Genomic DNA, 224,212 nt, shown 5'->3' on the forward strand with positions numbered 1-224,212 from the left:
GTGGAGGAGCTCGGCATCGAGCCCGGAGCCGAGCTGGCCGGCCTGCACCGGCGCATCCTCGCCGCCGATCCCGCCCTCGCCCACACACCCCCTCCCGTACGGCTCTCGCATCCGGACGGCCACGATGACGCCGCGACGGCCGGGACCGTCCCCGCGATCGAGATGCCGAGGCCGGCGCAGCTCCCGGCGGCCGTCTCCGACTTCACCGGACGCACCGGCCTGGTGCACCGGCTGCTCGCGCTGCTCCGCGGAGAAGGGGCGGGAGAGGGCGTGCCGATCGCGGCGATGTCGGGCATCGGCGGGGTGGGCAAGACGACCCTGGCCGTCCATGTGGCCCATCTCGCCGGGGACCTGTTCCCGGACGGCCAGCTCTACGCCGACCTGCGCGGATACGGCGCCGAGCCCACCGCGCCCGAGACGGCGCTGGTCGCGTTCCTGCGCGCCCTCGGCATCCCGATGGACGTGATCCCCGACGGCCTGGCCGAGCGCTCCGCGCTGTTCCGTTCGCTGCTCGCCGAGCGCAGGATGCTGGTGCTGCTCGACAACGCCCGCGACGCCGAGCAGGTCGAGCATCTGCTGCCCGGCTCGCCCGGCTGCGCCGCGATCATCACCAGCCGGGGCAAGCTGGCCGACCTGCCCGCGGCCCGGCTCGTCGACCTCGACGTGATGGAGCCCGAGGAGGCGCTGTCGCTGCTCGCGGCGGTCGCGGGACCCGAGAGGGTGGCGGCGGAACGGGCCGCCGCCATGGACGTGGTCGCCGCCTGCGGTTTCCTGCCGCTGGCCGTGCGCATCGTCGCCGCCAGACTCGCCTCCCGCCCGTCGTGGACGGTGGCCTCGCTCGTCCCCAGGCTCGCCGACGAGCGCCGCCGCCTGGACGAGATGAAGATCGGCAACCTGGCGGTCTCGGCCACGTTCGCCCTCGGATACGGCCAGCTGGACGCCCGGCAGGCGCGGGCCTTCCGGCTGCTGTCACTGCCGGCGGGCTCGGGCATCTCGGCCTTCGCGGCGGCGGCCGTGCTCGGCCTCACCCCGGCCGAGGCCGAGGACCTGATCGAGTCGCTGGTCGACGCCAGCCTGCTGGAGGCGCCCGCGCCGGGCCGCTACCGATTCCACGACCTGCTCAAGCTGTTCGCCCGGCGGCAGGCGGAGGACGCGGAGGAGCCCGCGGCCCGCGCGCTCGCCCTGCGGCGGCTGCTCGGCTTCTACCTGGCGTCGGCGGGCGCGGCCCACCGGCTGGCGTACGAGGGCAGCGCGATCGCCGACAACCTCACCGACCTTGGCGTGCTCGGCCATTCCTTCTCCTCCGCCGACGAGGCCGTGGCCTGGTTGTCGGCCGAGGCGGAGGACATGTTCGGAGCCGTGGCCCAGGCAGCCGTGGCCCAGGCAGCCGTGGCCCAGGCGGCCCGGGCGGACGAGCCGGGCGGGGACCTGCTCGCGGCGGCCGACCTGCTGCTGGCGCTGGAGCCGCTGCTGGAGTCGGGCACCAGCCAGCGCGACTTCGAGCAGCGCACCTCGGCCCTGCTGGCGGCGACCCGCCGGACAGGCGAGCGGCGCGGCGAGATGCGCTGCCGCTACGTCCTCGGCCGGGTGCTGTTCGGCGCGAACCGGCTGGCCGAGGCCGAGGCCCACTTCCTCGCCGCGCGGACGCTCGGCGAGGAGACCGGCGACCACATCGTGCTGGGCGAGACATGCAACGCGCTGGCGGTCGTCGCGGGCCGGCGGCGGCGCCACACCGAGGCGCTCGAATGGTTCGACCGGGCGACGGCGGTCTATCGGGAGGTGGGCAACCCGGCGGGCGAGGCGCTGGCGTCGTGCTACTCGGCCCGCGACCACCTGGGCCTCGGGCGGCCCGGCGACGCCATCGCCGCGGCCGAGCGCGGGCTCGCGGTCTTCACCGAGATCGGCAGCGGCGCGGGGGTGGCGCGGGCCCGCTACCACCTCGGCAACGTGCTGTCGCACGTCGGGCGGCTCAACGAGGCCGTCGTGCACCACGCCGAGTGCCTGGCCTTCTTCCGGGCGAGCAACCAGCGGGTCTGGGAGCAGCGGGTCTGCTACCGGCTGGCCGCCACCTTCATCGCCGCCGGGCGGTTCGCCGAGGCCGCCCGGCACGCCGAGCAGGCCCTGACAGTGAGCCGCGAGATCACCCACCCGTACGGCGAAGCGCAGTCACTGGCCGCCCTCGGCAAGGCCCTCGCGAGTCTCGGGGAGACCGGCCGGGGCAGGCAGGCCCTGGTCAAGGCCCTCGACATCTTCACCCGGCTCGGCTCGCCCGAGGCCGACGACATCCGCGCGCTCCTGCGCGAACAGGTCGAGACGTGAGTCGAGTCGCAGGTCGTCGTCGAGCCGGCTCATCCGGACATGGTTGATCAAATCGATCACCGATTCTCAATCGTGGGCGCGTGAACCGCCCGGCCGGTCGCCCGTCGTCACTGGGACGCGCAGGGGGCCCGGATCCTTACCGGTGCGCCCCGTGACGACTCGCCGCCTCACGTCGGCGACCGGCCGGGCTTTCTGCGCGGGCTCCGAACCCCCCCGAAGCCCGCTCAGGACCACTGTCGGCCCGGCCGTTCAAACTCCGATCAACGTGGGCTTGCAACGCGGAGGAAGCCCTCTGCGATCAGGGAGCGCAGCGCGGCGGGAGCCCGCCCGAGCACGGCGCCGAGGTCCTCGCCGGTCAGCTCGGCGATCGCGGCGAGCAGCGGCCGCGTGGGCAGGTCGCCGTCGCACACCCCGGCCAGGGCCGCCTCCACCGTCCCCACGGTGACCGTACGGCGCGCGCCCCGGGTCTGCCGCAGGACGATCCGGGAGGGGTCGTCGGCGCCGGGCGGGCCGACGCGCTCCTCCACCACTCCCTCGGCCGACTTCAGGCGCGCGTCGAGCAGGTCCTCGTCGGACAGCTCGTGGGCGGTGCGCGCCGCGCGCAGGACCTCCTCGACCAGTGCGCCGGACGGAGGCTCGACCGGCTGCGTCATCTCCTCCACCCGCACGAGCGGGCTCAGCGACCCGGAGTCGTGCAGGGCGATCCAGCCGAAGCCGACGCCGGTCACGTCCAGCGACTCGAACCAGCCGAGCCACTCGTCGTAGCGCTCCCGGTAGGCCGACGTGCCGTGCTCCGCGGAGTCCCGCAGCCACAGCTCCACGTACTCGGCCGGGTCCTGCACGTCGCGCTGTACGGCCCAGCCGTCGCAGCCGGTCTCCGCGAGCCAGCCGCCCACCCTGTCCTGCCAGTCCTCGCCCTTGACGTGCAGCCAGTTGGCGAGGAAGCGCGCCCGGCCGCCCTGGGCGAGGTGCCGGGGCGTGCGCCGTACGAGGTCCCGGCAGAACTCGTCGCCCCGCCGCCCGGCCTCGCGGTAGGTGTACCTGGCCTCGGGCGCGATGACGAACGGAGGGTTGGACACCACGAGGTCGAACCGCTCGCCGTCCACGGGGTCGTACATCGAGCCCTCGCGCGCCTCGACGCCGGTCACGCCGGACAGGCCCCAGCTGAGGCGGGCCAGCCGCAGCGCCCTGCGGTTCACGTCGGTCGCGACGACGTCCTGCGCCCTGGGCGCCAGGTGCAGCACCTGCACGCCGCAGCCGGTGCCGAGGTCGAGCGCCCGCCCGACCGGCGCGGTCCAGCCGAGCTGGGCGAGGTTGGCCGAGGCGCCGCCCGCTCCCACCACGTGGTCGGGCCGCAGCGAGGGGTCGCCGGGCCGCACCTTGCGGTCGGACACCACGTACGCCGGGTCGCCCGTGCCCGTGTCCCAGGGCTGGAGGTGCACGGTGGCCTGCACGGAGTCGCCCAGGCGCACCAGCAGCCCGGCCTCGATGAGGTCCTGCAGCGGAAGGTCGGCGGCGGCCATGCTGACCGGGACGCCCAGCCACCACAGGCGGATCAGCGCGGCGAGGGGGTCGGCGTCCCTGGTGGCCCGCAGTGCGGGCACGACCTCCTCGCGGGCCAGGGCGGAGGCGGCCATGTCGCCCAGCCGCTCACGCACGCCGTCGATCGTGTATCCGGTTTCCACGAACCTGTCGCGAAGCCGCCGGACCAGGTCAGAAGGGGCGTCCACAGATCGAATCTACGGCATCTTCAGGCTGTTCCAGGCGGCCTCGCCCAGCTCACGGATCTCCTCCTGCGTGGGCTGGTGGGCGCCGCTGAACCACAGGCGGCACATTTCCTGCGCGGGGCCGAGCCACAGCACGTAGCACATCGTGGCGGGGACAGGACGGAGCACGCCGTCCTTCATGTGCGGCCGCCACCAGTCGGCGACCTGCCGGAAGAACTCGCGCCGCGACTCCGCGACCTCCGGGCCGCCGGGCTCGTTGCGCCGGGGCGGACGCTCGCTGATCAGCAGGCGGGCGCGCTCGGGGTGCTCGCCGCACCACGCCATGTGCATCGCGACGATCGCCTCGATGCCGGCGCGGGCGTCCTCGTGGCGGACGAGCTCGCCGACGAAGGCGTCCTGGTACATGTCGAGGATCTCGGCGTAGAGCACGCCGAAGACGTGTTCCTTGCTCGTGAAGTGGTGATAGAAGCTGCCGACGCTGACGCCGCTCTCCTGCCGGAGGCTGGCCAGGGTGGTGGCCGACACCCCGCTCTGGCTGAACCTGCGCAGGGCGCCCTCGATGATCCTGGCCCTACCGTCCCGCGCGCTCTTCGCGTTCTTCACATAGTCAATGGTGAACCAACAGAACCTTGTTCTGCAAATGCGAGGCGAGCTTTGATCTCGACGGATGTGCCCTGTGTGTCGATTGTGGCAGAGGGCCAGGTCCTGCGCACCATGGCCAGCACCCGCCGGTTCTCGGTCATGACGTCCATGCCGACGACGACCGCGCCGCGTACGGACGCCCGGCGCAGGAGGGTGCGCACGAGCCGCGAGCCCACGCCGAGGTTCTGCCACCGGTCGTCCACCACGACCCCGATCTCCGCCTCCACCCCGTAGGCGCCGTCGGCGAGGTGGCTCATGGCGTGCCCGATGACGGCGTCGCCGTGCAGCGCGAGCAGCGCGTCCCGCCTGTCGTCGCGCGCGACCATGGCGCGGACCAGCCTCTCGCTCGGCCGGCCCAGGCCGACGAAGAAGCGGTTCGTCAGCGTCGCCCGCGACAGGCTCCCCAGGAAGAGCCGCACCCGCTCCTCGTCGTCGTCCGGACGCGCCGCACGGATGTCCACGGCGGACCCCACCTGAGTTCCCAACATGGACTCAGCCTCCCTCGAAGCGCCTGAGTCTGTCAACTAGACTTAGATGTCGGACGGAGGTTGTGGTTACGATGCGCGACATGCGGCGTTATCGGGTGGACAACTGCTCCATCGAGCGAACCCTCGCCGTGCTGGGCGAGAAGTGGACCCTCCTCGTCCTCCGGGAGGCGTTCAACGGCATCCGGCGGTTCGCCGACCTGCAGACGCGCACCGGTGCGCCCCGGCAGGTGCTGAGCGCGCGGCTGTCGCGGCTCGTCGAAGAGGGCCTGCTGCGCAAGGTGCCCTACCAGGAGCCCGGCCAGCGCCAGCGCGACGAGTACCGGCTCACCCAGAAGGGCCTCGACCTCTACCCGATCATGATCGCGCTCATGCACTGGGGCGACCGCTATCTGGCCGACCCCGAGGGACCACCGGTCGTGGTGACCCACCGCGACTGCGGCGCGCCCGTCGCACTGCACCTGGCGTGCGAGGATGGCCACGAGGTCGGCGGTCCGCGCGAGGTGACCCCCCACCCCGGCCCCGGCGCCCGGCTGAGCGCCCCGGCTTGAGACACGTCCTGACAACAGGACCGGTCGTGGCGCTGCCTAGGCTGGTGGCGTGTACCGGTTCCTCCTCACGCGCCGCTGGGTCGGGCTGCACCTGCTCGTGCTCGCGCTGATCCCCGCCTTCTTCTTCCTGGGGAAGTGGCAGTGGGGACGGTTCGAGGAGCGGTCGGCCGCCAGCGCCAGAATCACCGCCAACCTCGCCGCCGCTCCCGTGCCGCTCGACCGGCTGGACCGGCCCGGCGCGACCGTGCCGGAGAGGGACAGGTACCGCCTCGTCACCGTCACCGGCCGGTACGACCCCGCCCATGAGCTCGTGGTGCGCCGGCGCTCCCTCAACACCCGGGTCGGGTTCTACGTGGTCACCCCGCTCGTCACACCGCAGGGCGCGGTGCTGGTGAACCGAGGCTGGGTCCCGGCCGGGGCGACCGCGGACACCCCGCCGCGGGTGCCCGCGCCGCCCACCGGGGAGGTGACGGTCACCGGACGGCTCCGCCCGGCCGAGACCCGGGAGAACACCGGCATCAGGAACCGGTCCGGGCTGCCCTCCGGCCAGATCCTGCTGATCGACACGTCCGCCCTCGCCAAAGGCCTGCCGTACGGGCTCTTCGGGGGGTTCGTCGAGCTGACCGCGCAGACTCCTGCGACGGCCGAGGCGCCGGAGCTCCTGCCCCCGCCGGACGTCGGCGCGGGAGGCGGGCTCAACCTGGCGTACGCCGTTCAGTGGTGGCTGTTCATCGGCATCGCGGTGGGCGGCTGGGTGCTGCTGGTGCGCCGCGAGGCCCGCGACCTCCGGACGGAGCAGGAGTCACAGGGCGTGACCGTACGCGCCGCAAGGTGAGCGAACGGATACCAACCGGAGACCTCGCAGCTTGTACCGTGTTATCCCTTGGCCCTACCGTTTACTATCGTGACGACGCCGCTGCATACCGACCCAGAGCCGAGGCGGCGGGACTTCGTGATCATCTCGGTCGATGATCACCTGATCGAGCCGGCCGATCTCTTCGAGGACCGCCTTCCGGAGAAGTACAAGGACCTCGCGCCCAAGGTCGTGGAGACCGACTCGGGCCATCAGGTGTGGCGGTACGGTGGCGCCACCTATCCCTGCGCGGGACTGGACGTGGGCGCGGGCCTGCCCAAGGAGCAGTGGACGCTCGATCCCGTCCGTTTCGAGGACATGCGGCCGGGCTGCTACGACATCGAGGCCCGGGTCGGCGACATGGACCGGGCCGGGATCTGGGCGGCCCTGTGCTTCCCGGGCATGCTCGCGAGCCAGGCGGGAGTGGCGTTCGGCCGCACCCGCGACCAGGACCTCGGGCTCGCGCTCGTACAGGCCTGGAACGACTGGCACGTCGACGTGTGGGCGGGCACCTACCCCGAGCGCATGATCGCGCTCCAGCTTCCCTGGCTCCCCGATCCCGAGATCGCGGCGAAGGAGATCAGGGCCAACGCCGCACGCGGGTTCAAGGCCGTCGTGTTCCCCGAGTTCCCCACCCGGCTGCGGCTGCCGTCGATCCACAGCCGTCACTGGGACCCGTTCTTCGCCGCCTGCGAGGAGACGGGGACGGTCGTGTGCCTGCACACCGGCGCGTCCTCCTGGGCGCCGGTGCCGTCGCCCGACACCCCGGTCGAGGCGATCACCACGCTGATCCCGGCCAGCGCGATGTTCGCCTGCGCCGACTGGCTGTGGTCGGGGGTGGCGCTGCGCTTCCCCAAGCTGCGCGTCCTCATCGTGGAGGGCGGCGTCGGGTGGCTGCCGATGCTGGCCGAGCGGGCCGACTACGCGCTCGATCACCCGGTCGCGGGCGACCCGACCTGGGAGGGCGGCCTGAAGCCCAGCGAGGTGCTGCGGCGCAACTTCTTCTTCGGCACGCTCGACGACAGCGCGCTGAGCTCGGTGCGGCTCGCCGTCGGCATGGAGCGGGTGATGCTGGAGACCGGCTACCCGCGCGCGGAGTCCACCTGGCCGGACACCCAGCGCGCGGTGGCCCGCAACCTCGGCAGCCTGCCCCCCGCCGACATCGCCAGGGTCTCGTACGGCAACGCCGCCCGCCTGTTCGGCCATCCCCTGCCCTCGCGGGCCTGGCTGCGGCAGGAGCAGCTCTAACGGCGGCGGTCGTGCTCCCAATCGACGAACTGGCCGCTCTCGCCGAGCAGCGCGGTCGCCAGCCACAGGAACACGCCGAAGTCGTCGACGACGCCGATGCCCAGGAGGAAGTCGGGGACGACGTCGATCGGCGACACGATGTACGCCACGGCCATGCCGAGCATGGCGAGCTTGCCCTTGGTCATGCCGGGGTAGTCGCCCTTGATCGCGGCGCGGAGCATCCGGGGCACGGCCCGGATGCGGGCCCCGAGTCCCGGCGAGCCGGGCTTGGAGACCTCGCGGTAGGCGCGCCAGGTGGCCGCCGCACGTCCTGCCTTCACCATGAGGACACCTCCAGGTGGACTCCTCTGCCCGCTTTGCCTCCCCGTTAACGTCCGGCGGCGCTCCCCCGGTTCCTTCAGGCCCAGCTCCTTCAGGCCCGGTTCCTTCAGGCGCCCGGCGCGAGGTCCCGTACAGCCTGGGCCAGGTCTCCGAAAGGCAGGGGGGCGAGCACGGGCGTGTCGAGCCCGGCGGCGACGTACTCCCGGACGCGGGCACGGCAGGTCGCCGCGTCACCGTGCACGATCAGGTCGTCCACAACCTGGTCGGGGATCGCCTGCAGCGCGGCCTTGCGGTCTCCTGCCGCCCAGGCCTCCTGCATGGGCCGCAGCGCCTCACCTCGGCCGAGCCACTCGTGGAAGGCCGCGTACACCGGGACGGTGAGGTAGGAGGCCAGCAGCCGACGGCCGATCTCCCGCGCCTTGGCGGCGTCCTCCGTCACCACGACGAACAGCCGCGCGGTCAGCTCGGTCTCCGGCCCCAGCTCGGCCCGGACCCTCCGTACGTCCTGAGGCGACAGCCAGTTGGTGATCGCGCCGTCGGCCTCGCGGGCGGCCAGGCGGAGCATGCCGGGGCGCAGCGCGGCCAGCACGATCTTCGGCGGCGTCGCGGGGGCCTTCTCCAGCCGGAAGCCCTTCACGGCGAAGGTCTCGTAGCTCTCGGTGACCTTCTCCCCCGCCAGCGCCGCGCGCAGGAAGCGCAGGGTGTCGCGGACCCGCGCGTACGGCTTGTCGAACTCGCCGGCGTTCCAGTTGCCCACGATGACCGGGGACGACGCGCCGATGCCCAGCACGAACCTGCCCGGGGCGAGGTCGGCCAGTGTGGCCGCCGACATGGCCAGCAGGGCCGGGCCGCGGGTGTAGACGGGGACGATCGCGGTGCCCAGCCGCAGGGACGGCGCCCATTCGGCCGCCAGGGCCAGCGGGACGAACCCGTCCGTGCCGCCCACCTCGGCCGACCACGCGTCGGTGTAGCCCAGTGCGGGCAGCTCGGCGACGAGCTCCTTCGACTCGACCGGCGTCTGCCCGAAGAACGGAATCGTCATGCCCCAGCGATCCACGGCCACCCCTTCCAAGGTCTCAACCCGACCATACCAACCGGACGGTATGGAGTCGCGGTCACGCCCGGAGTTCGTGGACCACCTCGATGACCTCCCTGGCCACGCCCTTGATGCCGGGCAGATGCGACAGCCCGACCAGACGGTCGACGAGCGGGACGACCCGGTCGATCAGCCGGTAGGTGCGCGCGCACCCCGGCGAGTTGTCGTGGACCCAGAACAGCACGACTCCCATCCACAGCAGCCACAGCAGCTCGGGAAGCTCCTCGCGCAGTTCGTCGTCCATGCGCCCGGCCGACCCCTCGACCACCTCCCGATAGAGCGCGACGGCCGACTCGCGTGCGGGAGCGGACTCGGCGCTGAACGGGCTCAGGGGGTTGCTGGGCTCCGCCGCGTGCTTGAAGAACTTCACCGCGAACTCGTGGTACGGCTCGGAGATCCGCACCCACTCCCGCAGCACGCCCCCGAGCCTCCCGGCGAACGACCGCTCGGCGGCGAACACCTCGCGGCACGCCGCCTCGTGCGTCGCCTGCGCCCGGTCGTAGTACGCCTGGATCAGCTGCTCCTTGGACCTGAAGTAGTAGTAGGCGTTGCCCACCGACACGCCCGCCTCCGCGGCGATGGCGCGCATCGTGGTCGCCTCGTACCCCCGATCCCTGAACAACCGGAGGGCCGTCTCGACGATCAGCTCCCGTGTCTTCTCGGCCACGCTCGTCACTGTACGGGTCGGGCCCGCGTCCGGTCATGAACCGACAAGATGATCCACGCGTGGCGGCAAATCGCCTCGTGGCGACGGGCGGACAGGTCGCCGGGTGTGGCATTAGAGACCACAGCCCCCGTCGTCGACCGAGGAAACGAGGCTCTTGGACGTCCGCCCGTCATGGCGGGGGCTGGCCGGCATCGGCACCGCCGTCCTGATCTCCCTGCCCATGCAGAACGACAGGGACCCCGTCCCGCCGCCGTCCCCGGCGCCCGCCGCGACCGCCGAGGTCGCGCGGCAGGAGGTGACCCTCCCGCCGCTGCTGGCCGGCACGTTCGTCGCCACCGTGAGAGCCCGGGACGCTTTGGAGGCGGACGCACGGCTCCCGCACGAGGAGGCGGTGGGCCTGCTGCTGGACGCCGGGGTGCGCCGCGTGTCGAGCGGCGACTGCGCCGACCACCGCCGGCCGTACTGCACGTCACTCCGGGCGATCAGATACGGCACGCTGATGCGCGTCGTCGACCTGCGGCGGGCCAGCGGGTGCCCGGTGACGGTCACCGGCGGCACCGAGACCGGCCACGCCGGTGGCCGCTACAGCCACGGCAACGGCTACAAGGTGGACCTCGCCCACAACCCGTGCCTCGACGCGTACGTCACCCGGATGTGCCGCTACTGGCGCACGCGCGCGGACGGCGCGGCGCTGTACCGCGCCGCGCCGTCCGACGTGTGGGCGGACGAACCCACCCACTGGGATGTGCTGTTCCGCTGAGCGGCCTACGCGAACTCGGTGGCGACCAGCGCGGCGATCTCGGCGGTGTTGAGCGCGGCGCCCTTGCGGAGGTTGTCTCCGCACAGGAACAGGTCGAGCGTGTTCGGGAAGTCGAGCGCCTGGCGAATCCGGCCCACGTAGGTCGGGTCGGTGCCCACGACGTCCGCCGGGGTCGGGAACACGCCGTTCGCGGGGTCGTCGAGCACCACCACGGTCGGCGCGGCGTCCAGGAGCGCCCGGGCGCCCTCGACCGTGACCTCCCGCTCGAACGTCGCGTGGACGGCCAGCGAGTGGGTGGTCACCACCGGGACGCGGACGCAGGTCGCCGAGACCTTCAGGTCCGGGATGCCGAGGATCTTGCGCGACTCGTTGCGGACCTTGAGCTCCTCGGAGGTCCAGCCGCCGTCCTTGAGCGAGCCCGCCAGCGGCACCACGTTGAGCACCAGCGGGGCGGGGAACGGCGAGTCCGCCAGGTCGGGCACGGCCTTGCGCACGTCGCCCGCCACGGTGCCCATCGTCCGGTCGCCGGCGACGGCCTCGATCTCCGTGTAGAGCCGCTCGGGCCCGGCCACCCCGGCGCCGGACACCGCCTGGTAGGAGGCCACGACCAGCTCGCGCAGGCCGTACTCGCGGTGCAGGGCGCCCATGGCGGCCATCATCGACAGCGTGGTGCAGTTGGGGTTCGAGATGATCCCCTTGGGCCGGTTGCGGGCCTGCTCGGGGTTGCACTCGGGCACCACGAGCGGCACGTCCGGGTCCATCCGGAAGGCGCCGGAGTTGTCCACGGCCACCGCGCCGCGCGAGGCGGCGATCGGCGCCCACTCGGCGGAGACCTCGTCCGGCACGTCGAACATCGCGATGTCGACGCCGTCGAACGCCTCAGGCGACAGCGCCCGGACGACGACGTCCTCGCCGCGCACGCTCAGCACCTTGCCCGCCGAGCGCGGCGAGGCGATCAGCCGGATCTCGCCGTACGCGTCGGACAGGTCGCGGCGGTTGGTCAGGATGTCGAGCATGACGGTGCCGACGGCACCGGTCGCGCCGACGATGGCGAGGGTGGGCTTGCGGCTCATCGTCCGGTACCTCCGTAGACAACGGCCTCGACCTGGTCGGCGTCGAGGTCGAACGCGCGGTGGGCGGCGGCGACCGCGGTGTCCACCTCGTTCTGGCCCACGACGACGGAGATGCGGATCTCCGAGGTCGAGATCATCTCGATGTTCACCCCGGCGTCGGCCAGCGCGCCGAAGAACTTGGCGGTGACACCCGGGTGCGAGCGCATGCCCGCGCCGATCAGGGAGACCTTGCCGATCTGGTCGTCGTACAGCAGCGACTCGAACGCGACCTGGTTCTGGATCTTCTTCAGTGCCGTCAGGGCCGTCTGGCTGTCGTTGGCCGGCAGCGTGAAGGAGATGTCCGTGCGCCCGGTCGCCGCGGCCGACACGTTCTGCACGATCATGTCGATGTTGATCTCCGCGTCGGCCAGCGTGCGGAAGATGGCGGCGGCCTCTCCGACCTTGTCGGGCACCCCGACCACAGTGATCTTGGCCTCGCTCCGGTCGTGCGCGACCCCGGAGATGATGGGCTGCTCCACTTCGGTTCCTTCGCTGTAGGGGTCGGAGACGACCCAGGTGCCTTCCCTCGTGCTGAACGAGCTTCTGACGTGAATCGGCAGGGTGAACCTGCGGGCGTACTCCACGCAGCGCAGGTGCAGGATCTTCGCCCCGCACGCCGCCATCTCCATGGCCTCGTCGTAGGAGATCCGCGGAATCTGCCGCGCCGAGCGGACGATGCGGGGATCGGCGGTGTAGATGCCGTCCACGTCGGTGTAGATCTCGCAGACGTCCGCGCCGAGCGCCGCCGCGAGAGCGACGGCCGTGGTGTCGGAACCACCCCGGCCGAGCGTCGTGATGTCCTTGCTGTCCTGGGAGACGCCCTGGAACCCGGCCACGATCGCGATCTGACCGGCGTCGACGGCCTCCCGGATGCGGCTCGGCGTCACGTCGATGATGCGCGCCTTGCCGTGCGTCGAGTCGGTGATGACCCCGGCCTGCGAGCCGGTGAAGCTGCGCGCCTCGCTACCCAGGTTGGCGATCGCCATCGCGAGCAGCGCCATGGAGATCCGCTCACCCGAGGTGAGCAGCATGTCGAGCTCGCGGCCGGGCGGCAGCGGCGACACCTGCTGGGCCAGGTCGAGCAGCTCGTCGGTGGTGTCGCCCATCGCGGACACCACGACGACGACGTCGTTGCCCGCTTTTTTCGTCGCGACGATCCGCTGGGCGACCCGCTTGATGCAGGACGCGTCGGCTACGGAGGAACCACCGTACTTTTGCACAACGAGCGCCACTGGAATCTCCAACGAATCAGGACGTGGAGCTCACAGTGTACTTGGACGTCCCAAACCGAGACCGGCAGCGACCAGCATGTGGACGGTCAGACCGCGGTGCCCTCTTCGACCACGTCGAGCCGCGTGTGCGCGACCAGCGCCTGCAGGGCCCGCAGCGCCGCGCCGGCGTGGTTGCCCCAGGTGTTGAAGTAGGAGTACTGCCACCACCACAGCGCCTCGAGCGGACGGCCCGCCTGGTAGTGCCGCAGCCCGTGGATGAGGTCGGCCGCCACCGCCGTGAGGTCGTCCGACAGCCGGTACGGCGTGACCACGGTGTCCTTGTAGGGGTCGAACACCTCGGCGTAGTCGTCCACCGGGCCGAGCCGGGCGGCGAGAGCCGTACGGAGGGGGTCGATGTCGGGGTCCTCGCTCAGCGCGGGTTCGACGTTGCCCTGCAGGATCACGTCCTGGGCGGCCCCGAGCTGGGTGCCCGCGAGACTGACCTGGGCCACCTCCACCAGGAGCAGCGGCAGCGTCGCGTCGCCGCCCTCACCGCCGGCCAGGCGGGTGAGGCCGTCGATGAAGTTCTGCGCGTGTCCGGCGACGCGTGCGGCCAGGTCGTTCCACTCGTCAGACATCCAGCAGCCTCCGTCCTTCGAAAGCGCGGCCCAAAGTGACCTCGTCGGCGTACTCGAGATCACCGCCCACAGGCAGACCGCTGGCCAGTCGGGTCACTTTCAATCCCAGGGGCTTGACGAGCCTGGCCAGGTAGGTGGCCGTCGCCTCGCCCTCGAGGTTCGGGTCGGTCGCGAGGATCAGCTCGGTCACCTGGCCGTCGGCCAGCCGGGTCATCAGCTCGCGAATCTTCAGGTCGTCCGGGCCGATGCCGTCGATCGGGCTGATCGCCCCGCCGAGCACGTGGTAGCGACCGCGGAACTCGCGGGTCCGCTCGATCGCCACCACGTCCTTCGACTCCTCGACCACGCAGATCACGTGCGGATCGCGCCGCTGGTCCCGGCAGATCCGGCACTCCTGCTCCTCGGCCACGTTTCCGCACACCCGGCAGAAGCGCACCTTCTCCTTCACTTCGAGCAGGGCGTGCGCGAGCCGCTTGACGTCGGCCGGATCGGCCGCGAGGAGGTGGAACGCGATCCGCTGCGCGCTCTTGGGACCGACGCCGGGCAGCAGCCCGAGCTCGTCGATCAGGTTCTGGACGACCCCTTCGTACATGCTCTAGAACCCCGGCAGCTGGCCGCCGAGGCCGCCCCCCAGTCCCTGCGCGAGCGGGCCCAGCTTCTCCTGCTGCAGCTCCCCCGCGGCGCGTACGGCGTCCCGCACGGCGGCCAGCACGAGGTCCGCGATCGTCTGCGCGGTCTCCTCCGGGTCGCTCGCGTCGATGGCCAGCGGGCTGATCTCGAGTTCGAGAAGCTCGCCGCTGCCGTTCACGGTGGCGACGACCAGGCCGCCCCCTGCGCTGCCCTCCACTTCGGCGTCGCTGAGCTCCTGCTGCGCGGTGACGAGCTGCTGCTGCATCAGCTGAGCCTGCTCCAGCAACTGCTGGAGGTTGACATCCCCTGGATTCACGATGGTTGCGCTCCTCAGCGTCCAGCGACATGTTCGTCGCGACCGAGCCTACGGTGTCGCCCCGGTTTCCGCACCGGCGCGGCGTGCGTGTTCCGCGCGGGTCTCCGGCCTGTCGCGGGCGGACGGACACCGGTTACCCAACCAGTGTCCGTCCATGCGGCGGCCGTCCCTCCGGCGGGGAAGGCGCTCAGGAGTGATCGATCTCCTCGATGACGCGGCCGCCCAGCTCACGCTGGATCAGGGCCATGCCGGACAGCTCGCTGACGTCCGCGTCGTCGTCGTTGAGCGGGTCCACGTCGTCGTCCGGGCGGGCGGCCCCGCCCGTACGGCCCGGCACCGTCTCCGGCCAGGCCTGCCGGGGTCCCGTCTGGGCGGCGGCCCTGGCCGCCGAGCGCGCCGCGGCCAGCCCGGGGCCTGGCGCCGACCGCGAGGGCGGGGACGGGGAGGACGGGGACGGCGCGTCGTAGTCGTCGGACGGCGCGTCCGGCCACGACTCGTCGGTCGCCGCGGGCGCGGCGGCCTTCCGCTCCGGAGCGGGGGCGGGCGTGGCGCCTGTGGGCGGCATGGCCGTCGGAGCGGGCGTGGGCTGCGTGGCCTGCGGGGACTTCGCGGGCTGCGCGGCCGGCGCGGAGGGCGGAGCCGGTGGAGGCGGCGTCTGGGGGGCGGGAGGCCCGGCCGGCCCGCGGGTGGCGGGACCGGCCGGGCCGGGACCCGAGCCGCCGACCACCACATCGACGCGCCAGGTGCCGCCGAGCACGTCGCCGAGTGCGGCGGCCACCACCTCGTCGCGCTTGCCCTTGAGGAAGCCCTGCACGTCGCCCGGCTTCTCGAAGCCGACGGTCACGACGTTGCCCTCGACGCCGAGCAACCTGCCCTGGGCGTTGAGGATCATCCAGGCCACCCGCTGGCGGTTCTTGATCGCTTCGAGCACCTGCGGCCAGGCCTGCTGCACCGGCCCTCCGCCCGCCGCGGGCGCCTGGGCCTGCGGCGCCTGCGAAGGCGGTGCCGCAGCCGACCCGGAGCCGGGCCGTACGGGGGTGGGCCAGTCGTCGGCGCTCCGGGCGGCCGCCTGAACCTGCGGTGCGGGAGCCGGGGCGGGGGCCGGGGTCGGAACAGGGGCCGGAGCCGGAGCAGAAGCCGGGGCCGGAGGAGCGGCCACGGCCGGCGCCGGAGATGCCGCCGGTGCGGGCGCGGCGGTGTGGATGCCGGCCGCGACGCCGCGCTCCAGCCGTTCGAGCCGCGTCAGCAGCGCCGCCTCGCCCTGGTCGGCCCCGGGCAGCAGCACGCGGGCGCACATCAGTTCCAGCAGCAGGCGGGGTGAGGTCGCGCCGCGCATCTCGGTCAGCCCGGCGTTGAAGACCTCGGCCGCCCGGGTCAGCTCGGCGGGGCCCATGGACGCCGCCTGCGCCTGGAGGCGCTCCAGTTCGTCGGCCGGCCGGTCGAGCAGGCCGCTGCCGGCCGCCTCGGGGACGTTGGACAGGATCACCAGGTCGCGGAAGCGCTCGAGCAGGTCCGTGGCGAAGCGGCGGGGGTCGTGACCGCCCTCGATCACCCTGTGCACGGCGTGGAAAACGGCCGCGCCGTCCCGCTTGGCGAACGCGTCGACCACCTCGTCCAGCAGGTCGCCGTCGGTGTAGCCGAGCAGGGACACCGCCCGCTGGTAGGTGATGCCGGAGTCGTCGGCGCCCGCGAGCAGCTGGTCGAGGATCGACAGCGTGTCCCGGGCCGATCCCGCTCCCGCCCGTACGACCAGCGGTAACGCGGCCGGCTCGTACGGCACGGACTCGGATTCGAGGATCTCCTCCATCAGCCGCTTCAATGTGGCGGGCGGCATGAGCCGGAAGGGGTAGTGGTGGGTGCGGGACTTGATCGTCCCGATGACCTTCTCGGGCTCGGTGGTGGCGAAGACGAACTTGAGGTGCGGCGGCGGCTCCTCCACCAGCTTCAGCAGCGCGTTGAAGCCCTCACGGGTGACCATGTGGGCCTCGTCGATGATGTAGATCTTGTAGCGCGCCGAGACGGGGGCGAAGAAGGCCCGCTCGCGCAGGTCGCGGGCGTCGTCCACGCCACCGTGGGACGCCGCGTCGATCTCGATCACGTCGAGGTGGCCCGGCCCGGTGGGGGCCAGCGCCACGCAGGACTCGCACTCGCCGCAGGGGTCGGGCGTCGGACCCTTCTCGCAGTTCAGGGAGCGGGCGAGGATGCGGGCGCTGGAGGTCTTGCCGCAACCGCGCGGGCCGCTGAAGAGATAGGCGTGGTGGATCCGGCCGCTGCGCAACGCCTGGCGCAGCGGGTCGGTGACGTGCTCCTGCCCCTTGACCTCGGCGAATGTCCCGGGCCTGTACTTGCGGTACAGCGCAAGACTCATGCCGCCTCCTCGGGGGGTCGACCCGGCCGGCGTACCCGCTAACTGAAGAGACCCCTCGCACACCCGCCAGAGCCCGCTTATCCTTGCTGCCTTCCGGCCCTGGGGAGGTTCACAGGATGACGCCGCGCGAGGGGTCCTAGGACAGTCTAGCCACTCGGCGGGTGTGCGCGGGCCGTGTCGCAACACGTCGAAACCACACGGGAAGTGAGCTAAGCTGTCCGACGGAGGATTCGCCTAGTTGGCCTAGGGCGCACGCTTGGAAAGCGTGTTGGGGGCAACCCCTCAGGAGTTCGAATCTCCTATCCTCCGCGCTTGGTTGAGCAGCAAGAACGCGAAAGGCCCGGTCCATCCAGCCGGGCCTTTCGTGTGTCCGGACCTCGACCTGAGCCGGTCACCAGGGCACCGAATCACCAGGGCACCGGGCCGTCGTCCTCGAAGAACCCGCCCGTCGGGCCGTCGTCGGGCAGGGTCGCGAGCCGGATCGCGATCGCCGCGCCCTGCTCGGGGGTACGGACGCCGCGGAAGCCGTTGAGGTCGGTCGCGCAGAAACCGGGGCAGGCGGCGTTGATCAGGATGTTCGTGTCGCGCAGCTCCTTGGCGTACTGGACCGTGACGGCGTTGAGGAACGTCTTCGACGGCGCGTAGGCGACGGCGATCGGGCCCGTCTCGGCGCCGGCGGTGGTCTGCCGGGTGAGTGAGCCGACGGTGCTGGACATGTTCACGATCCGCGGCGACGGCGAGCGGCGCAGCAACGGCAGCATCGCGTTGGTGACGCGGATGACGCCGATCACGTTGGTCTCCACGGCCTCCCGCACCGCCGCGAGGTCGGCCGTCGTGGGCATCTGTGCCGGGCCGCCGGTTATCCCGGCGTTGTTGACGAGCACGTCCAGGCGCCCCGCGCGCTTGTCGACCAGCGCGGCGGCCGCGGCCACGCTCGCGTCGTCGGTCACGTCGAGCGGCACGCCGAACGCGTCGACGCCCGCCGCGCGCAGCTTCTCCACCGCGGCCTCCCGGCGCTCCTCGTCCCGGGCGCCGACGCCGACACTCCAGCCGAGAGCGCCGAGGCCGGCCGCGATCTCGTACCCGATCCCCTTGTTCGCGCCGGTGACCAGCGCGACGGTGTTTTCGCTCATGCGTCTCATCCTGTCCGCGACCACGGCGGAACCTCCAACACCGATCGGGTGGGCCGCGATACCTCCCGGGTATCGATCCTGGCGGCCGGGAGATAGCGTGACGGTATGGAGACGCGAGAGCTGCGCTACTTCGTCGCCGTCGCCGAGGAGCTGCACTTCGGACGGGCCGCGCAGCGGCTCGGGATGGCGCAGCCGCCGCTGTCGCGGGCGATCAGTCAGCTCGAACGGCGGCTCGGGGTGACGCTGCTGGAGCGCACCAGCCGCTCCGTCACACTGACCGAGGCCGGGTCGGTGCTGCTGACCGAGGGCCGGGCGGCTCTCGACGCGGTCGAGGCCGCCGAGCGACGTGCCCGCCGCGCCGCGCTCGCCGCGACCGGCCGCCCCGGCCTGGTCCTCGTCACGAAGGCCGGAGCGGCCGGCGAGCTGCTGCCGAAGCTGCTCGACGCGTACGCCGCGGAACCCGGCGCGGTCGCCGTCGACGTGCTCCTGTGCGGCATCGGCGAGCAGGAGCGGCTGCTGCGCGACGGGCGGGCCGACGTGGCGCTGCTGCACCGGCCGTTCGACTCGACGGCCGGGTTCGACGCCGAGGAGCTGTGCACGGAGGGGCAGGTCGTGGTCCTGCCGGCCGGGCATCCGCTCACCGCCCGGGCACATCTGCGGATGGCCGACGTCACCGCGCTGCCCGGACTGCCCCTGCCACGCTGGCCCAACCTCGACGGCACGTACCCGGACGGTCCCGGTCCGCAGGTACGGGACCATGCGCAGCTTCTCCAGCTGATCGCGCTCGGCCGGGCTTCGGCGGTGCTCCCGGAGTCGTGCCGGGCCTATCTGCGCCCCGACCTCGCCGCGGTGCCGGTGCTGGACGCTCCGGCGGTGACGACGGTGATCGCATGGCCGCCGCACAGCCGCTCCCGGGCCCTCGCCGGGCTGGTCCGGGTCGCGACCCGCCTCTAGCCGTCCTTGCCTCGTGTCTACGTGAACAGGATCGTGGGTCGAATGGAACAGATCGACTTCCCTCGCTGGATCCACGGCTCCGAGTCGGCCAAACACAACACCGATCCGGACATCCAGGTGCACCGGTACGACGAGCACACCTTCGTCCTGCGCCAGAACAAGGCGATCAACTACGAGGCGCCATTCATGTTCCTGCTGTTCGGGAACGCCCGGGCCCTCCTGCTGGACACCGGCGCGACCGCCTCTCCCCGGTTCTTCCCGCTGCGCCGGACCGTGGACGCCATCGTGCGGGGCTGGCTGGACGAGCACCCCCGTGAGGGATACGGGCTGCTCGTCGCCCACACCCACGGTCACGGCGACCACATCGCCGGGGACGGCCAGTTCTCCGGCCGCCCGGACACGGTGATCGTGCACCCCGCGCCGGAGCGCGTGCGCGAGTTCTTCGGCCTCGGCGACGACCTGGACGTGCCCGTCCCCCTCGATCTCGGCGGCCGCGTCCTGGACGTGCTGGCGAGCCCCGGGCACCACAGGTCGGCGGTGACCTTCTACGACCGGTCCACCGGCCTGCTGCTGACGGGTGACACGGTTTACCGCGGCCGGCTGTACGTCGAGGACTGGCCGGCGTTCGAGCGGACCATCGACCGCCTGGTGAAGTTCGCCGCGGACCGGCCGGTCAGCCACGTGCTCGGCTGCCACATCGAGATGACGAACGTGCCGGGCGTGGACTACCCGATCCGCACGACGTATCAGCCCGACGAGCCGCCGCTGCAGATGACGGTCGAGCACCTGCGCGAGATCCGCGACGCGGTGACGGAGATCGGCGGGCGCCCCGGCATCCACGTCTATCCCGATTTCATCGTCTACGCCGGCTGATCCGCGCTCAGGGACCCGGCGGCGGTCACCGACGTGTGGAGCCGCTAAATCCAGCCGCGCAGCAGCATGCGGCTCAGCCAGACGTCGTACGGCACGGGCACGGCGGTGAGCACGGGCGACAGCCACCAGAAGTTCACCAGCGCGAGCAGCGTGAACGCGCCCACCAGCGCCGCGCCCGTGGAGCGCCGGGCGTTCGGGGCGCCCGGCGGCCCGAGGACGAGCCCACACGCCAGCACGATCGCGAGGATCATGAACGGCACCGCCGGGAGCAGGTAGAACAGGTACATCGTGCGGTTGTCGGCCAGCGCGAAGTAGAACCACGGCAGCCAGCCCGCGGCGTAGGCGAGCAGGACGGCCCCCGCCCGCCAGTCGCGGGTCGCCGCGTACCGGACCACCATCGCGAGCAGCGCGAGCAGCGCGGCATACCAGATCACCGGGGTGCCGGTCCCGAGGATCGCCTGCGAGCAGGACGCCGCGCCGCACGTGCCGCGGGGCGACTGGTAGAAGAACAGGGTCGGCCGCAGCAGCAGCGGCCATCCCCAGGGGTCCGACTGATAGTCGTGGTGCGCGCTCAGCCCCTGGTGGAAGCCGAACACCTGGCTCTGGTAGTCCACCAGCGAGCGCATCGAGTCGAAGACGAAGTAGGCCCAGCCGTTCGAGGTGGCGCGGTCCCAGTTCCGGCCCCACCCACCGGCCGAGGCGAACCATCCGGCGAACGACGCGACGTACACGGCGAGCGGCACGGCCCCGAGCCAGGCGAGGCCCGGCGGCCAGTCGTGGCGGACCGCCTGCCGGTACGGCCGGCGCAGGCCGACGGCGCGCCTGGCCCCGCAGTCCCAGACGAGGGCCATGATCGCGAATGCCACGACGAACAGCAGACCGGTCCACTTGGTCGCCGCCGCCGCGCCCAGGCACAGACCTGCCGCCAGCCGCCAGGGCCGCGGGCCGAGCCGGGGGGCCGGCCCGGTCAGGGCGGAGGTGCGGTACCACTCCGTCAGGCGGGTGCGGGCCGCGTCCCGGTCGGCGACCAGGCAGGCGAAGCCCGCCAGCACCCAGAACGTGAGGAAGACGTCGAGCAGCGCCGAGCGCGACAGCACGAGGTGCAGGCCGTCCAGCGCCAGCAGCAGGCCGGCGAGGCAGCCGAGGAGGGTCGAGCGGGTCATCCGGCGGGCGGTCCGCGCCAGGACCAGCACGCTGAGCGTGCCCGCGAGCGCGGCCGCGCAGCGCCACCCGAAGGGCGTCAGGCCGAACAGCCACTCTCCCGCGCCGATCAGCCACTTGCCGAGCGGGGGGTGGGCGACGTAGGCGGCGCACTCCTCGAACGTCCCGCACGTCTTGAAGACGTCCGTGCCGCCGCGCAGGATCGCCCGGTCGGCGTCGTCGGCGAAGTGCCGCTCGACGCCGAACCTGATCAGCGAGTAGGCGTCCTTGGCGTAGTAGGTCTCGTCGAAGACGAACGCGTGCGGGGTGCCGAGTCGGTCGAACCGGAGGAACCCCCCGAAAGCGGCCACAACCAACGGGCCGAGCCACCCCCGCCCGCCCGGGATCGGCGGCACCAGCCGGGGTAAGGCGCTCCGAGCCACGCGGTGATCCTAACCCGGCAAATTATGATGATCGGGGCAAGACGGATCCGGCATGGCGTGATCGCCTGGCATGATCACCCTTATCCGGGGCAGTAGCCCTCGGCGAGCGAAGCGGGAAACACCGAGCGAGCCGGAGGGGCGCGCCGCCGGTCTGGACTGAGGAACGCGCGGGAGCGAAGCGACCAAGCGTGACGAGGGAGGCGTTGAATTGCGCGCCTCCGGCACGACCAGGCGGGTGCGAGCGCCCCGACGAGCGAAGCGGGAAACAGAGACGGGAACCCTACCGGGAGCGTCGCAGATGGATTTCGATGACCGAGCGCAGCTCGACACCTCACAGGTCGAGGACGTCGGCGGTGGAGGCGGCTTCCGCGGCGGAGGCCTGGCCATCGGCGGCGGAGCCGCCGGCATCATCGCCCTCATCGTGGCACTGATCTTCGGCATCAACCCCGGCGACATCACGGGCGGCGGCGAGCCCGCCGGCCTGCAGCCGACCAGTGATCTGAGTGCGCAGTGCAAGACCGGCGCCGACGCCGACCAGTCGGAGAAGTGCCGGGTCGTGGGCGTCGTCAACAGCATCCAGAAATACTGGAGCGAGCAGATCCAGGGGTACACCGGCGCGAAGACCACCCTGTTCTCCGGCGGGGTGCAGACCGGCTGCGGCGCCGCGGACTCCTCCGTCGGCCCCTTCTACTGCCCTCGTGACCAGCACGTCTACCTGGACCTGTCGTTCTTCGACGAGCTGCAGTCGCGGTTCGGGGCCAAGGGCGGCCCCTTCGCGCAGGCGTACGTGATCGCCCACGAGTACGGCCACCACGCGCAGGACCTGCTCGGCACGATGAACCGGGTCGGCCAGGACCAGGGCGCGGAGAGCGGCTCGGTGCGGCTCGAGCTGCAGGCCGACTGCTACGCGGGCGTGTGGGCCAAGAACGCGGTGGACACCGGCTTCTACGCCGAGCCGTTCTCCGACGCCGACATCAAAGAGGCGCTCAGCGCCGCCGCGGCGGTAGGCGACGACCACATCCAGGAGCAGGCCCAGGGCAGGGTCAACCCGGACGCGTTCACGCACGGCACCTCGGCCCAGCGGACCAAGTGGTTCACGAACGGCTACTCGTCGGGTGACCCGGCGCGCTGCGACACCTTCTCGGGAAGCATCTGAGAAACCCCGGAGGAGCCTCGGACGCGAGTCTTTGCGTCGTCTTCTAAACTACGTACCGTGATCTTTAAGTTGGTCGGCGACGGACGGCCCTATCCCGAGCACGGGCTGTCGTCCCGGGAGTGGGCGCAGATCCCGCCCAGGCAGGTCCGGCTCGACACGCTGATCACCACGAAGGCTGTGCTGGACCTGCACTCATTGCTCGCCAAGGACTCGACCTTCTACGGCGACCTTTTCCCGCACGTGGTGCAGTGGCAGGGCGAGCTGTACCTGGAGGACGGCCTGCACCGGGCCCTGCGCGCCGCGCTGCACCAGCGTTCGGTGCTGCACGCCCGCGTGCTGGAGCTGCAGGGCTGACGGCGCAAGATCGGACTGTCTGACCGCTTCGGTAACCTTACGGTCATTTGACGTGACCTGATCCCGACAGAAGGGAGCCGGGCGGTGCTCGACGACGCCGGACTCCACGCCCTCCGCGAGGCGGCTCGGCTGTCCCCGGACAACCTTCCCCTGCGGCGCCATCTCGCCGAGCAGCTTCTGGCCAAGGGCTACCTCGCCGAGGCGGAGGCCGAGTTCCGCGCCGCCCTCGTGCTGTCGCCCCAGGATCCGGACGTCGTCGCCGGCCTCGCGGAGGCGTTCGTACGGCAGAGCGCCCACGGCCCGGCGCTGTCGGTGCTGGAACCGCTCCTGGCGGAGCCCGACCACGCGCCACGCCTCGGGGTGATCGCCGCCAGGGCGCTGCTGGGCGAGGGCGACGTGGCCGGCGCGGCGCGCCGGTACCACGACGCGGTCTCCCGCGACCCCTCGCTGTCCGACCCCGATCTGGCCGCCCGGCTCGCGCCGCAACCCGTCCCGTCCCCTCCGCCACAGGCCGCCCCGTCCGGCGCGCCGTACTCGGCCGGGGGCGCCGACGCGGAGGTCGAGCGCTCCCGCGTCAGCTTCGCCGACGTCGCCGGAATGGAGGCGGTCAAGGACGCGCTGCGGATGAAGCTCCTGCTCCCCGTCCAGCAACCCGAACTGTTCGCCGCGTTCGGCAAGCGGGCGGGCGGCGGCGTGCTGCTGTACGGCCCGCCGGGCGCGGGCAAGACCCACCTGGCCAGGGCGGCGGCGGGCGAGCTCGGCGCGGCGTTCGTCAACGTCGGGCTGGCCGACATCCTGGACATGTACATCGGCTCCAGCGAGCGCAACCTGCGGGCCACGTTCGAGATGGCCCGCCGCAACCGGCCGTGCGTGCTCTTCTTCGACGAGGTCGACGCGCTCGCCGCGCGCCGGTCGGACATGCGGCAGGCGCACCATCGCCAGCTGGTCAACCAGTTCCTCGCCGAGCTCGACGGCGTGGACGAGAACGCCAACGAGGGCGTCCTGGTGCTGGCGGCCACCAACGCGCCCTGGTACATCGACGTGGCGTTCCGGCGTCCCGGGCGGTTCGACCAGCTGGTGTTCGTGCCTCCGCCCGACCCCGCGGCCCGCGCCGCCATCCTGCGCATCCTGTGCCGCGACAAACCGCTGGCCGAGATGGACTTCGACGCGGTGGCGAAGGTGACGGACGGGTTCGTGGGCGCGGACCTCAAGGGTGTGGTCGACCGGGCGGTGGAGAGCAAGCTCCATCAGTCGATCAGCGCTGGCCGTCCCCTCCCGCTGACGACGCACGACCTGCTCGCGGTGGCCCGGGCGACGAGGCCGACGGCCGTGAAGGAGTGGCTCGGGACGGCGCGCAACTACGTCCTGCACGCCAACGACTCCGGCGCCTGGGACGAGCTGATGCCCTGGATCGACGGCAAGCGCGGCAACGCCAGGTGGTGACCACCGCGGCCTCGCTCGATCGGGCGCGGACGCTCCTGGGGCTGAGCCGCCCGGCGGAGGCCGAGCGGGAACTGCGCGGCCTGCTCGCCCAGGAGCCGGAGAACGTCGACGGGCACGCTTTCCTCTCCGTGGCGTTGACCCGGCAGGGCAGAGCGGCAGAGGCGATCGGCGAGGCCGCCGAGGCCGTACGGCTCGCCCCGGACCACTGGTTCCCGCACTACGTGAGCGGGCACGCGTACCACCGGGCGGGTAATCCGCACGAGGCCGTCGCCGCCGCGCGGACGTGTCTGGCGCTCAACCCCGAGCACGCGCCGACGTGGGAACTGCTGGCCCGGGCGCACGTCTACGTCGCGCAGTGGCCGCAGGCGGCCGGCGCGGCGCGCCGCGGGCTCGCCGTCGAGCCCGAGAACGCCGATCTGGCCGCCCTGCTCGCGCTGGCCCTGACCGGGCACGGCGACGCCGCCAGGGCGAAGGAGGCCGCCGGGCGGGCCCTGGGACTTGACCCCGAGAGCGCCATGGCCCACCTCGCGTACGGGCGCGCGCAGCTCGCCTTCGGCTCGCCCGGCGAGGCCGCCCGCGCGTTCCGCGAGGTGCTCCGCCTGTCTCCGGGCTTCGACCAGGCGAGGGACCTCCTGGTGGCGGCGCTCAAGCGGCGCAACCCGGTCTACCGCCTGCTCGCGCGGCTGCGCGGCACGTTCTCCGGCGGATGGCGGATGCTGTTCCTGCTGCCCGCCGTGCCTCCGGTCATCGCCCTGTTCGTCCTCATCGCGCTCCTGCACTGGGCGGCCTGGGTCGCCGAAGCGGTCACCACCCTGCGCCTGGCCCGCGCCAGGGCGACCCGGTTGCTCTTCGACGGCGCGCAGGCGCGGGTGGCCCTCGTGTGCTGCTGCCTGCCCGCCGCCGGAGCGGCACTGCTCGTGACGGGCGTGGCGACCGCCCAGGAGGCGGTGGGAGTGGCGGGCGCGGCGGTCATGGCGCTGGTCACCCCCGTTCAGGAGGCGGCGCACACGGGCGCGCCCCGCGCCCGCGCCGTCCTGTACGGCTACGCGATCCTCCTGGGACTGGCCGCCGCCCTGGCGGCGCTCCTGTCCTCCGCCACCGCCGCGCTGCTCGCCGCCTATGCCGGGCTGGCCGGGATCTGGGTGGCCGCGGGCGTACGGCGGCTGGCCGGGACCCGGGCGACGAACGCCCTCTGACCGGCCCCTGAACTTTGACCGGCCCTGAGCCTTGATCGGCCCCTGAACATCGATCGGCCCCTGAACGCGGAAGAGCCGCCGGCCCCTGTGATCGGGATCGGCGGCTCTTCCATCGAGCGGTGGAGGTGGGATTTGAACCCACGGTAGGTTGCCCTACACACGCTTTCGAGGCGTGCGCCCTCGGCCACTAGGCGACTCCACCGCGCAGCAGCTTACCGGACGAACACCACTGCGCGCGCATCCGTTTCCGTCCGCCCGCCCGGTCAGGCGCGGCGGCCGGAGAAGAACTCGGTCAGCACGGCCGCGCACTCGCCGGCCAGCACGCCCATGACCACCTCGGGCCGGTGGTTGAGCCTGCGGTCCCGCAGGACATCCCACAGCGATCCCGCGGCCCCGGCCTTCTCGTCCACCGCGCCGTACACCACGCGGTCCACCCGGGCGAGGACCGCGGCGCCGGCGCACATCGTGCAGGGTTCGAGCGTCACGACGAGGGTGCAGCCCGTCAGGCGCCAGTCGCCGATCGCGGCCGCCGCCGCGCGCAGGGCGAGCACCTCGGCGTGAGCCGTGGGGTCGGCGCTCGCCTCGCGGTCGTTGCCCGCCGCGGCCAGCACCTCTGCCGGTACCACCGAGCCGGGCCGCGACGGGCCGAGCACAACGGCGCCGACCGGCACCTCGCCGCGCCCGCCCGCACGTACGGCCTCCGCCAGCGCCAGCCGCATGGCGGCCTCGTACGCCTCCGCCTGCGGCGAGCCGGTCACCGCAGGCGGTCGAGCTCGTCGGCGAAGCCGAGCCGTTCGGCGATGAGGGAGAGGATGTCGGCGGGCAGCACACCCTCCTCCATGCTGAGCTCCACGAGCTCCTCCGCGCTCAGCGAGAAGTCGCCGAGCAGCTCGAGGTCGCCCACCGGGCGGATGCCGAGGTCGGGCGCGTCCTTGTCCACCACGGCGCCGGCGAGCTCGGCGAAGATCTCCCCGAGTGAGTCGTTCTGCACGGCGTGCGCGTCGGAGATGAACACGCGAGGGTCGAGGTCGTCCTCATAACGAACGATCGCGAACCACTCGTCCTCGACCTCGACGCAGAGCAGGGCGAGCTCGTCGCCGCTCAGCCCGAGCGCCTCCTGCAGGGCGTCGCTCAGGTCGTCGGCGATCTCGGCCTCGCCGAGGTCGACCTCGGCGCCGGTCCAGCGGCCGTCGATGCGGGCGAAGCCGGCGGAGAAGAGGTTGGATCTGGAGGGCATTGCCGTCTCCCCAGGTCAGCCGATGGCGGCGTCGACGGCGCGTTCGAACGGCTGGGAGAAGCCCAGCCGTGCGGCGATGCTGGACAGGACCTCGTCGGGCAGCAGGTCGAGGTCGCCGGACAGCGCGCCCAGCTCCATCTCGTCGAGCCCGAGGTCGGCGAAGATGGACAGGTCCCCGGCGGGCAGCACGCTGTCGAGCTCCTCCTCCTCGGGCACAGGCACGTCGAGGTACTCGAGGACCTGCTGCGCCAGCGGCCACTCCCAGGCGGCCGTGAGGTCCGAGAGGAAGACGTCCACCTGCTCGCCGAAGACCCGTAACGCCACGAAGAAGTCATCCCCTACGGCGACCATGCCAATCGTGGTGCCCATGCTGGGGGTCTGGCGGAGGGCGTGAATGAGGCCGTCCAGGTCGGAGGTCAGCGCCACCGGGAGCATCTCCGCCTCCCAGCGGTCCTCCTCGCGATAGACGACGATGGCGAAGTCAAGAGTGTCCACGTCTGTCATCGTCTTCCCCACCGCGCGCTCTTCACGCAGGCAATCGTCGCAGAATCGGAGTCCCACCGTACGGCGCTCACTCCAAATCGTGATCAAAGACTCAGCCGGCGTCGAGGGTTCGCCCAGGAGAGGGTAACTTTTGTCCCCATGGAGACCCTCGTCGTCGACCACCCGCTCGTCGCCCACAAGCTCACCACTCTCCGCGACGTGCGGACCGACTCGCCGACGTTCCGCCGCCTGGCCGACGAGCTGGTCACCCTGCTCGCCTACGAGGCCACCAGGGACGTGCGGGTCACCGACGTCACGGTCGACACGCCGCTCACCCCCGCCAGCGGCGTACGGCTGGCGCGGCCCGCGCCGCTCGTGGTCCCGATCCTGCGCGCCGGGCTGGGGATGCTCGACGGGATGACCCGGCTCCTGCCGACCGCCGAGGTGGGTTTCCTCGGGATGATCCGCGACGAGTCCACGCTGCAGGCTCAGACGTACGCCACCCGGCTGCCGGAGGACCTGTCCGGCCGGCAGTGCTACGTGCTCGACCCGATGCTCGCGACGGGCGGCACCCTCGCCGCGGCGATCCACTTCCTGTTCGACCGCGGGGCCCGGGACGTCACCGCGATCTGCCTGCTGGCCGCCCCCGAGGGCGTCGCGTACCTGGACGAGGCGTTCCGCGGCGGCGACCGGCCGATCCGGGTGGTCACGGCCGCCCTCGACGAGCGGCTGAACGAGAACGGCTACATCGTGCCCGGGCTCGGCGACGCCGGCGACCGCCTGTACGGCGTCGTCTGAATTCCCCGCGCCCTGGATTCCCCCCGCTCTGATCCCCCGCGGTTTGATTTCCCTTTCCTTTCGGCGCGGTCCGTCCACATCTCACACGTGGTTACACAGCGCGCCCGGTAGGGTACTCACTGTGATGACGACGTCACCTCGCGCTCTCGCGAGCGGCGCGCCACCAGGGAGAGCGATGATCCAGCATCCGGCCGGCGAGCACTACGAACAGCTCGAGGCCCTGCTCAGGGACGAGTTCGCGGAGGTTCATCCTCCCGCGACGGTGACCCGGTGCGTTCAGGCCGCCCACCACGGCGCCATCGAGGTCACCGGACACGCGCACCCCGCACTGGTCGAGCGCATCGCCCGCAAGCACCTGCGGGTGCTGGCGACCGCCGCCGCGGAGCGGGGATGACGCCGTCGATCGCTCAACCCGTTCGCGGTTAGCCGCTTTACCAAACGGGGCGTCTGGGTAATGTATTAGTCATGGGAGTGGTGACGGCGGTGCAAGCGAAGAAAGTCATCAAGTGGACGCTCATCGTGTCGGCAGGTTTCTACCTGCTCACAAGACCGACTGACGCGGCCCAAACGGTCCACGGAGCCTTCAACGGAATCGTCAGCGCGGCCGACTCGATGGCGCAGTTCTTCGCCACCCTGACATGAGACTTGTGACCCACGGGGACTCCGCCCCGTCGTCGGTCAACCGTTACCTCCTCCCCCACGAACACCAAGTCATCATGGTGCGGCGCCACCCCGCCGTGCTCCTGCGCCCGGTCGCCGAGATCTTCGGTGGGCTCATCCTCGCCGGAGTCCTCAGCAAGTTCCTCAGCGACAACGGTGCGAGCCAGGCCCTCGCCCTCGTCTGGTGGGCCTGGCTCCTCCTGCTGGTCCGTTTCGTATGGAAGGTCGCGGAGTGGTCGGTCGACTACTTCGTCGTCACCTCCCAGCGCATGCTTCTCACCACCGGCCTCATCACGCGCAAGGTCGCGATGATGCCCCTGAGCAAGGTCACCGACATGAGCTTCCAGCGCTCGCTCCTCGGCCGCATGCTCGGCTACGGCGAGTTCGTGATGGAGTCGGCCGGCCAGGATCAGGCTTTGCGTACCGTCCCCCACATCCCCTATCCCGAGACCTTGTATCTCGAGGTCTGTCAGATGATCTTCCCCAGCAAGGATGGGGACGACGACTGACGGCGGTCCGACCGTCCGGTATCTCGTCACCGTGATCGAACCTTCACCGTCGTGATTCTTGACGGAGGGTTACACGATTCGGTCGCTTCGTGCCATTATGGCGACACTATTGACCCTTCCCCCGCCCTGTGAGATCAGATGCCGAGTCAGGGAACCATCGGTGACCGCGTCCGCGGATTGCGGTTGAGCAGGCGCATGTCGCAGGCCCAGTTGGCCGGACCCGACCTATCCGACAGTTACGTCTCACTCATCGAGTCCGGAAAGCGGACGCCAACGCCGGTAGTCGCCCGGCTGCTTGCCGAGCGGCTCGGTTGCACCACCGAGTTCCTGCTCCACGGGATAGAACCCCGGCAGCGCATCGACACCGAGCTCGGCCTCCGACATGCCGAGCTCGAGTTGTATCACGGTGATCCCGCCGTGGCGGCCGACCGCTTCGGCGAGATCGTCAAGGCGGCGGGCGAGGACAACGCGATGCTCTCCGCCCACGCGCGGCTCGGTGTGGCGCGGGCGCTGGAGGCCCAGGGCCGCGTCGGCCGGGCCGTCGAGGCGTACGAGCGGCTACGCCGCGAGGCCACCGCGCACCCCGAGCGCCTCGCCGACCTGCCCTTGACCATCGCGCTGTGCCGTTGCTACCAGCGGGCCGGCGACCGGCTTCGGGCGCGGGACCTCGGCGCACACGCGCTCGGCCAGGTCGACCGGCTCGGCGTGATCGAGGGCGAGCTGGCCGTGGCGCTGGCGCTGGCGCTGGTCGAGGCCGAGACCGGCCTGCCGTACGTCGAGCGGGTGCTGTCGACGGCGGGCCCGGAGCTCGCCGGCGACCGCAGCACGGAGATCCTCGCGCTGTGGCAGGCCAGCGTGACGGCTGCCGAAGGCGAGGACTCGGCGCTGGCCGTGCAGCTCGCCGAGGACGCCCTCGCCGCCGGCCGCCCGGCCCGGATCGCCGTCCGCCGCGCCCGCATCGCGATGCACTGGGCTCGCCTCACCGCGACGAATCCCGAAGGCGCCGATTTGGACCGAGCCAACGCGCTCGCGAGGTCCGCGGCCGAGGTCTTCGCGGAGTTCCCGGCCGAACGGCAGGAGCACGCGCGGAGCCTTGTGGTGCTGAGTTCCGTACGGTTCCGGATCGGAGACACGGAATCCGCAGCCGAACTCGCCGATCGGGCACTGCATCTGTTGGACGGCGTCACGGGGACCACCGCGGCCACCGCGAACATGGTTCTGGCCGAGATCGCGTTGGCACGGTCCGAAGATCCGGCTCCCTTGCTGAACCGGGCACACGACCTGCTGGACGGCGTGACGCCCGACCGGGAGACCGCCCGGGCCTGGCGCACGCTCGGCGACCTCTGGGGCCAGGCCGGCGCCCTCGACCGGCAGTCAGGGGCATATCGTAGAGCCCTGGAAGCGGTCGGGATCCGGGTGAACATTCCGGGCTCCATGACCACGACGGTGCTCGCTCGATAGCCTCCCGGGGCCTCCGGACTTGTTCTGGAGGCTCTGGAATAATAAGGGTCTACCACTCATTCCATCATCGGATGATTGGCAACCCAAAGGAGGCTGACGTGAGCCTGCGGACGGCGCAGCGGGCGTCTCTCGTGGACCAGGTGATCGACCAGCTCAAGGAGCAGATCACCTCCGGCTCCTGGCAGATGCATGCCAAGATTCCCACCGAGACGGTGCTCGCCGAGCACCTCGGAGTCGGCAGGAACACGGTTCGTGAGGCGGTCCGCGCCCTGACCCACGCCGGGCTGCTCGAATGCCGCCAGGGCGACGGGACCTACGTGCGGGCCACCAGCGAGCTGTCCGGCGCGATGGCCAGACGGCTGCGGGCGGCCGAGCAGTTGGAGATCCTCGAGGTCCGTCGCGCCCTGGAGGTCGAGGCGGCCCGGCTCGCGGCGACGCGGCGGACCGACGGCGACGTCGCGTCGATCGAGGCCGCGCTGGCCGCGCGGGAGAAGGCGTGGTCGGACGGCGACCCCGAGGCGTTCGTCGAATCCGATCTCGCCTTCCACGTGGCGGTCGTGGAGGCCACGCACAACAGGGTGCTGATCGACCTCTACGTCGACTTCTCGGCGGCGCTGCGCGCGAGCATCGCGGCGGCCGGCGGCTCCCTGGAGCAGAACTACATCCCCCACGACGCGATCGTGCGCGCGATCGTCGCCGGCGACGCCACCGCGGCCGAGCGGGCCGGCCACGCGTGCATGGAGCACATCCTCATCGCCCTCACCGACTCCGCCACCCTCACGTCCTGAGCCTCACCTCCTGAACCCTCCGCCCGGCGGGTCCGTTCCCCACGGCGCCCGCGGGGCCCTAATCAGGAGAGCACAGTCAGGTAAGCACGGTCAGGCGAGCGGTAAGCGCGGTCAGGCGAGCACGGTCAGCCGAGCCGCAGCGACATGACGAGGTAGCGGAACCCGGGGTCCTCGCCCTCGTCGGTGATCAGCGCGGGACGGGTCGGGGATTCCATGTGGATCCGTGCCCGCTCGGTCCCGACGCCTTCGAGCCCGTCGAGCAGGAAGTGGGGCTGGAAGGCGATCTCGATGTCCGGCCCCTCGAGCTCGGCGTCCACGATCTCCGAGCCCCTGCCGATGTCGCCGCCCCCGGCCCTGATCTGCACCTGCCCCTGCGAGAACGCCAGCCGGACCGCGGTGTTGCGCTCGGCGACCAGCACGACCCGCTTGACGGCCTCCACGAACGGCGCCACCGCCACGTCGGCGTGGATGCCCCACTCGCCGGTCAGCCGGGAGCGGTAGTCGATGAACTGGTCGTCCAGCAGCCGGACGGTGGTCGTGCGGCCCTGGCTCTCGAAGCCGGCCACGTTGTCGCCGAGCCCGATCGCCACCTCGCCGCCGCGCAGCGACCGGGCCACCTCGACCAGGACCCGCGCCGGCACGACCACGCCGTGCCGCACGTCCTCGCGCTCGGGGTGCCACAGGAACTCGCTCGCGGCGATGCGGTAGCGGTCGGTGGCGGCCATCGCGACCCGCACGCCCTCGATGTCCACCCGGACGCCCGTCAGCATGGGCAGCGTGTCGTCGCGGCTGGCGGCGGCCGCGACCTGCCGGATCGCGTCGGCGAACACGCCGCCGCCCACGGCGCCGACCTTCGGCGGCATCGGCGGCATCGCGGGGAAGTCCTCGTCGGGCATGGTGAGCAGATTGAACTCCACGCTGCCGCAGGCGAGCACCGCCTCGGACCCGCTCGTCGCGATCTCGACGGGCCGGGCGGGCAGGCTCCGGGTGATCTCGGCCAGGACCTTGCCGGGGATCAGCACCCGCCCCGGCTCGGCGACATCGGCCTCGACGTCGGCCCGGGCCGACACGTCGTAGTCGAAGGCGGACACCCGCAGGTCGTCTCCCGCCTCCAGGAGCAGGCCCGCGAGAACGGGCACCGCGGGCCGGGCGGGCAGCACCCGGGCCGCCCACGCCACCGCGTCGGCCAGGACGTCGCGGTTCACCTGGAATTTCATGCCGACCTCCTGCCTGCGCCACGACTCGCTGTCCAAAGTAGCGGGCCGCACTGACAATCCCAGTGGCGCTACTTGCTGTTGAGGAAGGCGAGCACCGCGAGGACCCTGCGGTTGTCGTCGTCGGAGGGCGCCAGTCCGAGCTTGCCGAAGATGCTCGCCGTGTGCTTGCCCACCGCGCTGTCGCTGAGGAACAGCCGCTGCCCGATCGCGGCGTTGGACCTGCCCTCCGCCATCAGTTCCAGCACCTCGCGCTCCCTCGGGGTGAGCCGGCCGAGCGGTTCGTTGCGCGCGTTGCTCGCCAGGAGCCGGGCGATCACCTCGGGGTCCATCGCCGTCCCCCCGCCCGCGACCCGGCGTACGGCGTCGACGAACTGCTCGCCGTTGAACACCCGGTCCTTCAGCAGGTAGCCGACGCCGCCGGACCCGTCGGCCAGCAGCTCCCTGGCGTACAGCTGCTCGACGTGCTGGGACAGCACGAGGACCGGCAGCCCCGGCACCTGCCGCCGCGCGGCCAGGGCGGCCTGCAGCCCCTCGTCGGTGAAGGTCGGCGGGAGCCGTACGTCCACGACGGCCACGTCCGGACGCTCGCCGACCAGCGCCGCGAGCAACTCCGGGCCGGACTCGACCGCCGCCACCACCTCGAAGCCGTGGGCGCGCAGCAGGGCGACCAGGCCCTCCCTCAGCAGGTGCAGGTCCTCCGCAAGAACTACCCGCACCCGCCGCCCTCCGCTTCCCTGCTCCGCACCGTCGTCGCCAGCGCGACGGCCAGCAGGCCGCCACCGAGCGCAATCATGCCGACGATGACCGGCCACTGGAAGGGCTCGGCCACGTACAGGCCGAGGAACCAGGACTTCACCGGCGATCCCACCAACTTGAACACCATCGCGACCAGCCCCTGCGGGAACAGCGCGATCGGCCACAGCGCCCAGCAGATCCGGCCGAAGTAACGCCACGCCGACACCGGCGCCGACCGCACCCGGAACGCCCGCGGCAGCTCTATGACGGCCGTGGTCGGACCGCCCACAGGGCTGTTCACCGCGAGGACGCCGTCGAAGGCCCCGAGCCTGCGCTCGATGCCGTGCAGACCGGTGCCGCGCTCGGGGTCCGCGCCGCCCTGGCCGTCGTCGGTCACCGTCACGCGCAGCGCCGGGCCCTGCGCGCTCACGTCCACCCACGCCTCGGTCGCGTCGCCGTGGCGAGCGGCGTTCGCCAGCAGCTCGCTGACCGCGAAGTACGCCGCGGACTCCAGCGGGGCGGAGGCGCGCTCCGGCAGGTCGACCGTGACGTGGACGCGCAGCGGACTGTCCAGGGCGAGGGCGCGTACGGCGTCACCGAGACCGCGCTCGGCCAGCACCGGGGGATGGATGCCGCGCACCAGCCGCCGGATCTCCTGCAGCGCGGTCGCCGAGGCCTCACTCGCCTTGCCGAGCAGCGCCCGGGCGGCCTTCGGGTCGCTTTCCAGCAGTTGCTCGGCCGCGCCGATCGTCATGCCGATCGCGACGAGGCGGGCCTGGGCGCCGTCGTGCAGGTCGCGCTCGATCCGGCGCAGCTCGGCGGCCTGCGAGTCGACGACCTCGGTGCGCGCCGCGTCCAGGCGGCTGACCTGCTGGGCCAGCCTGGCCTTCTCGGTGGGCCCGAGCAGCGCGGCGGCGATCCCGCTGTGCGCGCGCACGGCCCACGGGGCGTACCAGTACGCGGTGCTCACCGGCAGCAGGATCCAGGCCGCGCCCGCGGGGTCGCCCGCGACCAGGCGGACGGCGCCGTACGCGGTCGCGAGCAGCGGTGCGGCGACGAGCAGGCCGCCCATCCACAGATCCCCCATCAGGAAGGCGAAGTCGCGCCAGGTGGCCGGATCCTTGGTCATCCAGTTCCACCGCTTGTTGAAGGCCGGGATCGTGGGCTTCTTGTAGAGGGTGCGGCCGTCCCGGTACCAGCCGTCACCCTGCGGGACCGGTGGGGGCGGCGCGGGCAGATAGGGCTCGTCGATCGATATGCCCGACCATCGCGCGGCCAGCCCGCGTTGCATACGGGTCACGGCCCGCGCGAGCCGTACGGCCGGCGGGAAGACGACCACCAGGCCGACCAGGAAGGTGAGCAGCACGGCGGCCAGCATCACCAGGCCCGCGACCTGTCCCAGCAGAGCGAGACCGGCGAGGGCGACGCCCCGGCCGAGGGCGACGAGAGTCGGGCGAGCTGAGGTCATGCACCCAGTTTGCGGGCTTCCGCCGGGCCGGCACAGTGGCCCGGGCCACCCGATGGGGGTGGGGGAAAGTGCACCCCCGCCGGGTCCGCAGACGCATTCCGGGCCGCCCGCCCGCTTTCTAGCGTCGTCGGCATGGCAATCATCACCGTGGACCACCTCCGCAAGACGTACGGAACGCGGGTGGCGGTCGAGGACGTGTCGTTCTCCGTGGAGGAGGGCGAGGTCTTCGGCATCGTGGGCCGCAACGGGGCGGGGAAGACGACGACGGTCGAGTGCGTCGCCGGGCTCCGGACCCCCACCTCGGGCACGGTCACCGTGGACGCGGACCTCAAGGAACAGGTCGGCGTGCAGCTCCAGGAGTGCTCGCTGCCCGACAAGATCCGGGTCGGGGAGGCGCTGGCGCTCTACGCCTCGTTCTACTCCCGCCCGGCCGATTGGCGGGCCCTGGCCGAGGAGGCCGGGCTCGACCTCCGCGCGCCCTTCGCGAAGCTGTCGGGCGGGCAGCGCCAGCGGCTGTCGGTCGCGCTCGCGCTGGTCGGCAGCCCGCGCGTCGCGATACTCGACGAGCTCACGACCGGCCTCGACCCGCGGGCCCGCCGCGAGACCTGGGACCTGGTCGCCCGGATCAGGGACCGCGGCGTGACGGTCCTGCTCGTGACCCACTTCATGGAAGAGGTGGAGCGCCTGTGCGACCGGGTCGCGGTCATCTCCCGGGGACGCGTGCGGGCGGTCGACACCCCCGCGGGGCTGGTCGCCCGCGCGGGCGGCGAGCAGCGCCTGGTCTTCCACACCGGCGAGCCCGTCGACGGCCTTCGGGCGCTGCCCGAGGTGACGTCCGTCGTCGTGACCGCCGACGGGGACGACGCGGAGGTCACGGTCACCGGCACCACCGACCTGCTGAGCGCCGTCACCGCCGTGCTGCCCCCCGCCCGGATGCGGGACCTGCGCATGGAGCGCACCACTCTCGACGACGCGTTTCTCGTTCTCACCGGCCAGGAGGAGTCATGACGAAGGCATTCGGAAAGCTCGCGGCGGTGGAGGCCCGGCTGTTCCTCCGCGAGCCCGCGGCCGTGTTCTTCGTGATCGTGCTGCCGGTGGGGCTGCTGCTCGCGCTCGGCGGCACGATTCCCGGCTTCCGGGACGCGGACCCGTCGCTGGGCGGGCAGCGCTTCGTGGACGCGCCGTTCACGGGCATGATGATCCTGCTGTCGATCGTGACGCTCGCGCTCAGCGCGCTGCCGTCGGCCCTGGTGCTCTACCGGGAGCGCGGCGTGCTGCGGCGGATGTCCACCACGCCGGTACGGCCCGGATCCCTGCTGTCCGCCCAGTTGCTCGTCAACGTGGCGGTGTCGGTGGTGGCGACCGCGCTGACGCTGATCGTGGGCCATTTGGCCTTCGGAGTGCCGCTGCCCAAGGCGCCCTGGGCGTTCGCGATGGTCTTCGTCCTCGGCTCGGTCGCCATGCTCGCCCTCGGGCTGCTGCTCGCCGCCGTGGCGCCGAACTCCCGGGTCGTCCAGGGCGCGGGGGCGGCCCTGATGTTCCCCCTGCTCTTCCTCGCGGGGATGTGGCTGCCCCGGCCGCTCATGCCCGAGGTCCTGCTCCGGATCAGCGACTTCACCCCCACCGGCGCCTTCGGCCAGGGCCTCGTGGACGCCCTGGGCGGGCACGCCCCCCAGCCCCTCCACCTCGCCGTACTGGCGGGCTGGGCGCTGGCCGCCGGCCTCGCCGCGGCCCGGCTGTTCCGCTGGCAATGACGCGGTCCCCGGCCTGAAGGCCGGAGCACTGCGGACGATCCCGGTAGCCGCCGTCGGCCCCGCGGCTACCTCAGGGGTAATCGCCGGGCCGATCGGCGAGCGGATAGCGTCGGGGTCGTGACCGTCGCCACGCTTCATCAGCGGCCGTTCGGCGAGCTCCTGCGTCAGTGGCGCGAGCACCGGCGGCTGAGCCAGCTCGAACTGTCCAACCAGGCCGAGATCTCCACGCGGCACATCAGCTTCCTGGAGACCGGCCGGGCCACTCCCAGCCGCGACATGGTGCTCCACCTCGCCGAGCATCTCGATCTTCCGCTCCGCGAGCGCAACCACCTGCTGCTGGCCGCCGGATACGCCCCCGTCTACACCGAGTCGCCGCTCGACTCGCCGGGCATGGCCGCGGTGTACGACGCGGTCCGGCGGCTGCTGTCGGCCCACGACCCCTATCCGGCCGTGGTGGTGGACCGCGCCTGGGACCTCGTCGACGCCAACGAGGGCATCTCCCTGCTCGCGGACGGGATCGACCCCGACCTGCTGAGCAACGTGCTGCGGGCGAGCCTGCACCCGGAAGGGCTCGCCCCGCACATCCTCAACCTCGGGGAGTGGCGGGCGCACCTGCTCGGGCGGCTGCGCCGGCAGATCACGCTCACCGCCGATCCCCGGCTCTCCGAGCTGTACGCCGAGCTGCGCGACTACCCCTGCGACCAGCCCGAGCCCGAAGTGGAGCTGCCCGGCCCCGGGGACATCCTCGTGCCGCTGCGGGTGCGGCGGGGCGGGCGGGAGCTGTCGTTCTTCAGCATCGTGGCGACCTTCGGCACCCCGCTCGACATCACGGTCTCCGAGCTGGCCATCGAGTCGTTCTATCCGGCCGACGCCGCGACGGCCGCCGTCCTCCTTTCGTGATCAACCGGCGTCCGCTCGGCGATGCGGCCCTGCCACAATTCCCCCATCGAGCCAGGCCCGAATCAGGGGAAGGCCGGGGTGGGGGGAGAGCAGGGTGCCCACACGGGTGCTGACCAACACGTTCCACGTGGACGCCGCGCCGGAGGAGGTCTTCGAGCACCTCACGACGCCCGAGAGCTACATAGGCCTGTCACCGCTCGTGGTCGCCGTGCGGGACGTCGACCGGTCCGAGCCGGGGGTCGTGCGGTACACCTCCGTCGAACGGTTCCGCTTCCTCGGCCTGTCGTACGACAACCCGATCGCCGTCACGCTGCTGACCGAGCGCACGGCCGGGGGACTGTCCGTACGCGGGCAGGTGCGCAGCCCCGGCGGCGTACAGCTGGGCTACCGGTTCGACCTGTTCCCGCAGGACGGCGGCACCCGGATGGACGACCGGCTGGACGTGAGCGCGTCCCGGTTCCTGCTGGGCTTCGCGGCGGGCCAGGCGCGTAAGGTCCAGCTCGCCCGGGCCCGGATCCTCGCCGAACGGCTCTCCGGGCGGCCCGCGAACGGCTCCTGAACGATTTCACCGGATCCGGGTGCCCGTCACACCGTTTCACCACCCTGACCGCTGCCCTCTCGCGTGAGAAGCTGGAGTCCCCCACCATCGCCCGGAGGTAGCACATGCTCGTGCTGGCGCACGTCAGCGACATCCACATCGACGGAAGCGAGCGGAACACCTCGCGCGCCGCACGCGCGCTCACCTACGCCCGTTCGCTGCGGCCCGACGCCATCGTGCTCACCGGCGACCTGGCGGACCACGGTGCGATGGAGGAGTACGAGATCGTCCGCGAGCTGATCTCCGGCGACGACGTGCCGCTCGTGCTGTGCCCCGGCAACCACGACGCGCGCGGCCACCTCCGCAAGGTCCTGCTGGAGCAGGACGGCGACCACCCGGTCAACCAGGCGCTCAACCTCGACCACGCGACGATCGCGCTGTGCGACTCCAGCATCCCGGGCCGGCCCGAGGGCGCGCTGGACGACGACACCCTGGCCTGGCTCGACTCCGTGCTCGCCGCCACGCCCGGCGTGCCGGCCTTCGTCGGCATGCACCACCCCGCCGTCCCCCTCGGCATCCCGTACGTGGACGGGATCCGGCTCGTGCGGCCGGACGGACTGGCCGAGGTCCTGGGCCGCCACCCGCACGCCATCGCGGTGCTGGCCGGGCACGCCCACACGGCGGCGGCCACGACGTTCGCCGGGCTGCCGCTGCTGGTCGCGCCGGGAGTGGTCAGCACCGCGCTGCTGCCGTCCGAGACCCCGGCACACCCGCCGGTCGACCACGACCTGCCGCCGGCCATCGCCCTGCACGTGCTCGACGACGGCCGGATCACCACCCACTACCGGCCCGTGCCCTGACCATCCGTCAGGCGTCCGGAATCCACGAGCCGTGGAACCCCGCGGGCACCCGGCGCGGCAGCCGTACCGACGCCACCTGCGCCAGGTCCGCCGCGTCGAGCACCAGCAGCTCCGCACCGTGCCCGGTGCCCGCGATCGACAGCAGCCAGCCCTCGTCCTCGGCCTTCGCCCCCGAGGCGGGGACGAACACGGCCTCCCCGGGCGAGCGCTCGCCGGTCTCGTACGCCCGGCTCGCACCGGTCGCGGTGTCGTACTTCAGGATCGCGCCCTTGCTGACGGCATAGATATAGCGGCTGGTCAGACCGGTGCGCGCCTCGTTGATCGTGGGGAACTCGACGGCCAGGTCGTCGAGCGGCTCGTCCTTGGCGACGCCGGTGGCGGGGTCGAGGATCCAGCGGTGCAGGGCCGCGCCCCCCGTGTGGGCGGCCGGGTTGGCCGTGCCGCCGATGGTCGGCCAGAAGCCGCAGAACGCCCCCGGCGAGTAGCGCACGGCGTCGACGAGGACGCGCCCGTGCTCGTCCTCGCTCGCGTTGCCCACGTGGAAGACGTAGCAGGGGTCGATCTCGAACCACCGCACCTCGCCGGTCCTGCGGCTCATCACGCCCAGCCGCGCGCCGTAGGAGTCGTCCCACCCGTACGGCATGCCCCGGCCCACCAGGTCGAAGTCGAAGACGACCGGTAGGTCGAGCCACACCACGTGGTTCTCGGTGATCGCGAAGTCGTGGGCCATGGTGGGCCCGGGCACGTCCACCGGCCGGCTCTCCACCAGTTCGCCGCCCGCGGACAGGCGGTGGTAGGTGAGGTACGGCTCGGCCCAGCCGTACCCGAAGAAGTGCAGCTCCCCGGTGACCGGGTCCTCCTTCGGATGCGCGGTCATCGCCGTGGCCAGCCGCCCGCCGAAGTCGCACGGGCCGACCGTGTCGAGCTCCGGCGTCATCACGTACGGCAGGCCGTTCTCCACGAGCGCGAGGATCTTGTCGGCGTGCCGGATGACGTGCGTGTTGGCGGGGACGGCCGCGAGGTCCACGCCGTGCTCGTGCACGTAGGGCGCGCCGTCGAAGCGGGTGGTGCGCACCCAGCGGTTGCGGTACCACTCGGCCCGCCCGTCGCGCAGCCGGATGCCGTGGATCATGCCGTGGCCGACGAACCAGTGTCCCGGGTCCTCTCCGGGGCGGGGGTTGGGGCCGTTGCGGAAGTAGCGGCCGGTGAGCTCGGGCGGCAGGGTCCCCTCGACGGGCAGGTCGAGGGCGTCGATCTCGTCGGGGACCGGGGCGAGGTGGCCGGTCAGGTAGGAGGCGGTCAGCTCTGTCATGTCGGGGGACTCCCTTCAGGCGGCGTAGCGGGCGCGGACGATCTGGGGGTAGCGGATGGTGAACAGGGCCGGCAGGGCGAAGCCGCAGACCTTCACCGCGATGATCGCGGCGGTGGCGTGCGGGGCCAGGGCGAACAGCAGGGCGAGACCGGCCGCGTTCAGCGTGAACCCGACGGCCCACACGGCGGTGATGACGGCGTTGACCCGGTAGAACAGCGGGGTCGCGTGCACCTCGGCGGGGGTGGTCCGGCGGGCGATGCCCAGTGTGAACGGCTTGCCGATGGCCAGCGACCCCCAGGCGGTGAGGGCCAGCCAGGCCACCGACACGGCCGGGCCGTACTCGCCGAAGGGCGCCGGCGAGACCGTGAACGCGGTGAGCGTGAGACCGGCGAAGAAGACCCCCGAGCTGAGCTCGATGACCATCTCGTCCCAGCCGCGCCCCGCCCGGCGGTCGGCCGCGAGCAGCACGACCGAGACGAGGAGCGCGGCCGCGGCTCCGACTCTGGCCTCGCCGTTCGTGCTGAGGACGGCGAAGGCGATCCAGGGGAGGAAGGTGAGGACGTAACGGAGCACGGGAGGTTCCTTCAACGACGTTCCATGAGTGACATGTCGAAAGTAGAACCTCCACTCGCGACATGTCAACACAGGAATGTACGATCGGACCCATGAGCCTTCGTCATGCCATGCTCGGCCTGCTGTCGGCCGGGCCCGCCAGCGGGTACGACCTGCTGAAGACCTTCGAGATCTCCCTGGCCAGCGTCTGGCCCGCCACCCAGAGCCAGCTCTACGCCGAGCTCGGCCGGCTGTCCAAGGAGGGCCTGGTGCGGGTCGTCGCGGAGGGCCCGCGCGGGCGCAAGGAGTACGAGATCACCGAGGAGGGCCACACCGAGCTGTGCCACTGGCTGGTCGAGGTGCCGCCCAACCAGACCCGGCGCAGCGACATGCTGCTGCGCGTCTTCTTCCTCGACCAGGTCGGCTCCGACGCCGCCCGCGGCTACCTGGAGCGGCTGGCCGAACGGGCCGTCCACGAGCACGACCAACTCCGCGGCATCCGCGAGTTCGTCATCAGCGAGGGCGACGACGCACTGCGCCTGTACGGCGACATCGCCCTGGAGTGGGGCCTGCGCCTGACCGCCGCGCAGCGCGACTGGGCCGAGTGGGCGGCCGCCCGGGTGGCGGCGCTGGAGCAGCAGAAAGCCGGGCACACCGCGGCCGAGTGACGATTTTCCACGGAGCCCGCGGCCTCCCTCGGCCTCGACCAGACGCTTCGGCTCTGGAGGACACGACGCCTCCGCGAGCTCAGGCAGTCACGGGCGGCGAGGCCGGGGGCCTGGCCTCCGGCCGCACGCTCGCTCACCAGGGCCGAGTGGCGTGCCTACCGGGCCGACGTGGCCTACCGGGCCGTGTGCGCCGCGTCCGGACGCCGGCGGGTCGGCCTGTCGTCAGTGGGTGGCCATGTCCACGAAGCGGCTGTAGTGGCCCTGGAAGGCCACCGTGACCGTGGCCGTCGGACCGTTACGGTGCTTGGCCACGATCAGGTCCGCCTCGCCCGCACGCGGCGACTCCCGCTCGTACGCGTCCTCCCGGTGCAGCAGGATGACCATGTCGGCGTCCTGCTCGATGGAGCCCGATTCACGCAGGTCCGACACCTGTGGACGCTTGTCCGTACGCTGCTCGGGACCACGGTTGAGCTGGGAGATCGCGATGACCGGCACCTCCAGCTCCTTGGCCAGCAGCTTCAGGGCCCGGGACAGCTCGGAGACCTCCTGCTGGCGGCTCTCGGTCTTCTTGGGCGAGCTCATGAGCTGGAGATAGTCGACGATCACGAAGCGCAGGTCGTGACGCTGCTTCAGGCGGCGGCACTTCGCCCGGATCTCCATCATCGACATGTTCGGGGAGTCGTCGATGAACAGCGGCGCCTCGGCGACCTCGCCCATGCGGCGGGCCATCCGCGTCCAGTCGTCGTCGCTCATCATGCCCGAACGCATGGTGTGCAGCGCCACCCGCGCCTCGGCCGACAGCAGACGCATGGTGATCTCGTTGCGCGACATTTCCAGCGAGAAGACAACCGTGGTCATCCCATGCTTGATCGCCGCGGATCGGGCGAAATCCAGACCTAGTGTGCTTTTTCCGATCGCAGGTCGGGCGGCCACGACGATCATCTGGCCGGGGTGGAGGCCGTTGGTCAGGGCGTCGAGGTCCTGGAAGCCGGTCGGGACGCCGACCATCTGGCCGCCGCGGCTGCCGATGGCCTCGATCTCGTCCAGCGCCGCCGGCATGATCTCCGCCAGCGGAAGATAGTCCTCGGAGGTGCGGCGCTCGGTGACCTTGTAGATCTCGGCCTGTGCGCGGTCGACCAGGTCGTCGACCTCCTCGCCCTGGCCGCCGTACCCGTAGGAGACGATGCGGGTGCCGGCCTCGATGAGGCGGCGCAGGACGGCCTGCTCCCGGACGATCTTCGCGTAGTAGCCGGCGTTCGCGGCGGTGGGCACGATCGCGGTCAGCGTGTGCAGGTAGGCGCCGCCGCCGACGCGGGCGACCTCGCCGCGCTTCTGCAACTCGTCGAAGACGGTCACCGAGTCGGCGGGCTCGCCCCGGCCGTACAGGTCGGTGATCACTTCGAAGACGATCTGGTGGGCGGGCCGGTAGAAGTCGTCGGCGCGCAGCACCTCGATCACGTCGGCGATGGCGTCCTTGGACAGCAGCATGCCGCCCAGGACCGACTGCTCGGCCTCGATGTTGTGCGGCGGCGTCCGCTCGAACATCGAATCGGAGCCTCCCGGTCCCCCCGGGAAGTCGAGCACGCTCACCTCACACCCCCTGCCCGGTGGTCACAGCATCACCAGCCCGGTGCGCAAGTCTCCCCAAGCGCAGGGGTGCGCGGCAACTTGACCAGTGGACAACCCTGTGGACAACGTGTGCAGTCCGTGCGTGGGACATGTGAAAACCCTGGGGACGATCCTGTGGACAGAGATGTGGCCGCATCACGAAAGTCCGCTCCCACCAGGGATTTCGGTATCCACGGCCTGTGGAAGGAAGAAACTCACCGAAGTTTTTGATACCGATCGAGCATCGCTCCGTAAGCCGCAAAATAGGCTTATGCCACTTACCTCCGGAACGGGACACGGCCGTGCCCGCGACAGGGAGATCCTCAGGCTCGCGATCCCGGCATTCGGGGCACTGGTAGCCGAGCCGCTCTTCCTGCTCACCGACTCCGCCATCGTCGGCCACCTCCCCGATCCTGCGCTCGGCGCTCTCGGCGTGGCCAGCGCGGCCCTGTCCGCTCTCGTCGGGCTGTGCGTGTTCCTCGCGTACGCCACCACGGCCGCGGTCGCACGGCGGCTGGGGGCGGGGGACGTCAGGCAGGCGATGCGCCAGGGGATGGACGGCCTGTGGCTGGCCGCGATCATCGGTCTGGCCGTCAGCGTGGCGTGCTGGCCTCTTGCTCCGTTTATCGTACACCTGTTCGGAGCGACGGGCGAGCTCGCCGCGCAGGCCGTCACCTATCTGCGCATCAGCCTCCTGGGCACCCCCGGCATGCTGCTGATCCTCGCCGGCACCGGCGTCCTGCGCGGGCTGCAGGACACCCGTACGCCGCTGGCCGTGTCCGTCGCGTCGTTCGCGCTCAACGGCCTGCTCAACATCTGGTTCGTCCTCGGCCTGGGCTGGGGGATCGCCGGGTCGGCCTGGGGCACGGTCGTTGCCCAGTCCCTCGCCGCCGCGACGTACCTCGCGATCGTCGTGCGGACCGCCCGCGCGCACGGCGCCTCGCTGCTGCCCGACCTCGCCGGGGTGCGGGCCGCCGGCACTGCCGGGTTCGCCCTGATCGTCCGTACGGCATGCCTGCAGGCCGTGCTGCTCGTCGCCACCGGGCTCGCGACCCGCATGGGCGACGACCAGATCGGCGCACACACGATCGCCGCCCGGATCTGGACGTTCCTCGCCTTCGCCCTGGACGCCATCGCCATCGCGGGGCAGGCCATCACGGGCCGCGCGCTGGGCGCGGGCGACACCGAGGGCACCCGTGCGGCCACCCGGCGCATGGTCATGTGGGGCGTCGCGTGCGGCGTCGCCTTCTGCGGGGCGGTCCTGCTGGCGCGCCCGCTGGTCCCGGCCCTGTTCGACGCGCAGGGCGAGGCGGCCGCCGAGCTGCTCGCCGTGCTGTGGCCGGTCGCGCTCCTGCAGCCGGTCGCGGGCGTCGTGTTCGTCTTGGACGGGGTCCTCATCGGGGCGGGCGACCAGCGCTACCTGGCCTGGGCGGGGCTGTGGACGACGCTGGCCTACCTGCCGTTCGCCGCCGTCGCCGGCAGCCTGGTCGGCCTGTGGCTCGCGCTGGGCGCCTGGATGGCCGCCCGGCTCGTCACGCTCGCCCGCCGCGCGTACGGCACCGCCTGGATGGTCACCGGCGCCTCGCGGGCGGCCGCCTGACGTCACATGCGGCGGGCCTCCAAGACGCGCTGGAGGAACGCCCGGGTGCGGGGGTGCTCCGGCGCGCTGAAGATCTGCTCGGGCGGACCGCTCTCCAGCAGCACGCCGCCCTCCAGGAAACACACGGTGTCGGCGATGTCGCGGGCGAAGCCCATCTCGTGGGTGGCCAGGATCATCGTCATCCCGGTCTCCTTCAGCTCGCGGATCACCCCGAGCACCTCGGTGACCAGCGTGGGGTCGAGCGCGGAGGTGACCTCGTCGAGCAGGAGCAGGCGGGGGTCGGTCGCGACCGCGCGGATGACGGCCACCCGCTGCTGCTGACCGCCGGACAGGCGGTCGGGATACTCCCCCGCCTTGTCGGCCAGCCCGAACCGGTCGAGCAGCTCCCGTGCCCTGGCCTCGGCCTTCTCGGGGCGCACGCCGTGCACCTTGCGGGGTGCGAGCGTGATGTTGTCGAGCACGGTCATGTGCGGGAACAGGTTGTAGGCCTGGAACACCATCCCGATGCGGCGGCGGACGTCGTCCGCATCGGCCCGGACGTCGGTGATCTCGGTGTCGTCGAGGTAGATGGCGCCGTCGTCGATCGTCTCCAGCAGGTTGACGCAGCGCAGCAGCGTCGACTTGCCCGAGCCGGACGCCCCGATCAGGCAGACGACCTCGTGCGGCGCGACCTCCAGGTCGATCCCGCGCAGCACGCTCAGCCCGTGGTAGTGCTTCCAGACGCCCTCGATCGTGAGCAGGCTCATGCCGTGCCGCCTCCCGTTCTGCGCCGGGCGGCCCGCGCGGCGAGATGGTCGGTGAACCTCGCCATCGGCACCGTCAGCAGGATGAACAGCAGCGCGGCGGCGAGGTAGGGGGTGAAGTTGAAGTCGAGGTCCTTGTGGATCTGCGCCTGCCGCAGCGCCTCCAGCGGGCCGAGCACGGAGACCAGCGCGGTGTCCTTCTGCAGGGACACGAAGTCGTTGAGCAGGGGCGGGACCACCCGGCGCACGGCCTGCGGCAGCACCACATGGCGCATGGTCTGGCCCTGCGTCAACGCCAGCGACCGCGCCGCCGCCCGCTGGCTCGGGTGCACCGACTCGATACCCGCCCGGAACACCTCCGCGACGTACGCGCCGTACGACAGCACGAGCGCGATGATGCCGAGCGTCACGGGGTCACTCGGCGCGCCCTGCAACTGGAGCGCCGGGATGCCGAACCCGACCAGGTAGATGAGCAGGATGGTCGGGACGCCGCGGAACACGTCCGTGTAGAGCACGGCCAGCGCGCGCAGCGGGAAGAACACCGGCGCCCGCAGGCCCCGGACCACCGCCACGAGGAGCCCCAGCACCAGGATGAACACCTCGGCGATGAGGAACATCTTGATGTTGAGCAGGAACCCGCGCAGCACGTCGGGCAGCGCGGCGACGAACGCCTCGGGGCTGAGGAAGGTCTCCTGCACCCGCGGCCACCCCGGCGACGAGGTGATCCCGGCGACCAGGGCGACCACCACGACGATCGTGGACGCGGTGGCGATCGAGACCGACCGCCGTGCCCGGCCGCGCAGGTCCGCCTCCCGGCGACGCTGCCGCTCGCTCTTCACCCACACGGGCGACTCGGCGTGCTCCGGCATCCCCGGCGACGCGGCGGATTGCCCGTCGGTCACTTCAGCTCCGGCGCGCCGGCGGCGGCGGTCAGCCACTGGCTCTCGATCTGCGCCAGCTCACCGGACGACTTGAGCTCGCCGAGCGCCTTGTCGACGCAGCTCACCAGCGGGCTGCCCTTCTGGAACAGCAGGCCGAACTCCTCCGGCTCGCCGCTGTTCGCGGCGAACTGACCGACGATCTTCGAGCCCTCCACCTGGGCGGCGGTGACGTAGAAGGCGGTCGGCAGGTCGACGACGATGGCGTCGATTTGCTTGTTCTTCAGCGCGTTGACCGCGTCGACCTGCTGGTTGAACACGCTCGGGTCCTTGGCGGGCTGGATGACCGACCGCACCGCCTCCAGCGCGGTGGTGCCGGCCTGGACGCCGATCTTGGCGTCCTTGAGCTCGGCGAGGCTCGTGGCGGAGGCGAACTTCGTACCGTCGAGGGCCACCACGCCCTGCTTGACCGTGTAGTAGCCCTGGCTGAAGTCGACGGCCTTGGCCCGGCTGGCGGTGATGGAGATCTGGTTGACGTCGAAGTCGAACTGCTTGGGCCCGGGGGCGAACGACGAGTCGAACGGCACGACCGCCCAGGCGACCTCGTCCTTGGTGAAGCCCATCTTCTCGGCCACCGCGTAGGCGACCGCGCTCTCGAAGCCCTGGCCGTTGGAGGGGTCGTCATCCTTGAACCACGGCTCGTACGCCGGCTTGTCGGTGCCGATCGTGAGCTTGCCGGCAGTGGTGAGCTTCAGGTTCTCCTTCGCGCACGCGTTCGCGGCCGCGGAACCGGCCGGACTCGCGGCGCCGCTCGCGGTGGTGGAGGTGTCGTTCGCCGGTGCGCAGGCGGCGGCCGCCAGCACAAGGGCACCGGACGCCAGCAGGAGAGTAGGACGGCGCATCACAGCCTCCATCGGGGGGACTTACCACGAAATCCGCTGAATCGGACGGCAAGATACTAGCGTTCCGTATAACCCTTGTTTACCTGGGGTGAATCGCCTCGCCGCCCGCGTCCTGCGGGGAAGAACCGCGAAGGGCCCCTCTCCGGCGTACGGAGAAGGGCCCTCGACGGACTGCGACGGGTGTCAGCCCGCGACCACCTCGATGTCGACGGTGGCGGCGACCTCCGGGTGCAGCCGGACGCTCACCTTGTGGGTGCCGACGCTCTTGATCGCGTTGCCGATCTCGATGCGGCGGCGGTCGAGCTGCGGACCGCCGGCGGCCTTGACGGCCTCGGCGATGTCGCCGGTCGTGACCGAGCCGAACAGCCGGCCCGACTCGCCCGCGCGGGTCTTGAGCCGCACCTTGAGGGCGCCGAGCTGGCCGGCGACCTCCTTGGCGGAGCCCAGGTCACGGATCTCGCGGGCCGCACGCGCCTTCTTCAGCGAGGCGATCTGCGACTCGGCGCCGCGGGTCCACCGAATGGCGAAGCCACGGGGAATGAGGTAGTTGCGGCCGTAGCCGTCCTTGACCTCGACGATGTCGCCGGGGGCGCCGAGGCCGGAGACCTCAGTGGTGAGGATGAGCTTCATTTGTCCTGAGTCTCCTTTCTCAGCGCGCGGTGCTCGTGTACGGCAGCAGGGCCATCTCACGGGCGTTCTTGATAGCGGTCGCCACGTCGCGCTGGTGCTGGGTGCAGTTGCCCGTCACCCGGCGGGCACGGATCTTGCCGCGGTCGGAGATGAACTTCCGCAGCAGCCCCGTGTCCTTGTAGTCGACGTAGGAGATCTTGTCGTGGCAGAAAAGGCAAACCTTCTTCTTGGGTTTGCGAATCGCCGGCTTCGCCATCGTGGTGCTCCTCTCAGAGCCCCGCATGAAGCGGGAATGGTCGCTCGGTTGTGTTTACAGTGGGTGGGACCGGAAGGGCCCGACCTAGAAGGGCGGCTCGTCGCTGAAGTCGCCGCCGAAGCCGCCACCGCCCTGCGGGCCGCCGAAGCCACCGCCGCCGCCGAAGCCCCCCTGGGGAGCGGGCGCCGCGGTCGCCCACGGGTCGTTCGCCGGGCCGCCGAAGCCGCCGCCGCCACCACCGCCCTGGCGCGTGGTCTTGTTGACCTTCGCCGTGGCGTTGCGCAGCGAGGGGCCGACCTCGTCGACCTCGACCTCGTAGACCGTGCGCTTCTCGCCTTCCTTGGTCTCGTACGACCGTTGGCGCAGCCGTCCCTGCACGATCACCCGCATGCCGCGCTGGAGGCTCTCGGCGACGTTCTCCGCCGCCTGCCGCCAGACGTTGCAGGTGAGGAACAGGCCCTCGCCGTCCTTCCACTCGTTGGTCTGTTTGTCGAGAAACCGCGGAGTGGACGCGATGCGGAACCGGGCCACGGCCTGCCCCGTCGGGGTGAAGCGCAGCTCCGGGTCGTCGACAAGGTTGCCGACGATGGTGATCTGTGTGTCGCCTGCTGCCATCGGTCGCTTTCGCCTTCCTATCCCGTCAGCTGAGCCGTCAAGGGCTCAGAGTACGGCCCGGGCCCGACAAACCGCCGGGCTTCGGGGTTCTGCCAGTTGAGCTCAGTGAAGCTCGGGGCGGATGACCTTGGTGCGGAGGATGCCCTCGTTCAGGTTGAGCTGGCGGTCCAGCTCCTTCACGGTGGCGGGCTCGGCGGTCAGGTCGACCACGGCGTAGATGCCCTCGGACTTCTTGGCGATGTCGTAGGACAGGCGGCGACGGCCCCAGACGTCGACCTTCTCCACAGTGCCGCCGTCGTTGCGGACGACAGTGAGGAACTGGTCGAGCGACGGCTGCACGGTGCGCTCGTCGAGGGACGGGTCGAGAATGACCATCATCTCGTAGCGACGCATGAGTGATCCAACCTCCTCTGGACTCTTGCGGTCACGACGCCTTGCCGTGACAGGAGGACCCTGCGCTTCGGCCGGACGGCGATGCCCCCGGCCCTTATCAGACGCAGTCGAATAAGGCTACCAGCCACTTGGCCTCGCCCGTTCCGAAGAGCGAAACTGGAGGTCGGAGAGGGGGTAGGCGATGCCAGACGCCGTCGGCCGAAAAAGAGGGCACCCCGTCCACCTCACGTTGAACACGGACGGCAGGCCGCACCCGGCGGAGAACGCGATGACGATCGCGACGCTCGTGTGCGGCCTGGTGGCGTTCGTCACGGGCTTCATCGTGATGGCCCACATGATCGCGTCGTGGGTGGGCGCGATCGGGTTCTGGGGCGGACTGTACGCCCAGTTCGTCTCGTCGACCACGAGACAGCGCGCGCTGATCATCGTGGGGGTCGTGGGGTCGTTCGTCGGCGCCGCGCTGGGGATTGCGCACGGCGGCTTCTTCCCCCGCGGATTCTCACTGCGCGGCTGAGAAGCGGTGGCTCAGCCGCCGATGTGCAGGTCGACGCCGAGCAGCACGAGGAACCACAGGAAGACCGCGATCAGGGCCTGCGCGACCTGCCTGAGGAGAGTGGGGGTGATGTAGTCGTGGACCCAGGCCACGTAGAGCCCGACGAGGATGTAGATGAGAAGGAGGAAGCTGCCTAAGCGATATCTCATGCTCGTCTCCTTGAGGACGAAGTAGTATCGCGCGCGGGTTCTGGGGGCGCGTGAGACGCGACTGCCCTGATTCGCGCCTCTGAAACAGCGCGCCCTCTTGAAACGCTCTTGGAGAGCGCCTAGAGTTCGCCCTTCGCGTCGGCGGCCCCCCTCTCATCCAGGCAAGCAGTTGGAGGAACGGCATGGACAGCCACATCGGCGCCCGCCCGCGGATCGGGGCCCACGTCGACCAGGACGACCCGCTCGCGCACGCGGCCGCCCGCGACGCCGACGTGGTGCAGTTCTTCCTCGGCGACCCCCAGGGGTGGAAGAGCCCCGCGACACCCGCCACCGCCGACGCCCTGCGCGCGTCGGACGTGGACGTCTACGTGCACGCGCCGTACGTCATCAACGTGGCCACGGCGAACAACCGCATCCGCATTCCGAGCCGCAAGCTGCTCGACGCGCACCTGAAGGCGGCGGCGGCCATCGGCGCCAAGGGCCTGATCGTCCACGGCGGGCACGTCAACGCCGGCGACGACCCGCAGACCGGCTTCGACAACTGGCGCAAGGTCTTCGAGCGCACCGAGTGCCCGATCCCGGTGCTGATCGAGAACACGGCCGGCGGCGGCAACGCGATGGCGCGCAGGCTGGAGCGCATCGCCCGGCTGTGGGACGCCGTGACGGCCGGCGCCCCCGATCCTTCGGTCGTCGGCTTCTGCCTGGACACCTGCCACTTCCACGCGGGCGGCGAGGAGCTCGCCGGGCTCGTGGAGCGGGTGAAGGCGATCACCGGCCGCATCGACCTCATCCACTGCAACGACTCGCGGGACGCCTTCGACTCCGGCGCCGACCGGCACGCCAATCTCGGCAGCGGGCAGATCGACCCCGAGTTGATCCTGGAGGTCTGCCGGACGGCCGGGGCGCCGATCGTGGTCGAGACGCCCTTTGAGGGCCAGGCCGACGACATCGCGTACCTGCGCAAGCACCTGTAGACGTTCGTCCACACCCTGTGGACAACTCTGCGGATTGAGAACCTCAGGCAGTGGGTACGGCTGTCCGAAGGTCCCACACGCCCCGCACCCGTCCGGGCTTGCGCGTGGCGCGCCACAACTGCACGTACGACGTGACCGCCGCGGCCAGGACGACGAGATTGCGCACGACCAGCACGAGCGTCCCCGGCAGGGCGCCCGTCCAGCTGTAGTCCAGCTCCATCCAGGGGTACATGATCCCCGTCAGCAGGGCGGCGACCAGGACGAGCAGGGCGGCCGGCCGCTGCGTCGGGCCGGGCCGGTCGCGCCGCACCGACAGGATGACGGCGGCGATGCCGACCACCCACACGAGATACTGCGGCGACAGCACCCGGCTGGTGGCGACCAGGAAGAGCACGGTGGTGAGCGCGGCGTCGTGGTACGACCGCGGGCTCGGGGCCGCGCGCAGCCACCACACGCCGACCAGAGCCAGCGCCACCGGGGTGGCGGCCAGGCTCAGCAGTGCCGCGGCGTTCGCGCCGGGGCCCACGACCTCCATCGCGCCGTGCTTGTAGGTGGCGTAGCCGTCCCACCAGCCGAGGGCCCGGGCGAGCGCGAACGGCGTGGCGGCCAGCGACTCGATCTGCAGGCCCCGCTCCTCCTGCGCGGTCAGGAAATCCAGTGCGTGCGGCACGACCAGGGCGGTCACGCCGCATCCCGCCACGGCGACGACGAGCGTGAGTCCGGACGCGGTCAGCAGTTCGCGCCAGCGCCGCAGGCCGGCGAGCAGCGCGACCGGCCACGCCTTCACCAGGAGCCCGACGCCGATCAGCGTCCCGCGCACCGCCGGGCCGGCCGACGTCGTCAGCGCCAGCACCGCCACGAGCGTGACCATGAGGTCGTACCGGGCGAGGAGCACCGGGCCGAGCAGGGCCGCGCCGACGGTCCACGCCCACGGGCCCGTACGGCCGCCGCCGTGCCGCGGGCCCGAGGACCGCGAGGCTGAGAACCGCCACAGCAGGAGCAGGATCGCGAGGTCGCACAGCAGCGCCAGCAGCGAGAAGGCGACGTGGTAATCCAGCGGCAGCAGGCGGGGGGCGAGCAGCGGCAGCGCCGCGAACGGCGGGTACTGCCACTTCTCGTCACCCGCCGGGAACTCCCCCTCGGCCAGGACGTCGGACCAGTCGCGGTAGAGCGTGACGTCGTTGCTGAAGGCCTCGCCGTGCCCTGTCGGGATGGTCTGTGTCGCGACGAGGAGGAGCGCTCCCCGGGTCGCCGTCCAGACCAGCAGCAGGAGCCATGGCGGCCTCCGGCGCATCGCCGTCTCCCCCGTTCGTCGCACACACTCTCACGCGACGGTACGCGATGCCTCGGCTCGGACGGCTCCCGGCCGCGCCGCGAGGGGTGCCAAATCCGATGTAAGTTTCAGGGCTTCACACCGTCTCCGGCTGCTGCCGCGCGCCCCGCGCGAGGAGCGAACGGCGCAGTACGAGGCGGTCCTCGGCGCCGTCGAAGACCCCGCCCGACGGGTCGTCGGCGTCCGCCTGGCGTACGACGTCGTGCTCGGGCCGCAGGATGTCGCGGACGACGAGCGCCATGAGGATGACGATGGTCAGCGCCCGGGCCCAGACCGACAGGAAGTACGAGTCGTCGCCGATGCCGAGGGCGGGTTCGCCGGTCTGGGTGACCAGGTAGAGCCAGATCGAGAAGAAGTACCAGCACTCGGCGACCTGCCAGGCGGCCAGCGCGCCCCACCTGGGCCTGGCCAGCACCGCGAACGGCACCAGCCACAGGACGTACTGCGGCGACCACACCTTGTTGGTGATCATGAAGGCGGCCAGGGCGAGGAAGCACAGCTGCATCAGGCGCGGCCGGCGCGGCGCGGCGAGCGCCAGCACGGCGACGCCCAGCAGCAGCACCGCCAGCGCGGCCATGGCCATGGTGTTCAGCTTCTCCGGGTCACCGAGAAAGGCCAGGAAGCCGGGCCTTTCCATGCCGAACCACTGGGTCTTCTGGAAGAAGAACCACAGCCCGCCCCAGTCGGCGCCGCGCTCGCTGCTGAACGCGTAGAACCGCTTCCAGCCCTCGAAGTTGACCAGCATGATCGGCACGTTCACCAGCAGCCACGTGAACGCCGCCGCGGCCGCCGTCTTCAGGAACGGCACCCACTTGGCCGTACGTGCCGTGAGCAGGAACAACGCGCCGAAGAACATGAGCGGGTAGAACTTCGTGGCCACGGCGAGGGCCAGCAGCACGCCCGCGAGCCACGGCCGGTCCTTGGCCCAGGCAAGCAGGCCGCCGAGCGCCAGCGCCCCCGCGGCCAGGTCCCAGTTGATGTACGCGGTGAGGATGACGGCCGGGCCGACGGCGTACCAGAGGGCGTCCCAGCGGCGGGCCGGGCCGGCCAGCGCGGCCGTCAGCAGCACGCCCGCGACCAGCGAGATTCCCATGAGGACGACGGTGACGTCGTAGAACACGATCCCGTCGCCGCCCGCGAGCCGACGGGCGAACTCCATGATCCCGCCGATGCCGACCGGGTATTCGACGGGGTAGTCGACGTAGGGGACCTTGCCCTCGTTGAGCTTCTCCGCCCAGAACAGCGGATAGATGTCGGTGTAGCAGAAGTTGGTGAACTGCCCGACACCGCCGTTCCAGGCCCCGCCGAACCGGCAGGGATACTTCCACAGGTACGCGAGAACGGCGCCGAGCCCCGCGAGAAGCCCGAGAGGCAGGTACGGCACCGCCCGCGCGGCGACCCCGGGCAGCGGGGCGGAGTCGTTCGTGGTCCGGGTCGTCATGCTCGGTATTGCACCATCCAACGCCTCGGATTGGCGACTCCGCCAACCGGAAGGGCCCGCGGCGGAGGTCGCCACGGGCCCTTCGGGAGTGCTTGAGCGAGGCTCAGGCGCCGCTGCCGTCCTTGCCGGCGCCGGGCCCGGAGGGCATCGCCGCGGGGATGTTCAGCGGGACGTCGTTGCCGGCTCCTGGGCCGCCGTCCTGGCCGCCCTGGCCCGGGTCGTCGCCGAAGCCCCGGCCGCCACCGTGGCCGTTGTCACATCCCGGGCCGCCGTCGTAGCAGCCGTTGTCGTCGAGGAAGTCGTTCGGGATGTCGTTGGGGAACCCGCCGTCGTCCGGTTCCGGGCTCGGCGTCGGCGTCGGGCTCGGCACGATGTTCTCCGGGGTGCCCAGCCCGGCCTTCTGCGGGAACTGCTCGACCGGCTTGCCGGCGAGCGCCTCCATCATGAACGTCCGCCAGATCGTGGTCGGCGGGCCGGCGCCCTCGAAGCCCAGCGACACCTCCTTGACATGGGTGTACGGGTTGTTGGGGCCGTACTTCTTGCTCGGTTTCCCCCCGGGGGTGGTCGGGCAGTTGGAGTACAGCGGCTGCACGGTCTTGCCGCTCTTCGTCACGCACTGCTCGCGGTACATGCCGACCGCGACCGACAACTGCGGGGTGAAGCCGACGAACCAGGCTTCCTTCTCGTCGTTGTTGGTGCCGGTCTTGCCGGCGGCCGGGCGGCCGATACCCTTGCCCGCCGCCGTGCCCGACTTGAGGACCTCCTCCATCGCCGCCACGGAGTCGGCCGCCGCCTCGGGCGTGATCACCTGCTTGACCTCACGCCGCTCGGCGATCACGACCTCCTTGTCCTTCCGGACCTCCTTGACGACGTGGTAATCGACGTGTTTGCCCTCGTTGGCGAAGATCGAGTAACCGGCGGCCTGCTCGACGGGGGTGACCAGGGCGCTGCCGATGGAGAACTGGTACTTGTGCTCCTTGATGTCGTTCTCCAGCCGGCCCTTGTCGAGGCCGGCCTCCTCCGCGATCTGCTTCACCGCGCTGAGCTGCCCGATCGTGCCGTTCGCCTCGTCGAGCTTGTACGCCATCGAGGCGAACGCCGTGTTGATCGAGTGCGAGGTCGCATAGATGGCGTTGATGGCGGCGGGCACCGAGTGGCCGTTGGTGATACCGCCCTTCGCCTGGCCCGGCAGTTCCTTGGGCACGGTCTGGTTGCCGGGCAGCCAGCTGTTCAGGCTGTAGCCGGCGTCCAGCCAAGCGGCCAGCACGTACGGCTTGAACGCCGAGGCGGCCTGCTTCTTGGAGTCGAACGGCTCGTTCCAGGGGTCCTTGACGTAGTCGTTGCCGCCATAGAACGCGAGCACACGCCCAGTCTGGGGATCCACGGCGGCCAGACCGGCGTGGAACTCCTTCGACATGGTGGAGGTGGTGGCGGTCACCGCCTTTTTGGCGGCCTGCATGAGCCTCTTGTCGAAAGTCGAAATGATCTTGTAGCCGCCGCTCCTGACCTGGTCGGGCGACAGGTTCATCCGGGTCTTCAGCTCCTGCAGCACCTGGATGACCATGTAGCCCTTGAGGCCGCCGAGGTAGTTGGCGTTGCTCTCCTTGACGGGCTTGGGGAACTTGGCCGTGCCCGGCAGCTTGCCGTACTTGGCCGGGTCGAGGGCCGCCATGGCGTTGATGACATCCTTGAACCGGCCCTGCAGCTGCGGGGAGTCGGCGTCCAGCGCCGGCGTCTGGATGCGCGCGGCGAGATAGGCGCCCTGCTCCGGGGTGAGCTGATCGACGTGCTTCTTGAAGTACGCCATCGCGGCGGCCTCGATGCCGTACGCGCGCCCGAAGTTCACCGTGTTGAGGTACTGCAGCAGGATCTGATCCTTGGTCATCTCCTGGTCGAGCTTGACCGCGACGAAGATCTCCTTGAACTTCCGCTTGATCGAGACTTCCTGGCTGAGGCCGTCGTAGTAGTTGCGGGCCATCTGCTGGGTGATCGTCGAGGCGCCCTGGAGCTGCTGGCCGGTCGCGGTCATCCAGACCGACCGGACCATGCCGGGGATGGAGATGCCGGAGTCGTCGCGGAAGGTCTTGTTCTCGATCGCGATGACGGCGTCCTGGACGTGCCGCGGCACCTTCTTGATGTCGTTCACGATGACGCGCGGGGTGCCGACCTTGGCGATCAGCGTCTTGCCGTCGTTGTAGTAGATGGCGCTGCCTTCGGCGATCGCGTCCGCCTGGGTCGCGGTCGGCGTCGGGGTGTTGGCGTACGCCACCGCGATCATGCCGAAGGTGCCGACGGCCAGCACGGTGAAGGCCGCCACGAGGATCTTCCAGCTCGGCAGGAAGCGCTTCCAGCCCGTACGGCGCGGCTTCTCGTCGTCCTCGTCGAAGTCGTCGAAGTCGCGCGGGTCCCGCGGGCCGCGCCCGCCGGGCCCTTCGGGGCCGCCCGGTCCACCCGGGCCGCCGGGGCCGCGACCGCCCCGGGCCGGGGGCCTGCGGCGACGGCCGCCGGTCTGGATCGCCTCGGTGCTCTGCCCGTCGGCATCCCCGCGGCGGCCACCCGCCGGCATGCCCATCGCCTGGGTGCGCTCGTCGGCGCCGGGGACGCCGGGGCGGCCGGGACCACCGAGACCGGCGGGACCGGCGGCGTAACGCGGGTCCCGGCCCATCGGTCCGCGAGGTCCCTGCTGAGGTCCCTGCTGGGGTCCCTGTGCCGGTCTCTGCGGCGGGCCCGGGGGCACCGCGTTCATCGCCGCGGTGTCCTCGAAGGCCGCGGCCTCCCGTCGGCGCTGCTCCGGTCCTGCGGGCCGGGCATCGCGCGGCGACTGCGGAGCCGGGCCCCTGCCGGGCTGTCGCGGCAGAGCGGGCTCGCCGTACTCGTCGGATTCCCGGGCCGAGCGACGACGGCGCCCAGGGCGGGATGATCCACCGGAGCCCGAGGCGTCCTCGGGACGGCCGGTCGGCTCCGGTCCGTAGCTGCTGTTAGTCACGCGTCCTCGTCAGGTGTTTCGGGGAATGAATCGACGTCGGCCGGCAGGCCGGCGGGCGGTCCTCCTGGAGGTGGAGGTCGCCTACGAAGAAGGGCCCGGGGGATCGGCTGTTCCGAGGACGAACGACACCGCCAGGTGGTTCCAGGAACAACCTTGGCAGACCTCCACCACGTAGACCCGGAATTCGCGGTATTCCCGAGCCATCGCGCTGAGCTCGGCCAGCCCTTTCGCCTGGCCGGCCGCCCGTCCTAGTTCGTCCCCATATACGTATGTGACGTTGGTCACGTTCATTCGTTCACATATGGGGCAGATGCGGCTCGTGGGCTCTCCGTGGAACCGAGCCGCGCGCAGCAGATAAGGGTGTGCGTCGCACACCTCCCGTGCCCGCATGCGGCCGGTGCGGACGGACTGCACGGCCGCCCGCTTCGCGAGGCCGTAGTCCACGACCGACCGCTGTGACCACATACGGCCAGATTACGGCCCTTTGCCAAATCTTGCCCAACCGTTGACCCGTTGCCATATATGACGCCCCGACGTATCCTGCGGATGTATCGAGTCGATACATCGGTCGGACACAGGAGGTGGTTCCAGTGACGGGCTCTCGTGGAGGTGTGCTGGAGCTCGCCGTCCTGGGATCGCTGCACGAAACGCCGCTACACGGCTACGAGCTGCGCAAACGGCTCAACACGCTGCTCGGCATGTTCCGTGCGTTCTCCTATGGCTCGCTGTATCCCTGCCTCAGGGGCCTGCTGAACGAGGGCCTCATCGCCGAGGAGGAGCCTCCTGAGGACACGGTTCTCGGCCGCAGGTCGAAGATCGTGTACAAGATCACAGCGGAGGGGAAGGAGCGGTTGCAGGAGCTGCTCAGCCAGTCGGGCCCGTCCTCCTGGGAGGACGAGAGCTTCGGCATCCACTTCGCCTTCTTCCGCCATACGGAGGCGGAGGTGCGCCTGCGCATCCTGGAGGGCCGCCGCAGCCGCCTGGAGGAACGACTCGACCGTGTCCGCGAGGCTCTCGCCCGTACGAGAGAGCGCCTGGACAGCTACACGCTTGAGCTCCAGCGCCACGGGCTGGAGTCGGTCGAGCGCGAGGTCCGCTGGCTCAACGAGCTCATCGACTCGGAACGACGGAGCCGATCGGCTCCCGGCGAGGGGGATCACCCCCCGGATCCCGCGCAAGCCGTACAGGAAGAGACCCAGAGGGCGGACACGCCCGAGGCAGATAGGTAAAGGAGCGAGTGCTATGGGTTCGGTGCGCGTAGCCATCGTCGGTGTGGGCAACTGCGCCTCATCGCTGGTGCAGGGCGTCCACTACTACAAGGACGCGGATCCGGGCAGCCGTGTGCCGGGCCTCATGCACGTGCGGTTCGGCGACTACCACGTCGGCGACGTGGAGTTCGTCGCGGCCTTCGACGTGGACGCCAAGAAGGTCGGCCGTGACCTTTCGGAGGCCATCGTCGCCTCCGAGAACAACACGATCAAGATCTGCGACGTGCCGCCGCTCGGTGTCACCGTGCAGCGTGGCCCGACGTTCGACGGGCTGGGCACGTACTACCGCGAGATCATCGAGGAGTCGGACGAGCAGCCGGTCGACGTCGTCCAGGCGCTCAAGGACGCCCGGGTCGACGTCCTGGTGTCCTATCTCCCGGTGGGCTCGGAGGAGGCCGACCGCTTCTACGCGCAGTGCGCGATCGACGCCAAGGTGGCCTTCGTCAACGCGCTGCCGGTCTTCATCGCCTCCGACCCCGAGTGGGCCGCCAAGTTCACCGAGGCCGGCGTCCCGATCGTGGGCGACGACATCAAGTCGCAGGTCGGCGCCACGATCACGCACCGCGTGCTGGCCAAGCTGTTCGAGGACCGCGGAGTCGAGCTGCTGCGCACCTACCAGCTCAACTTCGGCGGCAACATGGACTTCATGAACATGCTGGAGCGCACCCGCCTCCAGTCCAAGAAGATCTCCAAGACCCAGTCGGTCACGTCGCAGATCCCGCACGAGATGGCCAAGGCCGACGTCCACATCGGCCCGTCCGACCACGTGCCGTGGCTGGACGACCGCAAGTGGGCCTACGTCCGCCTCGAGGGCAGGTCGTTCGGCGACACCCCGCTCAACCTGGAGTACAAGCTCGAGGTCTGGGACTCGCCCAACTCGGCCGGCATCATCATCGACGCGGTCCGCGCGGCCAAGATCGCCCTCGACCGGGGCGTCGGCGGCCCGCTGCTGTCGCCCTCGTCCTACTTCATGAAGTCGCCGCCGGAGCAGTACTCCGACGACGCCGCCCGCGAGGCCGTGGAGGAGTTCATCCGCGGCACGATCGAGCGCTGACGTCCGTCGTCCACCGCGTGTCCCGCCCCGGCTCCGTCGATCGGACCGGGGCGGTCCCACGTCCGGCGGGTCTCAGGGGTTCGCGCTGAGCGGGCGCGCGGCCGGCGGCAGGGCCGCGGGGTCGGCGACCGGCCAGGCCAGCGGGTCCGGCCCGAGCGCGACGAGCTGGGGCACTTGCTTCCGGGCCCAGGGCGAGATGTCCAGCTCTCCGCTCATCACCTCGGCGGCGAAGCGCGTCCAGGGCTCCCACCGGACCGCGCCCACCTCCTCGGCGTTGGGCGCGGCCTCCTCCGAGACCACGGCACGGTAGACCGGGCACAGCTCGTTCTCCACCATGCCGTTGTCCATCACCGCCCGGTAGGAGAAGCCCGGCAGGATCAGATCGACGGACTCGACGGCCAGGCCCAGCTCGAACCGGAGGCGGCGGATCACCGCCGACGACAGGGGCTCGCCCGGCAGCGGGTGCCCGCAGCAGCTGTTGGTCCACGCGTCGGGCCAGGTCAGCTTCGTGCCCGCCCGCCGGGACAACAGCACGCGGCCGCGCCGGTCGAAGACGTAGCTGGAGAACGCCAGGTGCAGTGGAGTGTCGGCAGTGTGGACGGAGGACTTGGGAGCGGTGCCGATCGGGTTGCCCTCGCCGTCGAGCAGCACGACATGTTCCTGTGAGGTCACTCTGCGAGAGTACGTGATCACCTCGATGCTGGTGTGACGGAGGGGCTTTATCAGGGTTCATCCTGATGCCCGGCACTGATCGCCCGCGTAGGCTGTCGCCGTGTCCTACGTCTCCGATCTGCGGGTGGTCCTGCGGGGGTCGAACTTCCGGCGGCTTTTCGCCACGCGGCTCGTCTCGCAGTTCTCAGACGGGATCTTCCAGCTGGCCGTAGGCGGCTACGCGTTCTTCAGCCCGGACCGGCAGGCCAGCGCGACCGCGATCGCGGCGGGCCTCGCCGTGCTGCTCCTGCCGTACAGCGTCCTCGGGCCGTTCGTCGGGGTGTTCATCGACCGCTGGTCGAGGCGGCAGATCCTCGTCATCGCGCCGTTCGTACGCGGGACGCTGCTGGTGCTGGCCGCGGGTCTCGTCGCGGCGGGGGCCTCCGACGGCGTCTTCTACGCGGCGGCGCTCGGCGTCCTCGCGGTCAACCGATTCTTCCTGGCGGCCCTCGGCGCGTCGCTGCCGCACGTCGTGCCGAACGAGCACCTGATGATGGGCAACGCGGTGACGCCCACGTCGGGCACGGTGGCCACGTTCATCGGGATGGGCGCCGGCGTCCTGCTGCGCATGGTCGCCGGATCCGGCGACGGGGGCGTGGCGGTGCTGCTGGTCTGCTCCGGCCTCGTCTACGGGCTGAGCGCGCTGATCGCGCGGACGATGGAGCGCTCCCTGCTCGGCCCCGCGTACGACCCGGACCTCCCGCAGGCCCGCGAGGCCGTACGGAACGTGCTGACCGGCCTGGTGGACGGCGCGCGGCACCTCGCACACCGGCGTTCGGCGGCGGCGGCCCTCGGCGGCATGGCGGTCCACCGCCTCATGTTCGGCATCTCGACGGCGACGGTGGTGATGCTCTACCGCTACAGCTTCACCACGAACCCCGACGACGCGCTGAAGGGCATCACGCTCGTGCTGGGCGCCGTCGGGGTGGGCAGCTTCGCCGCGGTGCTGGTCACGCCGTGGGCCACCGACCGGTTCCGGATCGAGACCTGGGTCCCGATGATGCTCGTGACCTGCGGCGTCCTGGAGTTCGCGCTGTGCGCGACGTTCCACGAGTGGGCGTTCGTGGCCGCCGGGCTCGTGATCGGCGTCGCCGGGCAGAGCGTGAAGATCTGCGCGGACACCGTCGTGCAGCGTGACGTCGAGGACGCCTATCTCGGCCGCGCGTTCTCCGTGTACGACATGCTGTTCAACGGCATGACGGTCCTCGGCGCGGTGCTGGCGGCGGCGCTGCTGCCGCCCGACGGCAGGTCCTATCTCGCGCTCGGCGTGATCGGCGTCGGGTACCTGCTCGGCGCGGTGCTGTACCGGGTGGTGCTGCCCACCACCACACGAAGGCCGCCGGTCCCCGCCGCCGACTGACCGCCTACGACAGGATTCCGGTGTCGCGGGCCCAGGCGAGCAGGGCGTCCCTCGCGGCCTCCTTGCCGATCAGGCCCTGGTCCATGCGGATCTCCAGCATGTGCTTGTAGGCCCCGCCGACGACCGGGCCCGGCGGCACGCCGAGGATCTCCTGGATCTCGTTGCCGTCCAGCTCGGGCCGGATCTTGGCCAGCTCCTCCTCCTCGGCCAGCCGGGAGATGCGCTCCTCCAGCTGGTCGTAGGTCCGCGACAGGGCCTGCGCCTTGCGCTTGTTGCGGGTGGTGCAGTCGGCCCTGGTCAGCTTGTGCAGGCGTTCGAGGAGGTGTCCCGCGTCGCGGACGTAGCGGCGCACGGCGCTGTCGGTCCACTCCCCCGTCCCGTAGCCGTGGAAGCGCAGGTGCAGCTCCACGAGCTTGGACACGTCGGACACCACGTCCTTGGGGAACTTCAGCTCGGTGAGCCGCTTCTTGGCCATCTGCGCGCCGACCACCTCGTGGTGGTGGAACGACACCCGGCCGCCGGGCTCGTTGCGCCGGGTCTTCGGCTTGCCGATGTCGTGCAGCAGGGCGGCCCATCGCAGCACCCGGTCGGGGCCGGCCGTCTCCAGCCCGATCGCCTGCTCCAGCACGATCAGCGTGTGATCGTAGACGTCCTTGTGCCGGTGGTGCTCGTCGATCTCCAGCCGCAGCTTGGGCAGCTCCGGCAGAACGTGGGCGGCGAGCCCGGTATCCACCAGCAGCGCCAGCCCGGCCCTCGGGTACGCGCCGAGGATCAGCTTGTCGAGCTCCTCGCGGATGCGCTCGGCCGAGACGATCTCGATGCGGCCGGACATCGCGGTCATGGCCTCGACGACCTCGGGCGCGACCGTGAACCCGAGCTGACCGGCGAACCTCGCCGCGCGCAGCATCCGCAGCGGGTCGTCGTCGAACGACTGCTCGGGCCTGCCCGGTGTCCGCAGCGTCTTCGCGGCGAGGTCCGGCAGCCCGCCGTACGGGTCGGCGAACTCGTGCTGCGGCAGGCGTACGGCCATCGCGTTGACCGCGAAGTCGCGCCGGGCGAGGTCGCCGTCGAGCGAGTCGCCGTACATCACCTCGGGCTTGCGCGAGGCGGGGTCGTACGACTCGCTGCGGTAGGTCGTGATCTCCAGCAGCCACCCGCCCTTGCGCACGCCGACGGTGCCGAAGTCGATCCCGATCGTCCAGACGGCGTCCGCCCAGTCCTTGACGATCTCCAGCACCCGCTCGGGACGGGCGTCCGTGGTCAGGTCGAGGTCCTTGCTCGCACGGCCGAGGAGGACGTCGCGGACGGAGCCGCCGACCAGGGCCAGCTCGTGCCCCCGGGCCGAGAACAGCTCACCGAGCTCGTCGGCGACCGGGGCGATCCGGCGGAACAGTTCGTTCACGGCGCGCTGCTGGCTGTCGCTCAGATTTGAAACGGACAAGGCTGGGTAGGTCCTTCGGTCACGGAACAGAAACTCTCCCCCGATGGCCAGGTGGTCGGGTGTCGCCCAGGGGGAGACACACCTAGCGATCACCAGGCCACGGACGGTTCGGGGGCGCTGGACGACGCAAGGAGCACCCGAGATGAAAGACGCTCTCGCGATTCACCGCTGGCTCCTCGCCCACCAGATCCACCATGAGATCGTACGTCTTCCGCGCCCGTTGACATGCTCGGACGAGCTTCCCGAGGTGCTGGGGGTCACTCCCGAGACGTGCCTGTGCGTGTCGCTGTTCGAGGTGTCGACGCGCGGACGGACACACGAGGTGGCCGTGGTGAGCGCGGTGAACTCCTGTCCCGGGCCGGCGGAGGTGGGCGCCGTCCTGCGCGCCCACAGGGTAACCCCCGCGTCCGCCTACACCGTGAACTCCGCGACCGATTACGCGCACGGCCTGGTCTGCCCGCTGTTGCTGCCCGACGATCTGACCGTTCTCGTGGACCAGCGGCTGATGGAGCGCATCGATCCCGACGAGGTCGTCCACACCGCGACCGGCGAGCGCCGGACCGCGTTGCGGTTGCGCGCCATCCACCTGTTCGACCTGGTGGCGGCCAAGACCGTCGACCTGAGCACCGCCCAGAGGAGAGGTCTCGCGAGCCTGGTGAGTCCTATGCGGACGGCATAGGCCATAGCATTCTGGGCGTGCGCCGTACCTCACCGCCGGCCGGCACATGATCCGTAAGGCCGCGCTGCTGACATTGCTGACCGCCCTGCTCGCATCCCCCGCGGGCATGGCCGGTACGGCTGTCGCGGCGCCTCCGGGTCGTGTCGCGGCGGCGGCTCCGGCCGATCCGCTCCTCGTGAGCGAGGTCACGCCGGAGGTCGTGCGCACCCCCGCCGCGCCCGTGACGGTCGCGGGAACCGTGTCCGGCACGCCGGGGTCCTCCGTACGGGTCGCCGTCCGCTACTCCCGGGGCCGGCCGTTCGCCTCCCGGACGGAGATGGCGGCCTACCTGGCCGAGCAGGGGTACGGGACCACCAACTGGAGCACCAGGATCCAGGCCACGCCGCTCGACCAGTCGGGGAAGCTCCCCTTCCGGTTCACCGTGACCCCTCAGGAGCTGGGCCTGCCCCGGCCGGGGGTCTACCCCTTCGAGGTCGAGGTGACCGACGCGGCGACCGGCCAGCGGCTCGGGATCGAGAGGACCTTCCTGACGTACGCCCCCAAGGGCGAGCAGATCCCCACGGTCAAGCTGGCCGTCGCCCTGCCGCTCGTGGACCGGCCCCACCGGGCCGACGACGCGACGTTCATGGACGACGACCTGTCCGGCTCGCTCGCGTCCGGCCGCCTGGCGTCGCTGCTCCAGACCGCGCAGGACACCGGCGACGGCGTGACCTGGTTCGTGGACCCCGCCCTGCTCGACGACGTCCGCGTCCTGTCCTCCGGCCCCCGGAGCGTGAAGGGCACGCGCAAAGCCGCCGACCCCGCCGCCGGCCAGTGGCTTAACGGACTGCGCAGCGCGCTGACGGACAAGACCGTCGTCGCCACGCCGTACGGCGACCCGGACGTGGCCGCGCTGGTTCACCACGGCCTCGACAAGCAGGCCGCGGCGTCCGTACAGCGCGGGGCCGCGCTCGCGACCGAACTGCTCGGCCGGGAGATCCGCGGCACGACCGCGTGGCCGGCCGGCGGCAAGATCGACCGCGACGCGGTGGACGAACTGGCGATGTCGGGCGTCACATCCGTGCTGCTGTCGGGGGACGCGCTGCCGCCGCGGGCCGCCACGCAGGACGGGCAGCCCGTCCTCCCCCCGGCGCCGACCACTCCCGACGCCGCGGCCAGGCTCGACACCGTCGCGGAGAACCCGGTCACCGCGCTGCTCGCCGACCCCACGCTCAGCACGCTCCTCGGCGGGGACGTGTCCGCTCCCGGGACCGCGATGCTCGCGCGGCAGCGGTTCCTCGCCGAGACCGCGATGATCGCCTTCGAGCAGCAGAGCCAGCGGACCGGCCAGTTCGGCCAGTTCGGGCAGGTCGGCCAGACCGGCCAGACCGGGCAGGACACGACGGCGAAGACGGCCTCCCGCACAGTGATCGCGGCGCCCGAGTCGCACCTCTGGACCCCCGACCCGGCGTTCGTCTCCGGCCTCCTGCAGGCCGCCTCCGCCGCTCCCTGGCTGCGCATGACCTCGCTCGACTCGGTCAAACCCGGCCGGGCGGGAACGCCGCGCGGCGACCTGACCTACACCGATCGCGACCGCCAGGCCGAGCTGAGCCGCTCCTACCTGGCCACCGTACGGAAGCTGGAGCGCAAGGCCGACGCCGTGGCCACCGTCACGGAGGAGCACACGGACGTCTTCCACACGGCCATACTCCGGCTGGCCTCCGCCTCCTGGCGAGGCGACGGCAAGCGGGCGGTCTCCTTCGCCGGCCAGGTGCAGAAGGCGATCGACGACCGCATCGGCCATGTGTCCGTGCTCGACACCCCGCGCGCCGTCGCGGGCAGCAACGGCCAGGTCCCGGTGAGCGTGGCCAACAACCTGGACAAGGACATCCAGATCAAGGTCCGGGTCACCTCGGCCAGCAAGTCACGGCTCGCGATCGACCGTCCCGGAGGGGTCTACGTGACCCCCACCACCAGGATCCTCGCGGGGCGCAGCCAGCTCGTGAACGTGCCGGTGATCGTCCGCAACGAGGGCGGCGACGCGAGCATCTCCGTGCAGCTGCTGACCGACGCGGACGAGAAGTACGGCAGCGCGGTGCGCGTCGTCGTGCGCGCGACCGGCTACACCGGCATCGCCCTCGTCATCGTGGGTGCGGCCGTGGTCATCATGCTGGCCGCCGTGGTGATGCGCGTCCTGCGCCGCAGGTCGCGCAAGGCGTTCCCGTTCGACGGGCCGAGGGACGAGGAGGGCCCGCCCGGGGACCGGCCGGGAGCCGTCCCGGCCGAGCGCACCCAGTCACCGTAGTTGGGACCATCCGGAGGAAGGCGGCCAGGAACACCATGAGCAGGATGCTGCGGGCCAGCGCGATCATGGCGGCCGGGACGATGGTCTCGCGGCTCACCGGCTTCGTCCGTACGGCGATGCTCGCCGCCGCCATCGGGACGTTCGCCCTGGGCGACGCCTACAACGCGGCCTACATGATCCCGTACATCCTGCTGGACCTGCTGCTCCAGGGCGTGCTGAGCAGCGTGATCGTGCCGGTGATCGTCCGGGCGCAGCGGCGCGACCCGGACGGGGGCCAGGCGTTCGAACAGCGGCTGATGACGCTGGCGGTGATCGTGCTGACGGCCGTCGCGCTCGTCGGCGTGCTGCTGGCCCGGCCGATCATGGACCTCTACACGGCCTCGAACTGGTCCGAGCACAAGGTCGAGGTGGCCGCCACGCTGGCCAGGTACATGCTCCCCCAGATCGCGTTCTTCGGGATCGGCTCGCTGGCCGGGGCGATCCTCAACACGCGGGACAGGTTCGCCGCTCCGATGTGGGCGCCGGTGCTCAACAACCTCGTGGTCATGGGAGTCCTGGCCGCCTACTACGCCGTCGCGTCGTCCGACATCGACAAGGTGAGCGATCGCGACCTCTCGCTGCTCGGTCTCGGCACGACCGGCGGCATCGTGGCGCAGGCGGCAGTTCTGATCATCGCGCTGCACCGGGCGGGCTTCCGGTTCCGTCCCCGTCTCGGGCTGCGCGGCTCGGGGCTGGGAGAGGCGGCCAGGGCCGCCGTGTGGACGTTCGCCTACACCGGCATCACGCAGATCGGTTTCTGGGTCACCACCAAGCTCGCGACCGGTGCGGGCGCACGGGCCCCCGGCGCCGGCAACAGCGCGTGGGCGTACGCGTTCCAGCTCTTCCAGCTCCCGTACGGGATCATCGCGGTCTCGGTGATCACGGCGATGCTGCCGAGGATGAGCAGGCACGTCGCCGACGGCGAGCTGGACTCGGTGCGCACGGAGTTCGCCTCGGCGGTGCGGCTGGTCTCGTCCGTCATCGTCCCCGCGGGACTGCTGCTGATGGTCCTCGGCCCGTCGGTCACCACGCTGATCTTCTCGTGGGGCCGCATGACCACGACCGACGCGATCTACATCGGCCACGTGCTGCAGGTGTTCGGCGTCGCGCTCGTGCCGTTCTCGATCTTCCAGCTCCTGCTGCGGGTCTTCTACAGCTTCGGCGACACCCGCACCCCTGCGATCATGGCGGGGGTGAACGTGGCGATCAACGCGACGCTCAGCCTGGTCGCCTACTTCACGCTTCCCGACCGGTACGTCATCATCGGGCTGGCGTTCGCCTACCTGATCACGTACGTCGTGCTCTGCGTCGTCGCGTGGGTGCTGGCGAGCCGGAAGGTCGGCGGGCTCGACGGCCGTGAGGTCACCGCCGGACTCGGCCGGATGTACGCGGCGGCGATCCCGGCCGCCGCGCTGGCGCTGGCGGTCCTGTGGCTGGCCAGGGAGCTCACCTCGATCACCGCGGTGAGCTCGGCCGTGGTGCTCGCGGTGGGCGGCGGCGCGGGGCTGCTGCTGTACATGGTGGCCGCGCACCGGCTGCGGGTGCCCGAGGTCCGCTCCATCATTGGACTTGTCGCAAGCCGGGTAGGACGGTAAGAGTCCTCAAGAACGACCGGCGACTGGAAGGTAACCCAGAAGTCCGATTCGGACGTTTTCCATCGGGAAGGCGGGCACAAGCGGCACGGCACTAGCATGGTGCGCCAGGGAGTGCGTCCCGCAGATCTTGCCCAACCGGTGGAGGCGGCAGGCAGGAGGGTCTCAGGGACGCGATCTGGAGTATCGGACCGGCGAGCGGAAGCGGGAAGGCGTGGGCGGAACCACCCGGCATCGGCTGATGCATGCCGACGGGCCGCGGAGCGGGGCGGCCGTATGAGCATGTCCACAGTCGAACCGGGGACCCGGCTGGCGGATCGGTTCCGCCTCGAGGACCGGGTGCACGAGTCCGGCGGCGCGACCCTGTGGAAGGCCCTGGACGAGATCCTCGCCCGGCCGGTGGCGGTCCACACGTTCACGCCCGACTTCCCCCGGGTCCAGGAGGTGGTCACCGCCGCCCGCCTGGCGAGCCGCCTGACCGACCCCCGCCTCACCCAGGTCTTCGACGCGGCCGACGAGGACGGCACCGCGTACGTCGTGAGCGAGTGGGTGAGCGGAGACTCGCTCCTCGACCTGCTGGAGAGCGGGCCGATCGAGCCCGAGCGCGGCGCGGCCCTGGTCGCCGAGGCCGCCGAGGCCCTGGCACACGCGCACGCGGCCGGCCTCACCCACCTGCACCTCACCCCCGGCCGCCTGGTCTGGACGAGCGGCAGCACGGTCAAGCTCCTCGGACTCGCCGTCGACGCCGCGATCCTCGACCTGAGCAGCGACGAGCCCGCCCGGGAGGACGCCGAGGGGCTGGGCCGGCTGCTCTACGCGGCGCTGACCGGCCATTGGCCCGGCGACTCCGACTGCGGGCTGCCCGCGGCGCCGCTGGACGACGGCAAGGTCTGCACACCACGGCAGGTCACCGCGGGAGTTCCCGGCTATCTGGACGCCATCACCTGCCGCGCGCTGCTGCAGGAGCCGCGACGAGGTCATCCGCCGCTGGCCACCCCGGCCGACGTGGCCGAGGCCCTCGCCGAGGTGCCCCGCCCCGCGCCGGCCCCCGTCACCACCGCGCCGCCCGCGCTGAACCTGCGCAGCGAGGCGCCGGATGGGCCGGCGATGTCGACCATGCCGCCGCGCATGCCGTCCCACCAGATGACGATGGTCCCTCCGCCGCGCCCGCAGACGGGCACCGCGAGCAAGATCCTGCTGACCGTCATCGTCCTGCTCGTGATGGCCGCCGTCGGCGTGGGCGCCTGGACCGTGGGCAAGAACCTCGGCAACACCCCGAGGGGAGTGGCCCAGTCGGACGCCGCGCGGCCCCCGTCCCCCTCGCTCAAGCCGGTCACGGTCAAGGCGGTGAGCGCGGCGGGGTTCGACCCCCTCGGTTCCGACCGCGCCGAGAAGCCGGAGATCGCCCCGCTCGCCATCGACGGCAAGCCGTCCACCGACTGGCACACCGACAGCTACAGCAGCGCCGACCTGGGACGGCTCAAGGACGGCGTCGGGCTCATCCTCGACATGGGCAAGCCGGTCCCCATCGCCGACGTGGTCGTCTCCCTGGGCAACGGAGGCGGCGCGACGGTGCAGCTCAAGGTGGGCGACGCGGCGGAGCTGTCCTCGTTGAAGACCGTGGCGGAGAAGAAGGGCGCGTCGGGTTCGGTGACGCTCACTCCGGAAAAGGCCACCACAGGCCAGTACGTTTTGATCTGGTTCACCCGACTTCCCCCCTACAACGGGCAGTATCGTGGCACTATCTACGAGGTAACGGTGCACTCCCCCGGATCGGCATAGCAGGGACTTGTGAACTCCCCACCAGACAATCCCCCGACGGCTGAGCATGCGCGCCGCGCGATGTCCGATGCCGATCTGCTGACCCGCCATCTCGGCGGTGACCCTCACGCGTTCAGCGAGATCGTCAGGCGGCACCGCGACCGGATGTGGGCGGTCGCCCTGCGTACGCTCGGCGATCCCGACGAGGCGGCCGACGCGGTCCAGGACGCTTTCGTCTCGGCGTACCGTAAGGCGGACAGCTTCCGCGGCGAGGCGGCGGTCACGACGTGGCTCCACCGCATCGTGGTCAACGCCTGTCTCGACCGCATGCGCCGCAAGTCGGTGCGCCCGATCGCCGACGACGAGCTCATCGAGGCCGCGGAGCGCGAGACCCCGGCCACCGACCACGCGGGCGAGCGCGAGGTCTCCCTGGAGGTCACGGCGGCGCTGAAGCTGCTGCCGCCCGACCAGAGGGCGGCTCTCGTGCTGGTCGACATGATGGGGTACGCGGTGGACGACGCGGCGGCGGTGCTCGGGGTCCCCCCGGGCACGGTGAAGAGCCGCTGTGCGCGGGGCCGCGCGAAACTCGCCCCGATTCTTTCGCATCTACGGAACCGATCTGACCTCACTCGCGTCTCATCCGGGAAGGGAGCAGAACTTCGTGACGGGTGACACGCACTACGACCTGGAGGTTCTCGCCGAGCTGGCGGAGGGTCTCCTCGACGACACGACGGCCCGGCGGGTCCGCGAGCATCTCGCGGTCTGCGACCCCTGCGGGGAGAGTCTTGCCGACCTGGCCGCGGTCCGCGAGGTCCTGGCGGCGATGCCGGTGCCTGCGATGCCTCTGGGCGTCGCCAGGCGCATAGACCGGGCGCTGGCCGCCGAGGCTCCGGACTGGGACCGCATCATGCGGGACGCCCCCTGGGACAGCGCTCCGCTGGAGAGCGTTCCGTGGGAGACGGTCGAGCCTCTGGTCGAAACCACGGTGGCCGATTCCGTGGAGCCGGAGCGCGAGCCCGCGCCGGTCGCTCCACTGGGAGTCGTCGCCGACGACGGCACGATCCGGCCGGCCAGGCGCCGCTCCGGGACGCGTACGACGGGCGGGAAGGCGTCCAGACGGCGCGCTTGGGCCATGCCTGCCGTGGCCGCCGCGGCCGCGGCCGTGGTGATCGGCAGCGGTGGTCTCGCCACCGGCCTGCTCTCGCTCGGCGACTCGCCGTCGCAGCAGGTGGTGAGCCAGGGCGAGCCCGGCCAGAGCCCGGCCAAGGTCCAGGCGCTGACCTACTCGACCTACGCCAGCGGCCACAACTACACCAGCCGGGAGCTGCGCGGGCCGCTGCTGGGGTATTTCGGCGTGGCGCCCGGCTCGGGCACCAACGAAGACGAGGACCTCGACACCTGCGTCAAGCGGTTCTCGAACGAGCTCGACCGCACGCCGATCGGCGTAGACAAGGCCCTCTACAACGGCAACGAGGCCACCATCATGGCGTTCTGGGAGGACAAGAGCATGAACGCCGTCCGGGTGGTCGTCGTGGACTCCGGGTGCCGCAAGCTGCGCCCCGAGGGTCTGGCCAGCTGGAAGTGACCACACGGCGAGAGCCGTACCATCAGCAGTGACGAAGCCCCCCGCGACCTCCGGGGGGCTTCGTCATGGCAGGGGTCGGCCCGGGAATGACCGGGGCCTAGGATCTGTTGACGGCACTGCATATCCACCGGGATCGAAGAAGGCGGGTCCGTTGAGCGACGTTCGGAACGTGATCATCATCGGGTCGGGGCCGGCCGGCTACACGGCGGCCGTCTACACCGCGCGCGCGGACCTCAGGCCGCTCGTCTTCGAGGGCTCGGTCACCGCGGGTGGCGCCCTGATGAACACCACTGACGTGGAGAACTTCCCCGGGTTCCCGGACGGCATCATGGGCCCGGACCTGATGGACAACTTCCGCAAGCAGGCCGAGCGGTTCGGCGCCGAGCTGGTCGCCGACGACGTGGTCGAGGTGGATCTGCAGGCCGACCCGAAGGTCGTCAAGACCTACACCGACACCTACTACGCCAAGGCGGTCATCCTGGCCACCGGTTCGAGCTACCGCGAGCTGGGGCTGGAGAACGAGAAGCGGCTGTCCGGCCGGGGCGTCTCCTGGTGTGCCACGTGTGACGGGTTCTTCTTCCGTGACCAGGACATCGTGGTGGTCGGCGGCGGTGACACGGCGATGGAGGAGGCGATCTTCCTGACCCGGTTCGCGAAGTCGGTGACGGTGATCCACCGCCGCGACTCGCTGCGCGCCAGCAAGATCATGCAGGATCGGGCGTTCGCGAACGAGAAGATCCGCTTCGTCTGGGACAGCGAGGTCGCCGACGTGCTCGGCGAGGAGCGGGTGTCCGGGGTGCGGGTACGCAACGTCAAGACCGGCGAGGAGACCGACCTCCCGGTGGGGGGCGTGTTCATCGCGATCGGGCACGAGCCCCGCACCGACATCGTCAAGGGTCAGGTCGATCTCGACGAGGAGGGGTACATCGTGGTCGATTCCCCGTCGACGCGCACGAACATCGACGGAGTGTTCGCGGCCGGGGACGTCGTCGACCACACCTACCGTCAGGCGATCACGGCGGCCGGGACCGGGTGTGCGGCGGCACTCGACGCCGAGCGCTGGCTGACGCTGAACGCCTGAGCCCCGGCATCGGGAATGCGGGGACGGTCCCCGCGGTTGTCTGCACCGCCACACCACTCACGCAAGGGGAGAGATACCGTGGGCGCGATCAAGAGCGTGACGGACGCGAGCTTCGAGGCCGAGGTCCTCAAGAGCGACAAGCCGGTTCTGGTCGACTTCTGGGCCGAGTGGTGCGGTCCGTGCCGTCAGGTCGGGCCGATCCTCGAGGAGATCGCCACCGAGCACGCCGACAAGCTGACGATCGTCAAGCTGAACATCGACGAGAACCCGGTCACGCCGCGGGACTACGGCGTGCTCCAGATCCCGACGATGAACGTCTACAAGGGTGGCGAGGTCGTCAAGCAGATCATCGGCGCCAAGCCGAAGGCCATGCTGCTGCGCGAGCTCGACGGCGTCATCTGACGCCGCTGCCGGCGGCACCACCGGAAGCAGAGCCCTCCGCGCCCGCGCGGGGGGCTCTTGTGTCGTCGGCGGGGGCTCTTGTGTCGTCGGCGGTCACACGGGCCCCTGAGATCCCCTCAGACGGGCCGCAGAGCCCTCTCCGGGGACATCGATCCCAGCAGACGCTCCAGCGCCACCTCGACGTCCTCGCGCCACGACACGGCCGTCTTGAGCTCCAGCCGGAGCCGGGGGAAGCGCAGATGCGGACGGACGGTCTTGAACCCGACCGACAGCAGGTAGTCCGCGGGCAGCACGCAGCCGCCCGGCTGCTCCCACTTCAGGTCGCCGAACGCCTCGATCGCCCGTACGCCGCGGCGGGTCAGGTCCTTGGCGACGCCCTGTACGAGCATCCGGCCCAGGCCTCCGCCGGTGAACTCCGGCACGATGTGCGCGGTCATGAGCAGCACCGCGTCGGAGCTGACCGGAGACGTGGGGAACGCCACCGAGCGTGGCACGTACAGCGGCGGAGCGTAGAGCACGAACCCGGCCGCCACCCCGTCGACATAGGCGATCTTGCCGCAGCTCCCCCATTCGAGCAGGGTCGCCGAGATCCACGCCTCTTTCTCCAGCCCCGGGTCGCCCGCCTCCACCGCCCGCTCGCCGCTGACGGGGTCGAGCTCCCAGAACACGCACCGCCGGCACCGGCGCGGCAGGTCATCGAGATTGTCGAGGGTGACGTTGACCAGCCGACGCGACACGTGATGCCCCAATCCCCGTCAGGAGTCCTGCCAGAAAAGCGCGCGAAAACGGCGTCTCCAGGTCGCATCGTAACTCAGCGGAAGGGCAGGAGCGGGTGCGCCACGAACAGCCGCCCACGACCATTAAAGGGGTTGGCCGGGCCGAAACCAGTGGGGCAGGAATGCAAGAAAAGGGGCCATTGATGGTCAATACCCAGTTGTGATGGGCGTGGCGAGTTACCGTACTCTGGATTTCCTGGCTACGTGATCGGAGGTGGACCGTGGCACAAGAGCTTGATCACGGTCGGACTAACGCGGCCCACGGGTCGCGCATTGACGCCTACGTCGACCGGTACGCCGCCCGCGCCGCCGGGATGGTCGCCTCCGAGATCCGAGCTCTCTTCGCCGTCGCGTCGAGGCCCGAGGTGGTCTCGCTCGCCGGCGGCATGCCGTACGTCAACGCGCTCCCCCTCGACCTGGTCAGCGAGCTCGTCGCCGACCTGGTCAGCACGCGCGGCTCCGTGGCCCTGCAGTACGGCTCCGGGCAGGGCGACCCCGCCCTGCGCGAGCAGATCTGCGAGGTCATGCGCATGGAGGGCATCGAGGCGAACGCCGACGACGTGGTCGTCACGGTGGGCTCGCAGCAGGCGCTCGACCTGATCACCCGGATCTTCATCGACCCCGGCGACGTCGTGCTCGCCGAAGGGCCCTCGTACGTCGGAGCGCTCGGGACGTTCAGCGCCTACCAGGCCAAGGTCGTGCACATCGCGATGGACGACCAGGGCCTCATCCCCGAGTCCCTCGCCCAGACCATCTACGCGCTCCAGGCGGCCGGCAACCGGATCAAGTTCCTCTACACGATCCCGAACTTCCAGAACCCCGCCGGTGTGACGCTGAACGAGGTGCGCCGCCGCCAGGTGCTGGAGATCTGCCACAGGGCCGGTGTCCTCGTGGTGGAGGACAACCCGTACGGCCTGCTCGGGTTCGACGGGGAACCGATGCGGGCGCTGCGCGCCGACGACCCCGAGGGCGTGGTGTACCTCGGCTCGTTCTCCAAGACCCTCGCCCCCGGCTTCCGCGTCGGCTGGGCCCTCGCTCCGCACGCCGTACGCGACAAGCTGGTCCTGGCCATGGAGTCGGCGGTGCTGTCGCACTCGTCCTTCACCCAGCTCGCCGTCGGCCAGTACCTCGCCACCCAGCCGTGGCGTGAGCAGATCAAGTCGTTCCGTGAGCTGTACCGCGAGCGGCGTGACGCGCTCCTGGGCGCGCTCGACGTGCTCATGCCGCCCGGTTGCACGTGGACCCGCCCCGCCGGCGGGTTTTTCGTCTGGATGACGCTGCCGGAGGGACTCAACTCCAAGGCGATCCTCCCCCGTGCGGTCGCCGAGCGGGTCGCGTTCGTGCCCGGCACCGGCTTCTACTCCGACGGCGGCGGCGCGCGGAACATGCGCCTGTCGTTCTGCTACCCGGAGCCGGACCGCATCAAGGAGGGCGTGCGCCGCCTGGCGGGCGTTATCGAGCAGGAGCTCAGGCTGCGGGACACGTTCGGCACCGGCTCCGCGCCGGGACACGCCGGCGTCGACACTCCCAGCCCGGATCTCGCCTAGCGCGTACGGCCGCTGCCCCCCGCGATGTAGGAGCCGCCCATGGGACCTCATGGGCGGCTCCTACGCTATGGATGGAAGTGCGCGACCGCCTGCCTGGGACGACTTGGCGTACCGGGGGACGCACCGGCGCGGGCGGGGCACTAGCCTGTTCAGGCTGGCCGTACTGACTTCTCGAGGCGAGAAAGGCCCTCTTCGTGAGCGAGCGAACGATGACCCAAGGATCGCCCCCCGTGCGTCCGTGGAGGGGGGCGCGGACCGGAACCGGCGCCGCCATCCGCATGGGCGGTGAGGCGCCATGAGCGATCTGGGCCACGTGCTCGTCCTCGCGGGAGGGCTTTCCTACGAGCGTGAGGTCTCCATCCGTTCCGGACGCCGCGTCGCGGAGGTGCTGCGGGCGGTCGGCGTGGACGTGGAGACGCGCGACGCCGACGCCACCTTCGTGCCCGCGGTGCTGGCGGACCCGCCGGACGCGGTGTTCGTCACCCTGCACGGCGGCGCCGGGGAGGACGGCGCCATCCGGTCGGTGCTGGAACTACTCGACGTGCCGTACGTGGGCGCGACGCCGGACGCCTGCCGGGTCTCCTTCGACAAGCCCACGGCGAAGGCCGTCGTCCGTTCCTGGGGGCTGAACACGCCCGACTCCGTGGCGCTGCCCAAGGAGACGTTCCACGATCTCGGCGCCACGGCCGTGCTCGCCCGCATCATCGATCGGCTCGGCCTGCCGCTCTTCGTCAAGCCCTCCCGTGGCGGTTCCGCGCTGGGCGCGTCCATCGTACGCACGGCGGAGGAACTGCCCGCCGCGATGGTCGGCTGCTTCGCCTATGGCGACACCGCGCTCATCGAGCGGTACGTCCAGGGCGTGGAGGTCGCGGTCTCCGTGGTGGATCTCGGCGACGGGCCGGTCGCTTTGACGCCGGTGGAAATCGTGCCCGACCGGGGTGTGTACGATTACGCGGCCCGTTACACAGCCGGCCAGACGGAGTTCTTCGCGCCAGCCCGGCTCTCCCCCGAGGTCGCCGAGGCATGCGCCGGAATGGCGGTCGCCGCACACACCGCCCTCGGCCTGCGTGACCTCTCTCGCACCGACCTCATCGTCGACGGCTCCGGCAAGCCGTACTTCCTCGAGGTCAACGTGGCACCCGGTATGACGGAGACGTCCCTGCTGCCGATGGCCGTGGAGGCCGCAGGCCGAGACCTCGGCACCCTGTGCAAGGGACTTCTTGAGCTCGCCGCCACCCGAGCCTGATCCCACCGCCGTTTCACGTGAAACACCCCTCCAGGCTTCAAGGAGATCCCTCTCCGCCTGGAGGGGTGTAAAGGCAGACGGTGCCGTCGCCCGGGTCGCCCATCACTCTGACGGCATCGCTTCGGACGTCCACGACCTTGAGCGGGATCGATCATTGCACCCGGCTTGGCCGAGGCGAGGTCGAGAAGCGGGTCCAGCTCGCGACTTGGCCGCCCTCAGCGCGTGTTTCACGTGAAACCGTAAGGCTGGCGGGGTGTCGACAAGCCCTGGGCGGGGTTGGTCACTGCGCCGGAAGGAACCTCCGGTCCTCGCGAAGTCCGCTTCGCTGGACCTTCGCTGCGGTCCTCGCTTCCTTCCGCTCCGCTCCCCCAACCGGCATGAGTGTGGACAGCGCCCTAGTCGGTCGTGATGCCCCTGCCGCGCATCGCGTTGGCGGCCTCCGGTGCCATCGTGTCGATGATCCGCTCCAGGTCGTCGATCGTGGAGAACTCGACGACGATGCGGCCCTTCCGGCTGCCGAGGTCGACCTTCACCTTGGTCTCGAAGTGGTCAGAGAGCCGGTCCGCCAGGTCGCGGAGCGCCGGAGCGGTCGGCTTCTTCGCCCGAGGCTTACGCGGAGCCGGTCCCGCCGTCGCCTCGCCCAGGGCCACGATCTCCTCGACGGTCCGTACGGACAGCCCTTCCGCCACGATCCGGCTCGCCAGCCGCTCCTGGGCGGCGGGATCGTTGAGCGCGAGCAGCGCCCGCGCGTGCCCGGCGCTGATGACTCCGGCCGCCAGCCGGCGCTGCACCTCGGGCGGGAGGTTCAGCAGGCGCAGGGTATTGCTGATGTGCGAGCGGGACCGTCCCACCTTTTTGGCGAGCACCTCGTGGGTGGCACCGAAGTCGTCCAGGAGCTGCTGGTAGGCCGCAGCCTCCTCCAGCGCGTTCAGCTGCTCCCGCTGGAGGTTCTCGATGAGCGCCTCACGGAGCATCTCATCGTCCTGCGTGCTCCGGACGATCGCGGGAATGCGGTCCAGCCCCGCGAGCTGCGAGGCGCGCCACCTCCGCTCCCCCATAATCAGCTCGAAGCGACCGTCGTCCACCGCACGGACGACGACCGGCTGCAGCAGGCCGACCTCCTTGATGGATGCCGCGAGTTCGTCGAGACGGTCCTCGTCGAACACCTCACGCGGCTGCCGCGGGTTCGGGGAGATGGAGTCGACCTCGATCTCCTGGAAGTAGGCGCCCTCCACGGGACGCAGTCCCGCCACGTCCATCCCCGGCACAGCCGTCGGCGGGCCGGCAGGCGAAACGCTCGCCATGGACGCCGGATCGACGATCGGTCCTGTGGGGATCAGAGCCCCAAGACCCTTGCCCAGTCCCCGACGCTGCTGGCTCACCGCTGCTCCCTCATACCCGCACAGAAGGCGGTGCCCAGCGACTCGGGGTCACTGGGCACCGGCACGCACACACCAGGAGAGAGTACCGCTGTGACGGCGTTCCCATGAGTCTCCGTGCATCGAGCTGTGTACGAACCCGCCCAACGCCCCGCATCGCCGGGGAGGAGCGGAGCGGGCGGGAGGACCGCAGCGAAGGCCCAGCGGAGCGGGCTTCGCGAGGACCGGACCTTCCGGCCGGCGCGGTGACGTCTCAGCACAGCGCATCCCATAGCCCTAAGCACTGCATGCTCCGGGACACCTGGATCGTGCCGCCTCGTCCGCGCGCCGTCGTCTTCCAGGCCTGCGCGCCGTTCGCGGCTCTGTGCGGCTCTGGGCGGCGTTGTCAGGCGCCGGCGAGGGCCGCCGCACGGTAGGCGATCTCGCGCGCGGCGCCCATGTACGCGAGCGCTCCGCTCGAGCCCGGGTCGTATGTCATGACCGACTGACCGTAGCTGGGTGCCTCGGAGACACGGACGCTCCTGGGGATGACGGCGTCGAGCACGGTGTCGCCGAAGTGGGACCGCACCTCCTCGGCCACCTGAGAAGCGAGGCGGGTCCGGCCGTCGTACATCGTGAGCAGGATGGTCGTGACCGACAACGTCTGGTTGAGGTGCGCGCGCACCAGCTCGACGTTCTGCAGAAGCTGGGTGAGCCCCTCCAGGGCGTAATACTCGCACTGAATGGGGATCAGCACTTCCTGTGCCGCCGCCATGGCGTTCACGGTCAGCAGCCCCAGCGACGGCGGACAGTCGATGAGGATGTAGTCGAACTCCATCGCGTCGAACGAGGCCAGCGCCCGACGCAGACGGGTCTCCCGGCCGACCATCGGAACCAGCTCGATCTCCGCGCCCGCGAGGTCGAGGGTGGCGGGAGCGCAGTACAGGTTCGGCATGTCGGGGACCGGCTTCACGATCTGCGACAGCGGCATGTCGTCCACGAGGACCTGATACACCGACGGCATCCCCGACCGGTGTTCCGTCGCCAGCGCGGTGGACGCGTTGCCCTGCGGATCGAGATCGAACACGAGGACGCGCTGATCGTGCATGGACAGCGCGGCCGCCAGGTTGACGGCTGTGGTGGTCTTACCCACGCCGCCCTTCTGGTTGGCCACCGTCATCACGCGGCACCGGGAAGGCCGGGGCCAGGCCCCCTCGTCGCGCGTCGAGTAACCGACGGAAGGCGCAGCCGCCTGCGGGGGTGCGGCTGTTTCACGTGAAACCACAGAACTCAGTGCCTCTCGTACCAGCGGCGAATCGCCAGGGCTAAGGGGGGTCTGGGACACGGTCGTCGTCCTTTCGACCGGCGCAGCAGAGGGACGAGGCCAGCCCACCCCGGAGGACCGGCCTGCTGTCGCGATCTCCCAGCGTAGGGGGAGCCGGGTCTCCGGCCAACCCAGGCCCGCTGTCACACCGACTGATCCGGCGTCCGCCACCGGCTCACCTCTTTCGTCGCCTCCGCGTGTCCGTTCGCGGTGACCGTCCGGCGACGACGCGAACGAGGGTCGCGGGCGGCTCGACCTTACCGTGCCCCACGGTGACCAACTCGACGTGCCTCACCCCGAACGCCTCCAACTGGGGACGGGCGGCGTCCAGTTCCTCCTGCGCCCGTTCGCCCTTCATCGCGAGCAGCTCCCCGCCCTCGTGCAGCAGCGGCATCGACCACGCCAGCAGTCGGTCGAGCGGCGCGACCGCGCGGGCCGTCGCCACGTCGAAGACGCGCTTACGCGCGAGTTCCTCCGCCCGCCCGCGCAGCACCTCCACGTTGTCGAGTTTGAGCGCATCCACGCACTCGGACAGGAACACGGTCCGGCGCAGCAGCGGCTCCAACAGGGTCACCGTCACATCGGGGCGGACGATCGCGAGCACGAGCCCGGGCAGCCCCGCGCCCGAGCCGATGTCGACGAGGGTCGAGTCCGGCGGGACCGCCTCCTCCACGACCGCGCAGTTCAGCAGGTGCCGGTCCCAGATGCGGGACACCTCACGCGGCCCGAGGAGTCCCCGTACCACGCCCGGCCCGGCGAGCAACTCGGCGAACAGCCGGGCCCGCTCCAACGCCTCGCCGGTGAAGATCTCTCGCGCCACCGGGGGCGCCTCGGGCAGCTCGTTGCTCTCCGTCATCACTCACTCATTCATGAACGCTCTGGGCCAAGGGTAACCGTCCTTACCCCCTCGGCGACGGCCAGCCGTACATCCGGCGTCCGCCGGCCGGGAGGGGCAGGGACAAAGGCACGTACAGGACGGAAAAGCCGCCGGTCCCGGATGTGGGACCGGCGGCTTCCCCGCGTCGGAACTGTGAAGGGCGTCAGGCGGGCAGGACCACCACGAAGCGGCGGGGCTCTTCGCCCTCGGACTCGCTGCGCAGGCCCGCCGCCGCTACGGCGTCGTGCACGATTTTGCGCTCGAAGGGCGTCATCGGCTTGAGCGCCTTCGGCTCGCCGGTGCGCTTGACGTCGTCGGCCGCCGCGGCGCCTACCTTGGTGAGTTCGGCCCGGCGCCGCTCCCGATAGCCGCCCACGTCGAGCATGAGCCGCGAACGCTCCCCCGTCTGGCGGTGCACGGCCAGGCGCGTCAGCTCCTGCAGCGCCTCCAGCACCTCTCCGCCGGGACCCACGAGCTCATCGCCCTTGATGCCCACGATCGAGACGACGGCACGGTCTCCCTCGACATCCATGTCGATATCGCCGTCCAGGTCGGCGATGTCGAGCAGGCCCTCAAGGTAGTCCGCCGCGATCTCGCCCTCCTGTTCGAGGGCTTCGAGGTCGGGAGCAGGCTTGAGGGTCTCCTCAGCTTCGGTCACGTCCGGACTCTCCTTCTCCTACGACTTCTTGCTGCCGGTGCGCTTGCTGCGAGGCTGGCGCGTCGGCTGCTGACGGACGATCTTGGGGGCGGGTGCCGGCTCAGGCTGCTCCGCCGCCTTGGGCTTCCCCACCAGCCTGGTGAAGATCCCGTTCGTCGGCTCGGGAGTGGTGACGTTGCCCTTCTCGTCCACCACCGGCATGGGGTGGCGGCTGTAGAACCAGTGCTGCTGGCCGAGGGTCCACAGGTTGGTGGTCACCCAGTAGAGGATCAGACCGAGCTGGAAGTTCAGGCTGAAGACGGCGAACAGCGGCGAGATGTACATGAGGATCTTCTGCTGCTGCGCCATGGGGTTGTCCGGCATCTGCGCCATCGAGCGCTTCACGCTCTGCCGGACGGTGAGGAACGTGGTGAGCGAGCTGACGGCCACGAAGAGCGCCAGCACGATCTTCGTGATCAGCGGGTCGGCCCCGAACTGCTCGATGTCCGCCGCGCTCGTGAAGAAGGTCGCCGGCAGCGGAGCTCCGAAGACGTGCGCCTGCCGGGCGCTCTCCACGAGCTCCTTGGACATCCCGAAAACGGCCCGATCCTCGGCGATGGCCCGCAGCACGGTGAACATCGAGATGAAGATCGGGAACTGCGCGACGATCGGAAGGCAGCCCCCCAGCGGGTTGGCGCCGCCCTCCTGGTACAGCCGCATGACCTCCTGGTTCATGCGCTGCTTGTCGTTCTTGTACTTCTTGCGCAGCTCTTGGACCTTGGGCGCGAGCTCCTGCATCTTGCGCGACGAGCGCATCTGCTTCATGAAGAGCGGGAAAATCAACAGACGCATCAGCACGGTCAGCGTGATGATGGTCAGCGCCCAGTTGAGACCGCTGCTGGAGGGGATGAATGTGCTGTAGCCGGCGTGGATGTGGGTGATCACCCAGGCCACGGCCGTATACAGCCAGTTCAGGAATGGCAGCTCCACCGAGCTAGCTCCCTTGCGTTTCGTCGTGAGACCGGACTCGGCGTGGGGGCACCGGGTCGAAACCTCCAGGATGGAACGGGTGACACCGTCCGATGCGCCTGACGGTCAGCCATACCCCGCGCGCCGCTCCATGAACGGCGACGGCTTCCAACCCGTAGGCGCTGCAGGACGGTTCGAACCGGCACCTCGGCCCCAGCATCGGGCTGATGAAGGCGCGGTAGAACTTGATGAGCGCGAGCAGCACACGAGCGACCGGCCCGGTCGCGGGCCGGTCGGCCTCCCCGGGCACCACTGCCGGGGTCGGTTGCTGCGCTGTCATGACCGTCCATCCGTCGGGGCCCGGGAATCGGACCCGCGCCGCCGGAGTAAACGACTCAGCGCGACGTCGAGTTCGGCGGCCAGGTGCTCGCTGCGCGCGGACGCAGCCGGTGGATTGGCGCGTACCACCAGAAGGCTACCTCTCGGCAGCATCGGCAGGCGGTTCCGCACGAGGTGTCTCAACCTGCGCCTGACCTGGTTCCGCACCACGGCGCCACCGACCGCCTTGCTCACGACGAAGCCGACCAGCGGTGGCTCGTCGGCGTCGCGCAGGTTCAGGTGTGCGACCAGGGTGGGACACCCGGCGCGCCGCCCACGGCGAATCGCGTCGGCGAACTCGTCACCCCGCCGCATGCGGGACGCGGACGGCAGCACCGGGCCTTCCTCGATCGACGTACGGCCGCCCGCTCCGCTCGGCACGGGCGGGCGGCGTCTGATTGTCAGACCGTCAGCTCGGCGCGGCCCTTGCGGCGGCGCGCGGCCAGGATGGCGCGGCCGGCCCGGGTGCGCATGCGCAGCCGGAAGCCGTGGGTCTTCGCGCGGCGACGGTTGTTCGGCTGGTAAGTACGCTTGCTCACGGGTGGGCTCCAGGCGTCAAGTACGTCCGCGGCGTTCCGCGGGCGCGGTGCATTCCATGGTCACGGCTCGTCAGATGCGCGGGCATGCGAAATAGCCGTCGCGTGATTAGCCGACCGGGACACGTTACGGGTCCACCGTACGTCAGGTCAAACCGGCACCCGTGCCGCCAAGCGAGTACGGCGAGCGACCATGGCCCATTAGGCTGTGGACAACGCCTTGAACGCAGGTTGCGCACACCGCTACTGTCGGCCGTCCGGCCCTTCCCCCCATCAGCGTGAATGTGCCCGGGGAGGACGCGCGGGCTGTGCACATCATGTGGATCATATGTGGATGGCATCCGGACGAGGGCCGGTGCCGCGAGGCGTACGGGACTGACACGACACGGATCGCGGCGGGCGAGCGGGGCCGCGCAACGGGAGGAGGGGCCGAGCCATGGAAGGCGTCGATCTCAACGCTGTATGGGCTCGGGCGCTCAGGACCCTGCTCGACGAGGGCGTCTCGGGGCAGCAGCGGGCGTTCCTGCAGATGACGCAGCCCTCCGGCCTCATCAACGACACGATTCTCCTGGCGGCTCCCAACGACTTCGCCAAGGAGGTCATCGAGGTACGCCTGCGCCCGCTGATCGTGCACGCGTTGTCGCAGGAGCTCGGCCGGCCCGTGCGGATCGCCGTGATGGTGGATCCCGGCGCCGGCATGTCCGCGCCGTCCGACCCCACCCCCGCGCCGGCGGCCGACCATCGTCCACAGTTGCCATCCACAGGTTATCCACAGGCCGGTTCCCAGGCCCCCCGCTTCCCCTTAGGCGAGGACGGCCCGATCCGGCGCGACGCCGAGCCGCACGGGCAGCACTATCCACAGGGCCAGCAGTATCCACATCCACAGCCTCCGCAGCACATGTCCCCGCCGGACCGCCCGCAGCGGCCCGGCGGCTACTCCCCCGAGCCGCCCGCGGCGCCCAAACCCGAGCCGGTTCCCGGGCCGGGCCCCGTCTCCGGGCCGGTGCCCGGCGCCGGGCAGAACCGCTGGGACGCCCGGGGCGGCCGCACCTCCGGCGAGCCGGCCCGGCTGAACGCCAAGTACACCTTCGAGACCTTCGTCATCGGCGCCAGCAACCGCTTCGCGCACGCCGCCGCCGTCGCGGTCGCCGAGGCCCCCGCCAAGGCGTACAACCCGCTGTTCATCTACGGCGACTCCGGGCTGGGCAAGACCCACCTGCTGCACGCGATCGGCCACTACGCGCAGAGCCTGTACGACGGCGCCCGGGTGCGGTACGTGAGCTCCGAGGAGTTCACCAACGACTTCATCAACTCCATCCGCGACCACAAGGCCGACGGGTTCCGCTCCCGGTTCCGCGCTGTGGACATCCTCCTCGTCGACGACATCCAGTTCCTCGAGGGCAAGGAGCAGACGCAGGAGGAGTTCTTCCACACCTTCAACACCCTCCACAACGCCAGCAAGCAGATCGTCATCTCCAGCGACCGGGCGCCCAAGCAGCTCGTGACGCTGGAGGACCGGCTGCGCAACCGGTTCGAGTGGGGTCTGATCACCGACGTCCAGCCGCCCGAGCTGGAGACCCGCATCGCGATCCTGCGCAAGAAGGCGATCCAGGAGGGCCTGGCCGCGCCGCCCGACGTGCTGGAGTACATCGCCAGCCGCATCGCGACGAACATCCGCGAGCTGGAGGGCGCGCTGATCCGGGTCACCGCGTTCGCCAGCCTCAACCGGCAGTCTGTGGACATCCAGCTCGCCGAGATCGTCCTCAAGGACCTCATCAGCGAGGACGCGAGCCCGGAGATCACCATCTCCCTCATCATGTCCACAACCGCCGAATACTTCGGCGTCTCGCTCGACGACCTGTGTGGAAGCTCACGCTCGCGGGCCCTCGTCACCGCCCGGCAGATCGCCATGTACCTGGCCCGTGAGCTGACCGACCTGTCCCTGCCGAAGATCGGCCAGCAGTTCGGCGGGCGCGACCACACCACCGTGATGCACGCGGAGCGTAAGATCCGGTCGCTCATGGCCGAGCGGCGCTCGATGTACAACCAGGTCAACGAGTTGACGACACGGATCAAGCAGCGCGCACGCAACGCTTAGTGCACAGCTGTGGATAACTCTGTGGATCAAAAATTCCGGCCCTCGGCGGCCGCGCTGTCGTTACCCACACCATCTCCGGCTCTCCAACACGCCGTCCCCACTTGGGGACAACTTTGGGGAAAAGCTGGGGACTACTTGGGGAACACCCGTGGACGAGCTGGGGACGCCCTGTGCGTACTCGTCACAGCCGACTCGGCTGTCCCTTTTACCCCGTGGACAACCGGTGGAAACATGGTGGATTACTCGTGGACAGAGGGCCCTCCGCCTGGGGAACGGGTGTGGGGACAGCGGGACCACCCACAATCCACAGGGGGTCCGTCCACGTCTCCCCCACACCCGCAGTGGATGAATCAGCTCGCGTGAGCTGCGAAAATGCTCGACATCCACATATCCACACTGCCTAATGAGACGACTTGTATCTCTCCCTCTAAAGAACTCAAGAACCATAGAAGGGGTTCTGGAGGCACACAGGTGCGGGAGAGTGAAGACTTGACGAAGCAGCGACACCCAGGAGGCTGATCCACGTGATGTTCCGGATCGATCGCGACGTGCTCGCCGAGGCCGTGGCGTGGACGGCACGGAGCCTTCCGGCCCGTCCCTCGGTGCCGGTGCTCGCCGGCATGCGGCTTGAGGTGACCGACGACCAGCGGCTGAAGCTGTCGGGCTTCGACTACGAGGTCTCCGCCGAGGTGACCCTCGAGGTGCAGACCGGGGAGCCGGGCGTGGTCCTCGTCTCCGGCAAGCTCCTCGCCGAGATCACCCGCGCGCTTCCCGCACAGCCGGTCGAACTGGTTGTGGACGGAGCCAAGGCCGTCGTCACCTGTGGCAGCGCACGGTTCACACTTCTCACCATGCCTGTGGAGGACTACCCCTCCCTGCCGGCCATGCCCCCGGCCGCCGGACGGGTCGGCAGCGACGTGTTCGCCTCTGCGGTCGGACAGGTCGCCGTCGCCGCGGGCAAGGACGACACGCTCCCGATGCTCACCGGCGTACGGATGGAGATCGAGGGTGACACCGTGACCCTCGCCGCCACCGACCGCTACCGCCTCGCCGTACGCGAGCTGAAGTGGCAGCCCGAGCAGCCCGGCTTCCAGGCCGTGGCGATGATTCCCGGCCGTACGCTGGCGGACACCGCCAAGGCGCTGGGCGGCAGCGGCGCCGAGGTCGAGATCGCGCTCAGCTCGGCCGGCGGCACCGGCGAGGGCATGATCGGGTTCTCCAGCTCCGGACGGCGGACGACGACCCGTCTGCTCGACCCCGAATTCCCCAAGTACCGCTCGCTGCTGCCCACCGAGTTCTCCGCGCGCGCGGATCTGTCCACAGCCTCGTTCGTCGAGGCCGTCAAGCGCGTCGCTCTGGTCGCCGAGCGCAACACCCCCGTACGGCTGGCCTTCCGCGGCGGAGAGGTCGTCCTGGAGGCCGGGAGCGGCGACGAGGCGCAGGCCGTGGAGGCGCTGCCGGTCGAGTTCGACGGCGACGAGATCAACATCGCCTTCAACCACCAGTTCCTGCTGGAGGGCCTGGGGGCGATCGACTCCGACGTCGCGCGGCTCCAGTTCACCACGCCGACCAAGCCCGCCATCCTCACCGGGGGCAAGCCTGTGGACGACGGCGGGAGCGAGGACTACCGCTACCTCATCATGCCCATCCGGTTGTCCAGCTGACCCTGCCCTGACACCCCGGGCGTACGATCTCCTGCGGGCATGGACCCCCGATGCATGGGTACGCGTGCCTCCGTGGACGACGCAGAGGTGGAGGGGTGGCTCAGATGCAGATCGGCATGATCGGGCTCGGAAAAATGGGCGGGAACATGGCCGAGCGGCTGCGGCGCGGCGGCCACGAGGTCGTGGGCTACGACCGCGATCCCTCGGTCAGCGACGTCGGCAGCCTCAAGGACCTCGTGGAGAGGCTGCAGGCGCCGCGCGCGGTCTGGGTCATGGTCCCCGCCGGGGCACCGACGCGGAGCACGATCGAGCAGCTGCGCGACCTGCTGTCGGAGGGTGACGTCGTCATCGACGGCGGCAACTCGCACTATCTGGACGACCAGCGGCACGCGGCCGACCTCGGCACCCACGGAATCGGCTTCGTCGACGTGGGCGTCAGCGGCGGCGTCTGGGGCCTGGACTACGGCTACGCGCTGATGACCGGCGGCGACGAGGAGCACGTCCGCCGGCTCACGCCGATCTTCGACACGCTCAAGCCCGAGGGCGAGGACGGCTACGTCCACGCCGGCGGCGTGGGCGCCGGTCACTTCGCGAAGATGGTCCACAACGGCATCGAGTACGGCATGATGCAGGCCTTCGCCGAGGGCTGGGAGCTGCTCGAGGCGAGCGACGCCGTGACCAACGTCCCCGAGACGTTCAAGAGCTGGCGGCACGGCACCGTCATCCGGTCGTGGCTGCTCGACCTGCTGGTGCGGGCGCTGGAGGAGGACCCCGACCTCACCGAGCTCAAGGGCTACGCGGAGGACTCCGGGGAGGGGCGCTGGACGGTCCAGGCCGCCGTGGACCATGCCGTGCCCCTGCCGGCCATCACGGCCGCGCTGTACGCCCGCTTCGCCTCGCGTCAGGCCGACTCCCCCGCGATGAAGATGGTCGCGGCACTGCGCAACCAGTTCGGCGGGCACGCGGTCGCCTCCATGGAGGGCCAGAGCGGCAAGGGCGCCGACGCCCCCGGCGCCGACGTCACCCCGCCGGTGGAGGCCGAGCGCTGACACGCGGCGCCGGTGATCCACAGGCTGTGGATCACCGGCCCGCACTCGCCCGCTTCTCCACAGCGCGCCATGGTCGGGACACGAAGGCCGGGCACCGGCACTAGCCTGGCGGGGTGCACGTGGCGAGCCTGTCCCTCACCGACTTCCGGTCGTACCCGGAGGTCGAACTCGTGCTGGAACCTGGGGCGACGGCGTTCGTCGGGCCGAACGGGCAGGGCAAGACCAACCTGGTCGAGGCACTGGGCTACCTCGCGACCCATTCGAGCCACCGCGTGGCCACCGACGCGCCGCTCGTACGGCACGGCGCGCAGCGGGCGATCGTGCGCGGGGCGGTGGTCAGGGACGACCGGCGCGCGCTGATCGAGGTGGAGATCAACCCCGGCCGGGCCAACCGGGCCAGGGTGAACCGCTCGCCCGTCTCCAGGCCTCGCGACGCCCTCGGACTGCTGCGGACCGTGCTGTTCGCCCCGGAGGACCTCGCGCTGGTGAAGGGCGACCCGTCGGAGCGCCGCCGTTTCATGGACGACCTGCTCGTGGCCCGCGTCCCCAGGTTCGCCGGCGTGCGGGCCGACTACGAGCGCGTGCTCAAGCAGCGCAACGCCCTCCTCCGTACCGCCGCGGCGACGAGGGCGGGACGGCGGCGCGGCGGCCGCCGGCAGGAGGACGACGTGGCCTTCGCCGAGGCAGGCGCGGGAGACGTCATGAGCACGCTCGAGGTCTGGGACTCCCACCTTGTGCGTCACGGCGCGGAACTGCTCGCGGCGCGGCTGCGCCTGGTGGACGCGCTGCGCCCACTCGCGGCGAAGGCGTACGCCACTCTCGCCCCGTCGTCGGGACTCGCCGATCTCGAATACCGACCATCGGGGTTATCCACAGATATCCCCACCTTGGGGACAAACCGGGAATTGCTGGCCGAGCACCTGCGGGCGGGCCTCGCGGAGGCTCGCCAGGCCGAGCTCGAACGCGGGGTGACCCTCGTCGGCCCGCATCGCGACGACCTGCTGCTGCGGCTGGGCGAGCTGCCGGCCCGTGGCTACGCGAGCCACGGCGAGTCGTGGTCGTTCGCGCTCGCGCTGCGGCTGGCCGCCTACGACCTGCTGAGAGCGGATGGCGGCGACCCCGTGCTGATCCTGGACGACGTCTTCGCCGAGCTGGACGGCCAGCGGCGCAGGCGGCTCACCGAGATCGTCGCCCCGGCCGAGCAGGTGCTCATCACGGCGGCGGTGCCGGACGACGTGCCCCCCGAGCTGACCGGCGCCCGGTTCGACGTGATGGAAGGGAGCGTGTCCCGTGTCCGATGAGATATCCACAGCCGGTGGACAGTCGCCGCAGGGCTCGGTCGCGCGGGGCGCCGCGCTCGCGCGGGAGAAGCTGGCCCAGGCGAAGGCCGACGCGCTGAAGCGGGGACAGCTCCCGCGGAGCGAGCCGCGCCGCCGCTCCGGGTCGGGCGCCGCGCGGCGGGACTCCGGCGACCCTCTGCTGTTCGGGCGGGCGATCCGCGACCTGCTCGCCGCCCGGGGATGGGAACAGCCGGTCGCCGTGGGCGGCGTGTTCGGCCGCTGGGCGGAGATCGTCGGACCGGAACTGGCCGTCCACACGAGGCCGGAGAGCTTCGAGGACGGCGAGGTGCTGGTCGCCGCCGACTCCACCGCCTGGGCGACGCAGGTGCGGTTGCTCGCGTCCACCCTGGTCAGGCGGCTGAACGAGGAGCTCGGCGACGGCACCGTGACCCGGGTCAAGGTGCACGGCCCCGGTGCCGGGCACCGCCCGGAGGGCGGCCTGCGCGTACGCGGAAGCCGCGGGCCCGGCGACACGTACGGCTGATCGCGGGGCGGCGAGCGTCTCCCGAGGCCCGTGACGAGCGTCGAACCGACCCGTTGAGAGCCCGAACCGGCCCAAAATCGCGTGTGAGGCCCCGACCCCCATTCCGTGTGGGGGGTGCTCGGAAACATGATCATCAAGCGACAGGGCATCACAGCCCCCGTGAATGCCACCTGTTGTCGGTCGGACCGGTAGAATGTAAACGGACTCAAGGACACGTCCGGTTTGCGTCACCCCGGCCTCACGGGCCGATTTTCCCTGGGTGCCGCATCGGGGCACTCACGACGGTGACGGGCAACGGCAGGGGCAGCCAATCCACGGTGTCGCCCGCCGCGTGTCCGCGGCAGGAGGATTTCGCACTTGTCCTACGACGCTAGCTCTATCACCGTTCTCGAAGGGCTGGAAGCGGTCCGCAAGCGCCCTGGCATGTACATCGGCTCCACCGGTGAGCGCGGGCTGCACCACCTGGTCCAGGAGATCGTGGACAACGCGGTCGACGAGGCGCTGGCCGGCTACAACGACCTGATCGAGGTCACCCTGCTCGCCGACGGCGGCGTGCGTGTGATGGACCACGGACGCGGCATCCCCGTGGGCATCGTCGCCGCCGAGGGCAGGCCCGCCGTCGAGGTCGTCTTCACCGTGCTGCACGCCGGCGGCAAGTTCGACAGCAAGTCGTACGCCGTCTCGGGCGGCCTGCACGGCGTCGGCGCGTCGGTCGTCAACGCGCTGTCGACGCGCCTGGAGGTCGAGGTCCGCACCGACGGCCACGTGTGGCGGCAGAAGTACCTGACGGCCAAGCCGACGGGGCCGCTGCAGAAGGGCGAGCCCACTGAGGACCACGGCACGACGATCAGCTTCTGGCCCGACCCGGCCATCTTCGAGACCGTGACCTGGAACTTCGAGACGCTCGCGCGCCGATTCCAGGAGATGGCCTTCCTCAACAAGGGCCTCACGATCAAGCTCATCGACGAGCGGCCCGACCACATCATCGACGGCGAGCCCAAGGTCGTCACGTACCACTACGAGGGCGGCCTGTCCGACTTCGTCAGCCATCTGAACTCCAAGAAGGACGCGATCCACAACTCGGTCATCGACTTCGAGGAGCACGGCGACGGCATCTCGGTCGAGATCGCGATGCAGTGGAACGCGTCCTACAGCGAGTCGGTCTACACGTTCGCCAACACGATCAACACGGCCGAGGGCGGCACCCACGAGGAGGGCTTCCGCGCGGCGCTGACGACCATCGTCAACCGGTACGCGCGCGAGCAGAAGTTCCTCAAGGAAGGCAAGGACGACAACCTCAGCGGCGACGACGTCCGCGAGGGCCTGGCCGCGATCATCTCGGTGAAGCTGGCCGACCCGCAGTTCGAGGGCCAGACCAAGACCAAGCTGGGCAACACCGAGGCGAAGTCGTTCGTCCAGAAGGCCTGCAACGACCACCTGCGCGACTGGTTCGAGCGCAACCCGGGCGAGGCCAAGGAGATCATCAACAAGTCGCTCCAGGCGTCCCGCGCCCGCATCGCGGCACGGCAGGCCCGCGACCTCACCCGGCGCAAGTCCCTGCTGGAGAGCGGCAGCGGCCTTCCGGGCAAGCTGGCCGACTGCCAGTGGTCGGAGCCGGAGAAGTGCGAGCTGTTCATCGTCGAGGGCGACTCGGCCGGCGGCTCGGCCAAGGGCGGGCGCGACCCGAAGTTCCAGGCGATCCTCCCGCTCCGCGGCAAGATCCTGAACGTCGAGAAGGCCCGGATCGACAAGGTCCTCAAGAACAACGAGGTCCAGGCGCTCATCACGGCCCTCGGCACCGGCGTGCACGACGAGTTCGACATCTCGAAGCTGCGTTACCACAAGCTGATCCTGATGGCGGACGCCGACGTGGACGGCCAGCACATCACCACGCTGCTGCTGACGCTGCTGTTCCGGTTCATGCGCCCGCTGATCGAGGCCGGGCACGTCTACCTGTCCCAGCCGCCGCTGTACAAGATCAAGTGGGACCGCAAGGGCGAGGACGCCTCGTACGCGTACTCTGACCGGGAGCGGGACGCGATCATCGAGGACGGCGTCGCCCGCGGCCGGCGCGACCCCCGCCTCCACGACGGTGTGCAGCGGTTCAAGGGTCTGGGCGAGATGAACGCCTCCCAGCTGTGGGACACCACGATGAACCCCGACACCCGGGTGCTGCGCCAGGTCACCCTCGACGACGCCGCCCAGGCCGACGACCTGTTCAGTGTGCTGATGGGCGAGGACGTCGAGGCCCGCAGGAACTTCATCATCACCAACGCACGCGACGTCCGCTTCCTCGACGTCTGAGCAGCGTGGCCGACCAGAAGGACTTTTCGTGACGGAAGTGAACACGCCGCCTGGGCCTCCCGCCGATCGCATCGAGCCGGTCGACATCCAGGCCGAGATGCAGCGCAGCTACATGGACTACGCGATGTCCGTCATCGTGTCCCGCGCGCTGCCCGACGTCCGCGACGGCCTCAAGCCCGTGCACCGCCGCGTGCTGTACGCGATGTTCGACGGCGGCTACCGGCCCGACCGCGGCTACTTCAAGTGCTCCCGCGTCGTCGGTGACGTCATGGGCTCCTACCACCCCCACGGCGACACGTCGATCTACGACACCGTCGTACGGCTCGCGCAGCCGTGGTCGCTGCGCTACCCGCTGGTCGACGGCCAGGGCAACTTCGGCTCGCCGGGCAACGACCCGGCCGCCGCGATGCGGTACACCGAGTGCCGCCTCGCGCCGATCGCCATGGAGATGCTCCGGGACATCGACAAGGAGACCGTCGACTTCCAGCCCAACTACGACGGGCGGTCGCAGGAGCCGGTCGTCCTCCCGTCGCGGTTCCCGAACCTGCTGGTCAACGGATCCGCCGGCATCGCGGTCGGCATGGCGACGAACATCCCGCCGCACAACCTCCGCGAGGTCGGCGAGGCCGTCAAGTGGGCGCTCGACAACCCCGAGGCCAGTGACGAGGAACTGCTCAACGGGCTGCTCGCGCGGGTCAAGGGCCCCGACTTCCCGACCGGCGCGCTGATCGTCGGCCGCCGCGGCATCGAGGACGCCTACCGCACCGGCCGCGGCTCGATCATCATGCGGGCCGTCGTCGAGGTCGAGGAGGACCCCAAGGGGCGGCAGTGCCTGGTCGTCACGGCCCTGCCGTACCAGGTGAACCCGGACAACCTCGCGCTCACGATCGCCGAGCTGGTCAGGGACGGAAAGGTCACCGGGATCGCGGACGTCCGCGACGAGACGTCGTCGCGCACCGGCCAGCGGCTGGTGATCGTGCTCAAGCGCGACGCGGTCGCCAAGGTCGTGCTGAACAACCTCTACAAGCACACGCAGCTTCAGACCACGTTCGGCGCGAACATGATCGCGCTGGTGGACGGCGTGCCGCGGACGCTGCGGCTCGACCAGTTCGTCCGCCACTACATCACGCACCAGATCGAGGTCGTGGTCCGGCGGACCCGGTTCCTGCTGCGCAAGGCGGAGGAGCGGGCGCACATCCTGCGCGGTCTGCTCAAGGCGCTCGACCGGCTCGACGACGTGATCGCCCTGATCAGGCGGTCGCCCTCGGCGGCCGAGGCGCAGGGCGGCCTGATGACGCTGCTGGACATCGACCAGGTCCAGGCGCAGGCCATCCTCGACATGCAGCTGCGCAAGCTGGCCGCGCTGGAGCGGCAGCAGATCCAGGACGAGTACGACGGCCTGATGACGCAGATCGCGGACTACCAGGACATCCTGGCCTCCGAGCCCCGGCAGCGCCGGCTCGTGTCGGAGGAGCTCGGGGAGATCGTCGCCAGGTACGGCGACGAACGGAAGACCGAGATCATCGCGTACGAGGGCGACATGTCCATCGAGGACCTGATCGCCGAGGAGGACGTGGTCGTCACGATCACGCGCGGTGGCTACGCCAAGCGGACGAGCACCGACCTCTACCGCGCCCAGCGGCGCGGCGGCAAGGGGGTCAGGGGAGCGCAGCTCCGCCAGGACGACATCGTGGAGCACTTCTTCGTCACCACGACGCACCATTGGCTGCTGGCCTTCACCAACAAGGGCCGGGTCTACCGCTTCAAGGCGTACGAGCTGCCGGACTCGGGCCGGGACGCCCGCGGCCAGCACCTGGCCAACCTGCTCGCCATGCAGCCCGACGAGCACGTGATGGAGATCCTCGACCTGCGGGACTACAACGTGGCGCCCTACCTGGTGCTGGCGACCCGCAGCGGCCTGGTGAAGAAGACGCGGCTGTCCGAATACGATTCGCCGCGATCCGGTGGCCTGATCGCGATCAACCTGCGCGAGGATGACGAGGTGATCGCCGCCCGTCTCGTCTCCGAGGGTGATGACCTGCTGCTCGTGTCGAAGAACGCGCAGTCGATCAGGTTCACCGCCTCGGACGACGCGCTGCGCCCGATGGGCCGGGCCACCAGCGGTGTGATCGGCATGCGCTTCGTCGACGGTGACGAACTTCTCGCGATGAACGTCATGAGCGACGGCGACGACGTGTTGATCGCGACCGAGGGTGGGTATGCGAAGCGGACACCCGCCGACCAGTACCCGGTCCAGGGCCGGGGCGGCAAGGGCGTACTGACGGCGAAAATCGTCAGCGCTCGTGGCAAGCTGGTCGGAGCCGTCATGGTGCGTCCCGAGGACGAGGTCTTCGCGATCACCTCTGCCGGCGGGGTGATCCGTACCAGCGCCGGCGAGATCAAGCAGTCGGGCCGCCAGACCATGGGCGTCCGCCTGATGAACCTGGCCGAGGGTGACAGCGTTGTGGCCCTCGCTCGCAACGCCGAGTCGTTGGAGACCGAGGACAACGGGGCAGGAGACGAGGCATGAGCGAGCGTAACGAGCGACTCGACAAGCACAGTGCGGCGTCCGGCGAGGGTGTGGCATGAGTGACACGGGCGGGCCGCGGACACCCGGCGGCAAGCAGAGACCGACGGGCGCCCGCCCGGCGTCGTCCCCGAACGGGGTTACCGCGCGGGCGCACGATGGCGGTAGCGTCGCCAAGGTGGCTTCCGAAGGAGATGACGTGACCGCCGCCGACAAGGCGAAGGCCGACGACACCATGCGCATCAGGACCTCGGCCGCCGACCAGCCATGGAAGCGGCAGGCGGCCACGGACGGCGCGTCCGAGAACGGCAGGTCCGACACCGGCGGGGCGACCGCGCAGTATCCCCGCCCCACGGGCCTCGGTACGTCCACACCCCCTGTGGACAACGGACGCCCGCCTGTGGACAACGCCCGGCCCTCGGTGGACGGCGGTTCCGTACGCGGGCTGAGCTTCGGCCCCGCCGGGGATCGCGCCGAGCCCTCGAAGGAGAAGGACAAGAACAAGAAGTCCGGCTTGCGCCCGCCGCGCAAGGCCCACCTCGTCCTGCGCAGGATCGAGCCGTGGTCGGCGATGAAGTTCAGCTTCGTCGTGTCGCTGGTGTGCTTCGTCGTGCTGTTCGTGGCCGTCGCCGTGCTGTACGGCGTGCTGTCGGCACTCGGCGTCTTCTCCTCGATCACCGAGACCGTCACGCAGCTCACCACGAGCGGCGGCGCCGCCGGCAACGGGGTCGGCACCATCGACATCGGCAGCTGGTTCGAGCCGGTCCGCATCCTTGGGTACGCGGCGCTGCTGGGCGCGCTGAACGTCGTGCTCATCACCGCGCTCTCCACCCTCGGCGCGGTGATCTACAACATCTCCGCGGACCTCGTGGGCGGTGTCGAGGTCACCTTCAGCGAAGCCGAGTGACCCCGGGCCGCACGGTACGGCTGGCCGCCCCCACCCGAGCGGCCCGCCGTACGGAGGCGCGCTCGATGGCACGACCAGAGGCCCGGACACGGTAAGCTTTTCCTCGTTCGGAACGACGGATTCGCCACCGGAAACGGGATGCGGTAACGTTCGTTGCGCGGTGCGGGGCTATAGCTCAGTCGGTTAGAGCGCTTCCCTGATAAGGAAGAGGTCCCAGGTTCAAGTCCTGGTAGCCCCACCCAGCTCAAAGGTCGCTTTCCAATAACAGGAGAGCGGCCTTTTTGATCTTTGTGTGTCTATCTGCGTGACTAAGCTCCGTGGATCACGTGTTGAAGATCTGATCCATGACCACCGCGCCGCCCTGGAGAACGGGCCGGATCTGCTTCCGGTACACGAGTTCCGTCACGGCTGTGCTGCTGTGCCCGACGAGTCGAGAGATCTCTTCCAGAGGAACCCCGGAGTCAGACAGGAGAGATACGAAGCTGCGGCGCAGCTCGTGCTCGTCCCGGTGCTGCCGGAGCACGTCCACGCAGCGTTGAGGCAGCGCGAGTGTACGGCGAGACTTCCTGGTCTTGGTGTCTCCACCGGCCCGCACCGAACGCCAGACCGCTACATACGGCGGAACAGGAGGAGTCGCGTCCGGCAAGCCCTCCAAGTCCACGTGATCCCACGTCAACGCCCGAAGCTCCTCGGTTCGAGCACCGGTCAGCAGCGACACCACGACGTAGGCGTACAAGCTCCTGCCCTCAGCAGCCTCTAGAACCTCCCCGGCTTGCGCCACGGTCAGAGCCTTGGACGGACGGCCCTGCTGGCCCTGAGGCACACCCAACGGGCAGGGGCTGACCCCCGTAGCGGCACACCGCACCGTGGGCGTACCGGCTGCCGAAGGCCATCTAGTCGGCCTCGCTCACTTGCCTGGGGGAAGCCTGTGCCACTGGAGCCCGTGTCGGACTATCTGGCGGAGCCTTTGAGCGCGTCCGCCAAAGGGCGACAAGCACGATCGCGATTCCGACGGCGGACTCGCCGATGTAGGGGGTCCAATCATCGACGGCCCAGAGGAAGAAGAGCGGAGGCGGGAGGAGTTGGCGACCTTGTACAAGCGCGACAACCAAGATCTCACCAGCTACGAGTGCCCCCACGACAGGCCACAACGACCGGGGCCGACTGCGACCGATCCAGGCACCGGCCGCACCGAGAAGCGGTCCCGTAACGAAGCCACCAAGGAAGTAGAGGCGGTTGGCCTGTGCCTCCACGAGAAACTCGGTGAAATACCCTCCCCCGCCGAGATGACCGGCCAATACGGCCGTGAGAGCAGCATAGAAGCCGGTGAGTGCCACGAGGGTGCTGGTGAAACCCATGAGTGCCCCGCGCGGCACCGTCCGACAGTTCACTGCAGGGAGCAAAGCGACCAGAAGCCAGGGAGCACTCAGGTTGCCGATCCCGGCTCTCAGCCCAGTTTCGTCCCCCTTGAACAGCCCGGCCGCCACGCCGAAAGCCGCCGCAAGGAGGAGGCCGAACAACACCCGTCTCCCATTCATGACGCGAGCCTAGTCACCCTACGTCCACGGTTCACACGGCTGAGGTCTCGTTTCGGCTGGGCTGGAAGGTGCAAGGCTCCCCCGCCCCCGCTGCCCAGTCTTCGCGGCGACCGGAACCCGTCAAGTCCGGCAGGTGTCGGCAGGACGACCAGCGCGCACGGAAGGTCACCGGGAACATGGACACACGAAGCCGGACTTGACAGAACCCGGCCGACAGTCGCGATTCCTGGCAGCTATCGGGGGCGGGGGGCTGTGGTGCGTGACGAGCGTACGGCGGGACAGGGCAAACCCGCAGGTCAGCGGCTCAATCCTGCGTGACTAACTGCGTGACAACGTCAACGGACGACGCTGGACACTCGCGGACGACGACGGACGATCGCAGCAGGTAGCAGCCTCACGCGACCAGCCCGAACGAGCCCCCGGATTCCCTGATAAGGAAGAGGTCCCAGGTTTCGTCGGCCGGAGCTTGTGCGTCTCCACGATCCGGGCGAAGGACCGGGCGAGGTTGCGCGGTTCGATCGGACTGCCCGATCTGGTGCCGGGCGTCTTTCCGTCTTGCCTAGCAGCAGGACTTGCTCGCGCTCGCCGTCTCCTTTTCGGCGTCGTCGGTGGCGCAGCGGACGGAGTCGGTCTGCTTGGTGAGGGTGTCGGCGTCCGCCTTGACCACGTACACCTCCCAGGGCTCGCCGCCGGGGCCGTGGACCCACACCTTGTCCTGAAGGGCGTAGCAGCAGGTGGTGTCGTTCTCCTCGAAGGTCGCCAGGCCGGCCTCCTTCAGGCGGTCGGTCGCGGCGGTGACCTGGGCGGTGTCGTCGACCTCGACGCCGAGGTGGTCCATCCGGGTCGCCTCGCCCTCCTCGCCCTCAAGGAGGACGAGCTTGAGCGGGGGCTCGGCGATGGCGAAGTTGGCGTAGCCGGGCCGCCGCTTGGCGGGCTCGACGCCGAACAGCTTGGAGTAGAACGCGATCGAGCCTTCGAGGTCGGCGACGCGCAGAGCGAGTTGAACACGGGACATGGGTGTCCTCCCTTGGCCGTGAAGCGGCGGGCCAAAGCCGCCCGTCTGCTTCGATGAGCTTCTAATCAACGGATATCCGGAGTTTGTGCCCTTGCCTAGACCTGTGTCAAATTAGAGATATGTCGAAGCAAGTGCTGCCGATTGTGGACGCGGACGCGGCGTGCTGCGCACCGCTGGCGTGCGAGCCCCTGTCGGAGAGCGAGGCCGCCGAGGTGGCGCCGCTGTTCAAGGCGATCGCCGACCCCGTACGGCTGCGCCTGCTGTCGCTGATCGCCTGCCACGAGGGCGGCAAGACCTGCGTGTGCGACCTGACGGCGGCTTTCGACCTGACCCCGCCGACCATCAGCCACCATCTCAAGGTGCTCAAGCAGGCCGGGCTGATCGACTCCGAACGCCGGGGCACGTGGGTGTACTACTGGATCAAGCCCGAAGTTCTGGCCCGCATGTCGGCCCTGATCGGCCCGGCGTCGCCCGTCCTCGCCGGTACGGCGTGACCACGGGCATCGGACGGCGGGCGTTCGCCGAGTTCTTCGGTACCGGCCTGCTCGTCGCCGTGGTGATCGGATCAGGCGTCATGGCCGTGCGCCTGTCACAGGACGTCGGGGTACAACTGCTGGCCAACAGCGCGGCCACCGCGGCGGCTCTGCCGGTCATCATCATCCTGGTCGGGCCGATCTCCGGCGCGCACCTCAACCCGGTCGTCTCCCTGGTCGACTGGCTGCTCGGGCGCCGGGAACGGAGCGGGCTGAGCGCTCGCGAGGTGGTCGCCTACCTGCCCGCCCAGGTCGCCGGAGGCATTGCCGGGGCGGTGCTGGCCAACCTCATGTTCGCCCTGCCGCCCGTGACCGCCTCCACCCACATACGGTCGGCCCCGTCGCTGTGGCTCGGCGAGGTCGTCGCGACCGCCGGCCTGGTCGCGCTCATCGTCGCCCTGGCCCGGCAGGGCCGTGCGCATCTGGCCCCGCCGCTGGTCGGCGCGTACATCGGGGCCGCGTACTGGTTCACCAGCTCGACCAGCTTCGCCAATCCCGCCGTGACGATCGCCCGGGGCTTCTCCGACACCTTCGCCGGGATCGCCCCGTCCTCCATCCCCGCGTTCGTCGCCGTCCAACTGCTCGGCGCCCTCGTCGGAGCGGTCATCGCCGTCGCCCTGTATCCCGCGTCCGGCCCGGCCGGAGCCGACGCCCGCCAGGACGACGGGGGCCATGACGTCGTCGTACCGCACTCGTCCTGATCACCGCCGCTGACCCCGCCAAGGAGTCCCACGTGTCCGACATCCCCGAGGTGCTGTTCGTCTGCGTGCACAACGCCGGACGCTCCCAGATGGCCGCCGCCCTGCTAGACCGCCACGCCGCCGGTCGGGTACGGGTCCGGTCCGCCGGATCGGCTCCCGCCGACACGATCAACCCTGCCGTCATCGCGGTGATGGACGAACTCGGTCTCGACCTGTCCAAGGAGTTCCCCAAGCCGCTGACGACCGAGGCTGTCCAGGCCGCCGACGTCGTCATCACCATGGGCTGCGGGGATGCCTGCCCGATCTTCCCCGGCAAGCGCTACCTCGACTGGCAGCTCGACGACCCCGCAGGCAAACCCGTCGACCAGGTCCGCCCGATCCGCGACGAGATCGACCGCCGCGTACGCGACCTGCTCGCCGAACTCGTCCCCGCCCACTAGAACGACGTCATCTCGGACCGGCTCGGCGTCCGCTGGGCCGGTTTGTTGTTCTTCCGCTTCAGCACTTCATCGTTTATCGTCGATTAACGATGAATGAGGGAACGACGCCGCTCGACCGGGCCACCGCCGCCGAGTACGCCAGTTGGTTCAAAGCCTTGGCCGACGCCACACGCATTCAGATCGTGACCCTGCTCGCCCGCGCCCAGAGGCCGATGGCGGTCAAAGAGATCGTCGAGGCCGTCGAGGTCGGGCAATCGACCGTCTCCGCGCACTTGAAGGTGCTGGCCGAGGTGCGGTTCGTCCTGGTCGAGCATCGCGGTACGGCCAGCCTGTACCGGATCAACGGCGCCTGCGTGGAGTGCTTCCCCACCGCCGCCGACGTCGTCATGGGCCGCCCCGTTCCCGACCCTGTGCCGCCCTGCTGAACGGAGATGACGTGTCCGAGAACGTGGAAGCAGTCAGAGCCGGTGTCGTCACCCGCTACGGCGAACTGGCCAAAGCCGCCCAGGCAGGCAAACAGGTCATCGACTGCGAGCCGCAGGAGTTCACCGACGGCTGCTTCGGTGCGGCCGGCTACGACGACACCACCGGCCTGCCCGACGGAGCCCTCCGGGCCAGCCTGGGATGCGGAAACCCGGTCGCCGTCGCCGACCTCCAGCCCGGCGAAACCGTCCTCGACCTGGGATCGGGCGGAGGCATCGACGTCCTGCTCTCGGCCCGCAGAGTCGGCCCGACCGGCAAGGCGTACGGCCTGGACGCCACACCCGAAATGATCGAACTCGCCCGAGCCAACGCCACCGAGGCCGGAGCGACCAACGTCGAGTTCCTGCACGGCCACATCGAGGACATCCCGCTCCCCGACGGCAGCGTGGACGTGGTCATCTCCAACTGCGTGATCAACCTGTCCGCCGACAAACCCCGCGTGCTCGCCGAAGCCTTCCGCGTGCTCAAGCCCGGCGGCAGGCTCGGCGTCTCCGACGTCATCGCCGACGACGGACTCGACCCCGCCCAGCGCGCCGAGGCCGAACACCTCGTCGGCTGCTCGGTCGGCACCCTCACCGAAGCCGAGTACCGCGCCCTGCTCGCAGAGGCCGGGTTCACCACGTACACGATCACGCGCACCCACGCCGCGAACGGTGGCCTGCACTCGGCGATCGTTCATGCGTCCAAGCCCTCCGCGCCGCCCGGCGTCCATCCGCCCCATGCAGGAGGCTGACGCCGCCCAGGTCCTCGCCATCGACCAGGCCGGTCTTGACGGCGGAAACGCCGGCTTCGAGACCACGGCACCGACCTGCAAGCCGTGCGGCAGCTATCTGCGTGGGGATTCCCAGCTCGCGGCGGCGTTCCCGGACGGCTGGGGATGTCAGCCCGTTCCAGCTGTTCCCTCTGGAGTGTGGCCGGGCACGCCGTTGCCCCGGCGGCGCTGGAGCTGCACCGGGGCAACGGATCCGGTTGAGGAGCGAAAAGGGGGGGCGAGCTCAGCGGGTGGAGCCGTAGCCGTCGCCGGAACCGTAGGCGCGGCCGGTTCCGTCGACGTCGCCCTCGACGTCGATGCGCTCCTTGCGGACCTCGCCGCCGATCCGCTTCCGGTCGGTCACCTGCTCCTTGGCCATGTGGGCCCGCTCGACCGGCACGGTCCGCTTGTCGACCACCGGGCGCTCCTCGTGCAGCGTCACCTCGTGCTCGGAGCCGGTGATGTCCGGGCCGCTCAGCGCCTCGTCCTGGTTGGCGTCGGTTATCGGCTCACGCTCGATCCGCACCTTCTCCCGGGTCACGGGTACGTCGACCTGCTCGTGCTCGGTGACCACGTACTTGCGCAGCCGGGCCTGGCCGGTGCGGTGTCGTTCGGTGCCGATCTCCAGTTGCTCCTCCGAGCGGGTCATCGCGTCGTCGCGGCCGATGCCCATGCGGTCGCGCTCCCGGCGTCCGCCCGCGTCGGCCCAGCCGGTCTCACCCGGCTGGTTGGCGCGCTCCCAGGAGGAGTCCCAGTCCAGGTCGTAGTAGCGGTACAGCTGCCGCTCCTGCTCGGGCGGCAGGTGCCCGTCGGCGTCCAGGTCGACGTCGGGTGCGTCCTTGACGCGGTCCTTGTCGTAGGGAACCTCGACATGGTCGGCCACCAGGTCGGCGTCGCGCAGCGGGACGAAGGTCTCCTTCATGTTGAACAGCCCGCTCTTGACGCACAGCCATTCGGGCTGCCCGGTGGCATCGTCGAGGAAGACGTGCTTGACCTCGCCGATCTTGTCGCCGTTGAGGTCGTAGACCGGGTGGTCGAGCACCATGGGGATCTGCTCGTGAGTGATCACGTGCTTCTCCTTGCGTTGTCGCTTGATCGGTCCTTTGCCGACGTACCGCTCACATGAGGATGAAAACCACTTCTCTCGACATTTTTGTGACCTTCCGGGTCCGGGCCGGACCCCCGGCCGGCGCCGCAGCGTCGCGTGACCACCCCTGTAGCTCCCGGAACATCTCGGCCTGCACTCCCCGCATCCTGGTCCGCGCCGCGCGCGACCCCCGGGTAGCGACCCTTTCCGAGCGGGGCGAGAGCGGCAAAGAAGCGACCACCCACAGCCCAGATATCACACGTTCGAAGAAGAGCCGTGGGGTGAGGGGTATGAGTAGGTTTGTGGCACTTGTGCCCAAGGCGTACATGTCCAGACGCGACGACCAAGGCGGGTGTGGATCAGATGGGTGCCAAGGGTGCGCAGAGCTTTTTCGGCGTAGAGGTGTCCGCCCGAGGTGTGGCTGTCGCCGCGCTCGTCATCGGCATGTCGGCTCTCGCGGATGTGCCGCAGGCGTCGGCAGCGCCGATACCGCAGGGCGTCCACGCAGTGAATCGTGATTGTCACGGCCTTTACGGCCATGGATCCGGCAAGGGCAAGGGCAAGCGGCACGGCAGAGGTGGCGTCAGGCAGAGCACGAGCGGCGTCAACACGGCCAACGCGCCCACGATCAGCAGCCCAGCCCGTCAGCGGATCAAAGGCAGGCGCAACGTGAACGCCCCGGCAGCCAACAGCGCCGTCGACTTCTCCGGCATTCAGCAGGTGTCAAGCGTCAGCGTGTTCACCAACTCCCTCAGCGGCAACTGCAGGAGGGGAAACGGGGACTGCGTGATCAATCAGAACCTGCGCAGTATCGAGAGCAGAGGAGGCATCGGGCACTAAGAACCATGCCCGCAGATCCATAGGCATGGCGCTCCTTATCACCGACACTCCTGAGCTCCTGATCACCGCAGGGCTTTCGCCGTGTGCGACCCCGCCCAGCGGCCGAGGCCGAACGCCTCGTCGGCTGTTCGGTCGGCACCCGCCACCACATCGGCCGCCATCACCACTGCTGGCGCGACGTCGTCTTCCTCGAACGCCGCAGCACCGTCACGGGCGCATGACCAGTTCGGGTATGGCTTGGGCCGCCAGCATGATCCTTGTGATGCTGCCGGTCATCGCCACGAGCAGCAGCAGGGAGGGCGGTGGCAGAAGTGTGAGGACCGTGCCCAGCATGACCGTGTCCAGGACGGCCACGGTTCCCGTGCCGACGAGTGCGGCCAGCCGTACCGTGCGGTAATGCCGTCCCTTCCGGATGGCGATCAGCAGCATGAGTACGGCCGACCCCAGGAGGAGGCCGAGGGCCAGGCGCGATGACAGCGGGATCGTCGAGGCCCAGACGTTGCCGGTGACGAGAACGGCTCCCCAGCTCAGCCCGACGATCGGCCCGGCCGCGAGCAGCCTGAACGCGGCTTTCCTGCCTGGAGAGGCGCGGACGAAGGCGGCGGTGACGGTGTCGGCGTCGCCGAAGTCCGCCAGTGCGGCCCGGGCCGCCGCGTCAGGATCGCCGAGCCGCTCCATCTGGTCGTCGTACGCGGCGAGGAGGCCGTCGGCGAGTTCCTCCACCACGGGATCGGGCAGCCGCTCGGCGAGCGTCTGAAGGTGACGTTCGATCAGTTCGTGGCCGGCCACGGTCCACCACCCAGTGCCGCGGATATGACGGCGGCGAACTCCTGCCAGTGGTCGCGTGCCCCCGCCAGCGAGCGTCGCCCCTGCTCGGTCAGCTCGTAGGTGCGTCGTCTGCGACCGCCCACCACCGACCAGCTTCCCTTGATCAGGCCTGCGCGCTCCAGACGGTGCAGCGCCGGGTAGACGGTGCCGGTGGGCAGGTCGAGTCTGCCGCCTGTGGCGTCACGCAAGGCTTCCTTCACCGCGTAGCCGTGCTGCGGCCCGCCCTCCAGCGTGGCGAGCAGGAGGCCATCCAGGTGTCCTTTGAGTGCTTCCGCCCTCATAGGTAGTAACGCTACATCTGCTCTTTCCATCGGCCAAGACCCGGAGTAGCGTCACTATAGGTAGCAACCCTACGCATTGGAGATGCGATGGACACCATCGACATCTTGGGCACTCCGATCCCCAACGCCGGACCGGTCTTTCTCTCCGCGCTCGCGGTCCACGTAACCGCCGGGATCACGTGTGTGATCTGCGGCGCGATCGCCGCATTGATGAGAAAGGGAAGCCCACGACACATGCGATTCGGACGCGTCTACCTGTGGGGACTGGCCGTCGTCTACGTCAGCCTTACCGTCATGTCGGTGATTCGCTGGCGAGAGAACATTCACCTGTTCGGCATCGGTACTTTGGCGATCATCACTGCGCTGACGGGGTACGCCAACCGCCGGCAGCGGCCCGACGTCCACATCCTCGGAATGGGAACGTCCTACGTCCTGCTCCTGACCGGCTTCTACGTCGACAACGGCCCACATCTGCCGCTGTGGGACAGGCTTCCGGCCATCGCCTACTGGCTGCTCCCGGCCCTGATCGGCTCCCTCTTGATAACACGCGCCATCGCCCGCAGACGCCATCCGAACGCACCAGCCCGAACGTGACACCCGACCACAGCCACATGCCCTGCCGAATTGTGCTCAGCCGATCCCGGCCGGCGGCGACTCGGGCCGCCTGACGCACACCAGCCCGCCGTAACCGGCCCCGCGTGCCGCTGCAAGTGATCGCCAGTCAGTGCGAGCACGAGCTGGTGACCTCCTCCGTGAGGACCCGCCGGCCTGTAGGTCACGCGTCACTTCTGGCGATGTCTTCGCTCCCCGACAGGGCCGTGTCAGCGATCCGTTCCTGCTGCGCGATCTCGGCGTGTAGCTGCCCAAGGTCGTCGGCATCGACGGTACGGAAGGCACCTGCCATCTCGGCTGCGCGGCCGAAGGGGCGCTCGCGGGTCGCCCACAACCGCCCGGCATCGCTCCGCAGGATCCGCCAACCATCGTGCGACCGGGGTTCGGGGAGCGTGTTCACGTGCGCAAACACTATCTGGTCATGATCACTGTGAGATGCACGGGGTGTGTTTTTATCCTCTTGGACGGCCGGGAGGGAGGCGGCGGGAGATAAAACCACACCGAGTAGAAGATCTTTGTACCGGGGTTCACGCAGGGAATGGCACATGCGTAGCCGTCAGCAACCGGTTCATGTCGCTTTCGACCGTCACAAGCCCGGTGGCCGGATCGACCTCGACGCCGGTGACACCGGGAACCTCACCGACCTCCTCCTTGACGGAGCTGGCGCGGTGGCCGCGGGTCATGCCGGCGGCGGTGGTCATGACGCTTCTCCTTCGCTCGGTCGGTCAGGAACGGACGAGACGGGCGACGGCGTCGGAGGCTTCCTTGATCTTGACGTCGGCCTCGGTGCCCCCCTTGGCGATGGCCTCGGCGACGCAGTGCGCCATGTGCTCTTCGAGCAGTTCCAGGGCGAACGCCTGGAGTGCTTTGTTAGCGGCCGAGACCTGGGTGAGGATGTCGATGCAGTATTTGTCCTCGTCGACCATTCGCTGCAGTCCGCGGACCTGCCCCTCGATCCGGCGCAGCCGCCTGAGGTGGTCTTCCTTGGTCCCCGTGTATCCGGCCATCTCCCCGCCTTGCTCTGCTGACGTCTGTTGTCTCGATTGACACCCTACCCCCCTAGGGTATCGCGTGGGCCCGCCACTTCCAAGGACGGGCCCACTCGGCGTCACTCACACCTGTGCGGATGCCGCTTCGGCGTCCGCTGCGGGGGACACGGCGGATGCGGGCGTGCGCATCAGCAGCAGGGTCAGCACGGCCCCCGCCGCGGCCACGACCGCCGCACCGGTGAAGGCGGCCTGGAAACCGTCGGTGAGCGCGGCCGGGGCGGTCGCTCCGGCGGCTGTCGCGCCGGTGGCGAGTGCGGTCATCACGGCCAGGCCGAGCGCCGAGCCGATCTGGTAGGTGGTGTTGACGATGCCCGAGGCCAGCCCGCTGTCCTCGGGTCGAGCGCCGGACATCGCCGACATCATCGCGGGGATGTAGGCCAGGGACATTCCCACCGCCGCGACCAGCGAGGCGGGCAGCACGTCGGCGACGAAGGTCCCGTCCGGCCGGACCAGGGACAGCCCGGCAACTCCCGCGGCCAGTACGCCGAGCCCGATGACGATCAGCGGCTTGGCGCCGAACCTGCCGAGCAGCCGGGCGGTGATCCCGATCATGAAAATCATGATGGCGATCGTCATGGGAAGCAGGGCCGCTCCGCTGGGGAAGGCGCTGTAGCCGAGGACCTGCTGCAGGTAGAGGTTGAGGAAGTACCACATCGGGATCCAGGCCGCGCCGAGCAGCGCCATCGCGAGGTTGGCGACGGCCAGCCCGGGGGTGCGCCAGATCCCCAGCGGCATGAGCGGCTCCCGGATCACGCGCTGCACGAGCAGGAACAGCGCGAGCAGCACGACCGCCCCCGCCAGCTCCAGCAGCGTGGCGGCAGAACCCCAGCCCTGCTCGGGTGCCCGGACGATCGCGAACACGGCCAGGGCGATCCCGGCGGTGACGGCGACGCCGCCGAGCACGTCCACCGACCCACGTCTGCCGGCCACCGCTGGCAGCAGTGCGGGCACGGCCAGCAGGGTGGCGACGCCGATGGGGACGTAGACGATGAAGACCCACGGCCAGCTCAGGTACTCGGTGATGACCCCGCCGAGGAACACTCCGGCGGTGCCGCCGGCCGGCGCCGCCGCGCCGTACAGGGCCATGGCCTTGCCGAGCTCCCGCGAATCGTGTCCGAAGAGCATCATGAGCAGGGTCATCGAGGCCGGGGCGATGAGCGCGCCGCCGACACCCTGCACACCACGGCCGAGGATCTCCACCCAAGGACTGCTCGCCGCGGCGGCGACGGCCGACCCGGCGATCAGGACGATCCAACCGGTGGTGAAGACCCTGCGGGCACCGAACAGGTCGGACAGGCGGCCTCCGAGCAGCAGCAGGCCGCCGAAGGCGATGACGTAGGCGTTGAAGACCCACTGCAGCGCGTCCGGGGAGAAGGCCAGATCGCGCTGCATGTCGGGTAAGGCGACACCGATGATCGAGGTGTCCATGATGACCATGAACTGCGCGGCGGCGAGCACGACCAGTGCCCGCCACCTGCGCGGATTGACGGCGTTCATGCCGCACTCCTGTTCTTCGCATCCGCCGTGCTGGGAGGATGCGCTAGAGGGTTGGGTGTGATGCCGAATCGGACCGGCCCCGCAGGTGGGCGTGCATGCCAGTGCACGCCCACCGCCTTCTTCAGGGCGCGACCCGCTAGGACCGGCTCCCCAGCTGGTAGCCGGCCTGCTCCACCGCGGCGCGGATCTCCTCGTCGGTGAATCCCGCGCCGCTGACGGTGACCGCGCCAGCCGGCAGGTCGACCGCCACGCCGGTGACGCCGCCGATCTTGCCGATCTCCCCGGACACCGACGAGACGCAGTGGCCGCAGGTCATCCCGCTCACCGAATAGACCCTGCCGTCCGCCGCATTCGCCTCAGCGGCCACCTCGGCCTGAGCCGACTCCGTACCGCACGCGCATGCCGTGCACATGTCCGTCCTCCTTTGTTTACTACCCCCTGGGGGTATGCTGGGAGAGACCGTAACATACCCCTAAGGGGTTTGTCCTCCGGGGCTGTCGGCCGACTTCCACCCCCCCGCCCCGCCATCGCCGCGACTTCTGAACCGAAGAGATGTGGCAGACGAATCTCCTATTGGAGATAGGCGAACCGAGACCGCGGGGTTGCCCGGCACCGCCGTAGCACTGTGGACCGCCGCCCTCGCCGGCACCATGCTGGCCTTGACCGGGCTGACCGCTATCGCACTCGTCTGGCCCTCCACTCCCGGTCACCGGCTCGTCGACTGGCTCGCCGACTGCCTGCCGAAGGACGGCCATGCCATATCCCCGGTGGCGGCGCTCGCGACAGTTCTGCTCCTCGCGGCGGGGATCACCTCGCTCGGCCTGGCCGTGCCCAGGGTGGTCCGGACCGTACGGGAGCGCCGCGAGCACCGGCAGATGCTCGACGTGGTCGCGAGGGACCTCGCCGGGACACCGGACGTCCGCGTGCTCGAGCACCCCATGCCGTTGATCTACTGCCTCCCGGCGCGAGAACGACCCATCGTCGTGACCACAGGCGCGCTCGACCAGCTGGAACCGGCCGAGGTCGAGGCGGTGCTGGCCCACGAGCGCGCGCACCTGCGGCAGCGGCACCACCTGGTCCTGATGCTGGCCGACGCACTGCGCGCCGCGGTCCCCTGGCTCGGCACGCTACGGCTCGCGCACACCACCCTGCCCGGCCTGCTGGAACTGGCCGCTGACGACCACGCGGCACACCATCACGGAAGGGCTCCCCTGATCGGTGCGCTGCAGAAGCTCGCAGTCACGTCCTGCTCAGCGGGTGCCCTGGCCGTCAACCCCGTCACCACGCACATAGCCAGGCTGAGAATCGCCCGGCTGACCTCTCCGCAGACGCCCCCACGGCTGCCTCACGTCAAACCCCTGTCGTGGCTCGCCGTCGCCTCTGCGGTCGGCGTCCCCGCCGTACTGGTGACCCTGGGCGTGATGATGCTGCCGCTTCCTTGCTGAGCGTTCACCAGACATGCCATGACGCTTTCCCAATCGCGTCGAGGGACAGCTCTGTGCGCCCTGCTGGTTGACCCGGGACGGCTCTACAAACGGGCAGGAACGGGCGCCGATTTCACTGTGCAGGGGATTGCGGCCGAAGCATGGCCAGCAGTGTCGAAGTCAGCAGCGAGGGAGCGGCATCCTCCGTGACCTTTCCCGCCTCTACTTCGTCGGCCGCGGTGTGGATCAGGCTGAACAGGCTGGTAACCATCCAGTCGATCGGCAGGTCCGTACGGAAGACACCCTCCTCCTGCCCCCGGGCGACGAGGTGTTCAGCCCGGTGGCGTACGGGGTCGTGGTGCCGGCTGAGCCGCTCGGCTCCCAGCGTGGCCGTCGCGTGGGCGCGCAGCCGCCGGTAGTGATTGAGCACCTGCCAGGTCGAATCGATCAGGTCCGCCAAGGCTCGGTCTGCTGAGCCGTGGGAGCGGGCCAGGCAGTCGTCCATCGCCTGCTCCGCCTTGCTGATCGCGTGCACGACCAGCGCGTCGATCAGGTCCGCCCGGGAGGGGAAGTGCGCGTAGACGGTGACCCGGCCCAGCCCGGCGGCGCGGGCGACGTCGGCCATGCTGACGTTGTCGTTCCTGCCGAACAGGTCCAGGGCGGTGGCGAGGATGGTGGCGATGTTGCGCTCGGCGTCGGCCCGGCGGGGCGAGTCGTCCTCGTCCCGCCGCCCGTCCGCCGTACGGGTGTCGCGTGCCGTGACCATGGATGCAGCCTAGGTCCTCAGTGCGCGTGCGGCCCTGCGACGTGATGTGGTCTGCCGCGTGGGACCAGGACCAGGGTGACGAGGACGCCGAGAGCGGCACTGACGGCGCTCACGGTGAAGGCGGTGCCGAAGCCGGTGATCGTGCCGGTCTCGATGCCCGCGGCTGCGACGGTGGAGACGACGGCGACGCCGACCGACCCGCCGACCTCGTGGAAGGTGTTGACCACGCCCGATGCGAGGCCGGCCTCCTGATGGGAGATGTAGCCGAGTGCGGAGGTGGTGGCTGCGACGAACACCGCGCCGAGGCCGGCCGCGGCCACGGCGAAGCCCGGGACCAGGACCGCCCAGACGTCGGCCTCGGCGGACAGGCCGGTGAGCAGCCAGGCGCCGACGGCGGCGAGCGCCAACCCCGCGGCGGCGATCGGGCGGCTGCCGGCGCGCCCGATGAGACGACTGCCGACGTGTGCACCGATGCCGGTGGCGACCGCGACGGGCAGGAACATGAGGCCGGTGCCGAGGGCGCTGTACCCGCGTGCGTGCTGCAGGTAGACGGAACCGAGGAAGAAGAAACCGATCAGCAACGCGCTGGCGACCAGCATGAGGAAGGCACCTGCGAGGACGGGACGCCGGGAGAGCATGCGAACGTCCATGAGCGGCGCGCGAACCCGCCTTTCCACGATCGCGAACCCGGCGTACAACGCCAGGGCGGCGATCAGTGCCACGAGCGTCGCCGTCCCGCCCCAGCCGGCGTCGCCCGCTTTGACCAGTCCGTAGATGAGGGAGGCGGTCGCCCCGGTGACCAGCAGCGCCCCGAGCAGATCGATCCGACGCCGCTGAGCGTGGCGTGCCGGGGCCGGGACGGTGAACGGCAGGGCGACTAGCACCACGACGCCGACAGGGACGTTGATGAAGAACACCCATTCCCAGCCGGGGCCGGCCGTTATCGCGCCGCCCAGGATGACTCCCGCCGCCGATCCGATGCCACCCAGGGCGGCCCAGACGCCCAGCGCTTTGTTGCGCTCAGCGCCGTGGAAGGCGGTCGTGACGATGGACAACGCCGCCGGGGAGAGCAGGGCCGCTCCGACTCCCTGCGCGACGCGACCGGCGATCAGCACCGGTCCGCTCGCGGCCAGGCCCGTCCCAAGCGACGCGAGGGTGAAGACGGCGAGACCGGCCAGCAGGGTCCGCCGCGCGCCGAGCACGTCCGCGAGCCGGCCGCCCAGCAGCATCAGCCCTCCGAAGCAGAGGGTGTAGGCGGTGACCACCCACGTGAGCGTTTCGCGGTCCAAGTGAAGGTCGGCGCTCATGCTGGGCAGCGCGACGTTCACGACGGTGACGTCGAGGATCAGCATGAACTGGGCCAGGCACACCAACGCGAGGGCCACCCAGCGGCGCCGGTCAGGTGGGGTCTCGGGATGGCCCTGCACGTCATGCGGATGGCGAGCAGAGACGGGATGGCTCACGAGCGACCTCCGGAAGGGGGACATGAAGGCTGCACGACGAACCCAAGCGCATCGGATAAGTCGAACAACTGTGTACGGGTTAGCGTAGCCCAATAACCCGAACAACGGTGTACGAGTTTGAGTGTGGGTGAGTCGCCGTGTGGCCGTTTACGGTTTCGCTTCGCCCCGGTCCCGCTCATCGTGTTGCTTATACCCCCATGGGGTATTAGCCTCGGAGGGGCAACGAGGCCTACCTGCACGCGTTGGAGTTGCCATGACCAAGCCGCACCACCACGACCAGATGGAGCATGGGCACGGCGAGCACCCGCCGGCTATGGATCACGAGGCCCATCCGCATCACCGCGTGGTCGAAACGAAAGCGTCCTGGCGGACGGCCGCGTCCGCGACGCTGCACTGCCTGACCGGATGCGCCATCGGCGAAGTGCTGGGCTTGGTGATCTCCACCGCGCTCGGCTGGACCACCGGCCTGTCCGTCGCCCTGGCCGTCGTGCTCGCCTTCTTCTTCGGCTACCTGCTGACCCTGCTCCCTCTCCGTAAGGCTGGAGTGGGCTGGGGCAGCGCGATCAAGCTGGCGCTGGCAGCCGATACCGTTTCCATCATCGTCATGGAGATCGTGGACAACGGCGTCATGCTCGCCGTCCCGGGCGCCATGGCCGCTACCCTGACGTCCGCGGTGTTCTGGGGCACCCTGGCGCTTGCCCTGCTCGTCGCCTTCTTGGTTACCACGCCGATCAACAAGTGGATCATCGGCAAGGGCAAGGGACACGCCGTTGTCCACGCCTATCACCACTGAGCAGCGGTGCGGGCGGTGTGTGCGGAGCGGTAACGGGGCCCCGCCGTGACCTTCGCGTGCTCACTGAGGTCGCGAAGATCGCCGCCGAGAAAAATCAGGGCCGACGCTCGGTGAGGCCGCCGGTGGCGCGTCGCCAGGCGGCGCCGCGCAGGAGGCGCAGGCCGTTGAGGCCGACGATGACGGTGGAGCCTTCGTGCCCGGCGACGCCGAGCGGCAGCGGCAGGTCACCGAGCAGGTCCCAGGCCACCAGTACGGCGATGAACGCGGCGGCGATGGCGAGGTTGGCGATGACCAGGCGGCGGGCGCGGCGGGCGAGGGCTATCACGGTGGGGACGGTGTCGAGCTCGTCGCGGGTGATGACGGCGTCGGCGGCCTCCAGGGTCAGGTCGGCGCCGGTGTGGCCCATCGCGATGCCGGTGTGCGCGGTGGCCAGAGCGGGGGCGTCGTTGACGCCGTCGCCGATCAGCGCCACCTGTGCTCCCTGCTGTTGCAGGTCGCGTACGGCGTCGACCTTGTGCTCGGGCAGCAGGCCGGCGCGGATGTCGGTGATGCCGGTCTGGGCGGCCAGGTGGGCGGCGGCGCGGGGGTTGTCGCCGGTCAGCAGCACCGGTGCGGCGTGGGTGAGGGCGGTCAGGCGGTCCACGGCGCCGGCGGCGCCGGGCCGGATGCGGTCGGCCAGGGCCAGCACCGCGGCAGGGTGGCCGCCCAGCAGCATCACCACGGCGGTGTGCCCGCCGTCTTCGAGTTCGGCCACGAGGGCGCGGGCCGGGCCACCGGTCCCTTCGGGTAGCAGGTGGGCGGGGCTGCCGATCTGGACCAGGTGACCGGCGACGTGGGCGCGCACGCCCTGTCCGGGCACCGCCCCGAAGTCCGTGGGCGTGGGCAGGCGGATGCCCCTGGTGCGGGCCGCGGCGGTGACGGCCCGGCCGAGTGGATGTTCCGAGCCGTCCTCGGCCGCGGCGGCGAGCGTGAGCAGCTCACGCTCGCTGAGGGTGGTGCCGGGCAGGGCGCGGATGTGGGTCAGGTGGGGGCGGCCCTCGGTGAGGGTGCCGGTCTTGTCGAAGGCCACCTGGGTGACGTCGGCGAGCTGTTCCATCACCACGGCGGACTTGACCAGCACGCCGTGGCGGCCTGCGGTGGCGATGGCGGCCAGCAGCGGCGGCATGGTGGCCAGCACCACCGCGCACGGCGAGGCGACGATCATGAACGTCATCGCCCGCAGCAGGCTGCCCTGCAGGTCCTGCCCCAGCGCGAGCGGGATCGCGAACAGCGCGAGGGTCGCGGCGACCATGACCACCGAATAGCGCTGCTCGACCTTCTCGATGAACAGCTGGGTGCGTGCTTTGGTGGCGCTGGCCTGCTCGACCATGGACGCGATCCGGGCGATCACCGTCTCGCCGGCCGGGCGGCCCACCCGCACGCGCAGCACGCCGGCACCGTTGACGGTGCCGGCGAACACCTCGTCACCGGCCTGCTTGTCCGCTGGGAGGCTCTCCCCGGTGATGGACGCCTGGTCCACGTCGCCGGTCCCGGCGATCACCTGGCCGTCGGCGCCGATGCGCTCCCCGGGCCTGACCACGATGACGTCGCCGACGGCCAGATCGGCGGTCTCGACGACCTCTTCCCGGCCCGCCGGATCCAGCCGGTTGGCTTTGTCGGGGGCAAGGTTCAGCAGGGTGCGCACCGAGTCGGCGGTGCGCTTGGTCGCCACCGCCTCCAGCGCCCCGGAGGTGGCGAAGATGACGATCAGCAGGGCGCCGTCGAAGACCTGCCCGATCGCGGCGGCGCCGATCGCCGCGGCGACCATGAGCAGGTCGACATCCAGCGTCCGCTCACGCAGTGCCCGCAGCCCGGCCAGCCCCGGCTCCCACCCGCCGGCGGCGTAGCAGGTCAGATACAGGGCCCACCACAGCCGGGAGGGCGCTCCGGCCAGCTGGCAGATGCCGCCGGCGGCGAACAGAAGAGTCGCCGCGATCGCCCAGCGCACCTCGGGCAGCGAGCCCGCTCCGGAGTGCCACCACCCCCATGGGCGGCCGGGTGCGGCGTCGGCCCCGGGAGCCGGGAGCGTTGTCAGGTCTGCCGTCACCCTGTCAGCCTATATGCGCACTCATGCAGGTACGCAAGTAGCAAGGTTCGGGGCTATGCTGACGGCATGCACACCTCGCTGCCCGACTTCGAGATGCCGAACGAGGAACAGGTGCACCTGGCCGCCGAGTCGTTCCGGCTGCTGGCCGACCCCACCCGCATCAAGATCTTGTGGGCGCTACTGCAGGGAGAGTCGTCGGTGGCCTGCCTGGCCGAGCTCGCCGGCGCCGCTCCGACCGCGGTCAGCCAGCACCTGGCCAAGCTGCGCCTGGCCGGGCTGGTCAAAGGCCGGCGCGAGGGGACCTTCGTCTACTACAGCGCCGCCGACGAGCACGTGCGCCGCCTGCTGGCCGAGGGCCTGTTCCACGCCGACCACATCGACCGCGGCGAAGGCCACGACCAGGACTCCGCCGCTACGTCGACCGTGAGCGTCGCGTCCTGACGCTCGTGAGTGCGGCGACCGGCGGTCCGCCTCGGCTCCTCACCGTCTTCCCGCCCTCGCCCGTCGATGCGGGTCCATCGCCCGTGCTTCGGCTCACCGCCTGAAGGCGGTTTCCACACCCGGTGTCACCACAGCGCGAAACGCCGCGTCCATCTCGGCCGGCGTGGCGGTCAACTCGCCGTCGGCCCACTTGCGCAGCAGCGCCATGAACGCCCCGACGACGCAGGTGACCATCAGGTCGAGCGAGTCCGGTGGTGTGCTTCGCGGAGGGAGCGCTGCCAGCAACTCGTCACGCACGACCGTGGCCAGGATTTGCTCTCCGCGCGCCATCACGGCGCTGCCCCCGCGCCGCCCGAGCAGCGCTCGCGCCAGCCGGCGCTGCTCATGAAGGTGTTCGAACATCGGCAGGCTGAAGGCGAACAGCGTGCCTGGCCTGGACGCGGGAGCGAGACGAAGAAGGCCGGAGAGCTCGTCGAGGTTGCTGAACAGCACATCCTGTTTGTCGGTGAAGTGCGCGTAGAAGGTCGAGCGGCCGACGTTGGCGCGGTTGATGAGATCAGTGACGGTCACCGCCTCATAGCCCTTCTCCAGAATCAGCTCCACCAATGCCTGCTGAACGGCCTTCCGAGTGCGCCGCACCCGGCGATCGGAGCTCTCCCGCCGTGAGTTCCCGAACACGTCCCCCACCTCTGTCCAGTACGGCACAGCCCAACGAATTTGCTTGTTGACCGTGCCGTGCCGACGAATCGATCATTTATAACCGAACACATTGTTCCGAAACAAGAAGGAGAAGCCCTATGGGCAGGGGAAAGTTGCTACATAGTCACTCGAAACACGGTGACGGTGGTGGGCCCATCAATTATCCGCGGGGTTATGAGATTTTGGCCGAGCTCGGTTTCGCCGGGCGGCGTCGCAGCGTTTTCACCCGCCTGGCCGCGTTGTCCGGCGCGGGACCGGGCCATCAGATCTTGGACGTCGGCTGCGGCACCGGCTACCTGACCCGGCTGCTGGCTCCTCTCGTGGGCCCCGAGGGGCGCGTTACCGGCGTTGACCCGTCACTTCCGATGATCGAGCACGCCCGTCGTCGCTCACCTGACAACTGCTCCTATCAGGTGGGCGAGGGGCAGGCGCTGCCCTTCCCCGACGCCTCGTTCGACATCGTGGTCTCCAGCTTCGCCGTTCACCACATGCCCGTCTCCGCCCGCAGCACCGCCGTGAGGGAGATCTCCCGCGTCCTGCGACCGGGCGGACGGCTGCTGATCGCCGAGTTCCGCCCGCCGGTCAACCCCCTCGCCGCCCGCCTCGTCGGGATACTGGCCGGTCCCGCGATGCGGCCGACCATGCCGGACCTGCTCGCCGATCTGGTCCCCGGTGCCGGTCTCAGCGTCGAGAGCACAGGCACCGTGGGGCCGGTGCTGTACTACGTCAACGCCGTTCGCCCACCCGAAATCCGTTCCTGAAACAGCCCGCTATTCAGACAAAAGAATGATCTCCATTGTGGGGAAGAAAAGTCAGGGGCGTGACGACCGGATTGCTTCCTGCCGAGCAGTGACGATTTGGGGCCGTTCGGCTCTATCGGCCGGTAGGGCAGGGCGGTCGTATGGAAGGCAGCACTCTGTCGTCTCGTCATTGTGGAGGCACGACATGCTGCGCGTTCTTAGTGCCCTGGATGATCGGTGGCGTGAGCCGGTGTTCCTGGCGGCGACCGGTGGCGCGCTGGTCGGCGGTGGTGTGGCCTGGTTGGCCGGGGCCGTGGGCGTCGCGGATGGGTTCTGGATGGCGGGGACCGCGGTGGCCGTCGTGCCCGCGGTGGTGTGGGTGGTCGCCGCGTTGCGGAAGGGGCGGGCGGGTGTCGATCTGATCGCGGCGCTGGCGCTGGCCGGGACCCTGGCGGTCGGTGAGTACCTGGCCGGGGCTTTGATCGCGGTGATGCTGGCCACCGGGCGGGCGCTGGACGCGGCGGCGGAGCGCCGGGCGTCGCGTGACCTGCGCGCGTTGCTGGAGCGTGCGCCGCGCTCCGCTCGCCGCCGAAGCGGCGATGAGGTGGTCGTCGTCGCTCTGGCGGACGTACGGGTGGGGGACGTGGTGGTGGTCGGCCCGGGCGAGGTGGTGCCGGTGGACGGCCGGGTGCTGGCCGGGCCGGCGATGCTGGACGAGGCCGCGCTGACCGGGGAGTCCACCATCATCGAGCGCGGTACCGGCGAGGCGGTCCGCAGCGGGGTGGTCAACGCCGGCGGTGCGGTCGACATCGAGGCGACGGCTACCGCCGAGGACAGCACCTACGCGCAGATCGTCCGGCTGGCCGAGCAGGCGGGTGCGCAGCGGGCGCCGGTGGTGCGGCTGGCCGAGCGATACGCCGCGTGGTTCCTGCCGCTGTCCCTGGGGGTCGCCGGGGCGGCGTGGTTGATCAGCGGATCCGCGGTGCGGGCGGTGGCGGTCTTGGTGGTGGCGACCCCGTGCCCGCTGCTGCTGGCCGCTCCGGTCGCGATCGTGTCGGGGTTGTCGCGGGCGGCGCGCCAGGGCGTCATCGTCCGGGACGGTGGCGCGCTGGAACGGCTGGGGCGAGCCCGCACTCTGCTGCTCGACAAGACAGGCACGTTGACCAGGGGCCGTCCGCGGGTTCTGCAGGTAGCCGCCGCTCCCGGCCGGGCGCCTTCGGAGGTGCTGCGGCTGGCGGCGTCACTCGACCAGATGTCCGCTCACGTGCTGGCTGAGGCGATCGTCGCGGAAGCACGGGCCCGAGGCTTGGCGCTGTCGGCGCCGCGGGAGGTGACCGAGGAACCCGGCCGCGGAGTGACCGGCATGGTGGACGGACAGCGCGTGAGCGTGGGCAAGACGGGGATACCGCTTGAAGCCCGTCCCGGCTGGGCTCGCGCGGCCGACAACCGTGCCGCCTTGGACGGCGCCGCCGTCGCCTGGCTCACCGTCGACGGCGTGTTGTGCGGTGCGATCTTGCTGCTGGACCCGTTGCGTCACGACGCTCCCCGTACGCTGCGGCGGCTGCGCTCGGCGGGCATCGACCGCCTGCTGATGCTGACCGGCGATCGCGCCGAGCCCGCCCGTGAGGTGGCCGCGGTGGTCGGGCTTGACGAGGTACGGGCCGAGCAGTTGCCCGCCGACAAGGTCGCCGCGGTCAGAGCGGAAACCTCAAGGGCCGTGACCGTCATGGTCGGCGACGGCATCAACGACGCCCCCGCGCTGTCGGCGGCCGACGTCGGGGTGGCGATGGGAGCGCGCGGGTCCACCGCCTCCTCCGAGGCCGCGGACGTGGTGCTGGTCACCGACCGGGTGGACCGGCTCGCCGACGCCATGGAGATCGCGGTGCGCACCCGGCGTATCGCCGTGCAGTCGGCCGCGGGGGGCATGGCCATGTCGCTGGTGGCCATGGTGGCCGCGCTGCTGGGCTGGCTGCCGCCCGCGGCCGGGGCGCTGCTGCAGGAGGGGATCGATGTGGTGGTGATCCTCAACGCGTTGCGTGCCGTGCTGCCCCGGCGCGGCGCCCGGCTGGCGCTGGAGCCGGCCACCGAGGACCTGATCCGCCGCTTCGCCGCCGAGCATGACGATCTCGCCGACGTGCTGGATGCCGTGCGTGACGCCGCGGGCCTGCTGGCCGTCGAGCACGGGCCGCGGGTGCTGGGCGCCGTGCGGGAGGTCGACCGGTTGCTGACCGAGCGGCTGCTGCCGCACGAGTACGCCGAAGAGCACGAGCTCTACCCGGCGCTGGCCGGTCCCCTCGGGGGAGGAGAGGCGACCGCGACCATGAGCCGGGCCCACAGCGAGATCGATCGCCTGGCCCGCCGGATCGCCACGCACGTGAAAGTCGCCGAAACCGCCGGTCAGTTGCGACCCGAGCAACTGGAGGATCTACGGGCCTGCCTGTACGGGTTGCACTCGGTGTTGCGGCTGCATTTCGTCCAGGAAGAGGAGAACTACTTCTCCCTCGCCCCCTGATCCCTCGGCGTTCGCGGAACCGTATACGCACCGGAGGAAGGCATGGCGGGGCTGACCACAGCCGAGGTCACCGAGCGGATCGTCCGCGGCCAGATCAACGACGTCCCCGCCCGGTCCTCCCGGTCCACTGCGGAGATCGTGCGGGCCAACGTCTTCACCCGGTTCAATGCGATCATCGGCGCCTTGTTCGCCGTCATCGTGGTCGTCGGTCCGCTGCGTGACGGGCTGTTCGGCCTGGTGGTCATCGCCAACACCGGGATCGGCATCCTCCAGGAGCTGCGCGCCAAGCGCACCCTCGACGCCCTGGCCCTCATCGGGCAGGCCAGGCCCGTGGTCCGCCGCGACGGCGTGCGTGTCACCGTTCCCATCTCGCAGATCGTCCTGGACGATCTGATCGAGATCGGCACCGGGGACAAGTGCGTCGTCGACGGCACCGTCACTCAGGCGGACGGGTTGGAGATCGACGAGTCGCTGCTGACCGGCGAACCGGACCCGGTGCCCAAGCAGCCCGGCGATGCCGTGCTGTCCGGCAGCTTCGTGGTGGCCGGCAGCGGCGCCTTCGTCGCCACCAAGGTCGGCCGCCACGCCTACGCCGCCCAGCTCGCCGAGGAAGCCAGCCGCTTCACTCTGGTCCACTCCGAACTGCGCTCCGGCATCAGCCGCATCCTCAAATACGTGACCTGGATGATGGTCCCCGTCGCGGTCGCGCTGATCGTCAGCCAGCTGTACCTGCAGCACCACGACTGGCCCGAGGGGGTACGGCGGATGGTCGGTGGCATCGTGCCCATGGTCCCCGAGGGGCTGATCCTGCTGACCTCCGTGGCCTTCGCCATCGGAGTGATCAGGCTCGGCCGCAGAAGGTGCCTGGTCCAGGAACTGCCGGCCATCGAGGGACTGGCCCGGGTGGACATCGTGTGCCTGGACAAGACCGGCACCCTCACCCAAGGCGGCATGCGCGTCAGCGACCTCGTCACCTTCGACCGCGCGAGTTCGACGCACCCGGCCCAGGCCCTGGCCTGCCTCGCTGCCGCGGACCCGCGACCGAATGCCAGCCTGCAGGCCATTCTCGACGCCTACGGGACCAGTGAGCACAATGGCTGGCGCTGCACCGCCGTGCTGCCGTTCTCCTCCGCCCGGAAGTACAGCGCGGCCGTACTCGACAGCCCGGACGGCGCGCGTGGCACCTGGCTGCTCGGCGCTCCGGACGTCCTGCTGCCGGCCGGCGATCCGCACCTGGCCACGGCCGACACCCTCGCCGCACAGGGACTACGTGTCCTCCTCCTGGCCACCAGCGGCAACGACCTGAACCATCCCACACTCACCCAGCACGCCAACCCCGTCGCCCTGGTCGTGCTCGACCAGCGTCTGCGCTCCGACGCGGCCGCCACGCTGCGCTACTTCGCCGACCAGGGCGTCGCCGCGAAAGTCATCTCCGGTGACAGCGCGGTCTCGGTCGCCGCCATCGCCGCCCGGCTCCACCTGCCCCACGCCGAGCATCCCATCGACGCCCGGCGGCTCCCCACCGAACCGGACCGGCTGGCCAGGACAGTGGAGGAGACGACGGTCTTCGGACGCGTCACCCCCCGGCAGAAACGCGACATGGTCGCCGCCCTGCAGGCGCGCGGTCACACGGTCGCCATGACCGGCGACGGGGTGAACGACGTGCTCGCGCTCAAAGACGCCGACATCGGTGTCGCCATGGGCACCGGCAGCGACGCCACCCGCGCCGTCGCGCAGATCGTGCTACTCGACAACGACTTCGCCGTCTTGCCGGCGGTGGTCGCCGAAGGCCGGCGCGTCATCGGCAACATCACCCGTGTCGCCAACCTCTTCCTCACCAAAACCGTGTACTCGGTGCTGCTCGGCCTGCTGGTCGTCATCTGGCGGGTTCCCTACCCGTTCCTGCCCCGCCACTCCACTCTGCTGTCCGCCCTCACCATCGGGCTGCCGGCGTTCTTTTTGGCCCTGGCTCCGAACACAGAACGCGCCCGGCCCCACTTCGTCCGCACTGTCATGCGGTTCGCCCTGCCCAGCGGGCTGATCGCAGGCACCGCCACCTTCGCCACCTACCTGATCGCCCGCCACCACTACGGCGCTGCGGGGCTCGGCGCCGCGACCAGCGCCGCCACTCTGACGCTCTTCTTGATCTCCTTGTGGGTTCTGGCCATCATCGCCCGCCCCTATACCCGATGGCGTGCAACCCTCGTGGTCGCGATGGCCGTGTCCTTCATGGCCGTGCTGGCCGCCCCATGGCTCCAACACTTCTTCGCCCTGAAACTGGTCGGCTTCCCCATCCCCTGGACTGCGGCCGGCGTCGCCGTCGTCGCCGCAGCCGCGCTCGAACTGGTCTGGAAACACAGCCGCAGAACCCCGACGAGTCGTCCTTCCCCGCCTGCCTGACCCGGGGATGCCGTCCGGCCTCGTCCTTCGCATTGTGCGAAAAGCGCGTCGCCGCCTGGCCGGGCACGCCGTTGCCCCGGCGGCGCTGGAGCTGCACCGGGGCTGGCGTCCAGGTCGACGTCGGGTGCGTCCTTGACGCGGTCCTTGTCGTAGGGAACCTCGACATGGTCGGCCACCAGGTCGGCGTCGCGCAGCGGGACGAAGGTCTAGACATTATTGTGGCTTTCGCCCTCTTGGGTCCGCCTGGATGTGGCCTCAGGTAACCACCCTGTAGCTCCCGGAACATCTCGGCCTACACTCCGCATCCTGGTCCCTTGACCCGCATTGAGTGAGGTGAGGGTGGATGACGGCCGATTCTCCCGACACGACTCGTCAGGCAGGGCGTTCCCGCGCGAGGGGGGCGTTGGCCGTCCTGGCGCGCCTGGTGGCGGCCCTCGCCGTGCTGGTCCTCGCGCCGGTCCTCGGCTTGGCGTCGCTGGCCGGCATGGCGAGCGTGACCACGAACCCGACCCTGGCGGTGTTCCTCGGCCTGGCCGTCTTCGCGTCGGTGTTCTTTCTCGGCCTGCTGCTGTTCGTGCCGCGGCCGAGGACGGCCCCCTGGCGCCGGGTGCGAGCCGCGATCCTTGTCCTCGTCGAGACCTTCGTCGTCGTACGTGTCGTGCCGGCGACCATCCGGCCGTTCCCCGACACCCTGCCGGCCCGGCCCGGGGTGGCGGGGCAGCGATACTGGGACCTGCCGACCGGGTCCCGCATCGCCTATGTCCGCCTGGCGCCCAAGCAGCCTCAGGCCTCGACGCCGGTGGTTTTCCTGCACGGCGGACCGGGGGTCGCGGACATGGAGCGGGACGCCGCCTTCTTCGGCGCTCTCACCTCCGACGGGTACGTCGTCTACGTGTACGACCAGGTGGGCGCCGGCAGTTCCGGGCGGCTCGCCGATCCCCGCGGCTACGGGCTCGCCCGCGACGTCGCGGACCTGGAGGCCATCCGCCAGGCCGTCGGCGCCGAGCAACTGATTCTGATCGGCCACTCCTACGGCGCCCAGGTCGCCGCCGCCTACCTCGCCCACCATGCCGATCACGTCGCCAAGGTCGTCTTCTCCTCGCCCGGCTCCCTGACACCGAGCCCGACCGGCGCCGCCCTGCTGAGCCGGCTCGACCCCGGCCAGGGCCGTGCGCTCTCCCTGGACCTGCTCCACCCGCGCGCTCTGGCCGCCTACACCCTGGTGCAGGTGAATCCCCAAGCCGCCCACGCCCTGGTCGGAGACGACGAGATGGACGCCCGCTTCGCGCGCTACTACGAACTCCTCCAGCCCGCGCTCCACTGCCGGGGCGCGACCGTCGGGCGGAGCGTGGCCGGCGTGGGGGCCTACGCGAATCTGTCCCCCCAGGCGTCGGGGGCCCCGCCGCACCCCGACCTGCGACCCGCGCTCGGCGCCACCACCACCCCTGCCCTCGTCCTCAAGGGCTCGTGCGACTACCTGAGCTGGTCCTCGGCCATCGAGTATCGGCGGGTGCTGCGCGGAACCGAGGTGGTCTACCTCCGTCACGCGGGTCACGACGCGTACCAGGATCAACCGGGCGCCTATCTGGCGAGCCTGCGAGCGTTTCTGGCCGGCCGTCCCGTGCCGGCGTACGACAGTGACCAGCCGCCCGCTGACTACGAAGGACCTCGGTGATCGGCCGGCCATGGCGGCAGGGTTGCGCCGCCGCGTACCGATCGTCACTGGCCAATACGCCGTATTCGCTGTCCTGGTCGCCCTGTGGTGCCTGATCGGATCCTTGCTCGGCTCCCACAAAAAGATCATCGAGTTTGTCGAGCGCTACACCTTCTCTGAACTCAGGACGCGAACGGCTCAGTCGTCGGCATCGGCCGCGAAACCGTGCTCCCGCGCTGCTCGGGTGAGGACAACCCGGGGTCATGTCCGCATGAGGCATGCGAGGAGCGCCAGCTTGTCGGCACTGTCGGTGCCGGGGTCCGGGTGGAGGACGACGAGCGTCTGACCTGGCGCGCCGCTGACGCCCAATCGCTCCCGGTTCAGCCAGAGGCCACCGACCTGAGGGTGCTCGATGTGCTTGGGTGTGCCTTCGCACGTGTTCACGTCGTGGCGGGCCCACAGCCTGCTGAAGCGGGAACTGGCGAGGGAGAGTTCGCCGACGAGTTCGATGAACCGGGGGTCGTCCGTGTCGGTGCCGACGGACTCGCGAAAGCCGGCGACCATGCCCTGCGCGGCGTCCTCCCAGTCCGGGTAGAGGGTCTGCTCCGCGAGGTCCAGGAACACGTCGCGCAGGCGGTTGCGCCCCGCCACGAGTCGCGGCGACAGAGCGGTGGCCGGCGCGTTGGCGGCGAGGACGTCGAAGTAGCGGCCCTCCACGTACGCGGGGAGCGGGAGCGTGGCGACGAGCTTGGCGACGCCGGAAGGGACGGTTTCCTTCCGGGGCCGCCGTCGCCCCCGGGGTTTTCCCGCCCCGAGGCGGAGCAGGTAGGCCGTCGCGTCGTCATCGAGCAGCAGCACGCGGGCGAGGGACTCGAGGACCTGCGTGGAGGGGTTGCGGTCGCGGCCCTGTTCCAGGCGCAGGTAGTAGTCGGCGCTGATGCCGGCGAGCATCGCGACCTCCTCCCGGCGCAGGCCCGGCACGCGCCGTACGCCCACGGCAGGGATGCCGGCCTGTTCAGGAGTGACGAGCTCGCGGCGGGCGCGTACGTAATCGCCCAGGAGGTTGGACTCGTCCCTCATGGCCCCACTGTAGGTCGCGCGCTTTCGTGTGTACCTGGTCCTGTCACCCCCAGGATCGCGGGGGCTCTGGCTCTGTCAGCGGGTGAGCGGAAACCTCGCCTCAGACGAACGCCGGCTGAATCGGCTGGTGGTCCCTTCCGCGAACAAGGAGCTACACCATGTCGACCTTTCTGCTCGTACACGGGGCCTGGCACAGCGGGCGATGCTGGGAGCGGGTGGTCCCGTTGCTGGCATCGGCCGGGCATCGGGTGATCGCGCCGTCGCTGACCGGCTTCGGCGACAAGGCACATCTGTTCGGCCCCGAGGTAGGGCTGGACACGCACGTCGACGACGTCGTCAGACTGATCACCGAAGAGGACCTCACCGACGTGATCCTGGTGGGCCACAGCTACGCCGGGCTGGTCATCTCGTCCGCCGCCAACCGGATCCCGGATCGGATCGCCCATCTCGTCTATCTCGACGCGATGGTCCCGGAGGACGGCGAGAGCGCGGTCGATGTGCAACCGGTGACCCAGACCCTCATCGATCGCGCCGCGGAGTCCGGGGCCGGCTGGCGGATCCCGCCGATGCCCGAGTCGCCGCCGCCTCTGGGCCTGTTCGGGGTCACCGACCCGGCGGACGTGGCGTGGCTGCGGACGATGTTGTCGGATCAGCCGGCGCTCTGCCTGCGGCAACCGGTCCGGCTGGACAACCCGGCCGTGCACGCGATTGCGCGGACGCACATTCATTGCGTCGCGGACATGCCGGAGGGCATCGAGCGGCGGCCCGTACCGGCGACACAGCCCAACGGCAGTCCGGCACAGGTGTGGGAACTGCAGACGGGCCACGACTGCATGATCACCATGCCGGCCGAGCTCACCGACCTGCTGCTCAAGCTCGGCTGACCCGCCCGCGGTGGCCTCGGCCCTCATCGACCTGGCCTGGTATCTGGGGATCGTCCGGCTGGTCGGTGCGGCCGAGCGGTTCTTCAAGCGGCCCGCCGTACGCCGTTACCTGGAGTACGTGTCAGGAACCCTGCTGATCGGTCTGGCCGTCCGCCTCGCTCTGGCGACCAGGCCCTAGAGCGTTTTCGTCGGTGGGACCTTCCTGCCGCTACTAAGGTTGTGGACGTGAGTCCGAGGCCGGTGCGCGCGGTGGACGCCGAGGAGAAGGTCGACCGGCAGGCGCGGATCCTCGAGGCGGCGCTCCGGCTGCTGTCCCTGCAGGGCATATCCGGAGTCAGCATGCGTGCCGTCGCCCGTGAGGCCGGGGTCTCGCTGGGGCTGGTGAACTACCACTACGAGGACAAGACGAGCCTGATCCGTGCGGCCCTGCACCGCATCGAGGAGCAGGACATCGCGCTGGTCGAGCCGGACCTCACCCTGGAACCGGAGGAGCGGCTGCGGGCCGCGCTGAAGCGGGTGGCCGACCCGGAGTTCCTGACGACGGAGTACCTGTCTCTGCGACTTCAGCTCTGGGCGCTCGCCCAGGCCCACGAGGACTTCGAGCGCATCAACACCGCGGCCCAGAGACGCTACCGCGCCGGGCTCGCCGCCCTCATCCACGCGGCCCGCCCCGAGCTGTCACCCGACGAGTGTGGCGAGCGGGCCGCCGACATCGACGTCATCCAGAACGGCCTGTGGCTCACGGCCCTGCTGGGGCTCGACCGCGACTCGATCGGCAGGAGCGTCCGTCGCTGTGAGGAGATCGCGCTCGCCGACTGACCGCCTGTGCGACGGCGACGAATCTGAACGAGCGTTCAGGAACATATTGAACGATCGTTCAGGTGCTCGTATGCTCCCACCATGGCACCTGTCACGATGGCCGACGTACGCCGCGTCGGCACCGGTTTCCACCAGGACCCCGAACGATCGATGTCGCTGCGGTCGGAGGCGTACACGGACCCGCGGTGGCTCGATGTCGACGTCCGGGCCGTTTTCGCCCGCACGTGGCAGTGGGTCTGCCACGTGGAGAAGCTCCGGTCGCCGGGCAGCTACGTGTCGGCCACCGTGGCCGGCATGCCGATCGCGATCGTGCGCGATCGTGACGGAGCGCTGCGCGCGTTCTACAACGTCTGCAAGCACCGCGCCCACGAACTGCTCACGGGCTCCGGCACCACGCGCAACATCGTCTGTCCGTACCACGCGTGGACCTACGGCCTGGACGGGCAGCTGAAGGCGGCTCGTCGCGCCGACAAGATGGCGACCTTCGACAAGAGCGAGATCTGTCTCGACCAGGTGCTGGTGGAGGAGTTCGGCGGCTTCGTCTACGTGAACCTGGACTCGGGCGCCGCTCCCCTGGCCGAGCAGGCCGGGGACCTGGCGGCCGAGATCGCCAGGTGGGCCCCCGACGTGGCCGGACTGACCCTCGCGAAGCGCTTGACCTACGACATCGCGTCCAACTGGAAGAACGTCATCGACAACTTCCTGGAGTGCTACCACTGCCATATCGCCCACAAGGAGTTCGTCGACCTCGTCGACATGGACACCTACGAGGTGAAGACGTACGGCATCTGGTCGAGCCACTTCGCCGAGGCCGGCAAGCAGGAGAACGCCGCGTACGACGTCGCGGGCGCGTCGGTCACCGAGCACGCGGTCTGGTGGCTGTGGCCCAACACCTGTCTGCTGCGCTACCCCGGCCGCGGCAACTTCATGGTCCTGCAGGTGATTCCGGCCGGTCCCGACCGGACCCTGGAGACCTGGGACTTCTACTTCGAGACGGCCGAGCTCATGGATGCCGAGGTGGAGGCGGTGCGGTACATCGACGAGGTGCTGCAGCAGCAGGACATCACCATCGTGGAGAGCGTCCAGCGCGGCATGAACACCCCGGCCTTCGACCAGGGCCGCATCGTCTACGACCCGGATGGCTCGGGGCTGTCCGAGCACGGCGTGCATCACTTCCACGGTCTCGTCCTCGACGCCTACCGGTCGTGGGTGGAAGGGACCGCCGCCGGGCGCGACCACGCGGATGGGAGCCGGCCTTCCTGGAGATGACGCGCGACTTCATCTTCAAGAACACCTTCGCCGACCTGGAGTACGTCGTGAAGGAACTCGGCCACGGCCACGGGACCAGGTTCGAGTTCGAGTGCTACGACCTCGGCCACCTCTACAACCTGGCCTGGCTTATCGACCAGGGCTGGATCGAGCCGCCCTTCTCCGTGCAGATGGTCTTCGGTGTGCTCGGCGGTGTGGGGGCCGACCTCGACAACCTCCAGCACATGCACACGGTGGCGGACCGGCTGTTCGGCGACAGCTACGAGTGGTCGGTGCTCGCGGCCGGACGCCACCAGATGCCGTTCGCGACGCAGGCGGCCATGCTCGGCGGCAACCTGCGGGTGGGCATGGAGGACAGCCTGTTCATCGGACCCGGCGAGCTCACCACGTCGAACGCCGACCAGGTACGCAAGATTCGCGGCGTCATCGAGTCGCTCGGGCACGAGGTCGCCACTGCGGCGCAGGCCCGGGAGCGGCTCGGTCTCAAGGGAGCCGGCCATGTCACCTTCTGAGGTCACCCGTGTCGCCTCGCTCGGCGGGGGAGTGATCGGCCAGAGCTGGACCGCCCTGTTCCTGGCCGCGGGGAAGTCCGTCACGCTGTTCGACCCCGATCCGGCCGCGGAAGGGCGGGTCCGCCGCGCGGTGGAGACCGCGTGGCCGGCGCTGGCCGAGCTCGGTCTGACGACCCGGGCCGAGCCGGAGGGCGAGCTGCTCGTGTGCGCCGACGCGCGGACGGCGGTGGCGGACGCCCAGTTCGTCCAGGAGAGCGTGCCCGAGCGGATCGAGCTCAAGCACCGGCTGTACGCCGAGATCGAACCCGCCCTCGCCGAGGACGCGATCGTGGCGTCGTCGGCATCCGGCCTGACCCTCACCGAACTGCAGGCCGGCTGGGACCGTCCGGACCGGCTCGTCCTCGGTCACCCCTTCAACCCGCCGCATCTGATCCCCCTCGTCGAGGTCATGGGCAACGACCGGACAGGCGCCGGTGTGGTCGACCGGGCCCGTGACTTCTACGAGTCCGTCGGCAAGGTGACGATCGAGGTCAAACGGGAGGTCCCCGGCCACGTCGCCAACCGGCTGCAAGCCGCCCTGTGGCGAGAGGCCATCCACCTCGTCAACGAGGGCGTGGCATCCGTGGACGACGTCGACACCGCCATCTCGTACGGACCGGGCCTGCGCTGGGCGGCCTGGGGACCGACGACGCTGTTCCACCTCGGCGCCGGAGAGGGAGGCATCGCCGCCTTCTGCGAGCGGTACGCCGACAGCTTCAACCGCTGGTGGGACGACCTGGGTCACCCCCATCTGGACGAGGCCACCGCGGCCCGGCTGGCCGGCGGGCTGACGGCCGCCGGGTCCGGTGACCTCGATGCCCTGGCCGCGCAGCGCGACGCCATGATCGTGGCGGCGATCCTGGCGGCGGGGCGCGTCAAGGGAGGTGCGGAATCGCCGGCGTAACCCTCGACCACACGTCGTTCGCCGTCCACGACGCGATGGGCTGGGCACGGCGGCTGCGGCGCGAGCTGGGCGCGACCCCGATCTTCGGTGAGCGGCTCGCGGAGTTCGGGTACCTGCTGCTCCACGTCGGCACCGCCGACGAGGGCGCGAGACTGCAACTGCTCGAGCCGAGGGACGAGGGGTTCCTCACCCGATTCCTGGACGCCCGCGGCGAGGGCCCGCACCACATCACCTTCGTCGTACCGGACCTGCGTACGACGGTGGTGCGGGCCCGCGCGCTCGGCCTGACCGTCGTCGGCGAGGACTACGACCACCCGCCGTGGCGCGAGGCGTTCATCGCGCCCGACCGCAGGCACGGCGTCGTCATCCAGCTCGCGCAGTCCGACCGGAGCTACCCGCCTGCCGGCCGGCTGCTGTCGAGCCGAACCCGTGTCGTCGAGGACTTCCCCAGCTCCCGGGGTGCCACCGAGCCGCTGTGGTGGACCGGGCTGTGGGAGACCGCACCGGGACCGGTCGCACGGCTGGGGACGACACATCTCGCGTCGACGGACCTCGAGTTCTCCCGGCTCGTCTTCGGGGAGCTGCTGGAGGCCCGGGTGGCCGGAGACGACTCGGAGCTGGACCTGTCGTGGCCCGGCGGATCGGTCCGGGTGCACGCCTCGGACCGCGCGGGCGTGACCGGGATGAGCCTGCGCGGCGGCCCCGCCGGCGGCATCGCGATCGGCCCCGCCCGGCTCGACGACAGGACCCCCGGCGCGTCACCAACCTGCTGACCGAGTACACCTAGCCGCGCGGCGCGTACATGATGACCAGGACACCCAGCAGGCAGACGGCCGCCCCGATCAGATCCCACCGGTCGGGGCGGAAGCCGTCCACCACCATGCCCCAGATCAGCGAGCCCGCGACGAACACGCCTCCGTAGGCGGCGAGGATCCGGCCGAAGTTGGCGTCCGGCTGGAAGGTCGCCACCAACCCGTAAAGGCCCAGGGCGACGAACCCCGCCCCGACCCACAGCAGCCCGCGCTGTTCTCTCACTCCCTGCCAGACGAGCCAGGCACCGCCGATCTCGGCGAGCGCGGCGACGACGAACAACAAGAGGGAACGCGCGACGGTCACGGCTGCGACTGTAGAGGAACGGTCACCGTCTCCTGCTTCCGGCAGCCGCAGGCGGCCCGGTACAGGATGCAGCCCCGCGATAAGCCTTCTGTGGTGGTTCATCCCTGTTCTCCTGGCAGGGGTATCCTGCTGCGCACATGTCACCGACTTCCCCCCGACATCAGCGGGGCCCGCGGTGCGGCAAACGGCACGGTACGGAGTCCGGTGCGAGCGAGCTGGGCTCGGCGTGAACGGAGGGGTGTCGAGTGACGCGCTGCGAGGACGCTGAGCAGCAGCCGCGGACAGCGGCCGGGGCCGGAGTGTTCGCCGTAGACGACGAGGTCGGCCGGGATCTGGCGTTGGTGGACTGGGCGGCGACGCCCCTGGGACCGCCGGACGAGTGGCCGCAGAGCCTGCAGACGGCGGTGAGCATCCTGCTGTCGTCCCGGTTCTCCATGTGGATGGCGTGGGGGCCGGACCTGACGTTCTTCTGCAACGCCGCCTACCGCCGCGACACCCTGGGCCGGAAATACCCGTGGGCGCTGGGCCGGCCCGCGAGCGAGGTCTGGGCGGAGATCTGGGGCGACATCGGCCCGCGGATCGAGGCCGTGCTGGCCACGGGGAAGGCGACCTGGGACGAGGCGCTCCTGCTGTTCCTGGAACGAGCAGGCTACCCGGAGGAGACCTACCACACGTTCTCCTACAGTCCCCTGCGCGACGATTCCGGCGCCGTTGTCGGCATGCTGTGCGTCGTCAGCGAGGAGACCGAGCGGGTCATCGGCGAGCGGCGCATGGCGACCCTGCGGGACCTCGGCTCGGACCCCAGCGTGGTCCGCACCGAGCAGGAGATGCTGGCCTTCGCCTGCAGGCAGCTCGGCCGCAACCTCCAGGACCTCCCGTTCACCCTGACCTACCTGTACCAGGAGGGCGGCGGCGTGCGGCTGGCGGGGGTGACCGGGATTTCCGCCGGGCATCCGGCCGCCCCCCTCACACTGCCGGCCGACGATCCGGACGCGGTATGGCCTTCGACGGTGCTGGCCCGGGGAGAGCCGGTGCTCGTCCCGCTCGACGGCGCCGCGTACGCCGGTCTCCCGTCCGGAGACTGGCCGGAGCCGCCCGTACAGGCGCTGGTGGTGCCGCTGCTCCAGCAGGGCAGTGCGCCGTACGGGTTCCTCGTGACCGCGCTCAACCGCTACCGCCGCCTGGACGACGCCTACCGCGGGTTCATCGAGCTGGCCGCGGGGCACGTCGCGGCGGGCGTCGCGAGCGCGCGCAGCTACCAGGCGCAGCAGCGGCGGGCGGAGGAGCTGGCCGAGCTCGACCGTGCGAAGACGGTCTTCTTCTCCAACATCAGCCACGAGTTCCGCACTCCCCTGACCCTGATCATGGGGCCGGTGGAGGAGCTGCGCGGCCGTCTCCAGGAAGCCGACGCGCAGGTGCGCGAGGAGCTGGAGGTCATCCGCCGCAACGGGTTGCGGCTGGGCAAGCTGGTCAACACCCTGCTGGACTTCTCCCGCATCGAAGCCGGCCGGATGCAGGCCAGCTACGAACCGGTCGACCTCGCCACGGTCACCGCCGAGCTGGCCAGCCTCTTCCGCTCCGCGATCGACAAGGCGGGGCTGGGGTTCCGGGTCGAGTGCCCTCCCCTGGACGAGCCGGTGTACATCGACCGCGGCATGTGGGAGAAGGTGGTGCTCAACCTGCTCAGCAATGCGTTGAAGTTCACCTTCGAGGGCTCGATCGGCGTCGAGGTGCGCGGGGAGGACGCCCAGGCGGTGGTGACCATCACCGACACGGGCATCGGCATCCCCGCGGCGGAGTTGCCGCGACTGTTCGAGCGGTTCCACCGCATCGAGAACGCCCGCTCGCGGTCCAACGAGGGCAGCGGCATCGGGCTGGCCCTCGTGCAGGAGCTGGTCGGCCTGCACGGCGGCACGATCACCGCGGACAGCATCGAGGGCGAGGGCACCCGATTCACCATCCGCGTGCCGTACGGCGCCGCGCACCTGCCCGAGGACGCGATCACGACGGCCGGCGCCGGCACCACCGGCACCCTCGCCGACCCCTACGTCGAAGAGGCGCTGCGCTGGCTGCCCGCGGACGGCAGGGGCGAACCCGCCGGGACCGCCATGGAGAAGGTGTCCCACGAGGGACTCGCGGCCCGCGCCGAAGACTCCGCCGCCCCGGCGCGTGTGCTGGTCGCCGACGACAACGCCGACATGCGCGGGTACCTCGTCCGTCTCCTCCAGGGCGCCGGCTACCTCGTCAGCACCGCGGGCGACGGGATGGAGGCCCTGGACGCCATCCACGCGGACGCCCCCGATCTGGTGATCAGCGACGTGATGATGCCCCGCCTGGACGGCCTGTCCCTGGTCGCGGCACTGCGGGCCGATCCACGCACCGCGACCGTGCCCGTGGTGCTGCTGTCCGCGCGGGCGGGCCAGGAGGCGTCAATCGAGGGACTGCAGGCCGGGGCCGACGACTACCTGGTCAAGCCCTTCGCCGCCGCGGAGCTGCTCGCGCGGGTGCGGGCCACCATGGACATGGCGCGGCTGCGCCAGCACCAGGCGCGCTGGCGTACGGCACTGGTGAACTCGCTGCAGGAGGCGTTCTTCGTCTGCGACGAGGACGGCGCCGTCGTCGAGATCAACAAAGCGTTCACCGACATCCTCGGCTACGGCCCCGAGAGCCTGCCCTACACGCCGATCCACCCGTGGTGGCCGGACGCCGCCGGCGATCCCGAGGCCCATCAGCAGGTCGCCGACGCGTTCAGCGGCCTCGTCGGCCCCGGGCAGGGCAGCTACACCATCCCCGTCACCCACAGCGACGGGCACCGGCTGTGGGTCAGCGTCAGCTTCAACCAGGCACAGGATCCCGACACCGGACGCCGGGTCGTCGTCGGCACCCTTCGCGACGTCACGGCCGAGCACTACGCCATCCAGCGCGAGAGCGCCCTCGCCTCCCTGAGCACCTGCCTTTCCCAGGCGGGGAGTCTCTCCGACGCGCTGACCGGCGCACTGGAGGAACTACGGAACCTGTGGCGCGCGAAGTCCGTGCTGGCCGCCGTCTTCGGCCAGGGCGACGAAGAGCCGGCCCTGACCGCGACGGACACCTCGGTGAGCTGGCACGGGATGCCCGCCGAACGCCGCCGGACGCTCGCCGGCATGCCGCAGCGGCCTCTGCTCACCCCGGTCGCCGGGCGCGACGGGGTCGGCATCCTCCTGGAGCACCCCGACGGCCCGATGGCGCTGTGGATCGAACTGGGCGACCGGTCTTTCACCGCCGAGGACCAGCTGCTGCTGTCGCTGCTGGCCGGGCGGCTGGCCCAGGGACTGGTCCGCGCCCACCAGATCGACCAGCAACGCGAGACCGCGATCGCGCTGCAGCGCGCCATCCTCGGCCCCGCCCAGCTTCCCGACGGGTTCGCCGTACGCTACGAGCCCGCCACCCGGCCCCTGGAGGTCGGCGGCGACTGGTACGACACCATCGCCCTGCCCGGCGGACGCATCGGCATCGTCGTCGGCGACTGCGTCGGACGCGGGGTGGAGGCCGCCGCCGTCATGGGACAACTGCGCAGCGCCTGCCGCGCGCTGCTCCTGCAGGACGACAGCCCGGCCCGCGTGCTCATGGCCCTCGACCAGTTCGCCGCCGGTGTCCCCGGCGCCCGGTGCACCACGGTCTTCTGCGGCGTCCTCGACCCGGAGACCGGGCACCTGTCGTACTCCAGCGCGGGACACCCCCCGGGCATACTCGCCCACCCCGACGGCAGCACCGGCCTGCTCGACGGCGGACGTTTCGTTCCCCTGGCCGTCCGCCCGGGTGCGACGCGCCCGGAGGGCGAGGCGGTAATCCCCGCGCGTGCCACGCTCATGCTCTACACGGACGGCCTGGTCGAACGTCGTCGCCGCTCGCTGTATTCGGGCATCGACCAGGCCAGCCAAGCCGTACAGGACGGCAGGAACGTCGCGGTCGACGACCTCGCCACGCAGGTGATGATCCGCCTGGCGCCCGCCGACGGCTACGACGACGACGTCGCTCTGCTGCTCTACCGGCACCCGGCCCCACTGGAGATGACGTTCCCCGCCGAGTCGTCGCAGCTCGCGCCCGTTCGTAAGGCGCTGCGGAGCTGGCTCGGCCAGTGCGACCTACCGGCCCAGATCGTGCAGAACGTCCTGGTCGCCGCCGGTGAGGCGTGCGCCAACGCGATCGAGCACGGCCACCGCCACACTCCCGGCGACATCGTCCGGCTCCGGGCCGAGGCGTCCGTCGACAACCTGCGCCTCACCGTCGCCGACACCGGCCGCTGGAAGGCCCCGCAACCCGAGGTGAACAGCCACCGCGGCCGCGGCGTCGCCCTCATGCGCGCCATGATGCAGCAGGTCACCATCACCCCGGGCCCGTCCGGCACCACCGTCGACATGCAGATGAGGATCGCCTGATGACCACGCCGCTCACCCTCACCCCCGGCCATGGCCCTGACGGCGCCGCCCTGCTGACCGTCGCCGGTGAGATCGACATGAGCAACACCGACAGCCTCGCCGCCGCTCTCGACCGCACGCCGGGCCCCGTCGTCCTCGACCTGACCCTCGTCGAATACCTCGACAGCGCGGGCCTGAGCGTCCTGTTCGCCCACGCCGACCGCATCACCCTCATCGCCAACCCCCTGCTGACCCCCCTCCTGACCATCTCCGGGCTCGCCGACCTCGCCACCGTCCAGGACGGCGGTCCCGACGTCCGTTAGGGCGGGCGTTTCTCGGCCTCGTCCTGTGGCCGGACCGCTGGGCACCTCCTGTGAAGGGTTGACGCGAACAGGAGGAAGGGATACGTTCCGGTGGATTTCACGATCGTCCAAGGGAAATCCGGTGAGATGCCGGTGCGGACGCGCCACTGTATCCGGGACGCACATCCCGGGAGCCAGGTCGCTTGGGCCTTCGTGACCTCGCATGGTGGGACGCGTCATCCCTGAGGAGGCCTGTATGAGTGGAATGTCCACTCCTTCCGTCATCCCGATCCCGCGGCTGAGGCTGTGGCTGCTGACCGTGCCGGTGTTGCTGCTGATCGCCTACCTGGTTCTGATGGACAACGGGGCGATCTCGCAGACCGGCGCCTATCTGCACGAGCTCATGCACGACGGGCGCCACCTGCTCGGCGTGCCCTGCCACTGAGCGCGGGCGTGGTACGCACCCTGGTGGTCAGGGGCCTGCTTCTGGGCCTGCTGGCCGGATTGATCGCGGGCGGCTTCGCTTTCGCTTTCGGCGAGCCGCGGGTCGACAGCGCGATCGCGCTGGAGGAGGCCCACGTCGCGCACGACGCGCATGGTCACGACCGCGGCGAGGAGGAACTGGTCGGCAGACCGGGGCAGAAGGCCGGGTTGTTCCTCGCCACCGGCCTGTACGGGCTCGCTGTGGGAGGGATCTTCGCCCTCGCGTACGCGGGACTGCGCGGGCGGGTCGGCCCCCGGTCGGAGGGCGGGCTGGCACTCGCCGCGGCAGGGACGGCGTTCGTGGCGGTGATTCTTGTGCCATTCGTGAAATATCCGGCCAACCCGCCGGCCGTCGGAGACCCGGAGACGATCAACAGCCGTACCGTGCTCTACGTGGTGATGGTCCTCGTCGGGCTCGCGGCGGCGGTGATCGCGGTGGCGACCGCCCGCAGGGTCACCGCGGGGCCCTGGGCGCGGTGGACCGCGGCGGCGCTGGCGTTCCTGGTCCCGGTGACAGCCGCCTGGACTCTGCTGCCCACCGTCGACGAGGTGCCCGAGGGCTTCCCCGCCACCTTGTTGTGGCAGTTCAGGCTCGCTTCGCTGGGGACCCAGCTGGTCTTCTGGACGGCCTTCGGCGTGTTGTTCGGGTGGGTGAGCGACCGGGCGGCGGGACGTGCGCGGGCCGTCCCGGCCACCGCCGCCACGCCGATCTGAGCCGGGCACGGTGCTGCTCGTTCGGCATGCCGGTACGCCGGAGATGCGGGCCGCCCGATTTCCCCTGGCCGATCGGGACGCCGACGCGGCGAGCCTGGCCAGGGCCGCCGCTCTGGCTCCGATGACGGCGGGCTCGGCCGGGTGGGCCGGTCCCGCCGTTGCCGCGCGCCAGACCGCCGCCGCCATCGGTCTGGAGGCGCGGGTGGCGCCGGCGCTCGCCGAGGTGGACGTCGGCCGGTGGCGCGGCCTGCCGTACGAGCAGGTCGCGCGGGAGGAGCCGGACGCCTTGGTGAGCTGGCTTACCGACCCGCACGTGGTTCCGCACGGCGGTGAGAGCCTGGCCGCGCACGCCGAGCGGGTCGCCGCCTGGCTCGACCTGGTGCGCGCGGAGCCCGGCGTCGTCGCCGTGTGCGACGCGGGCACGATCCGGGCGGCGATCGGCCATGCGCTGGGGCTCGATCCGCTGGGCGCCGCTCTCTTCGATCTCGCGCCGCTGTCGGTCACCGAGTTGCTAGCCACGCGGAGCGGCTGGCGGGTCGCCTACGTCAACCGGAAGGTCCCGTCGTGAGCCGGTCCGCGCCGAACGGCCGGACATCTGGCGGAAATGGCGATCCCTCTGAGTCGGCCGAGGGCTGACTTCGGCCGGGCGCCTGCCGAAAGGCGCCCGGTGCCCACCGTGGGCCCGACGAGTTCCGCGGACATGCACGAATGCGAGTTTCCTCGCCGGACGGCGCACGGATCGGGCCGGACTTCTTCCCAATCCTTCTCGGATGAGATGAGTGCGGCGGATTTCCGGCCGGACCGGGAGTTTCGCGCGGATGACGAATGAGGCGTCACCCGATGAGAAACTTGGCATGTGGAGACTTCGGTGCCAGGGCGAGCCGAAACACGGCTCCAGGCCAAAATCCTGACGCGATTGCGAGACGCCGGTCCGCAATCTCGCATTCAGCTGTCGGAACACTTCGAAGTGTCACGAACGACGATCGGGACCGAACTCGGCCGGCTCACGGCGCTTCATCTCGTCGAGGAAATCGGACCGGCCGCGTCCCGCGGAGGCCGCCGCTCGACCGTCATCGATCTCGCCGGTCACGTTCGGTTCGTCGGCATAGCCATCGGTGCGACCTCTGTCTCCACCGCGGTCACCGATGGCCGGCTGCGAGTTCTCGCGTTCGAACGCACCGAATGCGACGTACGCCGGGGGCCTGAGCCGGTGCTCGAACTCGCCGCGGAACAGACCCGGCGGCTGCTCGTGAAATTGGGAGTGGACAGGCCGCTGGGAGTCGGCGTGGGCGTGCCCGGCCCGGTGGACTTCTCCCGCGGTATCCCGGTGTCGCCGCCGATCATGCCGGGATGGGACGGTTATCCGGCCCGCGATCTGCTCGGGCGGCGGTTCGATTGTCCGGTCTTACTGGACAACGATGTCAATGTAATGGCACTCGGCGAACAACACGCCGGTGCGGCGGGTACCGTGGAGAACTTCCTGTTCGTCAAGGTCGGCACGGGCATCGGCTGCGGAATCGTGGCCAAGGGTGAGCTCTATCGCGGCATGGACGGATGTGCGGGGGATATCGGACACATCCCGGTCGCCGATTCGGTCGCCGTCTGCGCGTGCGGCAACACGGGATGCCTGGAGGCGTCCTTCGGCGGCGACGCGCTCGCTCGCGACGCCCTCGCCACGGCCCAGTCAGGGCGCTCGCCCCTGCTCCGGGAACTCCTCGAACGCACCGGGACGCTCACCGCCGCCGATGTGGGGGAGGCGGTCGGCGCCGGGGACGCGACGTCCGTCCAGATGGTGCGCGACGGGGGACGGCGGGTGGGCGAGGTTCTGGCGGGCCTGGTGTCGTTCTTCAACCCGAGCCTCATCGTCCTGGGTGGCGGGCTCACGCTGCTGGGCCACGTCCTGCTCGCCGAGATCCGCGGGGCGATCTACCGGCGCTCGCTGCCGCTCGCCACCAGGAACCTGCCGATCATGATGAGCGATCTCGGCCCGCAGGCCGGCGTTATCGGGGCGGCCAGACTCGTGAGTCAGGAGGTCTACGGGGTCGCCCGGTGATCGGCGCTCGCACCCGCACCCGCACTCCGCACCCGCACCCCGGCACCCGCACCTGAGGACCCGCCGGCACTCGGCCGCCGGAGACATCACGCGCCGGATTGCATGATCATGCATTCCCGTGTATATATTCTAGTCGTGTCCAAGGTGCTCACTTCTCTGCCTGTCGGCGAGCGTGTCGGGATCGCCTTTTCCGGTGGCCTCGACACTTCTGTAGCGGTCGCGTGGATGCGGGAGAAGGGTGCAGTGCCGTGCACCTACACCGCAGACGTCGGCCAGTACGACGAACCTGACATCGTCTCGGTGCCGGGGCGTGCAACCGCGTACGGCGCGGAGATCGCCCGGCTGGTCGACTGCCGGGCCGCCCTGGTCGAGGAGGGGCTCGCGGCCCTGGCCTGCGGGGCGTTCCACATCAGGTCCGGCGGCCGCACATACTTCAACACCACCCCGCTCGGGCGGGCCGTCACCGGCACGCTGCTGGTGCGCGCGATGCTCGAGGACGGCGTGCAGATCTGGGGAGACGGCTCCACCTTCAAGGGCAACGACATCGAGCGGTTCTACCGTTACGGTCTGCTCGCCAACCCCTCGCTGCGGATCTACAAGCCGTGGCTGGACGCCGACTTCGTCAACGAGCTCGGCGGACGCAAGGAGATGTCCGAGTGGCTGCTCGCCCACGGGCTGCCCTACCGGGACAGCGTGGAGAAGGCCTACTCGACCGACGCGAACATCTGGGGCGCGACGCACGAGGCCAAGTCCCTCGAGCACCTCGACACGGGCATCGAGATCGTCGATCCCATCATGGGCGTGCGCTTCTGGGACCCCTCCGTCGAGATCGCCGCCGAGGACGTCACGATCGGCTTCGAGCAGGGACGTCCAGTCACGATCAACGGCAAGGAGTTCCCCTCCGCCGTCGATCTGGTGCTGGAGGCCAACGCCATCGGCGGCCGGCACGGCCTGGGCATGTCCGACCAGATCGAGAACCGGATCATCGAGGCCAAGAGCCGCGGCATCTACGAGGCGCCGGGCATGGCGTTGCTGCACGCGGCCTACGAGCGGCTGGTCAACGCGATCCACAACGAGGACACCCTCGCGGCCTACCACAACGAGGGCCGGCGGCTGGGCAGGCTGCTCTACGAGGGCCGCTGGCTGGACCCGCAGGCGCTGATGCTGCGCGAGTCGCTGCAGCGCTGGGTCGGCATGGCGGTGACCGGCGAGGTGACCCTGCGGTTGCGGCGCGGTGAGGACCACTCCGTGCTGAACACGTCCGGACCGGCGTTCAGCTACCACCCGGACAAGCTCTCCATGGAGCGCACCGAGGACTCGGCTTTCGGCCCGGTCGACCGCATCGGGCAGCTGACGATGCGCAACCTCGACATCGCCGACTCCCGCGCCAAGCTTGAGCAGTACGCCAGGCTCGGCATGGTCGGCACCCAGCAGCCGGCCTTGATCGGCGCGGCGCAGGCGGCCTCGACCGGCCTGATCGGCGCGATGGCCGAAGGCGGGGCCGAGGCCATCGCCTCCCGCGGCGAGGCTCCCACGGAGGAGGAGCTGCTCGACCAGGCCGCGATGGAGCTCGGCACCGACTGAGGCCACGACGTTCGCTGAGGGCGCCCGGCACGCCGGGCGCCCTCAGCACGTCCTCGCCGGTTATGGCGACCACGGGGCGCGGTCGGATCGGCCACCACGCGGGGAAGGCGCCGGCGTCCTCGCTCCTGCCGTCCGGCCTCCCAGGAGCCCGGTGATCGCCGGGGGCGGCGCGCTAGACGAGGACCCGGGGGTTGAGGATCTCGGTGATCCGGATGAACCCGTCGGCGCCGTGGCCCTTTCCGATCACTCGGCGTGCCCAGCCCTCGGCCGCGCGCATCACGCTCGCGTCGATGCCGTGCGCCTCGGACACGTGGACGATGTGGGCCATGGACGAGGCCGCCGAGGTGATCGGGTTGCCCTCGCCGGGGAACGCGCCGCTGTCCACGTCCCGCGCCGCCTGCTCGAAGAGGGGCGGCAGGATCGCGCCGATGCCCTTGGCGAACGGCGCCAGCTCGCGAGCGGTCACCCCCTCGGCCCGTGCCACCGCCAGCGCGTGCGCGTAGCCCGCCATCGCGGTCCAGAAGACGTCGAGCAGCGCGATGTCGTAGGCCGCCGCCCGGCCGATCTCCTCACCGAGATGGGTGTGCGTGCCGCCGAGCGCGTCCAGCAGCGGGCGGTGCCGCCGGTAGAGCTCCTCCGGGCCGCTGTGGAGGAACACCGCGGCCGGGGTGCCGATGGTCGTGGTCGGCGTCATGATCGCGCCGTCGAGGTAGCCGATGCCGTGCTCGGCCGCCCAGGCCCCGGCACTCCTTGCGCGGTCGGGCGTGTCGGCGGTCAGGTTCACGAGCGTGCGTCCCCGCAGTGCGTCGGTGACCGCGTCGCGCCGGAGGACGGCGTCCGCGGCGTCGTAGTTCACCACGCAGATCACGGTCAGCTCGCTCGCCGCGACCGCCGCCTCCGGCGTGGGGGCGCCCACCGCGCCCCGCTCGGCCAACTCGCGATCCCTGCCCGGTGTCCGGTTCCAGACCGTGGTCCGTACGCCGGCGTCCAGGAAGGCCCCGGCCAGGGCCCGGCCCATCGGGCCCAGGCCGAGCACGGTGACGGCAGACTGGTCGGTGTGCTGGATCATGTCTCAACTCCTGCGTGCATGACAGTGGGAGCGCTGAACGGGATGGACGATGACGCGTAGCCGTGCCCAGGACCTGAACGTCTGCGGGGTGACCGCCGCGATCGCGGTGATCGACGGCAAGTGGAAGACGATCCTGCTCTGGCTCCTGGAATCCGCGCCGCGTCGTCCCGGCGAGCTGGTCCGGCGACTGCCGGGCCTCACCGAGAAGGTGCTGACTCAGACGCTCCGGGAGATGGAGGCCGACGGGCTCGTGCACCGTGAGGTGCATGGCGGCCGCCCGCTGAAGACCGTGTACTCACTGACCGAGTTCGGCCGTGAGCTGTCCGAGGCGCTGGCGCCGCTGTCCGACTGGGGACACCGCCGCCTGGAGAAGCTGGCTCTGGAGAGGTCGGCCCCGGAGAGGCCGGTCCCGGAGAGGCCGACGGAGTCTGAATCGGTCTCCTGACACACCACCGGCACCTCCGTTCCGCCTGAAGTCGGGCCGGCCCTCCGGCCGCCCGGAACCAAGCTTCACGCCGCCCCGGCAGTGCGGACAAGTACCCACAAAAAGGTGGGTAGGCCGCACCCGTTCGGCTGTCGACACTTCTTTGCACAGTGCATACGTTGCCTTTGCTCGGGTAGCGCGGCCTTGTTCGCGAGATCGACCCCCGAAGGGGGAGCGTGGTGGCAGTGCGGATCGAGGACTACGGGCTGCTCGGTGACCTGCACACGGCCGCGCTGGTGGGGCGAGACGGGTCGATCGACTGGCTGTGCCTGCCCCGGTTCGACGCGCCCGCGTGTTTCGCCGCCCTGCTCGGCGACGACCGGGCCGGATTCTGGCGCCTGGCCCCCGTGAGCGGCGGTCTCTGCACGCGCCGCCGCTACCGCGGCGACTCTCTCGTCCTGGAGACGGAGTGGGACACCCCCGAGGGGTCCGTACGCGTGATCGACGCGATGCCGCCACGCGGCGAGGCGGCCGACGTGGTGCGGGTCGTGGAAGGCGTCAGCGGGCGGGTGCCGATGCGGATGGCGCTGCGGCTGCGGTTCGACTACGGGCACATCGTGCCGTGGGTGCGGCGCCAGGACGGGCGGCTCGCGGCGGTCGCCGGCCCGGACGCCGCCTGGCTGGAGACACCGGTGCCGCTCCGGGGCGAGGACATGACCACCTACGCCGAGTTCGAGGTGGCCGCCGGGCAGCGGGTGCCGTTCGTGCTGACCTATCGGCCGTCGCACGAGCGCGTGCCGCGCCCGGTCGACGCGGAGAAGGCCCTGGCCGACACGGAGGCGTACTGGACGTCGTGGATGCGCGGCTTCCGATACCAGGGCCGATGGGAGGAGGCCGTACGCCGGTCGCTGGTCGTGCTGAAGGCGCTGACCTACGCGCCGACCGGCGGCATCGTCGCCGCGGTCACCACCTCGCTGCCGGAACGGCCGGGCGGCCCGCGCAACTGGGACTACCGGTTCTGCTGGCTGCGCGACGCGACGTTCACGCTGCAGGCGCTGCTGGGCACCGGCTTCGTCGCCGAGGCCAAGGCCTGGCGGGAGTGGCTGTTGCGGGCCGCCGCCGGAGATCCGTCCGACCTGCAGATCATGTACGGGATCGACGGCACCCGCCGTCTGCCGGAATACGCCCTCGACTGGCTGGCCGGTTACGAGGGCTCGGCTCCGGTCCGGGTGGGCAACGCGGCGTCCGGGCAGTTCCAGCTCGACGTGTGGGGCGAGGTCCTCGACGGGCTGCATCTGGCCAGGACCGCCGGCATTCACGCCGAGGAGCCGGCCTGGGACCTGCAACGGGCGCTGCTGGACTTCCTGGAGAGCCACTGGGACGACCCGGACAACGGGCTGTGGGAGGTGCGCGGCGACCGCCGCCACTTCGTGCACTCCAAGGTCATGGCGTGGGCGGGCCTGGACCGGGCCGTGCGGGCCGTCGAACGCTTCGGCCTGGACGGGCCCGTGGATCGGTGGCGCGCGACCCGCGACAAGATCCACGCCGAGGTCTGCGACCGCGGCTACGACCCCGAGCGGGGCACGTTCACCCAGTTCTACGGCTCCAGAGGGCTGGACGCCGCCCTGCTGCTGATCCCCCGGGTGGGGTTCCTGCCCTGGGACGACCCGCGGGTGGCGGGCACCGTCGAGGCGGTGCGGCGCGAGCTGTGCTCCGACGGGTTCCTGCTGCGCTACCGGCCGCAGGCCGACGGCAACGTGGACGGCCTTCCCGGCACCGAGGGAGCGTTCATCACCTGCACGTTCTGGCTCGCCGACGCCCTGTACGGCATCGGCCGCCACCGGGAGGCGTACGAGTTGTTCGAACGGCTGCTGAGCCTCCGCAACGACCTCGGCCTGCTGAGCGAGGAGTGCGACCCGGCCACCGGCCGGCACCTCGGCAACACCCCGCAGGCGTTCAGCCACGTCGGGCTGGTGAACTCCGCCCGTCACCTGTCCGGCACCCGGCCCGCCGAGCACGTCGCGCACGGCCACGGCCACGGCCACGACCACGGCCACGACCACGACGGAAGCGGGCACTTGTGACGGCTCTCCGGTTCACTGCCACAGGAGCAGCACGGCGGTGAGGCCGAGGCTCGCTGCCACGAAACCGGCCGTCCTGGGCTGCAGGGCGGCCTCCCGGCGCGAGGAGACCACCAGTACGGCGCCTATGGCGAGCGCCACCACGAGGTGCAGGCCGTACCACACGGGGATCGGCACCCTGGCCAGGAAGGTTCCGGACAGGAGGTCGTCGGCGGAACCGTAGCCGGCGAGTGCGCCGAGCGCTGCCAGGCCCAGCACCGGGAGCGCGTACCGGTACCGGCCGAGCAGGGCCCAGACGACGGTCCCCAGGGCGAGCAGTATCTGGAAGCGGTGGTGCAGTTGCCGTGCGATCAGCCCGCCGTGGTCGTCGAAGCTGATGTCGAGGATCGAGTGGTAGGCGGCGGACATCGGGACGCCGCGCAGCGGCTCGTAGACGCCGGTGTAGGAGAGCGTCTCACCGCTCGGCACATAGGAGAACGCGAGGTAGCCGCCGGTGAGCAGGACGAGCACATACCAATAGACCAGTATTTCGCCCATCAACTGCCTCGCCCGATTCACCGGCACATTTCAGCACATGCGTGCGCTTCAGGAGGGCGGAAACAGATGGGCCGCCTTGGCGGGTGTCTCCCGGGTCGTGAACGGAACCGGGCTGAGCGCGTCGAGGCGCTCGGCGAACTCGGCCGAGAGGCCGGTCAGGACCAGCATCCCCGCCGTCTCCGACACGCGCTGGTGCGCCATGATCAGGGCGGTGATGCCGGTGCTGTCCCAGTAGGTCACCGCGGAAAGGTCGATCACCAGCCCCGGCGCCGGTGTGCCGGCGACGATCTCACCGATCGCCGCCGTGATCTTCGGGGCCGCCTGCTCGTCGAGGGCGCCGTCCAGCTCCAGAACGGTGTGCGACTCGAGACGGCGCAGCCGCGGAGTGGCGGACCACGACCCGGGCCCGGGGAGGGCGAAGTCGGCCGTGGCGAGGGTGCCGTCCGGGCCGGAAACCATCGTGAACCGGTCCGACAGGTAGCGGGCGAGCCACAGCCCGTGCCCGTGCCTGACCGGCCAGGCGGCGGTGTCGTGCCCCGAGGAGCCGGGGTCGCCGACCTCGCACCGCAGCACGCCGCCGAACTGCCAGATCCTCGCCCGTCCGGTCCCCGAGCCGTGGAAGACCGCGTTGGTGGCGAGCTCGTGGACGGTGAGTACCAGGTCAACGGACCGCCCGTGCGGAAGCCCGGCGTGGACGACGTGTGCCTGCAGCGTCTCCCGCAGGGGGTAGAGCGACCCGCGGTCGAACGCGTGGTCGAGGATCAGTACCGACGTCCCGGCGTTCCGATTCCCGCTGCCGGGGTCCGAGGCGACGTGGGAGGCATGGTTGGTCGCGTCATCGCTCATGCGCGGTCACCAGGCTGATCCCGGGAATGCCCTGAGCGCCGAGCAGCACGAACCGCGGCACGATGGCGGGGTTGCACCGCAGGACGACCGTACGGGCCGGCGCGAGACTCCGTGCCACGTCGATGATCGTCCGGGTGCAGGAGAGGTCGATGAAGGACAGCTCGGCCATGTTGATCACGACGGGACCATCCGTCCTGATCGCCTCGCTCAGCGCCAGGGCCAGGGCGTCCTCGGCCGCCCGGTCGATCTGTCCCGCCATCCGGATGCCGGGTGGCGCGTACTGGCGGCAGATCCGCAGCAACGGGTCGTCGTAGTAGGTGGCCGCGGCGACCGCCCGGGTGTGGAACGGGGAGACCGAGGCGAGGGTGACCGGGTCGAAGCGTTCCCGGTCGTACTGGCACAAGACCGACACGCTGCTGTCCGAAAGGACCGTCGCGATCTTCTCCTCGAAGGCGGGCAGCTGCTCCACACCGTGGACCGGCCGCAGCGCCCAGCCCATGTCGAGGGCCACCCGAAGACCCGAGTAGCCCCCGCGTGAGGTCAGCTCCATCTGGGAGCTCAGCCATCCCATCGCGTGATCCACGCTGAAGGCCTGTTCGGACAGCAGGCCCTCCTGAGAGGCGACGACGTCCATCCGTCCGTCGGCGGTGGCGGACCGCACGGCGATCCCGCGGCGGCTCAGCTCGGCCAGCGCTCCCTGGGGCTCCTCGCACAGCCAGACGACCCGCAGCCCTCCCGACAGCCCGTCACGTACGTACGCCGCGGTGAGGTCGAGCAGCTCTTCGGGCTCGCCGAAGGTCAGACACGCGTGATCGTTGATCGCCAAATCAGTGATCTGCACCTCAGCACTGACCGTCACCGCGCCACCATCCTCAGGCGGTCCCGCCGCCCACCGCCCACCGCCCCATCGAGGTACCCATCGTAGTGACGGGCATACGTCAAGAATCGGTATCGGCGGCGCTGCTACAGGTACGTCGGCGTACGTCCGGCCCGGTGGCGGAACAACCACCAGTTCCACGCCTGGGCGAGGAGCATCAGCGGCACCATCACCGCGGCGAAGCCCACCAGGATCCGCAGCGTGGCCGCATCCGCCATCGCCTCCGTCAGGCGCAGGCCGGTGCCGGGAGCGCCGGAGGAGACCAGCACGAAGGGGTGCAGGCCCGCGCCGAGGGCGACGACGGGCAGGGCGGCCGCGCACGAGGTGGCGGCGAAGGCCCGGCCGCCGCGTCCCGCGCCCAGGAGGGCCGCCCCCGCGAGGAGCGCGATCACCAGGGCCGCGCCGGTCGCGAGTGCGGGCCAGGAGTTGACGACGGTGTGCCGCGCCGGGGAGAGGTACCCGGCGACGAGGACGGCCGCCGCCGCCACGGCCGCCACGAGCAGGGCGCGCCGGGCGGCTCTCGCCGCCCGGGCGCTCGGCTCGCCGCCGGTTCGCCAGGCCAGGAAGGACGCGCCGTGCGCGAGGAACACCGCGGTGGTCGTGGCGCCGCACAGCAGCACGAACGGGTCGAGCAGGTCGGCCGGGCCGAGGGAGAAGGCGTTGCGCGCGTCGAGCGGCACCCCGGCGAGCAGACGGCCCGTCACGAGCCCCCACCCCGCGGCGGGCACCAGCCCGCCCACGAAGATCAGCCCGTCCCAGATCCGGCGCGCCGAGGCGCTCCGGTGGCGGCTACGCACCTGCACGGCGGCGTTGCCGACGACGATCCCGGCCAGGATCGCCGCGAACAGGAAGTACATCCCGGACAGCAGCCGCCCTTCCAGGAAGGGGAAGGCGCCGAACAGCACCCCCGCCGCGGCGACCAGCCAGACCTCGTTGCCGAGGAAGAACGGGCCGAAGGCGTTGAGCAGTGATCGGCGCTCACCGTCGTCGCGGCCCAGCGTGGGGGCGAGCATCTGCACGCCGTAGTCCAGGCCGGCCAGGACGAAGTAACCGGCGAGCAGCAGCCCGAGCAGGGCCGGCCACACGAGTTCGAGAGTCACGGGTTCCTCTTGGGCAGGTCGGGCTACAGGGCGAGCGACGCGGCGGGCCGCTCCGCGTGCCCGTCGGGAGGCGAGCCGCCCAGGTCGGTGTCGGCCGGGCCGCGGCGGGCGTACCGGATGATCAGCGCCCAGTCGGCGATCGCCAGCGCGAGGAACACCGAGCCGAACAGCACCAGGGATGCCAGCATCGAGCCGACGTGCGACCGTGCGGCGGCGGTCGTGAGCTCGCCGTACACCGCCCAGGGCTGGCGCCCCACCTCGCGCAGCAGCCATCCGCCGAGCGCGGCGACGAAGGGCAGGGGAACCGCGACGAGCATCAGGTACGCCGCCGGACGGAACCGGAGGTACCAGTCCCGATAAAGCAGGATCAGAGCCACGATGATCAGCAGGAGGATCAGGTATCCGACGTCCTGCATGACGTCGAAGGCGGTGGCGATCCAGGCGGGCGGCCGGTAGTCGCCCGCGCCGAACCGCTGCACCAGTTGGGCCTGTACGTCCTCGACCCGCAGGGAGCCGATGTCGTCGACGTGGCCCCGCAGGGTCGCCGCCTTCATCGGCTGGGTCTCCACGAGCGTCGGGATCTGCACGAACCCGTAGTAGAGCGCCACGAACGCCGCGGGCGTCGCCACGAACAGGCCGAGGCGCAGCGAGGCGCGGAAGAACGCACGCTCGGCCGTGCGCTTGAGGAAGTGGTAGGAGCTCACCCCCGCCATGAAGACCCCGCCGGTCATCAGGGCGGCGGACGCGGCGTGCACCAGCGCGTTGATGGCGTTGGGGTTGGTGAGCATGGCCCCGAAATCGGTGAGCCGGGCCACGCCGTCGCGCACCTCGTGTCCCACCGGGTGCTGCAGGAAGCCGTTGGCCACCATGATCCAGTACGCCGAGGCGTACGCGGTGAGCGTGACCAGCCAGATCAGCGTGACGTGCACCGCCTTCGGCAACCTGCCCCAGCCGAAGATCCACATGCCGAGGAAGGTCGACTCGGCGAAGAAGGCGACGATCGTCTCGAGCGCGAGCGGAGCGCCGAAGACGTTGCCCGCGTACTCCGACAGCCCGCTCCAGGCGAGCCCGAACTGGAACTCCATGACCAGGCCGGTGACGATGCCCAGCACGTAGTTCACGACGTAGATCTGGCCCCAGAACCGGGTCATGCGCTCCGTGAGCGGTGAACCGCGGAGGGCGTGCCGGGTGTGCGTCACCGCGATCAGCGGGGCGAGCCCGAGGGTGAGCATCACGAACAGCCAGTGGAAACCGGCCGTGGTCGCGAACTGCAGGCGCGCCAGTGTCTCGTCCGTCATCGGCGTCCGTCGTCCGTAACTCGAAGGAGACAGGCCCAGGACGCATGGTGAAGCGACAAATCAGCCCTTTTCTCGCAAAGTCCGCAAGAGTGGACGGATCATATCCCTCATCCACGTCTCGCCGGAGCGCGAGGCCCTCGCCCACAGCCCGGCGTGATGGCTATTCGGGGTCGATGAGGAAGGTCTGTCCGGGCGCGGAGGCGCAGGGCCGTTCGACGGCCTCCGCCCCGGGCGCGCCGTCGACGGCGAGGCACAGGTCGCTCGACGCCGGTCGGATGCGGTAGCCGTCCTCGCCGACGGGTTCGAGCCGGAAGCGCTGGTTGGGCCTGGCGCCGGTGCAGTCGCTCCAGGGCTGCAGCATGCCCGCCGTGGGGCCCGCCACGATCACCGTCAGGCAGCCGACCCCCTTCGCCGGGTCGGGGTGATCCCATTGCAGGTGGACCAGCCCGCCACCCGCCGGGGTGAGGAAGGTCCGCGGCGGAACCGCCGTGGCACAGGGACGCAGGACCGCGACCTCGGGATCGTACGGGACGTCCCTGGCCCGCCCGGCGGTCAGGCACAGGGACGGATCGGCGGCCGGCCGCACGCGAACCCACCTGCGGCCCGGCGCCGGTCCGCCCGCGCCGTCGGCCAGGTCGGACGGTGCCGGGTCAGACGGTGTCGGCTCAGACGGTGTCGGCTCAGACGGTGCCGGCTCAGACGGTGCCGGGGTGGCCGAGATTGACGAGGAGGGGCGGGAGGCCGCCTCCCCGGTGGACATGCGGTCGAACTGCCAGGCTCCGACCAGGCAGAGCAGGGCCGCGGCCGCGGCGCCCGCCACCAGTCGCCGGGCCGGGGCCTTCCGCCGGGAGGCCCCGCCCACGGGAGGCGAGGCCGGGACCCCGCCGCTGTTCCTTCCGCTCGCGTCGATGTCCAGGAGTTCGTCCGGCCGGGAGACGTCTCGTCCGGGAGCCGTCGGGGCGGACGCGGGTGGCGGCGCCGCCGGCGTCCCAGCGGAGGCCACGACGCGCGTCCCACCCCCGGGTGCGGCGGGCGTGTCGCCGGGCGGCGGGGTGGTCGTCTCGCGGGCGACGGCCAGGCGCCGGCGGGCGTCCACCCACTCGGCCACGGCGTCGTCGTCCGCCCCGCATGCCCGTACGAACGCGGCGAGCAGGTCTTCGCGCGGCAGATCCCGGCGATTGAGCGCGCCGGCCAGAGTGGCACGCGGCAGGACGTCGCCCACGGCGTCGGCGCGGCGTTCGAGCTGCCGGTAACTGCACCCGCTCCACGCCCGGAGCCGCCTCATCAGGGCGACGAACTCCGCGGGCGTGGCGGCGGTCCGCGGCTGCGGCCGGCTGTCGGTCACGCTTACTCCATCCCGTAGATCCCCTGCGCTCCCACGGCAGCCTATGCACGCTCCGGCGTGTCCGAGATCGTCCGGGAGTGTCCGGGACGCCGCCGATGTGTGGACGTGAGCCCGCGTGCCGGGCCACGGTGGCCTTGCACGACGGCCCGTCGGCGCCGGAGCACCCAGGTGCTCGGGGGCGGCGTCGCGGGGGCGGGCCGTGGCGGCGGACGTGACCGCCCATCCCGGCACCGAGTGGCGGCGCACGCATTCTCCGCGGCAGGCTGGGCGCACGTCCGCCGCCGCATCTCACCCGACATGAGGGATACGAACCATGGGACGCATAGTTCTGTCTGTTTTCACCACCCTTGACGGCGTCATCGAGAACCCGCACGAGTGGGCTTTCGGATTCGTCAGCGAGGACTCGATGCAGGCCGGCCTCGACCAGATCCGCGCGGCGCGGGCACTGCTCCTCGGACGGGTCACCTACGAGGGCTTCGCGGCCTCCTGGCCGTCGATGACTGACGAGGCGGGCTACGCCGACGCGATGAACACCCTGCCGAAGTACGTCGTGTCGACCACGCTGACCGAGGCCACCTGGAACAACAGCACGATCATCGGTGTGGACGCCGCGGCCAGGATCGAGGCCCTGAAGAAGGAGGTGGACGGCGACATCCTCGTCTTCGGCAGCGCGGCACTGGTGCGGTGGCTGCTGAGCGAGAACCTCCTCGACGAGATGCGCCTGGCCGTCTACCCGGTACTCGCCGGTCGCGGCGCCCGCCTGTTCGACGACGACTCCGCGGACCCCGCCACGCTGCGGCTCGCCGGCACGCAGGCGTTCTCCTCCGGCGTGGTCCTGCTCACCTACGAGCCGACCGGTGAGGGCCTCGCCGACCCGGCCGCCGCTCGCCGGGCGGCCGAGGCGAACGCCGGGGGGTGATCGAGCGCCCGCGACCCGGCTCAGCGGCGCAGCCGGGTCGCGGCGGCGTACAGGGTGAGGGAGACGGCGGCCCAGGCCAGGGTGGCGACCGTGAGGGACAGCCACAGCGGCCAGACGACCACCGTGGTCGTCACCACGACGGCGAAGCCGATCAGGCCGAGGGCGCCGAAGGTCGCGCCCCACACGTCCTGCCCGGCCTGGCGTACGCCTTCCTCCTTGGCGATGAGGGTGACGCTCGCGAGGAGGATCGCCGGGAACGCGAGGAAGAGCCCGCCTGCGCGCGGACCGGCCAGCACCGACACCGCGCCGGCCAGCGCCGACACCCCGGCGCCGAACGCGAACCGGACCACCCAGTCGCGCGGGGGCGGCCGCCTGAGCTCGCCGATGCGCAGCCGCACCTTCTCGCCGCCGCCACGAGAGCGGCCGTCGCCATGAGATCGGCTGCCGTCCTGAGAGCGGCCGCTGTCGTGAGACCGGTTGCCGTCGTGAGACCGGCCGCCGTCACGATCGGCGCTCACGGTTCCGGCGCCGGCGGCGGGGGGAGCTCCGGCGTCCCCGGCCGGGAGAGCGAGGCGGGGACGGCCGCGGCCGGAAGGGCGAGCAGGCCCGCCGGCGCCAGCGCGTATCCGGCGGCCACCGTGGCGCCCCAGACCGCGAGCGCGGCCAGCGCCCCCCACCAGGCGCCCCACCTGCCCAGAAGGGGAGCGGCGACCAGACAGTAGAGCACGAAACCGGCCGCGCCGATCCACATGCCGCGGGCCGAGGCGAGGACGTCCGGGATGCCGGCGATGCCCGCGGTGACGATGAGGCTGGCCAGGGCCACGGAAGGCGCGGCGCAGAACACCCCGGCGAGCCGTTTCGGCGTCAGCATCTCGGCCAGCGCCGCGAAGGCCAGCACGAAGACGCCCCCGGCCAGCGCCTTCAGGACGACCTCCACGATCTGGTCGGTCACCTCGCCCACGCCGCGTCTCCTCCCCCGAACCGACACAGTTGTTCGGGGGGCGCCGCTCGCCGGTTGAACCGCGTTGATTTCCGGCACGCGAACGCCCGAAACCCCTGGCGTGGCCCGCGTACAGGGGGCGTCAATACTCGGTCCGAACCCGTATGGAAGCCGTCAAGAGCGGTCATATGCCCCCGATCTCGGACTTTGCTTGTGCTGAGAGTGCCGCAGCAATCACAACCGAGGAGTGGGGATGGCGGACGTCGTCTTCGTCGCCCTGACGATCGCGGTCTTCACGATCGTCGGGCTCGTCGTACGGGCGGTGGAGCGCCTGTGAGCGTGGTCAACGCCGTGGGCCTCGGAGTGGCCGCGGCCCTGCTGGTCTTCATGGTCGCGGCCCTGTTGTTCCCGGAGCGCTTCTGATGGGCGCGGCAGCGGCAGGGGCCGTGCTCGTGCTGTCGGTCGTCGCGGTGCTCGCCGTCGTCTACCTGCTGCTGGGCGACTACCTCTACCGGGTCTACACGGGCACCCGGCACAGCGCGGCCGAGCGCCTCGTCTACCGCATGATCGGCGTGCGGCCGGACGCCGAGCAGCCCTGGGCGGTCTACGCACGCGCCCTGCTGGCCTTCGCCGCGGTCTCGGTGCTGGTCGTGTACGGCATGCAGCGCCTGCAGGACAGGCTGGTCCTCGGCCTCGGGCGGCCCCCGGTCCCCGCCCACGTCGCCTGGAACACGGCCGTCAGCTTCGTGACGAACACGAACTGGCAGGCGTACCCGGGCGAGACGGTCATGGGCCACCTGGTGCAGATGGCCGCCCTGGCGGTGCAGAACTTCGTTTCGGCGGCGGCCGGCATGGCCGTGGCCGTCGCGCTCGTGCGGGGCTTCGCCCGCAGGCAGGCCGACACCATCGGCAACTTCTGGGTCGACCTCGTGCGCGGCACGTTCCGGGTGCTGCTCCCTATCGCGTTCGTCGCAGCGCTGGTGCTGGTCGCCGGTGGCGTGGTGCAGAACTTCGCGTCGCCGCACGCGGTGACGACCCTGACCGGCGGCGCTGAGGCGATCCCCGGGGGCCCGGTGGCGAGCCAGGAGGCGATCAAGGAGCTCGGCACCAACGGCGGCGGCTTCTACAACGCCAACTCCGCCCATCCCTTCGAGAACCCGGCCGGGTGGACGAACTGGCTGCAGATCGTCCTGCTCCTGGCGATCCCGATCGCGCTGCCGCGCACCTTCGGCCGCATGGTCGGCCAGGTGCGGCAGGGACACGCGATCCTCGCCGTCATGGCGGTGATCGCCCTGGTGAGCGTGGCGCTGACGAATGTCTTCGAGCTCTCCGGCGGGGCCGCGGTCCCCCGGGCGGCCGGCGCGGCGATGGAGGGCAAGGAGATTCGTTTCGGCGTGCCCGGCTCCGCGACGTTCGCCGCCGCGAGCACGCTGACCTCGACCGGCGCCACCGACGCCGCCCACGACTCCTTCACGCCCCTGGGCGGCATGATGACGATGCTGAACATGATGCTCGGCGAGGTCGCGCCCGGCGGCGCCGGTTCCGGCCTGTACGGCATCCTGGTGCTGGCGGTGATCACCGTATTCGTGGCCGGTCTGATGGTGGGCCGTACACCGGAGTACCTGGGCAAGAAGATCGGCGCGCGTGAGATCAAGCTGGCCTCGCTCTATTTCCTGGTCACCCCGGCCCTGGTGCTCGCCGGCACGGCCGCGGCGATGGGCAACCGGGCCGGCCTCGCGGCCATGCTGAACGGCGGGCCGCACGGCCTGTCGGAGATCCTCTACGCGTTCACCAGCGCGGCCAACAACAACGGCTCGGCGTTCGCCGGGATCTCCGCGGGTACGCCCTGGTGGTGCGTGGCGCTCGGTCTGTGCATGGCCTTCGGCCGGTTCCTGCCGATCGTCTTCATCCTCGCCCTGGCCGGATCGCTGGCCCGGCAGGCGCCGGTGCCGGTCTCCGCCGGGACGCTGCCCACCCACCGCCCCCAGTTCGTCGGGATGGTGGCCGGCGTCACGGTCGTCCTCGTCGCCCTCACGTTCCTGCCGGCCCTCGCGCTCGCGCCGCTCGCGGAAGGACTGTCCTAGCCATGTCGTCGACGGCATCACCCCGCACAGGCGGCAGGATCGGCGCCGGTTCGCACGATCCCCGGCAGCTCGTGAGGTCGCTGCCCGACGCCGTACGCAAGCTGAACCCGGCGACGCTGTGGCGCAACCCGGTCATGTTCGTCGTCGAGATCGGCGCGTTCCTCACCACGGGCCTGGCGATCGCGAACCCCTCGGTGTTCGCCTGGGCGATCGCGGTCTGGCTGTGGCTGACCGTGCTGTTCGCCACCCTGGCCGAGGCGGTGGCCGAGGGCCGGGGCAAGGCCCAGGCCGCCACGTTGCGGGCGGCCAAGCGCGACACCATGGCCCGGCGCCTGGCGGACCCGCGCGACCCCGCCCGGTGGGACGTCGTCGGCGCCCAGGAGTTGCGACAGGGCGACCACGTCGTCATCGAGGCCGGGGAGGTCATCCCGGGCGACGGCGACGTGGTCGAGGGCATCGCCAGCGTGGACGAGTCGGCGATCACCGGGGAGTCCGCGCCGGTGATCCGCGAGTCCGGCGGCGACCGATCGGCCGTCACGGGCGGCACGAAGGTGCTGTCGGACCGGATCATCGTACGGATCACCCAGAAGCCCGGGGAGAGCTTCATCGACCGGATGATCGCCCTGGTCGAGGGCGCCGACCGGCAGAAGACCCCCAACGAGATCGCGCTGAACATCCTGCTGGCCGCGTTGACGATGATCTTCCTGATCGCCACGGTGACCATGCAGCCACTGGCGATCTACTCCAAGGCCCAGAACCCCGGCGTACCGGACACGACCGCGCTCGGCGCCGACGGGGTGAGCGGGCTGGTGCTGGTGTCGCTGCTGGTCTGCCTGATCCCGACCACGATCGGGGCGTTGCTGTCGGCCATCGGGATCGCGGGCATGGACCGCCTGGTGCAGCGCAACGTGCTGGCCATGAGCGGGCGGGCGGTCGAGGCCGCCGGTGACGTCACCACCCTGCTCCTCGACAAGACCGGCACGATCACGCTCGGCAACCGGCAGGCGTCGCAGTTCGTCCCCGCCGAGGGCGTCTCCGAGCTCGACCTGGCCGAGTCGGCGCAGCTTGCGAGCCTCGCCGACGAGACCCCAGAGGGCCGTTCGATCGTCGTCCACGCCAAGCAGGCCTACGACCTACGTGAACGCCAGCCGGGCGAGCTGGCTCACGCGGAGTGGATCGCCTTCACCGCCCAGACCCGGATGTCCGGGGTGAACGTGGACGGCCGGCAGGTCCGCAAGGGCGCCGCGACCTCGGTCATGAAGTGGGTGCGCGACAACGGCGGCCATCCCACCGGGCATGTCGGTCACCTGGTGGACGGGATCTCCGCCTCCGGCGGCACGCCTCTCGTCGTCGGCGAGGTGTCCGGCGGAAAGGCCCGGGTGCTCGGGGTGATCCACCTGAAGGACGTGGTCAAACAGGGCATGCGGGAGCGGTTCGACGAGATGCGCCGGATGGGCATCCGCACCGTGATGATCACCGGGGACAACCCGATGACCGCCAAGGCCATCGCCAGGGAGGCCGGGGTGGACGACTTCCTGGCCGAGGCGACCCCCGAGGACAAGCTCGCGCTGATCCGCAAGGAGCAGGAGGGCGGGCGGCTGGTCGCCATGACCGGCGACGGCACCAACGACGCCCCGGCGCTGGCGCAGGCCGACGTGGGGGTGGCGATGAACACCGGCACCTCGGCCGCCAAGGAGGCCGGGAACATGGTCGACCTCGACTCCAACCCCACCAAGCTCATCGAGATCGTCGAGATCGGCAAGCAACTGCTGATCACCAGGGGAGCGCTGACCACGTTCTCCATCGCCAACGACATCGCGAAGTATTTCGCGATCATCCCGGCCATGTTCGCGGCGGTCTACCCCGGGTTGGACACGCTGAACCTCATGCGGCTGCACAGCCCCCAGTCGGCCATCCTGTCCGCGGTGATCTTCAACGCCCTGGTCATCGTCGCGCTGATCCCCCTCGCCCTGCGCGGCGTCCGGTATCGCCCCTCCAGCGCGTCCACGCTGCTCGGCCGCAACCTCTACATCTACGGGCTGGGCGGCGTCGTCGCGCCGTTCATCGGCATCAAGCTCATCGACCTGTTCGTCCAATTCCTTCCGGGGATGTCCTGATGGCTGGGAACGTGATGGAACGCCTGCCGAACACACTCCGCCGGCACCTCGCGGCGGTCCGGGCCGTCGCCGTGCTCACGGTGATCCTGGGCGTCCTGTATCCCCTGCTGGTGACCGGCATCGCCCAGGTCCTCCTCCCCCACAGGGCCGGCGGCTCGATCCTGCGCGAGGACGGCAGGGACGTGGGCAGCGCCCTCGTCGGGCAGCTCTTCACCGACCGGAACGGCCGCCCGGTGCGCGGATACTTCCAGAGCCGCCCTTCCGCGGGCGGCTATGACCCGCTGGCCTCGGGCGCGAGCAACCTCGGCCCGCAGGACGTCGTCGACCGGCTGCCCGACCCTCGCGGGACGGACCAGGCCGCGAGGAAGGGGAGGGTCTCCCTGCTGACCCAGGTGTGCGCGCGCTCCAAGGCGGTCGGTGAGCTTGAGGGCGTCAGCGGCGCCAGGCCGTACTGCACGGCGGACGGGGCAGGCGCGGTGCTCAAGGTCTTCCCCGCAGTCGGCAGGCCCGCGAGGGTGGTCAGCGTCAACCAGGCGTGCCCGGCCGCGCCGTTCGCCGCCACGTACCAGGGCGTGCGGGTCGAGTGCGGCAGGCCCGGTGAGGACTATTCGTCAGGGCGTACGGTGCCGGTGCGCGGAAGGGCCGGAGCGGTCGTCCCCCCGGACGCGGTGACGGCGAGCGGCAGCGGCCTCGACCCGCACATCTCCGTCGCGTACGCCGAGCTGCAGGCCCCCCGGGTGGCGAGGGAACGCGGGCTGGACGTGCGCAGGGTGCGCACACTGATCGGAGAGCACACGACCGGCCGCGCCCTCGGCTTCCTGGGGGAGCCCGGCGTGAACGTGCTGGAGCTCAATCTGGCCCTCGACAGGGAGAGGTGAGCGGCCATGCCACGCGGGCGGCTGCGGATCTACCTCGGCGCGGCACCCGGGGTCGGCAAGACGTACGCGATGCTCTGCGAGGGCCACCGCCGCAAGGAACGCGGCACGGACGTCGTGGTCGGCCTCGTGGAGACCCACGGCCGCGTACGCACCGCGCGGTTGCTGGACGGGCTGGAGATCGTCCCCCGCAGGAGCGTGACGTACCGGGGGGCGGCCTTCCCCGAGCTGGACGTGGACGCGGTCGTCGCCCGGCGCCCGCGGGTCGCCCTGGTCGACGAACTGGCGCACACCAACGCGCCGGGCTCGCGCAACGCCAAGCGCTGGCAGGACGTCGACGAGCTCCTCGACGCCGGGATCGACGTGATCTCCACGGTGAACATCCAGCACCTGGAGTCGGTCAACGACGTCGTCCAGCACATCACCGGCATCCCGCAGCGCGAGACCGTGCCCGACGAGGTCGTACGGCGGGCCGACCAGGTCGAGCTGGTCGACATGACCCCGGAGGCGCTGCGGCGGCGGCTCGCGCACGGCAACGTGTACACGCCGGAGAAGGTGGACGCCGCCCTCGCCAACTACTTCCGCGTCGGCAACCTCACCGCGCTGCGCGAGCTGGCCCTGCTGTGGCTCGCCGACGAGGTGGACGAGCAGCTCGACCGCTACCGGGCCGAGCACGGCATCGCCGACACGTGGGAGGCGCGCGAGCGGGTCGTCGTCGCGCTCACCGGGGGGCCCGAGGGCGACACCCTCGTGCGGCGGGCGGCCCGCGTCGCCGCCCGGACGAAGGGGGCCGACCTGCTCGCCGTCCACGTCACCCGCGCGGACGGGTTGGGCGGCGGCGACCCGGGGCTGCTGGCGCGCCAGCGCGCCCTCGTGGAGAGCATGGGCGGCACCTACCACCAGGTGGTGGGCGACGACGTGCCGCGGGCGCTGCTGGAGTTCGCCCGCGGCGTCAACGCCACCCAGCTCGTGCTCGGCGCCTCCCGGCGCGGCCGGTTCGCCCAGGTCCTCAGCAGGGGCGTGGGCGTCGAGACGACCGCGCGGTCCGGCTCGATCGACGTCCACATGATCACCCACGAGCACGTCAAGAAGGGACGGGAACGCCCGCACCGGTCGCGGGCGGCGCTCACCCGGCGGCGCAGGCTGGCGGGGTGGGCCGTGGCCGCCATCGGCCTGCCGCTGCTCACCGCCGCGCTGCTTCCCTTCCGGGGCACGCTGGCGCTGCCGAGCTTCATCCTGCTGTTCCTGACCACCGTCGTGGGCGTGGCGCTGATCGGCGGCATGTGGCCGGCGATCACGGCGGCGGTCGCCGGCTCCCTGCTGCTGAACTTCTTCTTCACCCCGCCGCGGCACACCCTGACGATCGCCGACCCGGAGAACCTCTTCGCCCTGGTCGTGTTCGTGTTCGTCGCGGCGGCGGTCAGCATGATCGTGGACGTGGCGGCCCGCCGTACGCGGGAGGCGGCCCGCGCCGGGGCGGACGCAGAGATCCTGTCCGCGCTCGCCGGTCACGTGCTGCGCGGCGAGGCCGCCGTGCCCTCCCTGCTCGCGCGTACGCGGGAGACGTTCGGCCTGGTCGCGGTCACGCTGCTGGAACGGCGCCCCGAGGCGGGGCAGGGACCGGACGACCGGTCCGACCCGGGCTCCTGGCGGATCGTGGCCACCGCGGGAGCAGAGCCCTGCGTCTGCCCCGGCGCCGCCGACGCCGACGTGGACATCGACGACGACCTCGTGCTCGCCGCGCGCGGCCGGCTGCTGGACGCCTCCGAACGCCGCGTGATCGAGGCGTTCGCCGCGCAGGTCGCCGTGGCTCTGCGGCAGGAACGGCTGGAGGAGGAGGCCGAGCAGGCCAGGCCGCTCGCGGAGGCCGACAGGATGCGCACCGCGCTGCTCGCGGCGGTGAGCCACGACCTGCGCACCCCGCTCGCCGCCGCGAAGGCCGCCGTGGAGAGCCTGCGCGCCACGGACGTCGAGTGGTCCGCGGAGGACCGCGCCGAACTGCTGGAGACCGCGGACGAGTCGCTGGCCAAACTCGACCGGCTGGTGGCGAACCTGCTCGACATGAGCCGCCTGCAGGCCGGGGTGCTCGGCGTGGCCGCCCTGCCGGTCGCCGTCGAGGAGATCGTGCCCCGGGCGGTCGACGACCTCGGGCCGCTCGCCGCCGAGGTGAGGATCGACATCCCGCCCGACCTGCCCGAGGTCGTCGCCGACCCGGCGCTGCTGGAGCGCGTGCTCGCCAACGTCGTCGCCAACGCCGTCCGCTACACCCCCGCCGGGGAGAGCGTGCTCGTCACCGCCAGCAGGTACGGCGACCGGGCCGAGATCCGGATAATCGACCGTGGGCCCGGCGTGCCGCGCGACGCCTACGACCGGATCTTCCTGCCCTTCCAGCGGCTGGGGGACCGGGACAACCACACCGGGGTCGGGCTGGGCCTGGCCCTGGCGCGCGGGCTGGCCGAGGCGATGGGAGGAGAGTTGACACCCGACGAGACTCCCGGAGGAGGGCTCACCATGGTCCTCACCCTGCCCGTCGCCGTACACACCGACGACGTGCCCGGGCTTCCGCTGGAGCTCGGCGGCGGAGCGCCGTGAGCCGCATCCTCGTCGTCGACGACGAGCCGCAGATCCTGCGCGCGCTGCGGATCAACCTGGCCGCGCGCGGATACGAGGTCGCCGTCGCGGCGGACGGCGGCTCGGCGCTGCGCGAGGCCGCCGACCGGCGTCCCGACCTGATCGTGCTGGACCTCGGGCTGCCCGACATGGACGGAGTCGAGGTCATCCACGGCGTACGCGGCTGGAGCAGCGTGCCGATCATCGTGCTGTCCGGGCGCACCGGCAACCAGGACAAGATCGACGCGCTGGACGCCGGAGCGGACGACTACGTCACCAAGCCCTTCGGGGTGGACGAGCTGCTGGCCCGCGTGCGTGCGGTCACCCGGCGCGCCGGTCCCCGGGAGAGCGAGCCCGCCCGCGTACGGATCGGGGACCATGTGGTCGACCTGGCCGGCAAGACCGTCTCCGGCGACGTACGGCTGACCCCGACCGAGTGGCGCATCCTCGAACTCCTGATCCGCAACCCCGGCAAGCTGATCGGCCAGCGGCAGCTGCTGAGCGAGGTGTGGGGCGTGCGGTACGTGAAGGAGACGCACTACCTGCGCCAGTACATGGCCCAGCTCAGGCGCAAGCTCGAGGGGGATCCCGCCCATCCCGTCCACCTGATCACCGAGCCGGGCATGGGCTACCGCTACGTCCCCTGACGTCCCGCCCGGGGCTCAGTCGTCGGGGTTCGTCGTGCCCGCGAGGAACGTCGTCCGCAGCAGGGCGGGGGACAGGTCCACACCGGTGATGACGCCCGCCAGAGCGAACGCGGCGGCGATGGAACCCTCGGGCATGGCGTCGTCGAAGCCGTCACGGCCGAGCCCCACGTCGCGCATCTCGCCGATCCACCGGTCGGGGTCGTCGCCGGACCGCAGGTGCGGCGCCAGGGGTTCGAACCGCGTGATCACCCGGCCGTCGATCGCGTGGGCGAAGTCGTCGGAGGCGTAGTCGTGCCTGCTGACCGCCACGACCTCGGTGCCCCGCGAGACGCGCTCGAGCACGCCCGTCTCGGCGGCGACCCGCCAGCCGCCGGGCTCGACGAGCACGGTCCAGTCACCCGTCCGCACGGCGCCGGCCCAAGCGGCGTCCATGCCGTCCGAGATCTCCAGGCACTCCTCCGCGTTCTCGTCCAGCTCCTCGAACGTCATCTCGTCGATGGTGCTCTCGTCCACACCCAGGCGGACGAGCACCTCCCGGGGCGCGAGTCCGCGGACGAAGGACACCCCGAATATCGAGCCCAGCGGCCCGTCACCGGATAACCAGCCGAATTTCACGTCGATGTCCGACATGGCGACCTCTTTCATCTGCTGCCGGACATCATGGCAGCGATCAACGCCAGGCGCCCGGCCTCTCGGCCGTCGCCGGGGGCGGGAATGTCGGTCGCGTGCGGAAGAATCACTCTCATCATGACCACCACCACCGCGCCGATCGAGGTGCCCACCCGTTCCCTGCCGGTCGAGCTGGTCGACGGTCCCGGGGGCAGGCTCTACCTGCTCCCCTTCGCGCCGCTCACCCCGGACGACTGCGAGGCCCTGTCCGTGCTCCTCGCCGCCCGGGCCGCCGCCGTACGGCGCGACGCGTCCGCCGTGCCGGAGCAGAGCCGGCCCGGGCTCGACCTGTGATCATCTGGCTGAACGGGACGTTCGGCGCGGGCAAGACCACCACGGCGGCGGAACTCGTGCGATCGATCCCGCGGGCTCACTTCTTCGACCCCGAACAGGTCGGCGTCATGCTCACGCATGCCACGGGCCTGCCGAAGGTCGGAGACTTCCAGGACTGGACGCTGTGGCGCACGCTCGTCGTGGAGACCGTCACACGGCTGGCCGACCAGGTCGGCGGCGTCCTCGTCCTGCCCCAGACCGTCCTGGTCGAGGAATACTGGCAGGAGATCCGCGCGGGCCTGGAGGCGGCCGGCATCCCGCTGCACCACTTCGTGCTCCACGCCGACCGGGCCACGCTCCTGCGGAGGATCGAGGGGGACACGCCGTCGAACTCGCGGTGGAGGCTGGACCATCTGACGGCCTACCAGGACGCCCTCCCCTGGCTCAGCCGCGAGGGCCGGCTCGTCGACACGACGGGCATCCCGCCTGCCGGCGTCGCGGCACACATCGCCGCCGCCGTCGCACCCGATCAGCCCTGAACCGCCTCCCACCTCCGATCACGGCTCGGATCCGCGCTCAGGCGAGCGTGTATTCCGTGTCCCCGAAGTCGGCCACCACACGCAACCTGCCGCCCAGCGCCTCCACGGAGGACCGGAGGGTCGATGGGGTGTGGCGAGCGTCACATCGGGCGCGTGTCACGTACGGGCGGGCCGCTTCCATCTGGTGGTCGTCAACATCGGAGCGAGGAGGCGGAACGATGAGCGCACGGCACGAAGACGGCGTGGCGACCACACACCGGGTGGTGATCCTGGGAGCGGGGTACGCGGGCCTGTCCGCGGCGATCCAGCTCGCCTCGCGGGTCAGGCGCAGCGGCGACGTGCGGGTGACCCTGGTGAACGCGCAGGAGCGGTTCACCGAGCGGCTGCGGCTGCACATGTCGGCGACCGGGCAGCGGCTCGCCGAGCTGAGCATCCCCGAACTGCTGGAGGGCAAGGGCGCCCGCTTCGAGCGCGGGTGGGTGACGGCGGTGGACGCGGACGCGAAGACCGTGCGGATCGACGACGAGCGCGTCCTGTCCTACGACACCCTGGTGTACGCGCTGGGCGGCGTGGCCGACACCGCGGCGGTGCCGGGCGCCGAGGACCACGCCTACACCCTGGACGGCCCCCAGGACGCCGGGATGCTGGCCGACCGGCTGTCGCGGCTCGGCGGCGGCACGGTGGCGGTCGTCGGCAGCGGGCTGACCGGCGTCGAGTCGGCCGCGGAGATCGCCGAGCGGCACCCGGAGCTGAACGTCGTGCTGCTGGGCCGCAGTGAACCCGGCGCGACGATGAACCCCAAGGCCAAGGCGTATCTGCACGCCGCGCTCGAGCGCCTGGGCGTGACGGTCCGCAGCGGGGCCGAGGTGGTGAAGGTGCTGCCCGGCACGGTCGAGCTGGCCGGCGGGGAGAGCGTGGCGGCCGACGCCGTCCTGTGGACGAGCGGCACGCGGGTCTCGCCGCTGCCGGCCGCCGCCGGGCTGACCGTCGACGCACACGGCCGCATCGTGACCGACGCCGCCCTGCGCTCGGTGTCCCACCCCGACGTGTACGCCGTGGGCGACGCGGCGGCGATCCGCCAGGGCTACGGCGTCATGCACGGCACCTGCCAGGGCGGGATGCCGACCGGTGTGCACGCCGCGGTGTCGATCGTCCGGACGCTGAGAGGCAGGCGGCCCAAGCCGTTCCGCTTCGGCTACTACCACACGCCGGTCAGCCTGGGCCGGCACGACGCGGTCGTGCAGTTCACCCACCCCGACGACAGCCCCCGGCGGCTGTACCTGACCGGCCGCGCGGCCGTCCGTTATAAGGAGACGGTGACCGCTTCACCCTGGCCCACGTGGGGCCGCATGAAGAAGATGCCGGCATCGGGCGCGTTCTGGCCCCGCGGTGGCCGCTTCACCCGGGTCGGGCAGGCGCGATGACCGAGACCTCCGACCCCGGCGAGCAGGTGTTCGTCCGGCATCGGAACCTGCTGTTCTCGGTGGCCTACCGCATCCTCGGCACCGCGGCCGACGCCGAGGACGCGGTCCAGGACGCCTGGATCAACTGGTCGGCGGCCGACCGTTCGCAGGTGGCCGACCCGAAGGCGTACCTGACGCGGATCGTGTCGAATGTGGCGCTGGAACGGCTGCGCTCCACCCAGCGCAAGCGTGAGGCCTACGTGGGGCCGTGGCTTCCGGAGCCCGTCCTCACGAGCGGCGACACCGCCGAGGCCGTCACGGAGGCCGAGTCGGTGTCGATGGCGATGCTCGTGGTGCTGGAGACGCTGAGCCCGATCGAGCGCGCGGTGTTCGTGCTGAAGGAGGTCTTCGACTTCAGCCACGCCGAGATCGCGGAGGCGGTCGAGCGCTCCGAAGCCGCGGTACGGCAGGCCGCGCACCGCGCTCGCGAGCATGTGCGGGCCCGGCGGCCGCGCTTCGCCGCCGACCGGTCGCGGCAGCGTGCGGTCACCGAGCGGTTCTTCGCCGCCGCGACCGGCGGTGACGTGAACGCCCTGATGGAGCTGCTGTCCCCGGACGTCACCCTGTGGACCGACGGCGGCGGCAAGGTCCGCCAGGCCCTGCGCCCGGTCGTGGGCGCGGCGACGGTGGCCGCCTGGTTCGCGGCCATCGGCACCGTCACCTACCAGGGCATCGAGCCCGCCGACATGACCGCCGAGCTCGCCGAGATCAACGGCGGGCCGGGCGTCGTCTTCCGCGGCCAGGGTCGCGTGATCGCCAGCGTCACCTTCGATTTCGACACCGAGGGCCGGATCACCACCATCCACAACGTCGCCAACCCGGACAAACTCCAGGCGATCGCCGACGGCACCGCCCGCAGCCTCGGCACCCGGTGAGCGCCGGGTCAGCGTACGCAGCAGGTGGAGCAGGGGTCGGCGTCCGGCAGCGTCACCCACAGGCAGCACGTGCGGCGGCGGTATCCGTCGCCGTCGGGCACGAGCAGTCCGGCCACGGGCGGCCCGATCTCGTCGAGCAGCCGGGCCGCCTCGTCGTACGACCCGAGCGTGAGCAGGGGATGGGCGACCGCCTCGGCGGTGGACCCCCACAGGGTGCGCTCGCCCACCTTGGTCGCGGCACTGAGGGCTCTGACGAACGGATACTGGCTCTCCAGGAGGGCCTCCCTGATGGCCGCCGCGAGGTCGGGGACGATGACGGTGCCGTCGGCCCCGGCCAGCGGGTCGCCGGGGAGCACGGCCACGGTCACCCGGGACGCCGCCACCGTCACACCGGCCGCGGACGGCCTGAGCAGCGTGTCCTCCAGGCGCATCAGCGGCACCCGGCGGCCGAGACTCCAGCCCAGGGCCATCGGCATCGTGTGCCAGTAGCCGTAGGTCTTCCACAGCAGCGCCGCCGCCACGTGACGCGGCGCGCTCCAGCGGGCCGCCGTCTCGTCCACCAGCGCGAGCAGGCCCTCGTACGGCTCCCGCACGAGGGAGGCGGCGGGGATCCAGCCGGGGGAGTCGTCGGCGATCAGCCTGGGCAGGACCCCCAGCACGCCGTCCCGCTCCGCCGCGAGGCCTTCCAGATGGTCGGAAAGGGCGTCGAGCAGCACTCGCACTCCTTGTGTCAGCGGTCGTGTCTGGTCAGGAAGCACAGCCGGGCCCGCTTGTCCGGCAGGTCGATCTCGGGGCCGAGGGTGAAGCCGGTACGCAGCATCCGGGCGATCATCTTGTCGTTGCGGGCGTCCGGCTCGGCCACGATCCGGGTGTGGCGCGGGTCGGAGAACGCGTACGCGACGAGCACGGACAGCAGGGCGCCGGTGAAGCCGCGCTCGCCCTCCCCCGCCGCCGGCCCGAGGAGCAGGTGGACCCCGACGTCGCCCGGCTGGACGTCGTAGCACTCCCCGACCGGGTCGGCTCCGGGCTCGTACGCCTGGAAGAGCGCCACCGGCAGGTCGTCGCGGTGGACGAGATAGGCGTGGTGGGTGGTGAGACCGTCCAGGTAGTCGTAGATCTCCAGCACCCGGTCGCGGCTCGCGTCCAGCATGCCCCAGAACCGGGCCCGTTCCTCGGTGACCCAGGAGTGGATCAGATCGGCGTCGGCCGGCGGGTCCACCGGGACGACGCGGATGGTGCCGAATCCCTCGACCACCTGCTCCCACACGGCTTCGCGCCGCGGGGAGGCCGTGGTGTGCGCCCCAGTGGTCGGCGGCTCAGTGGTCAGCGGCTCAGTGGTCAGCGGCTCAGTGGTCATGCTGCTCCTCGACGAGTCGGTCCCAGTCCGTGATCACCGGCACGAGTTCACCGCGCGACCACAGCGGGTGCTGGTCACGCCGATGGGGGTCGCCCGGCACGCCGCTCGCGCCGAACGGGACGATCCACAGGCTCCCGTCGCGCCGGGAGAGGTCCCACACGTAGCGCGCGGCGGGCCCCCGGGCGAAGTGGTGGGTGACGCCGGGCACGCTCGACGTGGACAGCACGCAGTCGTGGTCGCCGGAAAGGCCCGCCTCCGTCGACGTCGCGCCCGGGATCGCGGGGTACGGCACCGCCCGCCAGGGGGCGAGCCGGTGCAGGTCGCCCCACCGGACGCCGGTCGCCTCGCAGCGTGCGGTCACGTCCTCCAGCGCCGCCCGGGCCAGGTCCGCGCGGGCTGCCCGGTCCAGCCCGGGCAGCCGGTCGGTCGTCAGCAGCTTCTCCAGGGCGTACGCCACGCGGGGAGTGAGCGCCAGCCACGGCCGGAAGACCTCGGGAGCCTCCGCGTCCACGCCGGCGAGGGCGGCCAGGGCGGGGTGGGCCGCCAGGCGCCGCACCACCTCCGCACGGACGGCGGCGTACTCCGCCGCGCCGGTGCTGCCGGCGTCCATGCGCCGGTCCCAGCCGAGCAGCCGGTCCCGCAGGCGTACGGCCTCGGGACCGAGCCCGTCAACCCCGGCGAGCAGGTCCAGGAGAGGGCCCGCGCCCGGCAGCAGCGTGTCGGTGTGGACGGCCGCCATCTCCCCCGCCGACCAGCGCGGCGAGCCGCCGAGCAGGCGGCTGATCCGGGCGGCGCGGTACGGCGCGGCGAACTCGACGCCGAGCGGCGCGGCGAGCCCCCGCTCGTTGGCCATGACCGTGATGCCGGACACCGCGCGGCGCGGCATCGGCGCGTACAGGCCGCTCCACTCGTGCCCCGGCTCCCAGGCGGGCACGATCCGCAGCGCGTTGTCCGGGTGGCGCACGGGCACCACACCGGCGACCCGGTGCAGCAGCCCGCCACCGGTGTCCGCGGCGAGCACGACGTTGACGGGCTCGGCCCAGCGGACGAGCGCCCGGTCCACGTCGGCCACGGTCTTGGCCCGCAGCAGCGCCGGCAGCGCCGCGAACCCCAGGTCGCGGCGCACCCGGGGCGGATACCGCAGGCTCACCGCCTCCCACGCGGTCTCCCGCTCGCGGTTCCGCGCGTCGTCCGGGAAGCCGTTCTCGTGGGACCGGTCCCCAACGGCCGGTCCTTCGTGGTCCGCGCCCGTCGGCCCGAGCCTGTCCGGGCCGGTCCCGCCGAGCATGACGACCGGGCCGCGCTCGGTCTCGACGACCTCGACCTCGGCCGGGCTCTCCCCCGCGACCTCGACGACCTCGACGTGGGCGGCGCACGGACGCCAGCCGTCCGGCCCGAGCGCCTCGACGCGGCCTTCGCGGCGCCGGAGCCGTTCCCGGTAGAGGTCCTGGTAGTCGGCCATGGCGTTGGTGATCGCCCAGGCGACCGAGCCCGCGTGCCCGAAGTGGGCGATGCCCGGGACGCCCGGCACGGCCAGCCCTGCCACGTCGAACTCGGGACAGGCCAGGCGGATCTGCTGGTAGAAGCCGGGGTCCTCGATGAACCGGTGGGGATCGCCCGCGATCAGGGCTGCGCCGGTGACGGTGCGATCGCCGGGCACCAGCCAGCCGTTGCTGCCCGAGGTGCCCGGTCCGTCGGCCGCGAACAGCGCGACCGCCTCGGGACCCAGCCGTTCGGCCACCGCCTCGCGCCACAGCTTCGCCGGGAAGTGCGCGAAGAGGATGTGGTGGGACAGCCAGATCGCCATCGGTGTCCACGGCTCCCACCGGCCCGGCGCGAGCCCTGCCGCATCCGGACCTGCCGCATCCGGACCTGTCGCGTCGGGCCCGGCCACGCCGGGCCCTGTCGTCTCTCGCGGTGCCGTTTCCCCCGCGGCGGCGAACTCCGGTGCGCGGCGCGCCCCCTCGGGGAGCCCGGCGTTGACGCCGTCCACGTAGGCGCGCACCCACGCCGCCGTGTCGCCGTCCAGCGCGTGCAGGCAGCGTTCGGCGGTGTCCGCCAGCCGGGCCTGCCGGGCGAAGCGGTCCCAGGGCACGGCGTCCGGCCCGAGGACCGCCGCCGACGTGCCGGTCGCCCGGCGCCGCTCCACCTCGATCTGCCAGGCCCGGTCCAGGGCCGTGACGCGTCCCTGGGCGAAGGCCAGTTCGTACGGATCGTCCGCGCGCAGGTGAGGGATGCCGAATGCGTCCCGGTACGCGCTGCTCATGACGTCGTCTCCGACACCGGGATGCTCATGACGTCGTCTCCGGCACCGGGATGTTCACGACGCGGTCTCCGACATCGGGGTGCTCACGACGCGGCCCTCGCCGCCGATTCGGCGCGGCGGCGGGCGGCGGGGACGACCAGCGGAGTGCCGGTCTCCGGGTCGTCGATCACCCGGCAGGGCAGCCGGAAGACCTCCTCCACCAGACCGGCGGTCATGACCTCACCGGGCGCGCCTGCGGCCACGACCCGGCCGTCGCGCATCGCGATGAGATGGCCGGCATAGCGGGCGGCGTGGTTGAGGTCGTGGAGCACCGCGACGAGCGTGCGGCCGCGCTCCTCGTGCAGCCGCGCGCACAGGTCGAGGACCTCGATCTGGTGGGCGATGTCCAGGTAGGTCGTCGGCTCGTCCAGGAGCAGCAGCGGCGTCTCCTGGGCCAGCGCCATCGCGATCCACACGCGCTGGCGCTGCCCGCCGGACAGCTCGTCGACCAGGCGCCCGGCCAGGTCGGCGACCCCGGTGGCCTCCATCGACTCGCGCACCACCCGCTCGTCGTCGGCCGACCACTGGCGCAGCAGCCGCTGGTGGGGATAGCGCCCGCGGCCGACCAGCTCGGCGACCGTGATGCCGTCGGGCGCGACGGACGTCTGGGGCAGCAGGCCGAGGGTCCTGGCGACCTTCCTCGCGGGCAGGGAGGTGATGTCACGCCCGTCGAGCAGCACCGTCCCGGCGGCGGGCCGGAGCGTGCGCGCCAGCGCCCGCAGCAGCGTGGACTTGCCGCAGGCGTTCGGCCCGATGATCACCGTGAAGGACCGGTCGGGGATGGCGACGTCGAGGTCCTCGGCGACGACCCTTCTGTCGTAGGAGAGGGTCAGCGCGCTGCCGCTCAGACGCGGCCCGTCGTCGTGCATGCCTGCCATTGCGTTCCTGTCCACGGTGGTCTCGGTCATATCCGTCCCGCCTTCCGCTGGGCGGCGAGCAGCCAGACGAGGTAGCCGCCGCCGAGCACCCCCGTCACCACCCCGACCGGCAGCTGGTGGCCGGCGAACAGCCGCTGCGCGGCCAGGTCGGCGCCCGTCAGCAGCGCGGCGCCCGTGCACGTCGCGGCGAGCAGGTTCGGCCCGGGCGTCCCGGTCATCCGCCTGGCCAGGTGCGGGGCGGTGAGCGCGACGAACGACACGGGCCCGGCGGCCGCCGCCGCCAGGGACGTGAGCAGCACGGCCGCCCCCAGCAGGACCAGGCGCATGCCCTGCACCCGTACGCCGAGGCCGCGCGCCAGGTCGTCGCCCATCTCGGTGATCGCCAGGGGGCGTGCGCAACCGAGCAGCACCACCGGCGCCAGCACCGCCATCGCGGCGAGCAGCGGGAGGACGTCCTCCCAGCCGCGCCCGTCCAGGCTGCCGGTGAGCCACAACATGGCCCGCGCCGCCTCCATCAGCCGCCCCTGGGTGAGCAGGTAACCGTTGACGCCGGTGAGGATCGCGGTGGCGCCGATGCCCACCAGCACGAGGCGGTGCCCGTGCAGACCGCCGCGCCAGGCCAGGGCGTAGATGGCCACTCCGGTGAGAACGCCGCCGAGCACCGCGCCGCCCGCGAGCGCCGCGCTGCCGCCCCCCGTGACGACCACGAGGAGCGCCCCGGCCGCCGAGCCCTGGGTGAACCCGAGCAGGTCGGGGCTGCCCAGTGGGTTGCGTACGAGCGACTGGAAGACCGCGCCGGCCAGCGCGAGGGCCGCGCCCACGAGCAGCGCGGTGACCACGCGGGGCAGCCGGAGCCCGTGCACGATGAAGTCCTCGGCCGGGCTGCCGCCGCCCAGCACGGTGCGTACGACGTCGGAGGGGCTCATCGGGTAGTCGCCGCCGCCGACCGCGAGCACGCCGAACACGAGCGCGAGCAGCAGACAGCCGGCTCCCACGGCGACGGCCCTGGGCCGGACGATCACATGGCCGGCGGTCACACCCGGACCTTCCTTCGCACGAAGTACAGGAACAGCGGGCCGCCCAGCACCGCCGTGACGATGCCCGCCTGCAGCTCGCCGGGCCGGGCCACCAGCCGGCCGAGCACGTCGGCGCCGAGCAGCAGCACGGGCGCGAGCAGCGCGCAGCAGGGGAGCATCCAGCGCTGGTCGGGGCCGGTCAGCGCCCGGACGAGGTGCGGCACCATGAGCCCGACGAAGACGATCGGCCCGCAGGCCGCCGTCGCCGTCCCGCACAGCAGCGTCACCGCCACGATGGCGCCCGCGCGGACCCGGGCGGGGTGCGCGCCGAGCGAGCGGGCCGAGTCGTCGCCGAGCGCGAGCGCGTTGAGCGGCCGGGCCAGGGCCATGGCCGCCAACAGTCCCGCCGCGATGAACGGCGCCATCATGGCCGCGGTCCCGCCCTGCGCGCTCGCGAGGGAACCGACGGTCCAAAAGCGCATGGTCTCCAGCGAGGCGGTGTCGAGCAGCATCGTCCCGTTCACGTACGAGTAGAGCGCGGCGTTGATGGCGGCTCCCGCGAGCGCCAGCCGCGCCGGGGTGGCCGCGCGACCGCCGCCCACCGCGTACACCAGCACCGACACGGCCGCCGCGCCGGCCAGGGCGAACCAGACGCGGCCCTGGAACGACGCCACGCCGAGCAGTCCCGCGGCGGTGGCCACCGCGGCCGAGGCGCCCGCGTTGATCCCCAGCAGGCCGGGGTCGGCCAGCGGGTTGCGGGTCAGCGCCTGCATGACGCCGCCCGCGACCCCCAGCGCGGCGCCGGCCAGCAGCCCGAGGAGGGTGCGCGGCAGCCGCATCTGGTGGACGACCGTGTAGGCGGCCGAGTCGGCGTCCACGAGTCCGTGCCAGACCTCCACCGGCGAGAGCTGCCGGGCGCCGAGCCCGAGGCTGAGCACGAGGACGGCGGCCAGCGCGATCGCCGAGCCCAGCAACGCCGCCGCGCGCCGGCCGTTTTCCGCGCGTTTTCCCGGCGCCCGCGCAGGCCTGCTGATCTGCGAGGACTCTGTGACGACCACGACCTGCTCCGGTGGGGGGCCGGGGACGAATTTCATCGCCCCTCTGGACAAGAACTTAGGTAAGGGTAACCTAACTAGCGATCAACCCCAAGGCCCAGTGTCGGCTGTGCCATGTGAGAGAAAGACGAACCGTGCGAAACCTGAACTCCCCCATGTCCCGTCGCGGCCTTTTCGCGGCGGGCGGAGCCGCCGTACTCACGCTGGCGCTCGCCGCCTGCGGATCGAGCGACCCGGCGCCCTCCGCCGCGGGTCAGAGCGCGACGTCGGGCCAGAGCGCGACGTCAGGTCAGGGCGCGACATCGTGGTCCTTCACCGACGACAGGAAGGAGGCGGTCACGGCCGCGGCCGTCCCGTCGCGGGTCGTGGCGTTCACCGGCGCGGCGGCGGCGCTCGCCGACTACGGGGTGCGGGACGGGATCGTCGGCGTCTTCGGCGAGACGAAGCGCGCCGACGGCTCGCCCGACCCGCAGGCCGGCGACCTCGACGTGAACAAGGTGACGATCCTCGGCAACGTCTGGGGCGAGTTCAACATCGAGAAGTACGCGGCGCTGCGCCCCGAGCTTCTCGTCACGCACATGTACGACCCCGGGGCCCTGTGGTACGTCCCGGACGAGAGCAAGGACAAGATCGTCCAGCTCGCCCCGACCGTCGCCGTCAGCGCGGCCCGCGTCCCGATGACCCAGCCGATCGAGCGCTACGCCGCCCTCGCCGAGTCGCTCGGGGCGGACCTGAAGGCCCCGAAGGTCGCCGAGGCGAAGGCCAGGTTCGAGGCCGCCGCCGAGAGCGTCCGCAAGGCGGTCGCCGACAACCCCGGGATCAGGGTCCTGGCCGCTTCCGGCAGCCCCGACGTGCTGTACGTGTCCAACCCGGAGGTCAACACCGACCTCATGTACTTCGCCCAGCTGGGGGTCGAGATCGTCAAGCCGGACAAGCCCGGCGAGGGCGGTTACTACGAGAACCTGAGCTGGGAGAACGCCGACAAGTACGACGCCGACCTGATCCTGCTCGACAACCGCAGCACCGCGCTGCAGGCCAAGGACCTGACGTCCAAGCCGGCATGGGCCAAGCTGCCCGCCGTGGAGGCCGACCAGGTCGTCGCCTGGGACCCCGTGCCGCGCTTCTCGTACGCCGGAGCCGCCCCGATCCTGGAGAGCCTGGCGACGGCGATCCGGAACGCCAAGAAGCTCGGCTGACCACACGTCCGAGAAATCACCGGGGGACACGTGTCGACTCCCAAAAGTTAGGTTCGCCTAACCTAACCTCAAACGGTAAGGATGACAATGACCTATCCCCATGCCGGGGCCGCGCGGGCGTACCTGTTCAACGACCGCACGGTGGAGGGATACCGGCGGGCGATGGCGGCCGGGACCGAGCGGGTGGCGGAGCGGATCCGGCGCGCCGACCGGCCGTTCAGCGGCGTGTCCCCAGAACGGCTCGCGCCGCGGATCGCCGCGATCGACCTCGAACGGCCGCTGCACGACCAGGCCGCCGTCCTCGACGAGCTCGAACGGGTCTACCTGCGCGACGCCGTCTACTTCCACCACCCCCGCTACCTGGCGCACCTCAACTGCCCGGTGGTGATCCCCGCGCTGCTGGGCGAGGCGGTCCTGTCGGCGGTCAACTCCTCGCTCGACACGTGGGACCAGAGCGCGGGCGGCACGCTCATCGAGCGCCGCCTCGTCGAGTGGACGGCCGGCCGGGTCGGCTTCGGCCCCGCCTCCGACGGTGTCTTCACCAGCGGCGGCACCCAGTCGAACCTCCACGCCCTGCTGCTCGCCCGCGAGGAGGCCCGTACGGACGCCTCGCCGGCGCGGCTGCGGGTGATCACCTCCGAGGCCGGGCACTTCAGCGTGCGCAAGGCGGCGAACCTGCTCGGCCTCGGCCCGGACGCGGTCGTGACGGTGGAGACCGACGCGCAGCGGCGCATGCGGCCGGCCGCGCTCGCCCGCGAACTCGGCCGCTGCCGCCGCGCCGGGCTGGTGGTCATGGCCGTGGTGGCCACCGCCGGCACCACCGACTTCGGCTCGATCGACCCCCTGCCGGAGATCGCCGATCTGTGCGCACGGGCCGGGGCGTGGCTGCACGTGGACGCGGCCTACGGCTGCGGGCTGCTGGTCTCCCGCAGACGGCGGCACCTGCTCGACGGGATCGAGCGGGCCGACTCGGTCACCGTCGACTTCCACAAGTCCTTCTTCCAGCCGGTCAGCTCCAGCGCCGTGCTGGTGCGCGACGGCGCGGTCCTGCGGCACGCGGCCCACCACGCCGACTACCTCAACCCCCTGCGGATGGCCGAGCAGGGCATCCCCAACCAGGTGGACAAGAGCCTGCAGACCACCCGCCGCTTCGACGCGCTCAAGCTCTGGCTGACGCTGCGGACGATGGGCCCGGACGCGGTCGGCGAGCTGTTCGACGAGGTCGTCGACCGCGCGGCCGAGGCGCACGCGCTGATCACGGCGGACCCGCGTTTCGAGGTCGTCACGCGGTCGCCGCTGAGCACGCTGGTCTTCCGCTACCTGCCGCAGGAAGGTCCCGGCCGCGAACTCGCCGACGACGCCAACCTGTACGCCCGCGAGGCGCTGGCCGCCTCCGGCGCGGCCGTCGTCGCCGGCACCAAGGTCGACGGCCGCCACCACCTGAAGTTCACCCTGCTGAACCCCGAGACCACGCTGGACGACATCGCGCACGTCCTCGACCTCCTCGCGGGGCACGCCCGGCGCTACGTGGACGAGCTCGCCCCGCCCGCCGACCATCCGGGAGTCACGCATGTCCACGCATGACTTCGTCGCGATCGGGCTGGGGCCGTTCAACCTGGGCCTGGCCTGCCTGACCGAGCCCATCGCCGAGCTCGACGGCGTGTTCCTGGAGGCGAGGCCCGGCTTCGCCTGGCACCCCGGGATGATGCTCGACTCCGTGACGCTGCAGACGCCGTTCATCGCCGACCTCGTCACGCTGGCCGACCCGACCTCGCCGTACTCCTTCCTGAACTACCTGAAGGAGACCGGCAGGCTCTACCCCTTCTACATCCGCGAGAGCTTCTACCAGCTGCGCGCCGAGTACGACGCGTACTGCCGCTGGGCCGCCGGGCGGCTGGGCAGCGTCCGCTTCGGCCACCGCGTGACCTCCGTGACGTACGACGAGACCGACGGCCGCTACGTGGTGCGCGCGGTCACCGACGGCGGGGAGGAGACCGAGCACCGTGAGATTGAACACCGGGCCCGGCACCTCGTGCTCGGCACCGGCACCCCGCCGTACGTGCCGGAGGCCTGCCGGGGCCTCGGCGGCGACCTCGTCCACACCACCGGCTACCTCGACGCCAAGGCCGCGCTGCAGGCGAAGGAGAGCATCACGGTCGTCGGCAGCGGGCAGAGCGCCGCCGAGATCTACCGGGACCTGCTGGCCGACGTCGACACGCGCGGTTACCGGCTGAACTGGGTGACCAGATCCCCGCGGTTCTTCCCGCTGGAATACACCAAGCTGACCCTGGAGATGACCTCTCCCGAGTACGTGGACTACTTCCACGCGCTGCCCGAGGACACCCGCTACCGCCTCGAAGCCGAGCAGAAGTGCCTCTACAAGGGCATCGACGCGGCACTGATCAACGACATCTTCGACCTGCTCTACGCCAAGACCGTGGGCGGCCCGATCCCCACCCGGCTGCTGACCTGCACCGAGCTGCGCGAGGCGGCCTACGACGCCGGCCGGGGCGAGTACACGCTCGGGCTGCGCCACGTGGAGCAGGAGCGCGACCACACGCTCGTCACCCAGGGCCTCGTGCTGGCCACCGGCCACCGCTACGAGCCCCCCGCCTTCCTGGAGCCCGTACGTGACCGGATCCGGTGGGATCGGCACGGCCGGTTCGACGTGGCGAGGAACTACAGCATCGACGTCACCGGCAGGGGGATCTTCCTGCAGAACGGCGCCGCCCACGCCCACAGCGTCACCTCGCCCGACCTCGGCATGGGCCCGTACCGCAACTCGTGGATCATCAGCCAGATCCTGGGCCGCGAGCACTACCCCATCGAGAAGGCCATCGCCTTCCAGGAGTTCGGCGCGCCCGAGGGCGTGGTCGCATGAGTGACATCTTGTTCCGCCGCGGCGACGACCGGGTCGGCGAGCTCGCCGTACGCCGCCTGGACCCGGAGGCCGACGCGCCGGCGGTGCACGCCTGGGTGACCCATCCCAAGGCGGTGTTCTGGATGATGCGGGACGCCGACGTCGCCGACGTGGCGAAGGAGTATCGCGAGATCGTCGATCACCCGCACCGCGACGCGTTCCTCGGGCTGGTCAACGGGCGCCCGGCGTTCCTGGCCGAGAGCTACGACCCCGCCCGGGTCGAGCTGGCGGGGCTCTACGAGGCCCGGGACGGCGACGTCGGCATGCACTTCCTGTGCGCGCCGACCGGCACCCCGGTGCACGGCTTCACCCGGGCCGTGATCACCACGGTCATGGAGTTCCTGTTCGCCGATCCCGCGATCCGGCGGGTCGTGGTCGAGCCCGACGTGCGCAACACGGCGGTCCACGTGCTCAACGCGGCCGTCGGTTTCGAGGTCGCCGGCACGGTCGCCAAGCCGGAGAAGGACGCCCTGCTGAGCGTCTGCACCCGGGAGCGGTTCCTCGCGGCGACCCGGGAGGCGACGGCGTGAACCCCATCCAGGCGGTCTCCCACCTCACGCCGGAGCTGTGGGAGAAGGCCAACCGGCGGCTGGTGCGCAAGGCGCTCGCCGAGTTCGCCCACGAGCGGCTGCTCACTCCGCGCCCCACAGGCGACGGCCGATGGGCGGTGCGCGCCGACTCCGGCGCGGTGGAGTACCGCTTCACCGCGACGGTGATGTCCCTCGACCACTGGCACATCGGCGAGGTCACCCGCCACCGGGTCTCGGGCGAGGCCCTGCCGCTCGACGCGCTGGAGTTCGTCACCGAGATGCGCGGCCCGCTCGGGCTGAGCGACGAGATCCTGCCGGTCTACCTGGAGGAGATCACCTCCACGCTGGCGGGCCTCGCGTACAAGCTGAGCCGGCCGCCGGTCGGCGCGGCCGAGCTGGCCAGGGCCGGTTTCCAGGAGATCGAGGCCGCCATGACCGAGGGCCATCCGTGTTTCGTGGCCAACAGCGGCCGGATCGGCTACGGGATCGACGACCATCACCGGTACGCCCCCGAGGCCGCCGCGCCCGTACGGCTGATCTGGCTGGCCGCCCACCGCGACCACACGACGTTCACCTGCTCGCGCGACATCGACTACGAACGGCTGACGCGCGGGGAACTCGGCGAGGAGGTCCTGGCCCGCTTCGCGGGCACGCTCGCCGGTCTCGGGCTCGACATGGCCGACTACCTGCTCGTGCCGGTGCACCCCTGGCAGTGGTGGAACAGGATCTCGGTGACGTTCGCGGCGGAGGTCGCCGAGCGGCGGCTGGTCTGCCTGGGCCCCGGCGACGACGACCACCTCGCCCAGCAGTCGGTCCGCACGTTCTTCAACGCCGGCGCGCCGTCCAGGCACTACGTCAAGACGGCCCTGTCGGTGCTGAACATGGGCTTCATGCGGGGCCTGTCCGCCGCGTACATGGAGGGCACCCCGGCGATCAACGACTGGCTCGCCGGCCTGATCGGGGACGACGAGGTCCTCCGCGCGGCCCGGCTGACGATCACCCGTGAGCGGGCCGCCGTCGGGTACCGCAACCCGCGGTACGAGGCGGCCACCGACCGCCACTCGCCGTACCGGAAGATGCTGGCGGCGCTGTGGCGGGAGAGCCCGGTCGCGGGGCTGGAGCCGGGCCTGCGCCTGGCCACGATGGCCTCCCTGCTGCATACCGATGAAGAAGGACGGTCGTTCGCGGCGGCCCTGATCGAGCAGTCGGGCCTCGCCCCCGAGGTGTGGCTGCGGCGCTACCTCGACGCCTACCTCGTCCCGCTGCTGCACGCCTTCTACGCCTACGACCTGGCGTTCATGCCGCACGGCGAGAACGTCATCATGGTCCTGGACGGCGGCGCGGTGGAGCGGGTGATCTTCAAGGACATCGCCGAGGAGATCGTGGTGATGGACCCGGACGCGGACCTGCCGCCCGAGGTCCGGCGGATCCGCGCCGAGGTGCCCGAGGAACAACGTCTCCTGTCGATCTTCACCGACGTCTTCGACTGCTTCCTGCGTTTTCTCAACGCGGTGCTCGCCACGGGCGGGGTGCTGGACGAGGACGCCTTCTGGCGGACCGTCGCCGAGTGCGCGACGGCCTACCAGCGGTCGGTCCCGCACCTCGAGGAGCGGTTCCGGCGCTACGACCTGTTCGCCGGCACGTTCGCCCTGTCGTGCCTCAACCGCCTGCAACTGCGGAACAACCGGCAGATGGTGGACCTGGCCGACCCCTCGGCCGCGCTGCAGATGGCCGGCGACCTGGTCAACCCCATCGCCCGCTTCGCTCCGGTTCGCCGTGAGGGCGGAGGCGCTACGCGGGCGCGTACGTGAGGCAGTCGGCCTCGTCCAGGGAGTAGCCGATGTCGATGCCGGGCGCCTGGCATTCCAGTTGCACGTTGTGCTGACAGTCGGACATCTTGCAGGCGCCCACCCGGCCCGTAGTGGACGGGTCGCCTCCCGGCGCGGGCGCGGTGAAGAACGTGTCGCAGTGCGCGTGGGACGCGTCCCCGACCGTGATGGCGGTGGCGTGGCACATGCGGTCGCGGTTGTACGCGCACGAGGTGGCCTCGCATCGGTTGACGACGGGCATTTCCATGAGCGGCTGTTCCCTCCTGACGAATCATGGCTTTCGCCCTGGCTCATACCGTCGGCGACCGGGCCGCTAAGCCCCAGGGTGGATCTAGGCTCGGCAAGGAGGCGCCCGGGCGGAACCTAAACTGGGTGCTCCGACGGCAGGGGCGGGAAGGGGGAGCCCATGAGCGGCCGTCCTTCCCACGACCGGACCGCGGGGACGGGTCCCGTCGATCCGGACGCCGACCTGCGCGACGAGCGCGCCCACGCCGGTGGCGTGTTCCGTTCGCCGGCGGCCCCCGCCCGCCACCGGACCTGGGACGTCCTCGCGGTGATCGCCCTCGGCGGCGGGGGCGGCAGCGTGGCCAGGTATCTGGTCGGCCGGGCGTTCCCCGCGCCGCCCACCGGGTTCCCCTGGGGGACGTTCGTCGCCAACGTCACCGGCTGCCTCGCGATCGGGGCCCTCATGGTCTTCGTTCTGGACGTCTGGCCGCCGCGCCGCTACGTCCGTCCGTTCCTCGGGGTCGGTTTCCTCGGCGGATTCACGACGTTCTCCACCTTCGCCGCGGAGATCGTGGACAGGTCGTCGCGCGGCGCGTGGCCCACGGCCGGTGTGTACGCCGCGAGCAGTCTGCTCGCCGGGCTGGTCGCCGTCTGGGGCGGCATCGTGCTCGCCCGCGCCCTGGCGGGACTCCCCGTACGGCGGCGTGGCAAGGGGGACGCATGAGATCGTACGGCCCGGCGCAACGATTGACGATCTTGATAGGGGAGGGCGACCAGTATCGGCACCGGCCTCTGTACACCGAGATCGTGCACCGGGCGCACGCGATGGGCCTGGCCGGGGCGAGCGTCTTCCGGGGCGTCGAGGGCTTCGGCGCCTCCTCGCGCATCCACACGAGCCGCCTGCTGTCGCTCGGTGAGGACCTGCCCGTCGCCGTCGTCATCGTGGACGTCCCGGAGAGGATCAGCGCGTTCCTGGCTGAGCTGGACGAACTGGTGACCGAGGGCCTGGTGATCGTCGATCCCGTGGAGGTCTACCGCTACGGGGGGCGCGAGGAGCGGTGATCCTCCTGCTGGTGTTCCTCGGCGGCGTGGCCGGCGCGCCCGCCCGATACCTGGCCGACCGGCTGGTCCAGCGGCTGCACGACAGCGTGTTCCCCTGGGGCACGCTGTCGGTCAACCTGTCCGGGTCGCTCGTGCTCGGGCTGCTGCTCGGCGCGCGGGACGGCGTCGGGCTGCCCGCCGACGTGGTCACCCTGCTCGGGACCGGCTTCTGCGGCGCGCTCACGACGTTCAGCACGTTCGGTTTCGAGACCGTACGGCTGCTGGAGGAGGGCTCGGTCCTGGAGGCGGTGCTCAACGCGCTCGGCAGCCTGGTCCTCGGCGTCCTCGCCGCCGCCGCCGGATTCGCCCTGGCTGCCCTCCTCATATGAGAGACCCGGCGAGCCGGAGGGCTCGCCGGGCGTTCCGCCGGATCAGTGGTGACCGTGGCCGTGCCCGTGGCCGTGGTCGTCGTGCTTCTGGGTCCAGGGGCCGGTGATCGCGAAGACGTAGCCGGGGCTCTGGATGTTGGCGAACAGGATGCGGCCGTCGTCGCTGAACGTCGGGCCGGTGAACTCGCTGTCGTTGATCTCGTTGCGGGCCATCGGGTAGGGGGTGCCCTTGTCGGTGACGCCGACCAGGTGCGACAGGCCCTCGCCGTCCTCGGCCAGGATGACGCCGCCGTACGGCGAGACGGTGATGTTGTCCGGCCCGTCGTAGTTCGTGTCCTGCTCCGGGTCGGGGTTGACGCCGAAGATCGTCTTGAGCGTGACGGTCTCCGACTCGGGGTCGTAGAACCAGACCTGGCCGTCGTGCTCGTTCTTGCTGCCGTCGTCGTGCCGGGCGTAGCTGGCGACGAAGTACGCGCCGCCGTCGCCCCACCAGGCGCCCTCCAGCTTGCGGCTGCGGGTGACCTGGTCGTCGGTGAACTGCTTGCGCACCGAGGTCGTCTTGGCGTCCCGGTCCGGCACGTCGACCCACTCGACCTTGTAGCGGGTGCCCGGCTGGGTCGCCTCGGACAGGTCGGCGATGTGCCTGTTGCCCTTGCGGCACCGCATGGCCTGCAGCTTCCCGGCGGTGTCGCCGCCGGGGCCGAGCGCGAGCGCGCGCAGCGCGCCCTTGCGGGCGTGGAAGTGCTTCGGCGGGACCCACCGGAAGTAGAGCCCGTTCGGGCCGCTCGCGTCCTCGGTCAGGTAGATCTCCGAGTTGCGCGGGTTGACCGCGACGGCCTCGTGCGAGTAGCGCCCGAGGAACTTCAGCGGCACCGGATCCCTGTTGGCCTCGCGGTCGAACGGGTCCACCTCGAAGACGTAGCCGTGGTCCTTCTGGTACGCGCCCCCGGCCCGCTGCTCGGTCTCCTCACAGGTCAGCCAGGTGTTCCACGGCGTGATGCCGCCCGCGCAGTTGTTGTGCGTGCCCGCGACGCTGACGTACTCGCGAATCCGGTTGCCGTTCCTGTCGACCTCGATGTTCGTCGTGCCGCCCTTGGCGCCGGGGTCGTAGGTCAGGCCGGGCAGGGCCGGTACGCCGTAGGGCTCGCTGCCGTTGATCTCGTGGTTGTTCACCAGGACCCAGCCGTCGCGGCCGGCGAAGCAGCCGGTGCCGTCGGCGTCGCTGGGGGTCGGCTCACCCGACTCCAGCACCGTCTTGCCGGCCTGGGCGACGATCTTGTAGGAGAAGCCCTTCGGCAGGGCGAGCAGACCGGCGGGGTCGGCGACGACCGGGCCGTAACCGGTCGTCTTGCCGATCCCCGCCTGGGCGGCCTGGGCGGCGGCGGGACCGGCGATCGCCTCGATGCTGCCGGCGATGGCGATGCCGAGACCACCGGCGGCGGCCGAGCGGATGAGATCGCGGCGGGAGAGGGAGGAACTCACAGACGTACCTTTCGGTGCATTCGGCAGGCGCTGTGATCCCATTCCTCCGTTCTGAACCCCTCCTTCCGCGAAACGGACGTGGGGGTTAACACGTCGCGACGATCTCAGGAAAGCAGATCACACCCGGGCGTCACTTGGCCAGGAAGGCGATGAGCGCGTCGGTGACCTCCTGGGCGTGGGTCCACAGCAGGCCGTGCGGGGCGCCCTCGATCTCGACGTACTCGGCCTGGGGAAGCGCCCGGTGGAAGGGGCGGCCGGTGGAGTCGATGGGCAGGATGCGGTCGGCGGTGCCGTGCACGATGAGCGCGGGCACGTCGATCTTGGGGATGTCGGCCCGGAAGTCGGTCGTCCACGTGGGCACGCACGCCGCCGAGGCGTACCACGATGCGCCCGCCGCGGTGTTCCAGTTGGCCCGGACGACCTCCTCGCTGAGGCGGGTGCCGAGGTTCTCGTCGGTGTTGTAGAAGGCGTTGTAGAAGTCGGTGAAATAGGCGTAGCGGTCCTTGGTGACGGCGGCGGAGATGCCCTCGAACACGCTGCCGTCGACGCCCTCCGGGTTGTCCTCCGTCTTGAGCAGGAACGGTTCGAGGGAGGCCAGGAACGCGGCCTTGGCCACCCGGTCCGAGCCGTACGTGCCGAGGTAGCGGCCGACCTCGCCGGTGCCCATCGAGAAGCCGACGAGGATCACGTCACGCAGGTCGAGGGTCTCCAGCAGGGTGTTCAGGTCGGCGGCGAAGGTGTCGTAGTCGTAGCCGACGGTGGGCTGGCTCGACCGGCCGAAGCCGCGGCGGTCGTAGGCGATGACGCGGTAGCCGGCGTCGAGCAGGGCGGGGATCTGCTTCTCCCACGAGTGACCGTCGAGGGGGTAGCCGTGGATGAGCACGACCGGCTGCCCGGTGCCGTGGTCCTCGTAGTACAGGTCGATGGCGGTGCTGTTCTCCTGGCCGACCGTGATGTACGCCATGGCGCGCTCCTTCTGAATCTCCGCTGCGGTTCCGCAACCCGTTTCTTGGTACGCGCTAGAGACTAGACCACGATTAAATTGTGCGCAAGGTAATTGGGCACGCTCCATCTGGGGGTGATGGGCGGAGGGTGTCAGCCCTGCCGGTTCGCGTACGCCGTGACGTTGTCCGTCAGCCGGCGCAGCGTCGCCAGGGTGCGGGTGAACTCCTCGGGTTCGAGCGCCATGGCGTCGCCGACCGCGGCGAAGACGCCGTCGCTGCGCTCCCGGAGGTTCGCGCCCTTCTCGGTCAGGGTGATCTGCACCGTGCGCTCGTCGTCGGCGCGGCGCTCCCGGAGCAGCAGGCCGTTCGCCTCCAGGCGCTTGAGCAGGGGTGTCATCGTGCCGTAGTCGAGGTGCAGCGCGGCGCCGAGCTCCTTGACCGTGACACCCTCCGCGGGGCCGTCCCACAGGACCAGCAGGACCAGGAACTGCGGGTAGGTGAGGCCCATCTCGTCGAGCAGGGGCCGGTAGAGGCCGGTGACCGCGCGGGAGGCCGCGTAGAGCGCGAAGCACATCTTGTCGTCGAGGACGCGGGGAAGCCGCTGCTCACTCTGGGTGCTCGTCATCCTTCCACTGTAGGAGCCTGGCCCGCCATCTGCACGTGGGCGGTCCAATCGGGCACGAGGTGTTGACGACGGCGTGACCCGGCGCGGGCCGGGTCACGCCCGGCCTCGTCAGCGGCACGCGCGCACCACTCGGGGGGTGCCGCAGCTCGTGGTGCCCGCGCCGACGCCCGCCTGCGCGTTCAGGTCGAGCCCGACGTTCAGGTCCACGGCGAGACCGAGGCCGAGGCCCAGGTTGAGGCCGGCGTCGACGCCGAGGGCGGCCGTGGGCTTGGTGGCGGCCTTCGGCGCGTCACAGCCGCACGCGGCGTACGCGGGGGCGGTGGCGAGCAGGCCCGCGCAGGTCAGGGCGGCCAGAGACAGAAGGCGGATAGGGCGGCGCATGAAGATTCCTCATCTCAGATGTCACTAATCGTGTTCGATCGTCACTCTTCGTATCCGAACATCGGTTGTGGCAAACCCAGGGCGCTCCCGGTGGAGCACCAAAAGCCGGAGTGAAGACGCCATTGCCCCCGGGAGAGCCCGGAAGTACCGTCGATGTCGTGGCCGTCATCCACAGGGAACGCGTCGCGTGGGAGAGCGCGAGAGTGTTCGTCGCGGCCGCGACGGACGACGCCTACTGGTGGCTCGGTGAGACGCTCGGCCGCCATCTCGGGCAGACGTACGAGCTCGATCTGACCCGCACCCGTTTGCGCCTGCGACGGGACGAGGTCTCGCGAGCCGGCCGCGCGCACGAGGACGCGCTGTCCGCCGAGGTCGCCGCCTGGCGTGCCCGGATCGAGGACGTCCTGACGGAGCGTCCGGAGATCGCGCCGGTCCTGCGGCAGGTGACCGAGGAGACCGGCCGGCGTCTGCGTCACAGCCCGCGCCGCTGACGACCGTGTTACGACGACTGCGGCCGAGTCGTCCACAGGCTGTGGACAACTCGGCCGTGAAACCTCTCAGCGGAAGCGTCGCAGGCGGAGGCTGTTGCTGACGACGAAGACGCTGGAGAAGGCCATCGCCGCTCCGGCGATCATCGGGTTCAGCAGCCCGGCGGCGGCCAGCGGCAGGGCCGCGACGTTGTAGGCGAAGGCCCAAAACAGGTTGCCCTTGATCGTGCGCAGCGTGCGCCGCGACAGCCGGATCGCGTCGGCCGCCACCCGCAGGTCGCCCCTGACCAGGGTCAGGTCGGCGGCCTCGATGGCCACGTCGGTGCCCGTGCCCATGGCCAGACCGAGGTCGGCCTGGGCGAGCGCGGCGGCGTCGTTGACCCCGTCGCCGACCATGGCGACGGTCCTGCCCTCGGCCTGCAGCCGCTTCACCACGTCGACCTTGTCGGCGGGCAGCACCTCGGCGATCACCTCCTCGATGCCCACCTCCGCCGCGACCGTACGCGCGACCCGCTCGTTGTCGCCGGTCAGCAGCACCGGGGTCAGCCCGAGCGCGCGCAGATCGGCGATGGCCTCGGCGCTGGTGGCCTTGACGGCGTCGGCCACCACCAGGACGGCGCGGGCCTGGCCGTCCCAGCCGACCGCCACCGCCGTACGGCCGGCGGCCTGCGCCTCGTCCAGCGCCCGCGCGAGGCCGGGGGGCAGGTGCTGGGACCACTCGGCCAGCAGCGCGGGCCGCCCCACCAGGACGGCGTGGCCGTCCACGATGCCCTGGACGCCGAGGCCCTCGACGTTGGCGAAGTCCTCGGGCGCCGGCAGGGGTCCCACCCGTTCGGCGGCCCTCCGCGCGATCGCCTGCGCGATCGGGTGCTCGGAGGCGTGCTCCAGGGCCCCGGCCAGCCGCAGCACCTCCTCGGGGTCCTGCCCCTCGGTGGCCACGACGTCGACCAGCGTCATCTTCCCTTCGGTGACGGTGCCGGTCTTGTCGAGCACGACCGTGTCGATCGTGCGGGTGGACTCCAGCACCTCGGGGCCCTTGATCAGGATGCCGAGCTGGGCGCCGCGGCCGGTGCCGACCAGCAGCGCGGTCGGCGTGGCCAGCCCCAGCGCGCAGGGGCAGGCGATGATCAGCACCGCGACCGCGGCGGTGAAGGCCGCCTGGGTGCCCTCGCCCGTACCGAGCCAGTAGCCGAGCGTGGCGACCGACAGCGCGATGACGATCGGCACGAAGACCCCGGAGATGCGGTCGGCCAGGCGCTGCACCTCGGCCTTTCCGGTCTGCGCCTCCTCCACCAGCCGCGCCATCTGCGCGAGCTGGGTGTCGGAGCCGACCCGGGTGGCCCGCACGACCAGCCGGCCGCCCGCGTTCACCGTCGCGCCGGTCACCGCGTCATCGGGCCGCACCTCCACCGGCACCGACTCGCCGGTGAGCATCGAGGCGTCGACCGCCGAGGTCCCCTCCTCGATCACGCCGTCGGTCGCGATCTTCTCGCCGGGCCGTACGACGAAGCGGTCGCCCACGGCCAGCTCGCCGACCGGGACGCGCACCTCCCTGCCGTCGCGCAGGACGGCGACGTCCTTGGCGCCCAGTTCGAGCAGCGCCCGCAGGGCCGCGCCCGCGCGCCGCTTGGAGCGGGCCTCGAAATAGCGCCCGGCCAGGATGAACGCCGTGACCCCGGCCGCGGCCTCCAGGTAGATGTCACCGGAGCCGTCGCTGCGTGCGATCGTGAACGCGAACGGGTGGGTCATGCCGGGGATGCCCGCGTCGCCCAGGAACAGCGCCCACAGCGACCAGCCCAGCGCCGCGATCGTGCCCAGCGACACGAGCGTGTCCATCGTGGCCGTGCCGTGGCGCAGGTTGGTCCAGGCCGCCCGGTGGAACGGCAGGCCGCCGTACACGACGACCGGGGCCGCGAGCGTGAGCGACAGCCACTGCCAGTACGTGAACTGCAGGGCGGGGATCATCGCCAGCGCGATCACCGGGACGGCGAGCACGACGGAGACGAGCAGCCGGGTCCGCAGGGAGGCGAGCTCGTCCTGCGGTTCCCCGGGCGCCTGCTCCGGTTTCGGCGGCTCGGGCAGCCTGGCCGTGTATCCGGCCTTCTCCACCTCCGCCACCAGGGACTGCGGGTCCAGGTCCACGGGGAAGGTCACCTTGGCCTTCTCCGTCGCGTAGTTGACCGTCGCGGTCACGCCGTCCAGCTTGTTGAGCTTGCGCTCGATCCTGTTGGCGCACGACGCGCAGGTCATGCCGCCTATCGAAAGCTCGACCGCGCCTGTCGGCCGGTCACCGGTTGTCGCCGGCATCACCACTCCTTTCTCGCGTCATGCCGTCAACGGCTGTGCCCGGCCGCTTCCGCGTGAACCGTGAAGGCGGCCGTGCGGACGGTTCCCTCGTGTTTGAAGTCGAGGAACAGGCGGTAGTCGCCGCCGCTCGGCGCCGACGCGGCGAAGGTGACTCCCGCCGCCGTCGTGCCCTCCTCGGGGTGCACGTGCAGGTAGGCCAGGTCGCCCGCGCGGATCGCGACGAGGTGGCCGTAGGCGCCCAGGTAGGGTTCGAGGTCGCCGACCGGCTCGCCGTCCTTGCTCACCGTGAACACGAGCTTACTCACCCGGCCGGGCGCGAGGTCGCCCGCCAGCGTCACCGTGTATCCGTCCACCCGCGCCGTACGCTCCGCGGGCGGCAGCGGCCGGGGCTCGAAGGCGCCCGGGACGTTCAGGTCGGCGCCGAGCGTCAGGTCCGGCCCGCCCTCCGGGGCGAAGTCGGCGTACGCGCGGTAGGTCCCGGCGGCCGGCAGGGTGAGCCGGACCGTCCAGACCCCGTCGCCGGCCTCCTCCGGGTGCAGGTGCCAGAAGCCGCCGAGGTCCCGGGAGACCACGATGAAGTGCAGCTTCTTGTCGTGCTTCACCTGGTAACGCGTCACCGGCGCGCCATCGGGCCCGTTGACGGTGAAGCGGAACTCGGCGGCCTTCCGCGGCGTGAGCGTCGTGGTCAGCGGGACCAGCGTGTAGCCGTCCTGGGAGATCTGCAGACCCGGTGGCACCGTGGTGGCGGCGTCCTCGGCGTCCTCGGCGCCCGTGTGGGCGTGACCGGCCGCGGGGTCCGGGTGTCCGTGGACGGGTCGCGGTTCCGCGCGCGGGGGCTCGCCGGCGCCGAGCGCGGTCCCCGCGCCCAAGGCCGCCAGGAAGATCACGCCGAGGCCCGCGGCGTACGCGCCGAGCCGGGCCGGGGTGTTCACGAGACACCCGCCACGTCGTACCCGGCCTCCCGGACGGCCGCCACGACGGCCGCGTCGTCCACGCCGCCGTCGGCCTCGACCGTCAGCAGGCCGGAGGCGAGGTCCACGCTGACGTCGGTCACCCCGGGAACCGCGCCGACCTCCTCGCTGACCGAGCTCACGCAGTGGCCGCAGGTCATGCCGGTGACGGTGTAGGTGCTGGTCATGACGATCACTCCTGTAACTCGTGCTTCATCGATGTCAACACCATACCCCCCTATGGTATTTCCGCGTCAAGTCGGGGCCCCGCTCGGGGGCCCGCAGGTCTACAGGAGGTAACGCAGCCAGAGGTAGGGCACGCACAGGGCCACCGTGACGACGGTGACCACCAGGCCGTACTTGGTGAACTGCCAGAAGCTGATCCGGGCGCCGTTGCGCTCGGCGATGCCGAGGATGACGACGTTCGCGGAGGCGCCCACGGCGGTGGCGTTGCCGCCGAGGTCCGCGCCGAGCGCGAGCGCCCACCACAGGACGTTGGGGTCGCCGGGCACGTGCTGCGCGAGATCGGCCACGATGGGGCTCATCGTGGCGACGTAGGGAATATTGTCCACGATGGCCGACAGCCCGGCCGACGCCCAGAGCAGGACCATGGCGGTCACGCCGGGCCGTCCGGCCGTCGCCTCCGCGGCCGCCTGCGACACCTGCGTGATGACGCCGGTCTCCACGAGCGCGCCGACCATCACGAACAGCCCGGCGAAGAACACCAGCGTCGGCCACTCCACCTCGCGCAGCGCGTCGTCAGTGGTGATCTTGGTGACCAGCACGAGCAGCCCCGCGCCGAGCAGCGCCACGACCGACGGCTCGTAGTGCAGCACCGGATGCAGCACGAACGCCGCGATGACCACCCCGAGCACGGACAGGCTCTGCACCAGCATGACCTTGTCCTGGATGGCCGCCCGCTCGTCCAGCTGCATGATCTCGGCCGCCCGCTCGGGGTCGTACCGGAACGCTTTCCGGAACAGCAGCCGGCACAGTCCGATGAAGACCGCCGTCAGCACGATGACCAGCGGAGCGAGGTGGACGAGGAAGTCGTTGAAGGTCAGCCCGGCGCGGGAGGCGATGATGATGTTCGGCGGGTCGCCGACCAGGGTCGCCGTGCCGCCGATGTTGGACGCCATCGCCTCGGCGATCAGGAACGGCGCGACCGGCAGCGCGAGGCGCTCGCAGACGAGGAACGTGACCGGCGCGATCAGCAGCACGGTCGTGACGTTGTCCAGCAGCGCCGACGCCAGGGCCGTGATCACCAGGAGCAGCACCATGAGCCGGAACGGCCGGCCCCTGGCGCGCTTGGCGGCCCAGATGGCGAGGTATTCGAACACGCCGGTCTGCCGCAGCACCCCGACGATGATCATCATGCCCAGCAGCAGGAAGACGACGTTCCAGTCCACGCCGGACTCCTGCGAGAAGAACGCGGAGCCGGCCGCGGTCGCGTGGACCAGCAGCATGATCGCGGCGCCGCCCAGGGCGGCCTTGACCCGGTGGACCTTCTCGCTGGCGATGAGGACGTACGTGGCGACGAAGACGACCGTCGCCACCCATGCGGTCAGCGTCATGTGAGCCGCTTGAGCAGCGCGGAGAGCGTGACCGCGCCCAGCAGGCGGCCGCCGTCCAGCACGGCGACCAGAGGGCTGCGGGTGCGCGCCATCAGCGCGCCGACCTCCAGGAGCGTGGCGTCCGGGTCGGTCACCGGAAGCTCGCGCGGCTGTTGCGGCAGCGCCTGGCGGACCGTGCGGCCGCCCAGCGCGCGGACGAACGCGTCGGCGTGCGCCTCGTCGATCACCCGGGCCAGCGCGGGGTCGTCCTGGCAGTACCGGGGCACGGCCAGGCGCAGCACCTGTGTGCCCGGCAGTATCGACACCGGCACGCCGCGCTCGTCCAGCACGATCAGCCCGGGCAGCTCGCGTTCGGCCATGAGGCGCGCGGCCTCGGCCACGGGGGAGTCGAGCCCCACGGTGGGGAACGGCACTACGAGATCCCGGGCACGCATGACCTCACCTGCCCGCCGTGTGTGGGTGTGCTCACGTCAGCCTTCCGGTCGCCGGTACGCCCCCCGGGTACGGGGGACCCCTTCGCCGACCAGACTTCCCGGCACGCCCCGGACCAGGCTATCGGCCCGGCAAGCCGTACAAAAGCCCCGGCGACGGGCGGTTGACGTATACCCCCTCGGCGTACGGCAGGCGGCCGAGCGACCCGGCCGGCAGCGGGACCATGCCCTCGGGCGCCTCCGTCAGCCGGGCGGAGAAGGCGAGACGGCGGCCGGCGCGTCCCCGGGCCGAGACGTAGTCGTCCGCGCCGGCGAAGGTCACCTCGCCCACCGAGCCGAGCCGCGCCAGCGCCGCCTCCACCGGCTCGCCCGGCCGGACGAGGGTGGCGGGCAGGCGGTCGGTCTCGTCGTCGGAGCGGACGAGCACCATGCCGTCGAGCCGGGCGACCAGGCAGACCGTGACCTCCTCGAACCCGGCGCGCACGGCCTCGGCCGCCAGATCGGCGCAGCCGGGCACGTCCCACCCGTGCAGGGAGAAGACCGGCGACCCGGCATAGAGGGGCACGGGCAGGCCCGCCGGGGACGAGGCGAGTGCCCGCCGCACGGCCTCGACGCCCGCCCGCGCGTACGGCACGGTCCGCTCGGGCAGCCGGTCCAGCGGAAACCAGCCCAGTTCGGCGCACTTGTGCGGCTCGGCGTTGACCGGCGTGCCGGTGATCGAGCGCGCCACGAGGAACATCCCGATGCGGGCCGTCCCGCCCGCGTTGCGGTGGTGCATGACGTGCACCACCTCGCAGCCGTCCACCTCGACGCCGAGCTCCTCGCGGGCCTCCCGGACGGCGGTGTCCACCACCGACTCCCCCTCCTCGAGATGCCCGGACGGCATGATCTGCCACTCCCCGTCGGCGTAACCGGTGCCCTCGCGGCGGCCGAGCAGCACCTTCCCGCCGTCCGTCAGCACCAGATGCACGTCGACGACCGGGCGGTAGCGGCCCGGGGCGTACGTCGCGGCGTCGAGCAGCGCGGGCAGGGTCGCGGCGTTCGCGGAGATGAACTCCCCCAGCTCGGGCGGCACCATGTTCAGGTCGCGCGCCTCCTCCGGACGTACGCGCCGCACCTCGTGCAGGCCGATGTCCGGTTCGAGGAACTCCGGGCCGCTGCGGCGCGACAGGTCGAGCGACACCAGCCGGCAGGCGAAGACCGTGCTGAGACGGCCGGGCTCGGCGAGGGTGAACACGTGCAGCGCCGGCCCCGCCGTCGCCCCGAGCTCCTCGTCGAGCTCGCGGCGCAGCGCCGCCTCCGGCGAGGCGTCGGCCGGCTCCACCCCGCCGCCCGGCGTGACCCAGTACGGCTCCCGCTCCGGTCGTACCCGGCGGAACAGGACGATCTCGTCGCCGTCGAACAGGATGGCCCGGACGCCGTGTCGTACGGAGGTCATGCCCGGAATCCTCTCGCGGACGGTCCGGCGTCCGCTGCCGGAAGGGGCCGAAATACGGTGAGGAGAGCTCTCCCGGCGGAGGGCCTCGTGAAGAAGGGATGTTGCGCGATGACGGAAATGACCTATCGGCGGCTGGGGGACTCGGGACTCGTCGTCTCGGCTCTGGGCCTCGGTGGCAACAACTTCGGCCGCAGGCTCGACCTCGACGCCACCCGCGCCGTGGTCGACGCGGCGCTCGACGCCGGCGTCACGCTGATCGACACGGCCGACATCTACGGCGAGTCGGAGACGCTGCTCGGCGAGGTGCTGAAGGGACGGCGCGACCAGGTCGTCCTCGCCACCAAGTTCGGCGGGGACGTGCACGGCGCCAACGGGCCCGACTGGGGCGCGCGGGCCTCGCGGCGGTACGTCCGCCTGGCGGTCGAGCGGTCGCTGCGCCGCCTCAAGACCGACTGGATCGACCTCTACCAGCTGCACTTCCCCGACCCCTCCACGCCGGTCGAGGAGACCCTGTCGGTCCTGACCGACCTGGTGCGGGAGGGCAAGGTCCGCTACGTGGGCTCCTCCAACTTCGCGTCCTGGCAGGTCACCGACGCGGACTGGATCGCCCGCACCGGGGGCTTCGAGCGGTTCGTGAGCGCGCAGAACGAGTACAGCCTGCTCGACCGGGGCGTGGAGCGGGAGCTGGTCCCGGCGCTGCTGCACCACGGCATCGGCCTGCTGCCGTACTTCCCGCTGGCCAACGGCCTGCTCACCGGCAAGTACCGGCGCGGGGAGGAGCCGCCGGCGGGCACCCGCCTCGCGGACCGGCCGCAGTACCTGACGGACGCGCGGTTCGCGGTGGTGGAGCGGCTGCGGGAGTTCGCCGAGCGGCAGGGGGTGACCCTGCTCGACGTCGCGATCGGCGGCCTGCTCGCGCAGCCGTCGGTCTCCTCGGTGATCGCGGGGGCGACCCGGCCCGAGCAGATCAAGGCGAACGTCGCGGCGGCGGCGTGGCGGCCGGACGAGGCGGCGCTGAAGGAGCTCAACGAGATCGCGCGCTGACCGGGGCGTGGCCGGCGGGAGACGCCGGCGCGGTGGCTGCTCGCCCGAGCCCCGGGACGGGGCCCGGGCGGGGCCGTCAACCGTCGAGCATCTCCATGAGGCGGCGCAGGTAGGGCGGCACGTTGCGCAGCCGTACGGCGCTGCCTGCCACGGGGGACGCGGGAGCCAGCAGGGCCCGCAGCCCGGCCAGGTCGACGAACCGCAGGGCGCCCGCGTCGATGGTGATCTCGCCGCGCTCGCTCCTCGCCTCGGCGAGCGCGGTCGCCAGGGCCGCGCTGTTCGAGACGTCCACCTCGCCCTCCACGATCACGGACGAGTCCGCGGGGGACCACCTGACGCTGAGGTAGGTGTCCGTGTAGAGAACGCCGGGGTGACCGCCGGGTGGATTCACGAGATGCACCGGCACGATGCACCGGTGCGTAACGCGATGCGCGCCCGTTCCGGACGCGGTGTTGCGGAGCAGGACACGGTGAATGTCATCACGGTCCCACCTCCCTGCTGAAGGCGGAAATACTCACTGAGCGTTGCCGTCCGACAGCGCATCTGTCAATGGTTAGCCCAGTTGATATTCAACGGAAGTCGACGATCATCGCTTGCGGCCCACGCCGCCGACCGCCCAGACCGTGTCCTTCGGCGGCCGCAGCTCGTCCGGTTCCGGCCGCCATTCGGGCACCTGGACCAGGCCGGGCTCCACCATCTCCAGATCGCCGAACAACGGCAGGATCTCGTCCTGCGTGGGCAGCCGCAGGCGGCCGTCGTCCTTGACCGCCCACTCGCTGGCGAACAGCAGGGCCAGCTTGTCGGTCACCTCCGGGCGGATGTCGGAGATCGCGTGGCTGATGACCATGTAGCTGCCGGGTGCGATCGCCTCACGCAGGCGGGCGGTGATGGCCATGGTCAGGTCGTCGTCGTTGATCGCCGCCAGGACCGCTACGAGCAGCACGCCCACGGGCTCGTCGAAATTCACCAGCGCCCGCAGTCGCGGATGCGTGAGGATCGAGTCGGGGTCGCGTACGTCGCCGCGGATCACCACGACGCGCTCGTCCTCCTCCACCAGCGCCTGACCGTGGTTGACCACGACCGGATCTTTGTCGACGTAGACCACGCGGGCGTCGGGGGCGCACCCGCGTGCGATCTCGTGCACGTTGCCCTGGGTCGGCAGGCCGCAACCGATGTCGATGAACTGGCGGATTCCGGCGCCGGCCAGGAACCGTACGGCCCGGCGGAGGAACTTGCGGCCCTCGCGGCACATCAGGGGCAGCTCGGGCGCGATCAGCAGCGCCGCCTCGGCGGCCTCGCGGTCCGCGGCGAAATTGTCCTTCCCACCGAGCCAGTAGTCGTAGACCCGGGCCTCGTTGGGGACGGACGGGTCGAAACCCACAGGCTCGACCGGGGAGATACCCGGCATGATCCTCCGTTCAGCCCTGATGACCGATAGTACCGGTGCGAGATGGGCCTAAGTGAGGATTAGTACGTGTTTCCGGATGGGGGCCTGCGGCGGGATCAGCGGTAGCCGGCGCCTTCCGCGGTGAAACCGGCCCACACGGCCTTGCCCACGGGGCGTAGCCGCGCCCAGCCCCACATGCGGCTGACCCCGGCGACGACCTGCAGGCCGCGCCCGGTCTCGGCCACGTAGTCGGGCTCGCGCAGCACCGGCGCGTCGTTGCTGGGGTCGGTGACCACGCACAGCAGCGCACGCGACGATCGGAACATCAGCAGGCGCACCGGCAGGGGATGGATGGCCTGGTGCCGCAGGCCGTGCCGTAGCGCGTTGGTGACCAGCTCGCAGACCGCGAGCCCGGCGTCGTCGGCGACGTCCTCCATGGCCCAGGTCTGCAACACCCCGGTTGTGAAGTGCCGCGCGGTGCGCGCGGCGAGGCTCTCACGGTGGAACTCGTGCACCGCCACCTGAGGGACGCCGCACGGCTCCTCACCGCCGGTCCAGGGCCAGCGCTTGCCATCGGGAAAGACCTGCTCAAGCGTGCCAAGCCAGGGATCCCGGGCAACGCTATCGGCTTCTGCAAGGGAAGCGCGGTCTGTCCGATAACCAGTCATTGAGAGCCTTATGAGGTTGATGTCGACCATGTGGCGGGATGACTCAGTAAGTCATACTGCTCCCATTGATGCTCCTGTGCAAGTACAGATGCACGTGCAAACGCACGAAAGCTGTGGTTCGGTCGGATTGCGAAACGAGGCGCCCCATGTCCGTGATCTACAACGGAATGCCCTCATCTCACCTGGGGCAGCAGGCCTGGCGCAAGAGCCGGCACAGCAATCCGAGCGGCAACTGCGTCGAGATCGCCGCGCTGCCCGACGGCCGGGTGGCCCTGCGCAACTCCCGGCACCCGTCCGGTCCGGCGCTTATCGTGCCGCTTCAGGACATGGCGGCATTCATCCGCTCCGTCAAGGAGGGCGAATTCGACGACCTCCTCGGTTAGTGGAGAAATGATCTCGCCACTTGCGCGGGCCGATGTGACGAGTATCGTGAACGTGGCGTAAACATCGGTGCACCTCAAAGGACCCCATATGACTGCGGCCCCTGCGGAGGGTGTGCCTCACCCGCTCGACCTGGGCGCACGATCGCGCCGCAGCCCGACCGTCCTGCGCATCCTGCTCGGCACCCAGCTGCGACGGCTCCGTGAGAGCAGGCACATTCGCCTGGAAGAGGCCGGCAACGCCATTCGCGCCTCCCACTCGAAGATCAGCCGGATGGAACTCGGGCGGGTCGGGTTCCGCCGTCGCGACGTCGCCGATCTCCTCACCCTGTACGGCGTCACCGACGAGAGCGAGCGGGAGGCGCTGCTCTCGCTGGTCGCCCAGGCCAACGCCCCCGGCTGGTGGCACAAGTACGACGACGTCCTGCCCTCCTGGTTCGAGGCGTACGTCGGCCTGGAGCAGGCCGCGAGCACGATCCGCTGCTACGAGGTGCAGTTCGTGCCGGGGTTGCTGCAGGCCCCGGGATACGCGGAGGCGGTGGTGCGGCTCGGCCACCCGGACGCCTCGGACCAGGAGGTCGAGCGCCGCGTCCGGTTGCGGATGGACCGGCAGGAGGTGCTGGTCCGGCCGGATCCGCCCCTGCTGTGGGCGGTGATCGACGAGGCCGTCCTGCGCCGTCCCGTGGGAGGCGCGGAGGTCATGCGGGCCCAGATCGAGCACCTGCTCGAGATGATCTCGCTGCCTCGTGTCACGCTCCAAGTCATCCCGTTCAGCGCGGGCGGGCACGCCGCCGCGGGAGGGCCGTTCAGCATCCTGCGCTTCGCGGGGGTCGGCCTGCCCGACGTCGTCTACCTCGAACAGCTCACCAGCGCCATCTACCTGGAAAAACGAGAGGACATCGACCGCTACCTCGCAGTCATGGAGCGCCTGTGCATCCAGGCCAGGCCGGCCTCGGAGACCGCGCGGATGCTGCGGCAGCTCATGACGGAGCTGTGACGATGCGCTAGCGTCGCGTGGGTGACCTCCGCTGTCGCACGCCCGCAGGAGACGGTGGCGCAAGCCGTACCCGAAAATGCGTGTCAGGTGCGCGTGGGCGGTAAGTGGAGTAGTACCACACTGTGGGGCAAGCAGGAGGGCGGTGAGAACCTTGGCGGGCAGCCTGCTCAGCCTGGAGTTCGACCGAAGTTCGGTCACCAGGGTGCGGCATCTCGTCATGGTTTCGGCCCAGGAGGCCGGGCTCGAAGGCGTGGTCCTGGAGGACTACGTGCTCGCCGTGCACGAGGCGGTCACCAACGCCGTCCGGTACGGCTCGCCGCCGCGGGGGATCGCCATGTGGCATGAGACGGGGACGCTGGTGTGCGAGATCACCGACAAGGGCCCCGGCATTCCCGACGAGGTGCTGGAGCGGGAGGAGCCGGCGACGCGGTTCGACTTCGGGGGGCGCGGACTGTGGCTCATGAACCGCCTGGCCGATCGCGTCGTGCGTACGGGGGCGGATGGTACGACGATCCGTCTCAGCGTGCCGCTTTCCTGATCGACCTTTGACTTCCGCTGAGAGCGGAGCACGGACCGCCTGACCGAAACCAGGCCTCCCCACTTCCCCCCGCGTCCTCTGGCGTCAGGGTTAACGCCACTGCGAGCTGGGCACTTCTGATCTCGTCACTCTGTCGTCAGGGGCGAACGCCAGGTCGGACGGGTGAGCCGTAATCGCGAGTTTGGCTCACCGAAATTTCGGGCAATCCGGGTCGGACGCCGAGACCTTGCTAGGCTGCAGGGAACCGTAGAACCGGGCGTTGTCTCACCCGGCAGGTGAGACCGTCGAGAAGTGGGGTCACACCGTGAAGAAGCTGCTTGTTCTCGCTCTGGTCGCCGTCGGCGGGCTCCTGGTCTGGCGCAAGGTACAGGCCGACCGTGCGGAGCTCGATCTGTGGACTGAGGCCACCGGCAGCGAGAACTGACCACCAGGGATGGTGCTTGATCGTGGCAGAGGTGCGGGAATGACCCCCGTGAAGCTGGCCTGCCTTGACTTGGCCGGGACCACGATCGGTGACATCGACATGGTGGAACGGGCGTTCGCCGAGGCGATCGCCACGCAGGGCATCGTCCCCGGGACCAGCGCATATGCCCGTGCCATGGTGCATGTGCACAGGTCCCGGGGATGTCCCAAGATCGAGGTCTTCCGGGGCATCTTCCCCGGCAACGAGGCCCAGGCGCAGGCCGCGAACCTCACCTTCGAGCGTTCCTACGAGGGAGCCATCGAGAGGACCGGTCTCGTGCCGCTGCCGGGGGCGGTCGAGGCCGTCGCGAAGCTGCGCGACGCCGGCCTGAAGGTCGCCCTGATCACCGGCTTCAGCCGCGCGACCCTGGGGCGGGTGCTGAGCACCCTCGCCTGGGTCGACATGCTGGACCTCGCGCTGTGCCCCGAGGACGCCGGACGGGGCCGTCCGTACCCTGACATGGTGCTCACCGCCGTCCTGCGCTCCGGCGTCGATGACGTACGGCAGGTGGCCGTGGCGGGCGACTCCGAGAGCGACATGCTGTGCGGCCGGCGTGCGGGCGCCTCGATCGTCGCCGGAGTGCTCACCGGCGTGCACAGCAAGGAGCGTCTGCTCGGCGGCGGCGCCACCCACATCATCGACTCCCTCGTCGACTTCCCCGGGCTCGTCCTCGGCAGCGAGGTCGGCGCGTCTCCGGTGGCCACCTCGGCCCCCTGATCGCCGACTCGCTCCCCTGGGGATTTTCTCCGGTGCCGAGGCGGCACGGGGTGGTATCAAGTGGCGCTCGGGTGCGGGCTGTTGCTACGGTGTACGCACCGGCGGCCTGTGGATCTGCGTGTTTGCGCAGTTCGCACCGTCACGGGGCCTTAGCTCAGCTGGCAGAGCGCCTGCTTTGCAAGCAGGAAGTCAGGGGTTCGAATCCCCTAGGCTCCACCGTTTGGTCGAAGTCGCTGCCCTGCCTCGTGATCGGTGGGCGGAAGTGGGCTGATCGACTCGTGGAGCGTACGTGTCCGAGTGGCGATGGGCGAGTACGCGGTAGGAGCGCGTGTCTGCGCTCTCCGATCGGCGTGATGGTCACGGGCACCCGGGCCAGAGAGCAAGACCGGTGTCGCCAGTAGGGCGACGTCGGCGAGGACGATGGCGGCTTAAGCGCCGACTAACCCAGCGAGGACACCCAGGTGGCGGTCAGCGCCGCAATGGTCGTGTTGCCGCTGATTCGCCGAGCTGTGGGGGCTCGCGCGACTCTTTGGGGTTGGAGCCTCTGTAGCCGGTAGGGCGAACACCGGCGATGCTGGGGATGCGCTCGAACTCCCCCACTTGGCCGCCCGTCGGAAGCCGCTGATGATCGGTGCCGGGTTCGCAACCGCTCAGGGAAGTGAGGTGGTGGCGGCGCCGGGCAGCCGTTGGCGCACCCGGCGCCGCCCCCGTCACATGGTGGGGTCCACGATCATTTTGCCCACCGCGCCGTTCTGCGAGGCGAGCTGCGCTGCGGCGGTCTCGGCCAGCGGGAAGCGGACCACGGGCAGTCCGTGCTCCTCGCCCACTCCCATCGCGCCGTCCCGCACCGCCGCCGTGACGTCGTCGGCCGCGACTGCCATCCGCTCGCGGTCGAGGAAGATTAGAAGGAACTGGAACCGAGCGTTCAGCTGGAGGGTCTGGAGGATGTCCAGCTCCACCTTGGGGCGGTCGTCGGCGTAGACCGCGATCGTGCCGCCGTTCTTGAGCGTCGCCAGGTCGAGGTCGATGTTCTTCGCCACGGCGACATCGACGATGATGTCCACGCCGTCCTTCGCCACCGCGCGGATCTCGGCCGCCGGGTCGCCCTCTCGGTAGTTGACCACGTGGTGCGCGCCGGCCGCGCTGGCCAGCGCCGCCTTCTCCGGCCCGCTGACCGTGGTGATCAAGGTGGCGCCGGCCCAGCGGGCGAGTTGGATCGCGGCGTGACCGACCGCGCCCGCGCCGCCGGTCACCAGCACGGTGCGGCCGTCCAGCGCGTTGGGGGCCAGGCGCCGTGGGCCGTCCTCGGCGACGGTGAGCGCCCGGTGCGCGGTGAGCGCGGGGATCCCGAGCGATGCGCCCACGTCGAATGACGCGTTCTCCGCCAGTGGTCGCACCCAGGACGCGGGCACGACGGTGAACTCCTGGGCGGTGCCGGTGTTGTAGCCCAATCCTGCCATCATCACCCACACCCGGTCGCCGGACGCGAACGTCTCGACCCCCGGGCCGACCGCGTCGATCACGCCGCCGCCGTCGTGGTGCGGGGTCACCTCGGGATATGGCATCGGCCACGCGGTGCTGGAGCGTCCCCTCCAGTCGGTCGGGTTGATGCCGGAGGCGTGGATGCGGATGCGGACCTCGCCGGGGCCGGGCACGGGCACGTCACGCTCGATGAGTTCCAGGACGGAAGGATCACCGATTTTGCGGTACACGATGGCTTTCATCTGCTCTCCATGGTGGTGTGGCAGCGGCCGGGCGGTCTCGTCAGGAGTCGTCCGCCGCGAGGTTGATGGTGAAGTCGTCACTCGCCGAGCATCCGAGCGAAAGTTCCGTTGGCCGCATCCCGTGCCCGGCGCCGGGTCGGCGGGGTCACGCCTGGAAGCAGGGTCGGTCAGGCTGGGCATATGGGCCACGGGAGTTGCTGAGGACGACGCCCAGACCGGCGTCGGCAGCGAGCGGGGCGAGGGCGCCGCCGATGTTCCCGCTGCCGACGAGTCCCAGGGTGGGCTGGTGTGACATGCGAGGACCTCCTAGAATCGGGATGGGCATCCCGGTTGTTTGAAACATACGGGATGGCCGTCCCGTTTGTCGATGGGGAGGTGCGGGACCATGACCGACGAACGCGCGTTGCGGGCCGACGCGCGGCGTAACCGGGCACGCGTGCTGGAGGTGGCGGCCGAGGTGTTCGCCACCGAGGGCCTTTCCGTGCCAGTTCACGAGATCGCCCGCCGTGCCGGGGTCGGTACCGGCACGGTGAGTCGGCACTTCCCGACGAAGGAGGATCTCCTCATCGCGATCATGTCCACCCGGCTGGTGAAGCTCACCGCCCAAGCCGACGAGCTCGCCCGCCGAGAAGATCCCGGCACCGCCTTCTTCGCTCTCTTCGTCGCTCTGGTGCGAGCGGGGGCGGCCGACTGCGGGCTGGCCGAGCTGGCCGTAGCCGATCGCCGGTTGGACGACATCGGCGAACGCGCGGGCGCCGACCTGTGTGGTCGGCTACAGGAGCTGCTTGCCGCGGCCCAAAAGTCGGGCGACGTGCGAGCCGATGTCAGCTACCCGGACATCAGGGCGCTGATGTCCGCTTGCATGGCCAGGAGAGAAGATTCGCTGGAACCGATCCTCGCCGTCGTCACCGACGGACTGCGGAGAGGTCCTACATGAGGTGTGGGCGGCCCTCCGTGGCACCGGAGGGCCCGTCATCTTTGAACGGACCCGGGCCGACCACGGGTAGGAAGCTATCTGGAGTTGCTCCTAGCGTCTGGTTTCGATCACGCCTTCTGACCTGCGATTACGCGAAGGGCCCACACAGGCCAGGACGCTCGCATCAACATATATTGATGGCAGAGACAGCCGAGGACTTCGATGCCTTCCTCGCGATGGTGACCCGCCGGCTCGTGTCTCCCCTGACGGGTGGGACGACGGCGACGGGATGTCAGGCAGGGGGAAGCGTGCGCGTCCGCGCGGGATCGAGGCTCCACCGCGTGCCCGTCGCGTGCCCGATGGGGCGGTGATCAAGGGGGAGTCATGGGGAACCCGATCAGGGCGCTGAGCAGCGTCTGTGCAGATCGGGCAAGATCGACAGGTGTCTTTGCAAGCAGGAAGTCAGGGGTTCGAATCCCCCAGGCTTCACCCACTCGAAAGCCCAGGCCAGGGACCGTTTCCCCGCCTGGGCTTTGATCGTTATTCGGCCTTGTCGCTCTTGCGTGCCTGTTGCGTGCCCGATCCACTCTTGAGTTGTCCTCGCGCGAGGCTGTCAAGGCGGCGGCGCGTCGCGCCGCCGGTCAGACCGCAGGTCAGTCTTGGCTGGATTCGAGATAGCCGGTGAGATAGGTCAACGATGCGGCGATGTCCTCACCGGTGCCGTGCGGCCGGCGCAGCTCGTCGACGAAGATGGCGATGTCGGCGAGCCGCCACCAAAGCGGATAGAGAGCGAGGCCGGCCGGTGAGACAGCCCGGCCGGTGGCTCGGGTGTAACGGACGAGTGCGCTATCGTCGCCAACCGGGTCCTCGCCGAGCATGCGGGCGAGGGCGGAAGTGAGCATCCACAGGTCCCGCTCCGGCGGAGCGATCTGCACGGTGCCCCAGTCGATGAGCCGCAGTCCAGCCGAGGTACGCATGACGTTCCCGGGGTGCGGTTCGCCGTGCGTGACCACCCATACCGCCGCGCTGTCTCGTACCTGGTCGACCCGCCGATCGAAGTCGGCGAGCAATCGTTGGACGTGCCCGGCATGGGCGGACAGCATCTTACGGGCTGGCTCGGCATAAGGCCCGCCGGTCCACTCCCGATCGAGGTTCTGCAGCGCCTCCTCCAGCTTGTCCCGACCGGGCAACACCAGGTCGGCCCGTGATGCGGTGTCCGCCACAATCGGGGTCGCCTTGTGCAGCTCGGCCAGCAGGCCGATTACCTCGACGTGATCCTCGGGCCGGTGCGTGCCGAAGTGCCCGGCGGCACCCGCCACCTTTGGAAACACCGACAGGGCGTACCGCGAGGTCAGCCGCCAGACCGCGGTGTCGGTGGCGGTCGGGATCGGCGCGAGGACGAAATCGAGCCCCGCGTCCCGGCGCAGTGCCAGGGCGGCACCAAACGATCGACCGAGTCGGTCGAACGCATCATCACGTCCTGCCTCCTCGACGCCGAGGTCATCCACCTTGACGAACCACGCCGTCCCACGTTGATCCACCATCGACCAGTGGTAGCTGCCTGCGCCGACCGGGAGGTACTCGACCGAGTGGGGCTCGATGCCCCAGCCCTCGGTCAGTGCCACCATCAGTTCGGCCTCCGCCAGACCTGCCGGTCTATCCCTCATGCGCCCGTATTCTGTCTCACCCGTCGCAGGGCCGCAGATCGTTTTAGAAAGGGCTCTTGAGGCCTGTGAGGCAATACGGGTTGCTCTCTCTGCCTCGCTTCTGCCTCCGGCAGGGGCCTCGAGTCCAATTTGGTAGCCCGTCCTCCCCGCTGCCCAAGTGCCTCGGCCGTTCCTGCCGAGTCAAAACCAGGGGCGGGACGCGCATAGCCGGCCGCTGCGGGTCGGCGAGCGTGATCGAGTGCCATTAAGGGCGGTAAACAGGGAGCACTCGCGGTCACTCACGGATTGCCTCTCGCCCAGGTCGGGGCCGTTGTCCCTGATGATCAGGCCGATTTGCGAGCACGAAGTCAGGGGTTCGAATCCCCCAGGCTTCACCCACTAAAAAGCCCAGGCCAGGGACCGATTTCCCCGCCTGGGCTTTGATCGTTAGTCTGCCTTCGTGCTCTTCCGTGCAGCGAAGGAGGCTCGCCGTCAGGCGACTCCTTGCCGAATTGTTCTTCGCTGAGCGCCGCACGGCCCGTCGCCCGCCCGCCGTCCGGGCATGGGCCTGGGGGCCGGTCCCAGCCAGCAGCGGCTCGGGCCGCCCGCCGTACACCGCTCGCCGTACCCCAAGCCGCACCCCCCCGACTACAGGCGCGCCGCCGCCGTACTGATGCGGCACGACGATCGCCCTGCTGTGGCCGGCCGTTACACGGGTGGGGGCGATCGATGGTCCGGCACTTCGTTCCTAGCCCCGGCCCAGCGGAGAAGGCGGGTTGCTGTCCTGTCTGCCGCTGATGCCCTGCGGTGCGTCGGGAAGGTGCCGGGGGTGACCAGAAATCAGGAGAGGGTGTCCTTGACCACGATCTGGCCGTCGTCGATCACGAATTTCTGGTTGTTGTTGGGCACGCACTGCCACAGGTAAACCGGCGAGAGGTTGGCGCGGCTGTTGGTGACGTCCAGACAGATGCGGTTGCCTGTGTTGAGGGTGGACTTGAGGATGATCTGGCCCCTCTGGAGGACCCAAAGCTGGTTAGCGTTTCCGACACACTGCCACTGGTACACGCGAGTACCGTTGGCGCGGCTGTTGGAGGCGTCCAGACACATCTCCCGGGCCTTGCCGATGGTGTCTTCCACCTTGATGAGGCCGTCCTGGAAGACGAACTTCTGGTTGGCGTTGTTGTTCTGGCACTCCCACAGGTACATCTGGGTACCGTTGCCGCGATTGTTGCTGACGTCGACGCAGGCCGGGGGGCCGACCAGGGCCGGGCTGCCGGCGTACTGGTGAGCCGAGGCCATGGCGGGCACGGTGGTGACCGCACCCACTGCGGCGGAGATGACGGCGACGGCGAGTAGACGGTGAGCAAGCATGGTTTGCCTCCGAGAGAGGTGATCGAGACGTAAGCACCATGGCATCACTCAATGTCACTGATCAATTACCGAGTACATGCGTCCTATCGTGTGGCGGAACCTTGGGCTGTGGGCGACGGCGGCGCCGACAGGGAAGGTTCACAGCTTCGGCAAGATCTGGAACGCGCTTGGAATGATCTCATCGTCAAGCGATCAAGAACAGCGAGATGAGCAGGTTGGAGCCATGCCTGAGCAAGGAAAAATCTTCCACTTCCGATCCGATGGCCTTCGTCCTCCTCGCTGGCCGAATGTCCCGGACGTGCCCGCCCAGTCAAGGGCGCCTGCGGCGTCGCTCGCCGTGCCCGTTGCGTGCCCGATGGGGGGTGATCAAGGGGGAACTGCGGGGACCCGGGGGGAACGCGATCAGTAGCCCCAGCAGCAGAGACGCAGATCAACCATGATCGGCTTACGTGTTTGCAAGCAGGAAGTCAGGGGTTCGAATCCCCTAGGGTCCACCAGCCAAAACGCCGCTTCCACGATCATGGGAAGCGGCGTTCGTGTCATCAACGTGCCATCAGCTCTTGTCGGCATCGCGCTCCGCCTCGACTCGCGCGCTCAGCGCATCGGCGATCTTCCGGTCGGCGTCACGCGTGGCGTGCTGGTAAATGAGCGTGGCCCGGCCGCTGCTGTGGCCCATCCGGCCCTTGAGGTCGGCGAGGCTCGCGCCGACTGCGCGGCGAGGGTGTTGCCCGTGTGTCGAAGGTCGTGGAAGTGCAATCCCTTGACGCCCATCTCCTTGAGGGCTTCCGCCCACTTGGCCTCACGCCGGAAGTTGCCACCGCAGAGGTAGGCGCCGCGCTTGCCGAGAAAGACGAACGCGTCCTCGCCCGTGCCGGTGAACCGGCCGAGGTGGTCGACGAGGGCCGGCACGATGGCCGAGGGATGCTGACAGTGCGCTTGCCGGCCCGCCACTTGGGCGGCGTGAGCACCATGTCTCCCCCCGCCCAGCTCTATGAGCTGTTCGCGTACGCGGACCGTACGCGCGTTGAGGTGGATGTCCGAGCGCCGCAGCGCGATCACCTCGCCCCAACGCAAGCGGCCGATTGGCACCTCGCCGAGGCCGGGAACGATGTGTCGCTCAAGGAGCCAGGTGTAGAGCTCTACCGTTTTGGGCCGCAGGCCCGGCCGCTCCTTGATCCACGTACGGGCGTAGTCGCCGAGCAGGACCTTTCCACGGTCGGGGTCCGTCCACTCTGCTTCGCGTTGCGGGGCATCGTCAGACGCCTCGCCCGAGCGGGGAGGCAATTGCGTGGTTCAGCGCATGAAGGGTTTGAAGATGGAAACCACCTTCGTGGCAGCACGGTCGGCGTCCCCGTCCGCGATCGCCTCGACCAGCTCGTGGTGGTAGCGGTGTGCCGCGTCCTCGTCCTCGTTCTTCTCGTCGCGCATGTGGGCAGCGAAGACGTCGAGCATGCTGGAGTACAGCTTGACGTAGAGAGGGTTGTGCGTCGCTGCCACGATCGCGTGGTGCAGGGCGAGGTCCGCGCTCGCTCTCAGGTCGAGATCATCGGTCGACCAGCTCGCTTCTCGACGGTCGCGCAGCTCGCGCAGCAGCTCGACGTCGTTATCTGAGCGGTTCAATGCGGCCAGTGACGCTGCAGCGCTGTCAAGGGCAAGGCGTAGTTCCAGGTAGTGGCGGCGGGTGCCACCGGCGAACTGACGTTCAAGAGTGCCTGTCAGCTCGGAGCTGGAGATGACGAAGGTGCCGCGGCCCTGCTCACGGCGCAGCAAACCTGCGTGCACCAGCGACTGCAGCGCCTCGCGCACCGTGTTCCGGCCGATCCCGAACTCCGACACCAATGCGGCCTCGGTCGGTATTCGCTCACCGACCGGCCAGCGTCCAGAGACCACCTCCTCGCGGAAGCGCTCGGCGGCCTGGTCGATGAGTCCCACTCGACGTACCGGCTGTCGCGTGCCAGAATTTTCCGAACTCATCCCATAATCCCATCATCTGCTGACGTTACACCGGAGTATAACGTGACATCGCTCTCCTCAACGGTCGTTCCGCTGCACCGTGGGCGTCTGACCTTGTGGGCCGGGCTCGCCATCGCCCTGACAGCGGTCAACCTGCGAACGGCCGTGACCGGGTTCACTCCGCTCCTGGAGATCATCGGATCCGATCTCGGCTTCGGGGTGACGCTGTCCGGCCTGCTCGGCACTGTGCCAGCGGCGTCCTTCGGCATCTTCGGGTTTCTCGCCCCAGCGGTGACGAAAAAGTTCGGACTCGAGCGCACGGCCACTGTGGCGCTGGGCCTGACGGCTCTGTCGCTCCTGATGCGCGCCTTCTCTCCAACGCCCTCGTTGCTGGTGCTTTCGACCGTGCTGGCACTGGCCGGAATCGGAGCCGCGAACGTCGTGGTCGTTCCGTTGGTGAAGGCCTGGTTCCCCGATCGACTGGCCCTGTGGACTTCGCTTTACCTGATCCTCCTGCAGACGGGCCAGTTCAGCGCCCCGCTCCTCGCGGTCCCGGTGGCAGAAGCGGCGACGTGGCGGCTCTCGGTAGGTATCTGGGCGGGACCAGCTGCTGTGGCTGGTGTGGTCTGGCTCATCCTGGCAGTCAGGCTGCCCGCCGATCACCACGCGCCCGCGGCCGTGACGGCGACCGACGCGGGACCGAGGATCAGCCGATCATCAACCGTCTGGGGCCTGGTGATCCTCTTCGCGATGATGTCGCTGTCCAACTACGGGATTATCACCTGGGTCCCGTCAGTGCTCACCGACGCAGGAGGCAGCGCGGCCCTGGGCGGCTCCATGGTCGCGCTCTACTCGGCGTGGGGCATGCTCGCGGCCTTGGTGGTTCCACACCTGGCCACGCGCATGACGAACCCGTTCATCGTGGTCGTCGTGTGTGCGATCTTCCTGGTAGCGGGATACCTGGGCCTGCTTCTGTTCCCGCTCGACGGCACGCTGATGTGGGTGTGCGCGTTGGGAATCGGGGTGAGCACCTTCCCGCTCTGCATGACCCTCATCAACCGTCGAACCAAGAGCCCGCAGACAGCCTCTGCCGTGTCGGGCTTCGTTCAGGGCATCGGCTATGGGCTGGCGTGCTTCGGCCCGATCGGTTTGGGCCTTCTGCGCGAGGCGACCGGATCATGGTCGATCCCGCTCCTGGTGCTCGCTGCGACCGCCATCCCAGGGGTGATCGCCGGCTGGTTCGCTTGCCGTCCTCGCTTCGTGGAGGACTCTGCGCCACAGCCGACGAAGCGCGACGCTGACCAGCAGTCGCGACGATAAGGGTCATGCGTCGAACAGATCCGAATTCGTGTCGACCGAGTATCGCGAAGCAGGAGTCAGCTACTTGACTCCGCCTCGGTTCGATGCAGCAGAACGCCGCTTCTCCGATCACGGGAAGCGGCGTTCGTGCCATTAATGGGCCATGAGACTAAGCAGGTACTTCGCTTGTCCATGGGAAGATCAGGTGATCTGGTGGCCTATTCATACGAAGAGCGAGAAGAACTTCCGCCCGGGGTCTTGCGGTGACCTGAATCTGGAGCGGGAGTTCTACGTCCACAATTCAGATCTGGTAGTCGACTGGCTGGACGCCTTACCTCCCTCCGCTCAAGCAGACGTGTGGGCCTTGGAGATACGGAGCCTTTTTCAACCTGAAGTGGCAGGTCACGGGCGCGGCGTGGTGGGCTGTACCTGATCGACAAATGAAGAAGCCCCTGGTAGAAGGGTTGTCGACCAAGATCAACATATGCGCCAGAGGCTTCGAGTTGTTGTTCTGTCGTGCCGCGCTGCCGTTGTCACATCGGACGCTGTCCTACCTTGCCGGTCTCATTCGCCGTCACCGCAAGTCGATCGGCTCGACGTGGCGTCGCCTTAACCCCGGCCGGCAGGCCCTGCTCGTGCTGGTCCACCTGCGCAAAGGCGAAACACTCGCCGAGGCCGCGGCCGGGTTCGGCGTGGGCACGGCCACCGCCTGGCGCCACATCCGCGAGGCGATCACGCTGCTTGCCCGCCGCTCTCCAAGCCTGGAGCAGGCGTTACGGGCGGCCGGACGCGCTATTACTTGCATCCATATTACTTGCATCCATAACTAATAGTCTATTGATTCCGCCGTCTTACTTATAGCCGATGCCCTGGCATCTTTCGCTATAGTGTGAGATTGTGCGACAGGGCATCCGGCGGCGAAACTTGCTCAGTAGACAATTTCGTCATCGCGACTCCCGCCACGGTTCAGACTAGGAGCTGCGGAGGAACCGCTCGAACGATTCCCGCACAACCTCTTGCCCTCGGCTTCGGCGCGGGCCTCCGCAGGCGCTCGGGATGGCGGTCACAAGCGAACAAAACCAATGGGAACGGGGATCGGCACCAGGCCGTATGCCCGACGTCGACAGGAGAAGGAGATTGATGCGTACCAGGAAGTCCTCCGCGATTGCGGCTGCTAGCCTCGTCGCGTTAGCGAGCGTGTTCGTCGCCCCTGCCCCCGCACAGGCCGCGATCACCACGTACATCAGCGTGCTGAAGAAGCCCGGCGAGACACAGACGATGGTGCTTAGCCTCGACTACTACACCTCTTCCGCACTGGACGGGACCCTGGCTGTGATATGGCCCAAGGTTTCGCTACCTGACGTTGCCTACTGGACCATAACTCGCACATCAACCACGTCGGACGGGGCTGGCGTCTACGAGTTGAAGAACGCACACAGCCTTATGTGCCTCGACATGGCGACCGATGGCCCCGTGGGGAACGGTACCCGTGTACAGCAATGGACCTGCAGAGGAACCGCCAACCAACGCTGGATAGCGAGGCCGGTCGTATCGGGGAACAACTGGGTAAAGCTCGTCAACCAGCAGAGCGGGCTCTGCCTCGACGTAACGGACCTCAACTACGCTCAAAACACGCGGCTCCAGGTCTGGTCGTGCGCCGGAAACTGGAACCAGCGCTGGAACATCTACTAGAGAGGCTAATGGCTAAGGTCATGGGGGTTAGAGACCTTCAATGGCGAGGGTTATATGGTCTGACCTCGGCGTGAGCTGGCAGCCGGTCGTCGCGGTGCTACCTGAGGTGCATGAAGTATCCCGATGGCGGTGGCTTGACCGCCGAGCAGCGATTACGCCGCGAGCAGGTGAGGATGCAAGCAGCCGACCGGTTTGCCGACGGCGCGAGTGATGCCCAGGTCGCGCGGGAGTTTCGGGTGTCGCGGATGTCGGCCAACCGGTGGCGGCGGACGCTGGAGGACGGCGGCCGCCGAGGCCCTGGTCTCCAAAGGGGCCGGCGGGGCGGCGTGCAAGCTGGATGACGCCCAACTCGCCCGGCTGGAGCAGGCCCTGGAGGAAGGGCCGATGGCGCATGGCTGGGATGACCAGTGCTGGACTCTGGCCCGGATCGCCGAGGTGATCGGGCGCGTGTTCCGGGTGAGTTACACCGTGGGCGGGGTCTGCTATCTGCTGCACCGGCTGGGCTGGAGCTGGCAGGCACCCTCCCGTCGCGCCGCCGAACGCGACGAGAAGGCCATTGCCGCGGGGAAGAACGTGCAGTGGCCGATGCTAAAAGGCTGGCGGCGCAGCAGGGCGCGTGGCTGTGCTTCGAAGACGAGGCCGGCCAGACCCTGAGATCCCGCAAAGGCCGCACCTGGGGCCGCAAGGGACACACCCCGATCGTGTCGCTGCCGGTCAAGGGCACCGGACGAGTGTCGATCGCCGGCCTGATCGCCACCCGCCCCGACACGCGGCCGCGGCTGATCTACCGGCTCCGGACTCACCGGGGACGCAAGGGCGAACGCCGCGGGTTCTCCGAGGCCGACTACGCCGTGCTGTTCGACGCCGCCCACCAGCAGCTCGGCGGGCCGCTGGTGGTGGTCTGGGACAACCTCAACACCCACACCTCCGCCGAGATGCGACGCCTTATCGCCGCCCGTCCCTGGCTGACGGTGTTCCACCTGCCCGCCTACGCCCCCGAACTGAACCCGGCCGAGGCCGTATGGGCCCACCTGAAGAAGAGCCTGACCAACCTCGCCATGCGCACCGTCGATCAGCTGATCGCCCTGGTGAAGAACCGGCTCAAACGGATGCAGTACCGCCCCGCCCTCGTCACCGGCTTCCTCGCCAAGACCGGCCTGGACTTCCGACCCCCGTAACCCCCGCCATCAAGCGTCTCTATCGGCATCGCGCTCCGCCTCGAGTGAGGGCTTGGTCGGTGGCGAGGGGGTCGCTGGAGGCGATCCAGAAGCCGCCGTCGGGGTACGGGGCGTCCTTCCTCCGGGCCTCTTCTGTACCTGCGACTCTCCTGTGATCTTTTGTGCGCAGACTGGGCTCGTCGGACGGGGAGGGCCTGTGAAGCGTCTTGTCGCCAGCATGGCGATTGTTGTGTTGTCTGTTCTAGGGGTTGTGGCCCCCGCCCATGCGGTCACGGACCCGGTGGCCATACTCAAAAAACACCTCGTCCCCGATCATGGCGTACGGATCTCCATTGCCTGGAAGATGGATCAGGGCGGAGCGGCGATAAAATTCCGGCATGCCGGTGACCTGGGCTTCGATGCGTCTGGAGTGGTCACCTTCGATCTGGCCGGTCAGGCCAAAGTCGAAAACAAAGCGAAAGACATATTCGTCGGCACGAACGAGGGCCCCACCCGTTCCATCGCCATTGGCAATGAGACCTACAGCACCGGTGCCTACGACCACCTTCTGCCTGACGGTAAGGTCTGGGCGCGAATCGTCTCGCCCAAGGGCACTGTCGCTGCCCGACGCTACTCCCTCCTCAACATTCTCGACCCGGCCACGCTGAAGGCCGTGCTGGCTACGGCGAAGACCAAGGCGCCCGGCATGGAGCTTGATGGCGTGAAGACCACGCTCTATACCGGCGTGATCACGGTCAGGCAGGCGTCTCCCGGCACCAAGATGTCTGCCAGGGAGGGCGCGCAGCGGATCGGCTGGCGCTTGTGGATCGGCTCCGATGGTTTGATCAGGCGACAGATGACCACTACGACCAAGAGGATCCAGATTGGCAGGAGGGCCGCCAAGGAGCTTCTGAGCGAAGACATCCATTACAGCGCCTGGGGATCTGACGTGATCATCACCGCGCCACCGGCCGAGGAAGTTTGGGACGTCAAGTCCCCGTTCTGACGCCTTGGCCGAGACCCCGCAGTGAAACGCCGTTGAACAGCGAGGGCACGCTTTGCGCATCGCAGCGTGCCCGGCTACAACGGGGGGCCGGCGGCTCGGCTGTGGACGCGAAGAGCGGCGATCAGCCAGTGCTCAATGGGCACGAGCCCTCTCCACCGGCAGTGCCCGCCTTCACCTCTGTTCCGTCACTCACGAGAACGAGCCTGCACCTTCGAGCCGCTGGAGACTCAAGCCGGAGGTCGTCTTGAGCGAGGGCCATCACCGGTCCTCGCCGGACTCGCCTCTGCCGTACGACGAATCGGCACAAGGTCGCCGATGTGATGGCCAATACGAGTCACGGCGTACCGTTCCCCTGCTACTGAGTAGCACCACCTGTTCGAAGGCTTCCCGTGCCTGCGCGACACGCTCCTGCCCGGTACGGGTACGTGATCGCGCGGTGGCCGGTCACCCACGGGGCTGAGGGCGATCGCCGAGCCGGTGCCTCATGCCTGATGAGGGTGGGCGCGATCCCCGATCCATGTGGGTGCCGGATCTCTCCTTCGGCTCCGGTGATCTGCCAGGCAGGCCGGTTCCGTCCTCTCGGTGGAGGGGCGCCGGGGCTTCCCGAAACTTAAAACCGGCGGGCCGATTGTTTCAGACAGATGGCCCTCAGAATATTGACGCTCAGGTCGACGGAGGCCTAATGTCCTGGAGCAATGATCGAGATGACATCCCGAAAGTTTCATCAGCAAGAGTGATGTCAGAAGGCTCTGCAGGTGAAACACCAGGTCGGCATGGCGGTGCTGGACCTGTCCGGCGCTCATGGTCCGGAGCCTGAAGTAGCACGGCACCGTCGCCGTCCTGCACACGTAGGAGGTGCCCGGCGAGCGCAGCGCGTTCTCTCGGTGCCGGGCCGCACATCACACCCCTGACCACAGCAAGCGAAAAGAGGTCGCCGTGAAGTTCCGCAAGGTCTCAGCGGTCGTGTTCGCCGCTACCGCGGCCCTCAGCATGGCAGCGTGCTCAGGCTCGTCGTCCGGGACTTCCTCCGGCGGGTCGGACGGCAAGTCGTTCGAGTTCTGGTCGTTCACCGGGATCAACGCGAAGGGGTCCGCGGAGGAGTACAAGAAGATAAAGCCGGACGTGCAGATCAAGCTGACCGAGGTGGGGAACGCACAGGAGACGGCGCAGGCGCTCACCACCGCGCTCGCCGGCGGCAAAGTGCCCGACCTGGTGCTGATCCAGGGCGACGACCTGCCCAAGTTCGTCCAGCAGCCGCAGAACTTCGTCGACCTGCGCACGATGGGCGCCGACAAGATCAAGGGCGACTACCTCGACTGGGTGATCAGCCAGTCCACGACCAAGGACGGCGCGATCATCGGTATCCCGACCGACGTCGGCGGCATGGCCATCGCCTACCGGACCGACCTGTTCAAGGAGGCCGGGCTGCCGACGGACCGCGAGGAGGTGAGCAAGCTCTGGCCCACCTGGGACGCCTTCATCGAGACCGGCAAGAAGTACACGGCGGCCACCGGCAAGGCGTTCATCGACAACGCCGGCGGGAGCATCTACTCGCAGGTTGTCAACCAGGGGCAGGAGAAGTACTACGACCCCGCGGGCAATCTGGTGTACGAACAGAGCCCCCAGGTCAAGACCGCCTTCGACCTGGCGCTCAAGGCCGTGGCCGCCGGGATCACCGCCAAGCAGAGCACGTTCACCGAAGGCTGGAGCGCCGCGATGAAGAGGGGGGACTTCGCCGCCATCGCCGCACCGGTCTGGTTGCTCGGCTCCATCCGCGACAACGCCCCCGACACCAAGGGCAATTGGGATATCGCCACGATCCCCGGCGGCTCGGGCAACTGGGGCGGCAGCTTCCTCGCCATCCCCAAGGGCGCCAAGAACCCGAAGGCCGCCTGGGACTACATCGCCGCCACGCAGTCGCCGCAGGGCCAGCTTGATCACTTCTCTCAGGCCAGGTCACTGCCCTCGACCCCGTCGGTCTACCAGGACCCGAAGCTCACCTCGGTCAAGGACCCGTTCTTCTCCGGCGCGCCCATCGGCACGATTTACACCAACTCGCTGCTCGGCCTCAAGCCGTTCCTCATCGGGCCGGACAGCACCACGATCGGCATTGAGTTCACGAACGCCATCGCCAACGTCGAGCAGGGCAAGGGTGACCCCGCGAAGGCGTGGGACGCGGCGGTGACCAACATCAAGACCGCGATCGGCGGCTAGGACCTTTCACGTGCGCCGCCGGCGCGTGCCGTCCCCACCGGCACGCGCCGGCGGCGGGGAAGTGAGCAGACCGTGACGACGAGCATCAGCCCCACCAAGGCGAGCCTGCCTCCGGCCCCGCCGGTGCAGGCGGCGCGGCGTCGTTTCACCGAGATCGTCGCCCCCTACGCCTACATCGCCCCGTTCTTCGTGCTCTTCGCGGTGTTCGGCCTCATCCCGCTGCTGTTCACCTTCTACGTGGCGCTGTTCGACTGGAACCCGATCGGCGAGCACGTGTTCGTCGGCCTGGACAACTTCAGCCGGCTGGTCGAGGACGTGCGGTTCTGGAACGCGGCGCGCAACACTGTGAGCATCTGGCTGCTGTCCACCGTGCCGCAGTTGCTGGTCGCGCTGGTGCTCGCGCACCTGCTCAACCACGTACGGCTGCGCCTCGCTCTGTTCTTCCGCATGACGATGCTCGTGCCGTACATCACCTCGGTGGCCGCCACGGCCATCGTGTTCGTCCAGATGTTCGACCGCGACTACGGGTTGCTGAACTGGCTGCTCGGCCTGGTGGGTTTCGAGCACATCGACTTCACCCAGTCGGTGATGGGCAGCCATGTGCTGATCGCCGTCATGGTGACCTGGCGGTGGTTCGGCTACACGACGCTGCTCTACCTGGCCTCACTGCAGGCGGTTCCCCGGGCGATCTACGAGGCGGCCGCCGTCGACGGGGCCGGAAATGCGCGGCAGTTCCTGCACATCTCCCTCCCCGCGTTGCGGCCGGTCATCGTGTTCACGATCGTGACCTCGACGATCGGCGGGCTGCAGATCTTCACCGAGGCCCTGCTCGTGAACCGCGGCGCGGCCAACACCTGTGGGCCGATCCGTCAGTGCCAGACGCTCACTCTCTTCCTGTTCGAGCAGGGGTTCATCCAGTTCAAGTTCGGTTACGCCGCGGCGGTCGGCGTGGCGCTGTTCGTGATGGTCGTCGCGCTCGCCGGCCTCAACTACTTCCTGTCCACCCGGATCCGCCCGGTCAAGGGCTGAGGGGGCGATCATGCGTACGACGAGGCCACGCTCCGGTGATCGTGTCCGATGGTGGGTCTACGCGCTGCTGGCGCTCGCCGCCTTCGCCTGCCTGTTCCCCCTGTACTGGATGTTCATCGTCGCCACCACCGACACCGCGACGGCGATCAAGTTGCCGCCCGAGATCGTGCCGGGCGGCAACTTCTTCCACCTCGCCGGCCTGGTGTTCTCGACCGTGCCGTTCGTCCGGTCGATCGTCAACAGCCTGGTCGTGGCCGGGTCGATCGGCGTGGGCCAGGCGGTGCTGTGCGCGCTGGCGGGCTTCGCGTTCGCCAAGATGCGCTTCCGCGGCCGCAACGCGCTGTTCCTGTTCGTCGTCCTGACGATGACCGTGCCGACCCAGCTCGCCATCGTCCCCCAGTACATGATCATCTCGTCGCTGGGCTGGGTGGACACGCTCCAGGCGCTGATCGTCCCCGGGTTGGCCAACGCCTTCGGCATCTTCTGGATGCGTCAGCACATATCGTCCGCGATCAGTGACGAGATCCTTCAGGCGGCCCGCATCGACGGAGCGTCGACCTGGCAGATCTTCTGGCGCGTCGCGTTCCCGCTGGTGCGTCCCGCCGCCTTCGTGCTCGGTCTGCTGGGCTTCGTCACCGCGTGGAACGACTTCCTGTGGCCGTTCGTGGTGCTGAAGTCGCCGGAGATGTACACCGTCCAGATCGCGATCAAGGCGTTGCAGAACAGCTTCAACATCGACCTCGGGCTCGCCATGTCCGGCTCCTTCCTCGCCACCCTCCCGCTGCTCGTCCTGTTCGTCTTCGTCGGGCGGCGCATGGTGGCCGGGATCATGAATGGCGCCTTCAAGGGCTGAGGCCGCCGTCGAGTGGGCCTTCGCGCTTTTCGGTGTCCGGCCGGCCACCTCGCCGAGCGAGGCGGCCGGCCTGTTCCGGGTCAGGCCGTGGTCTGCTTCTCGTTCCAGGTGTAGTAGAGGTAGGTGCTGCCGGGCCCGGTCAGCGTGCCGTAGACCTGCCAGAAGCTGTTGGGGCCGAGCGAGTAGCGGAAGACCTTGTCTCCGGGCCGGTCGTCCACGAACACGGACTGTGTCCCGTTGTTCCAGATCCGTACCTCGATGGTGAATGTCTCGGTGTCCGGGATGTCGAGGCAGACCTCGTACGTGTACTCCAACGGGCCGCCGATGTTGTAGCTGTGACCGTCCACCGCCGGCCGCTGGACGTTGGTGGGGACGTAGCTGTTCACGACCCGGGTGTACTCGCCCGTGGAGCAGTCGACCGCAGGGGCGGCTGCGGACGCGGGACTGACGCCGGTGAGCGTGGCGCCGAGGACGCCGGCGGCGACTGCGAGAACGGAGATGGTGCGGTTCATGCCTCTCCTCATCCGTGCAGTGACCCCCCAACCAAGTAGTTGAAGGCTGAACTGATTCTGGCGCGATCAACGCATTTGGACAAGTGTGGGCAAAAATCGAAACACGTACGAGTAAAGTCCCCGGGCTGCCTCGTGCGCAGTCGGCGGTCCAGCGCTGTCAGACGCCCAGGTCCCGGCGCTGGTGCATCCGTCCGTTTCCGTCGAGCTCGATGATGGTGTCGACGCCGATCCGCTCAAGGAACGCGAAGTCATGACTGACGATGAGGAGCGCGCCGCGGTACGCGTCGAGGGCTTCGGCGAGTTGCTCGACGCTGGCGATGTCGAGGTTGTTCGTCGGCTCGTCCAGGATCAGCAGTTGGGCAGGCGGCTCGGCCAGGAGGAGCCGGGCGAGCGAGGCCCGGAAGCGCTCCCCGCCGGAGAGCGTGCGGACGGGGCGGTCCACGCTGTCACCACGGAGCAACAGCCGGGCGAGCTGGTTGCGGATCGTGCCCGCCGGCGTGCCCGGGGCGACGGCCCGCACGTTCTCCATCGCGCTGGCGTCTTCATCGAGCCCGTCCAGGCGTTGCGGAAGGAAACCGACGAGTTCGGTCACAAGGCGGCCGTGCGGTCGCCCGGGCGTCGGCTCGGCATGTCGCACGAGCTGCTCGATCAGAGTGGACTTCCCGGCACCGTTCGCGCCGACGAGCGCTACCCGTTCCGGGCCCTGGATCACGATGGTCCGGCCCTCGTCCTCCAGCTCCGCCAGTCGCCGCCCGCGCGGGACGTCCGGATCGGGCAGCACCAGATGGATGTGCTCCTCATCGCGGACGCGTGCGTCCGCGGCGTCGACTGCGGCCTGCGCGGCCTGGACCTTGTCGTCGAGTGTCGAACGGAGTGATCCCGCGGACGCCTGGGCCTTACTGGCGCGGTTGCCGGCGAGGATCTTCGGGATGCCGCCGTCCTTCTGGGTCTTCTTCCCTGTCCGCTCGCGGCGCGCCAGCTTCGTCTCTGCCTCGATGCGTTGCCGCTTCTCGACCTTGAGCGCCTGCTGAGCCGAACGAGCGGCCTGCACGGCGGCTGCCTGCTCCTGCTCCTGGTGCTCCTTCCATGCGCTGTACGGGCCGCCGAATGTGGCCAGGGTGCCGCTGTACAGCTCCGTGGTGTTGTCCATGTGCTCCAGTAGATCGAGGTCGTGGCTCACGACGACGAGCGTCCCGGGCCACTGGTCGACGAACTCGGCCAGCTTGGCGCGCGTGGCGCGGTCGAGGTTGTTCGTGGGTTCGTCGAGCAGGGTGATCGGGGTGCGGCGGACGCGCAGCCCGGTGATCGCGATGAGCATGCCTTCGCCGCCGGAGACCTCGGCGACGCGGCGGTCGAGGTCCGCGGCGGAGAATCCGATGTGGCGCAGGGCTTCGTCGGCACGGGACTCGATGTCCCAGTCGTCACCGATCACATCGAAGTGGCGTTGGTCGGCGTCGCCGGACTCGATCGCCTTGATCGCGGCGAGGGTCCCGTGGATGCCGAGTAGCTCGGCGACGGTGGTGTCCTGACGCAGTGTGAGCGTCTGCGGCAGGTAACCGACCTCGCCCACGACGTCGATCTGCCCGGCAGTCGGCTGCAGGTCACCGGCGATGAGCCGGAGCAGGGTGGACTTGCCTGCGCCATTGCGGCCGATCAGTCCGGTCCGGCCGGTGCCGAAAGTGCCGTTGACCCCGGCGAGCGCGATGATGCCGTCGGGCCACTCGAAGGTCAGATCACGGAGGGTGATGGCGGATTTCGTCGACATTGCGGTGTTTCTCTTTCCCTATCCCCGTCGACCGCGCGGTGTGGCATGGCGATGCCAACGTGAACGGGTCGCGGGAGCCGGCGGAACTGGCAGGACAACCGGCCACGGGGCCGTGGGCCGACGCGGGCGAGAGGGTTCGACCGGAACGGGCACGAATCACGCTCCTGCGGCAAGGGAGCCGCTACCCGGACGCCGGGCAGGAGGAGGTCGCGTACCTGGCAGGTCGTAGTCGCGCGTTCGCGGTCAGGCACCTGGGACCGAGGCCGGTGCGATGCGAACGTGCCGGCGAGATCACGCGTCGGTGTCAATGCCCGGAAGGGCGGACTCACGCGCGTGCGTTGCGAAACGATTGTTCACTGGTACGGACGATGCCCGCACAAGTGAAGCCACCGGCAGTTCGGTGGCTAGGCTCTGTCCACCTCGATCAGTCCCATGCCGGGCACCTTACCAGCCCTTGTATCTCGCCCGAGCGCGACTGGCAGGGCGGGCCGTCGTGCCCGCCCCGCGACGAGGGAGACCCCATTCAAAGCCCAGGCTAGGAGTGCCCTGCCCCACTCACGATGCCGCCTGGATGGCGGCCCGGACCTGCTGGGCGAGTCCGCGCACGGTGTAGTCCGCGGGAAGGCTGTCGATCAGCACGACATCGGAGATGGCGTTATTGGCACGCAGGGGCAGGATCTCCTGGTATTCCGCCGAGTTGTACCACCGGTCGGCGGCGGCTCGGTCGGGGAACTCCATGAGGACGACCAGGCCCGGCCATGCTCCTTCCACGACGCTGACCTCGCCGTTCGCGAGCCACTTGCCGCCGTAGGGCTTCACGGTGGCCTCGACCTGTTCGAGGTAGGACAGACCCGCTTCGTCCGTGGGCGGCGTTGCTCGAAAGGCTCCACGCCTCGTACGTGATCGGGGGGACCCGCGGATTCCGTGGTGTACGGCCCCCCGCATAGATGGTGCTCATAATTTACTTCTCGCGCGGCACGTCGGCCTCGGACGCCCGGAATCCAGCCTCCGGCACGTTCCCGGTGATGAATCGAAGCGACGAGGGATCGAAGATGAGTCGAGTATCGCAGGCTGAGGCACGGGCCAACCGGAAACGTGTGGTGGAATCCGCATCGCGACTCTTCCGCGAACAGCGACTCGGCTGACCGAATGAACGACCACGGAGCCGTCGGTTAGATCAGGTCCAGCACTCCGACTCTCTGGCCACCGCTTTCCTCGCCGGTGAGCTGGAACCCGAGCTTCCGGTAGAAGCCTTCGGGCCCGTCTTCCGCCGGCTCCCACGTGACGTACATCCGCGTGGCGCCGCGACGCCCGACTTCGGCGGCCACGGCCCTGACGGCGAATCGGCCGACGCCCTGTCCCTGGGCCTCGGGTGTCACGTTGAGGCGCCACAGGCCTGACCGGAAGTCGATCCCCTTGCCGTCCCAATCGATGTCGATGAAGGCCATGAGGAATCCGACCGGACGGTCACCGTCGAGGATGAGGCGGGGCCAGGCCACCTGCGGCTGCACGTAGGCCTCGGCCAGGGACTTCACCACCGGCGAGACGAAGCGCTCCTGGTCGGGGCGGACTTTGACAGCCATGGCCGTCTCGACGTTGGCAGGAGTGATCGGCACCAGCCGTAGCGACTCGTTCATGAAAGAGACCATAAGCGCCGTGATCGCCATGGCGGGGATGCTTGCGGGCAGGCCCTCGGAGAAGGGCCTGCCCGTCCTCGGATCACGTGTCAGCCCATGCTCTTGGCGCCGTCCAGGGACTCGCGGATGATGTCGGCGTGGCCGGCGTGCTGGGCGGTCTCGGAGACGATCTGCATCAGCACCCGGCGGGCCGACCATCGCGCGCCGGCCTCGAACCAGGGGGCCTTCGGCAGCGGCTGGGCCGCGTCCAGGTCGGGCAGGGTGGCCACCAGCTCGTCCGTACGGCGGGCCACCTCGGCGTAGGCGGCCAGCAGACCGGCGAGTGTCTCACCGCGCTGCATCCGGAACTGGTCGGCCCACGTGGCCCAGTCGGCCTCGGTCATGGTCGTGGCGTCGCCCATCGCCGCAGGGCCGTGCAGGATGAAGTCCGCCCACCTCCGCTCGACCAGGGTGACGTGCTTGATCAGACCGCCCAGGCAGAGCTCGCTTGCCGTGGTCCGCTGCCCGGCCTGCTCATCGGTGAGGTCGCGGGTGGTGAGGCGCAAGAAGTGCCGGCTCTTGGCCAGTGCCGCCAGCAGGTCCGCGCGCTCACCGCTGATGGCCGGCGCGTCGGTGAGATCGGGAGTGCTCAGCTCGTTGACGGTCACAGTCGTCTGCCTTCCGTTGTTCCGCTCGGTCGAGGACCACGCTAGGAGGCATAACGGTCACTTTCTGACCTGAATCGGCGAGAGAATCGCGACCATGGCGAACACCAGCACGCGGACGCTGCGGCTGCTCTCCCTGCTCCAGACCCACCGCTACTGGCAGGGCAGTGAACTGGCCGAACGGCTGGGAGTCTCCGTACGCACCCTGCGCCGGGACATCGACCGGCTGCGTGAGCTGGGCTATCCGGTCGAGGCGCAGCGCGGTGTCGACGGCGGTTACCAGCTCGCCGCGGGCGCCGCGCTGCCGCCGCTGGTGATCGACGACGAGGAGGCGGTCGCGCTGGCCGTGGGACTGCAGACCGCCGTCCAGGGGGCGGTGGAGGGCATCGCCGAGTCCTCGGTGCGGGTGCTGGCCAAGGTGGTGCAGGTGATGCCCACCCGGCTGCGGCACCGGGTCGAGGCGCTGCGCACGATGACCGTACCCGCCGGGTGGGACGGCCAGGCCCTGACGAGCGTCGATCCGGACGTGCTCACCACGGTCGCGCTGGCGTGCCGGGACCATGAACGGCTTCGCTTCACCTACACCCCCGCGGACGGCCGGCGGACGGACCGGCACGTCGAGCCGCACCGGCTGGTCCGGCTCGGCCGCCGCTGGTACCTGGTCGCGTACGACCTGACCCGGCACGACTGGCGCAGTTTCCGGGTCGACCGGCTGGCCGAGCCCGAGGGCAGCGGCTCCCGGTTCCATCCCCGGGACCTGCCCGCCGCCGACGCCGCCGAGTTCGTCCGCGCCGCCATGGACAACCTGCCCCGTCCGTACCGGGTGGAGGCCCTCGTCGACGCTCCGGCGGTCGCCGTCGGCCACTGGTGCACGGTCGAGGAGGTCGACGCCGAACGCTGCCGGATCCGGATGATCACCCACTCTCTGCACTGGCCGGCCATGGCACTGGGGATGGCCGGCGCGGACTTCCGCGTCCTCACGCCGCCCGAACTGGTCGACGAGATCCGCGAGTGGGGGGCCCGGTTCCAGCGGGCCTGACACCCCGCCGGGAGGCGCTCTACCAGTCGCGTACGGCGTCCACGCCGGCCGCGAGCATGTCCGCCGCCGATTCGAGCCGTACGCCGAGAGCCTCTTCGGCGTCGCTCACCATGACGTCGAGGGCGGCGAAGAGCTCCTCGCGTTCCTCGGTCTCGATGAACCCCGTCCGGCGATCGAGCAGGTTGAAGGCCTCACCGTATTCGCGGCCGATCTCGTGCAGCCGGGCCGGCCGGTCCTCCTGAGAGCCGTCGGAAAGCGCTGCGATCAGTGCCGCCCGCGTCTTCCTGTACTGCGCCACGGCCCTTCTGAAGCAGGTTCTGCTGATCTGCTCGCGACCGTCCCAGTCGCGCAACGGGTTGCCGCGGTTCTCCGCGACCCATTCGGGTTTGCGGGCAGCGGTGATGTCGACGTAGGTGCCGTACGCGACCTGGGGGCGCCATCTCGACCGCATCGCCACGGCGTACTCGTGCGGGATGCTGCGCAGGTACAAGAACTCCAGCGTGGGAACGCGTTCGGGCAGCAGAGCATCGGCCGCGCTCATGCCGAAGAGATCGCTGATCCACAGCTGTCGAAGCGACGCCAGCCGGTTGAGACCCGACGCGTGGACGAGCAGGCCGAGGTCGCCGGACAGGCAGAGCGTCCTCAGCTCGGGAAAGCGCTCGGCGAGCCGCTCACAGTCGAGCGACTCGACCTCGGTGACACGCAGATGACGAATGTCCCGGCGCGGTTCGCCGGGGTCGCTCGTCATCCGGTCGAGACCGGCGCCTGTGGTGCTCATCTCGCGCGGATCCGACCAGGGGGCACGCTCACCTCTGTCCCAGCGCCTCTGCCGAGCGAGCTGGTCGCCGAGCCGCCAACCTATGGAGTAGCTCTGTGAGGGTGTGGTGCACAACAGCGGCAGCGTGCCGATGACCTTGTAGCTGCGCGGAAGGACCCACTCGTAGTTGCAGTGAGATGGGCCTTTGATCGCGTTCGCGTGCCTCAGCACCAGGGGTGACACCTCGCCGAGGTCCGACACCGAGGCGGGCTCCGGGCCCGACCAGTCCAGCTCGAGCACTCCCGCCGTCTGCCAGTCCGGATTGAGGTCGGTGATCTGCGCGGCCGTCCACGCGCCGAGAGCCTCGGAGAACGTCACGACGACGTCCCCCGGTGCGATCGGCCGCGGGGGCGAGGTCGGTTTCCGGCCAGCCATGTCCGAAGGGTAGTCGGCAAATGGATCACTCGCACGATGCTCAGTCGTCGGCCGGTTGGATGGGGAAGTTGGCGCGGAACGCGTTGTCCGGGTCGTAGGCGCGTTTGACCTGCCGCAGCCGGGCGAGGTTGGCCTCGCCGAACGCGTCGACCAGCCGCTCGGGCCGGGTGTCGGTGTCGAAGGACAGGTAGAGGCCGTCGGTGTGCGGCGCGACCTCGGCGTCCCACGCGGCGTCCAGGGCCGGCTGCGCGGCGCCCATAGCGGTGAGCAGGAAGTTCTGGTGCCGGTGCGGATAGGCGGTCGCGTCGGGAGCCAGGTCGTGCGCGGCGCCACCGGTGGCGCGTATCTGCAGGAAGTAGGACACCCCGGAGCGTGCGATCCTCTCGAAGGCGCGGCTCACGTCACCGTCCAGGTGAGTGACCAGGCCGGAGCGTACGGCGGGGTCGCCGCCGCCGGTGTGGTGCCTGTCGGCCGGCTGCACCACGCCCGAATAGGGCAGCACGTATCCCTGGTGCCCCAGCAGCGGGCCGGCCTCGGCGAGCCGTTCGAGCTCGTGCACCGCGGTGGTGGTGTCCGCGCCGGCGTAGACGGTCATGAGCTGGGCGACCGCGTCCTGGCCGCGGCGCGGCGGGGACAGGATCAGGAAGCTCGTCAGCTCACGCGGCGCCTTCTCCACGGCCGCACCCCAGCGCTCCAGCAGCCCGGCCGTGTCGTGGGCGTCCAGGGTCATCTGGGAGAAGACGACGTCGCCGAGCTCCATCGCCTCGATCTCGGCCCAGGTCACCACTCCGAGGTTGCCCCCGGCGCCGCGCAGGCCCCAGAACAGGTCGGGGTTCTCCTCCCGCGAAGCGTGCAGCACCCGCCCGTCGGCGGTCACGACCTGCGCGGCGACGACGTGGTCGATCGTCAGGCCGAAGCTGCGCCCGAGCAGGCCGATCCCGCCCGTGGTCGCGAGGCCGCCCACGCCCACGCCGCCGTAGTCGCCCGAGCTGATCGCCCATCCGTGCGGGACCAGGGCCTCGGCGACCGCGCCCCAGGTCGCGCCCGCGCCCAGCCGCACCCGGCGGGTGGCCGGGTCGACGACCTCGACGGTGTCGAGCGCGCCGACGTCGAGCACGATGCCGCCGTCGTTCGTGGAGCGGCCGCTGATCCCGTGCCCGCCGGAGCGTACGCCGAGCGGCACGTCCTGGGACCGGGCGTACGCGAGCCCCTCGACGACCTGGTCGACGGTCCGGGGGCGCAGCACCAGGCCGGGGGACCCGGCGCGCAGGTAGTTGTGCCGCACGGACTCGTACGCGCGGTCGCCGGGCTCCACGGCGTCGGCCGCGAGGCTCGCCGGGACCTTGTCGTAGTCGATCCCGTCGCGGCGCATTGCGATCGCGGCCGTTCCGCGGCGGGCGGCCGCGGGGACGGTGCCCGTGGCGGCCCGCGCACGCGCCACCGCGTCGCGTACGGCGGGGGCGATCTCCTCGCCGTACACCTGGATGAGCCGCGGGTCGTCCGTGCTCAGGATGAACGTGCCGATTCCGTCCTCCAGCGCCAGGCCGGTCAGCTCCTCCACCCACTGCTCGACCGATCCCTGCAGGAAGCCCTGGCGGGTCTCGGCGACCGCGCCGCCGATGTTCAGCAGGCGCCGCACCTGCGCCGGGTCGCGCCCGGCCTCCGCCGCGGCCTCGTCGATGATCTCGTTGCCGCGCCGCAGGTCGCCGTCCTTGAGGTAGGCGAGCGAGGGGAGCCAGCCGTCGGCGTCCCGCGCCACCAGGCGCAGCATCCGCGGCTTGTAGGCGCCGACCCAGATGGGGATGTCGTGGGCGGGGGCCGGGCCGCGTTTGGCCCCGGCGACGCGGTGGTGCTCGCCGTCGACGCGCAGGATGCGGCGCTCGCGCACGTCCCAGACGCCGCGGATGATCTCGATCGCCTCCTCCAGCGCGGTCACCGATTCGGCGGGTGTCAGGCGGGTGCCGCCCATCGACTCGATCGCGTCCCAGAAGGCGCCCGCGCCGATGCCGAGCGCGAACCGGCCGCCGGAGAGCAGGTCGAGCGATGCCGCGGCCCGGGCCAGCACCGCCGGCGGGCGCAGCGGCAGGTTCAGCACGTTGCCCGAGACGGTGATCCGCTCGGTCTGCGCGGCAACCCAGGACAGCAAGGTCCAGGTGTCCAGGAACCCCGGCTGGTACGGATGGTCCTGGAACGTCACGAGATCCAGCCCGGCGGCCTCGGAGACCTGGGCGAGCCGGACCGGTCCCTGCGGGTCCTGGTTCTGGGGTGTGAGAAACGTGCCGAAGGCCAGATCGTGGCCGTAATCCTTCATTGCCGGGCCCTCTCCAAAGTAGTCTATTTTACAGACTATATGCGGCACAACTCATCGGAGAGTCAGCGTATTCCGGGTTAGGGTGGACGGTGTGAGCGCGCGCGAACAGACCGGCACCCCGACGCCGTCCACCCAGGGATCCGTGCTCGGGTGGTCCCTCACCGTGCTGCTGAGGGAGTGGAGCACACGCGTCGAGGACATCTCACGCGACCTGCCGCACGGGGTGCGCGGCTACCAGGTGCTTTCCGCGGTCGTCCACGAGGCGCCGCCGACGCAGGCCGCGCTCGCCGCCCGCCTCGGCATCGACCGCACCGTCATGACGTACCTGCTCGACAAGTTCGAGGGGTGCGGTCTCGTGGAGCGCCGCCAGGACCCGGCCGACCGCCGCGCGCGGCGCATCGTGCCGACCGAGCACGGCCGGGGTGTCCTCGCCGAACTCGACGCGCGCGTCGCGCGGGCCGAGGGCGAGTTGCTCGCCGGGCTCCCGCCCCAGGACCGGCGTGTCCTCCTGGCGCTGCTGGAGCACGCCGCCACCGGGGCGGCTCCCGGCGAGGACCGCTGCGCCGCCGTCGCGAGATCGGCCGCACTGACCCGGGAGTCCTGACCCGGGAGCCGTGACGCGTCCAGACCTACACCCTGGTCCGCCTGGCGACCGGCGAATGGAAGGTCGCCGCCTTCCAGAACACCAAGCACAAGGCCCTCATGGAGGCCATCTCCTTCAGGGCGCAGCCCGCCACCAGACCCGCCGCGTGACACGACGGGCGTCACGGGGCATGGGGCCCGCGGTACGGGAGGGTCTCGCTGTAGACGATGTTGGTCGTGGTGCTGCCGAACTGCGCCAGATCGTCCACCACCTTCTCCAGGTGGGCCATGGAGGTCGCGGCGACCTTGAGCGTGTAGCAGTCGTCGCCGGTGGTGCGCAGGCACTCCAGGATCTCCATGCGCTCGCCGAGCAACCGGTGCAGCGGCTCGTGCCGGCTGCCCGGATACTTGAGCCGCACCACGGCGAGCACGGCGTATCCGGCCTTCCCCAGGTCGACGACCGCGCGGTATCCGCTGATGACGCCGGCCGCCTCCATCCGCCGTACCCGCTCGGTCGTCGCGGAGGCGCTGAGCCTCACCCGCCGGGCCAGTTCGGTGAGCGGTACGCGGCCGTCGCGCTGCAACTCGGTCAGGATGGACCAGTCCGTCACGTCAAGACTCTCGGCCATCGGCCGAATATACCGTGAAATCCACGGCCAGATGCCCTCCATCCAGGGAGTTCTTTCTTCCACAGGCCCTGATCGCCTGAATAGGCTGGACCGGTGAAACTAGGCGTCAACGTCCCGAACTTCGGCCCGGGCACCCGGCCGGACGTGCTGCGCGGCTGGGCCGAGACGGCGGAGGGGCTCGGGTTCGACCTGCTCATGGTCTCCGACCACATCGTGGTGACTCCCGACGTGGCCGAGCAGTATCCCGCGCCGTTCTACGAGCCCTTCACCACGCTGTCCTGGCTCGCCGGAATCACCACCAGGATCAGGCTCGGCACCACCGTGCTGATCCTGCCCTACCGGCACCCGCTGCTGACCGCCCGGATGGCGGCCAACCTCCAGCAGCTCAGCGGGGGGCGGCTGGTCCTCGGCGTGGGGGTGGGCTGGGCGCGGCAGGAGTTCGAGGCGCTCGGCGTGCCGTACGAACGGCGGGGGGCGCTGACCGACGAGCACCTGCGGGCGATCCGCCTGGCCTGGCGGGACGAGGAGGACTACCGGGCCGGGCACATCCCGATCTGGATCGGCGGCGGCAGCGACGCCGCTCTACGCAGGGCGGTGCTCCTCGGCGACGCGTGGCACCCGCTGCGGTTCACCTTCCCGTGGCTGGACGAGCGGATGCACCGGCTGGCCGCCGTCGCGGAGAGCCTGGGGCGCCCCGCCCCCGTGTTCGCCCCGCGCATCCTGCTGCGGCTCACCGGCGCCCCGGTGACCGGTGAGGGGCGCCACGCCGGCGAGGGCACCCTCGACCAGGTCGTGGACGACCTGGAACGGCTGCGCCTCCTGGGCGCCGAGACCGTCCTGCTCGACCCCTTCCATGGGGACCCCGAGGAGACGAACCATCCCGAGACGGCGTGGCACATGCTCGAGGCGGTGGCCGCCGCGTACACAGGAGCGGAGCAGTCATGACACCCGACGACGAGAAGTTCCTCCGCAGGGCGATCGAGCTGGCCGCGCAGGCCCGGGCGGGCGGCAACCCGCCGTTCGGCTCGCTGCTGGTGGGCCCGGACGGCGACGTGCTCGCCGAGGAGCGCAACACGACGCTGACGGAGTCGGACATCACCGCCCACCCCGAGCTGAAGCTCGCACGCTGGGCCGCCCGCGAGCTCGATCCGGCCGCCGCGGCCGCGACCACCATGTACACGAGCTGCCAGCCGTGCGGCATGTGCGCGGGCGCCATCGAGCGCTCCGGGCTCGGCCGGGTCGTCTTCGCCCTCTCGGGCGAGCAACTCGCCACGCTGAAGCCGCCCGCCGGCCCTCCGTCCGTGCGGCAGGAGGGGCCGGCGCTCTTCGGCGAGGCGCGCCTACCCGTCGAGGGCTACTACGTCTGAGGCGAGGTCAGCCGGCGTCCGGGACGAAGCTGAGGTTGAGCACGCCGGTCTTGAACGTCTCGGACTTGACCAGCTTCAGCTTGTGCGTCGGGGTGTCCTCGAACAGACGCTGCCCGCGGCCGACGACGATCGGGTGGACGAGCAGGTTCAGCTCGTCGAGCAGCCCGTTGGCGAGGAGCCACCGCACGGTCGTCGCGCTGCCCGACATCTGGAGGTCGCCGCCCTCGATCCGCTCCTTGAGCTCGCGCACCCTGGCCGCGACGTCGCCGTTGACGACGGTGGTGTTGTTCCAGTCCGCCTTCTCCAGGGTGCTCGACAGCACGTACTTGGGGGCGCTGTTGAAGGCCGCGGCGATCTCCGGGTCCTGGTCCGTCGTCGTCCAGTACGCCGACCACTCCTCGTACAGCTTGCGGCCCATCAGCATCCCGGCCGAGTTCTGCATGCCCGCCTGGACCACGGCGCCCATCTCGTCGTTCCAGTACGGGAAGTGCCACTGGTCGGGCGATTCGACGACGCCGTCCAGGGAGATGAAGAAGTTCGCGACGATCCTGGCCATGTGCTCCGCTCCTTTTCCATACGACGGTGGCTGCGAACAGGAGATTAGGCGGGGTCGCTCGCCCGGGTCTTGTACAGAAACGACACGGCCGTGCCGTACGGCCTCACGAGCGGCGCAGCCGCCAGAGCATGTAGGCGGCGACGGACGACGAGTCGCTGACGACGCCGTCGAGGATCATCTGCTCGAACTCGGAGCGGTGCACCCATCGCTGGCGCATGTCCTGCTCGGTGTGCTCGCGGCGGGGCTCGCCCTTGGTGAGGCCGGTCGCCAAGTAGACGTGCAGCCCCTGGTCGGTCATCCCGTGGGCGTTGTCCATGCGCCCCAGATAGCGCAGCCGGTCGGCCAGGAGCCCGGTCTCCTCCACCAGTTCGCGCCGGGCCTCGTCCTCACGGGTGTCCGCCTCGGCCATGCCCTGGGGGAAGCTCCACGAGCGGCGGCCGATCGGGTACCGGTACTCCTCCACGATGTGGAAGCCGTCGTCCTCTTCCGGCACGATCAGGACGAAGTCGGGCCTGACCACGTACCCGTACAGGCCGGGGGAGCCGTCCGGGCGCTCGATCGCGTCCTCTCGTACGGTCATCCACGCGTTGCGGTAGACGACGCGAGAGGAAACCTGCCGGATCACGGGCTGCGCTTCGGTCACGTGGCCGGATACTACCGACGCCCGGACGGCCGCGGCGGTCACTTCTCCGTGGGCTGGTAGGCGAGGGACAGCACGCCCGTCGGGAAGGTCTCCGAGGAGGTGAGCTTCATCGGGATCTCCAGGCCCTCCTCGAACAGCCGCTGGCCCTTGCCGACCACGAGCGGGTGGACCAGCAGCCGGAGCTCGTCGAGCAGACCGTGCCGCATCAGCGAGCGGACGAGGTTCGTGCTGCCGCTGATGCCGATGGTCCCGCCCGGCTGCTGCTTGAGCTTGGTGATCTCCTCTGCCAGGTCGCCGTTGACGAGGGTGGAGTTCTGCCATTCGACCGTGTCCAGGGTCGTCGAGACGACGTACTTCCGGATGTTGTTGATGAAGCCGGCGAAGGGGTCGTCCGCGTCGGTCTTGCCCGGCCAGTAGGCCGCCCAGGCCTCGTACGTGACCCGGCCCATCATCATCGCGTCGGACTCCGTCATCAGTGCGCCCACGGCCGCGCCCATCTCCTCGCTGAAGTAGGGGAAGTGCCACTGGTCGGGCGACTCGACGACACCGTCGAGGGACATGAAGAAGCTGGCGACGATCTTGCGCATCTGGATCTCCTCTGTCTCGCGCTTGCGTGACTCCAGACTGGCAGCCGACTAGTTCAACTGTCAAGACAAATTTAATTTTCGGTGCCCTGTGATGCGGCGCCACATGATGCGGCGCCGGAAGAAGAGCGCCAGGAGGGATATGCCCCTGCCGATACCCCGCCTGGCGATGCGCCCGCGTCCCCCGGGGCGGGGGTGCGGGCCGACGAGCCGGATCCGGGCGAGGCCCGAGCGGCTCGAGCCGAGCATCGGACGGGCCGGTATACGGGCCGTATAGGTCCTGATGGGGAACGCGTGCGACGGTGTGGTCCGGGCGGGGTCACCGCCTTTACCGGCTCGTTGACAGAGCAGGCGGTGATCCTGGATTCTTCACTCCGGTGTCCGGACAGAGGCGGAATCTGAGTGGAATTTCATGTTCTGGGGCCGCTCAGCGTTACCCGCGATGGCCGTCCGGTCCCTGTAGACGGAGCGCCGAAACTCCGGCTCACCCTGGCCGCGCTGCTGTCCAGAGCGGGCCAGCCGGTGTCCGTCGACTGGTTGATCGCCGCCGTCTGGGGCGACCGGCCGCCGGCGTCCGCGCGGCGCAACGTCCACCTCTACATCCACCAGCTGCGGCGGGCGTACGGCGCGCACGTCCTGCCCGGACGGCCCGGCGGATACGCGATCGTCACCGACGTGCTCGACGCGACGCGGTTCCGTGGCCTCGCCGCCCAGGCGAGCGCGGCCCTGGAGCAGGGCGACCTCGAATCCGCCCGAGATCGGCTGCGCGCGGCGCTGAACCTGTGGCGGGGGGCGGCGTTCGCGGAGTTCGCCGACTGCCCGCTCGTCGCCGACGAGGCCCGGCGGCTGGAGGAGTCGCGACTCACGGCGTACGAGCGGCTGGCGGAGACCGAGCTCGCACTGGGGCGGCATGCCGAGGTGGCCGCCGAACTCGCCGACCTCATCGAGGAGCATCCCTACCGGGAGAGCCTGCACGGGCACCTCATGCTCGCGCTGTACCGGTCCGGGCGTCAGGCCGAGGCGCTGGAGGTCTTCCGCCGGGCCCGCGACCTCCTGAACGCCCAGCTCGGCATCGAGCCCGGCCCCGTGCTCCGGCGTCTGCACGAGGCGATGCTCCGCGGGGACGAGGACCTCCTCCCGGCACTCGCCCCGGCCGCGGAGCGGCCGAAGACGGGCGACTGCCCGTACCGGGGCCTGATGGCGTTCCAGCCGGAGGACGCGGAGTGGTTCTTCGGCCGTTCCCATCTGGTCGACCGGCTCCGCGAGCTGGTCGACCGGCTGCCCGTGGTCGGCGTGTTCGGCGCGTCGGGAAGCGGCAAGTCGTCGCTGCTGCGCGCCGGCCTGCTGGGGTCCGTGCCGAGCGGGGACGGGCAGGGGGCGCCCTCGCGGGGGTTGCTCATGACGCCGGGCGAACACCCGCTGGACGCGCTGGCCGACCTGGTGGCGAAGGCGACCGGCGGCGACCCGATGGCGCTGCGCGACGACCTGACCCGGGATCCGGCCGCCCTGGCCGTCGCACTGCGCGGGGTGCCGGAGACCCGCCTGCTGCTGGTGGTCGACCAGTTCGAGGAGACCTTCACGCTCTGCGCCGACGACGACGAGCGCCGCCGGTTCGTCGAGGCTCTCCTCGGCGTCGCACTCGACGCGGGCCGCGTCGTCCTCGTGCTCGGCGTGCGCGCCGACTTCCTCGCCCACCTGACCCAGCACCCCGCCCTGGTCGAGGCGCTCGGCGGCGAGGCCCAGATGCTCGTCGGGCCGGTGTCGTCGCCGGACCTCCGGGAGATCGTCGTACGGCCCGCCGCCCGGGCGGGGCTCACCGTGGCACCCGACCTGCTGGCCACGGTGCTGGCCGACGCCGCCGAGGAGCCGGGCAGCCTGCCGCTGGTCTCGCACGCGCTGCTGGAGACCTGGCGGAACGCCACAGGACCGAGGCTCACGCTGCCGGCCTACCTGGCCGCCGGCGGCGTACGCGGCGCCATCGCGCAGAGCGCGGAACGGGTCTACGGCGAGTTCGCCCCGGCGGAGCGGCAGGCGGCGCGCAGGA

At 70.5% G+C, this 224,212-nt stretch carries 229 protein-coding genes, 4 tRNA genes, 1 other RNA gene, 1 pseudogene and 1 riboswitch (2 of these 236 only partly in view); of the genes and pseudogenes, 123 read left to right on the plus strand and 112 right to left on the minus strand.

Translation table 11 applies throughout. The annotated features are described in order from the left end of the window. Positions 1–2,319 carry the 3' portion of an AfsR/SARP family transcriptional regulator gene (locus HHX41_RS04280; protein WP_182904901.1) on the plus strand. Its footprint begins 720 nt before the window's first position, so only the last 2,319 of its 3,039 coding nucleotides appear in the window; the start codon falls outside the window, past its left edge; the stop codon is at positions 2,317–2,319. A 260-nt stretch (positions 2,320–2,579) separates the two neighbouring features. On the opposite strand, the gene HHX41_RS04285 is transcribed toward HHX41_RS04280, so the two are convergent. Genes HHX41_RS04285 through HHX41_RS04295 form a run of 3 tightly spaced genes read right to left on the minus strand, consistent with a single transcriptional unit; the run spans position 2,580 to position 5,176 of the window. Then, a complete protein-coding gene (locus tag HHX41_RS04285) occupies positions 2,580–4,058 on the minus strand; it encodes a methyltransferase (protein ID WP_396794166.1) in 1,479 nt (492 codons plus the stop codon). After that, the gene (locus tag HHX41_RS04290; protein ID WP_169983664.1) at positions 4,059–4,649 is read right to left on the minus strand and encodes a TetR/AcrR family transcriptional regulator; all 591 of its coding nucleotides are present in this window, start codon (positions 4,647–4,649) and stop codon (positions 4,059–4,061) included. It lies immediately after the preceding gene. Then, positions 4,646–5,176, minus strand: coding sequence for a GNAT family N-acetyltransferase (locus HHX41_RS04295; protein ID WP_182904902.1), 531 nt, complete (start codon positions 5,174–5,176; stop codon positions 4,646–4,648). The genes HHX41_RS04290 and HHX41_RS04295 overlap by 4 nt, the downstream gene beginning before the upstream one ends. Before the next feature lie 80 nt (positions 5,177–5,256). On the opposite strand from HHX41_RS04295, the gene HHX41_RS04300 reads away from it, so the two are divergent. The 3 genes from HHX41_RS04300 (at position 5,257) to HHX41_RS04310 (ending at position 7,825) form a co-directional block, all read left to right on the plus strand. Continuing rightward, positions 5,257–5,724, plus strand: a complete 468-nt coding sequence (locus HHX41_RS04300) for a helix-turn-helix domain-containing protein (RefSeq protein WP_220503732.1) — start codon at positions 5,257–5,259, stop codon at positions 5,722–5,724. 49 nt (positions 5,725–5,773) lie between these two features. Further along, positions 5,774–6,559 carry an SURF1 family protein gene (locus HHX41_RS04305; RefSeq protein WP_182904904.1) on the plus strand — a complete coding sequence of 262 codons (786 nt, stop codon included), beginning with the start codon at positions 5,774–5,776 and terminating at the stop codon, positions 6,557–6,559. 69 nt (positions 6,560–6,628) lie between these two features. Next, a complete protein-coding gene (locus HHX41_RS04310) occupies positions 6,629–7,825 on the plus strand; it encodes an amidohydrolase family protein (RefSeq protein WP_182904905.1) in 1,197 nt (398 codons plus the stop codon). Here the strand turns inward: HHX41_RS04310 and HHX41_RS04315 are convergent. The 3 genes from HHX41_RS04315 to HHX41_RS04325 form a co-directional block, all read right to left on the minus strand. Next, entirely contained in the window at positions 7,822–8,148 is a 327-nt protein-coding gene (locus tag HHX41_RS04315) for a YkvA family protein (protein WP_169983659.1), read from the minus strand. The genes HHX41_RS04310 and HHX41_RS04315 overlap by 4 nt on opposite strands. A 104-nt stretch (positions 8,149–8,252) precedes the next feature. Next, on the minus strand, positions 8,253–9,188 hold the full coding sequence (locus HHX41_RS04320; protein WP_220503734.1) for an LLM class F420-dependent oxidoreductase: 936 nt from the start codon (positions 9,186–9,188) through the stop codon (positions 8,253–8,255). A 73-nt stretch (positions 9,189–9,261) separates the two neighbouring features. Beyond that, positions 9,262–9,909 (minus strand): TetR family transcriptional regulator, encoded by a 648-nt coding sequence (locus HHX41_RS04325; RefSeq protein ID WP_310741770.1) that lies wholly within the window; start codon positions 9,907–9,909, stop codon positions 9,262–9,264. A gap of 154 nt (positions 9,910–10,063) precedes the next feature. On the opposite strand from HHX41_RS04325, the gene HHX41_RS04330 reads away from it, so the two are divergent. Continuing rightward, entirely contained in the window at positions 10,064–10,669 is a 606-nt protein-coding gene (locus tag HHX41_RS04330) for a hypothetical protein (protein ID WP_182904908.1), read from the plus strand. Between the two features lie 5 nt (positions 10,670–10,674). On the opposite strand, the gene HHX41_RS04335 is transcribed toward HHX41_RS04330, so the two are convergent. The 7 genes from HHX41_RS04335 to ffs all read right to left on the minus strand — a co-directional run bounded on the left by HHX41_RS04335 (position 10,675) and on the right by ffs (position 17,083). Then, positions 10,675–11,742 carry an aspartate-semialdehyde dehydrogenase gene (locus HHX41_RS04335; RefSeq protein ID WP_169983655.1) on the minus strand — a complete coding sequence of 356 codons (1,068 nt, stop codon included), beginning with the start codon at positions 11,740–11,742 and terminating at the stop codon, positions 10,675–10,677. Beyond that, positions 11,739–13,013 carry an aspartate kinase gene (locus HHX41_RS04340; RefSeq protein ID WP_169983654.1) on the minus strand — a complete coding sequence of 425 codons (1,275 nt, stop codon included), beginning with the start codon at positions 13,011–13,013 and terminating at the stop codon, positions 11,739–11,741. Before HHX41_RS04340 ends, HHX41_RS04335 begins: the two co-directional genes overlap by 4 nt. Positions 13,014–13,099: 86 nt before the next feature. Next, positions 13,100–13,630, minus strand: a complete 531-nt coding sequence (locus HHX41_RS04345; RefSeq protein WP_142573480.1) for a DUF5063 domain-containing protein — start codon at positions 13,628–13,630, stop codon at positions 13,100–13,102. Next, positions 13,623–14,222 (minus strand): recombination mediator RecR, encoded by a 600-nt coding sequence (gene recR, locus HHX41_RS04350; RefSeq protein WP_169983653.1) that lies wholly within the window; start codon positions 14,220–14,222, stop codon positions 13,623–13,625. Before recR ends, HHX41_RS04345 begins: the two co-directional genes overlap by 8 nt. A gap of 3 nt (positions 14,223–14,225) precedes the next feature. After that, on the minus strand, positions 14,226–14,576 hold the full coding sequence (locus tag HHX41_RS04355; protein ID WP_079320096.1) for a YbaB/EbfC family nucleoid-associated protein: 351 nt from the start codon (positions 14,574–14,576) through the stop codon (positions 14,226–14,228). A 187-nt stretch (positions 14,577–14,763) separates the two neighbouring features. Continuing rightward, on the minus strand, positions 14,764–16,944 hold the full coding sequence (locus HHX41_RS04360) for a DNA polymerase III subunit gamma and tau (protein WP_182904909.1): 2,181 nt from the start codon (positions 16,942–16,944) through the stop codon (positions 14,764–14,766). A 43-nt stretch (positions 16,945–16,987) separates the two neighbouring features. Next, an RNA gene (gene ffs, locus HHX41_RS04365) (signal recognition particle sRNA small type) lies at positions 16,988–17,083 on the minus strand. A gap of 84 nt (positions 17,084–17,167) precedes the next feature. Here ffs and HHX41_RS04370 point away from each other — a divergent pair. Continuing rightward, positions 17,168–17,253: transfer RNA gene (locus tag HHX41_RS04370), tRNA-Ser, on the plus strand. A gap of 98 nt (positions 17,254–17,351) precedes the next feature. Here HHX41_RS04370 and HHX41_RS04375 read toward each other — a convergent pair. Next, a complete protein-coding gene (locus tag HHX41_RS04375; RefSeq protein WP_182904910.1) occupies positions 17,352–18,077 on the minus strand; it encodes an SDR family oxidoreductase in 726 nt (241 codons plus the stop codon). Between the two features lie 105 nt (positions 18,078–18,182). Here HHX41_RS04375 and HHX41_RS04380 point away from each other — a divergent pair, with 105 nt between their 5' ends. Beyond that, positions 18,183–19,031 (plus strand): LysR family transcriptional regulator, encoded by an 849-nt coding sequence (locus HHX41_RS04380; RefSeq protein ID WP_169983650.1) that lies wholly within the window; start codon positions 18,183–18,185, stop codon positions 19,029–19,031. Positions 19,032–19,073: 42 nt separating this feature from the next. Next, positions 19,074–19,904 carry an MBL fold metallo-hydrolase gene (locus HHX41_RS04385; protein WP_182904911.1) on the plus strand — a complete coding sequence of 277 codons (831 nt, stop codon included), beginning with the start codon at positions 19,074–19,076 and terminating at the stop codon, positions 19,902–19,904. Between the two features lie 44 nt (positions 19,905–19,948). Here the strand turns inward: HHX41_RS04385 and HHX41_RS04390 are convergent, their stop codons facing one another. Then, positions 19,949–21,487 carry a phospholipid carrier-dependent glycosyltransferase gene (locus HHX41_RS04390; protein WP_182904912.1) on the minus strand — a complete coding sequence of 513 codons (1,539 nt, stop codon included), beginning with the start codon at positions 21,485–21,487 and terminating at the stop codon, positions 19,949–19,951. Positions 21,488–21,785: 298 nt separating this feature from the next. Here HHX41_RS04390 and HHX41_RS04395 point away from each other — a divergent pair, with 298 nt between their 5' ends. The 4 genes from HHX41_RS04395 (at position 21,786) to HHX41_RS04410 (ending at position 25,636) form a co-directional block, all read left to right on the plus strand. Then, positions 21,786–22,643: a neutral zinc metallopeptidase gene (locus HHX41_RS04395; RefSeq protein WP_182904913.1), complete on the plus strand. Its 858-nt coding sequence runs from the start codon at positions 21,786–21,788 to the stop codon at positions 22,641–22,643. 57 nt (positions 22,644–22,700) lie between these two features. Next, positions 22,701–22,997 (plus strand): type II toxin-antitoxin system VapB family antitoxin, encoded by a 297-nt coding sequence (locus tag HHX41_RS04400; RefSeq protein WP_169983646.1) that lies wholly within the window; start codon positions 22,701–22,703, stop codon positions 22,995–22,997. Positions 22,998–23,081: 84 nt separating this feature from the next. Then, complete coding sequence (locus HHX41_RS04405) at positions 23,082–24,440, plus strand: AAA family ATPase (protein ID WP_182904914.1); 1,359 nt, start codon at positions 23,082–23,084, stop codon at positions 24,438–24,440. After that, complete coding sequence (locus tag HHX41_RS04410) at positions 24,437–25,636, plus strand: tetratricopeptide repeat protein (RefSeq protein WP_182904915.1); 1,200 nt, start codon at positions 24,437–24,439, stop codon at positions 25,634–25,636. The genes HHX41_RS04405 and HHX41_RS04410 overlap by 4 nt, the downstream gene beginning before the upstream one ends. 117 nt (positions 25,637–25,753) lie before the next feature. On the opposite strand, the gene HHX41_RS04415 is transcribed toward HHX41_RS04410, so the two are convergent. From HHX41_RS04415 to HHX41_RS04430, 4 genes are all read right to left on the minus strand, one after another. Next, positions 25,754–25,838: transfer RNA gene (locus HHX41_RS04415), tRNA-Ser, on the minus strand. Between the two features lie 61 nt (positions 25,839–25,899). Then, positions 25,900–26,394 carry a tRNA adenosine(34) deaminase TadA gene (tadA, locus tag HHX41_RS04420; protein ID WP_310741771.1) on the minus strand — a complete coding sequence of 165 codons (495 nt, stop codon included), beginning with the start codon at positions 26,392–26,394 and terminating at the stop codon, positions 25,900–25,902. Continuing rightward, on the minus strand, positions 26,391–26,873 hold the full coding sequence (locus HHX41_RS04425) for a tRNA adenosine deaminase-associated protein (protein WP_169983643.1): 483 nt from the start codon (positions 26,871–26,873) through the stop codon (positions 26,391–26,393). The genes tadA and HHX41_RS04425 overlap by 4 nt, the downstream gene beginning before the upstream one ends. Positions 26,874–26,888: 15 nt before the next feature. Then, complete coding sequence (locus tag HHX41_RS04430) at positions 26,889–27,377, minus strand: tRNA adenosine deaminase-associated protein (protein WP_169983642.1); 489 nt, start codon at positions 27,375–27,377, stop codon at positions 26,889–26,891. 138 nt (positions 27,378–27,515) lie between these two features. On the opposite strand from HHX41_RS04430, the gene upp reads away from it, so the two are divergent. From upp to HHX41_RS04460, 6 genes are all read left to right on the plus strand, one after another. Next, a complete protein-coding gene (gene upp, locus HHX41_RS04435; protein ID WP_169983641.1) occupies positions 27,516–28,154 on the plus strand; it encodes a uracil phosphoribosyltransferase in 639 nt (212 codons plus the stop codon). 175 nt (positions 28,155–28,329) lie between these two features. Further along, positions 28,330–28,548, plus strand: a complete 219-nt coding sequence (locus HHX41_RS04440; protein WP_169983640.1) for a hypothetical protein — start codon at positions 28,330–28,332, stop codon at positions 28,546–28,548. 71 nt (positions 28,549–28,619) lie between these two features. Next, the gene (locus HHX41_RS04445; RefSeq protein ID WP_169983590.1) at positions 28,620–28,796 is read left to right on the plus strand and encodes a hypothetical protein; all 177 of its coding nucleotides are present in this window, start codon (positions 28,620–28,622) and stop codon (positions 28,794–28,796) included. Next, the gene (locus tag HHX41_RS04450) at positions 28,793–29,323 is read left to right on the plus strand and encodes a PH domain-containing protein (protein WP_079314254.1); all 531 of its coding nucleotides are present in this window, start codon (positions 28,793–28,795) and stop codon (positions 29,321–29,323) included. The genes HHX41_RS04445 and HHX41_RS04450 overlap by 4 nt, the downstream gene beginning before the upstream one ends. Before the next feature lie 195 nt (positions 29,324–29,518). Continuing rightward, positions 29,519–30,784, plus strand: coding sequence for a helix-turn-helix domain-containing protein (locus HHX41_RS04455; protein WP_259400691.1), 1,266 nt, complete (start codon positions 29,519–29,521; stop codon positions 30,782–30,784). Between the two features lie 98 nt (positions 30,785–30,882). Continuing rightward, entirely contained in the window at positions 30,883–31,572 is a 690-nt protein-coding gene (locus HHX41_RS04460; protein ID WP_169983638.1) for a FadR/GntR family transcriptional regulator, read from the plus strand. Between the two features lie 125 nt (positions 31,573–31,697). Here HHX41_RS04460 and dnaN (HHX41_RS04465) read toward each other — a convergent pair whose 3' ends face one another. The 3 genes from dnaN (HHX41_RS04465) to HHX41_RS04475 all read right to left on the minus strand — a co-directional run bounded on the left by dnaN (HHX41_RS04465) (position 31,698) and on the right by HHX41_RS04475 (position 34,992). Continuing rightward, positions 31,698–32,789 carry a DNA polymerase III subunit beta gene (gene dnaN / locus HHX41_RS04465; RefSeq protein ID WP_169983637.1) on the minus strand — a complete coding sequence of 364 codons (1,092 nt, stop codon included), beginning with the start codon at positions 32,787–32,789 and terminating at the stop codon, positions 31,698–31,700. Positions 32,790–32,857: 68 nt separating this feature from the next. Next, on the minus strand, positions 32,858–33,505 hold the full coding sequence (locus HHX41_RS04470; protein WP_169983636.1) for a response regulator transcription factor: 648 nt from the start codon (positions 33,503–33,505) through the stop codon (positions 32,858–32,860). Further along, on the minus strand, positions 33,496–34,992 hold the full coding sequence (locus tag HHX41_RS04475) for a sensor histidine kinase (protein ID WP_182904917.1): 1,497 nt from the start codon (positions 34,990–34,992) through the stop codon (positions 33,496–33,498). Before HHX41_RS04475 ends, HHX41_RS04470 begins: the two co-directional genes overlap by 10 nt. Positions 34,993–35,124: 132 nt before the next feature. Here HHX41_RS04475 and HHX41_RS04480 point away from each other — a divergent pair, with 132 nt between their 5' ends. The 5 genes from HHX41_RS04480 (at position 35,125) to HHX41_RS04500 (ending at position 39,044) form a co-directional block, all read left to right on the plus strand. After that, positions 35,125–36,000, plus strand: a complete 876-nt coding sequence (locus tag HHX41_RS04480) for an ABC transporter ATP-binding protein (protein WP_182904918.1) — start codon at positions 35,125–35,127, stop codon at positions 35,998–36,000. Next, positions 35,997–36,746, plus strand: coding sequence for an ABC transporter permease (locus tag HHX41_RS04485; protein WP_182904919.1), 750 nt, complete (start codon positions 35,997–35,999; stop codon positions 36,744–36,746). The genes HHX41_RS04480 and HHX41_RS04485 overlap by 4 nt, the downstream gene beginning before the upstream one ends. Before the next feature lie 117 nt (positions 36,747–36,863). Then, positions 36,864–37,646: a helix-turn-helix domain-containing protein gene (locus tag HHX41_RS04490; RefSeq protein WP_182904920.1), complete on the plus strand. Its 783-nt coding sequence runs from the start codon at positions 36,864–36,866 to the stop codon at positions 37,644–37,646. A 94-nt stretch (positions 37,647–37,740) separates the two neighbouring features. Further along, complete coding sequence (locus tag HHX41_RS04495) at positions 37,741–38,205, plus strand: SRPBCC family protein (RefSeq protein WP_182904921.1); 465 nt, start codon at positions 37,741–37,743, stop codon at positions 38,203–38,205. 104 nt (positions 38,206–38,309) lie between these two features. Next, positions 38,310–39,044, plus strand: a complete 735-nt coding sequence (locus HHX41_RS04500; RefSeq protein ID WP_182904922.1) for a metallophosphoesterase — start codon at positions 38,310–38,312, stop codon at positions 39,042–39,044. A gap of 7 nt (positions 39,045–39,051) precedes the next feature. Here the strand turns inward: HHX41_RS04500 and HHX41_RS04505 are convergent, their stop codons facing one another. Together HHX41_RS04505 and HHX41_RS04510 are read right to left on the minus strand one after the other, a co-directional pair. After that, entirely contained in the window at positions 39,052–40,356 is a 1,305-nt protein-coding gene (locus HHX41_RS04505; RefSeq protein WP_182904923.1) for a carotenoid oxygenase family protein, read from the minus strand. 15 nt (positions 40,357–40,371) lie between these two features. Next, positions 40,372–40,929, minus strand: coding sequence for a hypothetical protein (locus tag HHX41_RS04510; RefSeq protein ID WP_182904924.1), 558 nt, complete (start codon positions 40,927–40,929; stop codon positions 40,372–40,374). Positions 40,930–41,021: 92 nt separating this feature from the next. On the opposite strand from HHX41_RS04510, the gene HHX41_RS04515 reads away from it, so the two are divergent. Next, positions 41,022–41,576, plus strand: coding sequence for a PadR family transcriptional regulator (locus HHX41_RS04515; protein ID WP_182904925.1), 555 nt, complete (start codon positions 41,022–41,024; stop codon positions 41,574–41,576). Positions 41,577–41,798: 222 nt separating this feature from the next. Here the strand turns inward: HHX41_RS04515 and dnaB are convergent, their stop codons facing one another. Next, entirely contained in the window at positions 41,799–43,121 is a 1,323-nt protein-coding gene (gene dnaB, locus HHX41_RS04520; protein WP_182905334.1) for a replicative DNA helicase, read from the minus strand. Between the two features lie 334 nt (positions 43,122–43,455). On the opposite strand from dnaB, the gene HHX41_RS04525 reads away from it, so the two are divergent. Beyond that, positions 43,456–44,784 carry an MATE family efflux transporter gene (locus HHX41_RS04525; RefSeq protein WP_182904926.1) on the plus strand — a complete coding sequence of 443 codons (1,329 nt, stop codon included), beginning with the start codon at positions 43,456–43,458 and terminating at the stop codon, positions 44,782–44,784. A 2-nt stretch (positions 44,785–44,786) separates the two neighbouring features. Here HHX41_RS04525 and HHX41_RS04530 read toward each other — a convergent pair whose 3' ends face one another. The 7 genes from HHX41_RS04530 to rpsF all read right to left on the minus strand — a co-directional run bounded on the left by HHX41_RS04530 (position 44,787) and on the right by rpsF (position 49,201). Beyond that, on the minus strand, positions 44,787–45,530 hold the full coding sequence (locus HHX41_RS04530; protein ID WP_182904927.1) for an amino acid ABC transporter ATP-binding protein: 744 nt from the start codon (positions 45,528–45,530) through the stop codon (positions 44,787–44,789). Then, the gene (locus tag HHX41_RS04535) at positions 45,527–46,429 is read right to left on the minus strand and encodes an amino acid ABC transporter permease (RefSeq protein WP_310741772.1); all 903 of its coding nucleotides are present in this window, start codon (positions 46,427–46,429) and stop codon (positions 45,527–45,529) included. Before HHX41_RS04535 ends, HHX41_RS04530 begins: the two co-directional genes overlap by 4 nt. Next, the gene (locus tag HHX41_RS04540) at positions 46,426–47,307 is read right to left on the minus strand and encodes an ABC transporter substrate-binding protein (RefSeq protein ID WP_182904928.1); all 882 of its coding nucleotides are present in this window, start codon (positions 47,305–47,307) and stop codon (positions 46,426–46,428) included. Before HHX41_RS04540 ends, HHX41_RS04535 begins: the two co-directional genes overlap by 4 nt. Positions 47,308–47,490: 183 nt before the next feature. Beyond that, positions 47,491–47,937, minus strand: a complete 447-nt coding sequence (gene rplI / locus HHX41_RS04545; RefSeq protein ID WP_169983624.1) for a 50S ribosomal protein L9 — start codon at positions 47,935–47,937, stop codon at positions 47,491–47,493. A gap of 19 nt (positions 47,938–47,956) precedes the next feature. Continuing rightward, positions 47,957–48,193 carry a 30S ribosomal protein S18 gene (gene rpsR / locus HHX41_RS04550; protein WP_030508621.1) on the minus strand — a complete coding sequence of 79 codons (237 nt, stop codon included), beginning with the start codon at positions 48,191–48,193 and terminating at the stop codon, positions 47,957–47,959. A gap of 84 nt (positions 48,194–48,277) precedes the next feature. After that, positions 48,278–48,808, minus strand: coding sequence for a single-stranded DNA-binding protein (locus tag HHX41_RS04555; RefSeq protein WP_182904929.1), 531 nt, complete (start codon positions 48,806–48,808; stop codon positions 48,278–48,280). A 102-nt stretch (positions 48,809–48,910) separates the two neighbouring features. Beyond that, positions 48,911–49,201, minus strand: coding sequence for a 30S ribosomal protein S6 (rpsF, locus tag HHX41_RS04560; protein WP_030508619.1), 291 nt, complete (start codon positions 49,199–49,201; stop codon positions 48,911–48,913). A 268-nt stretch (positions 49,202–49,469) separates the two neighbouring features. Here rpsF and HHX41_RS04565 point away from each other — a divergent pair, with 268 nt between their 5' ends. Continuing rightward, the gene (locus tag HHX41_RS04565) at positions 49,470–49,715 is read left to right on the plus strand and encodes a hypothetical protein (RefSeq protein WP_249350265.1); all 246 of its coding nucleotides are present in this window, start codon (positions 49,470–49,472) and stop codon (positions 49,713–49,715) included. A gap of 11 nt (positions 49,716–49,726) precedes the next feature. On the opposite strand, the gene HHX41_RS04570 is transcribed toward HHX41_RS04565, so the two are convergent. Then, the gene (locus HHX41_RS04570; protein WP_169949047.1) at positions 49,727–49,903 is read right to left on the minus strand and encodes a hypothetical protein; all 177 of its coding nucleotides are present in this window, start codon (positions 49,901–49,903) and stop codon (positions 49,727–49,729) included. Positions 49,904–50,085: 182 nt separating this feature from the next. Between HHX41_RS04570 and HHX41_RS04575 the strand changes: the two genes are divergently transcribed. Beyond that, positions 50,086–50,877, plus strand: a complete 792-nt coding sequence (locus HHX41_RS04575; RefSeq protein WP_182904930.1) for a deoxyribonuclease IV — start codon at positions 50,086–50,088, stop codon at positions 50,875–50,877. Between the two features lie 43 nt (positions 50,878–50,920). On the opposite strand, the gene HHX41_RS04580 is transcribed toward HHX41_RS04575, so the two are convergent. From HHX41_RS04580 to HHX41_RS04595, 4 genes are all read right to left on the minus strand, one after another. Beyond that, positions 50,921–52,171 (minus strand): glycosyltransferase 87 family protein, encoded by a 1,251-nt coding sequence (locus HHX41_RS04580; RefSeq protein ID WP_182904931.1) that lies wholly within the window; start codon positions 52,169–52,171, stop codon positions 50,921–50,923. 115 nt (positions 52,172–52,286) lie between these two features. Next, a complete protein-coding gene (locus HHX41_RS04585) occupies positions 52,287–53,651 on the minus strand; it encodes a glycosyltransferase family 87 protein (protein WP_182904932.1) in 1,365 nt (454 codons plus the stop codon). Positions 53,652–53,754: 103 nt separating this feature from the next. Next, positions 53,755–56,316 (minus strand): transglycosylase domain-containing protein, encoded by a 2,562-nt coding sequence (locus tag HHX41_RS04590; protein ID WP_182904933.1) that lies wholly within the window; start codon positions 56,314–56,316, stop codon positions 53,755–53,757. 402 nt (positions 56,317–56,718) lie between these two features. Next, entirely contained in the window at positions 56,719–57,102 is a 384-nt protein-coding gene (locus HHX41_RS04595; protein ID WP_169983617.1) for a DUF5318 family protein, read from the minus strand. Positions 57,103–57,227: 125 nt separating this feature from the next. Between HHX41_RS04595 and HHX41_RS04600 the strand changes: the two genes are divergently transcribed. Together HHX41_RS04600 and HHX41_RS04605 are read left to right on the plus strand one after the other, a co-directional pair. Further along, entirely contained in the window at positions 57,228–57,866 is a 639-nt protein-coding gene (locus HHX41_RS04600; protein ID WP_030508612.1) for a PadR family transcriptional regulator, read from the plus strand. A gap of 13 nt (positions 57,867–57,879) precedes the next feature. Next, positions 57,880–58,959, plus strand: a complete 1,080-nt coding sequence (locus HHX41_RS04605) for an inositol-3-phosphate synthase (protein ID WP_169983616.1) — start codon at positions 57,880–57,882, stop codon at positions 58,957–58,959. 72 nt (positions 58,960–59,031) lie between these two features. Here the strand turns inward: HHX41_RS04605 and idi are convergent, their stop codons facing one another. After that, positions 59,032–59,631 carry an isopentenyl-diphosphate Delta-isomerase gene (gene idi, locus HHX41_RS04610; protein WP_169983615.1) on the minus strand — a complete coding sequence of 200 codons (600 nt, stop codon included), beginning with the start codon at positions 59,629–59,631 and terminating at the stop codon, positions 59,032–59,034. A gap of 100 nt (positions 59,632–59,731) precedes the next feature. On the opposite strand from idi, the gene HHX41_RS04615 reads away from it, so the two are divergent. Beyond that, positions 59,732–61,030 (plus strand): MFS transporter, encoded by a 1,299-nt coding sequence (locus HHX41_RS04615; protein ID WP_169983614.1) that lies wholly within the window; start codon positions 59,732–59,734, stop codon positions 61,028–61,030. Positions 61,031–61,034: 4 nt separating this feature from the next. On the opposite strand, the gene HHX41_RS04620 is transcribed toward HHX41_RS04615, so the two are convergent. After that, entirely contained in the window at positions 61,035–62,471 is a 1,437-nt protein-coding gene (locus tag HHX41_RS04620; protein ID WP_182904934.1) for a CCA tRNA nucleotidyltransferase, read from the minus strand. A 142-nt stretch (positions 62,472–62,613) separates the two neighbouring features. On the opposite strand from HHX41_RS04620, the gene HHX41_RS04625 reads away from it, so the two are divergent. From HHX41_RS04625 to trxA, 8 genes are all read left to right on the plus strand, one after another. Continuing rightward, on the plus strand, positions 62,614–63,150 hold the full coding sequence (locus tag HHX41_RS04625) for an aminoacyl-tRNA deacylase (RefSeq protein WP_182904935.1): 537 nt from the start codon (positions 62,614–62,616) through the stop codon (positions 63,148–63,150). Between the two features lie 46 nt (positions 63,151–63,196). Continuing rightward, positions 63,197–65,434, plus strand: coding sequence for a hypothetical protein (locus HHX41_RS04630; RefSeq protein ID WP_182904936.1), 2,238 nt, complete (start codon positions 63,197–63,199; stop codon positions 65,432–65,434). A gap of 35 nt (positions 65,435–65,469) precedes the next feature. After that, on the plus strand, positions 65,470–67,068 hold the full coding sequence (gene murJ / locus HHX41_RS04635) for a murein biosynthesis integral membrane protein MurJ (protein WP_169983610.1): 1,599 nt from the start codon (positions 65,470–65,472) through the stop codon (positions 67,066–67,068). A 279-nt stretch (positions 67,069–67,347) separates the two neighbouring features. Continuing rightward, positions 67,348–68,847, plus strand: coding sequence for a serine/threonine protein kinase (locus HHX41_RS04640; RefSeq protein WP_310741773.1), 1,500 nt, complete (start codon positions 67,348–67,350; stop codon positions 68,845–68,847). A 60-nt stretch (positions 68,848–68,907) separates the two neighbouring features. Further along, positions 68,908–69,498, plus strand: a complete 591-nt coding sequence (gene sigM, locus HHX41_RS04645; RefSeq protein ID WP_169983608.1) for an RNA polymerase sigma factor SigM — start codon at positions 68,908–68,910, stop codon at positions 69,496–69,498. Continuing rightward, positions 69,488–70,411 carry an anti-sigma factor gene (locus HHX41_RS04650; RefSeq protein WP_182904938.1) on the plus strand — a complete coding sequence of 308 codons (924 nt, stop codon included), beginning with the start codon at positions 69,488–69,490 and terminating at the stop codon, positions 70,409–70,411. The genes sigM and HHX41_RS04650 overlap by 11 nt, the downstream gene beginning before the upstream one ends. Before the next feature lie 151 nt (positions 70,412–70,562). Then, a complete protein-coding gene (trxB, locus tag HHX41_RS04655; RefSeq protein ID WP_182904939.1) occupies positions 70,563–71,492 on the plus strand; it encodes a thioredoxin-disulfide reductase in 930 nt (309 codons plus the stop codon). A gap of 78 nt (positions 71,493–71,570) precedes the next feature. Further along, complete coding sequence (trxA, locus tag HHX41_RS04660; RefSeq protein WP_310741774.1) at positions 71,571–71,894, plus strand: thioredoxin; 324 nt, start codon at positions 71,571–71,573, stop codon at positions 71,892–71,894. Between the two features lie 116 nt (positions 71,895–72,010). On the opposite strand, the gene HHX41_RS04665 is transcribed toward trxA, so the two are convergent. Beyond that, on the minus strand, positions 72,011–72,631 hold the full coding sequence (locus HHX41_RS04665) for a GNAT family N-acetyltransferase (protein WP_142573380.1): 621 nt from the start codon (positions 72,629–72,631) through the stop codon (positions 72,011–72,013). A gap of 353 nt (positions 72,632–72,984) precedes the next feature. Here HHX41_RS04665 and HHX41_RS04670 point away from each other — a divergent pair, with 353 nt between their 5' ends. Further along, entirely contained in the window at positions 72,985–74,217 is a 1,233-nt protein-coding gene (locus HHX41_RS04670) for a PLP-dependent aminotransferase family protein (RefSeq protein WP_169983810.1), read from the plus strand. A 295-nt stretch (positions 74,218–74,512) separates the two neighbouring features. After that, positions 74,513–75,463 carry a D-alanine--D-alanine ligase gene (locus HHX41_RS04675; RefSeq protein WP_182904940.1) on the plus strand — a complete coding sequence of 317 codons (951 nt, stop codon included), beginning with the start codon at positions 74,513–74,515 and terminating at the stop codon, positions 75,461–75,463. A gap of 395 nt (positions 75,464–75,858) precedes the next feature. Here HHX41_RS04675 and HHX41_RS04680 read toward each other — a convergent pair whose 3' ends face one another. From HHX41_RS04680 to rpmH, 8 genes are all read right to left on the minus strand, one after another. After that, the gene (locus HHX41_RS04680) at positions 75,859–76,845 is read right to left on the minus strand and encodes a ParB/RepB/Spo0J family partition protein (protein ID WP_182904941.1); all 987 of its coding nucleotides are present in this window, start codon (positions 76,843–76,845) and stop codon (positions 75,859–75,861) included. Between the two features lie 382 nt (positions 76,846–77,227). Continuing rightward, on the minus strand, positions 77,228–78,001 hold the full coding sequence (locus HHX41_RS04685) for a ParA family protein (protein ID WP_169983603.1): 774 nt from the start codon (positions 77,999–78,001) through the stop codon (positions 77,228–77,230). A 319-nt stretch (positions 78,002–78,320) separates the two neighbouring features. Further along, on the minus strand, positions 78,321–79,001 hold the full coding sequence (rsmG, locus tag HHX41_RS04690) for a 16S rRNA (guanine(527)-N(7))-methyltransferase RsmG (RefSeq protein WP_182904943.1): 681 nt from the start codon (positions 78,999–79,001) through the stop codon (positions 78,321–78,323). Between the two features lie 184 nt (positions 79,002–79,185). After that, the gene (locus HHX41_RS04695) at positions 79,186–79,680 is read right to left on the minus strand and encodes a R3H domain-containing nucleic acid-binding protein (RefSeq protein ID WP_182904944.1); all 495 of its coding nucleotides are present in this window, start codon (positions 79,678–79,680) and stop codon (positions 79,186–79,188) included. Between the two features lie 18 nt (positions 79,681–79,698). Continuing rightward, positions 79,699–80,649 (minus strand): membrane protein insertase YidC, encoded by a 951-nt coding sequence (yidC, locus tag HHX41_RS04700; RefSeq protein ID WP_169983600.1) that lies wholly within the window; start codon positions 80,647–80,649, stop codon positions 79,699–79,701. Positions 80,650–80,653: 4 nt separating this feature from the next. Beyond that, entirely contained in the window at positions 80,654–80,968 is a 315-nt protein-coding gene (gene yidD, locus HHX41_RS04705; protein ID WP_169983599.1) for a membrane protein insertion efficiency factor YidD, read from the minus strand. Then, positions 80,965–81,342 carry a ribonuclease P protein component gene (gene rnpA, locus HHX41_RS04710; RefSeq protein ID WP_169983598.1) on the minus strand — a complete coding sequence of 126 codons (378 nt, stop codon included), beginning with the start codon at positions 81,340–81,342 and terminating at the stop codon, positions 80,965–80,967. Before rnpA ends, yidD begins: the two co-directional genes overlap by 4 nt. A gap of 65 nt (positions 81,343–81,407) precedes the next feature. Further along, on the minus strand, positions 81,408–81,545 hold the full coding sequence (gene rpmH / locus HHX41_RS04715) for a 50S ribosomal protein L34 (RefSeq protein ID WP_015772801.1): 138 nt from the start codon (positions 81,543–81,545) through the stop codon (positions 81,408–81,410). A gap of 433 nt (positions 81,546–81,978) precedes the next feature. On the opposite strand from rpmH, the gene dnaA reads away from it, so the two are divergent. The 9 genes from dnaA (at position 81,979) to HHX41_RS04760 (ending at position 94,153) form a co-directional block, all read left to right on the plus strand. After that, the gene (dnaA, locus tag HHX41_RS04720) at positions 81,979–83,640 is read left to right on the plus strand and encodes a chromosomal replication initiator protein DnaA (RefSeq protein WP_182904945.1); all 1,662 of its coding nucleotides are present in this window, start codon (positions 81,979–81,981) and stop codon (positions 83,638–83,640) included. Between the two features lie 524 nt (positions 83,641–84,164). Beyond that, positions 84,165–85,304, plus strand: coding sequence for a DNA polymerase III subunit beta (dnaN, locus tag HHX41_RS04725; protein WP_169983596.1), 1,140 nt, complete (start codon positions 84,165–84,167; stop codon positions 85,302–85,304). A 50-nt stretch (positions 85,305–85,354) separates the two neighbouring features. After that, positions 85,355–86,353: a phosphogluconate dehydrogenase (NAD(+)-dependent, decarboxylating) gene (gnd, locus tag HHX41_RS04730; RefSeq protein WP_169983595.1), complete on the plus strand. Its 999-nt coding sequence runs from the start codon at positions 85,355–85,357 to the stop codon at positions 86,351–86,353. Between the two features lie 113 nt (positions 86,354–86,466). Continuing rightward, entirely contained in the window at positions 86,467–87,654 is a 1,188-nt protein-coding gene (gene recF, locus HHX41_RS04735; RefSeq protein WP_182904946.1) for a DNA replication/repair protein RecF, read from the plus strand. Then, entirely contained in the window at positions 87,644–88,177 is a 534-nt protein-coding gene (locus HHX41_RS04740) for a DciA family protein (protein ID WP_310741775.1), read from the plus strand. The genes recF and HHX41_RS04740 overlap by 11 nt, the downstream gene beginning before the upstream one ends. Positions 88,178–88,534: 357 nt before the next feature. After that, positions 88,535–90,481, plus strand: a complete 1,947-nt coding sequence (gene gyrB, locus HHX41_RS04745; protein WP_169983593.1) for a DNA topoisomerase (ATP-hydrolyzing) subunit B — start codon at positions 88,535–88,537, stop codon at positions 90,479–90,481. A gap of 28 nt (positions 90,482–90,509) precedes the next feature. Then, positions 90,510–93,011, plus strand: a complete 2,502-nt coding sequence (gene gyrA, locus HHX41_RS04750; RefSeq protein ID WP_169983592.1) for a DNA gyrase subunit A — start codon at positions 90,510–90,512, stop codon at positions 93,009–93,011. 196 nt (positions 93,012–93,207) lie between these two features. Beyond that, positions 93,208–93,915: a DUF3566 domain-containing protein gene (locus HHX41_RS40185; RefSeq protein WP_310741776.1), complete on the plus strand. Its 708-nt coding sequence runs from the start codon at positions 93,208–93,210 to the stop codon at positions 93,913–93,915. Positions 93,916–94,079: 164 nt separating this feature from the next. Beyond that, positions 94,080–94,153, plus strand: a tRNA-Ile gene (locus tag HHX41_RS04760). 84 nt (positions 94,154–94,237) lie between these two features. On the opposite strand, the gene HHX41_RS04765 is transcribed toward HHX41_RS04760, so the two are convergent. From HHX41_RS04765 to HHX41_RS04775, 3 genes are all read right to left on the minus strand, one after another. Beyond that, positions 94,238–94,696 (minus strand): site-specific integrase, encoded by a 459-nt coding sequence (locus HHX41_RS04765; protein ID WP_220503860.1) that lies wholly within the window; start codon positions 94,694–94,696, stop codon positions 94,238–94,240. A 112-nt stretch (positions 94,697–94,808) separates the two neighbouring features. After that, complete coding sequence (locus HHX41_RS04770; RefSeq protein WP_169983591.1) at positions 94,809–95,453, minus strand: hypothetical protein; 645 nt, start codon at positions 95,451–95,453, stop codon at positions 94,809–94,811. Positions 95,454–96,012: 559 nt separating this feature from the next. After that, positions 96,013–96,468 carry an ArsI/CadI family heavy metal resistance metalloenzyme gene (locus HHX41_RS04775; RefSeq protein WP_182904947.1) on the minus strand — a complete coding sequence of 152 codons (456 nt, stop codon included), beginning with the start codon at positions 96,466–96,468 and terminating at the stop codon, positions 96,013–96,015. Positions 96,469–96,587: 119 nt separating this feature from the next. On the opposite strand from HHX41_RS04775, the gene HHX41_RS04780 reads away from it, so the two are divergent. The 5 genes from HHX41_RS04780 (at position 96,588) to arsM (ending at position 99,358) form a co-directional block, all read left to right on the plus strand. Next, positions 96,588–96,962, plus strand: coding sequence for a metalloregulator ArsR/SmtB family transcription factor (locus HHX41_RS04780; RefSeq protein ID WP_182904948.1), 375 nt, complete (start codon positions 96,588–96,590; stop codon positions 96,960–96,962). After that, complete coding sequence (locus HHX41_RS04785; protein ID WP_182904949.1) at positions 96,959–97,702, plus strand: MIP/aquaporin family protein; 744 nt, start codon at positions 96,959–96,961, stop codon at positions 97,700–97,702. Before HHX41_RS04780 ends, HHX41_RS04785 begins: the two co-directional genes overlap by 4 nt. 32 nt (positions 97,703–97,734) lie before the next feature. Continuing rightward, positions 97,735–98,142: an arsenate reductase ArsC gene (locus HHX41_RS04790; RefSeq protein WP_310741777.1), complete on the plus strand. Its 408-nt coding sequence runs from the start codon at positions 97,735–97,737 to the stop codon at positions 98,140–98,142. A gap of 89 nt (positions 98,143–98,231) precedes the next feature. Beyond that, positions 98,232–98,567: a helix-turn-helix transcriptional regulator gene (locus HHX41_RS04795; RefSeq protein WP_182904950.1), complete on the plus strand. Its 336-nt coding sequence runs from the start codon at positions 98,232–98,234 to the stop codon at positions 98,565–98,567. Positions 98,568–98,578: 11 nt separating this feature from the next. Further along, positions 98,579–99,358: an arsenite methyltransferase gene (gene arsM, locus HHX41_RS04800; RefSeq protein WP_182904951.1), complete on the plus strand. Its 780-nt coding sequence runs from the start codon at positions 98,579–98,581 to the stop codon at positions 99,356–99,358. Positions 99,359–99,620: 262 nt separating this feature from the next. Here arsM and HHX41_RS04805 read toward each other — a convergent pair whose 3' ends face one another. Continuing rightward, a complete protein-coding gene (locus HHX41_RS04805) occupies positions 99,621–100,445 on the minus strand; it encodes a PRC and DUF2382 domain-containing protein (protein WP_182904952.1) in 825 nt (274 codons plus the stop codon). Positions 100,446–100,817: 372 nt separating this feature from the next. On the opposite strand from HHX41_RS04805, the gene HHX41_RS04810 reads away from it, so the two are divergent. Then, positions 100,818–101,303 (plus strand): hypothetical protein, encoded by a 486-nt coding sequence (locus tag HHX41_RS04810; RefSeq protein WP_182904953.1) that lies wholly within the window; start codon positions 100,818–100,820, stop codon positions 101,301–101,303. An 83-nt stretch (positions 101,304–101,386) separates the two neighbouring features. Next, positions 101,387–101,524 (plus strand): hypothetical protein, encoded by a 138-nt coding sequence (locus HHX41_RS04815; protein WP_182904954.1) that lies wholly within the window; start codon positions 101,387–101,389, stop codon positions 101,522–101,524. Here HHX41_RS04815 and HHX41_RS04820 read toward each other — a convergent pair. Continuing rightward, on the minus strand, positions 101,511–102,092 hold the full coding sequence (locus HHX41_RS04820) for a hypothetical protein (protein WP_182904955.1): 582 nt from the start codon (positions 102,090–102,092) through the stop codon (positions 101,511–101,513). The genes HHX41_RS04815 and HHX41_RS04820 overlap by 14 nt on opposite strands. Next, positions 102,074–102,412 carry a PadR family transcriptional regulator gene (locus tag HHX41_RS04825; RefSeq protein ID WP_182904956.1) on the minus strand — a complete coding sequence of 113 codons (339 nt, stop codon included), beginning with the start codon at positions 102,410–102,412 and terminating at the stop codon, positions 102,074–102,076. The genes HHX41_RS04820 and HHX41_RS04825 overlap by 19 nt, the downstream gene beginning before the upstream one ends. Before the next feature lie 87 nt (positions 102,413–102,499). Between HHX41_RS04825 and HHX41_RS04830 the strand changes: the two genes are divergently transcribed. Further along, the gene (locus HHX41_RS04830) at positions 102,500–103,006 is read left to right on the plus strand and encodes a DUF2306 domain-containing protein (RefSeq protein ID WP_182904957.1); all 507 of its coding nucleotides are present in this window, start codon (positions 102,500–102,502) and stop codon (positions 103,004–103,006) included. 181 nt (positions 103,007–103,187) lie between these two features. Here HHX41_RS04830 and HHX41_RS04835 read toward each other — a convergent pair whose 3' ends face one another. The 5 genes from HHX41_RS04835 to HHX41_RS04855 all read right to left on the minus strand — a co-directional run bounded on the left by HHX41_RS04835 (position 103,188) and on the right by HHX41_RS04855 (position 105,982). Then, positions 103,188–103,424 carry a hypothetical protein gene (locus tag HHX41_RS04835; RefSeq protein WP_169983848.1) on the minus strand — a complete coding sequence of 79 codons (237 nt, stop codon included), beginning with the start codon at positions 103,422–103,424 and terminating at the stop codon, positions 103,188–103,190. A gap of 127 nt (positions 103,425–103,551) precedes the next feature. After that, on the minus strand, positions 103,552–103,725 hold the full coding sequence (locus HHX41_RS04840; protein WP_182904958.1) for a heavy-metal-associated domain-containing protein: 174 nt from the start codon (positions 103,723–103,725) through the stop codon (positions 103,552–103,554). Positions 103,726–103,749: 24 nt separating this feature from the next. Then, on the minus strand, positions 103,750–104,031 hold the full coding sequence (locus tag HHX41_RS04845; RefSeq protein ID WP_169983850.1) for a metal-sensitive transcriptional regulator: 282 nt from the start codon (positions 104,029–104,031) through the stop codon (positions 103,750–103,752). A 105-nt stretch (positions 104,032–104,136) separates the two neighbouring features. Beyond that, positions 104,137–105,570: an MFS transporter gene (locus HHX41_RS04850; protein WP_182904959.1), complete on the minus strand. Its 1,434-nt coding sequence runs from the start codon at positions 105,568–105,570 to the stop codon at positions 104,137–104,139. Positions 105,571–105,706: 136 nt separating this feature from the next. Further along, on the minus strand, positions 105,707–105,982 hold the full coding sequence (locus HHX41_RS04855; protein WP_182904960.1) for a heavy-metal-associated domain-containing protein: 276 nt from the start codon (positions 105,980–105,982) through the stop codon (positions 105,707–105,709). Between the two features lie 190 nt (positions 105,983–106,172). Between HHX41_RS04855 and HHX41_RS04860 the strand changes: the two genes are divergently transcribed. Further along, positions 106,173–107,015: a M56 family metallopeptidase gene (locus HHX41_RS04860; protein ID WP_182904961.1), complete on the plus strand. Its 843-nt coding sequence runs from the start codon at positions 106,173–106,175 to the stop codon at positions 107,013–107,015. Between the two features lie 112 nt (positions 107,016–107,127). On the opposite strand, the gene HHX41_RS04865 is transcribed toward HHX41_RS04860, so the two are convergent. Further along, on the minus strand, positions 107,128–107,760 hold the full coding sequence (locus HHX41_RS04865; RefSeq protein ID WP_182904962.1) for a TetR/AcrR family transcriptional regulator: 633 nt from the start codon (positions 107,758–107,760) through the stop codon (positions 107,128–107,130). 17 nt (positions 107,761–107,777) lie between these two features. Then, positions 107,778–109,223 (minus strand): MFS transporter, encoded by a 1,446-nt coding sequence (locus tag HHX41_RS04870; RefSeq protein WP_310741778.1) that lies wholly within the window; start codon positions 109,221–109,223, stop codon positions 107,778–107,780. A gap of 253 nt (positions 109,224–109,476) precedes the next feature. On the opposite strand from HHX41_RS04870, the gene HHX41_RS04875 reads away from it, so the two are divergent. Then, on the plus strand, positions 109,477–110,016 hold the full coding sequence (locus HHX41_RS04875) for a DUF4396 domain-containing protein (protein WP_182904964.1): 540 nt from the start codon (positions 109,477–109,479) through the stop codon (positions 110,014–110,016). A gap of 94 nt (positions 110,017–110,110) precedes the next feature. Here the strand turns inward: HHX41_RS04875 and HHX41_RS04880 are convergent, their stop codons facing one another. Then, positions 110,111–112,102: a heavy metal translocating P-type ATPase gene (locus tag HHX41_RS04880; RefSeq protein WP_182904965.1), complete on the minus strand. Its 1,992-nt coding sequence runs from the start codon at positions 112,100–112,102 to the stop codon at positions 110,111–110,113. A 66-nt stretch (positions 112,103–112,168) separates the two neighbouring features. On the opposite strand from HHX41_RS04880, the gene HHX41_RS04885 reads away from it, so the two are divergent. Beyond that, complete coding sequence (locus HHX41_RS04885; RefSeq protein ID WP_182904966.1) at positions 112,169–112,543, plus strand: metalloregulator ArsR/SmtB family transcription factor; 375 nt, start codon at positions 112,169–112,171, stop codon at positions 112,541–112,543. 93 nt (positions 112,544–112,636) lie between these two features. On the opposite strand, the gene HHX41_RS39595 is transcribed toward HHX41_RS04885, so the two are convergent. Then, positions 112,637–113,146: a TetR/AcrR family transcriptional regulator gene (locus tag HHX41_RS39595; protein ID WP_211592359.1), complete on the minus strand. Its 510-nt coding sequence runs from the start codon at positions 113,144–113,146 to the stop codon at positions 112,637–112,639. A 278-nt stretch (positions 113,147–113,424) separates the two neighbouring features. On the opposite strand from HHX41_RS39595, the gene HHX41_RS04900 reads away from it, so the two are divergent. The 4 genes from HHX41_RS04900 to HHX41_RS04915 all read left to right on the plus strand — a co-directional run bounded on the left by HHX41_RS04900 (position 113,425) and on the right by HHX41_RS04915 (position 120,569). Further along, complete coding sequence (locus HHX41_RS04900; RefSeq protein ID WP_220503735.1) at positions 113,425–114,003, plus strand: class I SAM-dependent methyltransferase; 579 nt, start codon at positions 113,425–113,427, stop codon at positions 114,001–114,003. Between the two features lie 184 nt (positions 114,004–114,187). Then, positions 114,188–116,494 (plus strand): heavy metal translocating P-type ATPase, encoded by a 2,307-nt coding sequence (locus HHX41_RS04905; RefSeq protein WP_182904968.1) that lies wholly within the window; start codon positions 114,188–114,190, stop codon positions 116,492–116,494. A 42-nt stretch (positions 116,495–116,536) separates the two neighbouring features. Next, a complete protein-coding gene (locus tag HHX41_RS04910) occupies positions 116,537–118,894 on the plus strand; it encodes an HAD-IC family P-type ATPase (protein WP_182904969.1) in 2,358 nt (785 codons plus the stop codon). Between the two features lie 403 nt (positions 118,895–119,297). Beyond that, positions 119,298–120,569, plus strand: coding sequence for an alpha/beta fold hydrolase (locus tag HHX41_RS04915; RefSeq protein ID WP_182904970.1), 1,272 nt, complete (start codon positions 119,298–119,300; stop codon positions 120,567–120,569). 240 nt (positions 120,570–120,809) lie between these two features. Here HHX41_RS04915 and HHX41_RS04920 read toward each other — a convergent pair whose 3' ends face one another. Then, a complete protein-coding gene (locus HHX41_RS04920; protein WP_182904971.1) occupies positions 120,810–121,628 on the minus strand; it encodes a helix-turn-helix domain-containing protein in 819 nt (272 codons plus the stop codon). 158 nt (positions 121,629–121,786) lie between these two features. On the opposite strand from HHX41_RS04920, the gene HHX41_RS04925 reads away from it, so the two are divergent. The 7 genes from HHX41_RS04925 to HHX41_RS04955 all read left to right on the plus strand — a co-directional run bounded on the left by HHX41_RS04925 (position 121,787) and on the right by HHX41_RS04955 (position 126,828). Further along, a complete protein-coding gene (locus HHX41_RS04925; protein WP_169983867.1) occupies positions 121,787–122,512 on the plus strand; it encodes an alpha/beta hydrolase family protein in 726 nt (241 codons plus the stop codon). Between the two features lie 10 nt (positions 122,513–122,522). Beyond that, entirely contained in the window at positions 122,523–122,690 is a 168-nt protein-coding gene (locus HHX41_RS41585; protein WP_169983868.1) for a hypothetical protein, read from the plus strand. Between the two features lie 47 nt (positions 122,691–122,737). Continuing rightward, a complete protein-coding gene (locus HHX41_RS04935; RefSeq protein ID WP_310741779.1) occupies positions 122,738–123,331 on the plus strand; it encodes a TetR/AcrR family transcriptional regulator in 594 nt (197 codons plus the stop codon). Positions 123,332–123,412: 81 nt separating this feature from the next. Then, positions 123,413–124,600, plus strand: coding sequence for an SRPBCC family protein (locus HHX41_RS04940; protein ID WP_220503736.1), 1,188 nt, complete (start codon positions 123,413–123,415; stop codon positions 124,598–124,600). After that, positions 124,597–125,112 (plus strand): 3-keto-5-aminohexanoate cleavage protein, encoded by a 516-nt coding sequence (locus HHX41_RS04945; protein ID WP_220503737.1) that lies wholly within the window; start codon positions 124,597–124,599, stop codon positions 125,110–125,112. The genes HHX41_RS04940 and HHX41_RS04945 overlap by 4 nt, the downstream gene beginning before the upstream one ends. Continuing rightward, positions 125,099–126,055, plus strand: coding sequence for a 3-hydroxyacyl-CoA dehydrogenase NAD-binding domain-containing protein (locus tag HHX41_RS04950; protein WP_182904972.1), 957 nt, complete (start codon positions 125,099–125,101; stop codon positions 126,053–126,055). Before HHX41_RS04945 ends, HHX41_RS04950 begins: the two co-directional genes overlap by 14 nt. Next, the gene (locus HHX41_RS04955; protein ID WP_310741825.1) at positions 126,043–126,828 is read left to right on the plus strand and encodes a VOC family protein; all 786 of its coding nucleotides are present in this window, start codon (positions 126,043–126,045) and stop codon (positions 126,826–126,828) included. The genes HHX41_RS04950 and HHX41_RS04955 overlap by 13 nt, the downstream gene beginning before the upstream one ends. 10 nt (positions 126,829–126,838) lie before the next feature. On the opposite strand, the gene HHX41_RS04960 is transcribed toward HHX41_RS04955, so the two are convergent. Next, positions 126,839–127,171 (minus strand): YnfA family protein, encoded by a 333-nt coding sequence (locus tag HHX41_RS04960; RefSeq protein ID WP_182904974.1) that lies wholly within the window; start codon positions 127,169–127,171, stop codon positions 126,839–126,841. Between the two features lie 245 nt (positions 127,172–127,416). Between HHX41_RS04960 and HHX41_RS04965 the strand changes: the two genes are divergently transcribed. The 7 genes from HHX41_RS04965 to argG all read left to right on the plus strand — a co-directional run bounded on the left by HHX41_RS04965 (position 127,417) and on the right by argG (position 136,704). Then, on the plus strand, positions 127,417–131,589 hold the full coding sequence (locus HHX41_RS04965) for a SpoIIE family protein phosphatase (RefSeq protein ID WP_310741780.1): 4,173 nt from the start codon (positions 127,417–127,419) through the stop codon (positions 131,587–131,589). After that, the gene (locus HHX41_RS04970; RefSeq protein ID WP_169983873.1) at positions 131,589–131,891 is read left to right on the plus strand and encodes an STAS domain-containing protein; all 303 of its coding nucleotides are present in this window, start codon (positions 131,589–131,591) and stop codon (positions 131,889–131,891) included. The genes HHX41_RS04965 and HHX41_RS04970 overlap by 1 nt, the downstream gene beginning before the upstream one ends. Positions 131,892–131,962: 71 nt before the next feature. Then, positions 131,963–132,092, plus strand: a riboswitch (cobalamin riboswitch). Between the two features lie 34 nt (positions 132,093–132,126). Continuing rightward, the gene (locus tag HHX41_RS04975) at positions 132,127–132,315 is read left to right on the plus strand and encodes a CbtB-domain containing protein (protein ID WP_182904975.1); all 189 of its coding nucleotides are present in this window, start codon (positions 132,127–132,129) and stop codon (positions 132,313–132,315) included. Between the two features lie 8 nt (positions 132,316–132,323). Continuing rightward, a complete protein-coding gene (locus HHX41_RS04980; protein WP_182904976.1) occupies positions 132,324–133,067 on the plus strand; it encodes a CbtA family protein in 744 nt (247 codons plus the stop codon). A 10-nt stretch (positions 133,068–133,077) separates the two neighbouring features. Continuing rightward, positions 133,078–133,635: a histidine phosphatase family protein gene (locus HHX41_RS04985; protein ID WP_169983876.1), complete on the plus strand. Its 558-nt coding sequence runs from the start codon at positions 133,078–133,080 to the stop codon at positions 133,633–133,635. Positions 133,636–133,923: 288 nt separating this feature from the next. Then, positions 133,924–135,120, plus strand: a complete 1,197-nt coding sequence (locus HHX41_RS04990; protein ID WP_182904977.1) for an ROK family transcriptional regulator — start codon at positions 133,924–133,926, stop codon at positions 135,118–135,120. Between the two features lie 135 nt (positions 135,121–135,255). Then, complete coding sequence (argG, locus tag HHX41_RS04995; protein ID WP_182904978.1) at positions 135,256–136,704, plus strand: argininosuccinate synthase; 1,449 nt, start codon at positions 135,256–135,258, stop codon at positions 136,702–136,704. 172 nt (positions 136,705–136,876) lie between these two features. Here the strand turns inward: argG and HHX41_RS05000 are convergent, their stop codons facing one another. Next, a complete protein-coding gene (locus HHX41_RS05000; protein WP_182904979.1) occupies positions 136,877–137,773 on the minus strand; it encodes an NAD(P)-dependent oxidoreductase in 897 nt (298 codons plus the stop codon). Positions 137,774–137,822: 49 nt separating this feature from the next. Between HHX41_RS05000 and HHX41_RS05005 the strand changes: the two genes are divergently transcribed. Then, positions 137,823–138,218, plus strand: coding sequence for a helix-turn-helix domain-containing protein (locus tag HHX41_RS05005; protein ID WP_182904980.1), 396 nt, complete (start codon positions 137,823–137,825; stop codon positions 138,216–138,218). Positions 138,219–138,436: 218 nt separating this feature from the next. Next, positions 138,437–140,281 (plus strand): glycoside hydrolase family 15 protein, encoded by a 1,845-nt coding sequence (locus tag HHX41_RS05010; protein ID WP_182904981.1) that lies wholly within the window; start codon positions 138,437–138,439, stop codon positions 140,279–140,281. A gap of 12 nt (positions 140,282–140,293) precedes the next feature. Here the strand turns inward: HHX41_RS05010 and HHX41_RS05015 are convergent, their stop codons facing one another. The 6 genes from HHX41_RS05015 to HHX41_RS41590 form a co-directional block, all read right to left on the minus strand. Next, a complete protein-coding gene (locus tag HHX41_RS05015) occupies positions 140,294–140,815 on the minus strand; it encodes a hypothetical protein (RefSeq protein WP_182904982.1) in 522 nt (173 codons plus the stop codon). A gap of 48 nt (positions 140,816–140,863) precedes the next feature. Further along, on the minus strand, positions 140,864–141,661 hold the full coding sequence (locus tag HHX41_RS05020) for an STAS domain-containing protein (RefSeq protein ID WP_182904983.1): 798 nt from the start codon (positions 141,659–141,661) through the stop codon (positions 140,864–140,866). Further along, on the minus strand, positions 141,651–142,520 hold the full coding sequence (locus tag HHX41_RS05025; protein WP_169983884.1) for an MEDS domain-containing protein: 870 nt from the start codon (positions 142,518–142,520) through the stop codon (positions 141,651–141,653). The genes HHX41_RS05020 and HHX41_RS05025 overlap by 11 nt, the downstream gene beginning before the upstream one ends. A 104-nt stretch (positions 142,521–142,624) precedes the next feature. Further along, positions 142,625–143,638 (minus strand): cytochrome d ubiquinol oxidase subunit II, encoded by a 1,014-nt coding sequence (gene cydB / locus HHX41_RS05030; protein ID WP_169983885.1) that lies wholly within the window; start codon positions 143,636–143,638, stop codon positions 142,625–142,627. A gap of 23 nt (positions 143,639–143,661) precedes the next feature. Then, positions 143,662–144,936, minus strand: a complete 1,275-nt coding sequence (locus HHX41_RS05035) for a cytochrome ubiquinol oxidase subunit I (protein ID WP_182904984.1) — start codon at positions 144,934–144,936, stop codon at positions 143,662–143,664. Between the two features lie 160 nt (positions 144,937–145,096). Continuing rightward, on the minus strand, positions 145,097–146,281 hold the full coding sequence (locus HHX41_RS41590; protein ID WP_182904985.1) for an RICIN domain-containing protein: 1,185 nt from the start codon (positions 146,279–146,281) through the stop codon (positions 145,097–145,099). Positions 146,282–146,594: 313 nt separating this feature from the next. Here HHX41_RS41590 and HHX41_RS05045 point away from each other — a divergent pair, with 313 nt between their 5' ends. Continuing rightward, positions 146,595–147,200, plus strand: a complete 606-nt coding sequence (locus HHX41_RS05045; protein ID WP_182904986.1) for a dihydrofolate reductase family protein — start codon at positions 146,595–146,597, stop codon at positions 147,198–147,200. 20 nt (positions 147,201–147,220) lie between these two features. Here the strand turns inward: HHX41_RS05045 and HHX41_RS05050 are convergent, their stop codons facing one another. After that, on the minus strand, positions 147,221–147,718 hold the full coding sequence (locus HHX41_RS05050; RefSeq protein WP_182904987.1) for a DUF3147 family protein: 498 nt from the start codon (positions 147,716–147,718) through the stop codon (positions 147,221–147,223). Beyond that, positions 147,715–148,161 (minus strand): hypothetical protein, encoded by a 447-nt coding sequence (locus tag HHX41_RS05055; protein ID WP_182904988.1) that lies wholly within the window; start codon positions 148,159–148,161, stop codon positions 147,715–147,717. Before HHX41_RS05055 ends, HHX41_RS05050 begins: the two co-directional genes overlap by 4 nt. A 312-nt stretch (positions 148,162–148,473) precedes the next feature. On the opposite strand from HHX41_RS05055, the gene HHX41_RS05065 reads away from it, so the two are divergent. The 6 genes from HHX41_RS05065 to HHX41_RS05090 are packed head-to-tail and all read left to right on the plus strand — an operon-like array spanning position 148,474 to position 156,473. Continuing rightward, on the plus strand, positions 148,474–148,563 hold the full coding sequence (locus HHX41_RS05065) for a potassium-transporting ATPase subunit F (RefSeq protein ID WP_169983891.1): 90 nt from the start codon (positions 148,474–148,476) through the stop codon (positions 148,561–148,563). Further along, positions 148,563–150,224, plus strand: a complete 1,662-nt coding sequence (gene kdpA, locus HHX41_RS05070) for a potassium-transporting ATPase subunit KdpA (RefSeq protein ID WP_182904989.1) — start codon at positions 148,563–148,565, stop codon at positions 150,222–150,224. Before HHX41_RS05065 ends, kdpA begins: the two co-directional genes overlap by 1 nt. 2 nt (positions 150,225–150,226) lie before the next feature. Then, the gene (gene kdpB / locus HHX41_RS05075; protein ID WP_182904990.1) at positions 150,227–152,341 is read left to right on the plus strand and encodes a potassium-transporting ATPase subunit KdpB; all 2,115 of its coding nucleotides are present in this window, start codon (positions 150,227–150,229) and stop codon (positions 152,339–152,341) included. 14 nt (positions 152,342–152,355) lie between these two features. Next, positions 152,356–153,219, plus strand: a complete 864-nt coding sequence (locus HHX41_RS05080) for a potassium-transporting ATPase subunit C (RefSeq protein WP_169984084.1) — start codon at positions 152,356–152,358, stop codon at positions 153,217–153,219. A 6-nt stretch (positions 153,220–153,225) separates the two neighbouring features. Next, positions 153,226–155,808 carry a DUF4118 domain-containing protein gene (locus tag HHX41_RS05085; protein ID WP_169983894.1) on the plus strand — a complete coding sequence of 861 codons (2,583 nt, stop codon included), beginning with the start codon at positions 153,226–153,228 and terminating at the stop codon, positions 155,806–155,808. Then, positions 155,805–156,473 (plus strand): response regulator, encoded by a 669-nt coding sequence (locus tag HHX41_RS05090; protein ID WP_182904991.1) that lies wholly within the window; start codon positions 155,805–155,807, stop codon positions 156,471–156,473. Before HHX41_RS05085 ends, HHX41_RS05090 begins: the two co-directional genes overlap by 4 nt. Positions 156,474–156,488: 15 nt before the next feature. Here the strand turns inward: HHX41_RS05090 and HHX41_RS05095 are convergent, their stop codons facing one another. Then, entirely contained in the window at positions 156,489–157,103 is a 615-nt protein-coding gene (locus HHX41_RS05095) for a DUF6461 domain-containing protein (protein WP_182904992.1), read from the minus strand. A gap of 117 nt (positions 157,104–157,220) precedes the next feature. Here HHX41_RS05095 and HHX41_RS05100 point away from each other — a divergent pair, with 117 nt between their 5' ends. The 4 genes from HHX41_RS05100 (at position 157,221) to HHX41_RS05115 (ending at position 160,292) form a co-directional block, all read left to right on the plus strand. Then, the gene (locus HHX41_RS05100) at positions 157,221–157,436 is read left to right on the plus strand and encodes a hypothetical protein (protein WP_169983897.1); all 216 of its coding nucleotides are present in this window, start codon (positions 157,221–157,223) and stop codon (positions 157,434–157,436) included. Continuing rightward, positions 157,433–157,954 carry an AAA family ATPase gene (locus HHX41_RS05105; RefSeq protein ID WP_182904993.1) on the plus strand — a complete coding sequence of 174 codons (522 nt, stop codon included), beginning with the start codon at positions 157,433–157,435 and terminating at the stop codon, positions 157,952–157,954. The genes HHX41_RS05100 and HHX41_RS05105 overlap by 4 nt, the downstream gene beginning before the upstream one ends. 218 nt (positions 157,955–158,172) lie before the next feature. Next, a complete protein-coding gene (locus HHX41_RS05110) occupies positions 158,173–159,378 on the plus strand; it encodes an NAD(P)/FAD-dependent oxidoreductase (RefSeq protein WP_182904994.1) in 1,206 nt (401 codons plus the stop codon). Next, on the plus strand, positions 159,375–160,292 hold the full coding sequence (locus HHX41_RS05115; RefSeq protein ID WP_182904995.1) for an RNA polymerase sigma-70 factor: 918 nt from the start codon (positions 159,375–159,377) through the stop codon (positions 160,290–160,292). Before HHX41_RS05110 ends, HHX41_RS05115 begins: the two co-directional genes overlap by 4 nt. 8 nt (positions 160,293–160,300) lie before the next feature. On the opposite strand, the gene HHX41_RS05120 is transcribed toward HHX41_RS05115, so the two are convergent. From HHX41_RS05120 to HHX41_RS05145, 6 genes are all read right to left on the minus strand, one after another. Continuing rightward, positions 160,301–161,008, minus strand: coding sequence for a (2Fe-2S)-binding protein (locus HHX41_RS05120; protein WP_182904996.1), 708 nt, complete (start codon positions 161,006–161,008; stop codon positions 160,301–160,303). Between the two features lie 14 nt (positions 161,009–161,022). After that, positions 161,023–161,649: a GNAT family N-acetyltransferase gene (locus tag HHX41_RS05125; protein ID WP_182904997.1), complete on the minus strand. Its 627-nt coding sequence runs from the start codon at positions 161,647–161,649 to the stop codon at positions 161,023–161,025. Continuing rightward, positions 161,639–163,915 carry a penicillin acylase family protein gene (locus HHX41_RS05130; protein ID WP_182904998.1) on the minus strand — a complete coding sequence of 759 codons (2,277 nt, stop codon included), beginning with the start codon at positions 163,913–163,915 and terminating at the stop codon, positions 161,639–161,641. Before HHX41_RS05130 ends, HHX41_RS05125 begins: the two co-directional genes overlap by 11 nt. Before the next feature lie 83 nt (positions 163,916–163,998). Continuing rightward, positions 163,999–164,862, minus strand: coding sequence for an ABC transporter ATP-binding protein (locus tag HHX41_RS05135; RefSeq protein ID WP_182904999.1), 864 nt, complete (start codon positions 164,860–164,862; stop codon positions 163,999–164,001). Further along, positions 164,859–165,869, minus strand: a complete 1,011-nt coding sequence (locus HHX41_RS05140) for an iron chelate uptake ABC transporter family permease subunit (protein ID WP_182905000.1) — start codon at positions 165,867–165,869, stop codon at positions 164,859–164,861. Before HHX41_RS05140 ends, HHX41_RS05135 begins: the two co-directional genes overlap by 4 nt. Beyond that, on the minus strand, positions 165,866–166,906 hold the full coding sequence (locus HHX41_RS05145; protein ID WP_310741781.1) for an iron chelate uptake ABC transporter family permease subunit: 1,041 nt from the start codon (positions 166,904–166,906) through the stop codon (positions 165,866–165,868). The genes HHX41_RS05140 and HHX41_RS05145 overlap by 4 nt, the downstream gene beginning before the upstream one ends. Before the next feature lie 131 nt (positions 166,907–167,037). Here HHX41_RS05145 and HHX41_RS05150 point away from each other — a divergent pair, with 131 nt between their 5' ends. From HHX41_RS05150 to HHX41_RS05170, 5 genes are all read left to right on the plus strand, one after another. Next, complete coding sequence (locus tag HHX41_RS05150; protein WP_310741782.1) at positions 167,038–168,099, plus strand: ABC transporter substrate-binding protein; 1,062 nt, start codon at positions 167,038–167,040, stop codon at positions 168,097–168,099. Between the two features lie 87 nt (positions 168,100–168,186). Next, the gene (locus HHX41_RS05155; RefSeq protein ID WP_182905002.1) at positions 168,187–169,683 is read left to right on the plus strand and encodes an aspartate aminotransferase family protein; all 1,497 of its coding nucleotides are present in this window, start codon (positions 168,187–168,189) and stop codon (positions 169,681–169,683) included. Next, complete coding sequence (locus HHX41_RS05160; protein WP_182905003.1) at positions 169,670–170,980, plus strand: lysine N(6)-hydroxylase/L-ornithine N(5)-oxygenase family protein; 1,311 nt, start codon at positions 169,670–169,672, stop codon at positions 170,978–170,980. Before HHX41_RS05155 ends, HHX41_RS05160 begins: the two co-directional genes overlap by 14 nt. Further along, entirely contained in the window at positions 170,977–171,549 is a 573-nt protein-coding gene (locus HHX41_RS05165; RefSeq protein WP_182905004.1) for a GNAT family N-acetyltransferase, read from the plus strand. The genes HHX41_RS05160 and HHX41_RS05165 overlap by 4 nt, the downstream gene beginning before the upstream one ends. Further along, positions 171,546–173,360, plus strand: a complete 1,815-nt coding sequence (locus tag HHX41_RS05170; RefSeq protein ID WP_182905005.1) for an IucA/IucC family siderophore biosynthesis protein — start codon at positions 171,546–171,548, stop codon at positions 173,358–173,360. Before HHX41_RS05165 ends, HHX41_RS05170 begins: the two co-directional genes overlap by 4 nt. Here the strand turns inward: HHX41_RS05170 and HHX41_RS05175 are convergent. Continuing rightward, on the minus strand, positions 173,341–173,625 hold the full coding sequence (locus HHX41_RS05175) for a DUF1540 domain-containing protein (RefSeq protein ID WP_169983911.1): 285 nt from the start codon (positions 173,623–173,625) through the stop codon (positions 173,341–173,343). The two genes, HHX41_RS05170 and HHX41_RS05175, sit on opposite strands and share 20 nt — an antisense overlap. Positions 173,626–173,784: 159 nt before the next feature. On the opposite strand from HHX41_RS05175, the gene HHX41_RS05180 reads away from it, so the two are divergent. From HHX41_RS05180 to crcB, 3 genes are read left to right on the plus strand one after another with little or no spacing between them, the layout of a single operon-like run. Further along, entirely contained in the window at positions 173,785–174,327 is a 543-nt protein-coding gene (locus HHX41_RS05180; protein WP_220503739.1) for a CrcB family protein, read from the plus strand. Next, positions 174,324–174,665 carry a DUF190 domain-containing protein gene (locus HHX41_RS05185; RefSeq protein WP_169983913.1) on the plus strand — a complete coding sequence of 114 codons (342 nt, stop codon included), beginning with the start codon at positions 174,324–174,326 and terminating at the stop codon, positions 174,663–174,665. Before HHX41_RS05180 ends, HHX41_RS05185 begins: the two co-directional genes overlap by 4 nt. Beyond that, on the plus strand, positions 174,662–175,033 hold the full coding sequence (gene crcB / locus HHX41_RS05190) for a fluoride efflux transporter CrcB (RefSeq protein ID WP_182905006.1): 372 nt from the start codon (positions 174,662–174,664) through the stop codon (positions 175,031–175,033). The genes HHX41_RS05185 and crcB overlap by 4 nt, the downstream gene beginning before the upstream one ends. A 42-nt stretch (positions 175,034–175,075) precedes the next feature. Here crcB and HHX41_RS05195 read toward each other — a convergent pair whose 3' ends face one another. The 4 genes from HHX41_RS05195 to HHX41_RS05210 all read right to left on the minus strand — a co-directional run bounded on the left by HHX41_RS05195 (position 175,076) and on the right by HHX41_RS05210 (position 178,465). Continuing rightward, the gene (locus HHX41_RS05195; protein ID WP_310741783.1) at positions 175,076–176,515 is read right to left on the minus strand and encodes an alkaline phosphatase PhoX; all 1,440 of its coding nucleotides are present in this window, start codon (positions 176,513–176,515) and stop codon (positions 175,076–175,078) included. A 130-nt stretch (positions 176,516–176,645) separates the two neighbouring features. After that, entirely contained in the window at positions 176,646–177,479 is an 834-nt protein-coding gene (locus tag HHX41_RS05200; RefSeq protein WP_182905008.1) for an alpha/beta fold hydrolase, read from the minus strand. Between the two features lie 131 nt (positions 177,480–177,610). Further along, positions 177,611–178,084, minus strand: coding sequence for a MarR family winged helix-turn-helix transcriptional regulator (locus HHX41_RS05205; RefSeq protein WP_182905009.1), 474 nt, complete (start codon positions 178,082–178,084; stop codon positions 177,611–177,613). A 108-nt stretch (positions 178,085–178,192) separates the two neighbouring features. Continuing rightward, positions 178,193–178,465, minus strand: coding sequence for a hypothetical protein (locus HHX41_RS05210; protein ID WP_169983918.1), 273 nt, complete (start codon positions 178,463–178,465; stop codon positions 178,193–178,195). 158 nt (positions 178,466–178,623) lie between these two features. On the opposite strand from HHX41_RS05210, the gene HHX41_RS05215 reads away from it, so the two are divergent. Beyond that, entirely contained in the window at positions 178,624–178,956 is a 333-nt protein-coding gene (locus tag HHX41_RS05215) for a hypothetical protein (RefSeq protein ID WP_169983919.1), read from the plus strand. Between the two features lie 66 nt (positions 178,957–179,022). On the opposite strand, the gene HHX41_RS05220 is transcribed toward HHX41_RS05215, so the two are convergent. The 6 genes from HHX41_RS05220 to HHX41_RS05245 form a co-directional block, all read right to left on the minus strand. Next, a complete protein-coding gene (locus HHX41_RS05220) occupies positions 179,023–181,260 on the minus strand; it encodes a cation-translocating P-type ATPase (protein WP_182905010.1) in 2,238 nt (745 codons plus the stop codon). A 26-nt stretch (positions 181,261–181,286) separates the two neighbouring features. Then, a complete protein-coding gene (locus HHX41_RS05225; RefSeq protein ID WP_182905011.1) occupies positions 181,287–182,192 on the minus strand; it encodes a hypothetical protein in 906 nt (301 codons plus the stop codon). After that, positions 182,189–182,398, minus strand: coding sequence for a heavy-metal-associated domain-containing protein (locus HHX41_RS05230; RefSeq protein ID WP_169983922.1), 210 nt, complete (start codon positions 182,396–182,398; stop codon positions 182,189–182,191). The genes HHX41_RS05225 and HHX41_RS05230 overlap by 4 nt, the downstream gene beginning before the upstream one ends. 99 nt (positions 182,399–182,497) lie before the next feature. Beyond that, the gene (locus HHX41_RS05235; protein WP_182905012.1) at positions 182,498–183,784 is read right to left on the minus strand and encodes an ArsB/NhaD family transporter; all 1,287 of its coding nucleotides are present in this window, start codon (positions 183,782–183,784) and stop codon (positions 182,498–182,500) included. Beyond that, positions 183,781–184,218: a CBS domain-containing protein gene (locus tag HHX41_RS05240; protein ID WP_182905013.1), complete on the minus strand. Its 438-nt coding sequence runs from the start codon at positions 184,216–184,218 to the stop codon at positions 183,781–183,783. The genes HHX41_RS05235 and HHX41_RS05240 overlap by 4 nt, the downstream gene beginning before the upstream one ends. 118 nt (positions 184,219–184,336) lie before the next feature. Beyond that, positions 184,337–185,653 (minus strand): NUDIX domain-containing protein, encoded by a 1,317-nt coding sequence (locus HHX41_RS05245; protein WP_220503740.1) that lies wholly within the window; start codon positions 185,651–185,653, stop codon positions 184,337–184,339. Between the two features lie 108 nt (positions 185,654–185,761). Here HHX41_RS05245 and HHX41_RS05250 point away from each other — a divergent pair, with 108 nt between their 5' ends. Continuing rightward, positions 185,762–186,697 (plus strand): aldo/keto reductase, encoded by a 936-nt coding sequence (locus HHX41_RS05250; protein WP_182905014.1) that lies wholly within the window; start codon positions 185,762–185,764, stop codon positions 186,695–186,697. 76 nt (positions 186,698–186,773) lie between these two features. Here the strand turns inward: HHX41_RS05250 and HHX41_RS05255 are convergent, their stop codons facing one another. The 3 genes from HHX41_RS05255 to HHX41_RS05265 all read right to left on the minus strand — a co-directional run bounded on the left by HHX41_RS05255 (position 186,774) and on the right by HHX41_RS05265 (position 188,599). Next, positions 186,774–187,088: an STAS domain-containing protein gene (locus tag HHX41_RS05255; RefSeq protein ID WP_220503741.1), complete on the minus strand. Its 315-nt coding sequence runs from the start codon at positions 187,086–187,088 to the stop codon at positions 186,774–186,776. Positions 187,089–187,283: 195 nt separating this feature from the next. After that, complete coding sequence (locus HHX41_RS05260; RefSeq protein ID WP_169983927.1) at positions 187,284–188,105, minus strand: SAM-dependent methyltransferase; 822 nt, start codon at positions 188,103–188,105, stop codon at positions 187,284–187,286. Between the two features lie 95 nt (positions 188,106–188,200). Further along, on the minus strand, positions 188,201–188,599 hold the full coding sequence (locus HHX41_RS05265; RefSeq protein ID WP_310741784.1) for an ATP-binding protein: 399 nt from the start codon (positions 188,597–188,599) through the stop codon (positions 188,201–188,203). Between the two features lie 299 nt (positions 188,600–188,898). On the opposite strand from HHX41_RS05265, the gene HHX41_RS05270 reads away from it, so the two are divergent. The 6 genes from HHX41_RS05270 (at position 188,899) to HHX41_RS05290 (ending at position 192,063) form a co-directional block, all read left to right on the plus strand. Continuing rightward, a complete protein-coding gene (locus HHX41_RS05270; RefSeq protein ID WP_169983929.1) occupies positions 188,899–189,135 on the plus strand; it encodes a DUF397 domain-containing protein in 237 nt (78 codons plus the stop codon). Positions 189,136–189,223: 88 nt separating this feature from the next. Next, the gene (locus HHX41_RS05275) at positions 189,224–190,129 is read left to right on the plus strand and encodes a helix-turn-helix transcriptional regulator (protein ID WP_169983930.1); all 906 of its coding nucleotides are present in this window, start codon (positions 189,224–189,226) and stop codon (positions 190,127–190,129) included. 142 nt (positions 190,130–190,271) lie between these two features. After that, complete coding sequence (locus tag HHX41_RS05280) at positions 190,272–190,667, plus strand: ATP-binding protein (protein WP_169983931.1); 396 nt, start codon at positions 190,272–190,274, stop codon at positions 190,665–190,667. 304 nt (positions 190,668–190,971) lie between these two features. Further along, on the plus strand, positions 190,972–191,091 hold the full coding sequence (locus HHX41_RS39600; protein WP_208802288.1) for a DLW-39 family protein: 120 nt from the start codon (positions 190,972–190,974) through the stop codon (positions 191,089–191,091). Positions 191,092–191,130: 39 nt separating this feature from the next. Next, positions 191,131–191,847: an HAD family hydrolase gene (locus tag HHX41_RS05285; RefSeq protein WP_169983932.1), complete on the plus strand. Its 717-nt coding sequence runs from the start codon at positions 191,131–191,133 to the stop codon at positions 191,845–191,847. Positions 191,848–191,990: 143 nt separating this feature from the next. Further along, a tRNA-Ala gene (locus tag HHX41_RS05290) sits at positions 191,991–192,063 on the plus strand. Positions 192,064–192,557: 494 nt separating this feature from the next. Here the strand turns inward: HHX41_RS05290 and HHX41_RS05295 are convergent. Together HHX41_RS05295 and HHX41_RS05300 are read right to left on the minus strand one after the other, a co-directional pair. Continuing rightward, positions 192,558–193,571: an NADPH:quinone reductase gene (locus tag HHX41_RS05295; protein WP_182905016.1), complete on the minus strand. Its 1,014-nt coding sequence runs from the start codon at positions 193,569–193,571 to the stop codon at positions 192,558–192,560. Between the two features lie 145 nt (positions 193,572–193,716). Beyond that, positions 193,717–193,866, minus strand: coding sequence for a hypothetical protein (locus HHX41_RS05300; protein WP_220503742.1), 150 nt, complete (start codon positions 193,864–193,866; stop codon positions 193,717–193,719). A gap of 90 nt (positions 193,867–193,956) precedes the next feature. Between HHX41_RS05300 and HHX41_RS05305 the strand changes: the two genes are divergently transcribed. After that, a complete protein-coding gene (locus tag HHX41_RS05305; protein ID WP_169983938.1) occupies positions 193,957–194,508 on the plus strand; it encodes a TetR/AcrR family transcriptional regulator in 552 nt (183 codons plus the stop codon). A gap of 632 nt (positions 194,509–195,140) precedes the next feature. Here HHX41_RS05305 and HHX41_RS05310 read toward each other — a convergent pair. The 4 genes from HHX41_RS05310 to HHX41_RS05325 all read right to left on the minus strand — a co-directional run bounded on the left by HHX41_RS05310 (position 195,141) and on the right by HHX41_RS05325 (position 199,436). Then, positions 195,141–196,154, minus strand: coding sequence for a phosphotransferase (locus HHX41_RS05310; RefSeq protein WP_220503743.1), 1,014 nt, complete (start codon positions 196,152–196,154; stop codon positions 195,141–195,143). A gap of 819 nt (positions 196,155–196,973) precedes the next feature. Then, positions 196,974–197,504, minus strand: coding sequence for an RICIN domain-containing protein (locus HHX41_RS05315; RefSeq protein WP_182905017.1), 531 nt, complete (start codon positions 197,502–197,504; stop codon positions 196,974–196,976). 594 nt (positions 197,505–198,098) lie between these two features. Then, positions 198,099–198,788 carry a tyrosine-type recombinase/integrase gene (locus tag HHX41_RS05320; RefSeq protein WP_182905018.1) on the minus strand — a complete coding sequence of 230 codons (690 nt, stop codon included), beginning with the start codon at positions 198,786–198,788 and terminating at the stop codon, positions 198,099–198,101. 9 nt (positions 198,789–198,797) lie between these two features. Further along, complete coding sequence (locus HHX41_RS05325) at positions 198,798–199,436, minus strand: FCD domain-containing protein (protein ID WP_310741785.1); 639 nt, start codon at positions 199,434–199,436, stop codon at positions 198,798–198,800. Between the two features lie 84 nt (positions 199,437–199,520). Between HHX41_RS05325 and HHX41_RS05330 the strand changes: the two genes are divergently transcribed. From HHX41_RS05330 to HHX41_RS05370, 10 genes and pseudogenes are all read left to right on the plus strand, one after another. Continuing rightward, positions 199,521–200,777: a CynX/NimT family MFS transporter gene (locus HHX41_RS05330; RefSeq protein ID WP_182905020.1), complete on the plus strand. Its 1,257-nt coding sequence runs from the start codon at positions 199,521–199,523 to the stop codon at positions 200,775–200,777. Between the two features lie 482 nt (positions 200,778–201,259). Further along, positions 201,260–201,547, plus strand: a pseudogene (locus HHX41_RS05335) (transposase family protein); the annotation flags it as partial. A gap of 349 nt (positions 201,548–201,896) precedes the next feature. Next, positions 201,897–202,448: an RICIN domain-containing protein gene (locus tag HHX41_RS05340; RefSeq protein ID WP_182905022.1), complete on the plus strand. Its 552-nt coding sequence runs from the start codon at positions 201,897–201,899 to the stop codon at positions 202,446–202,448. A 173-nt stretch (positions 202,449–202,621) separates the two neighbouring features. After that, positions 202,622–202,789, plus strand: a complete 168-nt coding sequence (locus HHX41_RS42205; protein WP_396794169.1) for a helix-turn-helix domain-containing protein — start codon at positions 202,622–202,624, stop codon at positions 202,787–202,789. Between the two features lie 43 nt (positions 202,790–202,832). After that, positions 202,833–203,102 (plus strand): winged helix-turn-helix domain-containing protein, encoded by a 270-nt coding sequence (locus HHX41_RS42210; RefSeq protein WP_220503745.1) that lies wholly within the window; start codon positions 202,833–202,835, stop codon positions 203,100–203,102. After that, entirely contained in the window at positions 203,027–203,626 is a 600-nt protein-coding gene (locus HHX41_RS05350; RefSeq protein WP_182905023.1) for a transposase, read from the plus strand. Before HHX41_RS42210 ends, HHX41_RS05350 begins: the two co-directional genes overlap by 76 nt. A 196-nt stretch (positions 203,627–203,822) precedes the next feature. Then, positions 203,823–204,611 carry a hypothetical protein gene (locus HHX41_RS05355; RefSeq protein WP_182905024.1) on the plus strand — a complete coding sequence of 263 codons (789 nt, stop codon included), beginning with the start codon at positions 203,823–203,825 and terminating at the stop codon, positions 204,609–204,611. Between the two features lie 936 nt (positions 204,612–205,547). Then, positions 205,548–206,825 (plus strand): ABC transporter substrate-binding protein, encoded by a 1,278-nt coding sequence (locus tag HHX41_RS05360; protein WP_169983943.1) that lies wholly within the window; start codon positions 205,548–205,550, stop codon positions 206,823–206,825. A gap of 72 nt (positions 206,826–206,897) precedes the next feature. Then, the gene (locus HHX41_RS05365; protein WP_182905025.1) at positions 206,898–207,854 is read left to right on the plus strand and encodes a carbohydrate ABC transporter permease; all 957 of its coding nucleotides are present in this window, start codon (positions 206,898–206,900) and stop codon (positions 207,852–207,854) included. A 10-nt stretch (positions 207,855–207,864) separates the two neighbouring features. Then, on the plus strand, positions 207,865–208,707 hold the full coding sequence (locus HHX41_RS05370; RefSeq protein WP_182905026.1) for a carbohydrate ABC transporter permease: 843 nt from the start codon (positions 207,865–207,867) through the stop codon (positions 208,705–208,707). Positions 208,708–208,787: 80 nt separating this feature from the next. Here the strand turns inward: HHX41_RS05370 and HHX41_RS05375 are convergent, their stop codons facing one another. The 5 genes from HHX41_RS05375 to HHX41_RS05395 form a co-directional block, all read right to left on the minus strand. Next, on the minus strand, positions 208,788–209,219 hold the full coding sequence (locus HHX41_RS05375) for a hypothetical protein (protein ID WP_182905027.1): 432 nt from the start codon (positions 209,217–209,219) through the stop codon (positions 208,788–208,790). 157 nt (positions 209,220–209,376) lie between these two features. After that, the gene (locus HHX41_RS05380; RefSeq protein WP_182905028.1) at positions 209,377–210,984 is read right to left on the minus strand and encodes an ABC-F family ATP-binding cassette domain-containing protein; all 1,608 of its coding nucleotides are present in this window, start codon (positions 210,982–210,984) and stop codon (positions 209,377–209,379) included. 555 nt (positions 210,985–211,539) lie between these two features. Then, positions 211,540–211,929, minus strand: coding sequence for a DUF1330 domain-containing protein (locus HHX41_RS05385; protein WP_182905029.1), 390 nt, complete (start codon positions 211,927–211,929; stop codon positions 211,540–211,542). 227 nt (positions 211,930–212,156) lie between these two features. After that, complete coding sequence (locus tag HHX41_RS05390; protein ID WP_182905030.1) at positions 212,157–212,621, minus strand: GNAT family N-acetyltransferase; 465 nt, start codon at positions 212,619–212,621, stop codon at positions 212,157–212,159. A gap of 89 nt (positions 212,622–212,710) precedes the next feature. Further along, positions 212,711–213,268: a DinB family protein gene (locus tag HHX41_RS05395; protein WP_182905031.1), complete on the minus strand. Its 558-nt coding sequence runs from the start codon at positions 213,266–213,268 to the stop codon at positions 212,711–212,713. 94 nt (positions 213,269–213,362) lie between these two features. On the opposite strand from HHX41_RS05395, the gene HHX41_RS05400 reads away from it, so the two are divergent. Further along, positions 213,363–214,304, plus strand: coding sequence for a YafY family protein (locus HHX41_RS05400; RefSeq protein ID WP_182905032.1), 942 nt, complete (start codon positions 213,363–213,365; stop codon positions 214,302–214,304). A 19-nt stretch (positions 214,305–214,323) separates the two neighbouring features. Here the strand turns inward: HHX41_RS05400 and HHX41_RS05405 are convergent, their stop codons facing one another. Continuing rightward, positions 214,324–215,496 carry a hypothetical protein gene (locus HHX41_RS05405; protein WP_182905033.1) on the minus strand — a complete coding sequence of 391 codons (1,173 nt, stop codon included), beginning with the start codon at positions 215,494–215,496 and terminating at the stop codon, positions 214,324–214,326. A 40-nt stretch (positions 215,497–215,536) separates the two neighbouring features. Continuing rightward, positions 215,537–217,807: an LLM class flavin-dependent oxidoreductase gene (locus HHX41_RS05410; protein WP_182905034.1), complete on the minus strand. Its 2,271-nt coding sequence runs from the start codon at positions 217,805–217,807 to the stop codon at positions 215,537–215,539. Between the two features lie 91 nt (positions 217,808–217,898). Here HHX41_RS05410 and HHX41_RS05415 point away from each other — a divergent pair, with 91 nt between their 5' ends. Further along, positions 217,899–218,411: a MarR family winged helix-turn-helix transcriptional regulator gene (locus HHX41_RS05415; RefSeq protein ID WP_169983954.1), complete on the plus strand. Its 513-nt coding sequence runs from the start codon at positions 217,899–217,901 to the stop codon at positions 218,409–218,411. A 160-nt stretch (positions 218,412–218,571) separates the two neighbouring features. Here the strand turns inward: HHX41_RS05415 and HHX41_RS05420 are convergent, their stop codons facing one another. After that, positions 218,572–219,018 (minus strand): Lrp/AsnC family transcriptional regulator, encoded by a 447-nt coding sequence (locus HHX41_RS05420; protein WP_182905035.1) that lies wholly within the window; start codon positions 219,016–219,018, stop codon positions 218,572–218,574. A 93-nt stretch (positions 219,019–219,111) separates the two neighbouring features. On the opposite strand from HHX41_RS05420, the gene HHX41_RS05425 reads away from it, so the two are divergent. Both HHX41_RS05425 and HHX41_RS05430 read left to right on the plus strand, forming a co-directional pair. After that, positions 219,112–219,963 carry an LLM class flavin-dependent oxidoreductase gene (locus HHX41_RS05425; protein ID WP_182905036.1) on the plus strand — a complete coding sequence of 284 codons (852 nt, stop codon included), beginning with the start codon at positions 219,112–219,114 and terminating at the stop codon, positions 219,961–219,963. Then, on the plus strand, positions 219,960–220,385 hold the full coding sequence (locus HHX41_RS05430) for a nucleoside deaminase (protein ID WP_182905037.1): 426 nt from the start codon (positions 219,960–219,962) through the stop codon (positions 220,383–220,385). Before HHX41_RS05425 ends, HHX41_RS05430 begins: the two co-directional genes overlap by 4 nt. A 7-nt stretch (positions 220,386–220,392) precedes the next feature. Here HHX41_RS05430 and HHX41_RS05435 read toward each other — a convergent pair whose 3' ends face one another. The 3 genes from HHX41_RS05435 to HHX41_RS05445 all read right to left on the minus strand — a co-directional run bounded on the left by HHX41_RS05435 (position 220,393) and on the right by HHX41_RS05445 (position 222,171). Then, a complete protein-coding gene (locus HHX41_RS05435) occupies positions 220,393–220,941 on the minus strand; it encodes a dihydrofolate reductase family protein (RefSeq protein ID WP_169983958.1) in 549 nt (182 codons plus the stop codon). A gap of 103 nt (positions 220,942–221,044) precedes the next feature. Next, positions 221,045–221,584, minus strand: coding sequence for an NUDIX hydrolase (locus HHX41_RS05440; RefSeq protein WP_310741786.1), 540 nt, complete (start codon positions 221,582–221,584; stop codon positions 221,045–221,047). A gap of 38 nt (positions 221,585–221,622) precedes the next feature. After that, positions 221,623–222,171, minus strand: a complete 549-nt coding sequence (locus tag HHX41_RS05445) for a dihydrofolate reductase family protein (protein ID WP_169983959.1) — start codon at positions 222,169–222,171, stop codon at positions 221,623–221,625. A 399-nt stretch (positions 222,172–222,570) separates the two neighbouring features. Between HHX41_RS05445 and HHX41_RS05450 the strand changes: the two genes are divergently transcribed. After that, positions 222,571–224,212, plus strand: the 5' end (the start) of a protein-coding gene (locus HHX41_RS05450; RefSeq protein ID WP_182905038.1) for a BTAD domain-containing putative transcriptional regulator. Its footprint extends 2,579 nt past the window's final position; only the first 1,642 of its 4,221 coding nucleotides appear in the window; the start codon lies at positions 222,571–222,573; its stop codon lies off the right edge, out of view.

It is taken from the genome of Microbispora sp. H13382 (assembly GCF_014161445.1).
In the GTDB taxonomy this organism is placed as follows: Bacteria; Actinomycetota; Actinomycetes; order Streptosporangiales; family Streptosporangiaceae; genus Microbispora.

Excerpts from the sequence above, each read along its gene's own strand:
- rpsR (WP_030508621.1), bottom strand. The coding sequence starts at position 48,193 with ATGGCGAAGCCGGCGATTCGCAAACCCAAGAAGAAGGTTTGCCTTTTC.
- HHX41_RS05115 (WP_182904995.1), top strand. The coding sequence starts at position 159,375 with ATGACCGAGACCTCCGACCCCGGCGAGCAGGTGTTCGTCCGGCATCGG.
- HHX41_RS05375 (WP_182905027.1), bottom strand. The coding sequence starts at position 209,219 with ATGAACCGCACCATCTCCGTTCTCGCAGTCGCCGCCGGCGTCCTCGGC.
- HHX41_RS04780 (WP_182904948.1), top strand. The coding sequence starts at position 96,588 with ATGTCGAAGCAAGTGCTGCCGATTGTGGACGCGGACGCGGCGTGCTGC.
- HHX41_RS05435 (WP_169983958.1), bottom strand. The coding sequence starts at position 220,941 with ATGGCCAGGATCGTCGCGAACTTCTTCATCTCCCTGGACGGCGTCGTC.
- HHX41_RS04625 (WP_182904935.1), top strand. The coding sequence starts at position 62,614 with ATGAAAGACGCTCTCGCGATTCACCGCTGGCTCCTCGCCCACCAGATC.
- HHX41_RS04940 (WP_220503736.1), top strand. The coding sequence starts at position 123,413 with ATGGCACCTGTCACGATGGCCGACGTACGCCGCGTCGGCACCGGTTTC.
- gnd (WP_169983595.1), top strand. The coding sequence starts at position 85,355 with ATGCATGGGTACGCGTGCCTCCGTGGACGACGCAGAGGTGGAGGGGTG.
- HHX41_RS04335 (WP_169983655.1), bottom strand. The coding sequence starts at position 11,742 with ATGAGCCGCAAGCCCACCCTCGCCATCGTCGGCGCGACCGGTGCCGTC.
- HHX41_RS05005 (WP_182904980.1), top strand. The coding sequence starts at position 137,823 with ATGACGCGTAGCCGTGCCCAGGACCTGAACGTCTGCGGGGTGACCGCC.
- HHX41_RS04605 (WP_169983616.1), top strand. The coding sequence starts at position 57,880 with ATGGGTTCGGTGCGCGTAGCCATCGTCGGTGTGGGCAACTGCGCCTCA.
- HHX41_RS05270 (WP_169983929.1), top strand. The coding sequence starts at position 188,899 with ATGTCCGTGATCTACAACGGAATGCCCTCATCTCACCTGGGGCAGCAG.
- HHX41_RS05155 (WP_182905002.1), top strand. The coding sequence starts at position 168,187 with ATGACCTATCCCCATGCCGGGGCCGCGCGGGCGTACCTGTTCAACGAC.
- HHX41_RS05305 (WP_169983938.1), top strand. The coding sequence starts at position 193,957 with ATGACCGACGAACGCGCGTTGCGGGCCGACGCGCGGCGTAACCGGGCA.
- HHX41_RS05380 (WP_182905028.1), bottom strand. The coding sequence starts at position 210,984 with ATGTCGACGAAATCCGCCATCACCCTCCGTGATCTGACCTTCGAGTGG.
- HHX41_RS04425 (WP_169983643.1), bottom strand. The coding sequence starts at position 26,873 with ATGCCCTCCAGATCCAACCTCTTCTCCGCCGGCTTCGCCCGCATCGAC.
- HHX41_RS05340 (WP_182905022.1), top strand. The coding sequence starts at position 201,897 with ATGCGTACCAGGAAGTCCTCCGCGATTGCGGCTGCTAGCCTCGTCGCG.
- HHX41_RS05370 (WP_182905026.1), top strand. The coding sequence starts at position 207,865 with ATGCGTACGACGAGGCCACGCTCCGGTGATCGTGTCCGATGGTGGGTC.
- HHX41_RS05310 (WP_220503743.1), bottom strand. The coding sequence starts at position 196,154 with ATGAGGGATAGACCGGCAGGTCTGGCGGAGGCCGAACTGATGGTGGCA.
- HHX41_RS05175 (WP_169983911.1), bottom strand. The coding sequence starts at position 173,625 with ATGGAAATGCCCGTCGTCAACCGATGCGAGGCCACCTCGTGCGCGTAC.
- HHX41_RS05100 (WP_169983897.1), top strand. The coding sequence starts at position 157,221 with ATGACCACCACCACCGCGCCGATCGAGGTGCCCACCCGTTCCCTGCCG.
- HHX41_RS04480 (WP_182904918.1), top strand. The coding sequence starts at position 35,125 with ATGGCAATCATCACCGTGGACCACCTCCGCAAGACGTACGGAACGCGG.
- HHX41_RS05180 (WP_220503739.1), top strand. The coding sequence starts at position 173,785 with ATGAGCGGCCGTCCTTCCCACGACCGGACCGCGGGGACGGGTCCCGTC.
- HHX41_RS04455 (WP_259400691.1), top strand. The coding sequence starts at position 29,519 with ATGTCGCAGGCCCAGTTGGCCGGACCCGACCTATCCGACAGTTACGTC.
- HHX41_RS42210 (WP_220503745.1), top strand. The coding sequence starts at position 202,833 with ATGGCGCATGGCTGGGATGACCAGTGCTGGACTCTGGCCCGGATCGCC.
- HHX41_RS04855 (WP_182904960.1), bottom strand. The coding sequence starts at position 105,982 with ATGTGCACGGCATGCGCGTGCGGTACGGAGTCGGCTCAGGCCGAGGTG.
- HHX41_RS04595 (WP_169983617.1), bottom strand. The coding sequence starts at position 57,102 with ATGTGGTCACAGCGGTCGGTCGTGGACTACGGCCTCGCGAAGCGGGCG.
- HHX41_RS04295 (WP_182904902.1), bottom strand. The coding sequence starts at position 5,176 with ATGTTGGGAACTCAGGTGGGGTCCGCCGTGGACATCCGTGCGGCGCGT.
- HHX41_RS04875 (WP_182904964.1), top strand. The coding sequence starts at position 109,477 with ATGACCAAGCCGCACCACCACGACCAGATGGAGCATGGGCACGGCGAG.
- HHX41_RS04440 (WP_169983640.1), top strand. The coding sequence starts at position 28,330 with ATGATCCAGCATCCGGCCGGCGAGCACTACGAACAGCTCGAGGCCCTG.
- HHX41_RS04430 (WP_169983642.1), bottom strand. The coding sequence starts at position 27,377 with ATGACAGACGTGGACACTCTTGACTTCGCCATCGTCGTCTATCGCGAG.
- HHX41_RS04945 (WP_220503737.1), top strand. The coding sequence starts at position 124,597 with ATGACGCGCGACTTCATCTTCAAGAACACCTTCGCCGACCTGGAGTAC.
- HHX41_RS04770 (WP_169983591.1), bottom strand. The coding sequence starts at position 95,453 with ATGAATGGGAGACGGGTGTTGTTCGGCCTCCTCCTTGCGGCGGCTTTC.
- HHX41_RS04840 (WP_182904958.1), bottom strand. The coding sequence starts at position 103,725 with ATGACCACCGCCGCCGGCATGACCCGCGGCCACCGCGCCAGCTCCGTC.
- HHX41_RS04905 (WP_182904968.1), top strand. The coding sequence starts at position 114,188 with ATGCTGCGCGTTCTTAGTGCCCTGGATGATCGGTGGCGTGAGCCGGTG.
- HHX41_RS04640 (WP_310741773.1), top strand. The coding sequence starts at position 67,348 with ATGTCCACAGTCGAACCGGGGACCCGGCTGGCGGATCGGTTCCGCCTC.
- HHX41_RS05035 (WP_182904984.1), bottom strand. The coding sequence starts at position 144,936 with ATGACGGACGAGACACTGGCGCGCCTGCAGTTCGCGACCACGGCCGGT.
- HHX41_RS04865 (WP_182904962.1), bottom strand. The coding sequence starts at position 107,760 with ATGGTCACGGCACGCGACACCCGTACGGCGGACGGGCGGCGGGACGAG.
- HHX41_RS04315 (WP_169983659.1), bottom strand. The coding sequence starts at position 8,148 with ATGGTGAAGGCAGGACGTGCGGCGGCCACCTGGCGCGCCTACCGCGAG.
- HHX41_RS05015 (WP_182904982.1), bottom strand. The coding sequence starts at position 140,815 with ATGGGCGAAATACTGGTCTATTGGTATGTGCTCGTCCTGCTCACCGGC.
- HHX41_RS04910 (WP_182904969.1), top strand. The coding sequence starts at position 116,537 with ATGGCGGGGCTGACCACAGCCGAGGTCACCGAGCGGATCGTCCGCGGC.
- HHX41_RS05405 (WP_182905033.1), bottom strand. The coding sequence starts at position 215,496 with ATGGCTGGCCGGAAACCGACCTCGCCCCCGCGGCCGATCGCACCGGGG.
- HHX41_RS04630 (WP_182904936.1), top strand. The coding sequence starts at position 63,197 with ATGATCCGTAAGGCCGCGCTGCTGACATTGCTGACCGCCCTGCTCGCA.
- HHX41_RS05420 (WP_182905035.1), bottom strand. The coding sequence starts at position 219,018 with ATGGCCGAGAGTCTTGACGTGACGGACTGGTCCATCCTGACCGAGTTG.
- HHX41_RS05300 (WP_220503742.1), bottom strand. The coding sequence starts at position 193,866 with ATGTCACACCAGCCCACCCTGGGACTCGTCGGCAGCGGGAACATCGGC.
- HHX41_RS05125 (WP_182904997.1), bottom strand. The coding sequence starts at position 161,649 with ATGACCACTGAGCCGCTGACCACTGAGCCGCTGACCACTGAGCCGCCG.
- HHX41_RS04515 (WP_182904925.1), top strand. The coding sequence starts at position 41,022 with ATGAGCCTTCGTCATGCCATGCTCGGCCTGCTGTCGGCCGGGCCCGCC.
- murJ (WP_169983610.1), top strand. The coding sequence starts at position 65,470 with ATGAGCAGGATGCTGCGGGCCAGCGCGATCATGGCGGCCGGGACGATG.
- sigM (WP_169983608.1), top strand. The coding sequence starts at position 68,908 with ATGTCCGATGCCGATCTGCTGACCCGCCATCTCGGCGGTGACCCTCAC.
- HHX41_RS04555 (WP_182904929.1), bottom strand. The coding sequence starts at position 48,808 with ATGGCAGCAGGCGACACACAGATCACCATCGTCGGCAACCTTGTCGAC.
- HHX41_RS04850 (WP_182904959.1), bottom strand. The coding sequence starts at position 105,570 with ATGAACGCCGTCAATCCGCGCAGGTGGCGGGCACTGGTCGTGCTCGCC.
- HHX41_RS05045 (WP_182904986.1), top strand. The coding sequence starts at position 146,595 with ATGGGACGCATAGTTCTGTCTGTTTTCACCACCCTTGACGGCGTCATC.
- HHX41_RS04445 (WP_169983590.1), top strand. The coding sequence starts at position 28,620 with ATGGGAGTGGTGACGGCGGTGCAAGCGAAGAAAGTCATCAAGTGGACG.
- dnaA (WP_182904945.1), top strand. The coding sequence starts at position 81,979 with ATGGAAGGCGTCGATCTCAACGCTGTATGGGCTCGGGCGCTCAGGACC.
- HHX41_RS05400 (WP_182905032.1), top strand. The coding sequence starts at position 213,363 with ATGGCGAACACCAGCACGCGGACGCTGCGGCTGCTCTCCCTGCTCCAG.
- HHX41_RS04830 (WP_182904957.1), top strand. The coding sequence starts at position 102,500 with ATGGACACCATCGACATCTTGGGCACTCCGATCCCCAACGCCGGACCG.
- HHX41_RS05205 (WP_182905009.1), bottom strand. The coding sequence starts at position 178,084 with ATGACGAGCACCCAGAGTGAGCAGCGGCTTCCCCGCGTCCTCGACGAC.
- HHX41_RS05245 (WP_220503740.1), bottom strand. The coding sequence starts at position 185,653 with ATGACCTCCGTACGACACGGCGTCCGGGCCATCCTGTTCGACGGCGAC.
- HHX41_RS05285 (WP_169983932.1), top strand. The coding sequence starts at position 191,131 with ATGACCCCCGTGAAGCTGGCCTGCCTTGACTTGGCCGGGACCACGATC.
- HHX41_RS05185 (WP_169983913.1), top strand. The coding sequence starts at position 174,324 with ATGAGATCGTACGGCCCGGCGCAACGATTGACGATCTTGATAGGGGAG.
- HHX41_RS04530 (WP_182904927.1), bottom strand. The coding sequence starts at position 45,530 with ATGAGCCTGCTCACGATCGAGGGCGTCTGGAAGCACTACCACGGGCTG.
- HHX41_RS05250 (WP_182905014.1), top strand. The coding sequence starts at position 185,762 with ATGACGGAAATGACCTATCGGCGGCTGGGGGACTCGGGACTCGTCGTC.
- HHX41_RS05385 (WP_182905029.1), bottom strand. The coding sequence starts at position 211,929 with ATGCGGGGGGCCGTACACCACGGAATCCGCGGGTCCCCCCGATCACGT.
- HHX41_RS04320 (WP_220503734.1), bottom strand. The coding sequence starts at position 9,188 with ATGACGATTCCGTTCTTCGGGCAGACGCCGGTCGAGTCGAAGGAGCTC.
- HHX41_RS04845 (WP_169983850.1), bottom strand. The coding sequence starts at position 104,031 with ATGGCCGGATACACGGGGACCAAGGAAGACCACCTCAGGCGGCTGCGC.
- HHX41_RS04675 (WP_182904940.1), top strand. The coding sequence starts at position 74,513 with ATGAGCGATCTGGGCCACGTGCTCGTCCTCGCGGGAGGGCTTTCCTAC.
- HHX41_RS04975 (WP_182904975.1), top strand. The coding sequence starts at position 132,127 with ATGAGTGGAATGTCCACTCCTTCCGTCATCCCGATCCCGCGGCTGAGG.
- HHX41_RS04525 (WP_182904926.1), top strand. The coding sequence starts at position 43,456 with ATGCCACTTACCTCCGGAACGGGACACGGCCGTGCCCGCGACAGGGAG.
- HHX41_RS05445 (WP_169983959.1), bottom strand. The coding sequence starts at position 222,171 with ATGCGCAAGATCGTCGCCAGCTTCTTCATGTCCCTCGACGGTGTCGTC.
- HHX41_RS04395 (WP_182904913.1), top strand. The coding sequence starts at position 21,786 with ATGGATTTCGATGACCGAGCGCAGCTCGACACCTCACAGGTCGAGGAC.
- HHX41_RS05390 (WP_182905030.1), bottom strand. The coding sequence starts at position 212,621 with ATGAACGAGTCGCTACGGCTGGTGCCGATCACTCCTGCCAACGTCGAG.
- yidD (WP_169983599.1), bottom strand. The coding sequence starts at position 80,968 with ATGACAGCGCAGCAACCGACCCCGGCAGTGGTGCCCGGGGAGGCCGAC.
- HHX41_RS05135 (WP_182904999.1), bottom strand. The coding sequence starts at position 164,862 with ATGACCGAGACCACCGTGGACAGGAACGCAATGGCAGGCATGCACGAC.
- HHX41_RS05165 (WP_182905004.1), top strand. The coding sequence starts at position 170,977 with ATGAGTGACATCTTGTTCCGCCGCGGCGACGACCGGGTCGGCGAGCTC.
- HHX41_RS04585 (WP_182904932.1), bottom strand. The coding sequence starts at position 53,651 with ATGACGACCCGGACCACGAACGACTCCGCCCCGCTGCCCGGGGTCGCC.
- kdpA (WP_182904989.1), top strand. The coding sequence starts at position 148,563 with ATGGGCGCGGCAGCGGCAGGGGCCGTGCTCGTGCTGTCGGTCGTCGCG.
- HHX41_RS04380 (WP_169983650.1), top strand. The coding sequence starts at position 18,183 with ATGGAGACGCGAGAGCTGCGCTACTTCGTCGCCGTCGCCGAGGAGCTG.
- dnaN (WP_169983637.1), bottom strand. The coding sequence starts at position 32,789 with ATGAAATTCCAGGTGAACCGCGACGTCCTGGCCGACGCGGTGGCGTGG.
- HHX41_RS05130 (WP_182904998.1), bottom strand. The coding sequence starts at position 163,915 with ATGAGCAGCGCGTACCGGGACGCATTCGGCATCCCTCACCTGCGCGCG.
- HHX41_RS05315 (WP_182905017.1), bottom strand. The coding sequence starts at position 197,504 with ATGCTTGCTCACCGTCTACTCGCCGTCGCCGTCATCTCCGCCGCAGTG.
- HHX41_RS04925 (WP_169983867.1), top strand. The coding sequence starts at position 121,787 with ATGTCGACCTTTCTGCTCGTACACGGGGCCTGGCACAGCGGGCGATGC.
- HHX41_RS04685 (WP_169983603.1), bottom strand. The coding sequence starts at position 78,001 with ATGACGGTGGCCAACCAGAAGGGCGGCGTGGGTAAGACCACCACAGCC.
- HHX41_RS05160 (WP_182905003.1), top strand. The coding sequence starts at position 169,670 with ATGTCCACGCATGACTTCGTCGCGATCGGGCTGGGGCCGTTCAACCTG.
- HHX41_RS04950 (WP_182904972.1), top strand. The coding sequence starts at position 125,099 with ATGTCACCTTCTGAGGTCACCCGTGTCGCCTCGCTCGGCGGGGGAGTG.
- HHX41_RS05410 (WP_182905034.1), bottom strand. The coding sequence starts at position 217,807 with ATGAAGGATTACGGCCACGATCTGGCCTTCGGCACGTTTCTCACACCC.
- HHX41_RS04475 (WP_182904917.1), bottom strand. The coding sequence starts at position 34,992 with ATGACCTCAGCTCGCCCGACTCTCGTCGCCCTCGGCCGGGGCGTCGCC.
- rplI (WP_169983624.1), bottom strand. The coding sequence starts at position 47,937 with ATGAAGCTCATCCTCACCACTGAGGTCTCCGGCCTCGGCGCCCCCGGC.
- HHX41_RS04300 (WP_220503732.1), top strand. The coding sequence starts at position 5,257 with ATGCGGCGTTATCGGGTGGACAACTGCTCCATCGAGCGAACCCTCGCC.
- HHX41_RS05095 (WP_182904992.1), bottom strand. The coding sequence starts at position 157,103 with ATGTCGGACATCGACGTGAAATTCGGCTGGTTATCCGGTGACGGGCCG.
- HHX41_RS04575 (WP_182904930.1), top strand. The coding sequence starts at position 50,086 with ATGGACAGCCACATCGGCGCCCGCCCGCGGATCGGGGCCCACGTCGAC.
- HHX41_RS04670 (WP_169983810.1), top strand. The coding sequence starts at position 72,985 with ATGGTCGCCTCCGAGATCCGAGCTCTCTTCGCCGTCGCGTCGAGGCCC.
- HHX41_RS04970 (WP_169983873.1), top strand. The coding sequence starts at position 131,589 with ATGACCACGCCGCTCACCCTCACCCCCGGCCATGGCCCTGACGGCGCC.
- rsmG (WP_182904943.1), bottom strand. The coding sequence starts at position 79,001 with ATGACGGAGAGCAACGAGCTGCCCGAGGCGCCCCCGGTGGCGCGAGAG.
- HHX41_RS05240 (WP_182905013.1), bottom strand. The coding sequence starts at position 184,218 with ATGCGTGCCCGGGATCTCGTAGTGCCGTTCCCCACCGTGGGGCTCGAC.
- HHX41_RS42205 (WP_396794169.1), top strand. The coding sequence starts at position 202,622 with ATGCAAGCAGCCGACCGGTTTGCCGACGGCGCGAGTGATGCCCAGGTC.
- HHX41_RS04360 (WP_182904909.1), bottom strand. The coding sequence starts at position 16,944 with ATGAGTCTTGCGCTGTACCGCAAGTACAGGCCCGGGACATTCGCCGAG.
- HHX41_RS04500 (WP_182904922.1), top strand. The coding sequence starts at position 38,310 with ATGCTCGTGCTGGCGCACGTCAGCGACATCCACATCGACGGAAGCGAG.
- HHX41_RS04590 (WP_182904933.1), bottom strand. The coding sequence starts at position 56,316 with ATGGGCCGGGACCCGCGTTACGCCGCCGGTCCCGCCGGTCTCGGTGGT.
- HHX41_RS05200 (WP_182905008.1), bottom strand. The coding sequence starts at position 177,479 with ATGGCGTACATCACGGTCGGCCAGGAGAACAGCACCGCCATCGACCTG.
- HHX41_RS05430 (WP_182905037.1), top strand. The coding sequence starts at position 219,960 with ATGACACCCGACGACGAGAAGTTCCTCCGCAGGGCGATCGAGCTGGCC.
- HHX41_RS04825 (WP_182904956.1), bottom strand. The coding sequence starts at position 102,412 with ATGAGGGCGGAAGCACTCAAAGGACACCTGGATGGCCTCCTGCTCGCC.
- upp (WP_169983641.1), top strand. The coding sequence starts at position 27,516 with ATGGAGACCCTCGTCGTCGACCACCCGCTCGTCGCCCACAAGCTCACC.
- HHX41_RS04580 (WP_182904931.1), bottom strand. The coding sequence starts at position 52,171 with ATGCGCCGGAGGCCGCCATGGCTCCTGCTGCTGGTCTGGACGGCGACC.
- HHX41_RS04375 (WP_182904910.1), bottom strand. The coding sequence starts at position 18,077 with ATGAGCGAAAACACCGTCGCGCTGGTCACCGGCGCGAACAAGGGGATC.
- HHX41_RS05000 (WP_182904979.1), bottom strand. The coding sequence starts at position 137,773 with ATGATCCAGCACACCGACCAGTCTGCCGTCACCGTGCTCGGCCTGGGC.
- HHX41_RS04385 (WP_182904911.1), top strand. The coding sequence starts at position 19,074 with ATGGAACAGATCGACTTCCCTCGCTGGATCCACGGCTCCGAGTCGGCC.
- HHX41_RS04920 (WP_182904971.1), bottom strand. The coding sequence starts at position 121,628 with ATGAGGGACGAGTCCAACCTCCTGGGCGATTACGTACGCGCCCGCCGC.
- HHX41_RS05220 (WP_182905010.1), bottom strand. The coding sequence starts at position 181,260 with ATGCCGGCGACAACCGGTGACCGGCCGACAGGCGCGGTCGAGCTTTCG.
- HHX41_RS04540 (WP_182904928.1), bottom strand. The coding sequence starts at position 47,307 with ATGCGCCGTCCTACTCTCCTGCTGGCGTCCGGTGCCCTTGTGCTGGCG.
- HHX41_RS05275 (WP_169983930.1), top strand. The coding sequence starts at position 189,224 with ATGACTGCGGCCCCTGCGGAGGGTGTGCCTCACCCGCTCGACCTGGGC.
- HHX41_RS04775 (WP_182904947.1), bottom strand. The coding sequence starts at position 96,468 with ATGTCCCGTGTTCAACTCGCTCTGCGCGTCGCCGACCTCGAAGGCTCG.
- HHX41_RS05295 (WP_182905016.1), bottom strand. The coding sequence starts at position 193,571 with ATGAAAGCCATCGTGTACCGCAAAATCGGTGATCCTTCCGTCCTGGAA.
- HHX41_RS05210 (WP_169983918.1), bottom strand. The coding sequence starts at position 178,465 with ATGCGCCGCCCTATCCGCCTTCTGTCTCTGGCCGCCCTGACCTGCGCG.
- HHX41_RS04505 (WP_182904923.1), bottom strand. The coding sequence starts at position 40,356 with ATGACAGAGCTGACCGCCTCCTACCTGACCGGCCACCTCGCCCCGGTC.
- HHX41_RS04450 (WP_079314254.1), top strand. The coding sequence starts at position 28,793 with ATGAGACTTGTGACCCACGGGGACTCCGCCCCGTCGTCGGTCAACCGT.
- HHX41_RS05020 (WP_182904983.1), bottom strand. The coding sequence starts at position 141,661 with ATGAGCGATGACGCGACCAACCATGCCTCCCACGTCGCCTCGGACCCC.
- HHX41_RS04565 (WP_249350265.1), top strand. The coding sequence starts at position 49,470 with ATGACGATCGCGACGCTCGTGTGCGGCCTGGTGGCGTTCGTCACGGGC.
- HHX41_RS05085 (WP_169983894.1), top strand. The coding sequence starts at position 153,226 with ATGCCACGCGGGCGGCTGCGGATCTACCTCGGCGCGGCACCCGGGGTC.
- HHX41_RS05260 (WP_169983927.1), bottom strand. The coding sequence starts at position 188,105 with ATGCCGGGTATCTCCCCGGTCGAGCCTGTGGGTTTCGACCCGTCCGTC.
- HHX41_RS05110 (WP_182904994.1), top strand. The coding sequence starts at position 158,173 with ATGAGCGCACGGCACGAAGACGGCGTGGCGACCACACACCGGGTGGTG.
- HHX41_RS05235 (WP_182905012.1), bottom strand. The coding sequence starts at position 183,784 with ATGACGCTGACCGCATGGGTGGCGACGGTCGTCTTCGTCGCCACGTAC.
- HHX41_RS04885 (WP_182904966.1), top strand. The coding sequence starts at position 112,169 with ATGCACACCTCGCTGCCCGACTTCGAGATGCCGAACGAGGAACAGGTG.
- HHX41_RS04795 (WP_182904950.1), top strand. The coding sequence starts at position 98,232 with ATGAATGAGGGAACGACGCCGCTCGACCGGGCCACCGCCGCCGAGTAC.
- HHX41_RS04570 (WP_169949047.1), bottom strand. The coding sequence starts at position 49,903 with ATGAGATATCGCTTAGGCAGCTTCCTCCTTCTCATCTACATCCTCGTC.
- HHX41_RS04485 (WP_182904919.1), top strand. The coding sequence starts at position 35,997 with ATGACGAAGGCATTCGGAAAGCTCGCGGCGGTGGAGGCCCGGCTGTTC.
- kdpB (WP_182904990.1), top strand. The coding sequence starts at position 150,227 with ATGTCGTCGACGGCATCACCCCGCACAGGCGGCAGGATCGGCGCCGGT.
- rpsF (WP_030508619.1), bottom strand. The coding sequence starts at position 49,201 with ATGCGTCGCTACGAGATGATGGTCATTCTCGACCCGTCCCTCGACGAG.
- dnaB (WP_182905334.1), bottom strand. The coding sequence starts at position 43,121 with ATGTTCGAGCGGACGCCGCCGCACAACATCGAGGCCGAGCAGTCGGTC.
- HHX41_RS05080 (WP_169984084.1), top strand. The coding sequence starts at position 152,356 with ATGGAACGCCTGCCGAACACACTCCGCCGGCACCTCGCGGCGGTCCGG.
- HHX41_RS04345 (WP_142573480.1), bottom strand. The coding sequence starts at position 13,630 with ATGTCTGACGAGTGGAACGACCTGGCCGCACGCGTCGCCGGACACGCG.
- recR (WP_169983653.1), bottom strand. The coding sequence starts at position 14,222 with ATGTACGAAGGGGTCGTCCAGAACCTGATCGACGAGCTCGGGCTGCTG.
- HHX41_RS05230 (WP_169983922.1), bottom strand. The coding sequence starts at position 182,398 with ATGACCAGCACCTACACCGTCACCGGCATGACCTGCGGCCACTGCGTG.